206 protein-coding genes and 7 tRNA genes (1 of these 213 only partly in view) are annotated in these 214,015 nt (G+C 56.2%); 99 read left to right on the forward strand and 114 right to left on the reverse strand.

The genetic code is table 11. From position 1 onward, the window contains the following. Together recG and HW561_RS24125 are read left to right on the forward strand one after the other, a co-directional pair. On the forward strand, positions 1-1,162 hold the 3' portion of the coding sequence (recG, locus tag HW561_RS05250; protein WP_176862430.1) for an ATP-dependent DNA helicase RecG. It extends 929 nt beyond the left edge of the window; 1,162 of the gene's 2,091 nt are visible here — the last part of the coding sequence; the start codon falls outside the window, past its left edge; its stop codon occupies positions 1,160-1,162. Between the two features lie 112 nt (positions 1,163-1,274). Next, a complete protein-coding gene (locus tag HW561_RS24125; RefSeq protein ID WP_268952722.1) occupies positions 1,275-1,397 on the forward strand; it encodes a hypothetical protein in 123 nt (40 codons plus the stop codon). Between the two features lie 185 nt (positions 1,398-1,582). On the opposite strand, the gene HW561_RS05255 is transcribed toward HW561_RS24125, so the two are convergent. Further along, positions 1,583-2,221, reverse strand: a complete 639-nt coding sequence (locus tag HW561_RS05255) for a MarC family protein (protein WP_211198535.1) — start codon at positions 2,219-2,221, stop codon at positions 1,583-1,585. 58 nt (positions 2,222-2,279) lie between these two features. Next, positions 2,280-2,732 (reverse strand): iron-sulfur cluster assembly scaffold protein, encoded by a 453-nt coding sequence (locus HW561_RS05260; RefSeq protein ID WP_176862434.1) that lies wholly within the window; start codon positions 2,730-2,732, stop codon positions 2,280-2,282. Positions 2,733-2,780: 48 nt separating this feature from the next. Here HW561_RS05260 and hisI point away from each other — a divergent pair, with 48 nt between their 5' ends. Then, positions 2,781-3,170, forward strand: coding sequence for a phosphoribosyl-AMP cyclohydrolase (gene hisI, locus HW561_RS05265; protein WP_176862436.1), 390 nt, complete (start codon positions 2,781-2,783; stop codon positions 3,168-3,170). Between the two features lie 7 nt (positions 3,171-3,177). Here the strand turns inward: hisI and gluQRS are convergent, their stop codons facing one another. The 4 genes from gluQRS to HW561_RS05285 all read right to left on the reverse strand — a co-directional run bounded on the left by gluQRS (position 3,178) and on the right by HW561_RS05285 (position 7,100). Beyond that, on the reverse strand, positions 3,178-4,065 hold the full coding sequence (gene gluQRS, locus HW561_RS05270; protein ID WP_176862438.1) for a tRNA glutamyl-Q(34) synthetase GluQRS: 888 nt from the start codon (positions 4,063-4,065) through the stop codon (positions 3,178-3,180). After that, positions 4,062-4,676, reverse strand: coding sequence for a class I SAM-dependent DNA methyltransferase (locus tag HW561_RS05275; protein WP_176862440.1), 615 nt, complete (start codon positions 4,674-4,676; stop codon positions 4,062-4,064). Before HW561_RS05275 ends, gluQRS begins: the two co-directional genes overlap by 4 nt. 37 nt (positions 4,677-4,713) lie before the next feature. Beyond that, positions 4,714-6,054 (reverse strand): methylenetetrahydrofolate--tRNA-(uracil(54)-C(5))-methyltransferase (FADH(2)-oxidizing) TrmFO, encoded by a 1,341-nt coding sequence (trmFO, locus tag HW561_RS05280; RefSeq protein WP_176862442.1) that lies wholly within the window; start codon positions 6,052-6,054, stop codon positions 4,714-4,716. Between the two features lie 260 nt (positions 6,055-6,314). Then, on the reverse strand, positions 6,315-7,100 hold the full coding sequence (locus HW561_RS05285; RefSeq protein ID WP_176862444.1) for an enoyl-CoA hydratase: 786 nt from the start codon (positions 7,098-7,100) through the stop codon (positions 6,315-6,317). A gap of 58 nt (positions 7,101-7,158) precedes the next feature. On the opposite strand from HW561_RS05285, the gene HW561_RS05290 reads away from it, so the two are divergent. Continuing rightward, a complete protein-coding gene (locus HW561_RS05290) occupies positions 7,159-7,602 on the forward strand; it encodes a PaaI family thioesterase (RefSeq protein ID WP_176862446.1) in 444 nt (147 codons plus the stop codon). Between the two features lie 60 nt (positions 7,603-7,662). Here HW561_RS05290 and HW561_RS05295 read toward each other — a convergent pair whose 3' ends face one another. Continuing rightward, a complete protein-coding gene (locus HW561_RS05295; protein WP_176862448.1) occupies positions 7,663-7,890 on the reverse strand; it encodes a DUF1127 domain-containing protein in 228 nt (75 codons plus the stop codon). Between the two features lie 99 nt (positions 7,891-7,989). Between HW561_RS05295 and HW561_RS05300 the strand changes: the two genes are divergently transcribed. The 3 genes from HW561_RS05300 (at position 7,990) to rpsI (ending at position 10,505) form a co-directional block, all read left to right on the forward strand. Continuing rightward, the gene (locus HW561_RS05300; protein WP_176862450.1) at positions 7,990-9,393 is read left to right on the forward strand and encodes an aminotransferase-like domain-containing protein; all 1,404 of its coding nucleotides are present in this window, start codon (positions 7,990-7,992) and stop codon (positions 9,391-9,393) included. 162 nt (positions 9,394-9,555) lie between these two features. Further along, positions 9,556-10,014, forward strand: coding sequence for a 50S ribosomal protein L13 (gene rplM / locus HW561_RS05305; RefSeq protein WP_176862452.1), 459 nt, complete (start codon positions 9,556-9,558; stop codon positions 10,012-10,014). Between the two features lie 5 nt (positions 10,015-10,019). Then, positions 10,020-10,505, forward strand: a complete 486-nt coding sequence (rpsI, locus tag HW561_RS05310) for a 30S ribosomal protein S9 (protein WP_109311665.1) — start codon at positions 10,020-10,022, stop codon at positions 10,503-10,505. Positions 10,506-10,601: 96 nt separating this feature from the next. On the opposite strand, the gene HW561_RS05315 is transcribed toward rpsI, so the two are convergent. The 10 genes from HW561_RS05315 to HW561_RS05360 all read right to left on the reverse strand — a co-directional run bounded on the left by HW561_RS05315 (position 10,602) and on the right by HW561_RS05360 (position 20,197). Next, complete coding sequence (locus HW561_RS05315) at positions 10,602-11,270, reverse strand: YrbL family protein (protein WP_176862455.1); 669 nt, start codon at positions 11,268-11,270, stop codon at positions 10,602-10,604. Between the two features lie 149 nt (positions 11,271-11,419). After that, positions 11,420-12,580, reverse strand: a complete 1,161-nt coding sequence (locus HW561_RS05320; RefSeq protein ID WP_176862457.1) for an ABC transporter substrate-binding protein — start codon at positions 12,578-12,580, stop codon at positions 11,420-11,422. 24 nt (positions 12,581-12,604) lie between these two features. After that, on the reverse strand, positions 12,605-14,491 hold the full coding sequence (locus tag HW561_RS05325) for an AMP-dependent synthetase/ligase (RefSeq protein ID WP_176862459.1): 1,887 nt from the start codon (positions 14,489-14,491) through the stop codon (positions 12,605-12,607). A 5-nt stretch (positions 14,492-14,496) separates the two neighbouring features. After that, positions 14,497-15,270: an ABC transporter ATP-binding protein gene (locus HW561_RS05330; protein ID WP_176862461.1), complete on the reverse strand. Its 774-nt coding sequence runs from the start codon at positions 15,268-15,270 to the stop codon at positions 14,497-14,499. After that, positions 15,267-16,031, reverse strand: a complete 765-nt coding sequence (locus HW561_RS05335; protein WP_176862463.1) for an ABC transporter ATP-binding protein — start codon at positions 16,029-16,031, stop codon at positions 15,267-15,269. The genes HW561_RS05330 and HW561_RS05335 overlap by 4 nt, the downstream gene beginning before the upstream one ends. Beyond that, the gene (locus HW561_RS05340) at positions 16,028-17,125 is read right to left on the reverse strand and encodes a branched-chain amino acid ABC transporter permease (protein ID WP_176862465.1); all 1,098 of its coding nucleotides are present in this window, start codon (positions 17,123-17,125) and stop codon (positions 16,028-16,030) included. Before HW561_RS05340 ends, HW561_RS05335 begins: the two co-directional genes overlap by 4 nt. A 3-nt stretch (positions 17,126-17,128) precedes the next feature. Further along, positions 17,129-18,004, reverse strand: coding sequence for a branched-chain amino acid ABC transporter permease (locus tag HW561_RS05345; protein ID WP_176862467.1), 876 nt, complete (start codon positions 18,002-18,004; stop codon positions 17,129-17,131). A gap of 75 nt (positions 18,005-18,079) precedes the next feature. Continuing rightward, positions 18,080-19,108 carry an alcohol dehydrogenase catalytic domain-containing protein gene (locus HW561_RS05350; protein ID WP_176862469.1) on the reverse strand — a complete coding sequence of 343 codons (1,029 nt, stop codon included), beginning with the start codon at positions 19,106-19,108 and terminating at the stop codon, positions 18,080-18,082. 213 nt (positions 19,109-19,321) lie between these two features. Continuing rightward, positions 19,322-19,846, reverse strand: a complete 525-nt coding sequence (locus HW561_RS05355; RefSeq protein ID WP_176862471.1) for a hypothetical protein — start codon at positions 19,844-19,846, stop codon at positions 19,322-19,324. Positions 19,847-20,107: 261 nt separating this feature from the next. Next, positions 20,108-20,197: transfer RNA gene (locus HW561_RS05360), tRNA-Ser, on the reverse strand. Positions 20,198-20,320: 123 nt separating this feature from the next. Here HW561_RS05360 and HW561_RS05365 point away from each other — a divergent pair. The 9 genes from HW561_RS05365 (at position 20,321) to HW561_RS05405 (ending at position 27,761) form a co-directional block, all read left to right on the forward strand. Then, positions 20,321-21,163, forward strand: a complete 843-nt coding sequence (locus HW561_RS05365; RefSeq protein ID WP_176862473.1) for a DUF2059 domain-containing protein — start codon at positions 20,321-20,323, stop codon at positions 21,161-21,163. Next, positions 21,163-21,963 carry a DUF2059 domain-containing protein gene (locus HW561_RS05370; protein ID WP_176862475.1) on the forward strand — a complete coding sequence of 267 codons (801 nt, stop codon included), beginning with the start codon at positions 21,163-21,165 and terminating at the stop codon, positions 21,961-21,963. The genes HW561_RS05365 and HW561_RS05370 overlap by 1 nt, the downstream gene beginning before the upstream one ends. Before the next feature lie 208 nt (positions 21,964-22,171). Next, complete coding sequence (locus HW561_RS05375; protein WP_176862477.1) at positions 22,172-22,774, forward strand: 50S ribosomal protein L21; 603 nt, start codon at positions 22,172-22,174, stop codon at positions 22,772-22,774. A gap of 11 nt (positions 22,775-22,785) precedes the next feature. After that, on the forward strand, positions 22,786-23,055 hold the full coding sequence (gene rpmA / locus HW561_RS05380) for a 50S ribosomal protein L27 (RefSeq protein ID WP_176862479.1): 270 nt from the start codon (positions 22,786-22,788) through the stop codon (positions 23,053-23,055). A 94-nt stretch (positions 23,056-23,149) separates the two neighbouring features. Next, a complete protein-coding gene (locus HW561_RS05385; protein ID WP_176862481.1) occupies positions 23,150-23,758 on the forward strand; it encodes a LysE family translocator in 609 nt (202 codons plus the stop codon). Then, positions 23,755-24,291 (forward strand): GNAT family N-acetyltransferase, encoded by a 537-nt coding sequence (locus HW561_RS05390; protein ID WP_176862483.1) that lies wholly within the window; start codon positions 23,755-23,757, stop codon positions 24,289-24,291. The genes HW561_RS05385 and HW561_RS05390 overlap by 4 nt, the downstream gene beginning before the upstream one ends. Positions 24,292-24,328: 37 nt before the next feature. Continuing rightward, positions 24,329-25,363, forward strand: a complete 1,035-nt coding sequence (gene obgE / locus HW561_RS05395; RefSeq protein ID WP_176862486.1) for a GTPase ObgE — start codon at positions 24,329-24,331, stop codon at positions 25,361-25,363. After that, a complete protein-coding gene (gene proB / locus HW561_RS05400; RefSeq protein ID WP_176862488.1) occupies positions 25,351-26,457 on the forward strand; it encodes a glutamate 5-kinase in 1,107 nt (368 codons plus the stop codon). Before obgE ends, proB begins: the two co-directional genes overlap by 13 nt. 41 nt (positions 26,458-26,498) lie before the next feature. Continuing rightward, positions 26,499-27,761 (forward strand): glutamate-5-semialdehyde dehydrogenase, encoded by a 1,263-nt coding sequence (locus tag HW561_RS05405; RefSeq protein ID WP_176862490.1) that lies wholly within the window; start codon positions 26,499-26,501, stop codon positions 27,759-27,761. On the opposite strand, the gene HW561_RS05410 is transcribed toward HW561_RS05405, so the two are convergent. Next, a complete protein-coding gene (locus HW561_RS05410) occupies positions 27,758-28,354 on the reverse strand; it encodes a histidine phosphotransferase family protein (protein WP_176862492.1) in 597 nt (198 codons plus the stop codon). The two genes, HW561_RS05405 and HW561_RS05410, sit on opposite strands and share 4 nt — an antisense overlap. Positions 28,355-28,396: 42 nt before the next feature. Between HW561_RS05410 and HW561_RS05415 the strand changes: the two genes are divergently transcribed. The 5 genes from HW561_RS05415 (at position 28,397) to tsf (ending at position 32,215) form a co-directional block, all read left to right on the forward strand. Beyond that, positions 28,397-28,579: a DUF3553 domain-containing protein gene (locus HW561_RS05415; RefSeq protein ID WP_176862494.1), complete on the forward strand. Its 183-nt coding sequence runs from the start codon at positions 28,397-28,399 to the stop codon at positions 28,577-28,579. Positions 28,580-28,688: 109 nt separating this feature from the next. Further along, the gene (locus HW561_RS05420) at positions 28,689-29,444 is read left to right on the forward strand and encodes a GNAT family N-acetyltransferase (RefSeq protein ID WP_176862496.1); all 756 of its coding nucleotides are present in this window, start codon (positions 28,689-28,691) and stop codon (positions 29,442-29,444) included. Then, a complete protein-coding gene (locus HW561_RS05425) occupies positions 29,431-30,285 on the forward strand; it encodes a lysophospholipid acyltransferase family protein (protein ID WP_176862498.1) in 855 nt (284 codons plus the stop codon). Before HW561_RS05420 ends, HW561_RS05425 begins: the two co-directional genes overlap by 14 nt. 167 nt (positions 30,286-30,452) lie before the next feature. Then, positions 30,453-31,262 carry a 30S ribosomal protein S2 gene (gene rpsB / locus HW561_RS05430; RefSeq protein ID WP_176862500.1) on the forward strand — a complete coding sequence of 270 codons (810 nt, stop codon included), beginning with the start codon at positions 30,453-30,455 and terminating at the stop codon, positions 31,260-31,262. A gap of 77 nt (positions 31,263-31,339) precedes the next feature. Continuing rightward, complete coding sequence (gene tsf, locus HW561_RS05435) at positions 31,340-32,215, forward strand: translation elongation factor Ts (RefSeq protein ID WP_176862502.1); 876 nt, start codon at positions 31,340-31,342, stop codon at positions 32,213-32,215. Between the two features lie 368 nt (positions 32,216-32,583). Here tsf and HW561_RS05440 read toward each other — a convergent pair whose 3' ends face one another. The 3 genes from HW561_RS05440 to HW561_RS05450 form a co-directional block, all read right to left on the reverse strand. Beyond that, positions 32,584-33,339, reverse strand: coding sequence for a LuxR family transcriptional regulator (locus HW561_RS05440; protein ID WP_176862504.1), 756 nt, complete (start codon positions 33,337-33,339; stop codon positions 32,584-32,586). Continuing rightward, positions 33,336-33,785, reverse strand: a complete 450-nt coding sequence (gene aroQ, locus HW561_RS05445; RefSeq protein ID WP_176862506.1) for a type II 3-dehydroquinate dehydratase — start codon at positions 33,783-33,785, stop codon at positions 33,336-33,338. The genes HW561_RS05440 and aroQ overlap by 4 nt, the downstream gene beginning before the upstream one ends. Before the next feature lie 127 nt (positions 33,786-33,912). Beyond that, on the reverse strand, positions 33,913-34,914 hold the full coding sequence (locus tag HW561_RS05450) for an NADPH:quinone oxidoreductase family protein (RefSeq protein WP_176862508.1): 1,002 nt from the start codon (positions 34,912-34,914) through the stop codon (positions 33,913-33,915). A 156-nt stretch (positions 34,915-35,070) separates the two neighbouring features. Here HW561_RS05450 and HW561_RS05455 point away from each other — a divergent pair, with 156 nt between their 5' ends. Both HW561_RS05455 and HW561_RS05460 read left to right on the forward strand, forming a co-directional pair. After that, positions 35,071-35,889, forward strand: a complete 819-nt coding sequence (locus HW561_RS05455) for an SDR family oxidoreductase (RefSeq protein WP_176862510.1) — start codon at positions 35,071-35,073, stop codon at positions 35,887-35,889. A 12-nt stretch (positions 35,890-35,901) separates the two neighbouring features. After that, positions 35,902-36,933, forward strand: a complete 1,032-nt coding sequence (locus HW561_RS05460) for a phosphotransferase family protein (protein WP_176862512.1) — start codon at positions 35,902-35,904, stop codon at positions 36,931-36,933. Between the two features lie 36 nt (positions 36,934-36,969). Here HW561_RS05460 and HW561_RS05465 read toward each other — a convergent pair whose 3' ends face one another. Then, positions 36,970-37,581 (reverse strand): 2-hydroxychromene-2-carboxylate isomerase, encoded by a 612-nt coding sequence (locus HW561_RS05465; RefSeq protein WP_176862514.1) that lies wholly within the window; start codon positions 37,579-37,581, stop codon positions 36,970-36,972. 190 nt (positions 37,582-37,771) lie between these two features. On the opposite strand from HW561_RS05465, the gene HW561_RS05470 reads away from it, so the two are divergent. Together HW561_RS05470 and HW561_RS05475 are read left to right on the forward strand one after the other, a co-directional pair. After that, entirely contained in the window at positions 37,772-39,004 is a 1,233-nt protein-coding gene (locus HW561_RS05470; protein ID WP_176862516.1) for a serine hydrolase domain-containing protein, read from the forward strand. A gap of 49 nt (positions 39,005-39,053) precedes the next feature. Beyond that, a complete protein-coding gene (locus HW561_RS05475) occupies positions 39,054-39,923 on the forward strand; it encodes an acyl-CoA thioesterase (protein ID WP_176862518.1) in 870 nt (289 codons plus the stop codon). On the opposite strand, the gene HW561_RS05480 is transcribed toward HW561_RS05475, so the two are convergent. After that, positions 39,920-40,687 carry an SDR family oxidoreductase gene (locus HW561_RS05480; RefSeq protein ID WP_176862520.1) on the reverse strand — a complete coding sequence of 256 codons (768 nt, stop codon included), beginning with the start codon at positions 40,685-40,687 and terminating at the stop codon, positions 39,920-39,922. The genes HW561_RS05475 and HW561_RS05480 overlap by 4 nt on opposite strands. Before the next feature lie 338 nt (positions 40,688-41,025). Next, positions 41,026-42,177, reverse strand: coding sequence for a DUF2130 domain-containing protein (locus tag HW561_RS05485; RefSeq protein ID WP_176862522.1), 1,152 nt, complete (start codon positions 42,175-42,177; stop codon positions 41,026-41,028). A gap of 470 nt (positions 42,178-42,647) precedes the next feature. On the opposite strand from HW561_RS05485, the gene HW561_RS05490 reads away from it, so the two are divergent. After that, entirely contained in the window at positions 42,648-43,295 is a 648-nt protein-coding gene (locus tag HW561_RS05490) for a glutathione S-transferase family protein (RefSeq protein WP_176862524.1), read from the forward strand. Positions 43,296-43,392: 97 nt separating this feature from the next. Here the strand turns inward: HW561_RS05490 and HW561_RS05495 are convergent, their stop codons facing one another. From HW561_RS05495 to HW561_RS05580, 18 genes are all read right to left on the reverse strand, one after another. Continuing rightward, complete coding sequence (locus tag HW561_RS05495) at positions 43,393-44,208, reverse strand: inositol monophosphatase family protein (RefSeq protein ID WP_176862526.1); 816 nt, start codon at positions 44,206-44,208, stop codon at positions 43,393-43,395. Then, positions 44,201-45,220, reverse strand: a complete 1,020-nt coding sequence (locus HW561_RS05500; protein ID WP_176862528.1) for a LacI family DNA-binding transcriptional regulator — start codon at positions 45,218-45,220, stop codon at positions 44,201-44,203. Before HW561_RS05500 ends, HW561_RS05495 begins: the two co-directional genes overlap by 8 nt. After that, complete coding sequence (locus tag HW561_RS05505; protein ID WP_176862530.1) at positions 45,217-46,635, reverse strand: glycerophosphodiester phosphodiesterase family protein; 1,419 nt, start codon at positions 46,633-46,635, stop codon at positions 45,217-45,219. Before HW561_RS05505 ends, HW561_RS05500 begins: the two co-directional genes overlap by 4 nt. Then, positions 46,635-47,684, reverse strand: a complete 1,050-nt coding sequence (locus tag HW561_RS05510; RefSeq protein ID WP_176862532.1) for an ABC transporter ATP-binding protein — start codon at positions 47,682-47,684, stop codon at positions 46,635-46,637. The genes HW561_RS05505 and HW561_RS05510 overlap by 1 nt, the downstream gene beginning before the upstream one ends. Further along, positions 47,684-48,511: a carbohydrate ABC transporter permease gene (locus HW561_RS05515; protein WP_176862534.1), complete on the reverse strand. Its 828-nt coding sequence runs from the start codon at positions 48,509-48,511 to the stop codon at positions 47,684-47,686. The genes HW561_RS05510 and HW561_RS05515 overlap by 1 nt, the downstream gene beginning before the upstream one ends. Positions 48,512-48,521: 10 nt before the next feature. Continuing rightward, positions 48,522-49,823: a carbohydrate ABC transporter permease gene (locus HW561_RS05520; protein ID WP_176862536.1), complete on the reverse strand. Its 1,302-nt coding sequence runs from the start codon at positions 49,821-49,823 to the stop codon at positions 48,522-48,524. A gap of 62 nt (positions 49,824-49,885) precedes the next feature. Beyond that, positions 49,886-51,238 (reverse strand): ABC transporter substrate-binding protein, encoded by a 1,353-nt coding sequence (locus HW561_RS05525; protein WP_235962823.1) that lies wholly within the window; start codon positions 51,236-51,238, stop codon positions 49,886-49,888. A gap of 506 nt (positions 51,239-51,744) precedes the next feature. Further along, positions 51,745-52,974, reverse strand: a complete 1,230-nt coding sequence (locus HW561_RS05530; RefSeq protein ID WP_176862538.1) for an acyl-CoA dehydrogenase — start codon at positions 52,972-52,974, stop codon at positions 51,745-51,747. Between the two features lie 131 nt (positions 52,975-53,105). Beyond that, positions 53,106-53,795 (reverse strand): phosphate regulon transcriptional regulator PhoB, encoded by a 690-nt coding sequence (gene phoB / locus HW561_RS05535; RefSeq protein WP_176862540.1) that lies wholly within the window; start codon positions 53,793-53,795, stop codon positions 53,106-53,108. Positions 53,796-53,806: 11 nt separating this feature from the next. Next, entirely contained in the window at positions 53,807-54,508 is a 702-nt protein-coding gene (gene phoU, locus HW561_RS05540) for a phosphate signaling complex protein PhoU (protein WP_176862542.1), read from the reverse strand. A gap of 16 nt (positions 54,509-54,524) precedes the next feature. Then, complete coding sequence (pstB, locus tag HW561_RS05545; RefSeq protein WP_176862544.1) at positions 54,525-55,322, reverse strand: phosphate ABC transporter ATP-binding protein PstB; 798 nt, start codon at positions 55,320-55,322, stop codon at positions 54,525-54,527. A gap of 12 nt (positions 55,323-55,334) precedes the next feature. Continuing rightward, the gene (pstA, locus tag HW561_RS05550; RefSeq protein WP_176862546.1) at positions 55,335-56,699 is read right to left on the reverse strand and encodes a phosphate ABC transporter permease PstA; all 1,365 of its coding nucleotides are present in this window, start codon (positions 56,697-56,699) and stop codon (positions 55,335-55,337) included. After that, complete coding sequence (pstC, locus tag HW561_RS05555) at positions 56,696-58,168, reverse strand: phosphate ABC transporter permease subunit PstC (protein ID WP_176862548.1); 1,473 nt, start codon at positions 58,166-58,168, stop codon at positions 56,696-56,698. The genes pstA and pstC overlap by 4 nt, the downstream gene beginning before the upstream one ends. An 80-nt stretch (positions 58,169-58,248) precedes the next feature. Then, positions 58,249-59,304 carry a substrate-binding domain-containing protein gene (locus HW561_RS05560; protein ID WP_176862550.1) on the reverse strand — a complete coding sequence of 352 codons (1,056 nt, stop codon included), beginning with the start codon at positions 59,302-59,304 and terminating at the stop codon, positions 58,249-58,251. Positions 59,305-59,493: 189 nt separating this feature from the next. Next, entirely contained in the window at positions 59,494-60,546 is a 1,053-nt protein-coding gene (locus HW561_RS05565; protein WP_176862552.1) for a sensor histidine kinase, read from the reverse strand. A 24-nt stretch (positions 60,547-60,570) separates the two neighbouring features. Next, entirely contained in the window at positions 60,571-61,104 is a 534-nt protein-coding gene (locus tag HW561_RS05570) for a gamma carbonic anhydrase family protein (RefSeq protein WP_176862554.1), read from the reverse strand. Beyond that, on the reverse strand, positions 61,101-61,742 hold the full coding sequence (gene gmk / locus HW561_RS05575; protein WP_176863634.1) for a guanylate kinase: 642 nt from the start codon (positions 61,740-61,742) through the stop codon (positions 61,101-61,103). The genes HW561_RS05570 and gmk overlap by 4 nt, the downstream gene beginning before the upstream one ends. A gap of 17 nt (positions 61,743-61,759) precedes the next feature. After that, positions 61,760-62,650 carry a YicC/YloC family endoribonuclease gene (locus HW561_RS05580; protein WP_176862556.1) on the reverse strand — a complete coding sequence of 297 codons (891 nt, stop codon included), beginning with the start codon at positions 62,648-62,650 and terminating at the stop codon, positions 61,760-61,762. 245 nt (positions 62,651-62,895) lie between these two features. On the opposite strand from HW561_RS05580, the gene HW561_RS05585 reads away from it, so the two are divergent. Next, positions 62,896-63,570: a PAS domain-containing protein gene (locus tag HW561_RS05585; RefSeq protein WP_176862558.1), complete on the forward strand. Its 675-nt coding sequence runs from the start codon at positions 62,896-62,898 to the stop codon at positions 63,568-63,570. A gap of 85 nt (positions 63,571-63,655) precedes the next feature. On the opposite strand, the gene HW561_RS05590 is transcribed toward HW561_RS05585, so the two are convergent. Further along, positions 63,656-65,026, reverse strand: a complete 1,371-nt coding sequence (locus HW561_RS05590) for a class II 3-deoxy-7-phosphoheptulonate synthase (protein WP_176862560.1) — start codon at positions 65,024-65,026, stop codon at positions 63,656-63,658. Between the two features lie 168 nt (positions 65,027-65,194). Here HW561_RS05590 and HW561_RS05595 point away from each other — a divergent pair, with 168 nt between their 5' ends. Continuing rightward, the gene (locus tag HW561_RS05595; RefSeq protein ID WP_176862562.1) at positions 65,195-66,199 is read left to right on the forward strand and encodes a GlxA family transcriptional regulator; all 1,005 of its coding nucleotides are present in this window, start codon (positions 65,195-65,197) and stop codon (positions 66,197-66,199) included. A 4-nt stretch (positions 66,200-66,203) separates the two neighbouring features. On the opposite strand, the gene HW561_RS05600 is transcribed toward HW561_RS05595, so the two are convergent. After that, positions 66,204-67,298, reverse strand: coding sequence for a PQQ-dependent sugar dehydrogenase (locus HW561_RS05600; RefSeq protein ID WP_176862564.1), 1,095 nt, complete (start codon positions 67,296-67,298; stop codon positions 66,204-66,206). A gap of 163 nt (positions 67,299-67,461) precedes the next feature. Here HW561_RS05600 and HW561_RS05605 point away from each other — a divergent pair, with 163 nt between their 5' ends. From HW561_RS05605 to HW561_RS05640, 8 genes are all read left to right on the forward strand, one after another. Further along, the gene (locus tag HW561_RS05605; RefSeq protein ID WP_176862566.1) at positions 67,462-68,643 is read left to right on the forward strand and encodes an ABC transporter substrate-binding protein; all 1,182 of its coding nucleotides are present in this window, start codon (positions 67,462-67,464) and stop codon (positions 68,641-68,643) included. Between the two features lie 128 nt (positions 68,644-68,771). Further along, positions 68,772-69,560, forward strand: coding sequence for an ABC transporter ATP-binding protein (locus HW561_RS05610; RefSeq protein WP_176862568.1), 789 nt, complete (start codon positions 68,772-68,774; stop codon positions 69,558-69,560). Beyond that, positions 69,557-70,399, forward strand: coding sequence for an ABC transporter ATP-binding protein (locus tag HW561_RS05615; RefSeq protein WP_176862570.1), 843 nt, complete (start codon positions 69,557-69,559; stop codon positions 70,397-70,399). The genes HW561_RS05610 and HW561_RS05615 overlap by 4 nt, the downstream gene beginning before the upstream one ends. Positions 70,400-70,848: 449 nt before the next feature. After that, entirely contained in the window at positions 70,849-71,178 is a 330-nt protein-coding gene (locus tag HW561_RS05620; protein ID WP_176862572.1) for a hypothetical protein, read from the forward strand. A 218-nt stretch (positions 71,179-71,396) separates the two neighbouring features. Further along, the gene (locus HW561_RS05625; protein WP_176862574.1) at positions 71,397-71,750 is read left to right on the forward strand and encodes a hypothetical protein; all 354 of its coding nucleotides are present in this window, start codon (positions 71,397-71,399) and stop codon (positions 71,748-71,750) included. Positions 71,751-71,865: 115 nt separating this feature from the next. Continuing rightward, complete coding sequence (locus tag HW561_RS05630) at positions 71,866-72,876, forward strand: branched-chain amino acid ABC transporter permease (protein ID WP_176862576.1); 1,011 nt, start codon at positions 71,866-71,868, stop codon at positions 72,874-72,876. Then, entirely contained in the window at positions 72,873-74,186 is a 1,314-nt protein-coding gene (locus HW561_RS05635; protein WP_176862578.1) for a branched-chain amino acid ABC transporter permease, read from the forward strand. The genes HW561_RS05630 and HW561_RS05635 overlap by 4 nt, the downstream gene beginning before the upstream one ends. A 190-nt stretch (positions 74,187-74,376) precedes the next feature. Beyond that, a complete protein-coding gene (locus tag HW561_RS05640; RefSeq protein ID WP_176862580.1) occupies positions 74,377-74,628 on the forward strand; it encodes a hypothetical protein in 252 nt (83 codons plus the stop codon). 32 nt (positions 74,629-74,660) lie between these two features. Here the strand turns inward: HW561_RS05640 and HW561_RS05645 are convergent, their stop codons facing one another. Further along, positions 74,661-76,208 (reverse strand): helicase HerA-like domain-containing protein, encoded by a 1,548-nt coding sequence (locus HW561_RS05645; RefSeq protein ID WP_176862582.1) that lies wholly within the window; start codon positions 76,206-76,208, stop codon positions 74,661-74,663. A gap of 454 nt (positions 76,209-76,662) precedes the next feature. Between HW561_RS05645 and HW561_RS05650 the strand changes: the two genes are divergently transcribed. Next, positions 76,663-77,241 (forward strand): invasion associated locus B family protein, encoded by a 579-nt coding sequence (locus HW561_RS05650; protein ID WP_176862584.1) that lies wholly within the window; start codon positions 76,663-76,665, stop codon positions 77,239-77,241. Between the two features lie 52 nt (positions 77,242-77,293). Here the strand turns inward: HW561_RS05650 and HW561_RS05655 are convergent, their stop codons facing one another. From HW561_RS05655 to HW561_RS05670, 4 genes are read right to left on the reverse strand one after another with little or no spacing between them, the layout of a single operon-like run. Further along, complete coding sequence (locus HW561_RS05655; protein WP_176862586.1) at positions 77,294-78,502, reverse strand: beta-ketoacyl-[acyl-carrier-protein] synthase family protein; 1,209 nt, start codon at positions 78,500-78,502, stop codon at positions 77,294-77,296. Positions 78,503-78,510: 8 nt separating this feature from the next. Beyond that, the gene (locus tag HW561_RS05660; protein WP_176862588.1) at positions 78,511-78,768 is read right to left on the reverse strand and encodes an acyl carrier protein; all 258 of its coding nucleotides are present in this window, start codon (positions 78,766-78,768) and stop codon (positions 78,511-78,513) included. Between the two features lie 32 nt (positions 78,769-78,800). Beyond that, positions 78,801-79,892, reverse strand: coding sequence for a UDP-3-O-(3-hydroxymyristoyl)glucosamine N-acyltransferase (lpxD, locus tag HW561_RS05665; RefSeq protein WP_176862590.1), 1,092 nt, complete (start codon positions 79,890-79,892; stop codon positions 78,801-78,803). Positions 79,893-79,926: 34 nt separating this feature from the next. After that, complete coding sequence (locus HW561_RS05670; RefSeq protein ID WP_176862592.1) at positions 79,927-81,534, reverse strand: L,D-transpeptidase family protein; 1,608 nt, start codon at positions 81,532-81,534, stop codon at positions 79,927-79,929. 353 nt (positions 81,535-81,887) lie between these two features. Here HW561_RS05670 and HW561_RS05675 point away from each other — a divergent pair, with 353 nt between their 5' ends. Together HW561_RS05675 and HW561_RS05680 are read left to right on the forward strand one after the other, a co-directional pair. Beyond that, entirely contained in the window at positions 81,888-82,457 is a 570-nt protein-coding gene (locus HW561_RS05675) for a YcbK family protein (RefSeq protein ID WP_176862594.1), read from the forward strand. A gap of 359 nt (positions 82,458-82,816) precedes the next feature. Beyond that, complete coding sequence (locus tag HW561_RS05680; protein ID WP_176862596.1) at positions 82,817-83,284, forward strand: hypothetical protein; 468 nt, start codon at positions 82,817-82,819, stop codon at positions 83,282-83,284. A 92-nt stretch (positions 83,285-83,376) separates the two neighbouring features. Here HW561_RS05680 and HW561_RS05685 read toward each other — a convergent pair. The 10 genes from HW561_RS05685 to iscR form a co-directional block, all read right to left on the reverse strand. Then, positions 83,377-83,453, reverse strand: a tRNA-Arg gene (locus HW561_RS05685). Positions 83,454-83,541: 88 nt separating this feature from the next. Further along, a complete protein-coding gene (locus tag HW561_RS05690) occupies positions 83,542-84,762 on the reverse strand; it encodes a cysteine desulfurase (protein ID WP_176862598.1) in 1,221 nt (406 codons plus the stop codon). A 13-nt stretch (positions 84,763-84,775) separates the two neighbouring features. Continuing rightward, a complete protein-coding gene (locus HW561_RS05695; RefSeq protein WP_176862600.1) occupies positions 84,776-85,339 on the reverse strand; it encodes a YIP1 family protein in 564 nt (187 codons plus the stop codon). Further along, a complete protein-coding gene (locus HW561_RS05700; protein ID WP_176862602.1) occupies positions 85,336-85,821 on the reverse strand; it encodes a YIP1 family protein in 486 nt (161 codons plus the stop codon). The genes HW561_RS05695 and HW561_RS05700 overlap by 4 nt, the downstream gene beginning before the upstream one ends. Continuing rightward, entirely contained in the window at positions 85,821-87,101 is a 1,281-nt protein-coding gene (gene sufD / locus HW561_RS05705; protein WP_176862604.1) for a Fe-S cluster assembly protein SufD, read from the reverse strand. Before sufD ends, HW561_RS05700 begins: the two co-directional genes overlap by 1 nt. Further along, the gene (sufC, locus tag HW561_RS05710) at positions 87,101-87,856 is read right to left on the reverse strand and encodes a Fe-S cluster assembly ATPase SufC (protein ID WP_176862606.1); all 756 of its coding nucleotides are present in this window, start codon (positions 87,854-87,856) and stop codon (positions 87,101-87,103) included. The genes sufD and sufC overlap by 1 nt, the downstream gene beginning before the upstream one ends. 49 nt (positions 87,857-87,905) lie before the next feature. Next, a complete protein-coding gene (locus tag HW561_RS05715) occupies positions 87,906-88,109 on the reverse strand; it encodes a hypothetical protein (protein WP_176862607.1) in 204 nt (67 codons plus the stop codon). Then, a complete protein-coding gene (gene sufB, locus HW561_RS05720; protein WP_176862608.1) occupies positions 88,109-89,629 on the reverse strand; it encodes a Fe-S cluster assembly protein SufB in 1,521 nt (506 codons plus the stop codon). The genes HW561_RS05715 and sufB overlap by 1 nt, the downstream gene beginning before the upstream one ends. Before the next feature lie 18 nt (positions 89,630-89,647). Continuing rightward, the gene (locus tag HW561_RS05725; protein ID WP_176862609.1) at positions 89,648-90,691 is read right to left on the reverse strand and encodes a cysteine desulfurase family protein; all 1,044 of its coding nucleotides are present in this window, start codon (positions 90,689-90,691) and stop codon (positions 89,648-89,650) included. Positions 90,692-90,744: 53 nt separating this feature from the next. Further along, a complete protein-coding gene (gene iscR / locus HW561_RS05730) occupies positions 90,745-91,203 on the reverse strand; it encodes a Fe-S cluster assembly transcriptional regulator IscR (protein WP_176862611.1) in 459 nt (152 codons plus the stop codon). A gap of 178 nt (positions 91,204-91,381) precedes the next feature. On the opposite strand from iscR, the gene HW561_RS05735 reads away from it, so the two are divergent. The 6 genes from HW561_RS05735 (at position 91,382) to HW561_RS24260 (ending at position 96,963) form a co-directional block, all read left to right on the forward strand. Then, the gene (locus HW561_RS05735; RefSeq protein ID WP_176862613.1) at positions 91,382-92,035 is read left to right on the forward strand and encodes an alpha/beta hydrolase; all 654 of its coding nucleotides are present in this window, start codon (positions 91,382-91,384) and stop codon (positions 92,033-92,035) included. Then, complete coding sequence (locus tag HW561_RS05740) at positions 92,035-92,280, forward strand: hypothetical protein (protein WP_176862615.1); 246 nt, start codon at positions 92,035-92,037, stop codon at positions 92,278-92,280. The genes HW561_RS05735 and HW561_RS05740 overlap by 1 nt, the downstream gene beginning before the upstream one ends. Next, entirely contained in the window at positions 92,277-93,440 is a 1,164-nt protein-coding gene (locus tag HW561_RS05745) for an HD domain-containing protein (protein ID WP_176862617.1), read from the forward strand. Before HW561_RS05740 ends, HW561_RS05745 begins: the two co-directional genes overlap by 4 nt. Before the next feature lie 380 nt (positions 93,441-93,820). Next, positions 93,821-94,156, forward strand: a complete 336-nt coding sequence (locus HW561_RS05750) for a DMT family transporter (RefSeq protein ID WP_176862619.1) — start codon at positions 93,821-93,823, stop codon at positions 94,154-94,156. Between the two features lie 76 nt (positions 94,157-94,232). Next, positions 94,233-96,050 (forward strand): translational GTPase TypA, encoded by a 1,818-nt coding sequence (gene typA / locus HW561_RS05755; protein WP_176862620.1) that lies wholly within the window; start codon positions 94,233-94,235, stop codon positions 96,048-96,050. A 607-nt stretch (positions 96,051-96,657) separates the two neighbouring features. Further along, complete coding sequence (locus HW561_RS24260; RefSeq protein ID WP_408015366.1) at positions 96,658-96,963, forward strand: pentapeptide repeat-containing protein; 306 nt, start codon at positions 96,658-96,660, stop codon at positions 96,961-96,963. A 389-nt stretch (positions 96,964-97,352) separates the two neighbouring features. Here the strand turns inward: HW561_RS24260 and HW561_RS05765 are convergent, their stop codons facing one another. From HW561_RS05765 to recA, 4 genes are all read right to left on the reverse strand, one after another. Continuing rightward, positions 97,353-97,976, reverse strand: coding sequence for a transglutaminase-like cysteine peptidase (locus tag HW561_RS05765; protein ID WP_176862622.1), 624 nt, complete (start codon positions 97,974-97,976; stop codon positions 97,353-97,355). 371 nt (positions 97,977-98,347) lie between these two features. Then, a complete protein-coding gene (locus HW561_RS05770) occupies positions 98,348-98,635 on the reverse strand; it encodes a DUF1330 domain-containing protein (protein WP_176862624.1) in 288 nt (95 codons plus the stop codon). A gap of 1 nt (position 98,636) precedes the next feature. Beyond that, entirely contained in the window at positions 98,637-101,309 is a 2,673-nt protein-coding gene (gene alaS / locus HW561_RS05775) for an alanine--tRNA ligase (RefSeq protein ID WP_176862626.1), read from the reverse strand. 171 nt (positions 101,310-101,480) lie between these two features. Next, positions 101,481-102,545 carry a recombinase RecA gene (recA, locus tag HW561_RS05780; RefSeq protein ID WP_176862628.1) on the reverse strand — a complete coding sequence of 355 codons (1,065 nt, stop codon included), beginning with the start codon at positions 102,543-102,545 and terminating at the stop codon, positions 101,481-101,483. 192 nt (positions 102,546-102,737) lie between these two features. Between recA and HW561_RS05785 the strand changes: the two genes are divergently transcribed. Then, entirely contained in the window at positions 102,738-103,331 is a 594-nt protein-coding gene (locus HW561_RS05785) for a sulfotransferase family 2 domain-containing protein (RefSeq protein WP_176862630.1), read from the forward strand. A 5-nt stretch (positions 103,332-103,336) separates the two neighbouring features. Here the strand turns inward: HW561_RS05785 and HW561_RS05790 are convergent, their stop codons facing one another. The 7 genes from HW561_RS05790 to HW561_RS05820 all read right to left on the reverse strand — a co-directional run bounded on the left by HW561_RS05790 (position 103,337) and on the right by HW561_RS05820 (position 111,861). Further along, positions 103,337-105,628 carry an ATP-binding protein gene (locus tag HW561_RS05790; protein WP_176862632.1) on the reverse strand — a complete coding sequence of 764 codons (2,292 nt, stop codon included), beginning with the start codon at positions 105,626-105,628 and terminating at the stop codon, positions 103,337-103,339. 108 nt (positions 105,629-105,736) lie between these two features. Further along, positions 105,737-106,894 (reverse strand): RsmB/NOP family class I SAM-dependent RNA methyltransferase, encoded by a 1,158-nt coding sequence (locus tag HW561_RS05795; protein WP_176862634.1) that lies wholly within the window; start codon positions 106,892-106,894, stop codon positions 105,737-105,739. 111 nt (positions 106,895-107,005) lie between these two features. Next, entirely contained in the window at positions 107,006-108,469 is a 1,464-nt protein-coding gene (locus HW561_RS05800) for an aldehyde dehydrogenase (RefSeq protein WP_176862636.1), read from the reverse strand. A gap of 14 nt (positions 108,470-108,483) precedes the next feature. Continuing rightward, the gene (locus tag HW561_RS05805; RefSeq protein ID WP_176862638.1) at positions 108,484-109,521 is read right to left on the reverse strand and encodes an LLM class flavin-dependent oxidoreductase; all 1,038 of its coding nucleotides are present in this window, start codon (positions 109,519-109,521) and stop codon (positions 108,484-108,486) included. Between the two features lie 6 nt (positions 109,522-109,527). Beyond that, on the reverse strand, positions 109,528-110,463 hold the full coding sequence (locus HW561_RS05810) for a flavin reductase (RefSeq protein WP_176862639.1): 936 nt from the start codon (positions 110,461-110,463) through the stop codon (positions 109,528-109,530). Further along, the gene (locus tag HW561_RS05815; RefSeq protein ID WP_176862641.1) at positions 110,460-111,287 is read right to left on the reverse strand and encodes an alpha/beta fold hydrolase; all 828 of its coding nucleotides are present in this window, start codon (positions 111,285-111,287) and stop codon (positions 110,460-110,462) included. The genes HW561_RS05810 and HW561_RS05815 overlap by 4 nt, the downstream gene beginning before the upstream one ends. Then, positions 111,259-111,861, reverse strand: coding sequence for an amino acid synthesis family protein (locus HW561_RS05820; protein ID WP_176862643.1), 603 nt, complete (start codon positions 111,859-111,861; stop codon positions 111,259-111,261). Before HW561_RS05820 ends, HW561_RS05815 begins: the two co-directional genes overlap by 29 nt. 103 nt (positions 111,862-111,964) lie before the next feature. Between HW561_RS05820 and HW561_RS05825 the strand changes: the two genes are divergently transcribed. Together HW561_RS05825 and HW561_RS05830 are read left to right on the forward strand one after the other, a co-directional pair. Next, positions 111,965-112,657 carry a GntR family transcriptional regulator gene (locus HW561_RS05825; RefSeq protein ID WP_176862645.1) on the forward strand — a complete coding sequence of 231 codons (693 nt, stop codon included), beginning with the start codon at positions 111,965-111,967 and terminating at the stop codon, positions 112,655-112,657. Then, positions 112,650-112,946 (forward strand): DUF1330 domain-containing protein, encoded by a 297-nt coding sequence (locus tag HW561_RS05830; protein WP_176862647.1) that lies wholly within the window; start codon positions 112,650-112,652, stop codon positions 112,944-112,946. Before HW561_RS05825 ends, HW561_RS05830 begins: the two co-directional genes overlap by 8 nt. Before the next feature lie 66 nt (positions 112,947-113,012). On the opposite strand, the gene HW561_RS05835 is transcribed toward HW561_RS05830, so the two are convergent. The 3 genes from HW561_RS05835 to HW561_RS05845 all read right to left on the reverse strand — a co-directional run bounded on the left by HW561_RS05835 (position 113,013) and on the right by HW561_RS05845 (position 116,623). After that, positions 113,013-113,912 (reverse strand): LysR family transcriptional regulator, encoded by a 900-nt coding sequence (locus HW561_RS05835; protein ID WP_176862649.1) that lies wholly within the window; start codon positions 113,910-113,912, stop codon positions 113,013-113,015. Positions 113,913-114,342: 430 nt separating this feature from the next. Further along, on the reverse strand, positions 114,343-115,455 hold the full coding sequence (locus HW561_RS05840) for an aromatic ring-hydroxylating oxygenase subunit alpha (protein WP_211198536.1): 1,113 nt from the start codon (positions 115,453-115,455) through the stop codon (positions 114,343-114,345). 1 nt (position 115,456) lies between these two features. Continuing rightward, positions 115,457-116,623, reverse strand: a complete 1,167-nt coding sequence (locus HW561_RS05845; RefSeq protein ID WP_176862651.1) for an aromatic ring-hydroxylating oxygenase subunit alpha — start codon at positions 116,621-116,623, stop codon at positions 115,457-115,459. Positions 116,624-117,418: 795 nt separating this feature from the next. Between HW561_RS05845 and HW561_RS05850 the strand changes: the two genes are divergently transcribed. The 7 genes from HW561_RS05850 (at position 117,419) to HW561_RS05880 (ending at position 125,637) form a co-directional block, all read left to right on the forward strand. Further along, a complete protein-coding gene (locus tag HW561_RS05850) occupies positions 117,419-118,564 on the forward strand; it encodes a M24 family metallopeptidase (protein ID WP_176862653.1) in 1,146 nt (381 codons plus the stop codon). Beyond that, a complete protein-coding gene (locus HW561_RS05855; protein WP_176862655.1) occupies positions 118,561-119,271 on the forward strand; it encodes a maleate cis-trans isomerase family protein in 711 nt (236 codons plus the stop codon). The genes HW561_RS05850 and HW561_RS05855 overlap by 4 nt, the downstream gene beginning before the upstream one ends. 135 nt (positions 119,272-119,406) lie before the next feature. Then, complete coding sequence (locus HW561_RS05860) at positions 119,407-120,507, forward strand: ABC transporter ATP-binding protein (RefSeq protein ID WP_176862657.1); 1,101 nt, start codon at positions 119,407-119,409, stop codon at positions 120,505-120,507. Between the two features lie 89 nt (positions 120,508-120,596). Next, positions 120,597-121,688, forward strand: a complete 1,092-nt coding sequence (locus tag HW561_RS05865) for an extracellular solute-binding protein (protein WP_176862659.1) — start codon at positions 120,597-120,599, stop codon at positions 121,686-121,688. A gap of 72 nt (positions 121,689-121,760) precedes the next feature. Next, a complete protein-coding gene (locus HW561_RS05870; RefSeq protein WP_176862661.1) occupies positions 121,761-123,035 on the forward strand; it encodes an ABC transporter permease in 1,275 nt (424 codons plus the stop codon). 5 nt (positions 123,036-123,040) lie between these two features. Continuing rightward, positions 123,041-124,252 carry an ABC transporter permease gene (locus HW561_RS05875; protein ID WP_176862663.1) on the forward strand — a complete coding sequence of 404 codons (1,212 nt, stop codon included), beginning with the start codon at positions 123,041-123,043 and terminating at the stop codon, positions 124,250-124,252. Positions 124,253-124,416: 164 nt separating this feature from the next. Next, entirely contained in the window at positions 124,417-125,637 is a 1,221-nt protein-coding gene (locus HW561_RS05880; protein ID WP_176862665.1) for an aminopeptidase P family protein, read from the forward strand. Positions 125,638-125,733: 96 nt separating this feature from the next. Here the strand turns inward: HW561_RS05880 and guaB are convergent, their stop codons facing one another. Further along, complete coding sequence (guaB, locus tag HW561_RS05885; RefSeq protein WP_176863640.1) at positions 125,734-127,182, reverse strand: IMP dehydrogenase; 1,449 nt, start codon at positions 127,180-127,182, stop codon at positions 125,734-125,736. 217 nt (positions 127,183-127,399) lie between these two features. On the opposite strand from guaB, the gene HW561_RS05890 reads away from it, so the two are divergent. Beyond that, positions 127,400-129,445: an ASKHA domain-containing protein gene (locus HW561_RS05890; protein ID WP_176862667.1), complete on the forward strand. Its 2,046-nt coding sequence runs from the start codon at positions 127,400-127,402 to the stop codon at positions 129,443-129,445. Between the two features lie 298 nt (positions 129,446-129,743). Here the strand turns inward: HW561_RS05890 and HW561_RS05895 are convergent. From HW561_RS05895 to HW561_RS05920, 6 genes are all read right to left on the reverse strand, one after another. Further along, positions 129,744-129,817, reverse strand: a tRNA-Gly gene (locus tag HW561_RS05895). A 70-nt stretch (positions 129,818-129,887) separates the two neighbouring features. Next, the gene (locus tag HW561_RS05900; protein WP_211198537.1) at positions 129,888-130,715 is read right to left on the reverse strand and encodes a polyphosphate kinase 2 family protein; all 828 of its coding nucleotides are present in this window, start codon (positions 130,713-130,715) and stop codon (positions 129,888-129,890) included. Between the two features lie 126 nt (positions 130,716-130,841). Beyond that, positions 130,842-131,903, reverse strand: coding sequence for a methyltetrahydrofolate cobalamin methyltransferase (locus HW561_RS05905; protein ID WP_176862669.1), 1,062 nt, complete (start codon positions 131,901-131,903; stop codon positions 130,842-130,844). A 9-nt stretch (positions 131,904-131,912) separates the two neighbouring features. Then, the gene (locus HW561_RS05910) at positions 131,913-132,839 is read right to left on the reverse strand and encodes a methylenetetrahydrofolate reductase (protein ID WP_176862671.1); all 927 of its coding nucleotides are present in this window, start codon (positions 132,837-132,839) and stop codon (positions 131,913-131,915) included. Positions 132,840-132,865: 26 nt separating this feature from the next. After that, the gene (locus tag HW561_RS05915; protein ID WP_176862673.1) at positions 132,866-133,162 is read right to left on the reverse strand and encodes a virulence factor; all 297 of its coding nucleotides are present in this window, start codon (positions 133,160-133,162) and stop codon (positions 132,866-132,868) included. A gap of 249 nt (positions 133,163-133,411) precedes the next feature. After that, a complete protein-coding gene (locus tag HW561_RS05920; RefSeq protein WP_176862675.1) occupies positions 133,412-135,298 on the reverse strand; it encodes a PhoX family protein in 1,887 nt (628 codons plus the stop codon). 180 nt (positions 135,299-135,478) lie between these two features. Between HW561_RS05920 and HW561_RS05925 the strand changes: the two genes are divergently transcribed. From HW561_RS05925 to HW561_RS05935, 3 genes are read left to right on the forward strand one after another with little or no spacing between them, the layout of a single operon-like run. Then, entirely contained in the window at positions 135,479-136,591 is a 1,113-nt protein-coding gene (locus tag HW561_RS05925) for a Ppx/GppA phosphatase family protein (RefSeq protein WP_176862677.1), read from the forward strand. Between the two features lie 9 nt (positions 136,592-136,600). Then, complete coding sequence (locus HW561_RS05930) at positions 136,601-136,936, forward strand: hypothetical protein (protein WP_176862678.1); 336 nt, start codon at positions 136,601-136,603, stop codon at positions 136,934-136,936. Between the two features lie 53 nt (positions 136,937-136,989). Continuing rightward, complete coding sequence (locus HW561_RS05935; protein ID WP_176862680.1) at positions 136,990-137,706, forward strand: RlmE family RNA methyltransferase; 717 nt, start codon at positions 136,990-136,992, stop codon at positions 137,704-137,706. 2 nt (positions 137,707-137,708) lie between these two features. On the opposite strand, the gene HW561_RS05940 is transcribed toward HW561_RS05935, so the two are convergent. From HW561_RS05940 to HW561_RS05950, 3 genes are all read right to left on the reverse strand, one after another. After that, positions 137,709-137,894 (reverse strand): hypothetical protein, encoded by a 186-nt coding sequence (locus HW561_RS05940; protein ID WP_176862682.1) that lies wholly within the window; start codon positions 137,892-137,894, stop codon positions 137,709-137,711. 99 nt (positions 137,895-137,993) lie between these two features. Beyond that, complete coding sequence (locus HW561_RS05945) at positions 137,994-139,895, reverse strand: cytochrome c3 family protein (RefSeq protein WP_176862684.1); 1,902 nt, start codon at positions 139,893-139,895, stop codon at positions 137,994-137,996. After that, complete coding sequence (locus tag HW561_RS05950; RefSeq protein ID WP_176862686.1) at positions 139,892-140,758, reverse strand: YihY/virulence factor BrkB family protein; 867 nt, start codon at positions 140,756-140,758, stop codon at positions 139,892-139,894. Before HW561_RS05950 ends, HW561_RS05945 begins: the two co-directional genes overlap by 4 nt. A gap of 172 nt (positions 140,759-140,930) precedes the next feature. Between HW561_RS05950 and HW561_RS05955 the strand changes: the two genes are divergently transcribed. The 7 genes from HW561_RS05955 to HW561_RS05985 all read left to right on the forward strand — a co-directional run bounded on the left by HW561_RS05955 (position 140,931) and on the right by HW561_RS05985 (position 148,535). Then, on the forward strand, positions 140,931-142,016 hold the full coding sequence (locus tag HW561_RS05955; RefSeq protein WP_176862688.1) for an AI-2E family transporter: 1,086 nt from the start codon (positions 140,931-140,933) through the stop codon (positions 142,014-142,016). A 399-nt stretch (positions 142,017-142,415) separates the two neighbouring features. Beyond that, the gene (locus tag HW561_RS05960) at positions 142,416-143,393 is read left to right on the forward strand and encodes an AAA family ATPase (RefSeq protein WP_176862690.1); all 978 of its coding nucleotides are present in this window, start codon (positions 142,416-142,418) and stop codon (positions 143,391-143,393) included. Positions 143,394-143,409: 16 nt separating this feature from the next. Next, complete coding sequence (locus HW561_RS05965; protein WP_328803257.1) at positions 143,410-144,357, forward strand: DUF58 domain-containing protein; 948 nt, start codon at positions 143,410-143,412, stop codon at positions 144,355-144,357. Then, a complete protein-coding gene (locus HW561_RS05970) occupies positions 144,354-144,827 on the forward strand; it encodes a DUF4381 domain-containing protein (RefSeq protein WP_176862692.1) in 474 nt (157 codons plus the stop codon). The genes HW561_RS05965 and HW561_RS05970 overlap by 4 nt, the downstream gene beginning before the upstream one ends. Further along, entirely contained in the window at positions 144,827-145,810 is a 984-nt protein-coding gene (locus HW561_RS05975; protein ID WP_176862694.1) for a vWA domain-containing protein, read from the forward strand. The genes HW561_RS05970 and HW561_RS05975 overlap by 1 nt, the downstream gene beginning before the upstream one ends. Next, the gene (locus tag HW561_RS05980) at positions 145,807-147,312 is read left to right on the forward strand and encodes a VWA domain-containing protein (RefSeq protein ID WP_176862696.1); all 1,506 of its coding nucleotides are present in this window, start codon (positions 145,807-145,809) and stop codon (positions 147,310-147,312) included. Before HW561_RS05975 ends, HW561_RS05980 begins: the two co-directional genes overlap by 4 nt. Continuing rightward, positions 147,309-148,535, forward strand: a complete 1,227-nt coding sequence (locus tag HW561_RS05985; protein WP_176862698.1) for a BatD family protein — start codon at positions 147,309-147,311, stop codon at positions 148,533-148,535. The genes HW561_RS05980 and HW561_RS05985 overlap by 4 nt, the downstream gene beginning before the upstream one ends. 3 nt (positions 148,536-148,538) lie before the next feature. On the opposite strand, the gene HW561_RS05990 is transcribed toward HW561_RS05985, so the two are convergent. Beyond that, positions 148,539-149,198: a Crp/Fnr family transcriptional regulator gene (locus tag HW561_RS05990; RefSeq protein WP_235962825.1), complete on the reverse strand. Its 660-nt coding sequence runs from the start codon at positions 149,196-149,198 to the stop codon at positions 148,539-148,541. Between the two features lie 224 nt (positions 149,199-149,422). Between HW561_RS05990 and HW561_RS05995 the strand changes: the two genes are divergently transcribed. From HW561_RS05995 to cls, 3 genes are all read left to right on the forward strand, one after another. Continuing rightward, positions 149,423-151,024, forward strand: coding sequence for an arylsulfatase (locus HW561_RS05995; protein ID WP_176862702.1), 1,602 nt, complete (start codon positions 149,423-149,425; stop codon positions 151,022-151,024). Between the two features lie 100 nt (positions 151,025-151,124). Next, on the forward strand, positions 151,125-152,114 hold the full coding sequence (locus tag HW561_RS06000) for an HAD family hydrolase (protein ID WP_176862703.1): 990 nt from the start codon (positions 151,125-151,127) through the stop codon (positions 152,112-152,114). 23 nt (positions 152,115-152,137) lie between these two features. Continuing rightward, positions 152,138-153,550: a cardiolipin synthase gene (gene cls / locus HW561_RS06005; protein ID WP_176862705.1), complete on the forward strand. Its 1,413-nt coding sequence runs from the start codon at positions 152,138-152,140 to the stop codon at positions 153,548-153,550. Here cls and HW561_RS06010 read toward each other — a convergent pair. Continuing rightward, the gene (locus HW561_RS06010; RefSeq protein WP_176862707.1) at positions 153,547-153,981 is read right to left on the reverse strand and encodes a two pore domain potassium channel family protein; all 435 of its coding nucleotides are present in this window, start codon (positions 153,979-153,981) and stop codon (positions 153,547-153,549) included. The two genes, cls and HW561_RS06010, sit on opposite strands and share 4 nt — an antisense overlap. A 175-nt stretch (positions 153,982-154,156) precedes the next feature. Between HW561_RS06010 and HW561_RS06015 the strand changes: the two genes are divergently transcribed. The 3 genes from HW561_RS06015 to HW561_RS06025 are packed head-to-tail and all read left to right on the forward strand — an operon-like array spanning position 154,157 to position 158,245. Beyond that, positions 154,157-154,804, forward strand: a complete 648-nt coding sequence (locus tag HW561_RS06015) for an ABC transporter ATP-binding protein (RefSeq protein ID WP_176862709.1) — start codon at positions 154,157-154,159, stop codon at positions 154,802-154,804. Beyond that, positions 154,801-157,215, forward strand: coding sequence for an ABC transporter permease (locus HW561_RS06020; RefSeq protein WP_176862711.1), 2,415 nt, complete (start codon positions 154,801-154,803; stop codon positions 157,213-157,215). Before HW561_RS06015 ends, HW561_RS06020 begins: the two co-directional genes overlap by 4 nt. Continuing rightward, positions 157,205-158,245 carry a lipocalin-like domain-containing protein gene (locus tag HW561_RS06025; RefSeq protein WP_176862713.1) on the forward strand — a complete coding sequence of 347 codons (1,041 nt, stop codon included), beginning with the start codon at positions 157,205-157,207 and terminating at the stop codon, positions 158,243-158,245. Before HW561_RS06020 ends, HW561_RS06025 begins: the two co-directional genes overlap by 11 nt. Before the next feature lie 105 nt (positions 158,246-158,350). Here the strand turns inward: HW561_RS06025 and HW561_RS06030 are convergent, their stop codons facing one another. The 5 genes from HW561_RS06030 to HW561_RS06050 all read right to left on the reverse strand — a co-directional run bounded on the left by HW561_RS06030 (position 158,351) and on the right by HW561_RS06050 (position 164,591). Continuing rightward, positions 158,351-158,782 carry a universal stress protein gene (locus HW561_RS06030; RefSeq protein ID WP_176862715.1) on the reverse strand — a complete coding sequence of 144 codons (432 nt, stop codon included), beginning with the start codon at positions 158,780-158,782 and terminating at the stop codon, positions 158,351-158,353. Then, on the reverse strand, positions 158,779-161,388 hold the full coding sequence (locus HW561_RS06035; RefSeq protein ID WP_176862717.1) for a TRAP transporter permease: 2,610 nt from the start codon (positions 161,386-161,388) through the stop codon (positions 158,779-158,781). Before HW561_RS06035 ends, HW561_RS06030 begins: the two co-directional genes overlap by 4 nt. Before the next feature lie 111 nt (positions 161,389-161,499). Beyond that, positions 161,500-162,468, reverse strand: coding sequence for a TAXI family TRAP transporter solute-binding subunit (locus tag HW561_RS06040; RefSeq protein WP_176862719.1), 969 nt, complete (start codon positions 162,466-162,468; stop codon positions 161,500-161,502). A gap of 356 nt (positions 162,469-162,824) precedes the next feature. Beyond that, positions 162,825-164,006: a glycosyltransferase family 2 protein gene (locus HW561_RS06045; RefSeq protein ID WP_328803258.1), complete on the reverse strand. Its 1,182-nt coding sequence runs from the start codon at positions 164,004-164,006 to the stop codon at positions 162,825-162,827. Positions 164,007-164,505: 499 nt separating this feature from the next. Continuing rightward, a tRNA-Leu gene (locus tag HW561_RS06050) sits at positions 164,506-164,591 on the reverse strand. Positions 164,592-164,736: 145 nt separating this feature from the next. Here HW561_RS06050 and HW561_RS06055 point away from each other — a divergent pair. After that, complete coding sequence (locus HW561_RS06055; RefSeq protein WP_176862721.1) at positions 164,737-165,315, forward strand: YqaA family protein; 579 nt, start codon at positions 164,737-164,739, stop codon at positions 165,313-165,315. Next, complete coding sequence (locus HW561_RS06060; protein WP_176862723.1) at positions 165,312-165,776, forward strand: disulfide bond formation protein B; 465 nt, start codon at positions 165,312-165,314, stop codon at positions 165,774-165,776. The genes HW561_RS06055 and HW561_RS06060 overlap by 4 nt, the downstream gene beginning before the upstream one ends. A 3-nt stretch (positions 165,777-165,779) precedes the next feature. Here HW561_RS06060 and HW561_RS06065 read toward each other — a convergent pair whose 3' ends face one another. Beyond that, complete coding sequence (locus tag HW561_RS06065) at positions 165,780-166,367, reverse strand: HNH endonuclease (protein WP_176862725.1); 588 nt, start codon at positions 166,365-166,367, stop codon at positions 165,780-165,782. 213 nt (positions 166,368-166,580) lie between these two features. On the opposite strand from HW561_RS06065, the gene HW561_RS06070 reads away from it, so the two are divergent. Both HW561_RS06070 and HW561_RS06075 read left to right on the forward strand, forming a co-directional pair. Continuing rightward, positions 166,581-167,186, forward strand: coding sequence for an rRNA large subunit pseudouridine synthase E (locus HW561_RS06070; protein WP_176862727.1), 606 nt, complete (start codon positions 166,581-166,583; stop codon positions 167,184-167,186). Between the two features lie 32 nt (positions 167,187-167,218). After that, a complete protein-coding gene (locus HW561_RS06075; RefSeq protein WP_176862729.1) occupies positions 167,219-167,644 on the forward strand; it encodes a VOC family protein in 426 nt (141 codons plus the stop codon). On the opposite strand, the gene HW561_RS06080 is transcribed toward HW561_RS06075, so the two are convergent. Genes HW561_RS06080 through HW561_RS06090 form a run of 3 tightly spaced genes read right to left on the reverse strand, consistent with a single transcriptional unit; the run spans position 167,641 to position 169,426 of the window. Beyond that, the gene (locus HW561_RS06080; protein WP_176862731.1) at positions 167,641-168,129 is read right to left on the reverse strand and encodes a GNAT family N-acetyltransferase; all 489 of its coding nucleotides are present in this window, start codon (positions 168,127-168,129) and stop codon (positions 167,641-167,643) included. The two genes, HW561_RS06075 and HW561_RS06080, sit on opposite strands and share 4 nt — an antisense overlap. Positions 168,130-168,131: 2 nt before the next feature. Beyond that, positions 168,132-168,797: an alpha/beta hydrolase gene (locus HW561_RS06085; protein WP_176862733.1), complete on the reverse strand. Its 666-nt coding sequence runs from the start codon at positions 168,795-168,797 to the stop codon at positions 168,132-168,134. After that, positions 168,794-169,426, reverse strand: coding sequence for a DNA-3-methyladenine glycosylase family protein (locus tag HW561_RS06090; protein WP_176862735.1), 633 nt, complete (start codon positions 169,424-169,426; stop codon positions 168,794-168,796). The genes HW561_RS06085 and HW561_RS06090 overlap by 4 nt, the downstream gene beginning before the upstream one ends. A gap of 97 nt (positions 169,427-169,523) precedes the next feature. On the opposite strand from HW561_RS06090, the gene HW561_RS06095 reads away from it, so the two are divergent. Then, positions 169,524-170,750 carry an MFS transporter gene (locus HW561_RS06095; protein WP_176862737.1) on the forward strand — a complete coding sequence of 409 codons (1,227 nt, stop codon included), beginning with the start codon at positions 169,524-169,526 and terminating at the stop codon, positions 170,748-170,750. A gap of 6 nt (positions 170,751-170,756) precedes the next feature. Here HW561_RS06095 and HW561_RS06100 read toward each other — a convergent pair whose 3' ends face one another. From HW561_RS06100 to HW561_RS06115, 4 genes are all read right to left on the reverse strand, one after another. Beyond that, positions 170,757-171,539: a squalene/phytoene synthase family protein gene (locus HW561_RS06100; protein ID WP_176862739.1), complete on the reverse strand. Its 783-nt coding sequence runs from the start codon at positions 171,537-171,539 to the stop codon at positions 170,757-170,759. Continuing rightward, complete coding sequence (cimA, locus tag HW561_RS06105) at positions 171,536-173,170, reverse strand: citramalate synthase (RefSeq protein WP_176862741.1); 1,635 nt, start codon at positions 173,168-173,170, stop codon at positions 171,536-171,538. Before cimA ends, HW561_RS06100 begins: the two co-directional genes overlap by 4 nt. A gap of 87 nt (positions 173,171-173,257) precedes the next feature. Beyond that, positions 173,258-174,832, reverse strand: a complete 1,575-nt coding sequence (gene cysS, locus HW561_RS06110; RefSeq protein WP_176862743.1) for a cysteine--tRNA ligase — start codon at positions 174,830-174,832, stop codon at positions 173,258-173,260. Positions 174,833-174,972: 140 nt separating this feature from the next. Then, complete coding sequence (locus tag HW561_RS06115; protein WP_176862745.1) at positions 174,973-175,140, reverse strand: hypothetical protein; 168 nt, start codon at positions 175,138-175,140, stop codon at positions 174,973-174,975. Between HW561_RS06115 and HW561_RS06120 the strand changes: the two genes are divergently transcribed. Next, positions 175,139-176,326, forward strand: coding sequence for a pyridoxal phosphate-dependent aminotransferase (locus HW561_RS06120; RefSeq protein ID WP_176862747.1), 1,188 nt, complete (start codon positions 175,139-175,141; stop codon positions 176,324-176,326). The genes HW561_RS06115 and HW561_RS06120 overlap by 2 nt on opposite strands. A gap of 6 nt (positions 176,327-176,332) precedes the next feature. On the opposite strand, the gene HW561_RS06125 is transcribed toward HW561_RS06120, so the two are convergent. After that, a complete protein-coding gene (locus HW561_RS06125) occupies positions 176,333-176,851 on the reverse strand; it encodes an outer membrane protein (RefSeq protein WP_176862749.1) in 519 nt (172 codons plus the stop codon). Between the two features lie 416 nt (positions 176,852-177,267). Between HW561_RS06125 and HW561_RS06130 the strand changes: the two genes are divergently transcribed. Then, complete coding sequence (locus tag HW561_RS06130; protein ID WP_176862751.1) at positions 177,268-178,812, forward strand: trimethylamine methyltransferase family protein; 1,545 nt, start codon at positions 177,268-177,270, stop codon at positions 178,810-178,812. A 53-nt stretch (positions 178,813-178,865) separates the two neighbouring features. On the opposite strand, the gene HW561_RS06135 is transcribed toward HW561_RS06130, so the two are convergent. Beyond that, entirely contained in the window at positions 178,866-179,111 is a 246-nt protein-coding gene (locus tag HW561_RS06135) for an EF-hand domain-containing protein (protein ID WP_176862753.1), read from the reverse strand. Positions 179,112-179,659: 548 nt separating this feature from the next. Beyond that, on the reverse strand, positions 179,660-183,277 hold the full coding sequence (locus HW561_RS06140) for a vitamin B12-dependent ribonucleotide reductase (protein ID WP_176862755.1): 3,618 nt from the start codon (positions 183,275-183,277) through the stop codon (positions 179,660-179,662). Between the two features lie 533 nt (positions 183,278-183,810). Here HW561_RS06140 and HW561_RS06145 point away from each other — a divergent pair. Further along, positions 183,811-184,245 (forward strand): hypothetical protein, encoded by a 435-nt coding sequence (locus HW561_RS06145; RefSeq protein ID WP_176862757.1) that lies wholly within the window; start codon positions 183,811-183,813, stop codon positions 184,243-184,245. An 11-nt stretch (positions 184,246-184,256) separates the two neighbouring features. Here HW561_RS06145 and HW561_RS06150 read toward each other — a convergent pair. The 4 genes from HW561_RS06150 to pdxH all read right to left on the reverse strand — a co-directional run bounded on the left by HW561_RS06150 (position 184,257) and on the right by pdxH (position 186,105). Next, positions 184,257-184,333 (reverse strand) — tRNA-Pro (locus HW561_RS06150). Between the two features lie 43 nt (positions 184,334-184,376). Next, positions 184,377-184,844, reverse strand: a complete 468-nt coding sequence (locus HW561_RS06155) for a DUF192 domain-containing protein (protein ID WP_176862759.1) — start codon at positions 184,842-184,844, stop codon at positions 184,377-184,379. 6 nt (positions 184,845-184,850) lie between these two features. Then, positions 184,851-185,357 (reverse strand): cold-shock protein, encoded by a 507-nt coding sequence (locus HW561_RS06160; protein WP_211198551.1) that lies wholly within the window; start codon positions 185,355-185,357, stop codon positions 184,851-184,853. A 142-nt stretch (positions 185,358-185,499) separates the two neighbouring features. Continuing rightward, positions 185,500-186,105, reverse strand: coding sequence for a pyridoxamine 5'-phosphate oxidase (pdxH, locus tag HW561_RS06165; protein ID WP_176862764.1), 606 nt, complete (start codon positions 186,103-186,105; stop codon positions 185,500-185,502). A gap of 135 nt (positions 186,106-186,240) precedes the next feature. Between pdxH and fabI the strand changes: the two genes are divergently transcribed. The 5 genes from fabI (at position 186,241) to trpE (ending at position 192,246) form a co-directional block, all read left to right on the forward strand. After that, a complete protein-coding gene (fabI, locus tag HW561_RS06170; RefSeq protein WP_176862766.1) occupies positions 186,241-187,047 on the forward strand; it encodes an enoyl-ACP reductase FabI in 807 nt (268 codons plus the stop codon). A 4-nt stretch (positions 187,048-187,051) separates the two neighbouring features. Next, entirely contained in the window at positions 187,052-187,561 is a 510-nt protein-coding gene (gene gpt / locus HW561_RS06175; RefSeq protein WP_176862768.1) for a xanthine phosphoribosyltransferase, read from the forward strand. A 60-nt stretch (positions 187,562-187,621) separates the two neighbouring features. Continuing rightward, the gene (locus HW561_RS06180; RefSeq protein ID WP_176862771.1) at positions 187,622-188,797 is read left to right on the forward strand and encodes an aminotransferase; all 1,176 of its coding nucleotides are present in this window, start codon (positions 187,622-187,624) and stop codon (positions 188,795-188,797) included. Positions 188,798-188,881: 84 nt separating this feature from the next. Beyond that, positions 188,882-190,723: a peptidyl-prolyl cis-trans isomerase gene (locus HW561_RS06185; RefSeq protein ID WP_176862774.1), complete on the forward strand. Its 1,842-nt coding sequence runs from the start codon at positions 188,882-188,884 to the stop codon at positions 190,721-190,723. A gap of 11 nt (positions 190,724-190,734) precedes the next feature. Continuing rightward, entirely contained in the window at positions 190,735-192,246 is a 1,512-nt protein-coding gene (gene trpE / locus HW561_RS06190) for an anthranilate synthase component I (RefSeq protein ID WP_176862777.1), read from the forward strand. A gap of 54 nt (positions 192,247-192,300) precedes the next feature. Here the strand turns inward: trpE and HW561_RS06195 are convergent, their stop codons facing one another. Beyond that, positions 192,301-193,716 carry a divergent polysaccharide deacetylase family protein gene (locus HW561_RS06195; RefSeq protein ID WP_176862780.1) on the reverse strand — a complete coding sequence of 472 codons (1,416 nt, stop codon included), beginning with the start codon at positions 193,714-193,716 and terminating at the stop codon, positions 192,301-192,303. A gap of 197 nt (positions 193,717-193,913) precedes the next feature. On the opposite strand from HW561_RS06195, the gene HW561_RS06200 reads away from it, so the two are divergent. From HW561_RS06200 to lexA, 6 genes are all read left to right on the forward strand, one after another. After that, a complete protein-coding gene (locus tag HW561_RS06200; protein ID WP_176862782.1) occupies positions 193,914-194,495 on the forward strand; it encodes an anthranilate synthase component II in 582 nt (193 codons plus the stop codon). Beyond that, positions 194,492-195,511 carry an anthranilate phosphoribosyltransferase gene (gene trpD, locus HW561_RS06205; protein WP_176862784.1) on the forward strand — a complete coding sequence of 340 codons (1,020 nt, stop codon included), beginning with the start codon at positions 194,492-194,494 and terminating at the stop codon, positions 195,509-195,511. Before HW561_RS06200 ends, trpD begins: the two co-directional genes overlap by 4 nt. Continuing rightward, entirely contained in the window at positions 195,508-196,320 is an 813-nt protein-coding gene (gene trpC, locus HW561_RS06210) for an indole-3-glycerol phosphate synthase TrpC (RefSeq protein WP_176862787.1), read from the forward strand. The genes trpD and trpC overlap by 4 nt, the downstream gene beginning before the upstream one ends. Continuing rightward, on the forward strand, positions 196,320-196,793 hold the full coding sequence (moaC, locus tag HW561_RS06215; protein ID WP_211198538.1) for a cyclic pyranopterin monophosphate synthase MoaC: 474 nt from the start codon (positions 196,320-196,322) through the stop codon (positions 196,791-196,793). Before trpC ends, moaC begins: the two co-directional genes overlap by 1 nt. Beyond that, positions 196,790-197,962 (forward strand): molybdopterin molybdotransferase MoeA, encoded by a 1,173-nt coding sequence (locus HW561_RS06220; protein WP_176862792.1) that lies wholly within the window; start codon positions 196,790-196,792, stop codon positions 197,960-197,962. The genes moaC and HW561_RS06220 overlap by 4 nt, the downstream gene beginning before the upstream one ends. Positions 197,963-198,040: 78 nt before the next feature. Next, positions 198,041-198,739: a transcriptional repressor LexA gene (gene lexA, locus HW561_RS06225; RefSeq protein WP_176862795.1), complete on the forward strand. Its 699-nt coding sequence runs from the start codon at positions 198,041-198,043 to the stop codon at positions 198,737-198,739. Here lexA and HW561_RS06230 read toward each other — a convergent pair. Next, on the reverse strand, positions 198,733-200,784 hold the full coding sequence (locus HW561_RS06230; protein WP_176862797.1) for a ComEC/Rec2 family competence protein: 2,052 nt from the start codon (positions 200,782-200,784) through the stop codon (positions 198,733-198,735). The genes lexA and HW561_RS06230 overlap by 7 nt on opposite strands. A gap of 78 nt (positions 200,785-200,862) precedes the next feature. Here HW561_RS06230 and gltX point away from each other — a divergent pair, with 78 nt between their 5' ends. Together gltX and gltA are read left to right on the forward strand one after the other, a co-directional pair. After that, entirely contained in the window at positions 200,863-202,263 is a 1,401-nt protein-coding gene (gene gltX, locus HW561_RS06235) for a glutamate--tRNA ligase (protein ID WP_176862800.1), read from the forward strand. 122 nt (positions 202,264-202,385) lie between these two features. Then, positions 202,386-203,681, forward strand: a complete 1,296-nt coding sequence (gltA, locus tag HW561_RS06240; RefSeq protein WP_176862802.1) for a citrate synthase — start codon at positions 202,386-202,388, stop codon at positions 203,679-203,681. 51 nt (positions 203,682-203,732) lie between these two features. On the opposite strand, the gene HW561_RS06245 is transcribed toward gltA, so the two are convergent. Further along, positions 203,733-204,800 carry a PA0069 family radical SAM protein gene (locus tag HW561_RS06245; RefSeq protein ID WP_176862804.1) on the reverse strand — a complete coding sequence of 356 codons (1,068 nt, stop codon included), beginning with the start codon at positions 204,798-204,800 and terminating at the stop codon, positions 203,733-203,735. 308 nt (positions 204,801-205,108) lie between these two features. Here HW561_RS06245 and HW561_RS06250 point away from each other — a divergent pair, with 308 nt between their 5' ends. Together HW561_RS06250 and HW561_RS06255 are read left to right on the forward strand one after the other, a co-directional pair. Then, positions 205,109-205,807, forward strand: a complete 699-nt coding sequence (locus HW561_RS06250; RefSeq protein ID WP_176862807.1) for a corrinoid protein — start codon at positions 205,109-205,111, stop codon at positions 205,805-205,807. Between the two features lie 145 nt (positions 205,808-205,952). Further along, positions 205,953-206,621, forward strand: coding sequence for a DUF1638 domain-containing protein (locus HW561_RS06255; RefSeq protein WP_176862809.1), 669 nt, complete (start codon positions 205,953-205,955; stop codon positions 206,619-206,621). 11 nt (positions 206,622-206,632) lie between these two features. Here HW561_RS06255 and HW561_RS06260 read toward each other — a convergent pair whose 3' ends face one another. Then, the gene (locus HW561_RS06260; RefSeq protein WP_176863648.1) at positions 206,633-207,043 is read right to left on the reverse strand and encodes a SufE family protein; all 411 of its coding nucleotides are present in this window, start codon (positions 207,041-207,043) and stop codon (positions 206,633-206,635) included. A 139-nt stretch (positions 207,044-207,182) separates the two neighbouring features. Here HW561_RS06260 and HW561_RS06265 point away from each other — a divergent pair, with 139 nt between their 5' ends. Continuing rightward, positions 207,183-207,710, forward strand: a complete 528-nt coding sequence (locus HW561_RS06265; RefSeq protein ID WP_176862811.1) for a hypothetical protein — start codon at positions 207,183-207,185, stop codon at positions 207,708-207,710. Between the two features lie 6 nt (positions 207,711-207,716). Here the strand turns inward: HW561_RS06265 and rnd are convergent, their stop codons facing one another. The 3 genes from rnd to purM all read right to left on the reverse strand — a co-directional run bounded on the left by rnd (position 207,717) and on the right by purM (position 210,628). Continuing rightward, positions 207,717-208,874 (reverse strand): ribonuclease D, encoded by a 1,158-nt coding sequence (gene rnd / locus HW561_RS06270; RefSeq protein ID WP_176862813.1) that lies wholly within the window; start codon positions 208,872-208,874, stop codon positions 207,717-207,719. A 114-nt stretch (positions 208,875-208,988) separates the two neighbouring features. Continuing rightward, positions 208,989-209,585, reverse strand: a complete 597-nt coding sequence (purN, locus tag HW561_RS06275; protein ID WP_176862815.1) for a phosphoribosylglycinamide formyltransferase — start codon at positions 209,583-209,585, stop codon at positions 208,989-208,991. Beyond that, positions 209,582-210,628, reverse strand: coding sequence for a phosphoribosylformylglycinamidine cyclo-ligase (gene purM / locus HW561_RS06280; RefSeq protein ID WP_176862816.1), 1,047 nt, complete (start codon positions 210,626-210,628; stop codon positions 209,582-209,584). The genes purN and purM overlap by 4 nt, the downstream gene beginning before the upstream one ends. Positions 210,629-210,735: 107 nt before the next feature. Between purM and HW561_RS06285 the strand changes: the two genes are divergently transcribed. Further along, positions 210,736-210,812 (forward strand) — tRNA-Ile (locus tag HW561_RS06285). A 124-nt stretch (positions 210,813-210,936) separates the two neighbouring features. On the opposite strand, the gene HW561_RS06290 is transcribed toward HW561_RS06285, so the two are convergent. Further along, positions 210,937-211,485 (reverse strand): hypothetical protein, encoded by a 549-nt coding sequence (locus HW561_RS06290; RefSeq protein WP_176862818.1) that lies wholly within the window; start codon positions 211,483-211,485, stop codon positions 210,937-210,939. 97 nt (positions 211,486-211,582) lie between these two features. Further along, a complete protein-coding gene (locus HW561_RS06295; RefSeq protein ID WP_176862820.1) occupies positions 211,583-212,902 on the reverse strand; it encodes an ATP-binding protein in 1,320 nt (439 codons plus the stop codon). Between the two features lie 44 nt (positions 212,903-212,946). Between HW561_RS06295 and HW561_RS06300 the strand changes: the two genes are divergently transcribed. Beyond that, a complete protein-coding gene (locus HW561_RS06300) occupies positions 212,947-213,858 on the forward strand; it encodes an MBL fold metallo-hydrolase (protein ID WP_176862823.1) in 912 nt (303 codons plus the stop codon). Between the two features lie 82 nt (positions 213,859-213,940). Then, positions 213,941-214,015: transfer RNA gene (locus HW561_RS06305), tRNA-Asn, on the forward strand.

Below are 214,015 nucleotides of genomic sequence, written 5' to 3' on the forward strand. Positions count from 1 at the left end.
CGTCGCGGTTGAGGCAGGCGGGCAGGGGGTCATGATGGCCCCGACCGAGATTCTTGCACGCCAGCATCTCGAAGGGTTGCGCCCGCTGGCGGAAGAGGCCGGGGCGGTTCTGGAAATCCTGACCGGGCGCGATAAGGGCGCGGAAAGACGGGCTAAGCTCGAGGCTTTGAAACGCGGCGACATCCAGATTCTGGTTGGGACCCACGCAGTGTTCCAAAGCGATGTTGAATTTGACGCCCTGCGTCTGGCCGTTGTGGATGAGCAACACAGGTTTGGTGTCCGCCAACGGATGGAATTGTCGGACAAGGGGCAGGGCGCCGATGTTCTGGTCATGACGGCAACACCGATCCCTCGCAGTCTGGCGCTGGCGCAGTATGGCGATATGGATGTCTCGGTACTGGATGAAAAGCCGCCCGGGCGCAAACCGATCAAAACAGCCGTAATCAGCACGCAACGTATGGATGAGGTTGTGGCTCATCTGAGGCAGGCTATCGAAGAGGGGCGGCAATGCTATTGGGTCTGCCCGTTAGTGGATGAATCAGAGGTCTCGGATCTGACTGCGGCAGAAGAACGGTTCAAACGGCTGCGGGCCATTCTGGGGGATGACACGGTCGGGTTGGTGCATGGTCAAATGCCACCTGCCGACAAAGACGCTGCCATGAAGGCCTTTCAGACCGGGCAAACCAAAGTGCTGGTGGCCACCACGGTGATCGAAGTGGGGGTGAACGTGCCCAATGCCTCGATCATGGTAATTGAGCGGGCCGAGATATTTGGCCTGGCGCAGCTTCATCAATTGCGCGGACGCGTCGGACGGGGGGAGGCCGATTCCACTTGTTTACTCATGTATCAGCCACCGATCAGCGAAGGGGGACGCAAACGGTTAGAGGTTCTGCGTGAGACCGAAGACGGCTTTCGCATTTCCGAGACTGATTTGCAGATGCGCGGGGCCGGTGATCTGATTGGTACCGCACAATCCGGTTTGCCGAAATTCCGGATCGCTGATCTGGAACGCCAGGCCGGGTTGATGGCAGTCGCACAATCTGATGCGCGCGCATTGCTGAACGCAGACCCGCAACTGAAATCCGAGCGGGGCAAGGCGGCGCGTGTTCTGCTTTGGCTGATGAAACAAGATCAGGCGATCCGTTTGATTTCAGTGGGTTAGGTGATGAGAGATCATTTTGTTCGCAAATGTTCTCAAAAAGTTCTTTACCGACTCGGGGAAATATGAGAACAAAAGGTCAACAAAGGATTAAATCCCTAACCGGAGGTGACCAATGCTGACCCAGATCAAGACTGTGTTTAACCGCTCGCAATCCACAATTCTGCAGGATGCAGTCGGTTTGGTCTCTCTGGTTGTGATGCTGATGGTCGCCCTCCATCTGCCTGTCGGGTTTTAAGCCTTTCTGTCTGCGCTCTCGTGCCGATCAAACCGCGCTTGTCATCCCTATTACTGTCAAGGGTGACCTGCCTGTCCCAAACCCCTTGAGGGGCCATGCCTCGGCCCCGCGCGGATATCCGGACCCCACACGAGAAACGCATTACCTGCCGCCGCCCTTTCCGCCCGGAAGGAGCGGCGGCTTTTTTACAGCTGGCCGGTTTTGAAAATTTCCAACATCGCTGACAGCACCGAATTGACCGCGACCGAGGCCAGGATCATGCCCATGACTCTGCTGATGATCGCGGCGCCCGAATGTCCAATCAATCGGATGATCGGCTCAGCCATGAGCATCAGGACAAAAGCGACAACCAGAACGGACAGCATGACCAGCGCCGTGATCCCTTGATCCGCAGCGCTGTAACGATGGTTGTCTGTCAGAATAACAACGGCCAGCATCGCACCGGGGGAGGCCAGCGATGGAACTGCAAGGGGGAAGATCGCCGGGTTTTGCTTGTGGATTGTGTCTTCCATGTCCTCTTCGGCCTGACGCTGTTCGGTTTCCTGTTTGCTTTCGCCAAAGATCATCGTCAGCGCGAACAGGAACAGGATGATTCCGCCCGCGACCTGAAACGAGTTCAAGCCGATATCCAGCGCTTCGATCAACAATTGTCCGAAGATCAGGAAAAACAGCAAAACCCCGGCGCTGATCAACGAGGCCAGCATGGCTGTGCGCCGACGGGCGGCGGCTTCGAGACCTGCGGTAACTGCGATAAAGACTGGGATCGTTCCAATCGGGTCGATAACAACCCAAAGCGTCACAAAGTGTTCAAGCAAATTATTCAAACCCATCACTCCCCAAATTTTGCGTGAGGTTAGACAGGTTTGCGCTAAATTACTACGCTCAGGCGCAGTTTGCTTGTTCGGCCTGTTCCAACGCTTCGGTCGTCGCGTCCAGCGCCAGAAGGATCGAGGCGTGGCGGTTCTTGTACTCCCGCGCGGGCATCAGCACTTCGAGACCGTCAAACGGGGCATCTGGGGCAGGGCCATCTTTTTTGAGCATTGCCGCCAGCTGATCGCGCGCCGTTTCGACCTGTGCCCGTGTGGTTCCGATCACCGCGCTTCCTACGATCGAAGCTGATGCCTGACCCAATGCGCAGGCTTTGACGTCCTGACCAAACCCGCTGATCCGGCCATCTTGCACCTTTACATCAACGGTGACGGTCGAGCCGCACAAAGGCGCGCGTTTCTTGACCGTCGCATCGGGATCGCTGAGCCTGTCGAGATGCGGAATATCCGCCGCCAGCGCCAGAATGCGCCCGGAATACAGCTTTATCAGGTCGTTCTCGCCGCTCATGGCTTTCCCTCGTTGCGTGTTCCCCATACATAGTGGCCAGCCCCCGGGATGCAAAAGGTTTTTGTCATGTCTGACCCCGTCATGTTTGATCCATCGACCCTGAAATTCAATGAGGCCGGATTGATCCCTGCCATCGCGCAGGATGGGGCAACAGGAGAGGTGCTGATGATGGCCTGGATGAATGCGCAAGCCGTGGAGCGTACGCTGGAGACAGGTCGTGTCACCTATTGGTCGCGTTCACGTCAGACATTCTGGATCAAGGGCGAAACCTCGGGGCACATGCAGGAACTGGTGGATTTTCGCATCGATTGCGACCGGGATTGTCTGTTGGTTTTGGTGCGTCAGACCGGGGCCGCTTGCCACACCAACCGGCGTACATGCTTCTACACGGCGGTGCGTAAAGGCACTGAAACCGAGTTGATGTCGCCGATGGAGTGAACGTGAGTTAGAGACCGACCTTGGCGCGGACATCGCTATTACTGACGCCTTCGGCCCGGTATTTTGAGATCGCCCGTGCATCATCACGTTTTGCCAAACGTTTACCGACCTCATCGCGGATCAGGCGATGGTGAAAGTACTCGGGCGTGGGAAGATCCAACAGGGCCTGTAGCAAGACATGAATGCGTGTCGCTTCGAACAGGTCCTGACCGCGGACCACGCGCGTAATCTCTTGAGCGGCGTCATCCAAAACCACTGACAGGTGATAGGAGGTGCCCATGTCGCGTCTGGATAAAACGACATCTCCGATGGTGCTTTCCAATTCTTCTGGCGTGAACGTGATAATGCCAGTCTCCCCATTCGGACCTTCCCCGCGTTCTTCAAAACGACCCATGGGTGTCTTTGGACCAAATACATGACGCCCGGCCTTGAAAACATCCAGTCTCAGCGGTTCGTTTTTCGGTCGTGGACGTTGGCTTAAATCCTCGCCCTGCATCCGAATGCGGCAGGTGCCCGGATAGATCAGCCCGTCAGGTCCAAGCAGCGGGGCACCTTCCTGCGGGGCGTTTGTGGCCGCCGCAATGTCTTTTCGATTGCATGTGCAGGGGTACAAGAGACCGCGGGCCCAAAGTGTATCGAGCGCATTTTCGTAGACGGGCAAACGATCAGATTGGCGCATGACAGGTTTGGACCATCGAAGACCCAACCAATCGAGGTCGTCAAAAATCTGCTCTTCCCAATATGTACGCGATCGGGATTGGTCGATGTCTTCGATGCGCAGCAGAAACTCTCCGCCCTCGGATGCTGCCATATCACTGGCCAACATCGCCGAGTAGGCATGCCCCAGATGCAGCGGTCCAGTTGGAGATGGCGCGAAGCGAGTCTTGAAAGTCACGTTTTTTCGATAACATACACGTCGGATTTAAGGTTCATCCCAGGCAGGTGCGGACCATATTCACGAAATAACAGCCGAGCGGCCCCCATATCCAGCCAATCATTCAACCTCGTGGTGTAAGAGTGATCCGCAAGCGTATGATCATTATATGAAAATGCTAGCATTCCGCCCTTTGGCAAGGCATGCATCAGCAGGTCCAACGTCTCAGGTGGGGCCGCGCCGGTACCAATAACCCCGATGGCGGTAATTGCCGTATATGCATCCTGGGTCAGCGGGGCTGGGTCGGTGATTTCGAAACTCGATAGAGTGCGATAGACGCCTTTGGCGGCTGCAACCTCCAACATGTTGGGTGTTGGGTCCATACCGTCGATCACCAAAAATCCGGCTGCGTGCAGCGCAAGCCCTGAAAGGCCGGTACCGCAGCCATAATCCAAAACCGGCGTTTGTGCCTGAGGCTGCTGGGACCACAGCGCCTCGGCTACGCGGCCCGGTGTGGCATAACCCTGAGCCGCAACCTCATCTTCGTAGGTCGCGGCCCATTTCTGGTAGTGTTCCTGAGTGTCCTCAGGGGTTTCAAGATCGTAGGTGCTTTTGAAAAACTTATCACTCATGCCAGTATGCTAGGCCGGGCGGGCAGGGCGCGTCCAGTCAGCATTGCGCCAGCCAATTGGTCCACTCGGCTTTTGCCCGGTCGGTGTAGGCCTTATAGCGGTCCTTTCGGCCTCGGCGTCCGCCTTTCAGGCCCTCCACGGGGCGGAACAGGCCAAAGTTCACGTTCATCGGCTGGAACGTCTTGGCCTCGGCCCCACCGGTGATGTGGTGAATCAGAGCCCCCATGGCGCTGTCTTGCGGCACTTCAGGTAGTTCACGCCCCAGAATCTCGGCTGCTGCCAAGCGACCGGCCAGCAAGCCCATGGCAGCGCTTTCGACATACCCCTCGACGCCGGTAATTTGACCAGCAAAACGAATATTGGGTTTGGATTTCAACCGCATCTGCGCATCCAGCAGAGTGGGGGAATTGATGAATGTATTACGGTGAATACCGCCTAGCCGGGCGAAACTCGCGTTTTCCAGACCTGGGATCATACGGAACACTTCGGTTTGCGCACCGTATTTCATCTTGGTCTGAAAACCCACGATATTGAACAGTGTGCCCAAGGCGTTGTCACGGCGCAGCTGTACCACAGCATGCGCTTTGACATCCGGTTGATGCGGGTTGGTCAGGCCAACCGGCTTCATCGGTCCATGACGCAAGGTTTCGCGTCCGCGCTCTGACATCACCTCGATAGGCAAGCAGCCGTCGAAATACCCGGCTGTCTCGCCTTCGTGGAACTCGGCCTTGTCGGCGGCCAAAAGGGCATCGATGAATGCTTCATACTGGTCCCGGTCCATCGGGCAATTCAGATAAGCTGTGCGCTCTTCCTCCGTTTCACCTTTGTCATAGCGTGACTGCATCCACGCTTGGCTCATGTCGATGCTGTCTGCGTAAACAATTGGGGCGATGGCATCAAAAAACGCCAGCGCCTCCGCGCCGGTCTCGACCTGGATCGCTTGGCCCAATGCCGGAGAGGTCAAGGGACCTGTGGCGAAGATCCATTGTCCGTCATCCGGAAGGGAGGACACTTCTTCATCCGTAACGGTCACACGGGGATGGGCGCGCAGCCTGGCAGTCACATCTTCGGCAAACAGATCGCGGTCCACGGCCAGGGCACCGCCAGCGGGCAGCCGGTGTGCGTCAGCCGTGGTCATGATCAATCCATTGGCAGAACGCATTTCCCAATGCAGCAGGCCAACGGCATTCTGTTCGTCATCATCCGAGCGGAACGAGTTGGAACAGACCATCTCGGCCAGATTGCCTGTTTGATGCGCAAATGTGCCCACATTGGGCCGCATTTCGTGAATGACGACATCCACGCCCATTTCCGCTGCCTGCCAGGCAGCTTCGGACCCGGCCATGCCGCCGCCCACGATATGCAATACTTGTGTCATGCGCTGCCACATAGGGCAGAGTGCAGGCAGACGCAACTCGACCGGGCTTGGGCGTATAGTGCTTTTAAGGGAAGGGGTCTTGGGGTCGCCGCTGCGGGAATGTCAACGCCGGTGAGAGAAACCAGCTGGAGGGACCTTCCGCCCGCGACGACCCAAAAGTATGGTAGAGGCCTTAGCCTCGACCCAGCATTGCCACAGTGTTGCCCTTTTGAAAAGTGCTAAAATGAAAACAGTGGCAAAAAATGTATCAAATAATCGCGTTATTGGGTCCAATTCGGTGGGCGTTTCTCGATAAATGCGGAAATGCCTTCCTCGGTATCCCGGTGCAACATATTCTGCGCCATTACCTCACCAGTATAGTCGTATGCCCGATCCAACGGCATCTCAAGCTGCTGATAAAAAGCCTCTTTTCCGATTTTGACCGCCGTTCCCAACTTTGCGGCGATTTGCTCGGCCAGCGAAAGTGCCTCGTGCTCCACGAGCATTTCCGGAACCACACGGTTGATCAGCCCCAGTTCCACAGCTTTGTCTGCTGAGATGAAATCACCGGTCGTCAGCATCTCAAAGGCATGTTTTCTTGAGATATTGCGGCTAAGGGCCACCATCGGGGTCGAGCAGAACAGGCCGATATTCACACCATTTACGCCAAATCGTGTCCCTTCGGCGGCAACGGCCAGATCGCAGGTCGCAACCAATTGGCATCCCGCCGCTGTGGCAATGCCGTGAGCCTGCGCGATAACGGGCTGCGGCAGGGATTGGATCGACATCATCATTCGGGCGCAACGACTGAATAAGTCTTGAAAATAGGCTTGCCCCCCATCTTCGGATTGCCGGCCGGCTGTCATCTGTTTCAGATCGTGACCTGCGCAGAATGCTTTGCCCGCGCCAGACAGGACCACTGCGCGGATCGAATCGTCTTCGCGCAGAGTGTCGAATTGGGCTTGCAGTGCTGCCAGCATCTCGTCACTCAACGCGTTCAGACGATCAGGTGCGTTCATTTTCAACTGTGCGATCGCGCCCGTGTCGTTACGTTCCAGAATTGCCATCTTGCCCTCCGATCCGATGTCGGGCCAACTCTAGGCTGACAGAACGAAGAGGGGAAGTATGTCCGTGGCTATGAATAAAGATGAGCTATCGGAGTACCTGGCGCAGGTGTTTCCGCAGGTGCACAAGGATTTCGTTGTAGAAGAATTGACTGAAGACTCCATAACCATGCGGCTGGTGGTCGAGGAGCGTCACCTGCGCCCTGGTGGCACCGTTTCTGGCCCTTCGATGTTCGGATTGGCCGACGTATGTGTTTATGCAATGATCTTGTCCCGCAAAGGACGCCAATCCCTTGCGGTCACAACCAGCAGCTCGATGGATTTTCTTCGTAAACCTGAGGGCGCAGCTGACATGATCGCACAGTGCAGATTGCTGAAACTGGGGCGGTCTCTTGCCGTGGGGGATGTATTAATATTCTCGGAGGGGGCGGACAGCCCCGTTGCGCGCGCCAGTATGACTTATTCCCTTCCACCTGCCGGATCCGCTGCGGCAGCATTTGGATAAAAAGGGCCGGGGACACGCCCCGGCCAAGGAAAAGGTCCCAAAACTGGGACTGGGGATGCTTTAGTTCAGCCAGAAATGCCGATTTACTTCACGGTTGGCCTGATGCCGGGTCAAACCGACATCTTCCAGCAGCCTGTCATCCAGATAACTCAAGTTAATCCGGCTGCGGCGGCGACGTTCCCATTGAGTGACCGCCGCCGCAAACCGCACGGCCAGCGCGGCGATCAGCGGCAGTCGGGGACTGTCGTTCAGCAGCATGAGGGCGGGGTTGTGCATTGTGCGTGTCATCTTGGGTATCCTTTCAAATTGTATTGACACAAATAGTAGATGTTCGGTATATTTGCTTGATACATTCGAAATTGTGTCAAAATCAAAGGAAGAATTGTAATGGATACAATTTGGCCGGAAGAGCTGCCGAAATCCCAGGGGCCGAAGTATACCCTGGTGGCCGATACAATTCGAAAAGCTATCGAAAACAAAAGCCTGGAGGTTGGTGTGAAACTACCTCCGGTCCGAGAACTTGCATATAGATTACAAATCACGCCGGGTACTGTTGCGAGGGCCTATACCATTCTGACGGACGAGGGCTTGCTACAAGCTGAAGTCGGACGTGGTACATTTGTGGCGCCTCCAAAATCTCCAATCCTGGATGATGTCTGGTCGAGGCAACTGCATCTGAGAGACGACAAATATGATTCCAATGTCAGTCTATTCAGTCCGCGCCTGCCGGATGTGGGGCAGGTGCACCTGATCCGTGAATGCCTTGCGAAAGTCGCCCAAGGTGATCCACGGATGTTCATGAACTATCCCACGCGCGATGCCTACCTGCCGGTCCGGCAGGTGGTGGTTGACTGGCTATCGGATCTGCCGCTGGGCGCGCTGACCGCTGACGACATCGTTTTGACCCATGGCGGGCAAAGTGGAATTTGCGTTGTTTTTCAAACTGTTCTTAAAGGCGTCAAACCGGTAGTTTTGGTTGAGGACCTGTCCTATGCCGGGTTTCGCAGGGCCGGCGAGCTGATGCGCGCTGATATCATCGGCGTTAGAATGGATAAATGGGGGATCAGCCCCGAGGCGTTGGATCATATCCTGCGGCAGACACAAGCCCAAGCCATCTGCGTTTCACCCGAGGTGCAGAACCCGACGGGGGGGCACTCACCTCTGGAACGGCGCAAGGAAGTGGTCGAAGTTGCGCGTAAGTACAATCTGCAGATCATTGAAGACGATTGTTATCGCATGGGGGAAGCCCGTGCGCCCAGCTATCGCGCGCTGGCCCCGGAACGGGGATGGCATGTGTCGTCAATTTCGAAAACCCTAACGCCCGCGTTGCGGGTCGGATTTGCGATAGCACCCAAAGAACGCAGCGTGGATCTACGCCGATCTGCCGAGTATGGTTACTTCGGGCTGGCGCAACCGTTGGCCGAATTGACCCGATTGCTTCTAGGGCATCCCAATGCACGGCAATTGGCCAGCGACGTACGCTCGAAGATGGGTGAGTATGTTCGCGTGACGGTCAATGCGCTTGGCGGGTTCGACCTGAATTGGGATTCTGAAATTCCTTTTGTTTGGCTGAACCTGCCATCCGGTTGGCGTTCGGCCGCATTTAGTCGCGCGGCTGAGCGTGAAGGGATTCAGCTAAGATCGGCGGATGAGTTTGCATTACGGGATGGGCGCGCACCCAATGCTGTGCGCATTGCCATGAACGGGCATGTGTCGCTCGAACAGTTTGAGGACGCTATGCTGAGATTGCGGGCCTTGCTGGACAATCCACCCGAGCAAATAAGCGTCTAATTGTGGGGTAAAATAATACCTATTTTTTAAGGTATTGTAATTAAACACTTAAAACTGATTTACGTCGCTTGACCTGCATGTGCGCTCGCCATAAAAACCTCCCATCGAATTCGGGCCGCTCCGGTTGGGGCGGTCTTTCACATCAAACAGGACTATCCTGCCATGAAAACCTATTCTGCAACACCTGCAGACATCGACAAGAAATGGATCCTGATCGACGCCGAGGGCGTTGTTCTAGGTCGTCTTGCGTCGATCGTAGCCATGCGCCTGCGTGGCAAGCACAAAGCGACCTTCACTCCGAACATGGACATGGGCGACAATGTCATCGTGATCAACGCTGACAAAATCCAGATGACCGGCAAGAAGCGTGAAGAAAACTTCTACTGGCACACTGGCCACCCGGGCGGCATCAAGTCGCGCACCAAGCAGCAGATCCTTGAAGGCAAGCACCCCGAGCGTGTGGTCACTCAGGCCGTTAAGCGCATGCTGCCTGGCAACCGCCTGTCGCGTCAGGTCATGACCAACCTGCGCGTTTATGCCGGTGCTGAGCACCCGCATGAAGCCCAGTCGCCCGAAGTTCTGGATGTTGCATCCATGAACAAGAAAAACACCCGGAGCTAATGACCATGGCTGATCAGATCAATACTCTCGAAGAGCTGAGCGCCGTTGCAGGCGTTGAAGTTGTGGCCGAAGAAGTCATCGTACGTGAACCCGTGCGTGACGAACTGGGCCGTTCCTACGCAACTGGTAAGCGTAAAGACGCTGTCGCGCGCGTTTGGATCAAGCCGGGTTCCGGCAAAGTCACCGTGAACGGCAAGGACCAGGACGTGTATTTCGCACGCCCCGTTCTGCAGCTGATCCTGCGCCAGCCGTTTCAGGTTGCCGGCGTAGAAGGTGAATTCGACGTTGTCGCAACCGTCAAAGGCGGTGGCCTGACCGGTCAAGCCGGTGCGGTTAAGCACGGCATCTCGAAAGCGCTGCAGCTATACGATCCCAGCCTGCGTGGTGCCCTGAAAGCCGCTGGCTTCCTGACACGCGACAGCCGCGTTGTGGAACGTAAGAAATACGGTAAGCGCAAAGCGCGTCGTTCGTTCCAGTTCTCGAAGCGCTAACGCTGAGCGAACTACGAGTGAAAAGATTAACGGTCGCAAGATTTTGCGACCGTTTTTTATTGGATACATGACAGTGGTCTAGTGAATGTGCCGCATCTAGGCGCTTGTCTTATTGCGCAGCGCGGCCTCGGCTACTCCAACAAACCTTTCTCTGATCTGTTCAAGCTTGCGGGCATTCAACCGACGCGACCAACGACGCACAGGAATCGTCTGTTTGCAGCCAAAGCTATCGATCCAAACCCATCGACCGGTCCCATCCGGCCATGTCTGGTAGATCAGGTTTCTCTGGTTTTTGTTGCTGATGACAACATTCTCTTTTTCCAGCAGATCAAAGTGGTCATGCAAATCATCCAAATGCTGTTGTGTAAGCCGCCCGCTACCTGCGAGATCGTACAGGCTGGGGGAAAGTTCTCCGTCAGGGTCCGAAATGCGTTCGTACAGCAGAGCTAGGCCCAAATCCGTCTGAATGACACCACGCACCTCACAGACAGGTATGGGAAATGACCCACCTTGAAAGCGCGCCATCAGTTCGAAGGATTCACGGAATTCACGCAAAAACCCTTTGAAAGCCGTTGAACGGCGAAAGCGCCGGTCGAACCAGGTATCCGTCAAAAGATTGGCATTCTCATCCATGGTATGTGATTGCGGGATTTTTAACAGAGTGCCCGCGTCAGTCGGGTGTTCGTAAACATATTGCCGATTTCCCTGCGCAATCATGTTTTGGCCCGCCAGTTCAAGCAGGTTTTTTGGTTGTTCAGCCGTCATGTGACCACCTCGTTATTGATTTTGGCAACGTCAACAAATTCGACGTTGCTGTGGCCTTTCCAGTACATTGAGAAAGCAAGCCCGATACGGTCGGGTAATCATTTGGAAATCGTATTACAAGCTTCTACTCAACTTTCAGGTGCAATGGTTCACTCTTCGTAGACCAATTTCCATGCCCCGTTTTCCACCACGTTTACAAAAACCGTGTCGGCGCCCTGATGATCATCTGGTCCGTACGTAATGTGGTTGCCGACGAGATCATCCTGATAATCCAGAGACTCCATCGCAGCGATAAAGGTTTCATGAGTCAGGTCCGGCCCGGCTGCATCCAGCGCTTTGACCATCATCTCTGCCGCCGAGTATCCCAGCATTGCAAACCCAACCGGATCTTCACCCGTTGCAGCCTTGTATTCTTCAATGAAGGCAGCCGGAGCAGGCTCATCCGCGCGCGCCCAGAGGTCCTGCCATGAAGCTGCGGCATAGAACCCATCAGTAACTCCACCGGGGACCTGCGCGACAACCGTTAGAAAGCTGGCCGAAGTGCCGAGGAATTTCATATCCTCCAGCCCCATCTTCTTGGCCGTTCCGACCACTGTAATCGCCTGACGCACACCCAATGCCATTGTAACGATGTCGCAGCCTTCATCCTTGAGTTTACTCAGTGATCCGACGAAATCTGTTTCATCCGGTTTATGGGTGGTCTCGGTAACAAAGGCGATGCCAGTCTCTTCAGCTCCTGCTTTGCTTCCTTCAAGAATCTCGGCACCAAAATCCGTTGGTAGGTACATGGCGCAGACCGCCTGAGACCCAAACTGACCGGCAAGATATTTTACGCCGACGCGGGCCTGATCGTAGTAAGTCGAAAAGGACGTGAATTTGTTGTCCATTGGCTCTTGCAGCATCTGGCGGGCGGCAGTCAAAGGCGCAACATTTGGAATGCCCTTGGGATCCAGCAGCTTGAATCCGGCCAGATTCATCGGTGTGCCCAATGATTGCAACATGGCAAACACTTTGTCGCGGTTCAGCAGCTTGTTATAGCCCTGCATCGCACGTGGCATCTGATAGCCGTTATCCTCGACAACAAAGCGGATGGTGCGACCATGCACGCCGCCCTCGGCGTTGACGCGGTCAAAGACAACGTTCGCACCCTTTGTCGCCGGAACGCCTACGGCCGCGAAAATTCCGCTCAGATCATTGACCGAACCGATCACGATCTCATCGTCGGTCACGCCCTGCGTTTCCGCCCAACCCAGTGTTGCCGATGCCGTCAGGGCTGTGGCTGCCACCAGCCGTTTGATCACATTGCTCATCTCTCTCCTCCCTTAATCCTTTTGCTAATTGTACATGTCTTCAATGAGATGTCCGTGTTTCTTTTCAACAAGTCCGCGTTTCAATTTCATTGTAGCTGTCAGTTCATCATCTTCCGCCGTCAGCAGAACGTCGATCAGCCGGAAATCCTTGATCTGTTCCACCCGTGCGAAATCGGCATTAACCGCTGTAACTTCAGATCCAATCAATTCCTTGATGTCAGGTGCCGCGCAAAGGGATGCAAAGTCCGAGAACGGGATTTTCCTGTCCTGCGCGAACTTCTCGACATTCTCCTGATCGATCATGACCAGGGCCGTCAGGAATTTGCGTCGATCTCCGATGATCACCGCGTCCGAGATAAAATGGCTGAACTTTAACCGGCTCTCAATCTCGGCCGGAGTGATGTTCTTGCCGCCCGCAGTGATGATGATGTCCTTCAGGCGGCCAGTTATGATGATGAAATCATCATCGTCGATATGGCCCATATCGCCAGTGCGCAGCCATCCGTCAGAGGTGAAGGTTTCAGCCGTTTTGGCATTGCTACGCCAATACCCCTGAAAGACGTTCAACCCTTTCAGTTGAATTTCCCCGTCATCCGAGATGCGTATGTCGTTGCCGTCAACGGCCCGTCCAATCGTCCCGATCCGGTTATCTTCAATTGTATTGAGCGATGCGAGGCCGGAGGTTTCTGTCATCCCGAACCCTTCGACCAAAGGTACTCCGATGGCCCAGTACCATTTCAACAAATCGGTCGAGATCGGAGCGGCGCCAGTGCCGCCACGACGCAATTTGTCCAACCCCAACATGCGCCGCAGGTTGCGCAGGACCAGACGGTCCCAAACCCAGAACCAGACCGCGACGCCAAAAGGGACGGGCTTGCCCGCACTCGTGAACTTGGCGCGCGCGGCACCCGCTTTTAAGGCCAGGCCAAATGCCATGCGGCCCACAGGTGTCGCGTCCTGTATCAGAATTTGCACATACGCATAGAGTTTTTCCCAAACACGCGGCACGGCGGTGAAGGTGGTCGGAGAGACCTCTTGCAGGTTGGCAAACACGGTCTCGGGGCTTTCCGCAAAATTCACCGTGCATCTGGCCGCCAAAGGGAAATAGATCGATACATCGCGCTCCAGAATATGGCAGAGCGGCAGGAAACACAGTTGTTCGTCGCTGGCAAAGGTTGGCAAGGATCGGGCACCAGCCTCAATCGCGGCGAGGATGTTTTCGTGGCTCAGCATAGCGCCTTTGGGCTGTCCGGTCGTACCGGATGTGTAAACCAGCAACGCTGTGTCCTGCGGCCTTGCCAACGCCAGTTCCGCTTCGAACCCACCCGGTTCTTCGGCTTCGGCCTGTTTGCCAAGCGCATAAAGATCCTCAATCACCATGCAACGCGGATGGTTCAGATCATGCAATCCTTCATTTTCCAGAATGATGATCTTGAGAAGGTCGGGAACCTCGTCTTCAATCTCCAGAAATTTGTCGAGATGCTCTTCATCTTCAACAATCAAAAAGCGGCTACCGCTGTCGTTGATCAAGTATTTCAACTGGCTGGCTGAGTCGGTGGTATAGACGCCAGACGCGATACCTCCGACGCCCTGAATACCCATGTCAAACCAAGCCCATTCCTTGCGATCCTCTGACAGGATTGAAACCACATCTCCCCGTTGCAATCCAAGCTTGCGCAGGGCAAGGCCGATCCACTTGGCATGTTGCCAATAATCAGCCCAGGAATAGGATTTCCAGATACCCAGATCCTTTTCACGATGCGCGGTGCGGGCACCCAATTCGGCGCAGCGGCTCTGGAATAGCTCGCAAATGGTGATGCAGCCGTCGACGCGCAGTGGACGTTGTCCCGGCGTTACATTGAACTCAACCCCATTGATCGCGATTTGTGGGGGCAGGGGGCTGCTGTCCATCCGGCTCACCTCCACGTCTTCTTCCGCTTCCAACGGCGGCTTTCGCGCGCCCCTTCTTCCTGTACGCCAAGGTAGAAATTCTGGATATCTTCGGATTGCAGCAGGATGTCCGCCGCACCATCCATGACGATGCGCCCGACCTCCATCACGTAACCATGATGCGCCAATTTCAACGCGGCATGGGCGTTCTGTTCAACCAGCATCATTGTCATGTTCTGTTCTTCGTTCAGACGTTTGAGGATGCCAAAAATTTCTTGCACCAGAAGTGGGGACAGGCCTAGCGAAGGCTCGTCCAACAGCATGATCTTTGGATTGGCCATAAGGCCGCGTCCGATGGCCAGCATTTGTTGCTGGCCGCCGGACAGGGTTCCGGCCTCTTGCTGGCGCCGTTCTTTCAGAACTGGGAAATAGCTGAATACCAGTTCCCGGTCGCGTTCGATCTGCACCTTGTCCTTCAGCGTATAAGCCCCCAGGCTCAAGTTTTCATTCACCGTCAGCAGGGGGAATACTTCGCGCCCTTCCGGGATGTGCACGATACCCTTCTGCACGACCTTGTGCGGCTCAGACCCTTGGATGTCTTGACCATTGAACGTGATCTTGCCTTTTTCGGGGTCCATCACACCCGACACGGTTTTCATCAACGTTGTTTTGCCCGCACCGTTGGCGCCAAGGATCGAGACGATCTGCCCAACGTGAACATCAAGTGAGACACCGCGAATGGCCATGATCGGGCCATAAAAGCTCTCGACGTTGCGGATCTGTAGGATCGGCTCGCTCATGAAGCTTTCCCCAAGTAAGCTTCAATCACAGCCGGATGTGATTGCACTTCGGCAGGCGTACCCAGCGCCAGTTCCGCCCCGTCTGCCATGGCCAGAACCCGGTCGGACACGCCGGACACCAACCCCATGTCATGCTCGACCATTAGAACCGTAATTCCCATCTGCCGCCGGATATCATCAATCCACCACCGCATGCCCGTCGTCTCTTCGACCGACAAGCCCGAGGCGGGTTCGTCCAGCAGCAATAGTTTTGGATCGGTGGCCAGTGCGCGTGCGACCTCGACCACTTTGCGTACCCCGTAAGGGAGGCCTGAGATCATCTTATCGCGAAACGCCTGAAGATCGAGAAAGTCGATTATTTCCTCAACTTTTTCTCGGTTGTCCAGCTCCTGACGTCGCGCTGAGCGGGTGAACAAGATCTCTGAAATGAGATTGGTCTTGCGATGTCGATGCCGTCCGACCAGCAGGTTTTGCAGGACTGTGGCGTGCTCGAACAGCTCGATGTTCTGAAAAGTACGGGCCACGCCATATGCCGCGACACCCGAGGATTTCACCTGTAGCAGATCATGCCCGTCAAACTGGATCGATCCGGCAAAGGGATCGTAAAAGCGCGAGATCAAGTTGAATACGGTGGATTTGCCCGCGCCGTTGGGACCAACAATGGCGAATACCTCGCCTTCTTGAACTTCAAACGAAAGATCATTCACCGCCGTCAGGCCGCCAAACTTGAGGGTGACGTTTTCGAACTCTAGCAGGCTCATCTCAGACGCTCCGTCTTGAGATAGGATTTCTGCCGTTTGAACATATCCTTGCGGTAGAAGGGGAACAGTTCGAACCAAGTGCGGATTTTCAGCCAACGGCCGTACATGCCCATGGGTTCGAACAGGATAAAGCCGATCAGGATCACGCCGAAGATGCCAAATTCCAGTCCCGGAATGGCGACTGTACTTCCGCCGACCACAGCACCGATATATTCCTTTGAGATCGATAGAAACTGCGGCAAGAACCCGATAACAACGGCGCCAAGGAACGCTCCGTGGATCGAGCCCAATCCGCCGATGACGACCATCATCAGCAGTTGGATCGATATCAGAACGCTGAAGGTTTCATTATTGAATGCCCCAGCGTAGAGGCCCATGAGCGCGCCAGCCCATCCCGTCACCGCGCACGAAAGTGCGAACGAGATTGTCTTGGTTTTGGCAATATCTACACCCATGGCCTGCGCAGAGACTTCGGAGTCGCGGACAGCGATGAAACTGCGACCCAGCGGGGCACGCAGCAGATTTATATAGCCGAGGGTGACCAGAACAGCGACGATCAGGACGAGCCAAAAGAACTGATCCGGCGTCGCCCAACGGTCGACCAGATGACCGAAAATCTCTACGCCACCCAGATACTTGCCAGCAACTCCGCCGGTGATTGGCTCGGCCAGAACAATGACGTCATCCATCAGAATGGACAGTGCCATCGTGAAGATTGCCAGATATATCCCGTGCAGACGCAAGGCAGGGATGGCGACAGTCACTCCGGCTATCCCGGTCAAAATACCGGCCAAAGGGAAAGCGATCAGAAAGGGCACGCCAGCTTCGATCAGGATCACGTTGGCATAACAGCCAAAGGCCAGAAAGGCGGCGTGGCCCAGGCTGATCTGACCTGTGTGCCCTGTCAGGATCATCAAACCCAGACCAGCGATAGCCCAGATCAGAACATTGGTCAGCTCACCCAGATAAAACTCATCAAGCCACCATGGCGCTGCCACAACCACGGCCAGAAGGATCAGGTATAGACCAAGTTGATACCGGTCTTTCCACGGTCTGATGTCTTGCATGTAGCCGGTTTTGAAAACGATCCGCATGTCCTAGACCTTTTTGACCCGAACCTGGCTGAACAGCCCATTGGGGCGAAAGATCAGAACTGCCAGAAGTAATGCGTAGGGGGCAATCTGGCTGTAACCTGCCGCAATGTACCGACTGGCAAAAGGTTCGATGACTCCGACGATCAATCCTCCGGCCAAAGCGCCGGGCAGGCTGCCGAACCCACCGATCACAGCGGCGGCAAAAGCCTTGATCCCCAGCAGGCCCGTGGTCGGATCTACAGATCCTTTTGCGGCAAACAAGATGCCGGCAATACCGGCTACGATACCGGCAAGCGCCCAGATGAACCCCTGAACGCGTTTGACGGGAATACCCATGTAATACGCGGCCAGCTGGTTTTGGGATGCACCCTGCATGGCCAGTCCAAGCTTGGTTTTGCTGAAGAAGACATAAAGACCCCAGGTCAGCGCAACGGTCACTATGATAACCGCCACATCCTCCATCCCCAGGACCAACTCGCCAACACGGACTTCCTTGCCAGCCAGCGGGTTTTGCAAGGTCTGCGGTTCATGGCCCCAGATCAGTCCGGCGACGAAGCGGATCACAAAACCCAAAGCAATGGTTAGAATAACGACGGCGGTCTGACTTTCGCCAAACAGGCGGCGGATGATCAGGCGGTCCAAAAGGTATCCCAGTGCGCCCATAATCCCCAGTGAGATTGGCAGGGCCAGCCAAAACGGCAAACCCATGTATTCAGTGTTCGTCAGGCCGATCGTCACAAACGCGCCCAACATCATGAAATCGCCCTGCGCGAAGTTCACCGCCTCGGTCGCCTTGTAGATCAATACAAACCCTAGCGCGATCAGGCCATAGACACACCCATTCGCCAGCCCGCTGATCAACAGCTGCGCGTTATCCAAACTGTCCTCCCCATGCCGGTTGTCTGGCGTTCGAACGACCCGCGGATTTTGTCCGATGCGCGGGGGCTGGTTCTACTATGGCGTGATTATCACCTTTCCGTCACTCTTTTTCAGCGCAGCAGCCAGATTTGGCATAAGATTTCTAAGGGTAAGCCGTTCAGACACATCGGTTTTCCACCGCCCATCAGCAAAGCGCGCCTGCACTTCGGTGACTACGCGCATCTGGTCTGCCGGAGGTGTGGACATCATCCACTGGGTCAACCAAAAGCCTTCGATCCGCTTGCCCATAAAGATAAGTTGTCCAGTTTGCGTCAACGTCGGCGCGTCGCTGCCAAGCTTGCCGTAACAAACCCAGCGCGCCCGATTGGGCATGGCACAGAATAGCTGTTCCGAGAGTTGATCCATCACGGCGTCGAGAAAGACGCGTGGTTTCAATGTGGCGCTGATGTCTGCGAATTTTTGGACAACGTCGGCGTCGGTAGTTACTAAAACCTCAGCCGCTCCAAGCTGCTTGAGCGTTTCCACAGTCTCTGTACGGCGTACCAATGCGATGGGTTTCAACCCCAGATCCCGTCCAAGGCTGCACATCAACTTACCCAGCTGGCTGGTCGCGGCAGAGATCACAAACGCGTCGCCATCCTCTTTGGCCATGTCGACCATGGCCATCGCCGTTAATGGATTGATGATCTGAGCAGCCCCGTCATCGTCAGAGATGTCCGGACGCAAAGGAATGCACATTTGCATTTGGGTAACGACATATTCGGCCCAGGCCCCGGACCCTGCCGCAACAAATGCGACGCGCAGGTCCTGCAGGGCTTCGGCGCCCTTGCCAGCGGCAACCACGTCACCACATCCTTCGAAACCTGCTGGCGTACCCTGGACTCGTGGCTGCCCATATTCACCCTTGATGAAATGTAGATCCGAAGGGTTCACAGACGCCGTCCGCAATCTGATCAAAACCTGTCCCGGACCCGGCTCCGGTATCGGAAGTTCCGCTTCGGTCAGCCAGTCGGCTGCATTTTCGATCACCGGTCCGGTCATCGTTCCGGAATATCCGTCGTGTTTCAGAATGGTCGCAAACATAGAAGCAGGCAGAGTGGTCATTAGGTGCATCCTCAAAAAGTTCAGATTTAGCGCGCAATGACGACAGCAATAATTCGGCTATTTTCCGAGAATTTCTCTGCGCAGCGCAAACGCGAAATTGGAAACAGCCAAACAAAAGGCACGCGCTGCGTCAATTGAACTGTTCTCTAACGTGGCGGCACCTCTGATGGCGCCGGGGCAGGGGCCGACCCGCAGGATCGGCCCGTTGGCTTTTTACTGTTGTGTCAACAGGTTGCGTAGTTCCTGAATTTTTTCAACAATCGTCTCTGGCGAAGCTTTGATGCCGTCGAGGATCTGGATTGCCTGAGTCTTCACCTCTTGCGTCAGTGAACTTTCCTGAACCGAAGCGACAATGGCGTCATAGTCGAACTGCTGGGCGGTCAATGTGCCATCCTGAATCCAGGAATTGAACAGCTCTTGCCCCTGACCGGCCAGAGCGGCGACCTGATCACCGGCCTGTTCTGCAGTGTCCGAAGCCTGATCTGCGATCGAAGACGCGGCTTCCGAGGCTTGATCCGTCAGCGAGGACGCGGCATCGCTGGCTTGTTCAGTGGCCGATTCCAAGGCTTCGGTCGTGGCCTCCTGTGCGGCTGTTGCTGCCTCGTTCACTGCCTCACTGGCATCTTCCGCCGCAGATTGCAGCTGCTCGGCTGGCGTTTGCTCGCCTTGGTTGAGATAGTAATATCCGCCAGCACCGATCGCGGCGATGACGATTGCTAGGATAAGAGTGCGCGACATGTGTGTCTCCTTTGGAAAATGTGTCGCCGGGGATGATCTAAAACTAACTGTATGCAAAGGGGAATTCCCGGAAAATCTCAGCATAAGGCAAGCATGAGCCATGCTACGCTGATCCGGCTTGATACCCGCGGCGATATCACGCCAACACATGTGTGCGAGGTCGATTTTATACTGCACACCCCTTGTAACCGTCACATTCAACGGCCCACAGGTATGTTTTGCAATTTGGTGGTCTTTAGGAAGGAAGCAACTCGGGAAGAGTGGCGGAGAGACAGGGATTCGAACCCTGGGTGGGCTTGCACCCACAACGGTTTTCGAGACCGCCCCGTTCGACCACTCCGGCACCTCTCCGCGGGGGTCTGTGAGGGGGGGATTTAGTGGTGAACGCGCAAGGGTGCAAGCAGAAAATTCGGGAAATCCAGAAAGCCCGGATTTCCCATTGCCTGCGGGCATAAATCACCTAGGCTGATAGGCATGACTTATCTTGCACAGCGTTTCGCTCTTTCGTTTCTTGTGCCGTTGATGGCACTTGTTCTGATCCCACTTCAGGTCGCGGCGGCCAGCCGTGACCGGATTGAGGCGTTTTTGACAACGACGGGGTTTGATGTGGCCTTGGAAAGCATCGCGTTTGCGTCGGGGTCGGCTCCGCAGATGTTGGGTATTGATCCCGACGGGTTCGGGTCCGACTGGACGCGCCTGACGGAAGAGGTTTTCGACACCGAAGGCATGCATCAAACCGCCGTGTCGATCCTCGAACAAACCCTCAGCGACGAAGCCTTAACACATGCGGTCGAATTCTACGCCTCGGATCTGGGGCAGCGGCTTGTCGAAGCTGAGAATGCCGGGCACATGAATGAAGATGACGAGGCCAAACAACGCGAGGGGCAGGAGATTGTTGCCGCTCTGATTCAGGACGGCTCGCAGCGGGTCGAAAGCTTCAAGCGGATGAATCGCGCGATTGATTCCAGTGGAACTGCGTTGCGGGCCCTGCAAGAGATCCAGCTTCGGTTCCTGCTGGCGGCCAGCGCATCCGGCGTCATTGATTTGCAACTTGGCGCGGATGAACTGCGCCAGATGATGAAGCGGAACGAAGCCGGGATGCGTCAGTCGCTGCAATTGTCGGCGCTGGCGGGCGCAGCGTACACTTATCAGGGTTTTTCGGACAGTGACGTCGATGCCTATGTCGCGGCACTGGAGCAGCCATTGATGCAAGAGGTGTATGAACTGTTGAACGCCATTCAATACGAAATCATGGCTAAGCGGTTCGAGGTTTTGGCCGCCCGAATGGCCGAGTTGCATCCTGCTCAGGACATATGATGAGGCTGGTCGCACTTCTATCGGCATTCCTGATCTGGGGCATGCCGCTGTCTGCCAATGAAAAGGTGGATCGGCTGGCGCGGGCCATGGACCTAAGCCAGGTTATGCAAATTCTGGCCAGCGAAAGTCAGGATCAGCGCCGCGACTTGGACGAAACGATCCTGGACAATGCTGGCGGCGCGTTTTTTCAAGCGCAGGTCGAGGATATTTATGACCCGGTCTGGATGCGCGAGCAGATGACCGATGCCATCGAGCAAGGATTGACGGACACGCAATTGGATCAGGCCATCCTGTTTTTCGAAAGCGATCTGGGCCAGACAATTGTTTCGCTTGAAAACTCGGCGCGTCAGGCCATTTCGGACGAGGCTATCGAAGAGATGGCCCGAGAAACCTATGAGGCCACCACTCGCGATTCCGAGCTCTTTGTATTGGTGGATGAGTACATTCAGGCCAACGACCTGATTGAGCAAAATGTACAAGGGGCGCTGAGCGCCGATTTCAGTTTCTTCAAAGGCCTCGATCAAGATACGTTGACCGATGACGGGGAGCTGCTGGCAGAGCTCTTGTCACAAAAGGACAGCATGACAGCTGAGACAACGATCTGGCTTTATTCTTTCCTGCTATTGGCCTATCGACCTCTGGACGAGGTTCAGATGCGTGAGAATATAGCGTTTTCCCGAACCGATACCGGGCGCGCCTTGAATGAGGCGCTGTTTGACGGGTTTGACCGAATGTTTGACAGTATTTCCTATAGGCTCGGCGCGACCGTGGCGCAGGTGCTCAGGGGGTCGGACTTGTAACGCCGCTTAGGTGTTGACTTTCATCTGCAATCTATGGATAAGCGCGCATCCCGGCCGGTTTTCCGCGCCGGGTATCGTTATTATTTGACCCATGGGGATCACCCTCGGGTCGTCATCACGCCCATGAAAGGGCGCGCTGTTCGAGGTGGCGAAAGCCGGCAACACCCTGACGGGGACCACAGAACGCGGGAATGAAAAGGAAAGACGCATGTTTGCGGTCCTCAAGACTGGCGGCAAGCAGTACAAGGTTCAGGCGGGCGATGTGCTCCGTGTTGAAAAGCTGGCTGCCGATGCAGGTGAAAAAGTTCAATTCAACGACGTACTGATGCTGGGCGGTGACGCACCGGTTGTTGGCGCGCCGTTTGTCGATGGTGCGGCCGTTCAGGCCGAAGTGGTCGAACAGATCAAAGGTGACAAGGTCATCAAGTTCGTCAAACGCCGTCGTAAGCACAGCTCGAAGCGTACAGTTGGCCACCGTCAGAAGCTGACTCTGGTCAAGATCACCGACATCCTGTCGTCGGGTGCTGACAAGTCGGGCATCAAGGTTGCAACCGGTTCGGCTCCGGCTGGCGAAGCTGCCCCGGCGGCGAAGCCTGCCAAGAAAGCTCCTGCGAAAGCAGAAGCACCAGCCGCTGACGATCTGACCGCACTGACCGGAGTTGGCCCTGCCGCAGCCAAGAAGCTGGCCGAAGCAGGCATCGAGAGCTTTGCCGCTCTGGCTGCCTTGTCGGATGAGCAGATTGCTGCTATCGAAGCGGTCAAAGTGAAACCCGAATGGGTTGAGCAGGCCAAAGATTTGGCTAAAGGCTAAGGAGAGAGAGAATGGCACATAAAAAAGCTGGCGGTTCCTCCCGTAACGGTCGCGACTCTGCTGGTCGCCGCCTTGGCGTGAAACTGTATGGTGGCCAGGCGGCTATCCCGGGCAACATCATCGTGCGTCAGCGCGGCACCAAGTTTTGGCCGGGCGAAGGCGTAGGTATGGGCAAAGATCACACGATCTTTGCAACCATTGATGGCGCCGTGAAGTTTCACAAGGGTCTCAAAAACCGCACCTTTATTTCGGTCCTGCCAGTGGCGGAGGCCGCAGAGTAAGCCGAAACCCAGAGGTTTAAGAAAAATTCATGGGGGACCGGCACAAAGTGCCGGTCCCTTTTCTCGTTTTAACGCAGTCGTGATTGAAAAACCGATGACAGTCGCAACCACCAGTTTCCTGATCTTTGCCGCCAGTCAGGTCGGCACACCGGGACCGGCCAACATGGTCCTGCTGGGAACAGGTGCGCGTTACGGTTTTCGGGCGGCACTGCCGTTTGTGGCTGGCGTCGTTCTGGGCAAACAGTTGATCATCTGGCCCGTGGGTTTTGGATTGTTGCAGCTGGCTGAACAGGCACCGGCGATTTTTGCCGTTCTGAAATACGCCTCGGCGGCATATATCTGCTGGCTTGCGTGGAAAATTGCCAATCTGCGGTTGTCACGCAATGAAACGGATGCTGCCGTTCCGGGATTTTGGGCGGGATTAATCGTTCATCCCCTTAATCCAAAGGCTTGGGCGATGATTATCGCCGGCTTTACCGGCTTTGTTGCCGCAGGGACTTCCAGTTTTGACGCAACGCTCACGATCGCTCTCTGTTTGTTATTCTGTCAGGTGTTGCTGCATCCAATCTGGACTTTTGCCGGGGATAGAATTGCCCACACGGTTGAAGGACGGCCGTTGGAAAAATATCTGATGTGGACGTTAGCCAGTCTTACTGTTGCGTCCGTATTTTTTGTGTTGTTCGGAGGAGGAACGCACTCATGAAACTTGAAACAATAATAAATCAGCCGGTCATCGAAACCGAGCGGTTCGATCTGCGCCCTCTGCGCCGGTCGGATATGGGCCTTATTGAGCATTATGCAGGTGATGAGCGAGTGGCACGCATGACGACCAGTATTGCGCACCCTTTGCCACCGGGTTCGGTCGAGGCCTTTGTGACACGTTCGATGTCGGATGAGCGGGACGAAGATGTCTGGGTCATGGATGCCACCAAAGATGGCGGCCCGGAACTCATCGGGGTGATCTCGCTGAAGCGATTGGACCGCAACCAGTCCGAGGTCGGCTACTGGGTCGCGCCGATTTATTGGAACACGGGCATCGCATCGATGGCGGTTGAGGTGTTGGTGATTGCCAATCCACTGGAGAATGCGAATATGTTCGCCAGTGTATTTCAGGACAATCCGGCCTCGGCCCGGGTGTTGACCCATTGCGGGTTCGAATACCTTGGCGATGCGGAAAGTTACTCGGTGGCGCGCGACGCAAATGTGCCCACCTGGACGTATAGCAAAAAACTCTGACTTGTGGCCGATGGGGCCTTTGCAGTAGGGGACAGTCATGAAATTTCTCGATCTAGCAAAGGTCTACATCCGGTCCGGGGCCGGTGGGGGCGGGTGCGTCAGCTTTCGGCGCGAAAAGTACATTGAATATGGCGGTCCGGATGGTGGTGACGGCGGCAAAGGCGGCTCGGTCTGGGTCGAGGTTGTCGATGGGCTGAACACCCTTATCGACTTCCGCTATCAGCAACATTTCTTTGCCAAGAATGGTCAGCCTGGAAAAGGTCAGCAGCGCACTGGCAAGGATGGCGACGACATCATCCTGCGCGTCCCAGTGGGCACCGAGATTCTGGACGAAGACGAAGAGACCGTGATTGCCGACCTGACACAGGTGGGGGAACGCGTGCTGTTGGCCAAAGGTGGCAATGGCGGGTTCGGGAACCTGCACTTCAAATCAGCAACCAATCAGGCGCCACGTCGCTCCAATCCCGGACAGGCGTGTATCGACCGCACCATCTGGTTACGGCTGAAGCTGATCGCAGATGTGGGTCTGTTGGGTATGCCAAATGCAGGTAAATCCACATTTTTGGCAGCGACGTCCAACGCACGTCCCAAGATTGCCGACTATCCGTTCACCACATTGCACCCGAATCTGGGCGTTGTCGGTGTCGACAATGTCGAATTCGTTGTCGCCGATATCCCGGGCCTGATCGAGGGCGCGCATGAGGGGCGGGGAATCGGAGACCGTTTTCTGGGTCATGTGGAACGGTGCGCTGTTCTGTTGCATCTGGTGGATGGTACGTCTGAAACCGTTGCCGAGGATTATCGGACAATCATTCATGAGCTTGAGGCTTATGGCGGTGCATTGGCCGAAAAGCCCCGCATCACAGTGCTAAACAAAGTTGATGCACTGGATGATGAGGAACAGGAACTGGCCCGGACCGAATTGCAAGAGGCGGTTGGCGGTCCAGTGATGACCATGTCCGGTGTTGCTCACTTGGGTGTGACCGATGTGCTGCGCGCGTTGCGTACGCAAATCGACGAAGACCGCTTGCGGCAGAAACCTGCGGAGGAGACATCGTCTTGGCAGCCCTGACAGCAGCCCGCCGACTGGTCGTCAAGATCGGGTCCGCCTTGTTGGTGGACCGAGATACCGGGTTGTTGCGATCTGAATGGTTGCAATCTCTGGCTCAGGATGTGGCTTGGCTCAAGGGGCAGGGTACAGATGTCATTCTGGTCTCGTCAGGCTCTATCGCCTTGGGACGCGGTGTTCTGGGATTACCGGTTGCCGCATTGCCGCTTGAGAAATCGCAAGCGGCGGCGGCGGTGGGTCAAATTCGGCTGGCCCGCGCCTATGAAGAGGCTCTGACACCATACGACATAACCACTGCGCAAGTGTTGGTTACGCTAGAGGATAGCGAGGATCGGCGGCGCTACCTGAACTCGCGCGCAACGCTCGAGACATTGTTGGGGTTGGGTGTCGTTCCTATCGTCAATGAGAATGACACCGTCGCAACAGACGAAATTCGGTATGGCGACAATGACAGGTTGGCGGCGCAGATTGCGGTAACCGTTGGCGCAGATCAGCTTATCCTGTTGTCAGACGTAGATGGGTTCTATTCCGGTAATCCAAATGAGAACCCATCAGCGACCCGCTATGAGGTGATCGACCGGATCACGCCTGAAATCGAAGCTATGGCCGGTGACGCCGGTTCCGGTCTGTCAAAGGGTGGCATGAAGACCAAATTGCTGGCAGCCAAGATGGCCACGGCTGCGGGCTGCACCATGGCGATCACCGAAGGGTCGCCTTTGAACCCTCTGAAAACGCTTGAAAATGGCGCGAATTGCACATGGTTCACAGCGACTCTGGACCCGCACGCAGCCCGCAAGCGTTGGATTTCGGCTATGAAACCACGCGGTGAAATCACCGTGGATGATGGCGCTGCGAAAGCGCTGACCAACGGCAAAAGCCTACTGCCTGCAGGGATCGTCGAAGTCACCGGAGATTTCGGTCGTGGCGATCCAGTGGCCATCCTGGACCCGAACGCCAGGCGGTTGGCACAGGGGATCAGCCGCTATACGGCGCAAGAAGCTGATGCGATCAAGGGGCGTAAATCCTCGGAAATCGAAGCCGCTCTGGGCTATCCCGGGCGGGCCACTTTGGTCCACCGCGATGATTTGGCGCTATGATAACCCGCAAACAGACGACACCGACCTGAAAGGCATGTGACATGAAAGATTTCGACAACATTCCCGCCTTGATGGCCGATCTTGGAAAACGCGCCAAAGAGAGTTCCCGCGCTTTGGCTTTTGCCAGTGCCGAACAGAAACACGCGGCCTTGATTGCCGCATCCGAGTCTGCCTGGAACAATCGGGCTCAGATCATCGAGGCCAACCAAAAGGATCTGGAATTCGGTCGCAACAAGGGACTGAGCCCCGCCATGATGGACCGGCTGATGCTGGATGAGGCGCGTATTCAGGGCATGGTCGACGGGTTGCGCACGGTGGCGGAACAGGCAGACCCGGTGGGTGAGGTTCTGACCGAATGGGATATGCCCTCGGGCCTGAACATCCAACGTGTGCGCACGCCTCTGGGTGTAATCGGCGTCATCTATGAAAGCCGCCCGAATGTCACTGCGGATGCTGGGGCGTTATGTCTGAAATCCGGTAATGCCGTCATCCTTCGTGGTGGGTCCGAAAGCTTTCACTCCTCTGCCGCGATTCATGCGTGTTTGGTTGAAGGTTTGAAAGCGGCGAACCTGCCTGAAGATGCGATCCAGCTGGTTCCGACCCGTGACCGGGCAGCGGTGCAGGAATTGCTGACGTTGACCGATTATGTCGACGTCATTGTTCCGCGCGGCGGCAAGGGATTGGTTGGTCTGGTGCAGCGCGAGGCGCGGGTCCCGGTCTTTGCCCATCTCGAGGGGATCGTACATATCTACATCGACAAGGCGGCCAACCCGCAGAAAACGCTGGATGTTGTGTTGAACGCCAAGACACGCCGCACTGGAATCTGTGGCGCTGCCGAGTGCCTTCTGGTTCATCAGGACGTAGCCGAAACCCTAGGGCGCGATGTAATCGAAGCCCTTGTCGCGGCTGGTGTCGAGATCCATGCAGAAGGTGCATTATCCGTAGACGGTACTATCGCTGCCACGGGTGATGATTGGGGAAAAGAGTTTCTGGATAGCATTATCGCCGCAAAACCAATCGCCGACGTCGACGCGGCCATCGCACATATCCAGCAATTTGGTTCGAACCATACAGATTGCATCATGACCGAAGACGCCTCGACCGCTACCCGCTTCTTTGAACGGCTAGACAGCGCCATTCTGATGCACAACGCGTCAACGCAATTCGCCGATGGCGGCGAGTTTGGCATGGGCGCCGAGATTGGGATCGCAACCGGCAAGATGCACGCGCGCGGGCCGGTTGGCGCCGCGCAATTGACCAGTTTCAAATACCTGGTGCGTGGAAACGGAACGACTCGGGCTTAAAACTGCAGGGCCACGCGGGTTGAAGTAGTCTCCACGGCAACCCGCCGCCCCATTGCGGTGGCGGTTTCAGGCAGCAAGGCAAACTGCACCTGCGCGGGCGTGATCTTGTTGGGAAAACGCCCGGTAGCCAAATGTTTCCAAAGATCCCCGTCGATATTTAATTTGTCGGCAGTCCCCGTCACCGACATTTTTTCACTTTGCGCGGTGATCTCGATCTCACCTCCCATCGGCATGGCGCTCTCGCAGCACATCAGGGCCAGAAAGGCCAGTTTCACCTGATTGCGCGGAACCGCCTCGGTCAGGTTCCAATTGATCCGAACCCGGCCGGACCGTTCAAGGTCCTTCAATAGATCTGTCACTTCAGTGCGCCCCAAAGGCCGATCGCTGGTCGAACCAAACGCCACGCGGAAAAAGCGTATCCTAGCCCCGGCGCTGCCGACACTGCCCGAGATCAATTCCATCTCGGGGCCCTGAACGGCACCAACCATATCCAAAAGTTCCAACCCGTTGGTAATCGCCCCGATCGGGCTTATCAGATCGTGACAGATCCGAGAGCCGATCAACTCAGCCAGGTTGACGTTGGTGTCGCTCATGCGTACCTCCTGCTATATCTGACGCCGGACCGGAGTCCCCGCATGACAGATTTGAATGCCATTTTTGCACCGGGCATGTATGTCCGTCACCCGGATTTCCCCGATTGGGGTGTTGGACAGGTTCAGTCCAACATCGCAGGCAAGATCACCGTGAACTTTCGCGAGCAGGGGAAAGTGGTAATCGACGGAACACGCATCGCCCTGATGCCAGTCTTTGATCCGTGAAACTGGTTTAGGAAAGGTTAACGGAGATGACCAGAGGGCGTCATGTTGCCTTTGCCTGAAAAACTGCGGTATCTGCCCACTATAAGAACAATGGATTGATTTTCCTGACATGCCGGACGCTGGCCCTTCGTTTACCATCCGACTTGCCGAAACACCCGACGAACTGCGCGCCGCGCAACGGCTGCGCTATGAGGTGTTCGTACGCGAATTGGGCGGGGGTGGTGAGATGGTTGACCACGATGCAGAGCTCGAGCAGGATCAGTTCGATCCCGTTTTTGATCACATGCTGGCCTATGATGATGCGACGGGCCAAGTTGTCGGCGTTTACAGGTTGTTACCAGGCGAACGCGCTGCAGAAATCGGGCAATTCTATTCTGAAGATGAGTACGATCTGACCGTTCTCAAACAAAGCGGGCGTAAGTTGCTTGAACTTGGGCGGTCCTGCCTGCATCCCGACTATCGCGGTGGCACTGCGATGTATCACCTGTGGAACGGGCTGGCCGCCTATGTAAACGAGCGTGAGATCGAGGTTTTGTTCGGCGTTGCCAGCTTTCACGGCACAGATGTGCGTGACCTTGGTCAGCCCCTGTCGATGTTGCATCACAACCACCTTGCGCCGCCAGACCTGAGGGTCAGGGCACAACCGGGTGTGTTTCAATCCATGGACCTCGTGGCGACCGAAGAGTTGGACCGCCGTGCAGCAATGGTGCGGGTGCCTGCGTTGATCAAAGCTTATCTGCGGCTGGGCGGCTTCGTGGGCGAGGGGGCCTTTGTCGACCACGCCTTCAACACCACCGATGTCTGTCTGATCCTTGATACAGCCCGCATGAACGAACGGCAAAAACGCATCTATGGTGGGGTCTGATCAGGTGGACGACCCGCTTTGGAACAGCGCGGACGCGCCTGACCCGATTCACCTTGGTCTTCTGGGTTGGGTTTTGGTGATCTTGCGCGGAATTCCTTTGGCCATTCTGGTATTTGGCGGGTTGCTCATCCTGTTGATCATTCGCCTGATCGAGCTGCCTCTGTTTGGGATTCGCCGCCCGGTCACTCCATTCATATCTCAATTCGTTTGCCGCAATGCCTTCCGAGTTCTCGGGATGGGATTTTGCACATCAGGAGAACTGATGCGCGAACGTGGGGCCGTGGTCGCAAACCACACATCGTGGTTGGATATCTTTGCGCTCAATGCGCGCAAGCGGATCTACTTCGTGTCCAAGGCCGAAGTTGCGAAGTGGCCCGGGATCGGTTGGTTGGCACGTGCGACCGGAACCGTGTTCATTGAACGCGACCGAAAAAAGGCGCGGGAGCAGACCAGGGTTTTCGAAACTCGCTTGAAGGCGGGTCATAAGTTGTTGTTTTTCCCGGAAGGAACCTCAACGGATGGTTTGCGAGTTTTACCTTTTAAAACGACGCTCTTTGCCGCATTCTTCGCAGATGAATTGCGTGAATTCATGTATGTGCAACCGGTTTCGGTCATCTTTCATGCGCCGATTGGCCAGCCTGACCGTTTTTACGGCTGGTGGGGAGATATGGATTTTGCGCCGCATCTGCTTAAGACGATGGGTGCAGGCCGGCAGGGAACGGTTGAACTGATCTACCACGCTCCGGCCAAGGTCAGCGATTTCGCGAACCGCAAGGCGCTGGCCGCACATTGCGAAGAAGCTGTGCGCCATGCCCATGCGTTGGCGCGGCTTGAAAAATAGGGCAATTCGCCCTTGCACTGCATGAAAACCTGCCGTATACGCGCGCCATTCAAACCCGCAGGCGAGGTTTGGCCTTTTTGAGGGAGACATCCTCATCAAGACCGCCGGTTGGAGCATCCGCTTCTTTCACCCCCGCCGAGGCGTAAACCGGAAAAAGGAATACAAGCATGGCTCTTCCCGAGTTCACCATGCGTCAGCTGCTGGAAGCTGGCGTTCACTTTGGTCACCAGACACAGCGTTGGAATCCCCGCATGGGCCCGTTCATCTACGGCTCGCGCAATGGCATCCACATCATGGACCTGACCCAGACCGTTCCGATGTTGGATCAGGCTCTGCAGGCTGTCCGTGACACTGTCGCCAAAGGCGGCCGCGTTCTTTTCGTTGGTACCAAGCGTCAGGCAGCTCAGCCGATCGCCGATGCCGCTGAAAAGTCGGCTCAATACTACATGAACCACCGCTGGCTGGGTGGCACGCTGACCAACTGGAAAACCGTTTCCCAGTCGATCAACCGTCTGAACCAGATCGACGAAGCGATGGAAACCGGCGCCGAAGGCCTGACCAAGAAAGAGCGTCTGGGCATGGAACGTGACCAGGGCAAACTGCAGGCGTCGCTGGGCGGTATCCGCGAAATGGGCGGCGTTCCTGATCTGCTGTTCGTCATCGACGTCAAAAAAGAAGCACTGGCCATCGCCGAAGCCAACAAGCTGGGTATCCCGGTTGTAGCTATCGTCGACACCAACTGCTCGCCCGATGGTGTGGACTACATCATCCCCGGCAACGACGACGCAGCCCGTGCAATCTCGCTGTACTGCGATCTGGCCGCACGTGCCGCTCTGGACGGTATGACCGCTCAGATGGGTGCTGCAGGCGTTGACCTGGGTGCTTTCGAAGAAGCACCGGTTGAAGAAGTCGTTGCGGAAGAGCCTGTTGCAGAAAAAGCCGCAGAAGCCGCGCCGGAAGCCAAAGCCGAAGCGTAAGCTGCCCGTCACGTAAATGACATATGGGGCAGGGTATGACCTGCCCCAAATCCGTTTGAATTGAGGAGAGCCAAAAGATGGCAATCACAGCAGCAATGGTTAAAGAACTGCGCGACACAACCGGCGCAGGCATGATGGACGCGAAAAAAGCGCTGACCGAAACCGGCGGCAACATGGACGAGGCCGTTGACTGGTTGCGTACCAAAGGTCTGGCAAAGGCGGCCAAGAAATCCGGTCGTACCGCTGCCGAAGGTTTGGTTGCCGTGCATGTCGAAGGCAACAGTGGCGTTGCTGTCGAAGTGAACTCGGAAACCGACTTTGTTGGTAAAAACGCTGAATTCCAGGAAATGGTCGGTAAGATCGCTTATGCCGCAGAAGGCGTCGACAACCTCGAAGCGCTGCTGGCTGCTGATCTGGGCGGCAAATCGGTTGCGGACACGCTGACCGACAAGATCGCGACCATTGGCGAAAACATGTCTGTGCGCCGCATGGCGAAGCTGTCGGGCGACACTGTTGTTTCGTATGTTCACAACGCGGCCACAAACGGCATGGGCAAGATCGGCGTTCTGGTGGCTTTGTCGGGTGGTGACGAAGCAATCGGCAAGCAGATCGCGATGCACATCGCGGCTGTGAACCCGGCAGCCCTCTCTGAGGCGGACATGGATCCGGCCGTTGTCGAGAAAGAAAAGCAGGTTCAGATGGACATCGCCCGCGAATCCGGCAAGCCGGAGCAGGTGATCGAAAAAATGATTGTTGGCCGTATGAAGAAATTTGTTGCGGAATCGACCCTGATGAATCAGGCGTTCGTCGTGAACCCTGACCTGACTGTAGAAGCTGCTGCAAAAGAAGCCGGCGCAACCATCACCGGTTTCGTTCGTCTGGAAGTTGGCGAAGGTATCGTTGTCGAAAAAGAAGACTTCGCAGCCGAAGTTGCCAAGGCCGCTCAGGGCTAAGTCACAATGTACGGTCTCGAAAGAGACCTTGCCCACAATAAAAACCGGTTACGCATCGCGTAATCGGTTTTTTTTGTATCCAGGCATTTGGGCAGTCTGGCACACAGTCAGAAAGAGAGTATGGAGGGCCCCGCATGATGGGGATGGTCGAGGCCCCCCAAAATTCCGACCTAGGTACGCGGACAAATAGGCGCCCCTGTGTCAGAGTGATTGGAGAGCCCTGATATTACAAAGATCCAATCTAATGTTCCCAGGCTAAAGCCACCACTCACGGAACCATCTTAGTTTGCAACTTTCGGCTCAGATCGGAAAGTCATGTTTTCCTTACCCTAGGTAAAGTGACGCAATTTGGCGTCAAATCGAATGGGTTAAGCTTCCACAACAAACATCTGATTGTGCAATGACGCCTTAAGGACAGCTTGCGCTGTTGTCTCGACAGACAAAGCTTCGCGCGCAAGCCGTAGGTGCTTTTCGACTGTTGCTGACGTCAGCCCCATCAACAGTGCGATGTCCTGTGTCGTCTTGCCATCACCGACCCATTCCAAAGCCTCTCGCTGGCGTTTGGTCAGGGCGCGATTAGGTGGACTGTGGGGCAGGGTCAAAATCTTCAAATGCGCGACATTGTTCATCAGAAGAATGTCGTCTCCGTGTTCCTGCCAGACAGCATCAACGTCTTCCTGGCTCAGATCATCTCCTGCTGAGAGCGAGATCGCCCCTTTCGAACGCATGGAGACCGAGTTGAAGCTGACCGTGTAGCCGGCGACGACGCCCTTGGACTTGTTGAAATCAATGACCCTTTGTTCCTGCGGTGTCAGCGTCCTGCTCGACACCATATCCTGGATCATGCTCCAGCTTGCGGCGCCTTCATGGTCTAGGGCCCATTTCAGCATTGGTGCGTGGAAATACAGGCCGTCCCCAAGGAATCCATCGACATAAGCGCGATTATGATTGGTCAGGATTATAAAATCTTCGGGATCCCCCAGTGAGGTCGCAGTTCGAAACTGAGTGTACCCATAGATCAGGCGGTCGAAGCCATATTCTGCCATTTGCCGGCAATGCGCATCCCAAAGCTCTTCCAGCGTTTTTGTGTAGCTCACAAAGTGCAGATACTCTTTCAGTTTCATGCCGCGCCCCCTGCTGTCAGATGTGCCGCAAGCGCATCAAGCGCCAGAACATAGCTTTGGGCGCCAAATCCACAAATCTGCCCCAACGCCACCGGGGCAATGAAGGATTTGTGACGAAATGCTTCGCGCGCATGAATGTTGGACAGGTGAACTTCGACAACCGGCAATTCAACGGATGCGATCGCATCCATCAGCGCCACAGAGGTGTGGGTGAAGGCCCCGGCGTTCAGAACAAGCCCGTCCTGGACCCCGCGTGCGGCATGGATCGCGTCGATCAGCGCGCCTTCATGGTTGGATTGAAGATGTGACACCTGCAGCCCTACGGACACCCCGTGTTGGACGCACAAATCCTCGACCATCTGCAACGTGGTACTGCCGTAGACTTCAGGCTGTCGCGTACCAAGCAGATTCAGATTCGGTCCATTCAATACCAGAACGTTGCGCATATCTTCACAATCCCCATTACAGGTTCATAGACGTGAATTGGCAGGGATGTCCACTGGACTTTGCCCTCATGGGTTGAGAGCGGGAATTAGTGTGACCGGACCAACATGTCTCCTGCAGCTGATCCGGTCATTCCTTGGTCATTGTGACTACAAGTTTCCCGAGAACTGAACGCTGCGCCAAGAGTTCAAGCGCTTCGGGCGCGCGCCGCAACGGATACTGCGCCGTGATACGCGGTTTGATGCGGGCAGAGTTATAAAGTTTGAAGAGCTCTTGAACATTTCCAGCATGGGTCTGGGGTTCGCGAAACACCGAAGCGCCCCAAAAGACACCAACAATCTGACAGCCCTTCAACAGCGCAAGATTGAGTGGGATATTCGGAATGCCAGCCGGGAAACCGACGACAAGGTATCGCCCTTTCCACGCCATGCTGCGTAGTGCGGGTTCCGCGCACGCGCCGCCGACCGCATCATAAACCACGTCCACACCGCCCGGACCGACCAGGGCCTTGATTTCACCGGCAAAGAACTTTTGCGCGGTTTTGTCCATATCCCTAGGGTACACGATGGTTTCGTCGGCACCGATCTGACGGCAAAAATCTGCCTTCTCGGGCGAAGATACCCCGGCAATCACCTGGGCGCCCATGGCTTTGCCCAACTCAATTGCGGCCGAGCCGACGCCACCAGCGGCACCCAAGACCAACAACGTCTCGCCGGGCTGAATAGCGGCACGATCCTTCAGTGCGTGATAGGACGTTCCGTAGGTGAATATGAAACAGGCGGCGTCCTCATATGACATCGTATCGGGGAGTTTGATCGCCGTCGCAGCCTTGATGGTCAGATGCGTTGAAAACCCGCCAGACCCGGTCAACGCAAGGACACGGTCGCCAACCTTGAAACCGGTTACACCTTCACCGATTGCAAGCACCTCGCCGGCGATTTCCCCGCCCGGAGCAAACGGCCTGGGCGGTTTCATCTGGTAGAGATCCCGGATGATCAGAGTATCAGGAAAATTCACACCGGCCGCCTTTACGCCGATCAGCAAATCGCCCTTTCCCGGTTCGGGGTCGGGCAGGGTGGTCAGTTCCAGTGTTTCCGGCCCTCCGGGGGCGACGCTGAGTAACGCTTGCATGTTGACCCTGTTATCCCTGTTATTTTGTAAAGAGGAACTTTTGGTGCAGGATCACGTGATGTCAACGGCGCTGGCGTGCAGTTCCCGTAACGGCATGACAGGGTTTTGTTGTTCAGCGGGCATCGCCACACACCGGAACCAACTGAGGAGCAGACCATGACACCTGAAACTCTTTTTTCACTGCAGGGTAAAACCGCATTGGTGACGGGTGGTGCGACCGGCATTGGCCGTATGGCCGCCGAGGCATTGGTCCGCGCCGGAGCTCATGTCTTGATCGCGTCGCGCAAGGGGGATGCCTGCGCTGAAGCGGCGGCGGAATTGAATGCACTGGACGCACCGGGAAGCGCCGAGGGTTTTGCCGGGGATCTCGGCAGCAAGGAAGGTATCGAGGCACTGGTGTCTGACATTAATAAACGCACGGAACGACTTGATATATTAATGAATAATTCTGGTGTTTCATGGGGTGCGCCAATGGGGCAGTTTCCCTATGAAGCATGGGAAAAAGTAATGTCTGTCAATGTGGCCGGGATATTTGAACTCACACAGAGGTTGCTGCCTCTGCTGATGAAATCCGGAACACCAGAAGATCCCGCAAGGATCGTGAATGTCGGCTCGGTGATGGGAGAGGTCCCTATGGGGGACGGCGCCTACAGCTATTCGGCGTCAAAAGCTGCCGTCCTCCATCTGACCAAGATCATGGCCAAAGAACTGTCGCCCTACAACGTCACGGTCAACGCGCTGGCGCCTGGACCGTTCGTGTCCCGTATGACGGCTTTTGCCACAGCAGACGAAGATACGCGCGAAAAGGTTGGCAAATCTGTGCCTCTGGGGCGTGTTGGGCGGGATGAGGATATTGCCGGCTGCATGTTGTTTTTGTGCGGTCGCGGCGGCAGTTACGTCACCGGCGCCGTCATCCCTGTGTCAGGCGGTATCAACGTGGTGACTGCTGGCAATATTTTTGCCGAAGCGTTTTGATCCGAGCGCCCGATGAGCAAAGAAACCACATTGGATATCGCCGCTGTTGATGCTTACCTCAAAGAGTATCTGAACGGCTATGAAGGCCCGCTGGAAGCCACCAAATTCGCCGTGGGCCAGTCAAACCCAACCTTCGAATTACGCACTCCCAACCGATCTTACGTGTTGCGCCGCAAGCCCCCTGGGGTGTTGCTGAAATCGGCACATGCCGTTGATCGCGAGTTTCGTGTTCAACAGGCTCTGGCGGACAGCAATGTACCGGTTCCGAAAATGCATCTACTCTGCGAGGATGATGGCGTTATCGGGTCAGTTTTTTACGTCATGGAGCATCTGAAGGGACGGATTTTTCTCGAGCCAACGCTGCGCAGCGAAAGCAACGACGTTCGAACTGGCGTTATGGATGAAATGAACCGTGTGCTTGCTGAACTGCATATGGTGGATATTGATGCGGCGGGCCTGTCCGATTACGGACCAATGGGCAACTATTTCGAACGCCAGATATCGCGCTGGACCAAGCAATACCGCGCCTCGGAAACCTCAGCGATTGCGGATATGGATGCGCTAATTTCGGAATTAGAACGTTCAATCCCTGCAGATGACGGGCAAAGAACGCTGGTCCATGGCGACTATCGTATCGACAATCTGATGTTCGCATCGGAGGGAACCGGATGCATCGGCGTTCTGGATTGGGAGCTGTCGACAATCGGTCATCCTTACGCGGATCTGGCTGCCGTGATCATGCAATGGCAAATGCAGCCTGGAACAGAAGGCCGTGGATTGGCCGGGATCGATCGGGAAAGTCTGGGCCTACCCAGCGATCAGGCATTCATCGCGCAATACTGCAAGCGGCGCGGCTTGCCTGGTATCCAGAACTTTGGGTTTTATCTGGCTTTCAATTTCTTTCGAATGGCCGCGATTTTACAGGGCGTTTACAAGCGCGCTTTGGATGGAAATGCATCCGATCCCAAGCGCGCGCAAGCGTTTGGAACCTATGTTCCAATTTTCGCGCAGTGCGGGCTGGCCGCACTGGGAAAAGAGCTTTGAATTTGCTCGGTTAGTGCTTGTGTCAAAATTGTTAAATTAGGGCTCTGGAGATCTTTTTAGCTCCAGCTCCAGGTTCGCCAGACTATTTTTGCCAAAGAACATCTCCGTGCCCGAAAACAGGCTGGGTACCCCGAACACGCCGCGTCGCACAGCGGACTTGGTCTGCTCCTTGAGTTTTTGCTTTGTCCCTTCATTTGCAACGGCCTCTCGTATTTTTCGAACCGGCAGTTCGTTTTCCTGCAGGATGTCTGTCAAAACACCAATTTCATCCACCTTTTGACCATGCACCCAAATGGCATCAAATACGGCATCTATATATTTGTTTTCCCATGATTTACCGGATGCAGCATATGCCCCCCGCATGGCGAGTTTGGTATTCACAGGAAAATGTGGACTCATGTGAAAGCTCAGACCACGGCGACGCGCAAAGCGATGCAAGTCATGCGTCAGATAGGCAGTTTTTTGACGATTTTCCGAAAAGGCCTGAAACGGGCTTTGATTGTGGGTCGCCTTGAAGATGCCAGATAGCAAAACCGGGACATAATTAACCTCAACCTTGTGGCGCGCGGCCAGCTTTGGCAACATTTTGTGGGCCAAAAAGGCGTTCGGACTGCAAAAATCGTAAACGAAATCTATGCTTCGCGCCATGGTATCCTCCGGGGTTGGGTGTAACTGCGCACAAGGCGAATCTGTAGCAGGATCAGTCTAGCAGTCCAAACGCCGTCTCGCTGGCAGCAATCGGACCTAAACAAATCTCGGCTGACGCCTTCAGAAATCACTGTTGTTTCGTTCGCCGATTCACCAAGATCGGGCTGAAGGACAGGAGGTCAGACCACCCATGCCCAGCCCCCAAGTGATGCTTGATCAGACGCGTCTAAATCGCATCCGTTTATGGATGGACAGCTACGTCGAGCAACGAAAATACGCGGGCAGTTCGCTGCTGTTGCATCATAAAGGCAGCGAGGCCTTTTTTCACGCCAGCGGCCTGCGCAGCGTCGAGGAAAACCTTCCCTTCGAACGGGATACTTTGGTGCGGATTTATTCGATGACCAAACCTGTGACATCCGTTGCCCTGATGATGCTGGCCGAGCAGGGCCTGTTTCACCTTGATGCCCCGCTGTCTGAGTTCATCCCCGAGTTTCAATCCATGCAAGCGTTGATACCGGGTGCCGAACGACTGGATCAAACCGAAGATGCGACAACTCCGACGCTGCATCAATTGCTCACCCATACCAGCGGTTTCAGTTATCCGTTCAATCCCGGTCTGTTACCAGCAGCAATGGATGAACAGGACCTGATCTTCAAACCAGATCAAGGGCTTCTGGCCGATAGAGTACGTGATCTTGCAAGTCTTCCGCTTGCATTTAGACCCGGTTCCCGTTGGGAGTATTCAGTGAGTATCGATGTACTGGGCCGGGTGATCGAGGTGGTGTCCGGGCAGCCATTGGACAGGTTCTATGAGCAGGAGATATTTGCGCCGCTGGATATGTCCCAGATCGGGTTTTCGGTACCAGCTGGGGCAGGGGGACGCTTTGCGTCGCTTTACACACCTCTGTCGGGTGATGCCATGGCGTTGAATTCAGCTGAATTAGGCTCTGACACTCTGCGCTTGGTGGATCACGCGGGGCAATCCCCGTTCGAAGAAACGACAACCTTTTCAGGCGGCGGAGGTTTGATCAGCACGATTGACGACTATGCCAAATTTACCGAAATGTTGCGCAATCGGGGCGTGGGCAATGGCCATCGGTTGCTGGGCTCTAAAACCGTAGAATTCATGATGCGCAACCACTTACCGGGTGACATTGCATCAATGGGACCGCAGAGCTTTGCTGAACAGCCAATGGAAGGTGTCGGCTTTGGTCTGGGTGGTTCGGTCGTGTTGAACCCAAGTCGGGCGCGTGTTCCCGGGTCCGTCGGGGATTTCAGCTGGGGCGGCATGGCCTCAACCTTTTTCTGGATCGATTGGGAAAACGACCTGACTGCCGTGTTCTTTACACAATTGTCGCCATCCAGCTCCTATCCTTCCCGGGCCGAGCTCAAAGCAATGGTTCTGGCCGCGATGATTGAATGATCTCGCACCGGCTGATACGCCCTAAAAGACCAAAACCTGAGGGTGAACCATGACCGACGCCGAGCGCATTCTTTTGGATCTTCTGAACATCGAGCGGCTTGAAGTCGATCTGTTTCGCGGTACAGGCTCGGGTGGCGAAACGCCTATGCGTATTTTTGGTGGTCAAGTCATCGCACAGGCCTTGGCCGCTGCTTATAAAACCGTGGATGACCGGCTGTGTCATTCGTTGCACGCCTATTTCATTCGCCCCGGAGATCCAACCATTCCTGTTATCTATCATGTGGATAGAGCGCGAGATGGAGGTTCATTTACCACCCGCAGGGTGGTTGCGATCCAACACGGAAAACAGATCCTTAACATGTCGGCATCCTTCCACATTCAGGATGAGGGCTGGGAACACCAACACCCGATGCCGAAACTGAACCCTCCAGAAAGCTATCCGACACGGTCGGAACTGCGGCAGAAATATCTGGACCGTGTACCGGAAAATCTGCGCTTGGAGCTAACCCGCGAACGCCCAATAGAAGTCCGCGAGGTGGATCATCTGGACCCGTTCAATCCGGTGGCATCGGATGACCGCAATCAAATCTGGTTCCGCATAGGCGCCGCAGCATCAGTGGACGCGAAGACTCAGCACCTGTTGCTGGCCTACGCCTCTGACATGAATTTGATGAGTTCCGGCATGCGCCCACATGGTCTGAGCTGGTTTACAGGAGAGGTCAACGGCGCCAGTCTTGATCACACCATCTGGTTCCACGCGCCGGTCCATTTCGAAAACTGGCACCTGTATGCGATGGAGTCACCCTGGACAGGGCAGGGGCGTAATTTCAATCGTGGTTCGATTTATTCGGAAGATGGTATGCTGGTCGCCTCTGTAGCTCAGGAAGGTTTGATGCGGAGAGTTCAGAAAAAACCTTAACTATCTTCGATAAACTGTTGATTTAACTTTCGCATTCCAGCCAGCCAGCGGTCATAGTCCGCTGTTTTCAACTTCATGTAGTCCAGAACTTGAGGATGCGGCAGAACAAGAAACTGTTCGCTACGAATGGCATCAACACATGCTTGTGCCACGTCTTCTGGTTCCAACATTCCGTCGATCGCGGCAACTGAGTCTTCGTGTCCACGCGTCATCTCGGATCGCACGGCCTGTGGGCACAAAACAGATACACGCAGACCTTTATGTCCATAAGTCAACGACAACCATTCCGCCATTCCAACTGCAGCATGCTTAGTTACACCATAAGGTGCTGCGCCAGGCTGGTTCAAAAGGCCTGCCGCAGATGCCGTTATCAGAATGTAGCCGTCACCGCGTTCTAACATCCGAGGAACCAAGTGGCGCGCTGTCCAGACATGAGACATCACATTGATCTTCCATATCCGGTCCCATTCTTCGTCAGGAACGTCCAATCCACCAAGCGTCAGAATTCCTGCATTTGCGCAAAACAAATCGATTGGGCCGATTTGACTTTCGACATTCTCGATCAGCAACCTAATTGCTTCTTCGCTGGACACATCACATCCGAAGGCGTGCCCACCGATCATTTCAGCAACAGCTTTTGATTTGGCGTCATCGATATCAGCACATACAACGCGCGCACCTTCATGTGCATATCGCATTGCCATACCTTTACCGATTCCCTGGGCCGCGCCAGTAACAACGACTGTTTTGCCATGCAGTTCCATTAGACGCTCCAACAATGCCAATAGAAGCGTCATCGTAGGGCGTTGACACTCAATTTAGAATACATGCTACTTTTACCATAATATCGATTATGCGTATCTTTTCACAACCCGAACACATTTGTCGGAGTACGTAAATAATGGGACTGAATTATTGAGACTCGCTTCCCATTGAATTCAACACCTTAAGACTTTTGCGCTTTTTGCATATTTCGACGATCCAGGCGTTGCAAGTCGACGTCAGCACGCGTCGGAACGTTCACTGAAATCTGGACGTGTCGAGGTTAGTTGCCGAAGTCAGACCAAAGGACCATCCGGTCGTTGCAGATCGTTCTCTACCCTTAGTCGTCGTTCCCGATCAGCAACGCCTCAACGCTTTCAATTTCAGGCATCGACCGACCAGCAATCCCCTGCAAATCACCGTGCATCCCAACCGTTGACGCGATCACCAGATCAATCTGTTTGGACCGCAACGCCCACTGCTTTTCCATGAAGACACGTTCCCTGCGCAGATTGTCTTGCATGTCCTCGAAGCGTTCGACAATCGCATCGATGCGTTGCTTGAATTGGGTTCCGGTCAGGTAGTCATAAATCATTTCCATCTTAGTTTCCTGCCCCATCGCGCGGCCCTTGGCATTTGCCACGTCGATCAAACCTTGGCGCAAGGAGGACGCCAGCGGGACTGCGTAGCGCGGCGCACAAACCCAGATGCCATCAACCATGGCGAAACTGTCAATCCCCTCAGGCAGGGCTTGGGAGGTAATCACAGCCACCTCACATCCCGCGGCCCGCTGGTCATCGCGCAATTTTGCAAGCCAACCGGCAGTCCAGTTCTTTGTACGTTTGCTTTCCCACAGAATACTGCCAGCGATCCCTTTCGTTGCAGTTACCTCTTGACGAACATCCGCACCACTGACGCCTTTGGCAACGGGTAGGAAGGCATCCATAGGAAAGGCCGCACCGAGTGTTTCTTCCAACACAATTTCCGCTGCTTCTCCTTGTGTCTGCATCGAACCTTGTTCGGATTTCTGTTTCAGCGCTTCGATCTGACGTTTCATGCCCTGCATGACTTGTTCTTGTTCGGCCAGTTTTAATTCGGCCTTCTCATTCGCCTCGCGGGTCAGCTTTTCAGCTAGTGCCGGACGTTCTGCCGCGAGCATCTTTTGCAAGGTCAGCTCCATCTCGGCCTCCTTGTCTTTGAGCTCCTGTTCACGTTTCAGCGCAGCAGCTTGGGCCATTTGGGCTTCGCGCAGCTTTTCGTCCTGAGCCTTGATGCGTTCTACAAGAGCAGCCTGTTCTGCTGCGGTTTCAGCTTTGGCCGCATCTTTGGCCTGCGCCTGCGCAACTGCCAGCGCCTTTGTCGCTTGCGCCTCTTGCTTGGCCAGCTCATCATTGAAAGACGCCCGGAGCTCGGCCAGCATCGGGCCAGCTAGTTGCTCGGTCAGCTCAATTTCGTTGGAACACTTTGGGCACTGGATCTTCAACTCGGACATGCGCTCGCCTTAGAAATTTGGAGAAAGTTGAAGCTACCATGTAACTCAATGCGCCTCCAGAGTGGGTACTTATAGTCGATCCCATCTCGCCTGATTATTTGGCCTATGGCAGTGGTTGAACGACAATAACGCATGCTGCGGATAGAGCACCTTTATCGAATATTGACTAATGCGGGAACTCGAAGACGGCCCCTACTTTGGGGACAAAGTTATCCGGCACAACGATAGCGACACTCTGACGTGCCCGGGTCAGTGCCACATAGGTTTTCGTCTTGGACTGCCCTTAAGGTGATCCGACAACATTCAAAAATGGATTGTGCAAATCCCCTATCATGCTGAAAAAACAAAAACAGAAATTTATCCAGACGGATCTGGATCAGCGAGAGTGACACGTAATTGAAGACAGTTGAACGAAAAATCGCTCGCAACTCCCACTTTCGGTACAGGTACATGAACGCTAGTCTGATGGAATGAAGAAACCAGTTGTGCTTCGTGGCTACCAGTTCAGCGTATACAATCGCATTGTCCGTATTGCGCTGCACGAGAAGGGAATCTCGTACGAAACAGAGGAAATTGATCCTTTTGCATCCAATATTCCCGCAGACTACTTGAAGCGCCATCCGTTTCGTTGCGTACCGGTTCTAAGCCACGGTGCATTTGACGTTTATGAAACGGCAGCAATCCTTCGTTACATTGATGCTGCTTTCAACGGTCCGGCCCTAATGCCGGTCGGAGCCAAACCTCTCACTCGCGTTGCGCAAGTCGTTTCGATTATGGACAGTTACGGCTACCGTCCCATGGTTCGTCAGGTGTTCGCTCAACGTGTATTCTGCCCGGCAGTTGGTGAAGAAAGCGACGAAACCGAAGTTGCGATCGGCATCAAAGCGTCCCTGCCCGTTCTAGACGCGCTAAACACACTCGCTTCGGAGGGCAACGTCCTTAACGGTAAGAATTTCACGCTTGCTGATTGCCACCTCGCGCCGATGGTTGCGTATTTCATCCAAGCGCCCGAGGGTGCAAAAGAGCTGACCAAATACTCTGCACTTGCTGATTGGTGGGCGCGCATCTCGCAGCGAAAAAGCATCAAAGCAACTGATCCCGGCCTTCCGCCTGGCTGAGACCGCGGCCCAATTCAGCACCCCAAGCACTAGTTCTTGTTGCAACCGCCGTCCCACCACTCAAGTGATCCGACAGAAACCGATTTTACTGGCCTCATCATGTCATCACCTCGGCTTCCGTCGTGATATCAGGATCTGTCCCGGTTACTTCCAGCACCACCCGTTCCAACATGGGTGTAACTGCTACGATGCCGCTACCGTTTTTCAACGTTTCCGGTACCGACTTAGCGTGCACAAGACCGCCGGCTTCGCGAATGATCAGAATTCCCGCCAACGCGTCCCATGCGTTCAAGTGTGCCTCATAGTATCCCTCGGCGCGGCCTTGTGCGACCGACATCAAGCTAATTGCGGCTGAACCATTACGACGATATTCCATTTTGGCTGCGATGGTCAGGCGGATGATATCCAAGTAGTTTTGCAGCGGCCCGCGGGAAGAACGGCCCAACAAAAGCAGAGCCTGATCCGGTCGGCTGCAATCGGACACGTGAAGTGGTTGGTCGTTGCAAAAGGCACCCTGCCCCTTTCTTGCCCAACACAGCTCATCCCGGTCTGCGGCATAGATTACACCAAGTTCGATGTTGCCATTCTCGCAATATGCGATTGAAACAGCCCAGTCGGGTAAGCCACGCATGAAATTGGCCGTCCCATCAATTGGGTCGACGACCCACAATGCGTCGCCGTGACCCGTATTTCCGTCTTCTTCTCCCAACACCGCATCTGTGGGATAATATTGCGAGATAAGAGCGCGGATAAGCTCCTCTACCTGGCGGTCTGCGGTGGTTACAAAGTCCTGCAGCCCCTTTACCGAAATGAACTCGTCATCTTTTCGGCGGTATTGATCACGCGCCAATTTACCGGCCTCCATAGCCAGAAACTTGGCAAAATCCAGTTTAGATTTGAATGTCTTAGTCATAATTGCTCAATGTGGTTTTGCGGAAAATGGGTGTAAGCCTCTGATTGTAATGCTGAATCGGCGCGTCAGGATTCTCGATCCGTTCCAACATCTGCGTGACTGCTGCAAGAACCTGTTCTTCGGCATCTTGGCGTATCGTTGATAAGTGGTAAGCACCCCACCCGGCCTGTTCGATGTCGTCGCATCCAACAACCTGCAAATCGTCGGGAAACCGCGTATTCCAATCGGCGCGCAGCCTGTCCATGACGCCCAGTGCCAACAGATCAGTCGCACAGAAAACACCATCTATATGATCCAGCGACAGACCAATGTTGCCCGCAATATCATACCCCGCAGCATAGCTTTGGCTGGTTGAGATGAACTCATCGACTTCGATATTTTCAATGCGGCATTTTTCGATGAACGCACGCGCACGACCGGTAACTGAATAAGAGGGGATCTGTGGGTGAACAACGGCCAGCCGCCCTGCCCTCGACCGCGTCAACATCGTAAAGGCCAGCTCACCGGCTTGCTGGACGTCGATTTGAACAGTATCGGCGATATCCTGATTTTTACCTCTGTTGATCAGCACCAAAGGCATTCGCAGTTTTCGGCATTCTTGAATGATTTTTGGCGAAGGTGTGGCCGAGGTCACCATCACGCCCGCCACATTGTAATTCAGCATGACCGAGACCCACTGCCCCACATCATCACCCGGTTCAACGGTTAGCAAGATGGGGCGATAGCCATGGCTGATAAATTCCTGCGCCGCTATTCTGACCTGCCGCGACCGGAATGGTGTATCCAGAGACGACGCCACAATGCCCACTAAATTGGACTGCCGTGTCTGCAACCCTCGCGCCAGAAAATTTACCCTGTAGCCCAGCTCTTCCGCGGCCTTCAGGACCTTTTCGCGGGATTTTTCCGATATGTTTGCGCCTTCGGTGAAGGCCCGGGATACCATCGATCGCGACACGCCGGCACGCCGGGCCACGTCGAAAGAAGTTACCGGCTTGTTATGATCGTCAGTCAAATCACACCCCCGTTCCGACGGCAAATATCCGCGAAAACAAATGGTTGGTCGAGATTAACCAAATCCGGACCGGCCTTTGCGATCTTTTCCAGCATCGCCCGGTCGTCGCCCGAATACGCAATCATGATTGGAACGCCACGGCGACGGAGGTCTGGGAAATCGGACCAATCGTCTGCCAGTGTGTATTCGACCAACGACGGAGACAGGCTCTCGAGCGTCTCGTCGAGAGTTTCAAAATCCTGCCGGCGCATCATCAGATGTGCCTCGTTCGAAATGGTCCGCATGTCGTGCAGTGATTGCATCACGAAGGACCAGAAGAACACCCGATCCTGCGTGTCATGGGCCACGACCCGATCCCAAACCAGCTGCGCTGGTGCCGATTTCAGTTCGATATACAACTGACCATTGTAGAGTTTGGCCAGGCTCAGCACGTCATCCAGAGTCGGGATTCCTTCATCGACGTAGAAGCTGGAAAACCACTGCCCGGCGCTGAGAGACTGCAGTTCCGCCAGCGTATGGTCATTCACAGGCCCAGTGCCGTTGGTTGTCCGGTCGAGCGTTGGGTCATGCAGCACGACCAGTTGGTTGTCCGACGTAACATGCACATCTATTTCGACGTGACTGAAACCAGCGGCGAAACATGCATGCGCTGCAGACAGAGTGTTTTCCGGCGCGATCTTGTTGGCGCCCCTATGGCAAACCACCTGCAGCCCGTTTTGAAACCGGAGCGGATTCACTAGCTCTGGCCTGTCCGAGCAGATACCCAGTACGGGTTTTTGCCGCAAATCTGCCATACGGATGGGGTCTTCTTCGTGCCATAGAACCACTTTTTGGTCGTTTGCACGGCAGCGGGCAAAGAACGCTTCATCCAGCATATCCTGCGGACGCTCCATCGTTTCCCAGCACAGATGAATGATGTCAGCATCGGCTGAGACCTCGAACGGATCAATACCTACCGGGATCAGGGTCGCGAGCGGATACAGGCATTGGGCGTCGCGCAGGGCTGCCACAGCACGGGAATCGAACGCCCCCAGGATGGCACGCTCGACCCCTGCCTCTTGCAGCATCTCGGAAACCGCTACAGACGCGGCCGGGGCCTTGATATCCGCGTAGATGCCGCAGTCGCGGGCCCGCGCCAAGGCGATGACGTCCGAGAACAATGGGGCTTCATTGGTCCCGACCGCAGCGCGAACTTCTGTGTAGGACAGCGTGCAGATAGCTCGTCCATCCGCAAGCGCACAGTCGTGAAAGGCGATGATCTGATTATCGTCCGTCAAATGCAGGTCGACTTCCCACATGTCGGCACCCAGATCGGCGGCCAGTGCAAATGCGTTCAGAGTATTATCCTGCGCATAGGCACTGGCCCCGCGATGCGCGATTGATAAGGGACGAGAGGGGGTCAACCAGTCCGACATCAGATGCGCGTACCTTCAGGGGTAAAGGCCAAGGCATGATCCGAGGCAATGCCCCAGTTCACGGTCTCACCCAATTTCAGGCGGCGTCCGGCAGGTTGGATCGAGCGCAGAATCGAGCCGTTGGGCAAGGTGACATTGTACAAATCCTCTCGCCCTTGCGTTTCGACAAAGCTGATTTTGCCAGTCAGGCCAATGCCGAATTGAGGACCGAAATACTCGGGCCGAATGCCAAGCTGTACCTGACCGTGAACCTTGGGCTGTAACGCGTCAGAGATGGCAATACCGCTGTCACCAACCCGGAATTGCCCATCTGCAACTGTTGCGTCAAGGAACGAGATCGGCGGATTGCCCAGGAAACCAGCCACGAATGTATCAACCGGATCGTTATACATCTGGTCCGGTTCGCTAAGTTGTATGATCTTGCCGTCTTTCATCAGCGCGATCCGGTCACACATCGACATCGCCTCGACCTGATCATGGGTCACGAGGATGGCGGTGATCCCGGTCTCCAACTGAATACGGCGGATTTCCGAGCGCATCTCAAGCCGCAGCTTGGCGTCGAGATTGGCTAGTGGTTCATCCAACAGCAAAACATCCGGTTGTCTTACCAAAGCCCGCGCCAGCGCCACGCGCTGTTGCTGCCCTCCCGACAATTGCGCCGGGCGGCGGTCCAGCAATTCGGGGATGTGCACCAGTTCTGCGATCTCACCCACCTTGCGCGTGATGGTGGCGTTATCCAGTTTCTGCACCCGCAGCGGAAAGGCGATATTCTCGCGGATATTCATATGCGGGTAGAGCGCATAGTTCTGAAACACCACGCCCACATTACGTTTCTGCGACGGCAAGTTCGACACATCCCGATCGCCGAAATGCAACGTACCGCCGTTCATCCGATGGATGCCGCAAATGGTAAACAACGTGGTAGACTTGCCGCAACCCGACGGGCCCAACAGAGCCATCATCTCACCGCTTTCCACGGTCAGGTTCAACTCGTCGATGACGGTCAGATTATCGAAGGTTTTGGTGAAACTATTGAGCCTGAGTTGCATCAGCCTTTCGAGCCCCCGCCATAAATATTCATCAGTTTTTTCTGGAAAGCCAGATAGATCAGGATCACCGGTAGCGCATAGAACAGGCCCACCGATTTGAAGAGGTTGAAGTCAACCTCAAGACTGTCATCCAACAGGAAGTAGGCCAGATATGTTGACAGAACCTGTGCGTCACTGCCCGGAGCCAGCACCAGCGGCAGGATGAACTCGCTCCACCCCGACAGGAAGGAAAAGATCAAGAGCGCTGACAAGCCGGGCTGCACTTGCGGCAAAACCAACTTGCGCCAAACCATGAAGCGGCTGGCTCCGTCCTGCACACCCGCCATCTCGATCTCCCATGGGACGGTGTCATAGAACCCTTTCATCACCCAGATGCCAAAGGGCAGCTCCAGCGCCGCCTTGACCATGATCACACCGATCAAAGTGTCGAATAGGCCCAGAAATTGCAGGATCAGAAAGATCGCGATGATCAGGGTGATGGTTGGGAAGGCGTGCAGGATGATGACGCCTGCCAGAAAGAACCGCCGCGCTGGGAAGTTCAGCCGCGACAGTGCATAGGCCGATGTCAAGGAGGTGGCGCAGACGATGGCCGCTGTAGACCCGGCGAAGATAAACGTGTTGATTGTCGCGATCCAAACCGACCCGCGCCCGGTGGTGTCGTCCCATAGAAACCGCCAGTGGTGGAATGTGAATTCCGACGGGATCAAACTTCCAGGCTCGGCGTCAGTGATCGAATCCACTAATGTAAAGGCGTACATGACCACCAGCGGCAGCGACAGGATCGTCAGCAGCGCAATAACCGGAAGCGAGCGAAAGTTCGATGTCATAACAAGGCCCCTATTGCTCGATCCGCGGCTTGGCCACGAGGTCTTTGAAATTGAAGAAGCGCAGGTAGAGGAAACTGGTCACAATGCCGATCACCACCAGCACCAGCGCATAGGCCGCGCCCAGACCGTATTGCAGATTGCCGCCATAGTTGTTCAGTGCGGTATGATAAGCCGCCAACGCCCAAACCTCGGTCGCTCCGCCGGGCCCGCCATCAGTGGCCAGCAGGATGTATTCGAACGAAGTCAGCAGAGACAGGGTCTGATAGGATGAGGTGAACAGGATCGGCCAGCGCAGTTGCGGCAGGATGATGTATCGGATCTGTTGCCAGCGATTGGCCCCGTCCACTTCGGACGCATAGAGCATCGAGGCGGGGATCGTCTTGATTGCAGATGAGAACAGGATCATCCCCAATGATGCACCGACAAATCCGTTGATCAGGATAACCACGATCCACGCGTTTGTTGCTGTGTCCAGCATCCAGTTACGCGGCGCCATGCCAAACAAGCTCATGAAAGACGAAATGATGCCGGTATCCCAAGTCAACCAGTACCACATCAACACATAAAGAACTGGCGGTAGAATGCGCGGCAAGAACCAGATGGTGCGGAAGGTGTTGGCGATGGTGGGCGGCAGGTAGAACGTAGAGATCGCCAGAAATAGGCCAAAGCCCACATTGAAACTGAGCGTCAATACTACGTAGAATAATGTGTTCATCGCATAGCGCCATGAACTGTCGAGCGAGAACAGCAGCTTCATATTCTCAGTGGTCCAGACCCAGCCGGTATAGGCCTCTTTGACCAAAATCTTCTGATCCGCGTCCGGTACTCCGGCAGCCGACAGGGCGGTGACGAACTCATCCCTGGTCTGGAAACGGTCATCCATGACGCTGGTCTTGAACAGCTCGGCCAATGCCTTACGGTCGCGCGTCGACCGAATGCGATTGTCGCGTAAGTCCTTCAACGCACGCTCCATGTCACGGCGCGAGTCGAATTGCGCGCCTGCATGCAGTCTGGCCAATTCATCCGCTGTCGCCTGATCGCGCGTTTCGGCCAGTCGAGCCAATCCGGCCTCGTCGATCAGGTAGCCGGAATTCTCAAGCGTCTCATAAGTGCTGTCCGACAATTCGCTGGATTTCAGTCCGCGCAGGTCAGATTGAGTCAGCAGGTACTCGCCCCCGGTGATTCCCGTCGACGTGGACATGTTGGTGAAGGCGAAGAACACCGTCAGGATGACCGGGGCCAGAAAGAACAGCGTCACCACGATCATCGCGGGCGCAAGAAATCCGAACCCAAGCGCATTGAAACGGGGCATTGCAATCTCCGAGAAAAGGATGGCCGGGGCAAGACGCCTGCCCCGGCCGGTTGGGAGTGATCTTACTGGACGATAAGGTTGTCGCCCAGCTTGGCGGTCAATTCGGCCTCAAGCTCGGCCACTGCGTCAGTCGGAGATTTCACACCGGTCCAGGCTGCCTCAAGCCCCTTGAACATGGCTTCCGAGAAAGCACCATAATCTAGGTTGTTCGGCTGTGCATTGGCGTTGATCAACAGACGTTCGGTTGCTTCTGATGCCCATCGGTCGTTGGCGTACAACTCGATATTGGATTGCTGTTGACCAATTCCCAAGTGCGCTGATTTGATCGCGTGCAGTGAGTTCAGGCGCGGTTCTGATGCGATCTTGACCAGTTGCGCTGCGATTTCCTCGTGATCGTCATTTTCCTGATCGGTAACGAGGTAAACCAACGGATGCGTGATCGTATTGGCGCGACCGGTTTCGTTACCCGCCGGGATCAATGAGAATTCGATGGTGCCGAAGAAATCGTCATTGCCTTCTTTGCCGGTATAACGTGCATAGTGCCAGGTGCCACCATGCCAGGTCGCCGCCTTGCCATTGGCCACTTCGCTGTACCACTGGCCCCAATCGGTGCCCAGATGGTTCTTGCGTGTGATGCCCGCATCAACCGCATCGGCAAAGAACTGATAGAATGCCTCCATCGAGGCTTTGTCGAGGACCAGTTTACCGGTTTCGGGGTCCTGCAATGTGCCGCCGAACGACTGATAGAACTGACCCCAATCCGGGCCGTTGGACGGGCGCGGATAGAAGCCATACCCTTCTTGGACCAGCCCCATATCGACTGCTTTCTTCCCATCAGCCAGAACATCCTGCAGGGTATATTCGCCCGCGGCAACTTTGTCAGGTAGTGCCGCGATGTCCTCGTCGGAATACCCGATGCCCCGCATGGTGTCCTTCCAGAAGAAGAACGGGCGGCTTTCGGCATCCTGTGGCAGACCCCACTGAATGCCGTTATACGCGGCGATCTCCAGCAGGTTCGGATAGATATCGTTCAATGGCCAGGCGTCGAAATCCAGATAGTCTTCGGCTGGAACGATGTATCCCGCCTGGCTCCAGGGGGCGATGTCCAGATGGCTGGTGACCACAATGTTCGGTGCTTTGCCCGCCTCTGCCGCCAGCGTCACGCCTTGCTTGAACTCTTCCCAACCGCCAAAGTCACGCTTGCCTTCGACCGTGATATTCAGGTCGCGGCCCTCGATGGCGGCTTCACGCTCGAGCATGTCAGCGGCGATCTCGATCGCATCGATACGATAGGCATCCGCATCATTCGAACCACCCGCCCAAACTGTGATGGTGACGTCTTCGGCCAGTACCGGCGCAGCCAGAGCGCTAAACAGAAGCACGGCGGTCGTGCGTTTAAGCATAGATGTGGTCATGGATGATCCCCTTTTGATCGACACGCACAACTTGAACACGTGTGCATTCACTGATTATCCTCACTTCATGTAACCAGTGTGACAAATACCTATTTTCACCCTACTACTTCCGAAAACCTTCAAATTTTGACGATCCTGTCGATTGTCGAAAAAGTTGTGTTGTGATGAGTGAAAACTGGTTGCCTTCCTCCTGCGTTCAAATCTTGAACACGTGTGCAATTTTGTCAACAAGTTTTCATGACTATCGCGAGCAAGCGAAATGAAGGGCACAAGGATCAGACGTTTGCGGCGACATCGAAACACACCCAAACAGCAATATCTGGATGTTTGCAGTGGTCGGTCAATGTTGACCACAGGCCATCACTGACGGGCACTGCAAACCCTACCAACAGACGCAACACATAAAACGCCGCATCCACTTAAACGCAGACGCGGCGAATCAGCACTCTGATTTGATTGCATTGTGGTCGATGTTCCCAAGGCTGGGAACACCCGGCAACGGCGGGTTAGAAAAACGCCTGAAGTCCCGTTTGCGCCCGCCCCAGGATCAGCGCATGGACATCATGAGTTCCCTCATATGTATTCACGGTCTCTAGGTTGACCATGTGACGTATCACTTGGAACTCCAGCGAAATTCCGTTTCCGCCATGCATATCGCGCGCCATCCGCGCGATATCCAACGCTTTGCCGCAATTGTTGCGCTTGATGATCGACACCATTTCCGGCGCCGCTTCGGCCTGATCCATCAGACGCCCCACACGCAGGCTCGCTTGCAGGCCCAGAGCGATCTCGGACTGCATGTCCGCCAACTTACGCTGATACAGCTGAGTCTGTGCCAAGGGCCGATTGAACTGCTTGCGGTCCAGACCGTATTGCAATGAGGCGTGCCAGCAGCATTCCGCAGCCCCCATCACGCCCCAACTGATGCCATAACGGGCGCGGTTCAGACAGCCAAACGGTCCTTTGAGGCCCTGAACATGAGGCAGCAAGGCGCCCTCGTCCACTTCGACGCCGTCCAGCACGATTTCTCCGGTAATCGAGGCGCGCAGACTAAGCTTGTTTTCGATCTTCGGCGCGCTCAGGCCTTTTTGCCCCTTGTCCAGAACAAAGCCCCTGATCTTGCCGTCATGCGCGTCTGATTTGGCCCAGATCACAAACACGTCCGCTATCGGCGCGTTCGAGATCCACATCTTGGTACCCGTCAGCCGGTAGCCGCCATCGATCTTTTCGGCCCGGGTTTTCATCCCTGCCGGGTCTGATCCCGCATCCGCTTCGGTCAGGCCGAAACAACCAATCCATTCGCCGCTGGCCAGTTTCGGCAGGTATTTCTGTCGCTGTTCTTCGGTGCCGTATGCATAAATCGGATACATGACCAGAGAGCTTTGCACCGACATCATCGAGCGATAGCCGGAATCCACCCGCTCGACCTCACGCGCGACCAGGCCATAGGACACATAGCCCGCGCCGATACCACCATATTCCTCGGGGATCGTGGTGCCCAGCAGGCCCATTTCACCCATCTCGCGAAAAATCTCGGGATCTGTTTCTTCGTTCTGAAACGCCTCGGTCACACGTGGTTGCAGCTTTTCCTGCGCATAGGCCCGTGCGCTGTCGGTGATCATCCGCTCGTCTTCGTTCAGTTGATCGGACAACCGGAACGGATCATCCCACGCAAACGTACCCAGATCAGGAGCATCCTTGGCGCGCAAGGTTGGTTTAGTGTCGGGGGCATTCATGGTGTGTCTCCGGTCTGTCAGCTTCGCTGCAACCTAACGTGGGGCTGCTGCGAAAAACAGCAAGAGTTTCGCAGCGGACCATGAGTAAATCTCATAGCCAGGCACTTTGCGCACAAGTCCCCTGCCCAGCCTCACCCCAGAGCATACCCCGCGCCGCGCACCGTGCGTACAGGATCATTGCCGCCATGCTGGGTCAGAGCTTTGCGCAAACGACCGATATGGACGTCAACGGTGCGCGTATCGACATAGATATCGCGCCCCCAGACTCGATCCAGCAACTGTTCGCGGCTCCAGACCCTGCCCGGCTTTTCCATGAACGTGCTGAGAAGGCGGAATTCGGTGGGTCCGAGTTTCAGTGGCTTGCTGTCGCGGCTGACTTTGTGAGTCTCGGAATCCAGTACGATATCGTCAAATTCCAACCGTATGCCCACCGTCGCAGGCCGCACCCGGCGCAGTTGTGACCGGACCCGCGCCATCAGTTCCACGATGGAATAGGGTTTGACGACATAGTCATCCGCCCCGGTCTCCAACCCCCGCACCTTATCGACCTCTTCGCTACGTGCCGACAGCATGATAATCGGGATCGACCGAGTATCCGGGCGTATTTTCAATCGCCGACACACTTCGATACCGCTGAGATTTGGCATCATCCAATCCAGGACGATGATGTCAGGGCTATCTTCATCTACCAACAGCATCGCTTCGTCGCCACTGGCCGCTTTGGAAACGCGGAACCCTTCCGCCTCAAGATTGTAGGCCAGTACCTCGCGTTGGGCCGGTTCATCCTCGACAACCAGTACAGTCGGCTGATCAGCGGACATTGTCTTGCCTCCTACGCGGTTTGCGATGTGGTGTCGGCCTTGGGCCGAGCTTCGGTCGGACGCTCGCCCGTAACCAGATATACCACCTGCTCGGCGATGGCAGTCACATGGTCGCCCATGCGTTCGATATTCTTCGCGATAAAGTGCAAATGCATGCAGGAAGAAATGTTGCGCGGGTCCTCGGCCATGAAGGTCAGGAGCTCGCGGAACAGACCGTTATACATCTGGTCCACCTCTTCGTCGCGCACAATCACATCGGCTGCCAGTTCGGCATCCCGCTGGATATAAGCGTCCAGAGCGTCACGCAGCATCACCTCAACTTCACGGGCCATACGACGCAGAGCCGCGGCGCTGCCGTTGATCTCACTCGCATTGGTCAGAACCGTGGTCCGTTTGGCAATGTTCTTGGAATAGTCACCAATGCGTTCCAGGTTTGCCGAAACCTTCAGAACCGACAGCACCAACCGCAAATCCCCAGCCGTGGGTGCGCGCAACGCGATCAATCTGGCAGTTTCCTCGTTGATCACGTCTTCCAGCGCGTCGATGGCTTTGTCGCCCTGGCGCACCTGTTGCGCCAATTCCTCGTCACGCGTCTCAAGAGATCGCGCAGCACCCATGATGGCCGCCTCGACCAGACCACCCATTTTCATGATATGGGCCTGAATGGTTTCGAGATCGCGGTCGAAGGCGGATGCAATATGTTGTTCGGTCATGTCTGAATACCTATGCTCAGCCGATCCGGCCTGTAATGTAGCTTTCCGTGCGAGGGTCTACGGGGTTGGTAAAAATCTGGCCTGTTTCCCCGAATTCGACCAAATTACCCAAGTGGAAGAACGCCGTTTTCTGGCTAACCCGCGCAGCTTGCTGCATCGAGTGGGTAACGATCACGACAGAATACTGCTTGCGCAATTCATCGATCAGTTCTTCGACCTGCGCTGTCGCGATCGGGTCCAGCGCAGAACAGGGTTCGTCCATCAACAGAACCTCGGGCTCGGTCGCGACGGCGCGCGCGATGCACAGGCGTTGTTGCTGACCGCCAGACAGACCAGTTCCCGGCGCATCCAGGCGGTCTTTGACCTCGTTCCAGATCGCTGCACGGCGCAGTGATTTCTCAACGATTTCGTCCAGTTCTGCCTTGTTCTTGGCCAACCCGTGAATGCGCGGGCCGTAAGCCACATTGTCATAGATCGATTTGGGGAACGGGTTGGGTTTCTGGAACACCATGCCGACCTTTGCGCGCAGCTGTACCGGATCAACGCGTTTGTCATAGATATCTTCGCCGTCCAGCAGGATGTCGCCCTGCACGCGGCAGATATCGATGGTATCGTTCATCCGGTTCAGGCAACGCAGAAAGGTGGACTTGCCGCAGCCAGACGGACCGATAAAGGCAGTCACTGTCTTGTCTTCGATTTCCACGTCCACGTCTTTGATGGCGTGGGTATCACCATAATAAACCTGAACATCGCTCGCGGCGATCTTGATTGCTTTGGAGTTCACGGTTCTCTCCATCCGAGTCATATCGTTCATTATAGCCCTCAATTACCAGCGGCGTTCAAAGCGGCGGCGCAGGATCACGGCGATAGTGTTCATCGTGACCAGAAACAGCAACAGGATGATGATGCCGCCCCAGGCGCGTTCGTAAAAGGCTGGATCAGCGCGTTTGGACCATTCATAAATCTGCGCTGGCATGGCCGAGTTCGGCGACAAGAAGCCCTCCACAATGCCGTCGGGCGGGTTCGAGGCAATAAAGCCCACCATCCCGATCAACAGCAGCGGCGCGGTTTCCCCAAGCGCCTGCGCCAGGCCGATAATAGTGCCGGTCAGGATGCCCGGTGCGGCCAATGGCAGAACATGATGGAACACCGCCTGCATTTTCGAGGCCCCTACCCCCAGCGCCGCATCGCGGATCGATGGAGGCACCGCCTTCAGCGACGCGCGGGTCGAGATGATGATCGTCGGTAAGGTCATAAGGGTCAACACGAGGCCACCCACCAGCGGCGCCGAAGTCGGCAGGTGCATGTAATTGATGAACACGGCCAGACCCAGAATACCGAAAACGATGGACGGCACTGCGGCAAGGTTCGAGATGTTAACCTCGATGATGTCCGTCAGGCGGTTCTGCGGCGCGAACTCCTCAAGATAGATCGAGGCGGCCACGCCGATGGGCAAGGCCAACGCCAGAACGACCAGCATCATGAACAGCGATCCCAGCATGGATACGCCGATCCCTGCAGCCTCGGGCCGTTGATCAGACGCGTCTGCGCCAAAGATGAAATCGGGATCGAACGCCTTGTACAGCACACCTGCGTCAATCAGTTGATCAACGAAATCCAGCTGCTCAGACGAGATGCTTTTGTCGTTGGCAATCGACGCGCGCGTGACGCGGCCCTTGATGTAACCATCGACGCGGCTGTTCGCCAGAAACCGGAAGCTGACGGTCTTACCAATCTCATCAGGGTTGGCCACCACATAGTTCCGCAGTTTCGCCATGGCGGCCTTGGACAAAATGCCCGCCATCTTCTTGGGCTTCAGATCGGTCTGGATGCCCAGTTTTTCAACTTCGCTTTCCAGAGCGGCTGACACCAGAGGTGCATACCCAAAGGTAGAGACCTTTTTGATGTCATCGATGTTGCGGTTACCCTTCTTATCGAGCTTGCTTTCCAGCAGTGTCACGTCCAGCTCAAGAAAGGTTTGCTGGAACGCCCCCATCCCGGCGGTCACAATATTTGTCACCAGCACGACCAGCATCAGCAAACCGACACCGATCGCGGCGATTCCGTACATCTTGAACCGGCCTTCGGCCGCATTGCGCCGCTTGGTCCGTGGGTCTTTTTCGAACAGCGACCCACCTTTGGGTTTGTCGCTTGGCACCGGAGCATTCGGTGTTTGGGTGATATCGGTCATTCGTACTGCTCCCGGTATTTGCGTACGATATAGAGGGCAAAGATATTCAGCCCCAGAGTGATGATGAACAGGGTCAGACCCAGCGCAAAAGCCACCAGTGTTTCAGGGCTGGCAAAATCGGTGTCACCGGTCAACTGGCTGACGATCCGCGTGGTGATCGTGGTCATCGCCTCAAAAGGGTTGCCCGAGAATTTGGCGATCGCGCCTGCAGCCATCACAACAATCATGGTTTCGCCGATAGCCCGGCTGGCGGCCAGCAGAACCGCCCCGACAATGCCCGGCAGGGCTGCGGGCAGGATCACCTGACGCACAGTCTCGGAATGTGTGGCGCCCAACCCGAGCGATCCGTCGCGCATGGATTGCGGCACCGCGTTGATAATGTCATCCGACAGCGAAGACACAAACGGGATTAGCATGATCCCCATAACCAGCCCAGCCGTCAGAACAGCGTTTGAACTGGCCATCCAGCCGACCCCAAGCATACCGCCATCGCCGAACATGGACACCAGCGCCGGACCAACGGTCAGCAAAGCAAACAGGCCGTAAACGATGGTCGGAATACCCGCCAGAATCTCCAACAGCGGCTTGGCGATGGCCCGCGTGATACCAGAGGCGTATTCCGACAGATAGATTGCCGCGAACAAACCGATTGGCACGGCCACCAACAGTGCGATCACCGAAATGTACAGCGTGCCCCACAGCAGCGGCAGGATTGACAATTCGCTGCCGCCCCGAAAGTTCGGGGCCCAGGTGCTGCCAAAGAAGAAATCCTTCCACGAATGCATCTGAAAGAAATTCATCGTCTCGAAAAGCATCGACAAAACGATGCCCACAGTGGTCAGAATTGCGATAGACGCGGCAAGTAGAAGAAGGGCCAGAATGCCCTGCTCGACCACGTTGCGCGCGCGGAAATCCTTGTGCGTTCGGACATAGGCAAAGGCAGCACCCATCAGCGCCAACAACAGAACCGAAACCTGCATCGCGACAGTACCTGCCGCATTCATCACCCGGTGTTTTTGAGCTGCCAGCAAGATCGGCTTGGTTAAGTCCTGTGTCAAAACCTGCCTGGCGTCTTTCAGCTTTGCAGTAAGCGCATCGACATCGGTGTCTGCATTGCGCGCCTCTTGCTCGGTCAACGCCCCCTTGGCAACGGCGCCATCCAGACCGTCGGCAACACGGCGCACTTCGCTCATGATCAGACCACGGTTTGATCCCTCGGAAATGCTGTCGTCGGGAATGAGGCTCGTGACCGTGCTACTCACGATCATTGGCTGAACCAGTAGCCAGATGACCAACAGTCCCAAGGCGGGGATCAATGACGTCAGCGCGACGTTGTAACCATAGTAGGAGGGCAAGGAATGAAGATCACGGGAATCGCCTCCTGCGCTTGCCAGAGCACGGGATCGGCCGATGAAATAGCCAAGAACGGCCAAAGCCAGCAGGATGAGAAGCAACCAGGATAAAGCCATGTGAACTCCGTCAGAATGGCAGTGGTAGAGTCATTCAGAACCGGGGCGCGTCAATCGCCCCGGTCCTAAAATCTATCGGTTCAAGAGCCGCCACCCAGTGTGGCTTCGTTGGCAACCGCATCCTGAACTTTGACCAGTTCCGGGTCCGAGACCAGACCATATTCAGCCAGCGGGCCGTCGGGGCCTGCGATCTCGTCCGCAACGAAGAACTCGGCATATTCCTTCAGGCCGGGGATCACGCCGATATGTGCTTTCTTGACGTAGAAGAACAGTGGGCGCGAAACGGGGTATTCGCCAGAGGAGATGGATTCGGTCGACGGAACCACATCCGACATGGTCGCAACCTGCAGCTTGTCTGTGTTGTTTTCGTAGAACGCCAGACCAAAGACGCCGATACCGTCCTTGTTGCTGTCGATACGGGCCAGAGCCTCGGTGTAGTCACCGTCGATGTCGACCGAAACGCCATCGGTGCGCAGCGCGATACAGGCTTTCTCGGCCGCTTTCTTCTTGGCCTTGTCGCTGTCGCCCTCGGCTGCTGCCAGATAAGCGTCAAAGTCACCTGTGTGCTCGCACCCGGCCAGGATCACCTTGTCTTCGAACACTTCACGCGTACCGTGTTTGGTACCCGGAATGAATGCCGCGATAGGCTGCGCAGGAAAGTTCGGATTGACTTGATCCCATGTCTTGAAAGGGTTGTCGGCCAGAGCGCCGTCAACGACGATCTGCGCGGACAGAGCTTTGTACCAGTCGTCCGGTGTGAACTCGAACGAGTTGCCGTTGATGTCGCTGGCAAAGACGATGCCGTCATACCCAATCTGAACTTCGATAATGTCGGTCACACCCGCGTCGGCACAAACCTTGATTTCGTTTTCACGGATCTGGCGCGATGCGTTGGCCACGTCGATGGTGTTTTCGCCCACACCTTCACAGAAACGCTTGAGGCCAGCTGAGGAGCCGCCCGATTCAACAACCGGCGTCGGGAAATCAAAGTTCTCGCCGAAGGCTTCGGCCACGATCGATGCATAAGGCAGCACGGTGGATGAACCGGCAATCTGAACCTGATCACGAGCGGCGGCAGTGGTCGCCGATACGGCAGCAATGGCAAGAACAGAGGCCGACAGTTTTACAAAGGACATTTCAGTCTCCTTGACAAAGATTTTAGCTGATCATCCCAATGATGATCCTGAGCAAACCTCTAAGAGGCACGCGTAAGTCTTTTGTGACACGTGTGTAACGGTTTCATGACAAGACTAAAGAAAGTTGCCTGACATTATGCAAAGCTGTCATGCATTAAGGTCAACGCCAGTACTGCGTGATCAGAACGGTCAGTGCTCACCAGCACCGTAGGGCAGGATCACTGTAAACGTTGCGCCCTGGCCCAATTCGCTTTCTACCCGCAATCGGCCCCGATGCCGGTTGACGATATGCTTGACGATGGCAAGACCCAGTCCGGTGCCCCCCAATTGGCGGGACCGATGGCTATCGGCGCGGTAAAACCGCTCGGTCAGGCGTGGCAAATGGACCACGTCGATACCCGGGCCTTGGTCGATGATCTGAACACGCGCCGCTGGACCTCGGACCGCCGCGTCACGCTCAGATAGGGTCAGCACCACATCGACAATGCCGCCACTACTGCCGTATTTGATGGCGTTTTCTACGAGATTGGTGAACACCTGACGCAACTGGTCGCTGTCGCCGATCAGCGACACCGGGTCTTGCGGGGCATTCAAGGACAACGTGACACTCGCATCTTCGGCCAGCGGACGTAAGGAAGTGAGAGTTGATTGCAGCAACTCCGTCAGTTCGAGGTTATTCTTTGGACGAACACGTTCCTCGCTTTCGACCCGGTTCAGAGACAACAAATCCCCCACCAGCCGATTCATCCGGTTGGCCTCGTCCATCATGATCTGCAAAAACCTGTCACGTGCGGCCTCGTCGTCACGTGCTGGCCCCTGCAGGGTTTCGATGAAGCCCATCAAGGCGGTCAGTGGTGTACGCAACTCGTGGCTGACATTGGCGACAAAATCGCGACGCATCTGGCTGGCCTGTTCCAAATGGGTCACATCCTGAAAGATCGCCAGAACCGCCCCGCCCGCAATCTCGCTCATATATCGGCACTGAACTTCAAAGGTCGTATCCTGTGCGCCATCATTGGACAGATGCCGGGTTGTCGAGGACCCTTTATTTCGCAGGCTTTGTTCAATGGTCTCGATGACCTGTGGTTGGCGTAGAATGGTGGCGAAATGGCGCCCTTGTATATTCTGCCCCAACAGCGTTGTCGCGTCGGTATTGGCCGCAACGATGCGTTCTGTCTGATCCACCATCAGCGCGGGCATCGGAACGGCCGAAACAAATTCAGCGAGCAGGTCTTGGGACATAGTCTTGAACTCTGTGAGCTGTTGTTATGGGCTGGTCAAAACCGGCTTCATCGTATCGCGGAACTTGCGCATGTTGTCTTGATAATGCAGCGCGCTGAAAGTGATCCGCTGCGCCGTCGCTTCGTCAATCTGGCGCACAACCTTTCCCGGCGATCCCATGACCAGAGAATTATCGGGGATTTCCTTGTTTTCCGTGACCAAAGCCCCTGCCCCGATCAGGCAGTTCCTGCCGATCTTTGCCCCGTTCAGAATGATCGCACCCATGCCGATCAGGGTGTTTTCCCCAATAGTGCAACCATGCAGCATGACTTTGTGCCCGATGGTGCAATTGGTGCCGATGGTCAACGGATAGCCGTCATCGATATGCATGACGCAGTTTTCCTGCACATTGCTGCCTGCACCTACGCGAATCTCCTCATGATCGGCGCGGATCGTACAGCCAAACCAGACCGAGGCCCCCTGCTCCAGCACCACTTTGCCGATCAAATTGGCATCTGGCGCGACCCAGGTGTCTTGGTGAATCTGCGGTTTGTGTTCGCCAAGGGCGTAAATCGTCATGACAGACCTTCGAATTGGTTTTGCAGGGTCCGAACGTGGTCTTGTAGTCTTGGTTGCTGAATCCGGCGCATCCGTTCAGCGCTGACGATGGTCTTCAACTTTTCTTCGGTCTCGCCCAGATCGTCGTTGACCAGAACGTAATCATAATACCCCCAATGGCTGATTTCGTCCCAGCTTTTGAGCATGCGCTTGCCGATCACGTCCTCACTATCCTGCCCCCGGGTTTCAAGACGACGCTGCAATTCTGTGATCGAAGGTGGCAGGATAAAGATAGACAAAGCATGCTTGCCGAGATCCGAGTTGCGGATCTGCACCTCACCCTGCCAATCCACGTCAAACAAAACGTCCTTGCCCGCATTGATCGACGCGCGCACAGGCCCCGCCGGTGAGCCGTAGAAATTGCCAAAGACGTGCGCGTGTTCCAGCATCTGACCATCGGCAACCTGCTGCTTGAATGCGTCTTCGGTCTGAAAATAGTATTCCCGGCCGTGTTCCTCACCCGGTCGCGGAGCGCGTGTCGTGGCGGAAACCGAAAACTCCAGATCGGAATCCCAGGCCATCAACCGTCGAGCCAAAGTGGATTTGCCCGCGCCCGAAGGGGATGACAAGATGATAAGTAGGCCTCGGCGATCCGCCATGTCTGTCGTTTCCATTCTCATTCCACGTTCTGCACTTGCTCGCGCATCTGATCTATTACTGCTTTGAGTTCCAGACCGACTGAGGTCAGGTCCGCGCTTTGCGCCTTGGAACACAATGTGTTGGCCTCACGGTTGAATTCCTGCATCAGGAAATCCAGCTTGCGGCCAACCGCTCCGTCCTGGCCCAACAGATCGCGCGCAGCTGTCACATGGGCCTTCAGACGGTCAATTTCCTCGGTAATGTCGGATTTGACCGCAATCAAGGCCAGTTCCTGTGCCAGCCGTTCGGCATCGACCCCCTGCGCATTGTCCAGCACACGCGCCAGATTCTCGCGCAGAGCGTCAGCCATCTTGCCCTTGCGCAGTTCCGCAAGCTCGGCGGCTTTGACGGTGAGGGCGGCAACCTGATCAAGCTGGGCGGTCAGAACATCCGCCAGCGCCTCACCCTCGGACCGGCGCATATCGATGAACGCCTCCAATAGCGCTGTGAATTCTGTCGACAGTTGCGCAACCAGCGGAGCGGGATCATCGGCGTCATTGCCTGCGTCCATCATTCCTTTCATCGCCAGCAGATCGGTCGCACGCGATGGGGAAAGAACCACCCCTCTTTCAGCGGCCATCTCTTGCGTTTGCACCAACGCGTCCAATGCCGCAGCCATCCCCGCTTGATTCAGGACCAGCTCTGGCGTTGTTTCATCACGGCTCAGGCGCATGGAAAGGGTCACGTTTCCGCGACTGAGGGATTTGGTCAGCGTTCCGCGCAACGCGGTCTCTAATCCGGTCAGCCATTCGGGGACCCGCAAGCGCATATCCAGCCCCTTGCCGTTCACACTGCGCAGTTCCCACGTCCATCGATGCGGGCCATGCGCCCCCTTCCCCGAGGCGAACCCGGTCATGGATCTGATCATGACTGCCCTTTCTTTCGCTGCCGTCTTTTTGCTTGTTCGCCGCACCTAATGCCATTGGCGGACACAGAGCAAGGCCTTGCTGAGACTGCAATTGTTCTGCAGAAGTTAACCATTCGTTAAAGAATTACTCCAAAATTGTCTTAACCCGTGTCAATCTGACCAAAGCAAAGGCTGTGGGACCGCAAGTATCCTTGATATGTTGCATTTTATGAAAATCGCGGTCGATGGACGTTAGGGTGATGGAAATGAAAACCTTTTTCGGGACTGGTTCCGGGTCAAAATTTGGAAAGATCGTCGCAATGGATCGCTTTGACAGTGGGCGCAGCCTTTCGCCGATCCGCCAGGCCGAGGCATATTGGACTGCTTTACTGACAGGCGATGGAGTGCCGATGCGGTCGCAGGTAGATCCGCGCGGATTAGAGAATGTTCTGGAATACACTTTCATTCTGGAGCGTATCGCCCCCGGGATGGCGCGATTTCGTCTGGCTGGCAGCCACTTGAACAAACTCGCCGGGATGGAGGTCCGGGGGATGCCCCTGACCGCCTTTTTCGAGGCGGACGCACGGGCAGAGGTCAAAGACATACTCGAACAGGTCTTTGCCGCGCCAGCCACGACAGAGCTGGGTCTGGTTTCAACCGGCGCGTTGGGTCGCGCCCGTCTGCAGGCCCGCATGATCCTTCTGCCGTTGAAAAGCGATCTTGGGGATGTAAGCCGGATTCTGGGTGTTATGGTCAGTGATGGCACAATTGGTTCAACACCGCGCCGCTTCTCTGTTTCGGACAAGCGGGTGATGGCGGTATCCGATCTGCAAACACCAGTAAAACCGGCGATGCAGGAAGCCGCAGGATTTGCCGAAGATCAAACCGAATTCAAACGTCCCGCCAGCCACTTGCGGCTGGTCGTTTCACGGGATGAGTAACCTCATAAAAAATTCACGGGATGAGTAACCTCATAAAAAAACGGCGGGCCTGAGACCCGCCGCCCTTACTGTTCTTGCAATTCTATCAGCTTGCTTCGCGCTTCACGCGGTCGCGACGCAGGTTGGTCAGCTCTTCCGCCACGAGGAAAGCCAGTTCCAGTGATTGCGACGCATTCAGACGCGGATCACAAGCGGTGTGGTAACGATCTGACAGGTCCTCTTCGGTCACGGCGCGCACTCCGCCGGTGCACTCGGTAACGTCCAGACCGGTCATCTCGAAATGCACACCACCGGGGACAGTTCCCTCGGCCTGATGCACTCCAAAGAAATCGCGGACTTCCCGCAGAACCGAATCGAAGGGCCGGGTCTTGTAACCGGTCGCCGATTTGATGGTGTTGCCATGCATCGGATCACAGACCCAAGTAACCTTGGCACCCTCTTCCTTGACGGCCTTGACCAGTCGCGGCAGGTGCTCACCAGCTTTGCCCGCGCCGAAGCGGGCGATCAGGGTCAGACGACCCTCTTCGTTTTCCGGGTTCAGCTTGGACATCAGAACTTTCAGGTCTTCTGCCGTGGTTGTCGGACCACATTTCAGGCCGACTGGGTTTTGAACACCGCGGCAGAATTCGACATGCGCCCCGTCAGGCTGACGGGTGCGATCACCAATCCAGATCATATGGCCCGAACCTGCCAACCAGTTGCCGGATGTCGAATCGAGACGGGTCAGCGCCTCTTCGTATTCCAGCAACAGACCTTCGTGGCTGGTGTAGAATTCAACCGAGGAGAATTCATGGGTGGTATCTGCCGTGATACCCGCAGCCCCCATAAAGTCGATCGAATCCTGAATACGATCGGCGATTTCCGAGTATTTCTGAACGTCTTGACCGTCGGCAAAGCCCAGAGTCCAAGAGTGGACATGGCTCATATCCGCGAAACCGCCGGTCGAAAACGCGCGCAACAGGTTCAGCGTCGCCGCCGCCTGCGTGTAGGCCTGCAACATCTTCTGCGGATTCGGAATTCGGGACTCGGGCGTGAAGGCCAGCTCGTTGATGATGTCACCACGGTAGCTGGGCAGTTCCACACCATCCACGATCTCGGTCGGCGTACTGCGTGGCTTGGCGAACTGTCCAGCCATGCGGCCCACTTTGACCACCGGCACCTTGGCACCGTAGGTCAGAACCATTGCCATCTGCAGCATCACCTTGAACGTATCGCGGATCGCATCCGCGCTGAATTGTTCAAAGCTTTCAGCGCAATCCCCGCCCTGCAACAAAAAGGCCTCGCCGCGACCGGCGGCACCCAAATGTTGCTTGAGACGCCGCGCTTCACCTGCAAAGACCAGCGGGGGATATTGCGAAAGCTGCGCCTCGACTTTGGCCAGTGCGGCCGCGTCGGTATAATCTGGCATCTGAACCCGGGGCTTGTTGCGCCAGTTCGATTTTTGCCATTCGGTCATAGCTTGGGTCTCCGCTGATATATTTCAGGTGGTCTCTATACAAAATGCACGGATGAGAGACCATATCCGATTTGCGCCTCTTGACGCAGCAAACAAGCTTTGAGCATGGTGTCGGGCAAACCAAGTGCGACGTATGTGCAGCCGTCGCCGAATCAAGGACAAATCGCCATGCAAGAGCAACGCCAAGTTGTCACAGTGGACGGCAGCACGGACAAGCCCGTCAACTTTGTTTTCGTTCTGTTGGACAAGTTTTCTTTGCTATCATTTGCGTCGGCATTGGACAGCCTGCGCATAGCCAATCGCATGGCTGATCGCACGATTTACACTTGGACACTTGCCGGAGAAGGCGGGGAACTTGTGTCTTGTTCCGCTGGAACCACCTTCAAGCTGGACGCCGATTTGGGAGAGTTGCAACGCGACGAAGTCATTCTTGTCTGCGGCGGCGTCGATGTTCAGGCGGCCACCACCAAGAAAGTCCTGAACTGGTTGCGCCGCGAGGCACGCAAGGGCCTGCGGATTGGCGGGCTTTGCACGGCGGCCTTTACTTTGGCCAAAGCCGGATTGTTGGACGGCAAACGCGCCACGATCCATTGGGAAAACTCTGACAGTTTCGCCGAAGAATTCGACAATGTCGAACTGACCAAATCAGTTTTTCTGGTTGACGGAAACCGGATGACGACCGCAGGCGGAACGTCATCGATCGACCTGATGCTCAAGCTCATAGCTGATGACTATGGCGAAGAGCTTGCCAACGCTGTGGCCGATCAGATGATCTATTCGTCCATTCGGACAGATCAGGATACGCAGCGCCTGTCCACCCCGACGCGCATTGGTGTACGCCATCCCAAGCTTAGCCAGGTTATTCTGATGATGGAGAAAAACATCGAAGAGCCGATCTCGCCTTCGATTCTGGCCAAGGATGTCGGCATGTCGACGCGCCAGTTGGAGCGTCTGTTCCGCCGCTATCTCAGCCGGTCGCCCAAGCGGTACTATATGGAATTGCGGCTGCACAAGGCGCGCAATCTGCTGATGCAGACTGATATGAGTGTCATCAACGTAGCTCTGGCCTGTGGTTTTGCCAGCCCCTCACATTTCTCAAAATGCTACCGGGCGCACTACAACACCACACCCTATCGGGAGCGCGGCGCCCAAGGCGGTCGATTGTCGGTTTGATCTCTCAACCGGGAGTCATTCGGTAAACTGCCCCCTGTCCCACGGAAATGAACCAGATCGAACCGTCCGGTGCCTCGACAATATCGCGGACCCGCTCGGTTTCCCACCCTTTGATCTGTTCAACCTCGCGCAGAGGTGACCCGGCCAAGCGTGCGATATAGTCGAATTTCAGAGAACCGACAAAAATGTCGCCCCGCCACTGGGGCCACAATTTACCGGAGTAAACCAACAGACCGGACGGGGCGATGGATGGGTCCCAATACAACTCGGGCTGCTCCATCCCTGCTTTCGTCGTGCCTTCTCCGATCTTTTGACCCGAATAGTGGGTGCCGTAAGAAATGACGGGCCACCCGAAATTTGCACCTTCGCGTATTCGGTTCACTTCATCGCCACCCTTGGCGCCATGCTCGGACGCCCATAACCGACCACGCGCATCCAATCCGGCGCCCTGAGGGTTTCTATGGCCATAGGACCAGATTTCGGGGCGGATGCCGGGCTGTCCGACAAACGGATTATCGGGCGGAACCGATCCGTTACGGGCAATTCGAATGACGGACCCCATATGGTTCGACCGATCTTGAGCAGACGGCCCGTCACCCCGGTCGCCGATGGTCACGAACAATGTGCCATCGCGCGCCTCGGCCACACGCGAGCCAAAATGGCGCCCTCCTGACCCTCCCGGAGCGGCCTCGAATATCACGCGCAGGTTGGTAAGACGTTTGCCATTCTCAGATAGTCGCGCGACCGCCAGGGCCGTTCCCGCGCCACTCCCTTGAGGTTTGGAAAATGTCAGGAACACCTCTCGGCTACGGACAAAATCCCGCGCGACGGTAATATCCAGCAAACCGCCCTGCCCCGAGGTGGCGACTTTCGGTGCGCCTGACACGCGTTCGCTCTTGCCATTACGGACATGCAGAAGTTCACCGTCACGTTCCGTCACCAGAAAACTGCCATCCGGCAGAATACCAACGGCCCAAGGCGTATCCAATCCACCCACCATCTGAATGACCTGTACCGGTCTAGACGCCGTCTGCAGTGTATCCGCCGAACCCATCCGACCGACACATACCAAAATGAGAATCGTTATGAACCGGATCATCCGTGTCCTCCGTCGATTGATGAACCCCTGTCGCCGCTCGTTCGCTCTAACAAAACAGATAGAATTGAATGCCGCAAAAGCACTTTTTCGTTAGGACTTTTCTTTTCCTGACGGCTTGCCTAGGGTCGTGCGCAGTTTGAAGACCTATTCAGGGAGTAACCTAATGAAAAAGCTGCTTACTGCAACTGCAGCAACCGCACTGCTGGCCGGCACTGCCATGGCCGAAGACGTGAAACTCGGGATTTTGTTCGGCTTCACCGGCCCAATTGAATCGCTATCCCCTGCCATGGCTGCAGGCGCCGAATTCGCGATGAAGGAAGTGAGCGATTCAGGGAAATTGCTGGATGGTTCAACAGTGACACCCATCCGTGCGGATTCGGGGTGTGCAGATAACGCTTTGGCGACAGCCAGCGCCGAACGTCTGCTCGCCGACGGGATCAGCGGTCTGGTTGGGGCCGATTGTTCGGGCGTAACCGGAGCGGTTCTGCAAAACGTCGCCGTTCCCAATGGTATGGTCATGATCTCACCCTCGGCCACGTCTCCCGGCCTGTCAGTCATGGAGGATAACGGCCTGTTCTTCCGCACATCCCCATCGGATGCGCGTGAAGGCGAAGTGATGGCGGATATCCTGAAGGAACGCGGCATCAACTCGATCGCGTTGACCTACACCAACAACGATTATGGCAAGGGTCTTTCCGAGGCGATCAAAAGCTCGTTCGAAGCTCTTGGCGGCGAGATCACCATCGTCGCGGCACACGAAGACGGCAAGGCAGACTATTCTGCCGAAGTCGGCGCGCTGGCCTCGGCTGGTGGCGATATCCTCGTTGTAGCCGGTTATCTTGATCAGGGCGGTCTGGGCATCATCCAGTCTTCGCTGGACAGCGGCGCGTTTGATACATTTGGCCTGCCTGGTGGCATGATCGGCGACTCGCTGCCCGAAAACGTTGGCCCCGATCTGAACGGGTCATTCGGTCAGGCTCCGGGATCGACCAGTGAAGCTGCTGACAACTTCTTTTCAATGGCTGAGGGCGCGGGTTTTGACGGCTCGTCAATCTTCGTGCCTGAATCCTACGATGCGGCGGCATTGATCATGCTGGCCATGCAGGCTGCTGGATCGACTACCCCTGCCGACTACGGCGCAAAGGTCATGGATGTAGCCAATGCTCCGGGTGAAAAGATCTATCCGGGTGAGCTGGCCAAAGGGCTGGAGTTGCTGGCCGCAGGTGAAGACATCGATTATGTCGGAGCCTCAGGCGTTGAACTGATCGGCCCCGGTGAAAGCGCAGGCGCATATCGCGAGATCGAGGTTGTCGACGGCGAGATGAAGACCGTCAACTACCGTTGATTTTAGCAAATCAGCCGTAAGATCAAGCAGCCCGGGACTTGTGCCCGGGCTGTTTCAATGAAAAAAGGCCGCACCTCTTTTGGGGGATGGGAAAACGAAAGCGCCGACAACGGCGGCTAGGGGACTGTATGATCGTCGTCGAGGACGTGCATAAGCATTTCGGCAATTTTCACGCGGTGGATGGGGCATCGCTGGAAATCCAGAAAGGTTCGATCACTGGCCTGATCGGGCCGAACGGGGCTGGAAAAACAACTCTGTTCAATGTGATCGCCGGCGTTTTGCCCCCTACCAGCGGCAAGGTGTTCATGGATGGTGAAGAGATCACCGGCCTGCCCCCGCATGACCTGTTTCACAAGGGCCTGCTGCGCACGTTCCAGATCGCGCATGAATTTTCCTCGATGTCATGTCGCGAGAATCTGATGATGGTGCCCGGTGCGCAATCCGGTGAGGCGCTGTGGAACACCTGGTTTGGACGAAAGCGAATTGCGGACGAGGAACGCGCGCTGCGTGCCAAGGCCGATGAGGTGCTGGAATTCCTCACCATCGAACATCTGGCTGATCACAAGGCCGGTCAGGTCTCGGGCGGGCAGAAAAAGCTGCTGGAACTTGGCCGCACCATGATGGTCGACGCCAAGATTGTGTTTCTGGACGAAGTCGGCGCCGGCGTGAACCGCACCCTGCTGATGACCATCGCCGACACGATTCTGCGCCTGAACAAGGAACGCGGCTATACGTTCGTCGTGATCGAACACGACATGGATTTCATCGGCAAGATCTGCGATCCGGTCATCTGTATGGCCGAGGGCAAGGTCCTGGCCGAAGGCACTCTGGACGAGATCAAGGCCAACGAGCATGTGATCGAGGCCTATCTTGGCACCGGGCTTAAGAACAAAAACAAGCTGGAGGCCCAGACATGACCGCTGGCGCAGGCGATAATCCCTATCAGGACGATCACGGCAACAAGGACGCCTCGATCACCAACACGTCCGGCATGGGCACCATGACACCGGCACATCGCCAAAGTGGTGAAACGACACATGTCAAAGGTGGCCCGTTTCTGATTGGCGACACCATGACCGGTGGTTACGGCAAAGGCCCCGATATCCTGCACGATTGCACCATCGCCGTGGACAGAGGTGAAATCGCCGTCATTGTGGGCCCTAACGGAGCCGGGAAATCCACCGCAATGAAGGCCGTGTTCGGCATGTTGGATGTCCGCGCCGGATCAGTGCGGCTGGACGGCGAGGACATCACCAACCTCAACCCGCAGGATCGAGTGATCCGGGGTATGGGTTTCGTGCCGCAGACGCAGAACATTTTCACCTCGATGACGGTCGAGGAGAACCTCGAGATGGGCGCGTTTATTCGCCGCGACGATATCTCGGACACAATGGAGCAAGTTTACGAGCTGTTCCCGATCCTGCGGGACAAGCGCCATCAGGCGGCTGGGGAGTTGTCCGGCGGTCAGCGTCAGCAAGTCGCCGTAGGTCGCGCGCTGATGACCCAACCCAAGGTTCTGATGCTGGACGAACCGACGGCGGGGGTGTCGCCGATTGTGATGGACGAACTTTTCGACCGGATCATCGAGGTTTCCCGCACCGGCCTGCCGATCCTGATGGTCGAACAGAACGCCCGCCAAGCGCTGGAGATCGCGGACAAGGGATATGTACTGGTGCAAGGGCGGAATGCCTATACCGGCACGGGCAAGGAATTACTGGCTGATTCAGAGGTGCGTAAGAGTTTCTTGGGAGGGTAGTGACCATACGGTTGCAGACGCATTTGGGTAGACATCAGAACAGTTTACAACGTCGGTAGTTCACCCATGATCTCTGACGAAGTAACCAAATTTATTTGTAGCGCAATTGACTGAGGTCTGAGTTGGCAGACGCGACAACGTCGGCGTAACCCATTTTGAAATTTGCATTTTGTCCGTAATGTGGCAGTGGTCACCCCCCTCGATCCAACACGACCTCGAGGTCTCAATTTAAACTATTGTTTTGAATACACCTTAATAGGATGCGGCCGGGATTCTGGCCAAATTCACGAGCCAAAGAATGCCTCTGATCGGCTGTAATGCGGTCACATTGGCCCCCTATCGCCGGGGCCAAGAAGGTATCAACATGTCGGATCGCCCAGTCAGAATTTTGTGGACGCCCGGTGGACCTTCTGAGCCAAAGAACAAAATTGAAATCAGGATAAAACCTTATGAATAAATGGATCTGCGTGGCCATCGCTGCTTTACTCGCCACGTCTGCAACAGCGGAAGAACGTTACTTTGTCTGCGTTTCGGATCGTGATGGCAGCGAAGTGCGCCTCAACCGCGCCGCTGAGGGAGACAAGGGCAGCATCGTAACGCCGCTTATTGAGGGCGATGCCGTCGTTTTCAAAGGCGTTGGCAACATGACTTTCCTGCATATAGAAGGCGAAGATGTCATGACTTTTGTTGTCCACACCGACGACCTGTCATATGACCTGTCGATCAAGGGTCCGCATGCCGGAACCGATCACGGAAAATGTGAAGAAGTCGGCGCTTGATCCATTGATCTGTCTGGCCGGAATTCCATCTAGACAGATCAATTATCTCAAGATTTATCAAGAGGATGTGAGCATGTCCGTCCTCTCCTTTCCTCCCGAAAAACCTTGACTAATTTGTGGGTACGGTCGGCTCAGCTCGGCCGTACCCACTTTTCATGACGCCGCTCTGTTCCTGCGACCCCGCGGGCAGACCGGCAAGAACGACACAAGGTACTTCGATGAAACATCTGATCGCACTGACGCTTGCTCTGGGTCTTCCTTCACTTGCTCTGGCGTCCGACGCCGGCCCTCTGGACGGGGCTAATTTTGTCGTGACCTGCGTCTCGGACGGGGATGGCAGCACCGTGACGCTGGCCCGGTCAGGCGCGACCGACGCCGGGTTTATCGTCACGGATACCATCCGGGGCGAGCCGCGCATCCTGTCTGGGGTCAACTCACTGACATTCTTGCATATCATGGACAAGGACGTGGTCACGTTTGTCGTCGATTTCGATGATCTGAGCTATGATATGGCCACCAAAGGCCAGCATGCTGCGAATGACCGGGGCTCCTGCGATAATCCTATAAGTTGATCCGACTTAAAAACTCTTGTTTTCAAGGGTGAACATGCCAAAAAAGAGGTCACAAATGTTGTGTCTTCTCACACCGCCATGCCATAAGGCCGCACCCGGACAGTGAGAAGAAAAGATGGATCTACTAAACGCGCTTGTTGCGCTTGCAAACTTTGTGCTCGTGCCAGCGATTGCCTATGGCAGTCAGCTGGCATTGGGGGCGCTGGGGGTCACATTGATCTACGGCATCCTGCGGTTTTCCAACTTTGCCCATGGCGACACCATGGCCTTCGGCGCAATGATCGCCGTTCTGGTGACGTGGGGCCTGCAAGCTGCCGGTGTGGGCATTGGCCCGCTGCCGACAGCATTGCTGGCGCTCCCCTTTGCGATTTTGGGGTGCGTGGTTCTGGTGCTGATTACAGACCGGGTCGTCTATCGCTTTTATCGGGAACAGAAGGCCAAACCGGTCATTCTGGTGATTGTCTCGATGGGTGTGATGTTCATCATGAATGGTCTGGTACGCTTCGTCATCGGCCCGGATGATCAAAGGTTCTCGGACGGTGCCCGTTTCCTGATCTCAGCGCGTGATTTCAAAGCGATGACCGGGTTGAGCGAAGGTTTGGCCATCAAAACATCACAGGCGATCACCGTTGTCATGGCCGTTGTCGCAGTCGCGTTGCTGTTCTGGTTTCTGAACAAGACCCGCACCGGAAAATCCATGCGTGCCTATTCCGATAATGAAGATCTGGCGCTGCTCTCGGGTATTAACCCGGAACGTGTTGTGATGATAACCTGGATCATCGTCGCGGCGCTGGCGACAACCGCAGGCGTTCTTTACGGACTGGATAAGAGCTTTAAACCCTTCGTCTACTTTCAGCTTCTGCTGCCGATCTTCGCCTCGGCCATTGTCGGAGGTCTGGGCAACCCGCTTGGGGCCATCGCAGGTGGGTTCATCATCGCGTTTTCCGAGGTCACAATCACCTATGCCTGGAAGAAGGTGCTGACCTATGCCGCGCCCGAAAGCCTGGCACCGTCCAGTTTGGTGCAGTTCCTGTCCACCGATTACAAATTCGCCGTCAGCTTTGTCATCCTGCTGATTGTGCTTTTGTTTAAACCTACGGGCCTGTTCAAAGGGAAAGCGGTATGAGCGAAGCAGCAAAAAATACCCTGCTGTTCGCAGGTGTTGGCGGCTTGATCCTGCTGACAGGATTCACACAGAGCTGGAACTCTGCCATTCTGATCCTGAATATGGGGTTGATCTCGGCCATCATGGCGATCGGGGTGAACCTGCAGTGGGGTTTTGCCGGCCTCTTCAATGTCGGCGTCATGGGGTTTGTCGCGCTGGGCGGTCTGGCCGTCGTACTGGTCTCGACCCCTACAACAGCCGGAGCATGGTCCGCCGGTGGCTATGGCATTGTTCTGGCCTTGTTGCTTGGCGCAGCAACGGTCGTCGCGGCGGTTCTGGTTGCACAAAAGATGCCAAAGGGGCGCGTTCGCACCTTTTCGATCATTGGTATTTTGATCGCCGGGTTCTTTATTTTCCGTGCGGTTTTCGATCCGAATGTCGCTGTGGTTGAGGCGATCAACCCAGCGGTAGAAGGCAACCTTGGCGGTCTGAACTTGCCCGTTCTATTTGCGTGGCCAGCAGGCGGGCTTTTGGCAGCCGGTGCGGCGTGGTTGATCGGGAAGACGGCGTTGGGATTACGCTCGGACTATCTGGCCATCGCTACACTCGGTATCGCTGAGATCGTTATCGCGATCATGAAGAACGAAGACTGGTTGGCCCGTGGCGTGAAAAACGTCTACGGCATTCCGCGCCCTGCCCCGGTGGTCGGGTACGAGATCGACCTGCAAAAAGATCCCGGCTTTGTTGCCCGTGCGGAATGGCTGGGATTGGACCCAGTCACCGCTTCGACTCTGTCGGTCAAGTTGGGTTACTCAGTGTTGTTTTTGGTCGTTCTGCTGATCCTGCTTTGGATGGCGCAGATGGCCCTCAAAAGTCCGTGGGGCCGCATGATGCGCGCCATCCGTGACAATGAGGTCGCCGCCGAAGCGATGGGAAAGGACGTTACCCGCCGCCACCTGCAGATTTTTGTGCTCGGCTCAGCCATTTGCGGGATTGCGGGGGCGATGATGACCACACTGGACGGGCAACTGACACCCAGCGCCTACCAGCCTTTGCGCTTTACCTTTCTGGTGTGGGTGATGGTGATCGTTGGCGGATCGGGGAACAATTTTGGCGCCGTTCTGGGGGCCTTTCTGATCTGGTTCCTGTGGGTTCAGGTCGAACCCATGGGTCTGTGGATGATGAACCTGATCACCTCTGGCTTGCCCGATGGCAGCGCGCTCAAGGCACATCTCATCGAGAGCGCCGCCCATATGCGCCTGTTCACCATGGGTCTTATCCTGTTGATTGTTCTCAGATTCAGCCCAAGAGGGTTGATCCCCGAGAAATAGGTCAAAATCCTCAAAAATATCGAAACCGCGCCGGGATACTGGCGCGGTTTCTTGATTCTTAAGACTATTCTGAATAAACGGGTGCACCGTCTGCGCTTCGGGGCGTGGGTACTTCTGGTGCCCGCTCACACCACCCCAAGCCGTTTGGCAATATCCTTCGCACTCACCCATAAGAGTACATGTACACACAATGAAAACACCTATCGCCAAAGCAATCGTTCTGTTGCCGGTCCTGGCCACCCTGTCGGCCTGTATTCCCTCGCCGAAAGATCTGGAAACCACGCCCATCAAGGTTCAGACACCCAAAGGGGTCGTGACCTGCCAACTCTATCGGCCAAACCGCGTATCATGGGACCGGGCCATCGATTTCCCGGCCACCAAAATGTCGGTACCCGAAGCAGATGCCTACTGCCAGCAGGAAGGTCAGCGTCGCCTGAAGTGATGCGGTCGGCGCCCGCATCGGGCGCCTCCCTGTCATCGATTGCGGAACAGCCCGCCCAGGATACCGCGCACAATCCGGCGCCCGGTTGTTCCTTTCAACTCTTTGATCACAGCCTGGCTCATGGCGGATGCAAACGTATCTTTTTTACGCGTCACGCGAGAAGAAGATCGCCCGACACGGCCCCCCGAGTATCTTCGGGCCGAAGAATACTCGCGTTCCATCGGTGTTTGCTGTTCCTGAACCTCTTCGGATTCGGCAACCTCTGCAGCCTTCGCCGCTGCATCGGCGCGGGCCTGAAGAATTTCAAAAGCTGATTTCCGATCCGTCGTCGTATCGTATTTCGCAGCCATAGGCGACGCATTCAAAACCGCCTGACGCTCGGCATCTGTGATCGGGCCCAGTTGCGAACCGGGTGGTCGAATCAACGTCCGCTCGACCATGCCCGGAACACCCTTTTTTTGAAGCATCGAGGTGACGGCTTCACCGACTCCAACCTCGCGGATTGCGACTTCGGTATCGAAGGTTGGATTTTCACGATAGGTCTCGGCTGCCAGTCGCAGGTTCTTGCGATCACGGGCAGTGAAGGCCCGCAAAGCATGTTGCACCCGGTTACCCAGCTGGCCCAGAATATCCTCGGGGATATCGGCCGGATTTTGCGTGATGAAATAGACGCCGACACCTTTGGATCGGATCAGACGGGCCACCTGTTCAACCTTGTCGACCAGAACCTTCGGTGCATCGTCGAACAGCAAATGCGCCTCATCGAAAAAGAACACGAGCTTGGGTTTGTCCGGATCCCCAACCTCGGGGAGTTCCTCGAATAACTCACTGAGCAACCATAGCAAGAAGGTCGCATAGAGGCGTGGCGACCCCATAAGCTTGTCCGAGGCAAGGATATTCACCACCCCTTGCCCGGTTTCATCAGTGCGCATCAGATCCGCCAAATCCAGCGCGGGTTCTCCGAACAAGCGGGTCCCGCCCTGATTTTCCAGCACCAGCAACCGCCGCTGAATCGCGCCGATCGACGCCGTAGACACATTGCCATACCGCAGTGACAACTGCGTTCTGTTTTCACCGATCCAGACCAACAGCGCCTGCAAGTCCTTGAGATCCAGCAGAGGCATCCCCTCTTCATCCGCAACACGGAACGCAATGTTCAGGATGCCTTCCTGAGCCTCACTCAACTCCATCAATCGAGACAGCAGCAAGGGGCCCATCTCGGTCACGGTGGTGCGAACCGGATGCCCTTTTTCACCAAACAAGTCCCAGAACGTCACCGGACACGCCGCATAGGCAAAATCGGAAAACCCGATGCGCCCGGCCCTGTCCTCAAAGGCTTGATGCAGCTTGTGTGTATTACTGCCTGGCAATGCCAAACCGGACAGATCCCCTTTGATATCGGACAGAAACACCGGAACACCGGCTTTGGAGAACCCCTCAGCCAGGATTTGAAGGGTGACTGTCTTGCCGGTTCCCGTGGCCCCGGCAATCAGGCCGTGGCGGTTGGCATACTTCAACGTCAGCCCCTGCGGCTGATCGTAATTATCACCCGCGCCGCCCAAAAAGATATTATCGACCATGTATGTACTGCCTCAATTTTCACCGATCCGTGACCAGCATACAAAGTTAACCTTTGACTGCGATAGTCCATTCGTTCTCTTTGCGGCGTGAACTGCAAGGGGGCAGACTTCCTCCCTGTTGACTGGCCGTGCCTTCGGGCACGGTTTTTTTGCGCGATGCTGTGTTTAATGAACGCGAACTGACGCATAGATTAAAATTTCAGGTTAGCAGTTGACCGACGCGCGCCCCTTTCGTAGGGTTTGCGCATAAATAAGTCGGCCAGTCCGACGGGGAGAACCATTTGGAAAAGGGAGCTGCTTGACCAGTTCCCTTTTTCTTATCCGAAATCAGGTAAATTCACCTAGTCAGGCAAAATTCCGTTCACTTTCAGACGCTCGCATCTCTTAGCCCCTGACAGGGGCCGCGAACGGTGCTAGACGAGGCAAAAAGCTCAATCATCAAACCGAGGCATTCATGATCAAGAAGCTTATCTCGTTCAATATTGCGGCCGCTGCGCTGTTATGCGGAGCCGTCAACGCGCAAGAAGCGCCCACGTCCGATGCTGACACCGGCCTGGATCTTGGCGAAACCGGCCCTCGCACCGGAGAGCAGTTTCTCAAAGAGAAATCCGGCGACTGGGATATTTCGTGCATCAAGGCTCAGGAAGGCGCAGATCCGTGTGCTCTGGTGCAAGTCCTCAATGGCCAACAAGGTGAACCGATTGCAGAAGTCTCAATTGGCAAACTGCCCGAAGGCGGTGCAGCCGTGGCATGGGCAAACGTGATCGTACCGCTTGAAACGCTTTTGCAGGCGCAGCTTGCCCTTTCAATCGATGGCGCACCACGCAAACTGTACAACTACCACCACTGCGTTCCGGTCGGCTGCATTGCGCAACTGGGCCTGAGCAAAGGTGATATCGACGCCATGAAGGCGGGCAGCGAAGCGAAATTCTCTCTGGTTCCTGCACGTTTTCCAGATCAGGTTCTGGAAATGGATATGTCTTTGTCCGGCTTCACCGCAGGATTTGATGGCCTGACCGTCAACCAGAACTAAGGGCGTTCAATTCCAGATCGCCGCCGCAACAAAGTGGCGGCGATTTTTTCTGCTAAATGCGCTTTAGTGCCAGAACGGCATTCAACCCGCCAAAGGCAAACGCATTGCTGAGCGCGACATCGACCTTGGCCTCTCGGGCCTCGTTCGGAACAACATCCAGCGCGCATTCCGGGTCGGGTTCTTCATACCCTATCGTCGGCGCGATGATCCCGTCCCTCAGCGCCATGATGCACGCCAACAGCTCGACAGCGCCTGTGCCGCCGATCAGATGCCCGTGCATGGATTTGGTCGATGAGATCATCAGGTCATCCGCATGAGGTCCGAAAACGCCCGCAACTGCGGCACATTCCGTTTTGTCATTGGCCGCCGTGCCTGTACCGTGCGCATTGATATAGCACACATCGCTGGCATTCAGCTTGGCATCCACCAGTGCTCCCTCCATCGCGCGCGAAGCACCCTGTTTGCTGGGCATTACGATATCTGACGCATCCGAAGACATGGCAAAGCCAACAACCTCACACAGGATTTCAGCGCCCCGGGCACGTGCATGTTCGTATTCTTCGAAAACGAAAACACCAGCACCCTCGCCTTGCACCATCCCGTTACGATTGGCGCTGAAGGGGCGACAGGCGTCCTTGGACATCACACGCAAACCCTCCCATGCCTTAACACCGCCAAAGCACAGCATCGATTCAGCGCCGCCTGTGATCATGGCTGGCGCAGCCCCACTGCGCACCATCTGAAAGGCCAGCGACATCGCGTGGTTTGACGACGCACATGCAGTCGAGACCGTAAAGCTTGGCCCCTTCAGGTTATGTTCCATCGACACATGGCTGGCCGCAGCATTGTTCATCAGCTTGGGCACCACAAACGGATGCACCCGGTTCTTGCCATCTTCATAGACCGAGCGGTAATTGTCGTCCCATGTGGAAACGCCGCCACCGGCAGTGCCCAGAACAACTCCGGACCTTGCGGCCAGTTCACCGTGAAATTCAATCCCGGATTGGTCGATCGCCTCTTTCGCTGCTGTCAGGGTGAATTGGGTGAACCGATCATACAGGGTCATTTGCTGACGGTTGAACCGGCCCTCAGCCTCGAACCCGCGGACCTGTCCGCCGATCTTGATGGCCAGTCGGTCCACATCGCGAAACTCCAGGTCCGAGATACCACAGCGACCTTCGCGCATGGCCTCCAGCGTGTCGGGGACCGAATGGCCCAGCGAGTTGATGGTACCAGCCCCGGTAATGACAACGCGTTTCATAACTGTTGTCAGACCTTTTCCGACACGAGCTTATCGATCCCGGAAATGATCGCAGCCACGTTGGTAATGTCGAAATCGCTGGCCGTTGGTTCATTTGCGTTGAACGGGATAGTGATGTCGAACTCTTCTTCGATGGCAAAAATGCTCTCAACCAGACCCAGGCTATCGATACCCAGATCCTCGAGCGTGCTTTCGGGTGTCACGTCCGATGGCTCCAGCACGGCCTGCTCTGCAATGATTGCGATGACGCGGTCGCTGATGCTCATGTCGATCCCCTGATTACCGGTTTGACGTTGATTTAATCGCTCGGAGGCTGTTTGAAAACAGCCTTTTTCAACGCCTCTACGTCACGCGTCAAACGTGGCAGACGGCGCTGTGCTTTGTATATGTCCGTATGGGTTTCCATTTTGATGCCCGGGTAGCCCATGATGACGCGACCGGCAGGCACATTGGACAAGATCTTGGTGCCCCCGCCCGCAATGACGCCATCGCCGATAAAGATGTTGTCGACCACCCCGGTCTGCCCACCCAGCACTACATTATTGCCAATCTCAACCGAGCCGGAAACACCCGTCTGACCGCACAAAAGGCAATCTTGCCCAACGCGTGTGTTGTGACCCACGTGAACAAGGTTATCCACCTTGGAGCCGCTGCCAATGCAGGTGTTGCGGATTGTGCCGTTGTCGATCGTGCAATTGGCGCCGACCTCGACATCGTCGCCGATCTCTACCGCACCCAACGAGTGAATGCGCAACCAGTTTTGCGCCTTGGCGTCGCCCTGATCGCCTAAAGTCTTGCGTACGTTTTCAACGCCCGAAACTTCGGGCGTAACAAAGCTGAACCCGTCGCTGCCGATCCGGGCGCCGGGTTGCGCGATAAACCGGTCGCCGATTTGTGCGCGTGCTCCGATACTGACCATTTCGCGTAAAACCGCGTTGTCCCCAAGGACAGCGTCGGTTCCGATCACACAATGCGCTCCGATGATGGCACCTGAACCAATACGGACCCGTGCGCCCACTACAGCCAAAGGACCAACAGATGCGTTTGGCGCTATCTCGGCGGTCGGATCGATCACGGCCGAGGGATGAATGCCCGGTTCAATCCCTTGCCCCCGGTCCAGCATGGCCGTGATTCCAGCCATTGCCATACGCGGGCGCGGCACGAAGATCGCAGCCCGAAGGCCCAGAGCCTGCCAATCCGCATTTTCCCACAACACGGCCACACGCGCGTCGCCGTTAGAGAGTGCCTCGGCGTATTTCGGCGCCATGGCCATTGCCAGATCCATCGGTCCCGCATCACCGGGTTCGGCAGCGCGCACAATGGTCAGACCGGTGTCGCCCTGGCACTCCGCCCCAAGGGCGTCGGCGATTTGCTGAACGGTAAATTGCATGGCGGGTTTCCTTGTCGCAGGATTTGACCCGTGATTACCCCTGAACGTCCGGCAGGACCACCCCTGCCTTTTGCAGCGCGTCCCAAATCTTGCGGTCGCGGTTGTAGACATCGCGGCGATACTGAACCTCGCCCTTGGGTCCGATATACGCAGTACGATAGATCAGGTGCACCGGAACCGACTGTTCCAGATCCACCTTGGTCTCTTTTCCGGTTCGCAGCACACGCTGGAAAAACGCCTTTGGGTCTTCCTCTTGCCGGGCCAGCAACGCGTAGGCAAAATCAAACGGCTGTGCCAGACGGATACACCCGTGTGAAAACGCCCGAACCTCGCGCGCGAACAGACTTTTCTGAGGTGTATCATGTAGATAGATGTTGTACTTGTTGGGAAACATGAACTTCACCAAACCCAGCGCATTGCCTTTGCTGGGGGGCTGACGCATCGCAAAGGGGAAGTTGCGCGCAGTGAATTGGGTAAAGTCCACAGCCCCACGATTGACCTGACGACCTCTTCTGTCGGTGATTTCAATATGGCCCACCGCACCCGGGTTCGCTTGCAGTTTCGGCAGATACTCCTTGGTGATGATCGAGCGTGGTACATACCAGCTTGGATTGATCACCATATGCTCCATCTGGTCTGAGAATTCCGGGCTGCGACGATCCTTGATGTTCTTGCCGATTACCGCGCGGGTTTCGAACGTCACCAACCCGTCATCAACGATCTTGGCTGAAAAGTCAGTCTGATTGACCAGGATGTGGCGTGGACCACGTTCACGCGGCAGCCAGCGCTCACGCTCCAAAGCAACATAGACCGCCTTCAAGCGATCCGAAGCCGGGCGATTGAGTTCTGTGATAGTGCCCTGACCGGCCACACCGTCAGGCTCCAACCCATGCGCTGTCTGAAACGCACGAACGGCCGCCAGCAACCCATCGTCAAAGCCGGGGCTGGCTGTCGGGTTGAGATACCCCATTGAAACCAAACGATTGCGCAGTTTTAGAACATTGGGGCTGGTATCACCATGTTCCAACTTCGCTACCGGAACAGTTGGGCCCCACCCTCCCTGATCAACCAGCGTTTCCAGCGCCAGTTTCTGCTTCATCAGCGCCCGATACTGCACCGATTGTGGCGCGAGTTGATCAAGATACGTCGCCCCGTGCGTATCTATCCCCTGCAGATGTTCCGCTGCACTGCGCCGTTCAACCTTGCGCACAAGGCCTTCGTCAATTTTGGCCGGGCGCAAAGCCCCCGCATAGAGATCATCCGCATATTCGACAAAAACCCGGGTCAATTCGGCCTCAACCGCACCCAAATCACGCACCGAGCGCGCGTTTTGCATCTGGTCCAGCAATGCCTGTACATCGTAGCTGGCTGCAGGCAGCCCATGCAGATCCGTATTAGACAGTGCTTTGATCAATGCAGCGCGACGTTGCGCATGCTCTGGCGCATCCCCGACCCAAATAGGCGAAAAACCGTTGATTCGATAAAACTCAGCAATTCCGGACGCATTCGGCACATTTTCGGCAACTGCCATCTGAAAGGCAGTGTCAGGCGCCGCATCAGAGGTGGTATTTGCCATGGTGGCCGTTGCCGCAAAACAGGCGGTCAGCAGGATACTGGTACTTGTCCGAAAAACAGAGAGCATGGGATGACCTTGGTTATTCAATAGCTTGCACAGAAAAGCGCCGCGCCGACCAAATATGGTTTTGCGACCGGGTGCTTGTCCATTCACAAATCCCTTACCCAATCGCTTCTGCCATCGCCTGATGCGCGTTTGCATCGACCGGGTTGCAAAAAATCCGCAAATGCACAGAAAAATGAGACCTTGCACAAATTGCGCAAAAAACTGCCGAAAATTCCCCCTTGAAAAGGTGATTTTGAAAGACTTCTTGGCGACCGAATCCGATTATGCCATAAATTCGCCATCTGGGATGGGAAATAATTAAGACAGCGCGCGTAACATCGTGTGCAGGCAGGAACAGTACGGGACGACACAAAATGACCAACGGCAGTACCTCGGGCTTGACCCGGCGTGCCCTATTGGGCGCATTTGCGGCTACAGCAGTTGCCGCAGCACCGACTTTCTCCAATGCAGCAGGATTCCTTCGAGGTGGCGGTGATATCCGCCGTATCCGTATGTATTCCGGTCGGACGGGCGAGCGGATTGATATGATATATTGGGTTGACGGCAAATACATCAAGGACGCTGTCAAAGAAGTGAACCACTTCATGCGTGACTGGCGGACCGATCAAACCAAGGCCATGGATTTGCGCACAATCGATATCATGGCCGCCTCGCACAATCTTCTGGATGCGAACGAGCCTTATATGTTGCTGTCGGGCTATCGCTCGCCACAGACCAACGCGATGCTGCGTTCGAAATCTCGCAATGTGGCACGGAACTCGCTGCACATGCAGGGTCAGGCCGCTGATCTACGGCTGGCTTCGCGGTCGGTTTCGCAGATGGCCAAAGCGGCCATGTCCTGTCGCGCAGGCGGTGTTGGCAAATACTACGGTTCGAACTTTGTACATATGGATTGTGGCGTCATCCGTAGCTGGCGCGGTTAATACCGACCACACTAAAGTCGGCGATATGAGTCTTTCAGACTATTCTCTGGATGACATTTTTTAACTCGCCGTTGAACATGGCACAGGATTGCAACTGATCTGCTCTTGCCTGGGTGCTGATCGCAATCGTAGGGTCTATACTGTTGACTATCCTACTTTTGTACACCGTTGGAGACGGGCCGGATAACCCAGCTATCTGAGCGGGCCTTCTGATCCAAACGCCGATCGAAACCCTATCGCTCACGACCCTGACTGTCACCTACGTTCGATCTTCCATCCCCGCATCGAACGCATCTTTTCTATCCGTAAATACTGAAATCCGTGTCATATCTTCCATGCATTTTATTGAAGGAACGAATATGTCACTGAATTTTCGGGCCATTATTGAAATCGTTGAGAGGTTGGTTGTCATAACTGCTGCCGGTATTGCAGTCTTCCCGCTTTACCAATGGTATAACGAGAAGGATGACCGAAGGCTGGAACGGATTACAACGTTTATCTCAGCGGGTTCGGAATGCCTTAACCACACCGATTGGATGGAAAACAACATACTCATTAGTCTCGAAGCATGGGATGAATCGATTACGAACACGATCTACGCCAGATTGAACGTGGCAAAGATGTGTAGTGAGTTGTATGGCTCATTACATGCCGAATTCTTGGGTGAATATTCGGACAAACATGAGTACTTTGAACCTATCTGGAGTTCGGCTACCCGTCGCGATATTGGCGTATGGATTGAAGCCGCAGCTCACACGGAAAAGTATACAGCTGATGACTTTTTTGAATGGGAGCAAGCGACCAGATTTTCGACCGAAAACCAATGACCGACCAGCCCGCCAAAGGTGATAGGGTATTCCCAGTCTTGCACTGACAAGCCACTTAAACGTGTGCAGAACCGTGAAGTTTTTTGGTTTAATGGCGCACCTGAGAGGATTCGAACCTCTGGCCTCTGCCTTCGGAGGGCAGCGCTCTATCCAGCTGAGCTACAGGTGCCTTGGCCGTTAGCTAACCTTGTTCCGACCCGGGTGCAACTGGAAATCTTCCCGGATCAATCAGGTTTTGCACTGACCGTTCAACGCGTTCAGGCGAACAGATCGTGCGCCAGTTCCAGCGCCTCGATCAAGGTGTCGACCTCATCCGTGGTGTTATACAGACCAAAACTCGCACGGCAGGTTGCCGTCACACCCAGATGGTCCATCAACGGTCCGGCGCAGTGATGTCCGGCGCGGACCGCAACGCCCTTTTTGTCCAGGATCGTCGAAACGTCATGCGCGTGCCCTGCCCCATCCAGCGTAAAGCTGAAGATCGCGGCCTTGTCCGGCCGGGTCCCCTGAACCTGCAGCCAGTTCAAACCGTTCAGGCGCTGCATGGCATAATCCCGCAACCCGGATTCATGCGCGGCGATGTTCTCCATCCCCAGGTCCATCATGTAATCCAATGCGACGCCCAAACCGATGGTTTGAACAATGCCCGGAGTTCCGGCCTCAAATTTCATCGGTGGATCATTATAGATAACCTGATCCTTACTAACTTCTTTAATCATGTCGCCACCACCCATGAAGGGGCGCATTTCAGCCATACGGTCTGACTTGATGTAGATCGCGCCAGATCCAGACGGACCATAAAGCTTGTGTCCGGTGATCGCGTAGAAATCGCAACCGATGTCCTCGACATTGACCGGCATATGCACAGCGCCCTGACTGCCATCGACCAGAACAGGGACTCCCTTGGCGTGTGCGCCTTCGGTGATGGCTTTCACATCCACCACGGTCCCCAAAACGTTCGAGCATTGGGTGACGGCGACCAGTTTTGTTTTCGGCCCAATGGCGTCAATCACCACTTGCGGGTCCAACCCGCCATCGGCATCTACATCAACCCATTTCAGGACAACGCCCTGCCGTTCGCGCAGGAAGTGCCAAGGCACGATATTGGCGTGATGTTCCATGACGCTAAGCACGATCTCGTCCCCGGCCTGCATGCGCGGCATGGCCCAACCGTAAGCAACCAGATTGATGCCTTCGGTCGTGCCCGAATTCAGAACGATTTCATCCTCGTTCGATGCACCAAGGAACCGTGCGATCGTTCCGCGCACGGCTTCGTATTTTTCGGTCGCAAGGTTCGAAAGGAAATGCAGGCCGCGATGCACATTCGAATATTCTTCGGCATACGCTCGGGTCACCGCATCGATCACGACCTGCGGTTTCTGCGCCGAGGCGCCATTGTCCAGATAAGTCAGCGGCTTGCCATTCACCTGACGCGACAGGATCGGAAAGTCTGAACGAATTTTCTGCACATCATACATAGGTCTATGTTTCCTAGACGGGCCCGCTTGGGGTCAACATGAGGACGAAAGGAACCGCGACAAGGGCCGACAGCAAGATCACGGCAAACGCTTTGGCAAGCGATCCAAATTGATGCGCCTCATTCAGGAAATGGAGGGTGATGTAAAGGCTCAGCAATGCCGTCGCCAGCAACAACATCAGCATCATAAATGGAAAGGTGATGCTAAGCGCAAGCGTGATCAGCAGGGCCGCAATTTGCAGAAACTGCAACCAGATCGTCAGCACCATCATGCCTTCAAACGTCGCGGTGCCCCCCAGAAATCGTCCGATATAGAGAAAAGCCACAATGCTCAGCATCATAGCTCCGGCGGATTTGATTAGCACCAAAGGTACCGGTTCAAGCTCTCTCAGCGCCTCTTCCGGAATTGGTACCAAAAGGTCGATGCCCAATTGCACGAGGCAATTCAGCACGACAGCCAGAAAAAACGCCAGCCACAAGACCTCGCGTCCCAGACGCAGGTCCATCAGATGGCGGGCTGCCTCAGATGGTTGGCGCAGCGTCAAAACAGCCAGATTGCCCAAGGACACCATATTCATTCAGCAGACCTTTGTACCTGTCTGAGACCGGATAACCAGAACCAGACAAAAACGGCAACCCAAACGAGCCCCACAAGGGTCAACGTTGGTCCGGGACCGATAAACCCGGCCACCAGCCCGTTCAGCAACACCAGAGGTGCAGAGGACAGCAAAGCCCAAAACAGCGCAAGCCGCGCACCATATGCGGTTCCATGGCCACCCACCAGGCGGGCTGCCCAATGAGAGACCATAGCCAGGATATAGAAGAACAGCGGCAGAATGAAAACGGACCCCAAAAGGGCACCGCCCAGCAGCATATTCAGCTCAAGCCCCTCAAGATGCGCGCGACGCGCAAGGCCGGGCATTTGCGCAATGAAAGCAACCAGACAAAAGGCCATGACAAAGGCCAATGCCCGGTCTTCGCGCGGACCCATATCCAGAAGCCGGCGCACCACACGCCCCGGCCGCCGGTAGGTCGCCACGATATCCGTCGAGACAGGCATCAGCTACGCCGCGCCAACCAACCTTCCAGACGGCTCACGATGGCTTCGGCCAGAGAGCTGTCTTCGATCTCGTCCACCGCCTCGGCCAGAAAGGCCAAGGTCAGCATATTGGTCGCGTCCTTGGTTGGCACGCCACGAGATCGCAGATAGAACAACGCCGTTTCATCGATCGCGCCCGAGGTTGACCCGTGTGAGCAGGCAACGTCGTCGGCATAAATCTCAAGTTCGGGCTTGGCCAGAAACTGGCTGTCATCATCCAGCAACAAGGACTGACTGATCTGATAGCCATCCGTTTTCTGAGCACCTGCCTTGACCAGGATCTTGCCCTGAAAAACACCTGTCGCACCGTTTCGCAGCACCTTTTTGAAAACCTGACGGCTTTCGCAATTCACGGCGTCATGGGTGACAAAAACTGTGTCGTCGTGATGGAAATCTCCGTCCCCGACACAAGCCCCCGCCACGTGTGCGACAGCATCATCTCCGGTCAGTTCAACGATCTGCTCATTCCGGGTCAACACACCGTTCACAGTAAGGGTGAAGGATTTATAGACCGATTCCTGCCCTAAGCGGGTGAACATATGTGTCGCCGCGCGACGCTCATGATCCCGGCCCTGCGCACGCACGTGGTGCAGCGTGCCATTGTCGGCGACATCGATCTCCATGCACTTGTTAAAGCGTGACGCAGCCGGTCCGGTTTCAAGAATGGTCGCCTCGGCACCGCCTTCGACTCGAATAACATGATGCAGAACGACGTCTGACTCCGGCGATTCATGCCGATAGATCAGGTTGATCGGTTTAGAGGGTTTGCCGGTCACATGAATGGCAACGCCATCGGTTGCAAAGGCCGTGTTCAACGCCGCCAAAGGACGCTGTACCGGATCCTGACCGCGCGCCTCAAGAACGCCATACAGTTCCTTGGCCCAGTGAATATCCTTGCAGCAGATATCTTCGAGCCGATCAATGACGACACCTTCGAGCGACAGATCATCCGATTCCTCTGGCGTGAACACGCCATCAACGAACACGATCTTCAAACGGTCGAGTTCATCGAAAATCAGCGACTCATCATCCTGCAACACAGCCGCCGGAGCCGCATGTGGTGCAACCAGCGTATCAGGCTGGGTATACTTCCAATACTCGTCCCGCCGGTTTGGCAAACCGGATTCCAGCACACGGGCCAATGCATCCTCGCGCGCAGCACGGGTGCAACCGGCATCGGGCATGGTCAAGGTGGCCAGCCGCGCCTCGGTTGCAGTTTGTTTGACTTCGGGCAAGGCCATCAGTTCACCTCGGCAAGAATGTCGGCATAGCCATTGTTTTCAACTTCAAGCGCCAGCTCAGGACCACCTGTTTTGACAATACGTCCATTGGCCATGATGTGCACAACGTCTGGTTTGATATGGTCCAGCAAGCGCTGGTAATGCGTGATAACCAGAAAACCCCGGCCCTCATCCCGCAGTGCATTAACGCCTTCAGCAACCAGCTTCATTGCGTCCACATCCAGACCCGAGTCGGTTTCATCCAGAATGCACATCTTGGGCTCAAGCATGGCCATCTGCAGGATTTCGTTGCGCTTTTTCTCACCACCCGAGAAGCCAACATTAACCGGGCGCTTCAACATATCCGCGTCGATCTTCAGGGATTTGGCCTTGGCGCGCACTTCTTTCAGGAAGTCCGTCGCTGACAGTTCTTCTTGGCCCCGCGCCTTGCGCTGCGCATTCACAGCGGTGCGCAGGAAGGTCATGTTACCCACACCAGGGATTTCGACCGGGTATTGGAATGCCAGGAAGACACCGGCTGCGGCGCGTTCTTCGGGCTCCATCTCCAACAGGTCTTCGCCATTCAGGGTGGCTGAACCTTCGGTGACGTCGTACCCATCGCGACCCGACAGGACATAGCTGAGCGTCGATTTGCCCGAGCCGTTCGGGCCCATGATCGCGTGCACTTTACCGGCGTCGACCGTCAGATTCACACCCTTGAGGATCTGCTTGTCTTCTTCTTCAAGCTGTACGTGCAGGTTCTTGATTTCCAGCATTTTTTGTCCTTTTGCGTATCGCAAGGGGCGCTTTGGCCCCAGTCAATTTCTATCCCAGCACTTTCCGGATCAGGCGCACTGCAATCCATCCAAGGATTGCCCCTCCGCCCACGGCCCAGACCGGGTTGATGAATTCCATGTGATTGACGTTGACGTACACCACGCCAAGCAAGCCGCCCAGAACCGGCAATGCGTATCCCAGCCAGGTCAGCACATCATCCCTTTGGATGCGGTTCCGGGGCTCGCGCGTCATCAACCAACCGAGCCTTCCAGCGAGATCGCCACAAGCTGTTGCGCTTCCATTGCGAATTCCATCGGAAGGGCTTGTAGGACATCCTTGCAGAACCCGTTGACCACAAGGGCAACGGCCTCTTCCTCGTCCATGCCACGTTGACGGCAGTAGAACAACTGATCCTCATCCACCTTCGAGGTTGTCGCCTCGTGTTCGACCCGGCTCGAGTTGTTCTTGACCTCGATATATGGAACCGTATGCGCCCCGCATTTGTCGCCGATCAGTAAGCTGTCGCATTGCGTATAGTTCCGGCTTTCTTTGGCCTTGGGATGCATCGAGACAAGCCCGCGATACGTGTTCTGTGCGTGACCCGCACTGATGCCTTTGGAGACGATCCGTGACTTGGTGTTTTTGCCAAGATGCACCATCTTAGTCCCGGTATCAGCCTGCTGATAGTTGTTTGTGATGGCAATCGAGTAGAACTCACCCTGACTGTCATCGCCGCGCAGGATACACGACGGGTACTTCCACGTCACAGCCGAGCCGGTCTCAACCTGCGTCCACATCACCTTGGAACGGTCACCGCGGCAATCAGCGCGTTTGGTGACAAAATTGTAGATACCACCCTTGCCGTTCTCATCGCCCGGGTACCAGTTTTGAACGGTCGAGTACTTCACCTCGGCGTCTTCCTCGATAATGATCTCAACTACAGCCGCGTGAAGCTGCGCGACATCACGTTGGGGTGCCGTGCAGCCCTCCAGGTACGACACGTAAGAGCCCTTGTCGGCAATAATCAAGGTCCGTTCAAACTGGCCGGTATTCTCGGCATTGATGCGGAAGTAAGTGCTCAGCTCCATCGGGCAGCGTACGCCCGGCGGGATGTAGACAAACGATCCGTCCGAAAACACGGCTGAGTTCAGCGTTGCATAGAAATTGTCCGATACTGGAACAACAGTCCCGAGGTATTTTTTGACCAGTTCGGGATGCTCTCTGATTGCTTCAGAGATCGAGCAGAAGATCACGCCCGCCTTTTTCAGTTCGGCCTGAAATGTTGTCCCGACTGAGACAGAGTCGAACACCGCGTCCACAGCAACCTTACGGCCTTCGGCAGGCGCGTTTTCTGCCCCTTCGATGCCTGCAAGAATCATTTGTTCTTTCAAGGGGATACCCAGTTTTTCGTAGGTGGCGAGAAGTTTGGGATCAACCTCGTCCAGTGACTTGGGCTTCTCTTCCATCGACTTGGGCCGGGCGTAGTAATACTGGTTCTGGAAATCGATCGGTGGGTAATGCACCATGGCCCAGTTCGGCTCGTCCAATTTGGTCCAGCGCTCGAATGCTGCAAGACGCCATTCGGTCATCCACTCGGGTTCTTCGTTTTTCTCCGAAATAAGCCGCACGATATCGGGGTTCACGCCCTTGGGCGCGTATTCCATCTCGATCTCGGTTTCCCAGCCATATTTATAGGTTCCGACCTCACGTACCGCATCCACGGTTTCCTGATCGACACCCTCTTTCACCTGGGTCTGGTCCAATGCGGCCATAGTCTACCCTCCGTCAGATCACGCGGCGCGCGCGCGATGCTTTTTCTCTTTGTTCAGCCACGTTTCGGCGAAACGCAGCACATCATCTTTCGTTGTCCGAGGGCCCAGCGACACGCGAATTGCGCTGGCTGCTGTCACCTCGTCATATCCCATTGCAGTCAACACCGCGCTGGCGCGAACTTTGCCGCTGGAACAGGCAGAACCCGCACTGACCGCAAAACCCGACAAATCCATTTGCATCACCTGTGTCTCACCCTTCCAACCGGGCGAAGCAAAACATAGGGTATTTGGAAGCCGCTCGTGACCTTTCCCGACAAAAATAGGTGATTTTACCGCGGCCTCAAGAGCGTTTTCTAGAATATTTCTAAATTCGGTAACCTGCTCCCATACTCCGTTGGCTAAATCCTGTGCAGCCGCTTCAGCTGCGGCCCCTAAGCCCACTATACCGATGACATTCTCGGTTCCTGAACGGCGACCCATTTCTTGCCCGCCACCCTTGATTTGCGCGGCCAGATCGGTGCCTCGCTTCATCACGACAGCTCCTAAACCCTTGGGTCCGCCCAGCTTGTGAGCCGAGACCAACGCCATCTGCGCACCAAGCCAATTGAATGCAATCGGCAGTTTACCAAACGCCTGCGTCGCATCCGTTACGGCCAGTCCAGAGGGCAGCGATTGCACTATTCCCGTTTCGGAATTGGCCAATTGAAGGGTGGATTTTTCCGGCTCTTCAACCTTTACCAGACCATCCTCAGAAACAGGGATATCCTCTACAGTCCAAGCCCTTACTGCATCATGTTCAATTGCTGCACCATGCAATTCACGTCCAGCCAAGGTCAGCGCCGCGCCTTCGGTAGATCCTGAGGTGAAAACGATATCGGCACCATCGGCCCCAAAAGCAGCCGCAACCTGCGCACGTGCATTTTCAACCAATGACTTGGCCGCGCGCCCCTCGGCGTGGACCGAGGACGGGTTTCCACAGATATCCATCGCCTTGATCATCGCTTCACGTGCTTCGATCCGCAAAGGCGTGGTGGCATTGTGATCCAAATAAACACGTTTCATGGATACACCTTTTTCCGGATGCGTTTCATGGCTTTGACGCAATACTCACAGATCTATTCATCCACAATGGAAAACAGGTTGGGCACCGCAGGGCATGGCACCAGATCATTCTTGATCACATCCGACAGCCGGGTTTGATGCAAAAACACATAGACGTGCGCACTGAGACCTTCCCACAGTCGGTTCGTCAACGACTGGGCACGACTGCCCGACGATGCACCTGATGCGCCTGCCCCTTTTTGCAGTGCGTCAATCGTTTCATCCACAGCGGCCAGAATTTCGACCACACGAATCTCGGACGCGGGCCGTGCCAGTCGATATCCGCCCCCTGGACCACGAACCGACGTAACAAGTTCTGCGCGACGGAGCTTGACAAAAAGCTGTTCCAGATACGGAAGCGAAACATCCTGACGTTCCGAGATTTCTCCCAGGGTTACCAGCCCGTCAGACGGCTGAAGTGCGATGTCAGCCAGTGCAACCATCGCGTAACGACCTTTGGTCGATAGCTTCATTATCATTCCCTCTCGGCAAGATCCGCGCGAAAACATTGACGCCGCCGCTGCCAGTGCGTATCTCCGACGGACAGCGACTTAGCGCTCAGCAATTTAATTAGAACCGTTCTAAGGTGCCCGACGATAACCGTCAAGTATATCCGGGCGCCGATGATGACAAGACAGGACCAAAGCACACATGCCCGAGGTGATTTTTCCCGGACCCGAAGGCCGCCTGGAAGGCCGCTACCACCCGCAAAAGGAAAAAGACGCACCGATCGCCATCGTGCTGCACCCGCATCCTCAGTTCGGCGGGACCATGAACAACAAGGTCGTCTATAACCTGCACTACGCGTTCTACAACATGGGCTTTACCGTGTTGCGCTTTAACTTTCGCGGCGTGGGCCGTAGTCAGGGCGAATACGATCAGGGTATAGGTGAGTTGAGCGACGCAGCATCCGCATTGGATTACCTGCAGTCGATGAACAGCAACTCAAAACACTGTTGGGTCGCGGGCTTCTCGTTTGGCGCATGGATCGGCATGCAACTGTTGATGCGCCGCCCCGAGATTACAGGATTCATCAGCGTGTCACCGCCTGCGAACATGTACGACTTTTCGTTCCTCGCGCCCTGCCCCTCATCCGGTTTGATCATCAATGGGTCTGCTGACCGTGTTGCACCACCTGCGGACACCACCGCACTGGTTGGCAAGTTGCACGAGCAAAAAGGCATCACAATCACCCATAACGAAGTTGAAGGTGCTGATCACTTTTTCCAGGATCGTCACATGGATACGCTGATCACTGATGTCAGTGATTATGTGAAACGTCGCCTGACCGAGACCACGCGCTGATGTCCGATACCATCACCAATCTTGCGGCCAAACTGGCCGAGGATACGATGAAGGTAATGGATGAGACTGGCGACGATCGTTTCTTTGTTGAGGTCGGCGTCGTTTTGGGGGCGGCCTCGCAGTCCCTGGAAGAAGCGTTTCTGACGGAAATTCGTGTTCGTATGGCCGAGCGTAAAGCCCGGCAATTCGTGATACAGCGGCTAACGGATCACCGATCAAAGCTCAAAGCGATCGAGAAGCAATGACCGACCGTTTGTCGGATCAGATCGCTTTCCTGAAAAGGGTGGATGACTTGAAAACGATCGAGCGGGCGAATGTCCTGCTCGATCAATCCCGCCCCGAGAACTCGGCCGAGCATAGTTGGCATCTGGCGTTGTGGGCTTTGACCATGGCACCTCTGGCCAGTGACGAAGTGTCCATCGACCGGGTGATCCGGATGTTGCTGCTGCACGATCTTGTCGAGATCATCGTCGGTGACCATCCCATCCACCTCAAGACTGACTGGCAAGCCGTTGCCGCAGCAGAACAGTCTGCTGCTTTCGAGATTTTCGGTCTGTTACCGGGCGATCAGTCGGATCGCTTTCTGGCTTTGTGGTGTGAGTTCGAGGCGGATACCACGCCCGACGCCCGGTTCGCCAAAGTTCTGGACCGATGCCAGCCGCTGTTTCAGGTTCTGTGCGCATCGAAACCCCAAACCGACCATCTGGATGTTGTCCGCGAGAATTTGGAAGGTGGGCGCGCGGCCTATTTGGCAGAAGTGTTCCCGCTGGCCTATAGACATGCGCATGACCTGCAATCCGGGACTGAACCCGAGGACAATGCATTCACCAAACGCCTGCCCTTTCTGACCGAAGCAGATCAACTGAAGTCCGTTTTGCGCGCCTCGCGTTTGATGACGAGTGACAGGTTTGAAAACTCTGCCGAACATTCCTGGCACATCATGCTCTACGCTTGGGTACTGTCCGAACATGCCGGCTCAGAAGTTCGGATTGATCGGGTTCTGCAGATGCTTTTGCTGCACGACATCGTCGAAATCGACGCCGGAGATCACCCGATCCACGGACAGGTCGACCACGCGGCGCAAGCTGCCAAGGAAGAAGCCGCTGCAAAACGCTTGTTCGGTCTGCTGCCCGAAATCCAGCGCACTGCCTTTGCTGACCTGTGGAACGAATTCGAAGCAGCCGAATCTGTTGATGCACGGTTTGCCAAGGCAGTAGACCGGTTTCAGACACCTATCGCTAATCTGGAAACCGGTGGTGGCTCTTGGGTCGACTACAACGTCACCTTTGCCCAGATTGAGACACGCGTCCGCCCCGCCATCGAGACCGGTGCACCCCGGCTGTGGGATTGGCTTCGCCCGCAACTGATTGCGTATTTCTTATCCGCAAAGGCAGTAAGTGGTTGACTTAAAATAAAAAAAGGAACCCTAGGGTTCCTTTTCCTTTGCTTAGTTCCGGGTGACGCTTAAAATACGCTACCATCAAACTGTTGAACCATGTGGGCTGCATCAATCTCGACGGACCCCCCGCCTGCAAGCCACCCAAGCGCCACTATAAGAGCCGAAGCAAATATGACGTATTTTGAAAATGTCGTCATCAGAAATACTCGTTAACAAAAAAATTTAATATGGTGATGATGTTACACTAAATGCTGACATCCCATAGTCAGGTATACCTGACCCTAAACTTCCATTTCGCTCATTTTGACCTGCGTGGATTCCTCTTGCCCAAATTTTGAAAATCGTGCTCAACCGTTCATATCGTTCCCACTCTGAGGTTTACCGCAATGCCTAAATCTTTTCTGATCCTGTTGCTGGCAGTCTTCGCGGAAACTATCGGCACGACGGCTTTGCAAGCCAGTCAGCAATTTACGCGGTTCTGGCCTTCTGTTTTGGTTGTCGTGGGATATGGATTCGCATTCTACCTGATGGCTTTGACGCTGAAGGTGATGCCTGTTGGAATTGTATATGCCATCTGGTCGGGTCTAGGGATTTTCTTCATTGCGCTAATCGGGTTTGTTGTCTTTGGACAAAAACTGGACTGGCCCGCGATCCTTGGATTAACGCTGATTCTGGCTGGTATCCTGGTCATTCACCTGTTTTCCGGGACTGCCAGCCACTGACAGCCGGTTAGGGCTGGTATATTTTGTCGCGCCGCGTTATGCGCGCGGCAACTTCCCGTTCAAAGGCTGACCTCTCATGGACCTGCGCAATATCGCAATCATCGCTCACGTGGACCACGGCAAGACGACCCTGGTGGATGAGCTGCTCAAACAATCCGGCGCGTTCCGGGAAAATCAGGCTGTGGCGGAACGCGCCATGGACAGCAATGACCTCGAACGCGAACGTGGCATCACCATCCTGGCCAAGGCCACCTCGGTTGAGTGGAAAGGCACACGGATCAACATCGTTGACACCCCCGGCCACGCCGATTTTGGTGGCGAGGTCGAGCGTATCCTGAGCATGGTTGACGGTGTCGTCCTGCTGGTTGATGCCGCCGAGGGCCCGATGCCGCAGACCAAGTTCGTCACCTCCAAGGCGCTGGCGCTGGGGCTGCGCCCCATCGTGGTCCTGAACAAGGTCGACAAACCCGATGCGGAACCCGACCGTGCCCTGGATGAGTGTTTCGATCTGTTCGCCAACCTGGGCGCCGATGACAATCAGCTGGACTTTCCGTCGATGTATGCCTCGGGCCGCTCGGGCTGGGCCGATATGGAGCTGGACGGGCCGCGCAAAGATCTGGCCGCGCTGTTCGACCTGGTCGTCGACCACGTCCCAGCCCCCGAGCAGGCGACCCACAAGGATGAACCGTTTCGCATGCTGGCCACTACGCTGGGCAGCGACCCATTCATCGGGCGCATCCTGACGGGCCGCGTGGAAAGTGGTACCCTCAAAGCAGGCGACAACCTCAAGGCGCTTAGCCGCGATGGTTCCGTGATCGAGAATTTCCGGGCCTCCAAAATTCTGGCCTTCCGTGGCCTTAGCCAGCAGCCGATTGATGTGGCCGAAGCGGGCGACATCGTGACCATCGCCGGGATGAGCAAAGCCACAGTGGCCGACTCTCTGGTGTCGCCACAAGTTGAAGAAGCCCTGCCCGCTCAACCAATCGATCCTCCGACCATCACCGTGACCTTCGGCATCAACGATTCTCCTTTGGCGGGTCGTGACGGCAAGAAAGTTCAGTCCCGTGTGATCCGCGACCGACTGATGAAAGAAGCCGAATCCAATGTGGCGATCCGCATCTCGGACACGCCCGGCGGCGAAGCGTTTGAGGTTGCTGGCCGCGGCGAATTGCAGATGGGCGTTCTGATCGAGAACATGCGCCGTGAAGGCTTTGAACTTAGCATCTCACGCCCGCAGGTCCTGTTCCGCGAGGAGGACGGCCAGCGTCTTGAGCCCATCGAAGAAGTCACCATTGACGTGGATGACGAATTCTCGGGCGCTGTGATCGAGAAAATCACTGGAACCCGCAAGGGTGAGTTGGCCGAGATGCGCCCTGCCGGAGTTGGCAAGACCCGGATCATCGCTCATGTGCCGTCGCGTGGCCTGATCGGCTATCACGGAGAGTTCCTGACTGACACTCGCGGTACCGGCGTTCTGAACCGCGTCTTTCATGGCTGGGCCGCCCACAAGGGTGCAATCCCGGGCCGTCGTGCCGGTGTGTTGATTTCCATGGAAAATGGTCAGGCCGTTGCCTACGCGCTGTGGAACCTTGAAGAACGCGGTCGTATGTTCGTTGGTCCGCAAACTGATGTTTATCAGGGCATGGTTATCGGTGAACATTCGCGCGACAACGACCTGGAAGTGAACCCGCTTAAGGGTAAAAAACTGACGAACGTCCGCGCCAGTGGGTCTGACGACGCAGTTCGGCTAACGCCTCAAATTAAGTTCTCGTTGGAACAGGCCATCGCCTATATCGATGATGACGAATTGGTCGAGGTCACCCCCAACGCTGTGCGTCTGCGCAAGCGGTATTTGGACCCCCATGAGCGCAAGAGAATGGCGAGATCTGCTTGATTGAGGCCCCTTTGGGCGCTGCTTGGATTGGAAACAGTAGCGCCCCTGTGACATTTTTTCATCCATTTTGAAAATGATCGCTAGAGGAAGACCTGCCGTTACGTCAGGTCTTCTTCATGTTTTACAAGGACAATCTACCCTAGCGATAGTCAATTCTGAGAAATACGCTTCATTTGGCCCTTGTGAATCCGGCCAGACAAAGGTGTATTCATGTCGAAAGTGTGACGTCGTTCATACATGCCCGGGTTTTTGTGGTGCATAAGGACGGCGTAGTTGAGTAACGAGTACCGAGGAGACGCGCTATGCGCATTAAATCCCATTTATTTTCATTTGTTTTTGCGTCAGCCGCAGTTCCCATTTTAACAGCGGGTGCAGCACAAGCTGCCGAGAAATGTACGATACGAACCGCAAAGCAGTCCGTATCAACTGAAACCCTTTGTGCGTGCAGTGTCGTTGATTCCCGAATGTTGCGGTACATTCATCGTAGGCCCGACTTCGAAGATATTTTGGCTCGGACACTGCAATTTTGCCCGGGCTTTGCCGCAGTTTTAACTGACTTCCCGACAGCTTCGACCGGAACTTCAACTCAACGATCAGGAGATGGAGCATCCCAAGAAGGCGGGTCCAGCTCTGGCGGGTCCAGCTCCGGCGGGTCCAGCTCTGGTGGGTCCAGCTCTGGCGGGTCCAGCTCCGGCGGGTCCAGCTCCGGCGGGTCCAGCTCCGGCGGGTCCAGCTCTGGCGGGTCCAGCTCTGGCGGGTCCAGCTCCGGCGGGTCCAGCTCTGGCGGGTCCAGCTCTGGCGGGTCCAGCTCCGGCGGGTCCAGCTCCGGCGGGTCCAGCTCTGGCGGGTCCAGCTCCGGCGGGTCCAGCTCTGGCGGGTCCAGCTCTGGTGGGTCAAGTTCTGGTGGTGGTGACGGCGGCGGCTCCGGCTCTGGCGGTGGTGACGGCGGCGGCTCCGGCTCTGGCGGTGGTGACGGCGGCGGTTCCGGCTCTGGCGGTGGTGACGGCGGCGGCTCCGGCTCTGGTGGTGGTGACGGCGGCGGTTCCGGTTCTGGCGGTGGTGACGGCGGCGGTTCCGGCTCTGGCGGTGGTGACGGCGGCGGTTCCGGCTCTGGTGGTGGTGACGGCGGCGGCTCCGGCTCTGGTGGTGGTGACGGCGGCGGCTCCGGCTCTGGTGGTGGTGACGGCGGCGGTTCCGGCGGTGGAGCTAAAGACTGATAGCGCACGTCTTACAAAAAGCCGGTGAAGGCGATCCTTCTACCGGCTTCTTGTGTGCATCTGAGCGTGAATTCAGATAGTCGAGTTAACCTTGCCCAAAAACACCAACCCATCGGCGAGGTTGATTGGGGTCCTGCATACGCAGGAACAAGTACCGGGTGTCTGCCCAAGGTTTGATACGATTCGTAAGGTTATCCAAAACCAGATCACCACTTGCCGAGCGGTAAACCAAAACAGCATGTGAATTACGGCGTGTATCCAGGACAGTGGCGATCAAGAGCCTTTTGGGATCCACACCCGCAGTAATCAAATCCCTTTTCTTCAGGAGGGCAAAATCTTCGCAGTCTCCACCTTGAGACGTCGGCAAAGCCCATCTTTCGCGTGTCTTGTACTGCGATTGGTCGGTAACTTCGCGGGTAGAGGCATTAACCTGGCGGTTCACCCGGTTAATAATCTGCATTTCCTGCTGGCTGGACAGAGACACCGACCGCTTGCTGGAGCAAGCCCAGCTATATTGGCGACACAGCTGATTTGCACCAGTCGGGGGCGGCGAAACATGAACACTAGGGATAAAAGCACCTTCAGAGGCGTTCGCCGCCGATGCGCCCACAAAAGAGCCCACAACCAAGGCAAACACTCCAAAGGTCCGCCCAGACATCAGCGCGACGCGCCCGATTGCGGACTTGAACTCACTGCCAAACGATTTCATGCCTGTCCCTCGATCCAAGTTTTCCCGAGCGATTGCGGTCAAACAGGACCATATTCCGTTTTCAGAAACTATCCGTAATCCGGTCCAAGTATGCAATCTCAGGTCAAACTGAAGGGGAAAAGAGGCAGAAATTCGTCACTGATTTTGACCATTTCGCGCTCGAATTTAGATCAAGCGGCCACAATTGTGGCGCGAAATTCACACGATTACTCGCGTCGCGATACTTAAGCCCATGACATTTATGAAATAAAGATCACATCCCGCTCTTGCGGGTTATCGCCACAATCAGCCATGGCAGGCTAAGCTGAAAATCGCTTACAGACTGGCGATTTGGATAATATCACACAAGTCTGATGTGCGATTTCTGATTCTCAGTCAGCAATCTCGACAACCACCAACTCACGTTCGCTTGCGTCGCGTGCGTGATTAAGCGCTGTTTGGTATTCAGGTGAATTGTAGCACTCAACCGCAGCTTCAACGGATGGAAAACGGGCCACAACGTTACGCGGACGCTCCTTGCCCTCCAGCTGTACATAGCGGGCGGCGCGGGCGATGAACTCGCCCCCGTGTTTGGCAATTGCAGGTCCGGCCAGCTCAGCATACTTCCCATATGCCTCGTTGTCCGTCACCGTCACATGTGCAATCCAGAGTGCAGCCATCTTATCCTCCCAATACCTGTTCAGCTGCTTTGATCGCAGCCTCCGCGTTCGTGGCATCTCTGCCGCCGCCCTGCGCCATGTCGGGGCGACCACCGCCCCCTTTTCCGCCCAATTCCACAACGGCAGCTTTAACCAAGTCCACCGCCGAGATCTTGTCCGTCAGATCTTGTGTCACCCCGGCTGCCACAGCGGCTTTTCCGCCGGTATCGGCAATCAGCAAAACTGCACCGGAACCCAAGCGGCTTTTATGTTCATCAATCAATGCAGGCAAATCTTTGCCAGAGACCCCAGTCAGCGCCTGCGCCAGAAATTGGACCCCATTGACTATATGAGATTCACTGCCGTTGCCCTGCCCCGCACCACCAGCCATAGCCAGGTCGCGCCGCAGTTGAGCAACTTCATTTTGCAAGGATTTACGCTCGTCCAGCAGCGCTTTGACACGGTTGACGACATCGATCGGCTGTGCCTTGAGCTCCAGCGCGACCTGCGCCAGACGATGATCCTGAGCCGAGAGATACTGGTAAGCCTCATCCCCGGTCAGTGCTTCGATCCGCCGAACACCGGCGCTGCTAGCGCTGTCGCCCAGCACAACGAATGTGCCGATATCGCCAGTTTGACGCACATGGGTTCCGCCACACAGTTCAATAGACCAAGTTTCACCATCGTGCCCCTTGCCGGTGGGCGCCTTGCCCATTGAGACAACACGCACTTCGTCGCCGTATTTCTCACCGAACAGGGCCTGAGCCCCCAAACCGCGCGCGTCATCTGGCGTCATGACACGGGTTTCGACAACCGAATTCTGTCGGATGAAGTCATTCACCTCGCGTTCGACTTTCTGCACTTCCTCCGCAGTCAACGCCTTGGAATGGCTGAAATCAAAACGCAGTCGATCCGAGGCATTTAACGAACCACGCTGCGCCACGTGATCGCCCAGCGTTTCGCGCAGCGCCTCATGCAGCAAATGCGTAGCTGAGTGGTTGGCCCGGATTGCAGTGCGACGCGCATGATCGACTTCAAGCTCAACCGCGTCACCCAAGGACAGCGCCCCGTGATCGACCGTGACCTTATGAGCGTAAACCTTGCCGTCGGCAAATTTACGGGTGTCTTCGACACGGGAGATGTCGTCCCGCTCGTCCAACCGACGGATCTCGCCGGTATCCCCGATCTGACCACCAGCCTCGCCATAAAACGGCGTCTGGTTGACTACAACCCAGCCGCTGCCACCCTGTTCGATCTTGTCAACCAAAGCACCGTCGACCACGAGGGCTGCTACCTGCCCTTCGGCTTTTTCGGTGTCGTATCCAAGGAAATCCGTGGCTCCGGCGCTGTCCAGCACATCAAACCAAACAGCCTGATCCGCAGCTTCACCTGATCCGACCCACGCCGCGCGTGCCTTGGCCTTCTGTTCGGCCATCGCGACATCAAAGCCATCCGTGTCCACGGCCAGGCCTTTCTCACGCAGCGCGTCCTGTGTCAGGTCCAGCGGGAAACCGTAGGTGTCGTACAATTTGAACGCCGCATCTCCGGGCAGTGGATCACCATCGGGCAGGCTTGCGATTTCGTCATCCAGCAGTTTCAAGCCGCGATCCAGCGTTTGCTTGAACCGGGTCTCTTCCAACAGCAGCGTTTCTTCGATCAACGGCTGGGCCTGCCCAAGTTCCGAATATTGCGCCCCCATCAGTTGAACCAGCGTTGGCACCAAACGGTGCATGACCGGATCTTTCGCGCCCAAAAGATGCGCGTGCCGCATGGCGCGGCGCATAATCCGGCGCAGGACGTAACCGCGTCCGTCATTCGACGGCATCACCCCATCAGCGATCAGGAATGAGGTCGAGCGGAGGTGATCCGCAATCACACGGTGGTGCACATTCTGGTCGCCATATGGATCGACGTTGGTCACTTCAGCCGACGCTTCAATCAACGTTTTGAACAGGTCGGTGTCATAGTTGTCATGGCTACCCTGAAGCAGCGCGCCGATCCGCTCCAACCCCATCCCGGTGTCGATCGACTGCATATCGAGCTCGACCATCGAGCCGTCCGCGAACTGCTCGTTCTGCATGAAAACGATGTTCCAGATTTCGATGAACCGGTCACCATCTTCCTCGGCCGAGCCCGGAGGACCGCCCCAGATGTGATCACCGTGATCATAGAAAATCTCAGTACAGGGACCGCAGGGGCCGGTTGGGCCCATCTGCCAGAAGTTGTCACTGGTGGCGATACGAATGATCCGGTCCTCGGGGATACCCACCTTCTTCCAGATTTCATACGCCTCGTCATCGGTGTGATATACCGTGGCAAGTAGGCGGTTTTTGTCGATTCCAAATTCTTTGGTGATCAGTTCCCAGGCAAAGGGAATCGCCTCGGGCTTGAAGTAATCGCCAAACGAGAAATTACCCAGCATCTCGAAGAATGTGTGGTGACGCGCGGTATACCCCACATTATCCAGATCGTTGTGCTTGCCGCCCGCGCGCACGCATTTCTGCGCCGTGGTGGCCCGCTGATAGTCACGCGTTTCAACTCCAGTGAACAGGTTCTTGAACTGCACCATGCCCGAATTGACAAACATCAGCGTCGGGTCATTGCGCGGCACCAGCGGGCTGGACGCGACCACTTCGTGACCTTGCTTGGCGTAGTAGTTCAGAAAGGTTGAGCGGATATCGTTCAGCGTGGGCATAAGGCTCTCTCAGCGCGCAATCATTATGGTCTGCGCAGGTTTAGCCGCGCACCTCGGCAGTGTCCACAGGATAGGCACACCGGAACGAAACAAGGCGGTCCGGTTGGACCGCCTTGTCGCGAGCAGTTTTAGTTTTCAAAAGGGCTTTGCCCTTGATCCGGTCAGCGGCCGTTAGGCCTCGAGAATATCGTCTTCTTCTGCGGGCGGTGGCATGTCGAATTCCAACCCGTGTGCTGCGCGAATCTTGTCTTCGATCTCCAGCGCAGAACGGCTGTTGTCGCGCAAATACTGCTTGGCATTCTCGCGCCCCTGCCCGATCCGTTCGTCGCCGTAGCTAAACCAGGACCCCGACTTCTCGACTACACCGGCCTTGACGCCCAGATCCAGCAGCTCGCCCATCTTGCTGATGCCTTCGCCATACATGATGTCGAATTCCACCTGCTTGAATGGTGGCGCCACCTTGTTCTTGACGACCTTGACGCGGGTCTGGTTACCGACCACTTCGTCCCGATCCTTGATCGCGCCGATACGGCGGATGTCCAGGCGGACCGAGCTGTAGAATTTCAGCGCATTGCCACCGGTTGTTGTCTCCGGGCTGCCGAACATCACACCAATCTTCATCCGGATCTGGTTGATAAAGACCACCATGCATTTGCTGCGATTGATCGATCCGGTCAATTTACGCATTGCCTGGCTCATCAACCGGGCCTGAACGCCCACGCTGCTGTCGCCCATGTCACCTTCAAGTTCCGATTTCGGCGTCAGCGCCGCAACCGAGTCGACCACAACCATGTTGACCGCACCCGAGCGCACCAACGTGTCGGTAATCTCAAGCGCTTGTTCACCGGTGTCGGGCTGCGAGATCAGTAGTTCATCCAGATCCACGCCCAGCTTGCGCGCATATTGCGGGTCCAACGCGTGTTCGGCATCGACAAAGGCGCAGACCCCGCCGCGTTTCTGCTGTTCCGCAATGCAATGCAGGGTCAACGTGGTCTTGCCCGAGCTTTCAGGGCCGTAGATCTCAACAATCCGCCCCATCGGCAGACCGCCAATACCCAACGCGATATCCAGCCCTAGAGAGCCGGTCGAGCTTGCCTCGATCTCCTGCCTGGTGTCGTCACCCAGCTTCATGATCGAACCCTTACCGAACTGACGTTCAATCTGGGCCAACGCGCTGTCGAGCGCCTTTTGTTTGTCCGCGTTTTTCTTGTCGCTCATCGTCAGAAGATCCGCCATTGTCCTGTCGCCTTCTCTTTTGTCACACCCTTGGCCGGGCGGCAATCGCTGCTTTGTTCGCCTCTTGTTCCTTATGGGACCAAAAAGAGAACATTTCAATAAAAACTTACAAACCTCACTGTTCTGCAATTGTGTTAAAGAGTCGTTTACGACAATCTGAATCCACTGAAGACATATAGAAGAGGCGTTTAAATGCTTGTTTTTTATAGGGAACGACTTGCGTTTCTTGCTGTTCCGAAGACAGGCAGCACCGCCTACCATACGGCTTTGCACGACCGTGCAGACTTTGTTGTCACTGGTCCGCCCGAACTGAAGCACGCGCCGGTGCGCCGCTATGACCGATTTTTTCAGAATATCTTTCGAAAAATGTACGACACAGAGATGGAGATCATGGCCGTTGTCCGCGAACCCATCGACTGGTTGGGTAGCTGGTACAGGTTCCGCAGCCGGCAGGACCGCGTCGGACACCCACACTCAACGCGCAATCTCAGCTTTGATGAGTTTGTCCGCGCTTATATGCAAAACCCCCGCCCCGAATTCGCCGATGTCGGCAGTCAGAGCCAGTTCTTTCGCACACGCAACAACGGGTTTGGCGCCAGCCATGTCTTCAAATACGAACATCAGGATAAAATTCTGAACTTCCTGCAAGACAGGCTGGATTTTGAAATCAATCTGAGCCGGGAAAACGTGTCCCCGCCGGGTAATCTGACATTGACGGACGAAACCGAACACAAGTTCCGCAGGTCTCATGCGGCCGAATTTACCATACACGACTCGGCCCTGTAGCCGGGTCAGTTCAACTGCTGGAACACCGCCTCGGTCAACTGATTGAGGGAGAACGGCTTGGGCAGGAAGGTCGAATTTGCGATTTCCGGACCGGAATCGCCAAATGCACCCTCGGTATAGCCGGACACGAAGACGACCCGAACGTCAGGACGTGTCGCCATTGCTTTGCGAACCCAGGTCGGCCCGTCCATTCCCGGCATGACAACATCGGTGACAAATACATCCACGCAAAGATCGGGATCGTCGAGCACCCGCAACGCATCTTCGGCAGATTCGGCCTCGAGAACAGTGTAGCCTTTCAATCTCAGAGCGCGGGTTGCAAAGGCGCGAACCGGAGCTTCGTCTTCCACCAATAGAACCACGCCTTCTCCCGGACGCGCGCCCTGTGTGTCCGACGGTTCCGCCACCGCAGGCTCAACCTTGGCAGTAACGGCGCAAACGGGCAAGAGAACAGAGAACTCGGCCCCCTGCCCCGGCGCGCTGTCGACAAAGATGAAACCGCCAGTTTGCTTGACGATTCCATAGGCCGTGGACAACCCAAGCCCGGTACCTTCCCCGGTGCGCTTGGTCGTGTAGAACGGCTCGAAAACTTTCTGCAGTTTGTCTGCCGGGATTCCCATACCGCTGTCGATCACTTTGACGGTCACGTATTCGCCCGGCTGAACGGTAGCGCGATCCCGCCTCAGCGGCTGCGTCAGGCGAGCCACCTCAGTTTCAATACGGATTTCTCCACCTTCGGGCATCGCGTCCCGTGCGTTGACCACCAGATTCATCAGAACCTGTTCCAACTGGCGCTTATCTGCCCTGACGGGCTTCAGAACCGGATCATGACTGAGGGTCAGTTGAACTTTCTCACCCACCAGCCGATTCAAAAGATGAATCAGGTCCGAGATCGTATCCCGCAAATCCAGAACCTCGGGTCTGAGGGTCTGTTTGCGCGAAAACGCCAGTAGCTGACTGACCAGAGCAGCTGCCCGGTTGGCATTCTGATTGATCTGAACCAGATCGCCGTAGTTCGGATCGCTCTGGTCGTGTCGCAGCAACAGCAAATCGCAATGGCCGGAAATGGCCGTCAGCAGATTGTTGAAATCGTGTGCCACGCCTCCAGCCAATTGCCCGACAGCTTGCATCTTTTGGCCCTGCACAAATTGCGCCTCAAGCGTTTTGAGTTCGGTTGCGTCATTCAAAACCGCAATCAGGCAAACCTGCCCGTCGTTCACCACCCGGCTCAGCGTAACTTGGACAAAGACATCCTTGTCATCTCGGGTCAGTCGCAAAAACTCGGATCGCTGAGCTTCTTCTTCGGCCGCCGTTCGCCCGAGCCAATCCAGAATGGGATGCCCCAGTCCCTGCATGATCTGACTGACGTTGGTGTCTCTCAGCCGGTGGTCGCCCAGCAGCTTGTCGGCGAGCCTGTTGGCCTCGAGGATAGTCCCATCCGGGGACAAGCACATGATCGGCACAGGAAGATCAGCAAACGCCGTTCCAACGCTGTCTTCGGGTTTCTCTTTCAACGGAACCAAAGCAAGGGTTCGCCCGACACCGGATCGAGACAGCTCTGATACGGCAACCGACACCGCCCCGTCCTGTGTTTTCATCTGGCCGATTTCGCCTTTTTCCGGAAGGCCTTCCAGGAAAACCTGATCCACAGAGCCTGGTCGATACCCCAACAGATGCTCAACTGCAGAATTCAACCGGAGCAGAACACCGTTTCGACCCGCTGTCAGAACGGGTAATGCTAATTCGCCCCAAGGCTCCTGTTCGTCCAAATGAAATCGCCAACAAAACACCTCGGCGCCCAACTCGAAAACGGACACCGGGATCGTGTTGCCCTGCGTTACGATATCCTCGTGCGCCCGACCCTGCGTCTGGGCCCGAGACTGCAACCGCAACAAGATCGCCGAAGGGTTGGCAAAAGCTGATCGCAAACAGCGTACCAGGTTCATGCCCGGCTCCGCCTGAAGTCTTTGCTGTGCACTGGAATTGGCCACCAGAACGTTGCCCTGCGCGTTTGCGATCAGGCATGGAAACAGGTCCTGTTCCGCAAAAGCAGCCATAATCGCAGTCGCCTGACGCGCGGACCTTTGGGCTGTTACCCCTTTGACTATGACGCCTAGCGCGACAACCAAAAAAGAGACCCCGGCGACAATCAGCCCCGCGCTCCAATCCGGCGGCAACACACCGGTGGCAGGTGCGATACCCAAAACCGACGCCAGAATTATAAGAGACCCAAGGCGCCAGACCGGTAAGGGCTTGCGTATGGACAGATCAGACAAGAACTCTGCGATGTCGGACATAAACGGCTCGGGGCAAGGACGTTGGCTCATACAGGCTTAAATTGGTTAATGCCCGCTTAACGAAGGTTGAAATGCGCTTTCTACCTTCGGTTGCTATCCGTCCAGACACTACCGCGTCAAGTGTGCGGTAAAGAACCCATCCGTCCCGTGTTTCACCCGCCATGAATATCGCAACTTGTCCTGCCATTGCGGGTTTTCCGCCAAGAATCCGTCAACGACAGCATCATTTTCGTCCAACAGCATTGAGCAGGTCGCATATGCCAACGTCCCACCTGCACCAGCCAGAGGTGCGATCTGTGTTAGAATACCGCCCTGAATTGCCGTTAAGTCCTGCAAGCGCTGTTCGGTCAGCGCCCATTTTCCTGCAGGCGCGCGCCGCCATGCGCCGCTGCCTGAACATGGAACATCCGCCAGAACGACATCAAATGGCGCGTGGCTGGCAATCTCATCTGTGGCAAGCAAATTGATTTTGGCGCTTGCGCGCGCGGCTCTGGCTGGCAAATCCCGCATCCGACCAGGATCGACATCATGTGCGAATACTTCAACGCCGTGATGCGCGGCCAGTGCCAGCGCTTTGCCGCCTCCACCTGCGCAAAAATCCAATACGCGCATACCCGGTTGCAACTCCAGAGAAGACACGACGGCCTGGCTGGCAGCATCCTGCAATTCGACCAGGCCATCTACATAAGCTTGGCTCTGAGTTATCTTTCGCGCGCCATCTGTCACCTGTAACGCCGTGGTACAGGCCGGGTGCGCGCATGCAGTAATACCATCCGCGCCCAAGGCCATGATGGCGTCAGAAACGTCTGCTTTCAGCAGATTGACCCTCAAATGAACTGGTGCGCGGCTCTGCAAGGCTTGCGCAGTCGGCACTGCGTCGTCTCCAAGAGACGTTGCAAACCGGGGCCACAGCCAATCCGGAATGTCATAGCGCTCGGCATCAGACGCGAAACCACGGGTCACTTCGGTTTCTGAAACAGGTTCTGGCGCGTAACCATCGCCGGAAAACAGCACTTCCAGGTTGCCACCTGCGGCACGAACCGCACCAATCATCAAGCCCCGTCCGGTATAGGTCCCGCCAAGCGCGGCAAAAGACCGTTTGCACCGTACAGCATCGAAAACGTGATCCCTGACAGCCGCTCGGTCCTTTGATCCGGCAAAGCGACTACGCCGGGCCCAACCTGTCAGGGCTTTTTCAACCGGAATCCCAGCCAGAATCTCGTCAAGAATTTCAATTGAGGCCTGAACGCGGGCTGCGGGGGTCATTGCAACTTTCCTGTATGATGAACAGATTTTGACCAGACCGCTCTGAATGCAAAACAATGCCCCGGTCAAGATGCCGCGTTCTGCTTAGCCCTGTTTGCAGTGAGAAACCACTCACCGCATGACAAATGGGTCCGGGATCGGGTCATCACTGGTCCGCAACCAAACAGCTTTGATCTTGGTATAATCCAACGCGGCCTGAATTCCGCCCTCGCGTCCATGGCCAGACAAACCATGACCTCCAAACGGTGCAATAGGGCTGACGGCGCGATAGGTATTGACCCAAACGATGCCGGCCCGAATGGCTTTGATCATGCGATGGGCCCGCGTCAGGTTTTGTGTGAACAAGCCCGAGGCCAGACCGAATTTGGTGTTGTTTGCAATCGCGATAGCTTCTTCTTCGGTCTCAAACGAGACAACCGACAAAACCGGGCCAAAGAACTCATTAGTCAGGCTGTCAGCGTTCGGTGCCTCAGAGCAATCCAGAATGGTCGGCGGAAAATAAAACCCTTCGCGGTCGACGGGTTTGCCACCTGTGATCAGCTTAGCTCCCTGCGCAACGGATCGATCAATCAGGTCAACTGCAATGTCGCGCTGACGGCGGGTGCAGAGCGGGCCAACCTCGGTCGCCATGTCATCCGGAGCACCAATCACAACGGCCTCGGCTTTTTCTTTCAAACGCGCCAGAAAAGCGTCCTTGACCGACGATTGCACCACAAGGCGAGAGCCTGCAACGCAGCTTTGCCCCGTCGCGGCAAAGATGCCCGAAACCTGCGCATTCACGGCGCTTTCAATATCGGCGTCCTCAAAAACAATGAACGGGGACTTACCACCCAGTTCCAGCGAAGTGGAAGCCAGGTTTTTAGCTGAGTTTCGAACGATATGACGGGCGGTCTCCGGACCACCGGTAAAGGCGACATGGGCCACTTTCGGATGGCTGGTCAACGTGGCACCTGCCACTGGGCCGCCGGTAATGACGTTCAGTACACCCTTTGGAAAGCCTGCCAGATCAAAGATCCGCGCAAACTCCAGCATCGGCGCCGGGCCTTCTTCCGAGGCTTTCAGCACAACCGTACAACCCGCCGCCAAGGCTGGGCCGATTTTCACAGCCGACAGGAACAATTGCGAATTCCACGGCACCACTGCCGCCACGACGCCGATGGGTTCGCGGCGCAGCCAGACCTCCATATCCGGTTTGTCGATCGGCAAATGCGCGCCTTCGATCTTGTCTGCCAACCCGGCATAGTAGCGATAATACTCAGCAACATAGGCAATTTGAGCTGACGTTTCACGAATGATCTTGCCGGTATCGCGCGTTTCCAGCTCTGCCAGACGCGGCGCGTTTTCCGCAATCAGGTCGGCCAACCGGTACAACAGCTTTCCACGTGCGGTCGCTGTCATACCCGCCCATTCAGGCGAAAAGAATGCCTGTTCAGCAGCTTCAACAGCGGCATTGACGTCTTTTGCACTGGCCTCCGGCATCCGTGCCCAGACCTTACCAGTTGCGGGGTCCAGACTGTCGAATTGCTCGGCACCGTCCGAAAAAGCACCGCCGATATACTGTTGAAACTGCTGCATTTTACGACAACCCTTTATTGAAACGCTGGCATGACGTCTTTGATGAACCGCTCCAGCGAGACTTTCTTGCGCTCGAACGGCATACTGGAATCGATCCAGAACGAGTACTCGTCATATCCAAGCGCTTCGCTTTTGCGGATGCGGTCGATCACTGTGCCAGCGGTACCGATAACCAGATCGCGCTCCATATTCTCTGGAGAGTAGAATGGATGCGCGGCGATATCTTCGTCGCTCAGCGGGTCGATCAGACCTTGCGTAACATCGCGCTTGTTCATGAACCATGCGCCAAAATAACAGTAGAACCTGTTCAGTTCGATCGCCGCCTGTTTCACATCCGCCTCATCCTCGGCCACATAGGTATGGCGCAGCAGCATGATCTTGGGTCGCGGTATTTCCGGAGATTTCTCGCAAGCTGCATTGAACTTGGACATGAGATCTTCGACCTCATCATCGCCGTTCCAAAGCGGCGTCACCTGCACATTACAGCCATTCTGAACCGCGAACTCGTGGCTGTTCGGATCCCGTGCGGCCACCCATATGGGCGGACCATCCTGTTGCAACGGCTGAGGCGACGAGGTGGTTTTGGGGAATTGGTGGAATTCACCGTCGTGCGCATAATCCCCTTGCCAAAGCTTTTGTACGGCGGGCACCAGTTCGCGCATACGCTGACCGGCCTCCCACGCGTCCATACCCGGCATGAGCCGTTCATATTCGTAGCTGTAAGCGCCGCGAGCGATGCCCAGATCCAGACGGCCATCGGTGATGATGTCGGTCATCGCCGCCTCACCCGCCAAACGGATCGGATGCCAGAACGGGGCGATCACCGTGCCCGTGCCCAGACGCACGTTTTTGGTGTGGCGCGCCACATCGACCAGATTCAGGAACGGGTTGGGTGCGATGGTAAAGTTCATCCCGTGATGCTCACCGGTCCAGACCGCATGCATGCCGCCGTCATCGGCGATTTTGCACAGCTGGATGAACTCGTCATACAACTGTTTCTGATCCTGATCCGGAGAGATCCGTTCCATATGCGCAAAGAGTGAGAATTTCATGCCAGTTTAACTCCCGGAAGTGAGCGGTTTAACCTCGCCACTCACCTCGTTGCCATAATACACCCCAAAATCTCCCATGTGGCTTTCTGCGGCGAACCGTTCCAGCATCGTGCAGATAGCCGGATCAGCGATATCCATCAGCGTGGACTCGATGAGTTCTGTAAAAACACCGTTCGTCGGCTCACCATCGGCGGCCTGACACAGGAATGAGATGTGTTGATGTTTGCGCGCTTCATCCTGGTATACGGAGTAGATAAACCCGGGCTCTGCCCGCACTCCGCTATCGTTTATCAATCTGGTGAGGGCCGCGTTGGCGCCGTCTGCCACGTCGTCTGTGGTTGGAATGGTCAGGCGGCCATGGCCGTCCCCCTGCAGCAGAATCTTGCCATCCCTTTCAATCAGGGCGGACACGACCATGCCGGTCTTTTTGCTCAGAGCCTGAGCCTCAGCCGCGGGCGTGACATAGGCACCGCGCGCATAACCCAGACCGGGTGCGATATTGTGATCAAAAGCCTTAACTTCACCGATTAGGATCAGGTGGTCCCCCGCATCGACGGTTTTGGACATGCTGCAATCAAACCATGCTGACACGCCATCAAGAATGGGCGATCCGTTGGGACCGGGCTGCCAATCAACTGTCGCAAATCGATCCTCGACCGGGCGGGCAAAGGTGTTGGACACCTCGATTTGTCCCTCAGACAGAATATTGATCGCAAATTTCGAGGTATTCGCAAAAGTTGCATAGTTGCCCGAGGTATTGGCCAGACATACCAGAACCATGGGCGGCTCGAGCGAGACCGAGGCAAACGAATTCGCGGTGAAGCCCAGCGGATTGCCCGCCTTATCATGTGCCGTCACAACAGTGACGCCGGTCATGTAGGCGCCGAACGCAGTCCGCAAGGCGCGGGGGTTGTTCAAAGTGTTCGGGTCGAATTCGATCATTTCGGGCCACCCTCTTCCAATGGAGTTTCCAACCAGGCTTCCAACGCTGCATTGACGGTATCCGGCGCCGTAAGGTTCACCATATGCCGGTGATTTTCAATTACGACCGCTGTCCCTCTTGGTGCAGCCTCTGCCATCGCGTGCGACATGGCCGGGGTCGAGTTTGGGTCGCCATCTCCGGTCAAGGCCAACAGCGGAGCAGAAATTAAGCCGAACCCGTCTGCGTATAGGGCGTCACCACGGGCAAACGCGCCATACGCTGTGGCATAGCCATCAATACTGACCGCCGATAGCCAGGCCGCGACCTGATCACGCGCGGCACGTTCAATCGGGGTGTCACCAAACCATCGCTGCAATGGCGTTTCAACATCGAAAGACCCGGTGCCAATCAGTTTTGCACGGTCGATCACCGACTTGCTCGCGGCGTCATCGCGGCAGAAAACGCCATTCAACAAAGCGACCCTCTCAACCCGGTTCGGGTTGCGCACGGCAAGGCCACCCGCAATCAGCGCCCCCATGGAATGACCCGCAAGATTGACACGGTCAAGCGCCAGAGCATCCAGAACCGCCAGCAACCAATCCAGAAAAACCGGCAGATCCGAGCCTGCGGGGATCTGATCACTGCCACCATGACCCGGCATATCCAGCGCGATAACGTGGTGCGATTGTTCGAGGGCCCCAAGCTGAGGACCCCATGCAGCCGATTGCATGCCGACGCCATGTATCAAAACCACGGGTGCAACTTTCCCGGCATGGGAAAGCCCCGTTTCGCGATACGCGACTGTGCCGAACGGCTCAGACAGATGCAGGGTTGTCGACGTCATGGCCCAGTTCCTTGAGATCCTGATACCGGTCTCCGATGCGGTGATGCGGACGACCCCCGATCGAAGCGCCAAGTGCGATCATGATCTCATCCGGCGCCGGTGCGTCTGCGACCTGCAACTGGATTGTCAGGTAGTGACTGCGACGGCCACCATCGTTTTTGTCCATGAGTGGGATTTGCATCGCCGCATTTGCCGGACCGCGCGTATTGGTGAAGGCCAGATATGACTTGGCGCTAACTGCCTCGCGGTAGAAATTACCAAAACGCAAAGTGTGGATCAGGGCCGATCCATGTTCGATTTCGCCATTGACGCCCACGATGGCCGCCTTGCCATAGCCTTCGACCATGTCACCGCCACCAGCCGCCTCAAGCACCATGTCGGTCAGCAGGCTGCCCAGACCCGGTGCGCAATCCTGAATCTCGGGCTTGAGATCATCTACAAAACCGCGCCCTGCCCACGGGTTACGGATCACTGCGATGGCCGCGATCATCTTCAATGGCTGTTCGGCAACTTTGCCGCCTTCGATCAGCGTGTTTTCTACATGCAGCAGTGTTTTTCGGATTTCGGCAGGCATGACGGTATTCCTTGCGATTCGATCTATTTTAATTTGGTATACCATCATACCAACTGTCAATCATACCTTGTGCAAATTTCATCAAACCGATAGCGTCGCCGTCATGAGCACACCCAAACTGACGAAAATCGATCACCCGCCCGCGACCCTGCGCGACATGGTTCAGGACCGCATGCGTGAGGCGATCATTGAAGGGTTATTTGAACCTGGCCAACGACTTGTCGAACGTCCTTTATGCGATCAACTGGGCGTCAGCAGAACAGTCATCCGGGAAACCATCCGTTACCTAGAAGCCGAGGGGCTGGTGGAGATCCTTCCCGGTCGGGGGCCCATCGTCGCCACCATAAGCCGCGAGGATGCACACCAAATTTACGATATTCGTCGTATGCTTGAAACCGCAGCCGCCGAAGAATGCGCCCACAGAATTACCCCGGAACGTGCCCGCTCCCTCAAAAATGCACTGAGCCGCTTGAAACAGGGCTTTTCCGACAAAACGCCCGGAGCGCTCTTTCGCACGACGTCTGATTTCTATTCCGAGATCTTTGATGGTGCAGGTCATTACATCGCGTGGGATGTCGTCCAGCGCCTGAATGGTCGGATCAGTCGGTTGCGCATGATGACGCTGTCCATAACCGAGCGCGATCGCCCCGGCATTGCCCATATGGAACAGATTTGCGAGGCAATTGTTTCCGGAAACCCCGACGCGGCCCGCGTTGCTGTGGAACAGCATCTGAATGACGTGTCCACAATCGCCGACCGGCTGCTGGCTGCAGAAGAAGAAAGCAACAATGACTGAATCACCCAAAGGGTATTGGATCGCAAACGTCACCGTGACTGACCCTGACGCCTATCAAGGCTATCAGGCCATCGCCCCCGAGGCCTTTCGCAAGTTTGGCGCCCGGTTTCTGGCGCGGGGCGAGGCGGAAACTCTGGAAGGTCAGAACTGGCAGCGGCGGGTTATCATTGAATTTGAAAGCATCGAACAGGCGCGGGCCTGTTACGCGTCTGATGAATATCGCGCAGCGCGGGCGCAGCGCGCGGGTGCATGCCTCGCAGACATCGCTTTGATCGAAGGGTTGGAGTGATCGGTCACGGGGTCGAATGCAATCAGTCGATCAAGCAAGCCCCAAGTATCTTTCATGTCGTTCCATTCACGTCAGCTGCGCGCGGCAATGGTCGACAAAGGCTGCATGGGTGCCGCTGCTTGTCGATCCGGGCACGCTCAGCACCCCCATCGCGATAGGTTGTACATCCCCCGTTATCGGAACAAATTTCAAGGGCCTGCCGTCAGGCGCCAGATCGTTCAGCGGAAGGAAGTTGGCGATGGAATATCCAAACCCATTCGCAACAAGACTTCGCATCACCGCCATGTCGCGTGTCCGCTCGCTGATTATCGGGCTCAGACCCGCGCGCGTAAAAAACGACAGAAAATAATCCGAGCTTATAGGCAGATCAAGCAACACCATGGGATATACGGCAAGGTCGTAAACGGTCAGACTATCATGACCAGCAAGGGGATGTTCGGGCGACAACAACGCGAATGGAGGTAATTCGTTAACAAGGTGAAACTCCAGATCCGGGGGCAGATTCAGGTCATAGCTGAGGGCCAGATCAATCTCTGCCCGCCTCAAAGCCGCAAAGATCTGGTTCTGTGTCAGTTCCACCTGACTCATGCGTACATCCGGGTAATTCGCTTCAAAGCTTCGGCGCAGACTTGAAACCACGATCTGAGCGAACGATACCAGACAGCCCAGCCGTAAAGGCCCTTGGACAGTATTTGAAACTGCCCCGGCCATACGCGTCAACTCGGTCGCCTGGTTCAGAACGTTGAGAGCTTGTACAGCAAGGGTCTTGCCCGCTTCGGTCATCTTCAACCCCTGCGCCCGTTGCCGAACAAAAAGCGGAAGACCTAGTTCTAGTTCCAATTGGGTGATTGCAGATGATATCGAGGGCGACGACACGTTCAGCTTCTGGCTTGCAGCAGCAATACTGCCGCACTCTCCGGCCGCAACGAAATACTCCAACTGTCGTATTGTAAGTCTGATGGGCATATAGGTGCTTTCAAGTGGCCCGTTCATCGTGGAGCAAGGACCAAGCGGCGTCCAGTCAACATTGCAGGTGATCAATCCTCACCCGGCACTTCATATGAAGGCGCCTCGCGCGGTTCTAATGCGCGCTAAAAAAATAAGCATCAATCTGCGGAGATAAGCATCAACCTTTATCAGATAGCTCATGTCTCGGCTCACCTCTTCGCTACGCTGGCGAATACTCGGCATCACTTTATGGATTTGCCCGACTGGGTCGTTGCTATCGATATCAACCGCATCGGTCAGGTTCTGGGGGCATTGCCCCGCAGCCACACGATCTTACCGCTGGATTGACGCTCAACAGCCTGACAGAAATCATTGTCCGGATGCGGCTCTGAGTACCTTTCAGAAGTATTGAACTTGTGGATGCGGGTTAGGCCATTGAGCTCGTCCTTTACGCCACGATCTGGACACGGTCCTGCTTGGCAAGCCAAAGCTGGAAATCCCGTATCGTGCCTTCATAATTGTCCTCGGCCAAAGGCCCCGAACATGCATGTTCTGAATTCAGGGCCACTTGCATCTTTTCAAGCTTCTCTCGGTCTTCGCGGTTGACCTCTTCCCAAAGCAAGATGCGCTTGGCGATGGTGTCGTCATCCAGATCATTGCCATAGGCCGACATGGTCCACTTCACGCGGATCTGCCCGGCATTCAGCGGGAAAATACTGAGCGAGACAAGCAAGCTCGCCGCCTGGCTGGCAACTTGTGTCGGAAACACCGAAAACAGCGTCGACCGCAAACGTTCGTCGTCAGACAACCCTTTCGCTCCAAGCCCGCGCGAAGGAATATCTTTGGGGTAGTTCGCCGCGTAAGATGTGAATCCATCACCACCATACAGTTTTCGGGCCATGCCCGTCGGTGTGTACCCGTGCAACGTTTGTGGATGAACGACGGAAAGATGGTACCCTTCCATGAAGTTCTCGACGAGGCATTTCCAGTTGGTATTCCAGACCTCCTCCGCTGCATGCACCAAGCGAAATGAATCGCTCTCATAAGATGCAAGCAGTCCGTTAAGTTCGGGAAACTCAAACGGCAGGGCGTTCGGGTCCAAGTTAACATAGATAAACCCGTTCCACAGATGCATATTGTGCCGGTGTAGTCCGCAGTTGGACGCGTCAAACCCTGCATTCTTCATGCGCGCCGCGCGCATCAGGCTGCCATCCAGATCATAGGCCCAGGCATGGTACGAGCAGATGAAGCGCTTGGCCGAACCTTTTCCTTCGGCCAACGGCATTCCCCGATGACGGCAGACATTGGCAAGAACCGCAATGGCACCGTCCGCTTTTCGCACGACGATCAGCGGTTCATTCAACAATTGAACTGTAAAGAAATCGCCGGGTTCAGGCACTTCGTCTGCGCGTCCCAGACAATGCCAGCCCCGGTGCAGGACGGTTGCGGCTTCGTGTTCAAATTGCGAGGCCGACGTATAAAACGCCCCCGGCATCGACATTGGTCTGTCGGCAGGCAGGGCCGCAATTTCCTGCAACTGTTTGGCTAGTTGACTGTGCATCTCAGGCCCCCTCCTTTATCTTGGGCTCAAAACTCGAATCCATCCGATTCATCAGATATTGCGCAAAGTCGAAATTGGGTCGCTCCAGATGCGACAGATGCCCCGGCTCAGCCCCGTCCGCACATAGCCCGCGATAGACCTTTTCCGTACACCCCCGGTCTTCGACATTGACCTCGTCCAGCAGCGTTTTTAGATCCGCCAGGTTTTGCTGCGCCTCGGCGTCGTCGGCATAGTCATCCGACATACCGCCACCAAAGCGGATCTGAACCTGTGACGGCCCCTTTGGGTGCAGGCTAAGATACCAGAAGTAACCCGGCGTCAGCGTAATAAGCAGGCTTGGATAAATCGCCAGCAAAAAAGTGGTGCGGCGCTCGTCCCCTTGCAGGCGATCGTTTTTGGGATGCGCCATTGCGATGCGCAGCGATTCCTCCTTGAGGATCGTGTGATAATTGAACGCCTTGCGACCCGGAGGGCAGATCATTTCATCAAGCCGTGAAAGCCCGCCAATTGTCCCGGCGTGACAAACCGGCAAATGATAGCTTTCCATGAAATTCTCAGCGAGGACTTTCCAGTTCGTATCCCACAGATGTTCTTCAAAGAAGGTCTCGGTGTAATTGGTCATGTCGTAACCAGCGACCAGATCTTCGACCTCTTTGAGCTGCTTGGCGACCGGAGATGCGTCGGGGTTGAGCGTAATGAAAACCCAGCCCAGCCATTCCTCACAGGCCACTTCGGGCAAAGCGTAATCGCTTTTGCAGAAACCTTCGTTCCTCGTCATCGCGGGCGCACCGCGCAAGGATCCGTCAAGATTGTAGGTCCAGGCGTGATAAGGGCAGACAATTGATTTCGTCTTTCCGCGCCCATGCAGCAACGTTGACATCCGATGGCGGCAGACGTTCGAGAACGCTCGCAAGACGCCATCGCGATCGCGCAGCACAACAATAGGCTGATCAGCCAGTTCGCAGGTCACATAGTCGCCGACTTCAGCCAACGAACTGGCCCGCCCAACGCAAAACCAATCCTTCTTGAAGATGTTGTCCAGCTCAGCCCCCACGAAGGTATCAGAGAAATAGACTGAGGGTGGCATTGCGCGCGCCCGTTCAAACGGGACCGATACATTGGTCCGCAACGCTTCGATCGGATCTTCAATTGGGTTCAAAACTGTCATGTTTCAGTTCCTTTCCTGTCGCGTCACTCAGCAGCTGCTGGGCAATAGTTTCGGTATTTTCTCTGGATGGCTATCTGATCTGCGACATTTGCCACGTCGCCTCTGATCCCCCAGACACAGCTGGAGCCACGCCGCGATTGCCACGGAAGATCTAAAAAGGTGCCAGCTCATATCGCGGCATCAATCATTTCAGCATCAGGTCCAGCCTGCCCGGCCCTTACAACCAGAGTATCGATATATTCCGCCATCGCTCAGAGCCTTTCGGGCCAACACCCGAGCGAGCTTGCCACTCTCGCTGAACGCTAAAAAGAAGAGTCTTTCTTACTGCCAGTTAGGCAAGAGCTAACAAGTGGTTATGTCAGGACTAATCAATGATCTTGCGACTGTATTCATTGGAAAAAGCGGAGATTGGAGTTTTACACAAATCAGTGAATCCGGACTGGTGGACAGGAGGCGGGCCAAATTCGTCTGATCGTAAGCGCCGCGACTGATCCAACCAGACAAGATTTTCCCAACGCTATCAAAGCCTACAAAGGCACACCCGTTCGCAAGCGAACTTTGGTTGACAGAACTTCGCCAATGGGCTCACGTCAGCGGGTCAGGCATTTGGAGGAGAGAACGCGGATCATCAATTGACCGTTTCAGGCAGGTTGGCCTTTGATGCTTTCGCTTCGCCCCTAAAACCAGACGGTAAAACCAATCACTCATCCACAAAACACCCACCACGAAAGAGACATCATACATGGGAAGCAACGCACGGTCATACGCTTTGTGCACTCTGTTCGAGATCGCCAAATGAGAGGGTTTGAACAGGCCGAGTTTGAGGCCCGGACGCAGCGTGCTCAAAAGCTGATGGAAACCGCCGGTCTGTCGGCGCTTCTGCTTACGACTGAAACGGATGTTCGCCACTTCACAGGATTCCTGACACGGTTCTGGGAAAGCCCGACCCGCCCCTGGTTCCTTATCGTGCCCGCGCAAGGAAACCCGGTCGCGGTCATCCCATCCATCGGCGCCGCACTGATGGGCCAGACATGGATCGACGACATCAGAACCTGGAGTGCGCCGGACCTGCAGGACGATGGCGTCTCATTGTTGGCCGAGACACTGAATGAACTGACACCAGTGGATGGCCAAATTGGGTTGCCGGATGGTCACGAAACCCATGCCCGGATTCCCCTTGCCGATCTTGAGCGCGTGCGCAACACAATCGGCCCTCGACAGGTTTCCGGTGATCAAGGAATCCTGCGTCAGCTTCGAATGGTCAAATCACTGGCTGAAATCGCCAAGATTGAAACCGCGTGTGGCATTGCTGGTCGGGCCTTTTCGCGTGTACCGGAAATCGCACGCGCTGGGGTGGCGCTGGACGAAGTGTTTCGCAAATTCCAGATACTTTGTCTGGAAGAAGGGGCCGACTGGGTACCCTATCTGGCCGGAGGCGCGGAACAGGGCGGGTATACTGACGTTATCTCGCCAGCACGGCCCACGCCATTGGCCGACGGCGACGTATTAATGCTGGATACTGGGTTGGTCTGGGACGGATACTTCAGCGACTATGACCGGAACTGGTCGATTGGGTCTGCGAGACCCGAAACAAGATCCGCTCATGCCCGGTTGATTGAAGCCTCGGATGCAGCGTTTGAACTCGCAAGACCCGGCGCCACCGCCGCTGATCTGTTTCACGCAATGAACACTGTGCTGACACGAGATGCCGAAGGAACGGATGCCGGGCGGTTGGGTCATGGGTTGGGCATGTCCCTGACGGAATGGCCGTCTCTTATCCCGACGGATCACACAGTATTGGAGCCCGGCATGGTGCTTACGCTCGAACCGGGTATTGCAGTGGGCGATAAAATCCTTGTTCACGAAGAAAACATCGTCATCACTGAAGGCGCGCCACGATATGTCAGCCCACGAATCGGACCCGAGGTAATCGAACTATGAGCCGCATCCCTTATACTCTTGATGCTGACGACCCCAATACCTCACCTCTTGGGCTGATCGTTCTGCAAACCGACGAGACGCTCGAGCCGGAATTCAGCGCGTATTTTTCCGACCAAAAATACCCGATCCATATTACCCGCATTCCAAGTGGTATCGAGGTTACAACGGATAGTCTGGCAGACATGGAAACCGCCCTGCCCGATGCTGCCAGCCTGCTGCCCAATGCCCGGCCCTATCGCGTCGTCGGCTACGGATGCACCTCGGCCAGTTCGGTCATAGGATCCGATCGCGTGGCGCAACTGGTCAAGCAAACCTGCAATACCGCTGAGGTCACAAACCCGCTGCGGGCGGCGTCGGCCTGCGCCAGCAACCTCGGGGTGTCAAAGTTTGCGCTGCTGTCGCCATATATCGAAGAGGTCAACATACCGCTTCGCAAAGCATTCGCCGAGAATGGCATATCTACTGATGTCTTTGGCACCTTTGGTGAAGCGGAAGAAGCCAAGGTCGTTCGCATCTCGAATCAATCCGTGATCGATGCCGCAATACAATTGGGATCGGATTCGTCCGTCGACGCCATATTCCTGAGCTGCACAAACCTACGAACCTTGTCAGCCATCCCGGAGATTCGAGCCCGGATCAACAAACCGGTCCTTTCCAGCAATCAAAGCCTTGCGTGGCACATGAAGCAGCTGAACACGGCCAATTGATATATCAATTGGGTATCTTAGCCCAACAAAAGTGGATTCATGGTTGCAATGCAGCTGCCGCTTGGTCTTAATTGAGTCGATAGATCAGTGAAATCCGACACTGCCGGATAATCATTTGACGAGACAGGGGGTCTTGTGACCGAAGCAACTAGCGACGCCGCGTTTGTCGAATTTCAACGCGTTCAGAAGTCTTACGATGGCGAAATTCTCGTCGTAAAAGACTTAAACTTGGCACTGCCAAAGGGTGAGTTTCTGACAATGCTTGGGCCGTCAGGCTCCGGCAAGACCACCTGCCTGATGATGCTGGCCGGATTTGAAACTGCCACCCATGGCGAAATCCTGCTGGACGGCCGGCCCATCAACAATATCCCACCGCATAAACGTGGAATTGGCATGGTTTTTCAAAACTATGCGCTTTTCCCACACATGACTGTGGCCGAGAATCTGGCGTTCCCGCTTGAGGTTCGCAAAATGGGTAAATCCGATCGCGAAGCCAAAGTGAAACGTGCGCTGGACATGGTGCAGATGGGCGCCTTCGGCAGCCGTCGTCCAGCCCAGTTGTCGGGCGGTCAGCAACAGCGGATCGCGCTTGCACGCGCCTTGGTTTTTGAACCTGAGCTGGTTTTGATGGACGAACCGCTGGGTGCGCTGGACAAGCAGCTGCGTGAACACATGCAGTTCGAGATCACCCGCCTTGCGCACGAACTTGGAATTACCACCGTTTACGTGACCCACGACCAGACCGAAGCGCTGACGATGTCGGACCGCGTCGCCGTGTTTGATGACGGGCGGATTCAGCAACTGGCCCCACCGGATCAGCTGTACGAAGAGCCTGAGAACAGCTTTGTCGCGCAATTCATCGGTGAAAACAACACCCTGGAAGGCACAGTTAAATCAATTGATGGCAACACCTGCCTGATCACACTGGACGACGGATCCGAGATTGACGCGGTACCGATCAATGTCAGCCAGCCTGGCGAACGGACCACGGTTTCAATCCGGCCCGAACGCGTGGAATTCAACAAGGACCGTCTGCACGCCGATGCACATACGTTGAAGGCGACGGTGAAGGAATTCATCTATATGGGCGATGTCTTCCGCTTTCGCATGTCGGTGGCCGGTAATGACGAATTTATCGTCAAGACACGAAATGCCCCGGATGCAGTAAGGCTTAACCCCGGCGAAGAAATCGAGATCGGGTGGCTGCCTCAGGATTGTCGGGCGCTGGACGCCTAGACAAAGACCGAGCGCGGCAGAGGGACAGGCTGACGAAAACCCGTGCGTCAGCCTACAACAACAACAACGGGAATAATTGGGAGTTACTTATGAAACCAACAAAGATCTTGCTCACTGCAGCTGCGATTGCGACCGCAGCCGGTGGCGTTTCCGCAGAAGAGATGACAATCGTCTCGTGGGGCGGCGCCTATTCCAAATCGCAGCTAAAAGCCTATCACGAGCCCTATTCGGAAAAATCAGGCGTCACCATCCTGAACGACGACAGCTCGAACGAGGCTGTTGCCAAGCTGCGCGCCATGAATGAGGCAGGCAACATCACATGGGATGTGGTTGATGTTGTGGCTGCGGATGCAATTCGTCTGTGCGACGAAGGTCTGGCGATGGAAATTGATCCCGACACCATGCTGGCCCCAGCGCCTGACGGCACCTCGGCCGCGGATGACTTTGGTGAGCTGCTGGTCAGCGACTGCTTTATCCCGCAAATCGTGTATTCGACCGCGTTCGGCTATCGCACCGATCTGGTAGGTGATACCCCGCCAACCGATATCTGTGCTGTATTTGATCTGGAAGCCTATCCCGGCAAACGTTCGCTGGAGAAACGTCCGATCAACAACATGGAATGGGCTCTGCTTTGTGACGGCGTAGCCAAGGACGACGTTTATGATGTTCTGGCCACCCCTGAAGGTCAGGAACAGGCGCTTAAGAAGCTGGATACCATCAAGGACAGCGTTGTCTGGTGGTCGGCTGGTGCTGACACTCCACAGTTGCTGGCAGATGGTGAAGTTATCATGGGCTCGACCTACAATGGTCGTCTGTTCAGCGTGATCGAAGAGCAGAAACAGCCGGTGGCAATGCTCTGGGACGCGCAGGTGTTTGACCTTGATGGTTGGATCATTCCAGCCGGTCTGAGCGATGAGCGCAAGCAGCGCGCGCTGGATTACATCATGTTCGCGACCGACACCCAGCGTCTGGCAGATCAGGCCAAGTACATCTCGTACGGCCCGGCCCGCGCGTCGTCCGCACCATTGGTTGGTCAGCACGCCGAACTGGGTATCGACATGGCGCCGCACATGCCGACCGATCCGGAAAACGCCAAGAACACGTTCCTCTACAACTACGAGTTCTGGGCAGATTACCGCGACGACATCGACGCCAAATTCCAGGCGTGGCTGGCGCAATAAGCGCAAGTTGCTTTTGAAAACATGTCGGGGGCAGTGCGCTGCCCCTGACCCAAGCAAATCCAAGGGACGCCAATGACTGACGCAAGCCAAACCGGAGGACCCATGCTGGCAGCAGATGGGACACCGCTGAAGCAATCATTGGCGCGCTCATTGCGACGTCAGAAGCTGCGGGCCCTTTTGTTGATCTCGCCTCTTCTGTTGTTTGTCATGTTCTCGTTTATTGTGCCAATTGCCTCGATGCTGTTTCGTTCTGTCGAAAACAGCATCGTGTCCGAAACGCTTCCCCTGACGGTCGAGGCGCTGGGCAACTGGGACGAGAAAAGCGGCGAACTACCGGGCGAAGATGTTTACGACGCGTTTGTTCGCGACATGGTCATCGCCATCGACGACAAGAAACACACCCGACTGGGATCGCGTCTGAACTACGAAGAAACTGGTATGTCTTCGATGTTCCGCAGATCTGGCCGCAGTCTGAAAAAGCTGGACCCGGAGACCGACGGCCCGTTCAAGGATCAACTGATCGAGATTCATGACGGCTGGGGCGATGTAAAGACGTGGCAAGTCATCAAGACCCATTCAGCGCCGATCACCAACGGCTATTTCCTGAATGCCGTCGATATGCAGCGCACCCCCGACGGGGCGCAGGCACAACCCGAAGACAAACAGATTCTCATCAAGCTTTTTGGCCGCACGTTGTTCATGTCGCTGGTGATCACCGGCTCGTGCATATTGCTGGCCTATCCGGTCAGCTATTTGTTGGCGACGTTGCCCATGCGCGTGTCCAACATGTTGATGATCTTTGTCCTCCTGCCCTTCTGGACATCATTGCTGGTGCGCACCTCGGCCTGGAAGGTCATGTTGCAGCAACAGGGCGTAATCAATGAAACACTGGTCTGGCTTGGGCTTGTCGCCGACGACGCACGATTGGTCATCATCAACAACCAGATCGGCACGATCACGGCCATGACGCATATCCTGCTGCCGTTCATGATCCTGCCGATGTATTCGGTGATGCAGACCATTCCGATCACGTACACCCGTGCAGCAAAGTCCATGGGGGCGACGAACTGGACGACCTTCTGGCGCATCTATTTCCCGCAATCCATCCCGGGCATCGGCGCGGGGTCGATCCTCGTCTTCATCCTGTCCATCGGGTACTATATTACGCCCGAAATCGTAGGTGGCACCAAAGGTGTCTTTATCTCGAACCGGATCGCTTACCACATCTCATCCTCGCTAAACTGGGGACTGGCAGCCGCCTTGGGCACAATCCTTCTGGGGGTCGTGCTGCTGCTCTACTGGGTCTACGACAAGATCGTGGGCATCGATAACGTGAAGTTGGGATAAGAATAATGGCCGCACTGACACCGATATCCCGCAAACCTTTGTCCATGGTTCTGCCCAGCGTCGCGCTGGCGGGGGCCTTCGCCGGCGTCTTTGTCGGCGCGGGCAATGGCTCGGTCCTTCTGGGCCTGCTGGGCGGAGCCGTTCTGATCGCAGGATTGGCCTGGGTTTACATCACGCAGCTGAAGAACGAGAAGCTGGCCCGCTGGATCAATATCCTTGGGTTCGGCATCGTAGGCTTCCTGACCTCTGGTCTGATGGGGTGTATTCTGGGCCTTCTGGGCGGGTGGTTCTTCATCTTCTTCATCTACTGGCTGTATGAAGGTCGATATCGTCGCAAATTGCTGCCGTATATGACCGCTCAGCAAGTCTTCTACCACTTCCTGTTCCGGGTAATTTGCGGCGCGATCTTTGTCTTTCTGATCACTCCGATCCTTGTGGTTCTGCCGTTGTCGTTCAACGCGCAGGATTTCTTTACCTTCACGCCCGAGATGCTGCGGCTGGACCCCGAGGGATACTCGCTCAAGCATTACCGCGACTTCTTCACAAACAACGAATGGCAACGCAGCTTCAAGAACTCGCTGATCATTGCCCCCATCGCGACAGTCATTTCAGTCTCGCTTGGTACATTGGCAGCCATCGGCCTCAGCCAGTCCCATGTGCCGGGACGACGCGCGATCATGGGTATTCTGATCTCGCCAATGATCGTTCCGCTGATCATCTCGGCCACCGGTATGTTCTTCTTCTACAGCGACATTGGGCGCTTTCTTGAAGGTACGCTGGGGCTGAACAAGAACTTCGTGGGCTATGTGAAAGTGGTTCTGGCACACGCTGTTCTGGGTATTCCTTTCGTCATCATCACGGTAACGGCCACACTGGTTGGTTTTGACCGCTCCCTAACACGTGCAGCTGCGAACATGGGCGCTGGCCCAGTACGCACCTTCTTTTCCATCCAGATGCCGCTAATTCTACCAGGCGTGATTTCTGGTGGTTTGTTCGCTTTCATCACATCATTCGACGAAGTCGTTGTTGTGCTGTTCGTGGGATCAGCAAGCCAAAAAACCCTGCCCTGGCAGATGTTCACAGGCCTGCGCGAGCAGATCAGCCCGACCATTCTGGCGGTTGCCACGATCCTTGTGGTTCTCTCGATCGCCCTGCTGACAACGGTCGAGTTGTTGCGGCGGCGTTCGGAACGTTTGCGTGGGCTTTCTCCGGCTTGACGTAAAATTACAAGTCATTTAACGATTCACCCGTTCAACCCCCGTCGCGATGGCGTCGCGACACCTTGGGGGTTGATCGGCTCTCGGACCCCGAGACCGCCTGTCCTGAACGCCGGGACATGTGGCCGGGTTTTGCACGCCCGGCAAAGATGAGAGACCTGAAAATGACTGACACATCAAATCGCCCTGAGTTCTTCACCTGTCACAACGGCGAGAAAGCCGCGCTGCCGTTCAGCAAGAGTGAATATGACCGCCGTCTTGCCGGGTTGCGCGCGATCATGGCCGCACGTGATATTCCGGCAGTCCTGCTGACCTCGATGCACAACATCGCCTATTATTCGGGCTTCCTGTACTGCGCCTTTGGCCGTCCATATGGCTGCGTGGTCACGCAAGATAAATGCACCACGGTTTCCGCTAATATCGATGCCGGACAACCGTGGCGCCGGTCCGCAGAAGAAAACGTTATCTACACCGACTGGAAACGTGACAATTACTGGCGCGCTGTTGCCAACCTGATCGGTAATGCCAAACGAGTTGGTATCGAGAGCGACCACATGACAATGGCGGCTCGAGACACCGCGCTGAACATGCTGGGCGCGCCCGAACTTGTTGATATCGCTCCTGACACGATGGCGGCGCGGATGGTTAAATCGGCGGAAGAGATCGAATTGATCAAAGGTGGCGCACGTACGGCAGACGTCGGTGGCGCGGCCATCCATGCAGCGATCCGCGAAGGTGCAACAGAAATCGACATCGCCATGGCCGGCCGCGACGCAATGGAAGCTGAAATTGCCCGCGCCTACCCCGACGCCGAATACCGCGATACATGGGTCTGGTTTCAGTCGGGACTGAACACCGATGGCGCACACAACCCGGTGACAAAACGTGCGCTGCAAAAGGGCGATATCCTGTCACTCAACACGTTCCCGATGATCTCAGGCTACTACACGGCGCTTGAGCGGACCTTGTTTCTGGGTGAACCGGATGCAGACAGCCTGCGCATCTGGAAGGCTAACGTGGCTGCGCACGAATTGGGCCTGAGCCTGATCAAACCCGGTGCAACCTGTTCCGGCATCACAGCCGAGATCAATCGCTTTTTTGCGGACGAAGACCTGCTGCAATACCGCTCGTTCGGCTACGGTCACTCGTTTGGTGTTCTAAGCCACTACTACGGGCGCGAATCAGGTCTGGAACTGCGCGAAGATATCGACACGGTTCTCGAGCCGGGCATGGTTGTTTCCATCGAGCCAATGCTGTGGATCCCAGAAGGTCAACCAGGTGCTGGTGGCTATCGCGAGCATGACATTCTGGTTGTTGGCGAAGACTCGGCGGAAAACATCACTGGTTTTCCCTATGGACCGGGCCACAACATCATCGGAGCATAAAATGAAGGGTGGGGCTGATTGCCCCACCCTTTTATCAGCACTACGGATGCGATGGCTGAGGCAACTTCGATAGTGCATCAGCCATTTTTTTATCAATCAGGACAGCCTGTAATTCGGGCTTTCCCGCGTAATCTGAACGTCATGCACGTGGCTTTCTTTCAGACCCGCACCGGTGATTTTGACAAAGTTGCAGTTCTTGCGCATGTCCTCGACCGTTGCACAGCCGGTGTAGCCCATGGCTGCACGTAAACCGCCAACCAACTGATGTACAACCGCGCTGGCCGATCCTTTGTAGGGGACCTGCCCTTCGATACCTTCCGGAACCAGCTTGTCGTTTGCCGCATCCTTCTGGAAGTAGCGATCCGCCGAACCTCGCGCCATCGCACCCAGGCTTCCCATGCCGCGATAGGATTTGAACGATCGACCCTGATACAGAATGACTTCACCCGGGCTTTCATCCGTTCCCGCGATCATCGATCCGACCATGGCGCACGAGGCGCCCGCTGCGATCGCCTTGGCGAAATCGCCGGAATACTTGATGCCACCATCTGCAATAACCGGGACATCCTGTGCTGCTGCGGCACAATCCATGATCGCCGTCAGCTGGGGCACACCAACACCCGCAACCATACGCGTGGTACAGATCGAGCCCGGCCCGATCCCAACCTTGATCGCGTCCGCGCCCGCGTCGATCAGTGCGCGCGTCGCTTCGCCGGTGGCCACGTTGCCTGCGATGATCTGCACCTCGTTGGACAGGGCCCTTGCCCGAGTCACCGCCTCCAGCACACCTTGCGAATGACCATGAGCGGTGTCGATAACGATAATGTCGACGCCCGAATCCACCAGCTGCTCGGACCGTTCAAACCCGGCATCACCGACCGAGGTCGCCGCAGCCACCCGCAGACGGCCTAGCCGGTCCTTACAAGCCGTTGGGTTCAAGACGGCCTGTTCGGTATCCTTCAAGGTCAACAAACCCGTCAGCTTGCGGTCTGCATCCACCACCACCAGCTTTTCTATCCGACGGGCTTTCATCAGGCTTATCGCCTCGTCCCGATCTGCTGGTTCCCGCAATATCGCCAGGTTTTCCGAGGTCATCATCAAATGGATCGGCGTATCGTCCGACGTCGCAAACCGCATGTCGCGGTTAGTAACAATGCCCACAACACGACCGCTGTCATCCACGACAGGGAAACCGGTAAAGTTGTACCGCTGGACCAATGCCTTGGCATCCGCCAGCGTTTGATCTGCGCGCAGTGTGACCGGGTTATAGACAATCCCCGATTCAAACCGCTTGACCCGCCGAACCTCGCGGGCCTGCTCGTCAATCGACAGGTTTTTGTGAACCACACCGATCCCGCCTGCCTGCGCCATTGCAATGGCCATGCGCGCCTCGGTCACGGTATCCATGGCCGAACTGAGAAGCGGGATGTTCATGGTGATTTCACGCGTCACACGCGTGGTTGTGTCTGCCGTTGCAGGCAGCACAGATGATGCCCCCGGAACCAGAAGAACGTCGTCAAAGGTAAGTGCCTCACGAATCTGCATCATTCAACCCCATGCAAAAGCCCGTTTGGCGGTGACCCTATTGCATGGATTGCCCCTAAGTAAAAGCCCCAGAACCCAAGTTGTTGATCCATGTGGGACAATGGCGCGCCCCAAAACGACGCAACCTGTCCAAAACGTGCCGCTGAATGCCCTTTCCCTTTGCCCGCAAACCCATATGTTGCCCGGCATACGCGCGAACACAAAAGGCAGGCCGTTCATGACCACCGACCCCCTTGTCGTCTTCACTCCTTCGGGCAAACGTGGGCATTTTCCCGCTGGTACACCGATTCTGACCGCAGCCCGACAATTGGGCGTCGATCTGGATTCGGTCTGCGGCGGGCGTGGGATTTGTTCCAAATGTCAGATCACACCCAGCTACGGCGAATTCCCAAAGCACGGCGTGACGGTTGCCGAAGGTGCCCTGAGTGAATGGAACGCGGTCGAACAACGCTATGACGACAAACGCGGATTGAAGCCGGGCCGCAGGCTGGGTTGTCAGGCCACGGTGCAAGGTGATGTCGTCATTGACGTGCCACCTGAAAGTCAGGTTCACCGTCAGGTCGTGCGCAAGGCCGCAGCCGCGCGCGCAATCACGATGGATCCGGCGACCCGCCTTTTCTTTGTCGTCGTCGAGGAGCCCGACATGCATTCGCCCACCGGCGATCTGGAGCGGTTGGAGCGCGCTCTGCGCGAACAGTGGAACATCGACGCTGTCACAGCCGATCTGTCCCTGATGTCCAAGCTGCAACCTGCGCTGCGCAAGGGAAAATGGGAAGTTACGGTCGCCGTACACAAGGGTCACAAAGATACCGTAGCCCGAGTTGTAGAGATCTGGCCAGGACTGCATGAAAGCGGGTTGTATGGGCTGGCAATCGACCTTGGTTCAACCACAATTGCGGCACACCTGACCGATTTGGAAACTGGCGAAGTCAAGGCGTCCTCGGGCCTCATGAACCCACAAATCCGCTTTGGCGAAGACCTCATGAGCCGGGTTTCATACTCGATGATGAACCCCGGTGGCGATAAGGAAATGACCAGAGCGGTGCGCGAAGCGATCAATGACCTGATCACCACAATCTCGGACGAGGCCGGGATTGACGCAGCGCTGATCGTCGAAACGGTGTTCGTGTGCAATCCGGTTATGCACCACCTTTTGCTGGGTCTCGACCCGGTGGAACTGGGTCAGGCACCGTTTGCGCTGGCCACATCCGAAAGCATGTCCCTGCCCGCGCGTGAGCTGGATTTGACCAATATGAATCCACGCGCCCAAGTTTATATCCTGCCCTGTATTGCCGGTCACGTCGGAGCGGATTGCGCAGCCGTAGCCCTGTCTGAAGAGCCCGGAAAATCCGAGGATCTGGTTCTCATCGTTGATGTCGGCACCAATGCTGAAATCCTTCTGGGCAACACTACCCGCGTGTTGGCGTGTTCCTCACCCACCGGTCCCGCGTTTGAAGGGGCCCAGATCAGCTCGGGCCAACGCGCCGCCCCCGGCGCGATCGAACGGATCGAGATCGATCCCGTCACCAAGGAACCCCGTTTCCGCATCATCGGATCTGACCATTGGTCGGACGAAGACGGGTTCGACAAGGATATCGCCACCACTGGTATCACCGGAATTTGTGGCTCGGGCATTATCGAAGCGGTGGCTGAAATGCGCATCGCGGGTCTGCTGGATGAAAGCGGCCTGATCGGGTCGGCCGAGCAAACCGGAACAATCCGCTGCGTGCCCGAAGGGCGCACCCATGCCTATATGATCCACGACTCCAGCGCCGAGGGAGGCCCGCGCATCACCGTCACCCAAGGCGACATCCGCGCCATTCAACTGGCGAAATCCGCATTGTATGCGGGCGCGCGCCTGCTGATGGACGAGATGGAGGTGGACACGGTCGATCGCATCGTTCTGGCCGGAGCATTCGGGGCGCATATTTCTACCAAGCACGCAATGGTGCTGGGCATGATCCCGGACGCGCCGCTGGACAAGGTCAGCAGCGCGGGCAACGCAGCCGGAACTGGTGCGCGGATTGCCTTGTGCAATATTGCGGCACGGTCTGAAATCGAACGAGTGGTGCGTGAAATCACCAAGGTCGAAACCGCCATCGAACCGAAATTCCAGGACCATTTCGTCGCCGCCAACGCGATTCCGCACAAAACCGATCCGTTCCCCGAATTGAGTCAGGTTGTCACCCTGCCGAACCCGAGCTTCAACACCGGCGGAGAGTCTCAGGCGGGCTCTGGACGCCGTCGCCGTCGCCGGGGTTGAGACCTGGAACAACTCCGAGCTCGCGACCCGAAACATCAATCCGGGTCGTGACTGCTACCAGAGACACAAATCGGTCTGTTGCCCGTCAAACTCCGTGGATTCAGCTTTAACTTGATCCAGATTCTCCAAAGACTTGTCCGCTGGAATGATGGTAAATTCAGCCCGTTGCCTTGGCGTGATTTTACCAAGCCACCCTCCCTGCGCTAATTGCGCTGGGAAACTGTGTTATGGAGGGATGGACGAAGTGACAGTGTTAACTTCTGCCAACTTGGGCAGCATCCGATTGCATCGGAAAGGTTGGAGCGGGTAGCGGGAATCGAACCCGCGCGTTCAGCTTGGGAAGCTGACAGGCTACCATTACATCATACCCGCCGCGCTGTTGTGAATAGCACCGCCATTCGGCAAGGATCAAGCGGGTTTGGTCAGGGGACGTTGGAAAATGTCACTCGGTCCGTGCGCGTAGGCTATCGATCAGCGATTGATCCACATCCAGCGCCTTGTCCGCTGCATCCAATGTCTGGCGATCCAGATGTTGAGGATTCAGATCGACGTCCTTGGAAAGAGCATCAACAACGGCGCTCATCGCCTTGATACGCGCATATTTTTTGTTGTTTGCCGGAATTACATGCCAAGGCGCTTTTTTGGTCGACGTTCGGGCCAGCATCTCGTCCACAGCAATTTCAGCGTCGCCCCATTTCTCGCGATTACGAAAATCCTCGTAAGTCAGCTTCCAACGTTTCAGTGGGTTTGTGAGACGCTCGGTGAACCGTCGCATTTGCTCGTCCGGTGAGATGTGGAAAAACAGCTTAACAATCCGCGTTCCGTCATCCACCAGCATGCGCTCGAAATCATTGATTTCCTGATAGGCGGCGCGCCATCTCTTTTCGGGGGTAAGCTTTTCGATCCGCTCGACCAGAACCCGGCCATACCAGCTGCGATCAAACGCCGAAATCGCCCCCGAAGGCGGCAGGCGTTCCCAAAACCGAAGCAGGTAATGACGGTTGAGGTAATAATTTCGGGGTGCCCCGATGGGCCAAACCTTAAAGCTGCGCGGGTCCAGCGCCTGACTGATCCGGCGGATGGTGCCTCCCTTACCCGCTGCATCCCAACCTTCGAATACGATCACGCCCTTTAGTTCATGAAACAAAAAGGCCTGCTGGATTTGGGCTAGTTTGGCTTGCAGCTCTGCAAGCTGGTCGAAATACTCTCGTTTCGCCAACCGTTGTGTCAGGTCTGTATCCGCAAGGTTCGGAGGGTGATGTTTGGTCATGAACGCACCTGATCGCAGCTTCTCGGGTCAGGTTATCCTGCGTTATTGACAGAAAACTGCCTTGATCAGTGTCAAACGAGAAAGGCCGGGCGTTACACCCGGCCTTCTAACAAGATCTATTCTGGATCAGGCGCGACGACGGCGACCACCGCCGCGACGACCACCCGCGGCCCCTTCTGCCCCGGCTTCGCTGGGTGCTTTGTTGAATTTGATCCAAGCCCCCCCATGCGGGTCGTTGTTGGTCAGCAGGTTGGCGGCGCGGATGGCTTCCATCTCTTTCCCGGCGCGCGGCAGGGTCGAGCCCAGACCAAACAGCTGGCAGAAGGTTTCGTCATCCATGTCCGCAGGCAGGATAATCCCTTTTGCTTCAACCTCGGCCTTTTTCTCGGCCAGTTTCTTGGGACCAACTGGCAACGCAACCGGGTTCATGATCGCCGAAGTCATGCCAGCACCCATTGCCATCGGCAAGAAGGCGTTGTTGATGCCGTGGCGGTTCGGCAGGCCAAACGACACGTTGGAGGCGCCACAGGTGGTGTTTACGCCCAACTCTTCGCGCAAACGACGAACCAAAGCAAACACCTGCTGTCCTGCTGTTGCCATCGCACCGATAGGCATCACCAGCGGGTCAACCACGATGTCATGCGCGGGGATGCCAAAATCGGCAGCACGTTCGACGATCTTCTTGGCGACTTCGAACCTCACATTGGGATCTTCGGAAATGCCCGTGTCGTCATTCGAGATCGCAACAACCGGCACGTTGTACTTCTTGACCAGTGGCAGAACCAGTTCCAGACGATCTTCCTCACCAGTGACCGAGTTCAGCAACGGACGGCCTTCGGCAGTCGCAAGACCAGCCTCCAGCGCACCGGGCACCGAGCTGTCGATGCACAGCGGCACGTCGACCAGCCCCTGCACCATTTCGACGATCTTGGTCATCAGTGGTGGCTCGGTCTCGTTCGGGTTCGGGTTCGAGTTGTAGACAACGCCCGCGTTGATATCCAGAACGGTGGCCCCTGCAGCAACCTGTGCCAACGCATCTTTCTCAACGGTCGAGAAATCGCCGGCCTCAAGCTCGGCGGCCAGTTTCTTGCGACCGGTCGGGTTGATCCGCTCACCGATCACGCAGAACGGTTCGTCAAAACCAAGGACGGCGGTTTTTGTTTTTGATTCTACGACTGTACGGGTCATGTCCGTTCCTTAGGAGTTTACAGGCTGTGCCGAAGCGCCGCCGTTATTGATGGCCCAGTTGGCGTTGGTCTTGATGCCGCCAAGCGGGAAGAAATGCACGTTGGTGATGTTGAAATCCGGGTTGGCCGCCTTGTGGTTGGCCAGTTCAGTAACAACATCTGTCGGCTCATAAGGCAACAGCAGTTTGGAGACGTCCATGGCACGCTTTTGCAGCACTTTCAGCGACGGACCAACGCCACAGGCGATGGCGAATTTGATCAGGGTCTGCAGCTTGGCCGGACCCGCGATGCCGATATGGATCGGCAGGTCGATGCCGGCCTCCTTCAGGCTGTCAGCCCAGGCGATGATCGGTTTGGCATCAAATGCGAACTGCGTGGCCAGTGCCATTTCGGCATCGGTGGTTTCGTTGAACTTCTGTTTCCAGCGCAGCGCATCCGCCACGTTCTTGGTGGAACCGTCGGGATCAATGTCCTTGTTGCCTTCGGGATGACCCGCAACATGCAGACGTTTGAAACCCGCTTTGTCGAACAAACCGCTTTCCAGCAACTGCATCGAGCTGTCGAAATCACCATGCGGTTTTGCAACGCCACCGGCCAACAGCAGCGCCTGATCAACACCTGCTTCGCCCTGATACATGGAAATCCAGTTTTCCAGCGTCGCGGCATCGTTGATGATCCGTGCCGGGAAATGCGGCATCACCGGATAGCCCTCATCCGCGATACGCTTGGCCGTCTTGACCATCTCTTCGATCGGAGTGCCTTCGATATGGGCGATGTAGACGCGGGTGCCTTCAGGCAGCAGCGCACGGAAATCTTCGACCTTTTCGGCGGTACGCGGCATCACCTCGATCGAATAGCCCTGCAAAAAGGCTTCGACGGTCGGGTTTACCGGGGCCTTTTCAGCCGCATCACGTTTCTTGAAGTTCAGCAAAGCCATTGCGGCCTCCCATAGCTGTCTCGGGCTCATGCCCAACCGTCATTGGCGATCAGGGTCTTGATGCGATCCTGATCGTATTCCGTTTCCAGACGCACGGCTTGAGCCTCGGCAATCTCGGCTGGGTCGCCCTCGACTGCATAAGGTGCGGCCTTGCGCCATTCGGCCAGGTAGGCATCACTGTCCTTGGCATTTACCTTCATGGCTGCCCGGTCGATCGCTTGCTCGAACCGTTCTTCCAACTGCCGCTTGGCCCCGCGTCGGCCTTTGCCAACGATGACCTGAGCGGGAATATCGCGCCAATATACGATGGTGACGTCCGGCATCGCTATGATTCCTCCTAACCAGATGGGCTGGTTCTAAACTTCAATGTGGGCTCGGGTCGGTCGAATTTCGACACCCGACGCTTTTTCAGCGACGTTTTTGACCGCTACGGCATTCCGGGCCTTTTAGCCAATTCCCGAGTGAAAGCGCATATCAAAATTCTCAACGTCTCTATGAAAGTGGCGCATAAACGACGAAAGCCCCGGACAGCATCTGCCGTCCGGGGCCGTTTTCTTCAGGGTCGAACGGATTTAGCCGACCAGGCCGCCATCCTCACGTGTGATCGCGATGATGGCAGAACGCGGAACCGCATCGCCCCCTTCGGGCCAGTGACTGTTGCCATCCTCGCCCGGGTGTTGGATGCCGACAAACATGGTCCGGCGATCAGGCGACCAGCTGAGGCCAGTGATTTCGCATTCCTTCGGACCAACCAGAAAGCGGCGGATTTCACCGGTGACCGGATCGCCTGCCAGCATCTGGTTGTTGCCCTGCCCGGCAAAGTCACCCTCATTCGAGTATTTGCCGTCCGTCTGGATCCACAGCAACCCATTGCTGTCGAATTTCAGCCCGTCAGGCGAGTTGAACATGTTGTCCGCATTCACGTTCTCTGATCCGGCATAGACGTCCTGATGAACGGTGGGGTTACCTGCCAGAACATACAGATCCCAGCCAAAGCCTGCGGCAGTGTGATCACCTCCGTCAGGATGCCAACGCACGATCTGACCATAGTTGTTGGCTTGACGCGGATTAGGACCGGCGGCAGGGGTTTCGTCCCCTCCGGCATTGGGCTTGACGCCACGGTTCTTGTTGTTGGTCAGGCAGCAGTAAACCTCGGGTGCGCTCGGGTTCGCAGCCACCCACTCTGGACGATCCATTGTGGTCGCACCAACAACTGACGCAGCCTGCCGGGTGTGGATGCTGATCTCGGCCTGCGACGCCAGGCCGGTGGTCTCGGGCGTCAGCGCCAGCCATTCGCCAGTGCCATCCTCGTTGAATTTGGCCACAGACAAAGTCCCGTTTTCAAGCAAGGCGTTGGTATCCACGCCAGCCGCATAAACGCCATCCGAAACGAAGCGGTACAGGAACTCGCCCCGCTCATCGTCACCCATGTAAACCACGATACGGCCATCGTTGTTGACTACGGTTTCCGCATTCTCATGCTTGAAACGCCCCAGAGCGGTCAACTTGCGCGGGGTCGAGGTCGGATCAGTCGGGTCGATCTCAACAACATAGCCGTTCCGGTTCGACTCATTGGGGTTTTTGGCAACATCGAAACGCTCGTCGATCCGGGCCCAGTCATAGCCCCAGTCGCTGGCCGAAATGCCATAGCGTTTCAATTCCGGGCTTACTTCGTGATTCTCATCTTCGGCCGAGTAGTAACCGTTGAAATTTTCTTCGCACGCCAGATATGTACCCCACGGTGTTATTCCGTTGCCGCAATTATTCCAGGTCCCCTTGGACGTGGTACCCGTTGGATCGGCCGCGGTTTTCAACAGGTCGTGCCCGGCAGCAGGACCAGTCAAGCTCATGTCTGTCTGCGGAGTGATACGCCGATTGTACGGGCTGTCTTTGACGATTCTCCATTTGCCATCAGTATTGGCGATTTCAACGATGGAAACACCGTGTGCCATCATGCCCTTGGCGACATCATCGTCGGACACCGCTTTGGCGTCAGGATTGTTACCCCAGAGTATGTCCCGATTGGTGTATTCGTTGTTGACCACCAACAGCGTATGCCCGTCGTGATAGAACACATCCTGCCCGTCAGTATTGTCGCCGAATGCACGTTTCTGACTGGCAGCAGAACCCCGGGTTGTGTGGTCGAATTCAGGCACATCGGACCAGAGCGGATCGCCCCAACGCACCATAACCTCGACCTTGTATCCCGCTGGCACCATCACGTCATCAGCGGTCGAGGTGGGAATGCTATCGAACGCAAAACGGTTAGCCGCAGCGCGGGCGCCGGTCGGCAGAATCGAACCACCCACCGCAGCAAAGCTGCCCATGGCCAGAACACCCCCTATGAAACCGCGACGCGACAAGGCGCGGTCCACCACGCGGTCAAACTCGCATTCTTCTGGTCGCGGATTTACGATTTCGTCGAATTCATCAAAAGAAAGAGTGCGCTCATCATTCATGGCAGGCTCCGTATCTGGCTGTAATCTTGCAGAGAATCCCGTACCGGGTTCCGACCGATGAGGTCGCACCTTAGTATGACCCCCTTGTGACAGTCGCGTTAGTTTCAAAATTGAATTCCCTTGCACGCCGGCGAAGCCCCGCCTAGGGTCAAGGTAACTCGAAAATCGGAGGGCGTAACGATGGCGCCCAAGCGTCCCAAAGGTGCGGGCGCGCTCCCGAAAGCGGTCGAAAGCCCCGCGCCGGCAAGACCCGATCCAGATGCGTTGTATGCGGCGCTGGATTTGGGGACAAATAGCTGCCGCATGTTGATAGCGCAGCCCAAGGGCAGCGGATTTCATGTGGTAGACAGCTTCTCCAAGTCCGTGCAGTTGGGTGCCGGGCTGGAACGGACCGGACGGTTGTCGCGGGCCTCGATGGCGCGTACCGTTCAGGCCCTTCGCATCTGCCAGCAAAAGCTGAAACGCAACAAGGTCAAACGGATGCGTCTGATCGCGACCGAAGCGTGTCGGCGGGCCAAGAACTCCCGTGAATTCATCCGACAGGTCAAGCGTGAGACTGGTCTGACACTCGACATCATTCAGCCCGAGGAAGAGGCCCGTTTGGCGGTAATCTCGTGCGCGCCGCTGGTTTCGACCAAGACCGAACAGTTGCTGGTGGTCGACATCGGTGGCGGCTCGACTGAACTGGTCTGGATCGATATCTCGTCCCTTCCGCGCCGTGACAGGCCAGCGGCGATTATGCGATTGCACAACGGCTTTCACACGGCAGACAGCCCCTTTCCGGCCGCCAAGGTGGTGGATTGGATCAGTGTCCCATTGGGCGTCGCAACGTTGCGGGATCAGTTCAATGACGTCGAAGACGACTCGGCCCGGTTCGCCCTTATGAGTTGGTTTTTTGAGGAGAATCTGGCCGATTTCGCCCCATACAAGGACGAGCAGGCACGCGAAGGGTTTCAAATCGTTGGAACCAGCGGAACCGTTACCACGGTCGCCGCCTCGCATCTGGGGTTGAAACGCTATGACCGGACCAAAGTGGACGGGCTGCGCATGACCAGCGATCAGATCGACAAGGTCATCCGTGGTTATCTGGAACTCGGCCCTCAGGGTCGGCGCCGTGATCCGCGTATCGGTGATGACCGACAGGCCCTGATCATGTCCGGATCGGCGATTTTGCAGGCGTTGTTGCGCTGCTGGCCCACCGACCGCCTTTCGGTGGCGGACCGAGGGCTGCGCGAGGGCTTGCTGTATGCGCAGATGAGCGCGGATGGCGTGTTGGAAGACGGACCATTCTGAGCTGTCGCCATGCCGATATCCACCATTGCCATCGCTTACTGTTCCGGAACAGCCGCCACCGCGGTCTGCACGCTTGAGGCAGCGGGGTTTGATGTGTTCTGCCCGGGATTTCACACCTTGAATACGCTGCCCCATTACGCACTGGCTTTTGGCGGCATACCAATTGGTGTTCCCAATAAGCAGGCCGCCGATGCGTGCGATCTTTTGCACAGTTTTTCTGGCGATCAAACACACAGTGCCTCGACCGTATCCAGTGCCTTGAACGGTCTTGGATGGCTGACTTTCGGCGTTTCTTCGCCTTGGCTCGATCTTGTTATCCGGGAAGACGCCCTGTCCGCAGCTTGATACATGGCCCGTCAGGCGGTATGGACCAAAACAGCTTTCAGGAGATCAATCGCATGGCAAAGACCCCGAGCGGAAAAAACACCTCGGGCCGCGGGCAGCGCGACCTGAAGGTTCAGGTCAAGACTGCGCGTGGGCGCAAGCTCAGCTCGACGCGCTGGTTGCAACGGCAGTTGAACGATCCTTACGTCAAACGGGCGCAAACCGAAGGCTATCGCGGGCGTGCAGCGTTCAAGATACTTGAGGTCGATGAGAAGTTTCGATTTCTGGTGCCGGGCGCGCGCGTGGTCGATCTGGGATGTGCGCCGGGCGGCTGGTGTCAGGTGGCAGTCAAACGCGTCAACGCGCTGGGCGAAAAATCCGGCAAGAAGATCGGCACTGTTCTGGGTATCGATCTGCAAGAGGTCGAGCCGATCGCCGGTGCGGACATCCATGTTCTTGATTTTCTGGAAGACGACGCCGATGAACAGGTCAAGGAATGGCTCGACGGCAAGGCCGATGTGGTAATGTCGGACATGGCCGCGTCCTCATCCGGGCATAAACAGACCGACCATCTGCGCATCATGACATTGTGCGAAGCGGCTGCTTATTTCTCATTCGATGTGCTGGTAGAAGGCGGGACATTTGTGGCCAAAGTGTTGGCCGGTGGTGCCGAAGGCGACCTGCAAAAACTGCTGAAACAGAAATTCGACAAGGTGGCGAATGTGAAGCCACCTGCGTCGCGGTCCGACAGCTCCGAGAAATTCGTCGTCGCAACCGGGTTTCGCGGCTGAGGTTAGTCTTCGAGTGCGATCCGATCTTCTGTCAGGCGTTGTTCACGCAAGGATGCAGCAGCCATCCCTTGCAGCAACAATGCCTCGCCGTGGTTCAAATCTACCGGTTTTTTGGCGCGCAATTCCGCGATACGTCGTTCCAACGGGACATATTTGACCAGCGGCTGCTTTTTCGAATTTTTCGACATGGGTCACCTTTACTGAACATCGGACCAACGGCCCTGCCCTTGGATGTACTGCCGAAATTTGCCGGGAAGATGGCCCAATGCGGGCACACTCATGCCGTGTCAGGGACCAAGCTGCGCCGAAAACTGCAACAGCGCCGGATCCTGTGGCAGCCGCTTCAGCCCTTCACGCACCACTTCGCGTGCAGCGTCCGGGCCACGGTTAATCTGTGCCAGTTGCACCAACATGGGCCAGGCTTCGGCTCGCTGTGGGTCCAACGTAACGACTTCGCGGAATGCGTGTTCGGCGGCCTGCGGGTTGCGGAAAGTCAGCGCCATACCACCCAGAACAAGGTGCGTTTCCGGAAAATCCAACCTGTTAGAGATAGCGTTTTGCCAGTCCGCTAGACTTTGTCCCACCAAAGCCTGTTGCCTTTGCGTCAGCGCCTGCGACGGAATGTTCAAAAACTCTTTGGCTGCTTCGATACGCACATTGCGTATCGGGTCGGATAACAAAGGTTCCAGCCGTTTTACCTGATCAGGAAGGTTAGCTTGCCGCTGCAACGCCGCCGCATTTGCGCGGATCAATGGATCATCATCGCTGAGCAAAGACGCCGTCGCTGTCGCCAATTCTGGCGACCCGAAAGGTTGCAGAAGATAGGCAGCCGTCGCGCGGACAATACCCGCCTGTACTGGGTCGTTGGCCAATGCCAGCAATCCCTCGGGGCTGTCGGCCTGCCCCGCCATCGCTGGGGCGAAAACAGACCCATAAGGAGGGCCTCGATTGTTGGATTGCGGAAACCATCCCTGGATTTTCGTAGCCGCCCAATCTTGATCCTTATCCTCGTGGCAGTCGGTGCAGGCATCGCCCCCAAGGCCCAGATCAGGGCGCGGCACACGGAAGCTGTGGTCGCGTCGACCGTCCACACCCATATAGACCCGCTGGATCATGTGGCAGCTTTTGCACTGCGCGCCGTCGCTGTCTCCGGGATGACGGTGATGCGCAGAGGTGTCGTAGTCCTTGGCTGTCAAACTCGGGAAATCCGGATTACCCGCCGGAGAGTGGCATTGCGTGCAAATCCCGTTGCCCTCAGCCTTTAGCGTCGCGCTGTGCGGTTCGTGGCAGTTCATGCACCCGACGCCCTTGGCATACATTTTGGACTGCAGGAACGAGCCATACACATAAACCTCGTCCAGAATCTGCCCGTCTGGAGTGTAAAGACCAGGCCTAAGCAACGCGAGGTTATATGCGTCGTGATACGGGGTGCCGGGCAGCGGATTGCCATCCTCATGCGCTTCGCGGCGCGAGTGACAACCAGCACATTGTTGGATTTCTAACTCTGTCTGCCCCTTGCCCCAACTTGTAAGGAATCCAGTATCGCCTAAACCGTCCGCAACACCTTGCCCGGCGGTCCAGTCGATATGCGCGGATCCCGGCCCATGACAGGACTCGCACCCGACACCAATCTCGATTTGTTTCGAAGTGTAGGTCCGTGTCTCAGGGTCGTAGTTCTTTTCGAATCCTGTTGCGTGGCATTCCGCACAACGGGCGTTCCAGTTTTTATAAGGTCCGGTCCAGTGCAAGCCGTCATCGGGCGGCAGGTCCTGGTCCGGGTACAGGTGAAACCATCTTTTGTTTTCGGTATCCCAGACAACATCAAAACTCTGTAATCGGCCGGGTTCTGTTTCGAACAGGTATTGTTGCAAAGGTTCTATGCCAACAACCGAATGCACGTCGTATTCGGTCGTCACCCCGTCCTTTTCCGTGACGCGTGCGATATGATCTTCGGCCTCTTTCCGGAACGCAACAGACATGCCGTCATGTTCAAAACTCGTGCCATCGAAATCCGCGACAACCGAACCGTCACCAATATCGGTCCAGGCAAGAGCATGGTGGGACGCGGACCATGCAGCGGTTTCGTCCTGATGACAATCCGCACATTGCTCGGACCCGACATATCCCGGTGTCTGCGCTGCGGCACCCAGCGGTGCAACAATGCAAAATGCCAATATCAACCATTTCACGGGTTTTTCTCTTCGGGTTCACGGCTCAGATCCATCAGCGCACCATTGTATTCGGCCCCAAGAATAAGCATGGCCGCACAAAGATACAGAAAGATCAACGCAGCCATGGCCCCGGCCAGACCAGCGTAAGTGGCGCTGTAGGTGGCGAATTTGCCGATGTAGATGGAAAATGCCCACCCCCCGGCAGACCACAAAACCAAGGTTAGCAAAACGCCCGGAAGGATCTGCATCAGCCTGTGCCGACGCGTCGGCAGGATCAGATGCGCCAGCAACACCGTCACCGCCGGAACAGCCACCGTGAACGTCCATCTCAACCGATCACCCGAGAGCCAGTCTGCCACATCCATGTCAGTGTGCTCGGACACCAATTGGGTGTAGACCGGCAAGACCACTTCGACTGCGGCAATGGCAAGAATGGCTGCACCACCAAGAATGACCAGCGCCAAACACAGCAGCCGCGTTTTCCAAAAAGGCCAGCTGTCCTGATCGTGATAGGCTTGGTTCATCGCCACCCGCACCGCAGCAACACCGTTCGAGGCAAAATAGATCGCGAGCAAACCACCCAACGTGATGACGCCCGATCCCGATCCGGTAAGCACCGCACGCAGCTCGGCCACGATCGGGTCGGCGACATCCTTTGGCCAGGCGCCAAATATCAGATCGATCAGTTCATCGGTGACGTACCCCTGTGACAGCGTTCCCGCCAGGGCGACAGTGAACAGCACGAAGGGGAACAACGCCATCATCAGCGACATGGCAACATGGCTGCTCATGACAAACCCATTTTTGCCGTTAAAGCGGCGAATGGCCAGCCACAGCGCCTGCACTGGGCGGCCGAATGAGGGAATCGCATATCCGGTCATCCCTGAACCCTACCCTGCCTGCTACGGTCACAGAACCCGTTATGGATGTCATGGTGGCAAATAAAGACATCCAAATGACTGACCGCATTGCATAAACCTGCGGGGCTGTGCAGGATCGGGTCACGTTCACATCTTTTCTGGGTGGTGCTCCGCCCGCAACGCAGGCCTTTGAATGATCTCTGACCACCAAGACACCTCGGATCGCCGCCGACTTAGCCTGTCTGTGGTGCGGGACACTTGCATTGTCGCGACCTTGGTCGTGCTGGGCCTATATGCCGGGGCCGCGTTCCTGATTCCCTTGACCATGGCTTTGTTGGTCAACGTTCTGATCATCGCACTAAGCGACCGTGTCATAGCCGTGACGCGCGCGCCGGTGTGGATCGCCAATATCGCTGGTATCACCGTGGTTTTGGTGGGTTTGTTCATGATCATGTACGTCCTCGGCAGTCAGGCAACCCAGTTCGCGCGCTCGATCAACACTTATGAAAGTCAATTTGATGGCGCCGTTGAACGTATCACCGGGTTGGTGGGCAATGACGTGACCACCTTTATCCGTGATAATCTGGTCAGCATCGATATGTCCTATGTCGCCCGTATCCTTCTGGGCAGCGCAACGTCGCTGTTGAACCAGTTCTTTCTGATCAGCCTCTACGTGGCTTTCCTGATGGCCGAGCGTTTGGCCTTTCGCAAAAAGATCCAGCTGGCGGCTGGAAATCCTCAGACCGGGGCGGAATTCGCCTCGATGCTCGACGCGATTTCTTTCAGCCTGCAACGCTATGTCGGGGTGAAGACCTTTATCAGTCTGATTACGGCCAGCATCAGCTATGCCGTGTTTCGCACTCTGGGTCTGGAATATGCCGAGACCTGGGCGGTTCTGACTTTTGCACTGAATTTCATACCCTCAATCGGGTCGATCATAGCCGTGGTTTTTCCCGCGATGATCGCATTGGTGCAATTTGAAACCATCGGCCCGTTTCTGATTATCGTTCTGGGTTGTGGGACATTGCAATTTCTGATCGGCAACTTCCTTGACCCCGCCATGCTGGGGCGGTCGCTGAACATGTCCACCTTTCTGGTCATTCTGGCCCTGATGTTCTGGACCACAGTCTGGGGCCTGATCGGTGCGTTTCTCAGCGTCCCTTTAACAGTCTGTATCCTGATCGTCTTCAGCCACATTCCGGCCTTGCGCCCCATCGCCATTCTGATGTCATTGGACGGCAGACTGGATGAGGATGACCGCCCACAATCAGCCAGTTAGGCGCGGAAATACTCACTGCTCGTCCGATCAGAAATCCACTGAAATCCGGTCAGCGGCTATGGCCCTTGGTCCCTGGCGCGATTGTGGAGTGGTGTGTGGGCAACGTGAAACGGGTACGATATTCCTGAGGACGTGAGCCCGGACGCTCAATCCATTCCGGAGTGCCTGATCTGGAATCGGGCAACCGGAAAGCATCTCCCCAGCACTGGTCTGAAACACTGTGTGACACGCCAAACCACGGATCATTTCAGCCTAAGCTACGCGCTGACCCACGTTGGCTGACAGCACGGATTTCACAGTGGATTGGTGGTCACAACGCTGTTAACCTTCGATCATTACAGAACATTCCTGACCTCCAGCTCTCAACGCAGACCTTTGGCACCGAATGGATCGCGATAAATGAATGCACTTAATCAGATAAATGAACTCAAATCTCGAATGGGGCAAGCCATCATCGGGCAGTCCGAGGTGATTGACCGCCTGCTGATCGGGTTATTGGCCAACGGAAACCTGCTGATCGAAGGTCTGCCCGGTCTGGCCAAAACACGCGCCGTCAAGGCGATGGCACGCAATCTGGATGCCAATTTCAGCAGGATACAGTTTACGCCGGACCTGCTGCCATCTGACGTGACAGGCACCGAGGTGTTTCTACAAACCGACACGGGCAGCACGTTTCGGTTCGATCCCGGCCCGATCTTCGCCAACATCGTTCTCGCCGATGAAATCAACCGCGCGCCCGCCAAAGTTCAGGCATCCCTGTTGGAGGCTATGGAGGAACGGCAAGTCACCGTTTCCGGAACAACCCACAAGATGGACCCGTTGTTCACTGTGATGGCCACGCAAAACCCGATCGAACAGGAAGGCACCTATCCCCTGCCAGAGGCACAGATGGACCGTTTCCTGATGCATGTGCAGATCACATACCCACCAGTCGAAGATGAGGTCGAAGTCATCCGGCTGGTCCGAAATGAAGAGATCGCAACAACGGACGGTCAGACCACAGAGACACCCTTGCCGATCCCGCAAGACGCCGTTTTTGCCGCAAGATCACAGATCGGGAAAATTCACGTTTCAGACGCGATGGACCGTTACATGGCCGATCTGGTGCAGGCCACGCGAACGCCCGAAAAATACAGCGATGAACTTGCCGATTGGATCGAAATCGGCGCCAGCCCGCGCGCCTCGTTGGCGTTGGATAAATGTGGGCGAGCCCATGCGTGGATGAGTGAACGCGACTATGTGGACCCTGCCGATATTCGCGCCATCGCTCACGATGTGCTGAGGCACCGCATCACACTGAGTTTCGAAGCGCAGGGAAACGCCAAGACGGCAGACGACGTGATCGCGGAAATTCTGCGGCTCGTCGCGCTGCCCTGACTTGGGGGAGTGCTGCGTGCCCCGGACCACCGCATATCCCAGTGACCCACGCATTCATGTGGATGCGGATCACCTGTTGCGACTTGGCCCCATGTCCCGTGCCCTGAGCCTTTTGCCGCGTCAGCCTGCACGCTCGCTTCTAAACGGTCGACATGCCTCGCGCCTGCGTGGACGCGGGCTGAATTTCGAAGAGCTGCGCGGCTATCTGCCCGGCGACGATGTCAGAACAATCGACTGGAAAGTAACCGCGCGCACCGGATCACCCCATGTTAGGGTCTACACAGAAGAACGCGATCGCCCTGCCCTATTGCTGGTTGATCAGCGCGTTTCGATGTTTTTCGGAACCAAAGTTTACATGAAATCGGTCATCGCTGCCGAAGCTGCGGCGGTGGCCGCGCATCGCATTCTGGCTCAGGGTGATCGTGTGGGCGGCATTGTCTTTGGGGACACTGATATTGCCGAACACCGGCCTCAGCGCCGTGCCGTGGCCTTGACCCGGTTCCTGTCCTCTATCGGAGCACTGAACTGCAATTTGCATGCCGCTTTGCGCCCGGACCAGACGATCACCCTGAACACGGTTCTTAAACAAGCTGCGCGGCTTGTGCACACAAATGCCCTTGTCTGCGTATTTTCAGATTTCGATGGCTTGAATGACGCATCGGAGCCCCTGTTACGCAGAATATCCCAGTCGAATGATTTGATCCTGTTCGATATTTCTGACCCAAGCTCACGGGATTTGCCGCCAAATTTGAAATTGGCAGTATCAGACGGCGACAAGCAATTCGAAATAGACAGCTCGGATCCTGATTTGTCACATCGAATTCGCGCGGCGATGGAAAGCAGGCTGGCGCAACTGCAAATCTGGTCGCGTCGATACGGATTCCCGATCATCCCACTGACCACGGAAGAACCGGCTTTGGATCAGCTATTGCGTCAGTTCGGCCATATTGGAGGCCGCAGATGAGCGTGGACGTCGAAGGCGAGTCACTTGTTGAACTTCTGGACATGCTTAATTCTGCCCCCGTGCCGAGCCCGATTTCCATGACCCCGCAAACTTGGGGTTGGGTGATTTTGGCGACCGTACTGGCGTCTCTTGTTGCATTCGGGGTGTATCTGTTTCGACGACACCAAAAAGCAAACGCGTACAGACACTGCGCGTTATCAGAACTCGAAAGCGCGAACGATGATGCTGCGAAGATCGCTGACATACTTAGACGCACGGCGTTGGCTGCGTTTCCTAGGACGCAAGTTGCCGGGCTTTTTGGCGAGGATTGGTTGAGCTTTCTACGCCAGTCTTCTGGAAACATAAAATTTTCTGAAACCGCATGCCGATTTCTCCTCGAAGCGCCATACCGAGGTGGTCAATCAGATCCAGAATTGACCCAACTGGCGCGAAACTGGATCAAATCCCACAAGGTTGAGAGGAGATCTTAGTGTTTTCTTTCGCGGCCCCATGGGCATTTGCGCTGCTGCCTCTGCCATTTGTGGTGTACTGGATTGCTCCGCCTTATCGAGAAACAACCAGGTCAATCCGTATCCCGTTCTTTCGCCATGTCGCAAAAGCCGCTGCGGTTGAACCTAAATCAGGGTCAATCGTTCCCAGTCGGGCCAGATTTCAATCCATTGTCGTCACTCTGATCTGGCTACTTCTGGTGGCCGCCCTTGCCCGTCCGGAAAAGTTGGGTGATCCCGTGATCGTAGAAAACTCTGCCCGGGACGTCGTACTGGCGCTTGATATATCCGGGTCCATGGATCAGCGCGATTTTCAGACACCCGACGGCACGCCCAAACAGCGGTTGGCAGCGGTCAAAGACGTATTGCGGGGCTTCATCGCCGAGCGTCAGGGGGACCGCATGGCGTTAATTATCTTTGGAACCCGCGCTTTTGTTCAAGCTCCATTCACCGAAGATATGAACAGTCTGAACGGGTTTCTGGACCAGACAGCAGTTGGAATGGCTGGCCCAAACACGGCACTGGGTGATGCGATTGGCCTTGGCATCCGTACGTTTGAGGCAAGCGAGGTCGACCAACGCCTGATGATTGTCCTGAGTGACGGGGCCGACACGTCCAGCCGCATGACACCGGTCAATGCCTCGGCAATCGCGGCCGACAAAGGCGTTGTCATCTATACAATCGGTGTCGGAAATCCGGAGGCATCCGGCGAAGATCGCGTTGATCTGGATGCACTGAAAGAGATCGCAACCCGAACCGGAGGGGAATATTTCTTTGCTGATGACGAGGCCGCGCTGGTCGAGACCTACCAACGTATCGAGGAGTTGAATCCAAGGGTAGTCGAGACACAAAGCTACCGCCCACGCACCAGCCTTGCTCATTACCCTCTTGCACTGGTCCTCGTCCTGATACTGATCAGCGCGACAGGTCTGCATGTCACGCAGCACCGCAGGGGGTCGATATGATTGACGCTCTGACCGAATTTCATTTCCTTCGGGCAACCTGGCTGTTTTTGCTTGTTCCGATTGCGGTCCTTTGGTGGATGATCCGCCCAAGACCGCCCCGCCAGGCCGAGCTTCCTGCGGGCATTGCCCTCCATCTTAGTAAGGCACTGCAAATGGGGGAAAATGACAAACGTAGCCTGTACCCTATTGATATTGCGATGTTTGCCACGACATTGATCACTCTGGCGGTGGCTGGGCCAACGTGGTCTCGCGCCCCCAACCCTCTGGTTGCCGATCAGGCGCCGTTGGTCATCGCACTAAAAGTCACGAACAGTATGGACAACACAGATCTGGCACCGTCCAGGTTAGAGCGCGCGAAATTCAAAGTGACCGACCTGATCAACGCACGAGCGGGCGCAAGAACTGCTTTGATTGCTTATGCGGGCACATCCCATCGCGTTGCGCCGCTAACCGAAGATGCAAATATTCTACGCCCTTTGCTAGAGGGGCTTACGCCCGCGGTTATGCCAAAACAAGGGGACGCCGCGGCCGACGCTTTGGCACTCGCTCAATCCATTCTCGATGACGCGCAAACGCCCGGTTCTATCCTGTTTGTTCTGGACGACATCGATCCTTCGCAAGTGTCCGCGATTGAAAGCGCGACGTCGCAGGTGTTGTTCCTGACGATGCTCCCTTGTGGCCACCGGATTGTTCAGCTTGATAGCCTGAAAAATGCAGACGTTGTGCCCTTTGCCACCGATGATCACGATGTTTCCAAACTTCAGCGCCGGATTCAGACGGCATATACCGCCGCTCTTGACGATGACGACCGGCTTGACTGGCAGGACCAAGGCTGGCTGCTGGCGTGGCCCGCAGCCCTGTTTTCTCTGCTGTGGTTCCGACGCGGATGGGTGATCCGATGGGCATTTTTACTGTTGTTCGTTATGCAGCCATCCGGTCCGGTCCATGCCGAAGGGTGGCGGGATTGGTTCCTGACCCCGGATCAGCAAGGCCAGATCGCCATGAACCAAAAACGTTATGTCGAAGCGGCAGAATTGTTTATGGATCCCTATCACGAAGGCTACGCCCGCCTCAAAGCAGGTCAATATCCTGAGGCCGCTGATATCCTTGCCGGATTGGACACGCCTGAAGCCGCGTTTGCCGAAGGTATGGCCCGAATCCGAAACAGAGAATATCGGCCCGCGATTACCGCCTTTGAAACCGCATTGGAGCGCCGCCCCGATTGGCCCGAGGCGGAGCACAATCTGGAGGTCGCCAAGGCCGTTCTTGAATATGTCGAAACCACGCGCGAACAATCCGATACTGGTGAGGAAGCGGGCATTGGCGCAGATGACACCGTTTTTGACAATGATGCCAGTCGAGGTGAACAAACAACTGTTCAAACACAGACTGAAGGGGCTCAGCCCTTGACTGCAGATCAATGGATCACCGCAATTGACACGGATATGCAGGACTTCTTACGTAATAGGTTTCTCTTGGATAATCAGGAGAAAAATCAATGAGGTTTATCGCACTTCTCATGTATTTGTTGTGGCCGATGGCAATGTGGGCCCAGAGTTCGCCCACACCGTTGGTCACAGCCGATGTACCGACCGAAGAGGTCATTGCCGGACAACCCATTATTGTCCGCATCAAGGTTCTGGTTCCGACTTTCCTGCCATCCCCGCCTATTTTTCCGTCGCTTGAGCAGGAAAACCTGCTGGTCCGACTGCCCGAGCGCGCCTCAGGCCCTATCAGCGAAACGGTGAGTGGCGAAACGTGGTCTGGTGTTCAACGTAGCTATCGCCTTTATCCGCTCATTCCTGGTCAAATGGATTTGGGTGCTCAGAATGTCACTGTCACCTTCGCTGATCCCGAGACGAATGAACCAATGCAGGCAACAATTTCGTTACCTCCGATCACATTGAATGCCGTGGTGCCTGATGGCGCCCAAGGTCTTGACCCGCTTATCATCGCGACAGGATTTGAACTGACGCAAGAGGTCGAAGGTTCGACTGAAATGCAGACCGGTGGCGCAATCACGCGCCGTCTGACTGCCCAAATTTCCGGAACGACGCCGATCCTTGTTCCGGCATTAATACCGGAAAGTCAGGACCTACTGCTTCGACCCTATCCGAAAGAACCGCGTTTCACTGAGACCGAAGACCGCGGCATTCTGTCTGGTCAACGGGTTGATGAAGTCGTTTACCTTGCACAGGATGGCGGTCAAACTCAGTTGCCACCGATCTCAGTCGACTGGTACAATTTGACAACCGGACTGATTGAAACGGCTGCCATTGATCCGATTGAGTTGGTGCTTGCTCCACCAAAGTGGCAACCTCCAAACACAGAAACAATAATTAAAGCAACCGCTTGGATGATGATCCTTGCGCTGATTTTGTGGATCGCGCTGCGTGGGGGGATGCCCCGCTATCGTGCGTGGCACGATGCGCGGGTTGGGAAATACCGAGCGTCTGCTGAGTTTGCGATCCGAGAATTGCGACACGCACTGCAACAGCACGATCTTTCTGGCGCATATACCGCACTAGAAGCGTGGAAGGCCCGTAGTGGCCTGAACTCGGGCACTGGCATTCTTGAAGAACGATTGGCGCAAATCGGGGCAACGAAGTATTCAGCCTCGGATACCGGCACGGCTGCGGATTGGTCCGCGGCCGTTGCTGCACTGAAAATTCTTGGGCAAAGCCATCACAAACAGGATCAACCCCTTCCACCGCTCAATCCTTGACGTTCAGGTTTGACAGCTGGCAATCAACGCCCGCCGATCCAGCAGCCGAACCCGGCCATACCCAAGCTCGATAAGGTCCAGTTTTGCAAGTCGGCGCAAACAGCGGTGCAATGTAGGTTGTGACACGGCAATCATCTCGGCCAATTCGTCCTGGGACACAACGATCCATTCGCCGGACTTCGACGTCCCTTCATCGAGATGCAATAAACGCAAAACCAGACGTTTCTCTGTCCCGGTGACGGCCAGGTTCGCCATGATACGCAGGGCCGTCTGCATGTTGTCGTGGGTCAACGCGTAAAAGTCGCGGATGTATTCAGGCTTGTCCTGAACCAACCTCGAGATACGTGCGTTCGGGAAAAACAACGCTTGCGTTTCTTGTGTTGTCACAACGCTAACCAACCTTTTTGCGTTAGCGAACAGAGCCAGATCACCGATCCAAAAACCTGCGCCCTCACGGTGCAACACGAATTCCTGCCCATCATCTGCCGGCGCAGTAATCTGAACACCGCCGGATAGTATAGAATAGATCCCGTTTGCGGCATCCCCATGATGATAAAGCGTCTCGCAAGCGTCAAATGTCTTCGCAATCGCGCAACCCATCAGGTCACTTTGAAAAGCAGCGGATCGCTCACCGTACCAACCGGATTCGCCCAATAGCTTCATATTATTCGCTTTATCAAACATTAGTATTTTATGATCTCATCATATGATAGGTTTCAAGACATATTCATAGCTTAGAGTGGGTTTGTTCGAATCCCAGAATTTTTCAATTTTTCACGCACTGGGACCCAACGAATTGCTGGCAGATTTTCAAATGAAAATGGGACGCCATTCAATACTTTTACATCTTCGGGTTTTAAAGAACCCGGTCAGATCAGGAGCATATCATGTCACTACCACATTCGATTGCGGACTGTTGGCGTCGTAATTTGCGCCGGTTCGCTGTGGCGTCGGCCACTGTCGCGCTCGCTCTGCCCGCATGGGCGCAAGATCAGAAACCAAATATTCTGGTTATCTGGGGCGACGATATAGGGCAGTCCAATATCTCAGCCTACACAATGGGTCTGATGGGGTATCAAACGCCGAATATTGATCGCGTTGCGAATGAAGGCATGATTTTCACCGATTATTATGGTGAGCAATCCTGCACGGCTGGCCGGTCATCCTATATCATGGGTCAGTCAGTTTTTCGGACCGGTTTGTCTAAAGTTGGCCTGCCGGGCGCAAAGGAAGGCATGCAGGTCGAGGACCCTACCATTGCCGGTCTGCTGAAAGCTCAAGGCTACGCAACGGGTCAGTTTGGCAAGAACCACTTGGGCGATCGGGACGAGATGCTTCCGACCAATCATGGTTTCGATGAGTTTTTCGGCAATCTCTATCACTTGAACGCAGAGGAAGAGCCCGAGAACGAAGACTATCCCCAAAACCCTGAATTCCGCGAGCGGTTCGGTCCGCGGGGGGTCATCAAATCCAGTTCCGATGGCATGATCGAAGACACCGGCCCGCTTACCAAAAAGCGGATGGAAACCGTGGATGACGAAACAGTTGCGGCTGCGCTCGACTTCATCACGCGCAAGACCGAAGAAGGCGTACCGTGGTTTGTCTGGTGGTCGGGCACTCGGATGCATTTCCGTACGCATGTCAAAGACGAAATGCGTACAAAGGCTGACGAAATTGCCGGCAAGCATATGGACGAGTACCAGGCGGGCATGATCGAACATGACATGCATATCGGCCAATTCCTCGCCCTGCTGGATGAACTGGGGATCGCTGATAACACGATCGTACATTATTCCACCGACAATGGCCCGCATATGAACACTTGGCCGGACGCGGCGATGACGCCGTTCCGGGGCGAAAAGAACACCAACTACGAAGGTGGGTGGCGCGTGCCGTCCATGGTGCGTTGGCCCGGCAACATCGATGCCGGCTCTGTCAGCAATGAAATCATGCATCACATGGACTGGTTGCCGACCTATCTGGCGGTCGCTGGAAATCCGGACATCAAGGAGCAATTGCTGGAAGGGATCAACGTAGCAGAAGTTGGCGGGGGTCGAGACTACAAAGTGCATCTGGATGGATACAACTTCCTGCCTTACCTGACCGGTGAAGTCGAAGAAGGTCCTCGGCACGAGATTTTCTATTTCTCGGATGATGGAGATCTGACCGCGCTGCGCTACGATGATTGGAAAGCCGTGTTCCTCGAGCACCGCTATCCGCAGACTTTGCGCGCCTGGGCCGAACCCTGGACCGAACTGCGTATTCCATTGCTGTTCAACCTGCGCCGCGATCCGTACGAGCGCGCCAATGTAACCTCGAACACCTATTGGGACTGGTACATAGACCGTGTCTACCTGCTGTTGCCAGCGGCTGAGTATGTAGGCCAGTTCCTTGATACTTTCGAAGAGTTCCCACCGCGGCAGAAGCCCGGCAGCTTTACGATTGGCGATGCCAAGGACAAGATCTTCAGTCAGGTCGGTTCCAAGTAAACTCGCAAAACTAGAACCCGCAGCCCCTATCCGGCGCTGCGGGTATTTTGATTTATATACGACATCATTATTGCGTAACATGCGTCAAAGGTAATGGATCATGACAAGAATACTCCCTGCCCTGGCTGTGGCAGTCACTCTGAGTAGTTTCGGAAGTTTCACCGCATCGGCGGATCCACTGCCCAGCTGGGTAAGTTCGGGAACAAAAGATCAAATTGTCGAATTCGTCACGGCTGTAACCACTCCGGACAGCACCGATTACGTAACACCAGCCGACCGCATCGCAGTATTCGACAATGACGGAACACTTTGGGCAGAGCAGCCCGTGTATTTCCAGTTCATTTTCGCAATGGATCGGTTGGCTGAATTGGCCAAACAAGATCCCTCCATCCTGACCACACCGACCTTGCAGGCCGCAGCTAAAGGTGATCTGGAAACCGTTCTGCAGGGCGGCCATAATGCCTTGATCGAGGTCGTGAATGCCTCGCATTCCGGCATAAGTGTCGAAGCCTTTCAGGCCGCAGTGGCAGACTGGCTGGACACGGCCCGACACCCGGAAACCAATCTGCCGTATGATCAGATGACCTATCAGCCGATGGTTGAACTGTTGCGTTATCTGCGTGACGAAGGGTTTCAGACCTATATCGTGTCTGGCGGCGGTCTTCATTTCATGCGTGTCTTTGCCGAAGAGGCCTATGGCATCCCGCCTGAACAAATCCTCGGCACTTATGCCAATACGACCTATGAGCAGGTCGACGGAGTTCCAACCGTGATCAAGGCTCCCGGAATTGCCTTCATCGACGACAAGGGGGGTAAACCGATCAATATCGAGCGTACCATCGGCAAGCGCCCAATCCTGGCAGGTGGCAACTCGGATGGGGATTTCGCCATGATGGAATGGACATCGGCGGGTGAAGGACCGCGTCTGGGCGTTCTGATCCACCACACAGACGCCGCGCGCGAATGGGCTTATGACCGCGAAAGCCCGATTGGAAAGCTGGTGGATGGGTTGGACAAAGGGCCGGGTATGGGTTGGGTCATTGTAGATATGGCGCAAGACTGGTCCCGCATCTACACTGGCGCAAACTGATCGCCCCGGAGTCACATAACCCAATGTGGACATTACTTGTTTCCGCCTTCGTTTTCGCCCTGTATGCTACGGCGGTTGTGTTCTCTTTGCGCGCAGCCCAAACGGCACGCACGTCTCAGGGCGCTGTTGGTTGGGTGGTTTTTTTGCTGTCGGCCCCCTTCTTTGCGGTTCCGCTATATCTGTTTCTTGGACATCACCGATTCCGCGGGTATCGCATTGCCCGCCAGGAAAGCGAGCGGGTGGTCGAGGGCATCAAAACCTTTGCAGATTACTCAAAGCCCGACCCGTCCACGATGCCGATCAACCCTCGCCCCTTCGAATTTCTGGCCCACCTGCCCGTCTCGCGCGGCAACGGGGCGGAACTGCTTATCGATGGGCAGGCCACGTTTGATGCCATTTTCACAGCCATTGACGGCGCGCAGAACTATATTCTGATCCAGTTCTACATTGTCCGTGACGACGTTCTGGGGCGTCAGTTGCAGGAAAAACTGATCGCCGCTTCCAAACGTGGTGTACACGTTCGGTTCATGACGGACGCCGTTGGCAGCTATGGCCTGCCGACCGAATATCTGGAAACCATGCAAAACGCCGGGATTGATGTGGCCAATCCTCGCGACCAGCGCGGGCCAAATTTCCGCTTTCAGCTCAATTACAGAAACCACCGGAAAACCGTGATCATCGATGGCGAAACCGGATTTATCGGCGGTCACAATGTTGGTGTCGAATATCTAGGTCAGGACGCCCATTTCGGCCATTGGCGCGATACGCACATTAAAATGACCGGCCATATCGTGCGCCAGTTGCAATTGATCTTTATCGAGGATTGGCACTGGGCCCACGACGAAGATCTGATCGACGATCTGGACTGGGCCGGCAGCGAATCCGAGCAGGACATGAATGCCCTGCTAGTGGCAACCGGACCGGGGGATGACACCGAAACCGGTGCAATGATGTTCTTCGCCGCCATTGCCGAGGCCAAAGAGCGGTTGTGGATCGCCTCGCCCTATTTCGTGCCGGACATCGACATCATGACAGCGCTGCAGCATGCAGCCATGCGCGGCGTTGACGTTCGCATTCTTGTCCCCGACGTGATCGATCATCGCCTGCCCTGGCTGGCCGCCTTTGCCTATTTTGACGAGATCCGCAACTGCGGCGCCCGCGTGTTCCGCTATACCGACGGTTTCATGCACCAAAAAGTGTTTGTGGTGGATGACACGTTGGCCGCAGTAGGTACGACCAATCTCGACAATCGCTCATTCCGGTTGAACTTTGAGGCGATGGCCTTGTTCTTCGATGCCCGCGCGACCGGCGCCGTTGAAAAAATGCTGCTGGCCGATTTCGAGGACAGTTATGAACTGACGCGGTCTCTTCCTCAGCAGGCGGCTCATATCCGGTTCGGGGCACCACTGGCCCGCCTGTTCGCGCCCATTCTCTAGGAAAAGAAGTTTTCCTGAAACACCCGCGTCATCAGTGCAACCATGTACGCCGTCGATAAGCCGAACGCCAATAGCCCGGTCACAGCCGCAAAAGAGCCGAAGATGCGTAGGCCTTCGCCCAAAACGATGTCCCCATAGCCCAGGGTTGTGAAGGTCACCAGAGAGAAATAGATCGCGCTATTCCAGTCCGGAAGCACATCAAGCAACACCCAAGCAATCGCCCAGATCCACACCTGTATGGTGTGTGTTGCAACGATAAAGCCCAGTGCTATTGCGATCGGCCCGGCCGTAGAAAAAAACACACCGCGCGCGGCCCATTTTCCTTCCATTTTCATGATGGTCACTGTGCACCACGTCAACAGAAGGATTTCGATCAAAAAACAAAGGCCCAGAAAGGTACTGCCCCAAAAGATCTGGTGCGGCAACGTCATGTTTTTACATCCTGAATTGCGGCGGTGACTAACCTGTGCAGAATGGCCTCTGACGCCGCGACGCACAAGCCCGCGCATTCACCAGTTTACCTGCGGCGAAAGGAACCGGCTGCCCGAGTATACTGGACAGTCGGCAAAACTGTTGCACATCCTGCAGTACAAAACGGGGCAGACCATGCTGTTGAGTATCGACAAAGTTCAGAAATCCTATCCCGGCGGGCGACCTGTTCTGCGCGACGTTTCGTTGACGCTCGATCATGGGCAGACGCTGGCCCTGACCGGGGAAAGTGGCAGCGGCAAAAGCACCTTGTTGCATCTGGCGGCGGCCTTGGACAGCTTTGATGGCGGCGAAATCACCTTGGACGGCACACCGCTTTCGCCGCTCGATGATGCTGGGCGGGCAGTATTGCGGCGCCGTAGTGTATCTTTGGTGTTTCAGCAATTCAATCTGATCCCATCGCTGACGGTTGATCAGAACCTGTCATTTCATGCGCGCCTGGCTGGGAACTACGATCCCACCTGGGGCAGTCATCTGGCGGAAAGGCTGGGTTTATCCGATCTGCTGGGCAGCTTCCCCGAGACCCTCTCGGGCGGGCAACAACAGCGGGTTGCCATCGGTCGCGCCATGGCGGCACGTCCCAAGCTGCTATTGGCGGATGAACCCACTGGCAATCTGGACGAAACCGCCAGCGCCAATGTGCTGGATTTAATGCTGTCTCTGGTGGTTGATACCGGGGCAGCGTTGCTGCTGGTCACTCATTCGCAAGAGATCGCCGCCAGACTGGACCGACGGGTGCATTTGGCTGGCGGACACATTCAATGACCGCAGCGATCGTACAGGCGCTGCTGTCGCACTGGCGCACGCATCGTCTGCTACTGGCGACCTTGCTCATCGGCATTGCGCTGGCCACGGGATTGTGGTCGGCCGTTCAGGCCATCAACGCCGAAGCCCGCGCCAGTTATGCACAGGCGAACGCTCAGCTCGCGCTTGGTCAATTTGACGAGCTGCGAGATCCCGCAGGGGATATCCCATTGTCCCGATATGTCGATCTGCGCCGTGCAGGGTGGCAGGTGGCCGCCGTGCTTGAAGGGTCATACCGCGTTGGCGGGCGTAACCTGCGCCTGATGGGTGTAGACATGGTGGCCTATCCAGCCCTGCCCGCCGTGATCGACGCTGAGCAGAGCACAAACCCACCTGATCCCGCTGATATACTGACCGCTCCCGGTCGCTTACTGGTGTCGCCCGATCTGGCCCCCCTGTTGCGCGAGCAGAATGCCCTGCCCCCTATCCTGACCACCACAGCGCTGCCCTCCGATGTTATCCTGACGGACATAGGCGTGGCAGAAACGTTGCTGAACAAACCCGGAGCGATCTCGCGGCTTGTCGTGCTGCCCGACCAGCCGCATGTCCTTCCGCCGCTTTCCGAGATTGCACCAGAACTTGAACGGGTCGGCCCCGCGTCCCAAATAGACACGGCACAGTTGACCGACAGTTTTCATTTGAACCTTTCCGCTTTTGGCCTGCTGTCCTTTGCCGTTGGACTTTTCATTGTTCATGGCACCGTCGGTCTGGCTTTTGCCCAACGACGCGGAATGATCAGAACGTTGCGTGCGTTGGGCGTGTCGATACGGCGTCTGGTGTGGTTGATTTTGGCCGAACTGACCTTGCTTGCACTGATTGGCGGAGCTTTGGGTTTGGTTCTGGGGTTCTTTCTGGCGGGCGCATTGCTGCCTGATGTTGCCGCGACGTTGCGAGGCCTGTACGGCGCACCCGTCACTGGACAGATGTCCCTGCAACCGGAATGGGCGCTGGCTGGGCTCGCAATGGCGGTTTTCGGAACCCTGCTGGCCAGTGGTCATGCACTCTGGCGTCTGTCTCAGTTGCCTCTTCTGGCCGGACCTGGTCTTCAGGCTTGGCGAAGCAGCGGATCGCGGCGCGGTTTCACCGGGATCGCCGGTTTTGCCCTGATCGTTGGCGGTGTAGTCATTTACCTCAGCTTTGGCGGTTTGATCGCCGGGTTCATTCTTCTCGGCGGATTACTGACAGGCGCCGCACTGTTGCTGCCGTTGCTCTTGTCTTTTGCCATATCGCAATTGGCGCGCACCGCACAGGGCCCGGTCGCTCAGTGGGTCTGGGCCGACATGCGCGCACAACTGCCCGGTCTGTCCTTGGCCTTGATGGCTTTGCTATTGGCGTTGGCGGCAAATATCGGCGTCGGAACCATGGTGTCCAGCTTTCGCCTGACCTTTGTCGGGTGGCTGGATCAGCGCCTGACATCCGAACTGTACGTAACTGCAACCGATAATCAGCAAGGCCGCGAGGTTTCAGACTGGCTGCGCCCGCAGGTCGATGCAATCCTTCCTATCCGAAGCGTGGAATTGGAGCATGAGACGGGGCCATTGTTCCTGTACGGCGTCGTCGATGACCCAGTTTACCGGCAGAATTGGCCTTTGATCGCATCCGCCTCGGATGTCTGGGATAAAACCATGGCAGGAAACGCCGTCTTAATAAACGAGCAACTGGCCCGGCGCGCCAATCTTTGGCCCGGAGACGATCTGCAGTTTTCCCCTGCACGTGCTCTGAAAATCGCCGGCGTTTATTCGGATTATGGTAATCCTACCGGCCAGGCCATCGTCTCTATGCAGCAGCTCAACCTGATCTCGCCGGGCGTTGAGACGCGCCGCTTCGGTATCCGCATGGATCCGGGCCGTGCGGCCGAGATGGCACAAACACTGCGAACCCGTTTTGATCTGCCCCGACAGGCCGTTGTCCAGCAGGCGGCGATGAAGGCGCAATCCTTGGCCATTTTCGAAAAGACCTTCGTCGTGACCTCGGCGTTGAATGTGTTGACCCTTGGGGTGGCCGGTTTTGCCATTCTCACCAGCTTGCTGACGTTGTGGACTCAACGCCTGCCTCAAATCGCACCGGTTTGGGCGCTAGGTCTAAACCGAGCGCAACTGTCGCGGCTGGAACTGTTGCGTAGCGTATTGCTGGCGGCGCTGACAGCATGTCTGGCGCTGCCATTGGGGCTTGTGCTGGCGTGGGTGTTGTTGACTGTCATCAACGTGCAGGCCTTTGGCTGGCGCTTGCCGATGTATGTGTTCCCATGGGATTGGATTGTCCTGCTTTTGCTGACCTTATTGGCTGCGATGATTGCCGCCGCCCTACCCGCACTGCGAATGCTACGCCTGCCACCTGCCGATTTGCTGAAGGTGTTTGCCAATGAACGTTAGAACCCTGCTTGTGGTCCTGTTGTTCTTGTTTCCCGTCGCAAGTTGGGCGCAAGGTTATGCCGATCTTGGCGGATCTGCTGAAGGGTTTGATGTTCCGCAACGCGGCTATCAGTTCGACTTTCCAAAAGATCACGGACCACATCCCAGCTACCGGATCGAATGGTGGTACCTGACCGCAAATCTTCAGGGCGCCGACGGGCGCGACTACGGGATACAATGGACGCTGTTCCGATCAGCCCTGAAACCAGCCGAGACACAGAGCTGGCAGAGCCCCCAGTTGTGGATGGGCCATGCCGCCGTCACCACCCCTGACACACATTACTTTGCCGAACGTCTGTCGCGCGGCGGGATTGGGCAGGCGGGTGTCACGGCGCAACCTTTCGAAGCCTGGATTGACGAATGGCGTATGGCGGGGCTTGATTTTGACGCTCTGACCCTGTCCGCCAATGGCGCGAACTTTGGTTATAACCTGTCTCTAAACGCCCAAGATCCGTTGGTTTTTCACGGCGACGCAGGATATTCGGTAAAATCCGCCGATGGGCAGGCCAGTTACTACTACTCGCAACCGTCCTACGCGGTCGAAGGTGTCTTGCATCTGCCTGAAGGAGATGTCGCTGTCACCGGTGAAGGCTGGTTGGATCGCGAGTGGTCCTCTCAACCCTTGGCCAGCGATCAAAGCGGATGGGATTGGTTCTCGCTCAGCTTCGAGGATGGAACCAAGCTGATGGCGTTCCGCCTGCGGGGCGGACGTGGCGATTTCACGTCGGCCACCTGGATCGACGCTGAGGGGACTGCTGTGGCACTGCCCGACGGATCTGCCAGTTTCACATCGCTTGAGACCGCGCGCGTCGCGGGACGGGATGTACCAGTGCAATGGCGCGTGACGCTGCCAGACCGTGGGGTTGATGTCGAAGTGTCCGCCCTCACACCCAATGCCTGGATGGCCACACGCTTTGAATACTGGGAAGGTCCGGTTACTGTCTCAGGCAGCCACAAGGGGCGCGGTTATCTGGAAATGACCGGATACTAGTCCGAGCCGTCACCTAGGTGCCGCACCCGTTCCTAACGCGTGCGGCTAGCCTTCAGTCTTTCCTAGGGGCTACGTGCATGTATCGATCGGCACCGATAACACGAATTACCGAACCACGTAGACCGAAACGCTCGAGTGCCGTACGACCCGCGCAGCATTCGGACCCAACAGGTAGTCTTTCAAGTCGGGCTTGTGCGCCCCGATCACGATCAAATCGGAACCCGCACTTTCGGCCGTTTTCAGTATTTCCTGATAGGCTGTGCCAGTGGCAACCACATGTCGGATCTTCTCGTTGCGATCCGCGTCCAGGTTCGCCGTACAAAGTGCCGTCAGCTTTTCATGTGCCTCTTCCAGCGCTTTGTTATGGAAATCAGATTCGAAAAAGCCGGATACCCAGCTTTCTCCGAAATCCGGCAGCACGGTGACAACATCCAGCTGCGCACCATCCAGATCAGCCAGCTTCGCCGCGATCTTCAGAACTGGCGCGTCCAGCTCTCCGTTGCTGATATCTACGGCGCAAAGAACAGAGTTTATCATGCCGGCACCTCTTGTCTTGCGGCACGGCCGCGTTGAAGGAAGGCGATCAAGCCCAGCAGGATCAAGGCCGGGATAAAGATCAACTGTTTTGGAGGTTGGCTGGACGGAAGACTGACCGAAGTCAGGCGCACGGCCTCATCCCCGTAATAGTCGAAGTTGTCCAGATCATCAGCAACCGGCGAGCCAAACATCGGTTCGTCCAGTTTGACCAACCCATCCTCGGCAGTCAGCAGCAGACCCATGGCCTCGACCCGGGCTGCACCACCCTCTTCGTTGCCAACCGGGACGACCACAGTGGTGTCGACCATCTCCAACGTATCGAAATCCGGGCCTGCGATGACCAGCCGAACTTCTGTGCCCGGAGGGGTCTCGCCGATGGTTTCTTCGAACGCAGCAGGCTCGACCATGGTATAGGGGGGGGCGATGCGATCCATGAAATAGTCCGGCCGGAACAGGGCAAAGGCCACAAAGATCAATGCAATGCTTTCATAGATCCGGCTCTTGGTCAGGAAATAGCCCATTGTTCCCGCAGTAAAGACAAGGATGGCTATGGTTGCAGATATAGCGACAATTATCCCCTCAACCCATGTCACGTCGATCAACAGAAGATCTGTGTTGAAGATGAACACGAACGGCAATGCCACGGTGCGCAGGCTATAGAAGAACGCGATGAACCCTGTCTTGATCGCATCGCCGCCCGACACGGCGGCCGCGGCGAAACTCGCCAAACCGACAGGCGGGGTCACATCAGCCATGATGCCAAAGTAGAAAACAAAAAGGTGTACCGCGATCAGCGGAACGATCAGCCCGCTTTGTGCGCCCAGTTCCACAACCACACCGGCCATCAGCGAGCTGACGACGATATAGTTCGCCGTTGTCGGCAAGCCCATACCTAGGATCAGGCTCAGGATACCAACCATCACCAGCATCAGGATCAGGTTACCGCCCGACAGAAACTCGACCAGATCGGCCATCACCTGTCCGACACCCGTCAGAGTTACTGTCCCCACAATCACGCCCGCTGTGGCCGTTGCCAGAGCGATACCAATCATGTTTCGGGCCCCATCGATCATGCCCTGCCACAGGTCGGCAACGCCATCGATGAACGTGTCGTACAGATCGCTCTGCCCACGGAAGATCGCCTTGAGAGGCTTTTGAGTTAGCAGGATTACGAACAGCAAGGTCGTTGCCCAAAAGGCTGACAGACCCGGTGATTTCTGTTCGATCATCAGGAAATAGACCAACACGACAATCGGCAGCAGGTAATGAAGACCGGCTTTGTAGATCTCGGCGATCACTGGCAGCGTAACTTCCTTGGCGTTTGGATCATCGGGTTCGAGGTCCGGCACCTGCGCAGCAAGATACAGCAGTGCAACATAGATGGCGCAGATGATCAGGCTGAGAATCAGACCGGCATTTGTCGGTGCAATGCTGGTGACCGCCTCAACCGGGAATTGTGACCCGTAACACAGCCCTGCAAAGACCAGGAAGAAAGACAGCATCCCCACAACGGTGCGCGCAAGCTTAACGTCGCGATCACCCAGTGTGGGCATGTTCCGCTTAACGGCCTCAAGATGCACGATATAAACCAGCGCTATGTAGGAAATCGCGGCAGGCAGGAAGGCGTGGGTAATCACCTCGACATAAGAGATGCCAACATATTCCACCATCAGGAAGGCAGCGGCACCCATGACCGGCGGCATGATTTGACCGTTCACGGATGAGGCAACTTCGACCGATCCCGCCTGTTCGCTGCTGAAACCCACCCGCTTCATCAGCGGAATGGTAAATGTGCCGGTTGTCACGACGTTGGCGATGGACGAACCCGAGATCAGGCCAGTCGCAGCCGAACCCACCACAGCCGCCTTGGCGGGGCCACCGCGCAAGTGACCAAGTGCGCCGAAGGCCATCTTGATAAAGTAGTTCCCTGCCCCGGCTTTATCGAGCAAGGCGCCAAACAACACGAACAAGAACACGAATTTGGTGGAAACACCCAAGGCAATGCCGAACACACCTTCGGACGTAATCCACATGTGGCTCATAGCCTTTTTCAGGCTGGCGCCTTTCCACCGGATGACTTCCGGCACCCATTCCGATGACCCGAAGAACACATAGACCAAGAAGATTGTCGCAATGATCGCCATGGCGGGGCCAAGAGCTCGACGCGCGGCCTCGAACAGCAAAAGCAGGCCCACCAAAGCGACCCATTTGTCGGTGTTGTCGGCAAGGCCGCCCGCGTTAACGATCTTATCGTAAAAGAAGTAACCATAGAGCGCGACAAACGCGCCCAGAAGCCCCATGATCCAATCCTGAATGGGGATGTAATTTCGCGGGCTGGATTTCAGCGCAGGATAGGCTGCAAAGGCCAGAAACAAGGCAAAGGCCAGATGAAATTGGCGGGCATTGTTGACGACGCTTCCGGGCAACACATAGTTGGATATTGGCGAAGCCAGAACCACCTGAAAAATCGACCAGATCGCGGCGACGATTGCCAGAAACAGACCCACGTTTCCTGCCGGATCACGTGCGCCCGCATCTGAGGATGCGACCAATTCCTGTAGTTCTTCTTCGGATAACGGACGATTGCCCTGTTGGTCAGCGCTCATCAAATCTCTCCCCGTCCTGCGGCCAGTTTCCGGCGCGATTTATTAGTTCCGGTGTTTCACCGGTTGAAAACGAGGCGCAGAACAGCGCCTCGTTCCGTGGTCAGAGGCGGATTACTGAATCCAGCCTTTTTCTTTGTAGTACTTCTCGGCGCCCGGGTGCAGCGGCGCGGACAGGCCGTCTGCAATCATCTCTTCAGGCTTTAGGTTGGCAAAGGCAGGGTGCAGCTTTTTGAAGTCATCGAAGTTCTCGAAAACCGAACTTACCACTGCATAAACCGCATCATCCGACACGTCTGCCGAGGTCACAAAGGTTGCGCCAACGCCAAAGGTCGCGGTGTCGCCATCCGAACCGCGATACATGCCACCCGGAATTGTCGCTGTCCGGTAGAACGAATTGTCATCGACCAGTTTGCTGACCGCGTCGCCGCTGACATTCACCAGCACCGAGTCACACGCCGTGGTGGCCTCTTGGATCGAACCCGAGGGGTGACCAACAGTATAGACCATCGCATCGATCTGGTTGTCGCACAGAGCCGCGGACTGTTCAGCCGCTTTCAGCTCGGTCGCCAGTTCGAAATCGCCAGTGGTCCAGCCCATTTCGCCCAGAAGGACTTCCATGGTGCCGCGCTGACCGGAACCGGGGTTGCCGATGTTGACGCGTTTACCCTTCAGATCTTCGAAGTTGGTGATGCCGGAATCGGCACGAGCCACAACTGTGAACGGTTCAGGGTGTACCGAGAAAACGGCGCGCAGATTTTCGAAGGGGCCAGCCTCTTCGAATTTCGAACTGCCGTTATAGGCGTGGTACTGCCAGTCGGACTGGGCCACACCAAACTCCAACTCGCCTTCGCGAATGGTGTTGATGTTATAGACAGAACCGCCGGTCGATTCGACCGAGCAACGCACGCCGTGTTCCTTACGGCCTTTGTTGACCAGACGGCAAATCGCACCACCTGTCGGATAGTAGACGCCGGTTACACCGCCGGTACCGATCGTGATGAACTCTTCGGCATACGCCGCCGGAGCCATCATGGCCGCGGTCACGAACGCCCCGAGGCTAAGCTTGCTATTGTTTTTCATTAAAGAACTCCCATTCTTATTTTGCGGGCGGAAAAAGGCCGCGTCCCCAGACTTGGGACCCGTGCCAATAAGTCAGGTCAGCCCGTCTTGCAACGTGCATGACTCTGTAAATTTTCCAATGTCTCCCAACGACTTTGAGGTTTCATTCAGATATCTTAATTGTCAAGGGCAGCGCATCGATCAACAGCGCAAAGCCGCAGATCTGAGCACGTTTCCCAAAGTTTCCCCCCTAAACGGCTTGGGGAAATTCCAATTGGTAAGTTCTGTATGCAAAGCTACAAGCGCAAACCCGGTCGATTGATTTGACTACAGCAATTGAGGTTTGGTTTTCACCAAACCCCTTTTTGATGCCTCAATCATTTTTTCCGGGTCGGAATTTCTATGATGCCGAACAAAAACGCCGCAAAAGCGCTTTGGATTGAAATCGCCATCAGGCTAAACCCGGCAACGGTCAACCTGGTCGTCAGCGGGTTTGAGATGTCACCAAATCCAAGACGCGCCCATTGTCCAAAAGCGATACCGAACAACAAGAGACCAAACAAAAGCAACCAGAATGCGAACAACGCAATATTGTCTGTTGTCGCCCAACTTTTAAGAATCTTGCTGGGTTCTCCGACGGGTAAAAGCCCGCTTGTCGTGGCTATCATGCGCGCCAAGGCTCCGAACGTCAGCAGCTGAGTTCCGACAATGGTGATCAGACAGGACGCGATGAACGTGTTTGTGCCGAGCGCGACAGATCCGGCAATTTGCACCGGTCCAAACATCAGAATCAGGGCCGTGATGCCGCCCAGCAAAGTGAACACCAGCCCTGGATAAACAAAAAGCCACCTGGGATTGTGCATCAACAGGAACTTCAGGTGCCGCCAACCATCTCTCCACGTGCGCAGATGCGGCGGGCGACTGCGGCCATCGGGCTTCAGTGTTGTTGGCACTTCGGTGATTTTCAGGCGTCCCATGGCGGAGCGGACCACCATTTCGGACGCGAATTCCATACCGGATGTGTGCAGCTTTAGATCCAGAATAGCATCGCGCCGAAACCCACGCATGCCGCAATGAAAATCGCCAGTACGGATATTGAAGAACAGCCGCCCAATGAAGCTGAGAACAGGGTTGCCCAGATAGCGATGCAGAAAGGGCATTGCGCCCTCGGATATCCCGCCGCGGAATCTGTTTCCCATGACCAGATCATTCCCGGTACGCAATTCCTGAACAAACAGCTCGAGCTTGGAAAAATCATAGCTGTCATCCGCATCGCCCATGATCACATACGTGCCGCGAGCGGATTCGATACCGCCAGCCAACGCCGCGCCATAGCCTTTTTGTTCGACATTCACCACGCGTGCCCCAAGGCGTTCAGCGATTTCTATCGAACCATCTGTGCTACCGTTATCTGCTATCAAAACCTCAGCGCGGATGTTTTCACGATCGATAAACTCCAACGCCTTTCGAACGCAGATTTCGATCGTCTCGGCCTCATTCAGGCACGGCATTAAGATCGTCAATTCAATCGCGTCTGTTTCGTCCGGCGACGCGGTCACCTCTTGCTTCCTAACCAATGGAACCCACCCATAAACAATGCAACAAATACAGTATCAGCCTTGCAGACGTGCATTCGAAGTCAAGGATCGTTCGCACAGGGCCGAATTCGTGCATGATGTGTGAACACAGCGTGAATTTAAAGGTGTTTATTTAGCAATTGGAAACAATATTCCGATCGGAATTTGCGGCAAGATGGCAAGCAGACCAACATGAAATGTCAGAGTTTCGGGCGTTCTGGGACGACACTTTTCCTAAACAAATGACATGTTTTGCGCACGGGCTTCCCTGACCCACCCAGTAACCTGGCTATCAAACCTTCAAAGGGATCTGGTACGAGGTACTTAAGCGGATGATCCGGAAGGCTGATCGTCGCTGGCTCTCTGAGGACGTACAAAGCTGTCGATTCCAACAGATGAGCAGAACGTGAAAGTGTGAGTTTACACAAAGTCAGTAAAGAAAAAACAGAGAGCAGGTTTCCCTAACCCTCTGTTTTTACCTTGGTACCCAAGGCCGGACTCGAACCGGCACGTCCGTTAGGACGGGGGATTTTGAATCCCCTGCGTCTACCATTCCGCCACTTGGGCCACGGACACTGAATTAGCGTCCAACTCAGGGAAGGTCCAGAGGCAAAAATCAACCATTATACTGTTTGTTTTTCCGACGGCGGTTGACGGTACCGCAGGTGCATGGTTTCCCTTGCACGGTCTGAGAATGGGATATGAGTGCATTATGTTGCGATCGCTGTATGACTGGACCATTCGGTTGGCAGAGCATCCTCATGCCTTATGGGCGCTGGCAATCGTGGCCTTCATCGAAAGCTCGGTTTTTCCGATTCCCCCCGATGTGCTGATGATCCCAATGATTCTGGCCCGCCCTTCACGCGCTTGGCTAATCGCTTCGGTTGCATTGGTGGCATCGGTTCTGGGCGGTATGTTGGGGTATGCGATCGGAGCATTCTTTTACGAAAGCATCGGTCAGCCTATTCTCGAATCGATGGGCAAAGCGCATGCCATGGAAGAGTTCAACACCCGCTTCAATGATTTCGGCTTCTGGGCCGTTCTGGCTGCAGGGGTCACCCCCTTCCCCTACAAGGTCATCACGATCATGTCCGGCTGGACAGGGATGCCCTTGGGAACATTCATTGCCACATCCATTCTGGCCCGCGCATTGCGCTTTTTCCTGGTGGCTGGTTTGCTGTGGCGCTTTGGTGAGCCGATCCGGGACTTTATCGAGAAACGTCTGGGCCTGATGTTCACTCTGTTCATCATATTGCTGTTTGGCGGCTTCTTAGTGGTGCGATACCTATGACGAAAAGAACGACCTACGTCATTTTGGCTGCTGGCGGGTCCGCGGCCTTATTGCTGGGCGCATGGGGGTTTCAATACCTCGGCGGTATGGCGCCGTGCAAGATGTGTATCTGGCAGCGCTATCCTCATGGGGCGGCTGTGGTGATTGGGATCTTGGCATTGGCCTTGCCCAACCTGCGGCTGCTACCCCTCCTGGGCGCATTTGCGGCGATGATCACATCTGGCATTGGCCTGTACCACGCAGGCGTCGAGCGTAAGCTGTGGGAAGGACCGTCCAGCTGCACCTCGGGTGATATCGGTGGATTGTCGACGCAAGACCTGATGGATCAGATCATGTCCGCGCCTCTGGTACGCTGCGATGATATCCCGTGGGAAATGTTTGGCCTATCGATGGCGGGATGGAACGCAGCACTGTCGGCTGTGCTGGTATTTGTCTGGATCGCCGCCCTGCGTGCACGCTAAGCGTTATAACGCGTCCAGCTCGGCATCCCAGTAGAGGAAATCGATCCAGCTGTCATGCAGGTGATTGGGCGGGAATTTGCGTCCAATATTGCGCAGCGATTCGGCATCCGGCTGGCGCGGAGGCTTGCGCAGTGTCATCCGGGCCTGCCGCAAAGACTTGGAGCCCTTGCGCAGGTTGCACGGGCTACACGCGGCCACGACATTCTGCCAGCTTGTCACGCCCCCCGCTGCGCGCGGCACCACGTGATCAAACGTCAGATCGCCCCGGCTGCCGCAATACTGACAGCAGAATTCATCCCGCAAAAATAAATTAAAGCGCGTGAAGGCCACGCGCTTTCTGGGTTTTACATAGTCTTTCAACACAACGACCGAGGGTATTCGGATCTCGGTACTGGGGCTGCGGACCACTTCGTCATATTCAGCGACGATATCCACCCGGTCCAGCCAAGCGGCCTTGATCGCTTCCTGCCAAGGCCACAGGGACAGTGGATAGTAGGACAACGGGCGGTAATCGGCGTTCAAAACCAATGCCGGATGATGCTTGAGCGCACCAGGCTCCCTGACAAATTCGGTTCTGAAGTCTCCGTCCATAACAGATTCGCTCCTCGCTCTGCACTGCCCGTTTATGGCACCAGAGCGGGGAACACCCGCCCCGGCCTTACTTTAACTATATATCGTGGTAAAACTCTGACAAGGCCTGATTTTACACAATATCTCGGGGATTGAGTAATCCGAGTCGGTAACAGACACGTGACAGTTATCCACAGGTTGCACACAGGCTGCAGCTCAGGCTATGGCGACGGGATGTCCTGGTTTATCCGATTCAACAAACCCTTTGATGTGTTGCCGCAGTTTACCGACCGCGCGCATACCGAGTCGCCGCGCAGTACGCTGTCTGATTTCATCGACCTGCCTGATGTCTATCCGGCGGGCCGTCTGGATCGCGATAGCGAGGGGCTGATGCTACTGACCGATAATGGGCGCTTGCAGGCGCAGATCTCGGACCCGAAACACAAGATGGCCAAGACCTATTGGGTACAGGTCGAGGGTATTCCGGACGCAGCGGCGCTCAAAGGTTTGCGGGACGGGGTCGAGCTGAAGGATGGCCTGACCCGCCCGGCCAAGGTGCGCCAGATTGACGAACCGACCGGTCTTTGGCCTCGCACGCCTCCGATCCGTGAGCGTAAGACAGTGCCGGACAGCTGGATTGAACTAATCCTGCGCGAAGGCAAGAACCGTCAGGTGCGCCGGATGACTGCTGCCGTTGGGCTGCCGACGCTGCGCCTTATTCGCTATCAGATCGGGGATTGGACGTTGGACAACCTGGCCCCCGGAGCATGGGACAGCCTGCAGATGCCCGCATTGAACAGCGCACCGCAACGAAAACGGGACCGCCGCACCCGCCGGTGACAGAACCCACCCCAGTCTGCTAAACTGGGATTATGAAACTGACGCCTGACATACCAACCCCTTCGGCCATTCTGGAAGCGGCGCTTTATGTGGATGATCTTGAGGCGGCTGAACAGTTCTATGGCGAGATATTGGGTCTGGACCAAATCCAGCGCGTCCCGGACCGCCACGTATTTTATCGCGTTGGTGGGTCGGTTCTGTTGCTGTTCAACCCTGATCAGACCGAACAACAGCCCAGCAATTCGGACTTGCCCGTTCCACCACACGGCGCACGGGGTCCAGGGCATGTGTGCCTTGTGCTGACTCGGGACGAAATCATGGCAATGCGCAAGCACTTGCTGGATTGGAACATTCCCATTGATGCCGAGTTCGATTGGCCGAGCGGTGCGCGATCCCTGTATGTGCGAGACCCTGCGGGAAATTCGGTTGAATTTGCAGAATCTCACCTGTGGACTTAACGTAAATCCAACCGCTTCGAGATGCGATCCACTGGAGTACCGTCGCGCAATGGAACGCCATACGCGACTGAGTAATCTCGAAACCCCATCTTTTCATAGTAACTTAGACCAGACGAGTTATCGGCCCTTATGGTCGCATTGATGGCTTGGAACCCCAACGCGCCCGCCATCTTGACTGTTTCATTGAACAGAGCACGCCCCACCCCTTTCAGCACCCGCTCAGGGCGCGCAAAGGTGGCGATGTCTGCGCAATCTTCAGGTAACGCCTCATGCGTACCCAGCCATTGGAACCCGGCTACGCCCCCTTGATCGTCCAGTGCAACTTGGCAGCAGATCTTGTCCGCCCCATCCAGATAGCTTTGTGCAAACAACGGCTCCGAGAACGGAATCTCAAACGCAGTCGTTCCCCCGATAGCGATGATCTGGTTAAGGATGTGGCAAGCCTCGGCCACATCCTCTCGCATCATTGGGCGGACCGCGATCATGGTTACAGACTCAGCTTGTCGCGCATGAAGGCCAAGGCAACACTCAGACCATCGGGGGCAATACCGTGACCGGTGCCTTTCATGACATGCGCATAGACTTCCTTGAAACCCGCAGTTTGCAAGGCTTCGGCGGCCTCGGGCAGAGATTGCGGTGGCACCACATCATCGGCATCTCCGTGCACCAACAGGATGGGCATCCGGCTGACCACCTCATCCGCCAGCAAATCGGGTTCCAATAGTCGGCCCGAGAAGGCAACGATACCCGCCACAGGGTCCTCGCGGCGCGGGGCGACGTGCAGACTCATCATTGTGCCTTGGGAAAAGCCAAACAGCACGACCTGTTCCGGCAGAACGTCCTCGTCCACCATCAAAGCGTCGAGGAATGCGTCGAAATCCGCGACTGCCATTTCCATGCCCCGGTGCGCCTCTTCCTCGGACGAGCCATCGATCCACGGGATCGGGAACCACTGAAACCCATTGGGCATTCCGGCGATCTGTTCAGGCGCATCGGGGGCTACAAACAGCGTATCTGGCAGATGTTCACCCAAGGGATCGGCCAATCCCAGCAGGTCCGCCCCGTTTGCACCATAGCCGTGCACGAACACCACGACCGAGCGTGTATCGCCCGAAACCGGCTCTTTTAGGAGCGCGTTCAAAACCCGTGTCATCTGATCCCTTCTCTGTCTTTAGCCACCCGGTAATAGGCCCACAGAACCCGGGCCGCAACCGACCGCCAGGGGGACCAATCTTCTGCCATCTTCCGCAGTTCTTTATCCGTGGGACGCTTGGGCAGGTCATAGAGAATCCGAGCCGCCTCTTGCAGCGCCAGATCGCCCGGCGCAATCACATCAGCCCGGCCCAGTGAGAACATGGCATAAATCTCTGCCGTCCAGACTCCGATACCCGGCACTTCGGTCAACACCGTAATGACATCCTCATTAGGGGCGTCGCGTAAGGCTTTGTAATCAATACGCGCATCGGCCAAGGCCCGTGCATATCGGATTTTCTGACGGCTCAGCCCAACGGCGCGCATATCATCATCCGTGGCCCACATGATCTTGCGAGGCCCAGTCAGTTTCGCATCCTTCAATCGTTTCCAGATTGCATTGGCCGAGGCGACGCTGACCTGCTGACTGACAATAGCGCTAAGCAGCTGGGCAAACCCGTCTGGGCGACGACGCAACGGCAATGGGCCTGTCTGCTCCATCGCGTGCGCCAAGCGCGGGCATGTATTGGCCAGCCATTGCGCCCCCTCGGAAACGCAATCCGGCGTTTCGATAATTCGTCCTACGGTCATGCGTTCTCCGGTTTGTAGCACAGGCCGCACGTTAGGCGCCTTTGTCGCATATGCAACCCGCTTGTGTGCAACCGTTTTCGCCGATACGCATACGCGCATGACAATGACCACCGCCACCCCGGACAATTCTCAGGCCAAACGCAATGTCGCCGTTCTGGTCGCTGCGCAATCTATTCTTGGGGCGCAAATGCCGATGATTTTCATCGTCGGCGGTCTGGCCGGGCAGTCACTGGCAAGCAATCCGTGCCTTGCAACCCTGCCCATTTCGCTGATCGTTCTGGGATCGATGCTGGCGGCGACACCGATCTCGGCCATCATGCAAAAATGGGGACGTCGCGCCGGTTTTCTGGTCGGTGCAACTGCCGGCGCCTGTGGCGGGCTTGTCGGTGCATACGGTTTGTTTTTAGGATCTTTCCCGGTGTTCCTGCTGGGCAGCCTGTTGACCGGCATATACATGAGCGCACACGGCTTCTACCGCTTCGCCGCCGCCGACACCGCATCGGACAATTTCCGCCCCAAAGCGATTTCCTATGTCATGGCGGGCGGATTGGCAGCCGCGATCATCGGGCCTCAGATCGTCAAACTGACCTCGACAGCCTATGTCATTCCATTTCTCGGCACGTATATCGCAGTGATCGCGTTGAACGTGTTCGGCTCGGCTCTGTTCTTCTTTCTCGACATTCCGACACCGCCAAAACCGGCAGCGGATGCACCAAAGGGTCGGTCGCGTCTGGAGTTGTTGAAGACCCCGCGGATCGCCGTTGCGATCATTTGCGCCATGGTGTCTTACGCGTTGATGAACTTGGTGATGACCTCGACACCGCTGGCCGTTGTTGGCTGTGGGTTCACCCCCAATGACGCAGCTGATGTCGTTACAACCCACGTGTTGGCGATGTATGTACCCAGCTTTTTCACCGGTCATCTGATTGCGCGGTTCGGCGTCGAAAAGATCATGGCACTCGGTTTGGTTATCCTGGCCGGGGCGGGTGTGGTGGCGTTGCAGGGCGTCGACTTGGGCAACTTCTTCATCGCTCTGATATTGCTGGGCGTTGGCTGGAACTTTGGCTTTATCGGTGCGACCAGCATGCTCGCCGCCTCGCACGAAATCCACGAGCGTGGACGGATGCAAGGTCTGAACGATCTGCTGGTGTTCGGCGGTGTAACCGTTGCGTCGCTGGCCTCTGGCGGCTTGATGAACTGTTCGGGCGGCTCTCCGGTCGAGGGATGGACTGCTGTGAACCTGGCGATGATCCCCTTGCTAACGCTGGCAGGTGGCGCCCTTCTGTGGCTGGTGTTGCGACCCACAGATCAAGAAACGGTTTGATGCCAGTCACCAACGCCCTGTAGCTGCGGTCCACATCAGCGACAGCCTTCGACGTATCTCGCCCTGCGCCAAAGCGCCTGCAGCAACCCGTTCCGGACGCGCCACGACCTGTTTCAATATCCATTCAGCCTGCCATCCGGTATAAAGCGCCGGGCGAGCTTGCTCTGATACCGCAGCACGGTTCGCTTTAGCAGATGTCAGCCTGTCGAGCGCTTTTTGAGCCAACTTCTGTACGCCCTCTGGTGTTCCATCCAGCAAAGGGATGCGCCCACGCGCTTCAAGATCAGGGATGGCACGGAGCCAGTTTGCAACGCCAACGCCATAACCGAAATCCCGCAAGACATCCTCGTCCGCCTCACCCAGAGCTTGCGCTGACGCAGCAAACAGCGACCCCGCACTGAGATTGATATAGGCGTCGAAATGATCCTGATCCTCAAACGGATCGCGATAAATATCCCAACGCCGCACAGCCACGTATTCGTCCAGTTTCTCTGCCAGATGCGGCGATAGAACCCGTGACAGCGGTGTCACCACCTCGTGCCGACGCACGGTTGGTCCCTGAGCAATTTCCTGCAGCGCATCACGCCACCATTGCAGACGCATCTCGGCAATCATTGCCTCTTGCGTGACCCATGGCGCACGGGCAACCTCGACGTTCAACGCATAGATCGGAAACAGCACCGCGCGCGCGGGCACAGGGGCTGCCATGGCGGCCAGAAAACGGTCCGGATCGGCACGATGCACCAGCGCGGCGCAGGCTTTGACGTCATCGTCAAAGGCAACGCTCACTCTGCAGCAGCCTTCTGAGGCCCGCAATCGCGCACCAGTTTCCACTGGATTGCATCCAGCAACGCCTCAAATGACGCATCCACTATGTTCGCACTAACGCCCACAGTGGACCAGCGCCGCCCCTGCCCGTCTTCACTGTCAATGATGACACGCGTAACCGCCTCGGTCCCGCCCTGGGTTATGCGAACTTTGAAATCGACCAGATGCATGTCGTCCAGTATCCGGGAGTATTGTCCCAAATCTTTGGACAGAGCCTTGGCCAAAGCGTTAACCGGCCCCCGGTCACTACCGCTCCCGTCTAGTGACTCGCTAACTGATAGCTTCTTTTCGCCATCGACCTTCACAACGACTACGGCCTCGGACAGGCTGACCATCTTGTTATACTTGTTCTTGCGCCGTTCAACGGTGACCTTGTAGCGTTTGACCTCGAAGAACTGCGGCAATTGCCCCAACTCGTCCCGCGCCAACAGCTCGAAACTGGCCTGCGCCGTGTCATAGGAATAGCCCTCGGCCTCGCGCTGCTTGATCCGCTCCAGAATACGTCCCAAAGCCGGGTTACCTGCATCCACTGTCAGCCCGGCTTCGGTCAGACGTTTGCGCAAGTTCGACTGTCCAGCCTGGTTCGACATCGGAATGATGCGCGCATTGCCGACAGTGGCCGGGTCAACATGCTCGTAGGTCGTGGGGTCCTTGAGGATCGCACTGGCATGCAGCCCCGCCTTATGCGCAAAGGCCGACGCCCCGACATAGGCTGACTGCTTTCTGGGCACCCGGTTCAGAATGTCGTCCAGCATCCGACTGATCCTGGTTAGCCCCGCAAGGCTCTCGCGGTTGACCCCTATTTCGAATTGCGAAGCATAAGGTTGTTTCAGCAACAAGGTTGGGATCAACGCCGTCAGGTTCGCATTGCCGCAGCGCTCACCCAAACCGTTCAGCGTTCCCTGAATCTGTCGCGCCCCAGCATCGACTGCTGCCAGAGAGCACGCCACAGCGTTTTCAGTGTCGTTATGGGTATGAATACCCAACCGGTCGCCAGGCAGCCCGGCCGCGATCAGGTCCGAGACGATGCGCCCGACTTCTGCAGGCAACGCGCCACCATTCGTGTCGCACAATACAACCCATCGCGCGCCAGCATCCAAGGCCGCGCGACAAACCTGAACCGCGTATTCAGGATTATCCTTGTAGCCGTCAAAGAAATGCTCGGCATCAAACAGGGCCTCACGCCCCTGCGCCACTACATGCGCAACCGAGGCCCGAACGTTTTCAGTATTCTCGTCTAACGATATGCCAAGCGCCTGCGTGACATGATAGTCATGCGATTTACCCACCAGACACACCGCCTGCGTGCCCGCATTCATCACAGCAGCCAACACATCGTCATTCTCTGCCGACCGCCCCGACCGTTTGGTCATGCCAAATGCCGTCAGCCGGGCTGTGGTCTTGAGTGCAGCCTCAAAAAACGCGCTGTCGGTCGGATTTGCACCCGGCCATCCGCCTTCGATGTAATCAACTCCCAACTCATCCAGAGCTTGCGCAATCTGCACTTTCTCGGCCGTCGAAAACTGCACGCCCTGTGTCTGCTGCCCGTCGCGCAGCGTGGTGTCATAGAGGTAGAGGCGTTCCTTGGTCATCATTCTGGCTCTTTGGCTTGACCGGGCAGCGCCCGGCCCGGGTTGGGCGTGAAGCGCCCGCTCATGGGGCTGGTCGGGCGTTTTCTATTAAGACTCTTTAACCAATTCATCGTAGTGTTTTTTCAAACCCATACGATGTTTCTTCATACGATCAAGAGTTTCGGCCCAGTTATCTTCTTTGGTTTTCACAGACATAGTCATGCCCGCACTAGTTCTAACACCACCACCTCGTAGCAGCTTTGATTCAAGCTCCCACTCATAACCGTCTTTTGTGTCGTTTACGGTGAAACCAAAATGAGGAAAGTCCTTGTCCCTCATTAAATCTGCCCACTTGAAAAGAAGGCCGCCTTTTTCTTTGTCGCCTGCCTTCATCAAGTCTTTCGCTTTGACTTTGATTTTGGTTCGCAAAGACATCCACTCCGCAACTTCCTCCGCGAAGTACGCTTTATCCAACTTGCTTTCGTCGACCAGCCAGTCCCCCATCTCAGCTGTTAAAAGCCCCAAGAGGCGAGCCCCAACCAGCAACTCTGCCGCATCCTCTCCAGATGCTAGTCGGTGAAGTTCAGCAATGGCTCCCGCAGTGTTCAGGTCATCACTAAGCGCTGCAACGACTGCGGGGGACGCGCTGACAGCGGGCTCAATGCCTGTTGTCAACGCCCGCCACTTGCGCAACGTCGCTTCGGCCTCCCGCGCCTTCTTCTCGGTCCAATCCATCGGCTTGCGATAATGCGTTTGCAGGAACACAAACCGGATCACTTCACCCGGTACGCCCTGTTCAAGCAGATCATGAACGGTGAAGAAGTTGCCCAGCGACTTGGACATCTTCTTGCCTTCAACCTGCAACATTTCGTTGTGCAGCCACACTTTAGCAAACTCACCATGCGGGTGCGCGCATTTGCTCTGCGCAATCTCATTCTCGTGATGCGGGAACATCAGGTCGTTGCCACCGCCATGAATGTCAAAGCTCTCGCCCAACAGCTCATAGCTCATGGCCGAGCATTCGATATGCCAGCCTGGACGGCCCCGACCCCAAGGCGACTCCCACCCCGGCAGATCATCGGTCGAGGGTTTCCACAGCACGAAATCCATCGGGTTCTTCTTGTACGGCGCCACCTCGACCCGCGCGCCTGCGATCATGTCATCGACCGAGCGGCCCGACAGATTGCCATAGTCCTGTTTCCAGGAATCGACCGCGAACAGCACGTGCCCCTCGGCCGCATAGGCGTGTCCCTTGGCGATCAAATCCTCAATCATCGCGATCATTTGCGCGATATATTCGGTCGCACGCGGCATTTTATTCGGCTCAAGCGCGCCCAAGGCGCCCATGTCATGCAAATACCAGCCGATGGTCTCGTCCGAGCGTTCCTGTACCAACTGTTCCAACGATCCTTCAGCCCCAGCCTGTTTCCGAGACAGGGCGGTTGCGTTGATCTTGTCGTCCACGTCGGTAAAATTGCGTACATAGGTCACGCGATCTGCGCCATAAACATGGCGCAGCAGCCGGTAGAGCACATCAAACACCACCACAGGCCGCGCGTTGCCCAGATGCGCCCGATCATAAACGGTGGGCCCGCAGACATACATCCGCACATTTTCGGGATCAATCGGTACGAAATCTTCCTTCGTCCGCGTCCGTGTGTTGTGCAGTTTGATCGTCGTCATCGGTCGGGCTCCTAAGAAACAGCAATTGCTTGCGCGTTGGCGCGGGCTTAGCAACTTGTCTCAGGGATGAAAACGAAAGAAACCGGCCCGCTTGATTAATCAGCAGGTAATGCAGCAGATAATGATGCAGGTCATCCGGTTCATACCTCATCGCTTACCATGGCATCGACCTCAAGCCAAGACTTGAGTTCGCCATCGCAGACAACCCTCACGAACAAGGTATAGGCGACACTGCCGCCGCGAAGCTGATTGACAAATGCCCGCCGCTCTGCCCCATTCTGCGAAAAGATCATCAGGGGCGTCACCATGGAACTGTCTGAACGCATCACGCAAATAACCGCAGGTGGCAGCGACGGGTGGGATGTGTTCTACCGGGCGCGTCGGATGGTCAGTGAAGGTCACGCAATATCCGAGCTGACGATTGGTGAACATGACATTCGGACTGATCCGTCAATTCTGCAGGCCATGGACCTGTCGGCCCGGGATGGGCATACGGGCTATGCCATGGTCCCCGGAACCGACCTGCTGCGCGATACGGTCGCGGCGCGGGTGCAGATGCGCACCGGCGTACCAACCACCCGCCACAACGTTCTGATCACGCCCGGCGGCCAGTCCGCCCTGTTTGCGGCGCATGTGGCGGTCTGCGATCCGGGGGATGTTGGCCTGTACCTTGATCCTTACTACGCCACCTATCCCGGCACGATCCGGGGCGTTGGCGCCATTGCACGCCCGGTTCAGACCAACGCCGAAGACGCCTTTCAGCCCCGTTCCGAACAGATTGAGACCCATGCCGACGGGGCTGTATCGCTGTTGATCAATACACCGAACAACCCAACCGGGGTGGTGTATTCCCGCAAAACAATTGAAGATATTGCCGATCTGTGCCGCAGACGCGATCTGTGGCTGATCTCGGACGAGGTCTATGACACGCAGGTCTGGCAAGGTGAGCACGTGTCGCCCCGCGCCCTTCCCGGTATGGCCGAGCGGACATTGGTTGTCGGATCGATGTCCAAGTCCCATGCTATGACTGGCTCGCGTTGTGGTTGGGTCGTTGGCCCGGAAGAGGTAATTGCACATCTGATCAATCTGGCCACCCATACCACATATGGCGTGCCGGGTTTCATTCAGGACGCGGCAAGTTTCGCATTGAATGCAGGCACCGGGCTTGAGGAAGACATTGCCGCCCCGTTCCGCCGCCGCCGCGCCCTCGCGCTAGAGACGCTTGCGAAACAGAACATCGTCGGGCTGGTTCCGGCACAAGGCGCGATGTATCTGATGCTGGATATCCGCGCGACAGGCCATACTGGCGAAGAGTTTGCCAATGCCTTGCTCGACACCCGTGCTATTGCTGTCATGCCGGGTGAAAGCTTTGGGCAAGCAGCAGCCGGTCATGTTCGGGTTGCAATGACTGTTGATGACGATCGATTCGCCACAGCTTTGAAAACACTGTGTGAATTTGCGGCAACACTCGCAGGTCGGCGGGCGGCAGAGTAGTCCGGCTTAGAACCGAAAAGTTGTGCGCAGATTGAAAACGTTCGAATCCAGACCACCGTTCGACCGGGTCACATCGTTGAAGTTCTGGCGCAGTGCCTCACCACTGATGACAAAATTCTCACCAATCGGATAGGCAACGCCGATTCCGTAAACGGCCGCCGTATCGCTATTAGCTGAAGTTTCCGCCCGCGCCGCGCCAATGACCACGTATCCCAGCGCCCCACCGAAATCATATCCGCCGCGCAGTTTAAGGCGCGTCATGCTATCCAGACTGCCTTCATCCTGTCCCAAGTTCAGGGACAAGCGATTGTACTCAAGCTCACCGCCAAGAACAAAATTGCCAAAGTCGTGATCATATCCAACATGCGGACCGAAACTCGTGTCATTACCGCTTGATCCGTTGGGCCCATCGGCATCCGCATATCCAAAGCTGAAACCGGCATAGGCCCCTGTCCAGTCCTCAGCCAAAGCGGGACCGGCACTTGAGATCATCACTGAGATAATCAGGACCGAAAGGGGTTTCATATACGTCACCAAGACAATTTCACTCAAGCTTCGGTCATCGAAGAACCGTCATTTTTAACTTGGTTATCAATGCCAAAATTTCAATTCAGCTGGCGCAAAGTTCATGAATAAGTGATCGTACTATAACAGAATTCTGCCTTAACGGGAGAAAAACTCGCGCAAATACTCTTTTGGATATTAACGCCTTCAAGCCAGCACGGGTTTTTTCGGCGCAAGTCGCAAACAGGACAGATTATGTCGGCCCGTACTGAAAAACTCGCTGCAAGAATGTGAGAGGCCTTATGCGCAGTGAAATCTGGAAAATCCGACTGATCAGCCGAACTATAGGTGCGGATCGTGGTCGTGCTGCGCGTGGTCGTCCGCAGGTGTCGTAAGATCGACCACCCAAGGACCATCTCAACTATCGGAATCAAAAAATGAACGACCAAACCCGCAACACCTCGCGCAGTGGTGGACGTGCCGCCCGTCGCGCAGCCCGCGCGACTGCCCTGCCGGAACATCTGCGCCCCATACGCCCCGGAATGGAGGGTGGCACCTACAAACCGCTGACCCAGGCGCAGGTAGAGCGTATTCACGAAACGGCTCTGCAAGCCCTTGAAACCATTGGCCTGGCCGACGCCCCGCCAAGCGGCATTGATTACCTGGTCGGGGCCGGATGTACGCTGGGCGACGACGGTCGCATTCGGTTTCCCCGCGCGCTGGTCGAAGACACGATTGCCAAAGCCAACCGGTCTGTCACCCTTTTCAGCCGGGATGGCCAAACCGATCTGGAACTGTCTGGCGCGCGGGTGCACTATGGCACCGCAGGCGCCGCTGTCAGTATGGTGGATGCTCACGGTCGCGAGTATCGCCACTCGACCGTGCAGGATTTGCATGACGCATCGCGGATTTGCCAACAACTGGACAATATCCATTTTGTTCAGCGCCCGATGGTCTGCCGCGATATCTCTGACAATCTAGAGATGGATCTGAACACGATTTATGCTTGCTGTTCAGGGACATACAAACATGTCGGCACCTCATTCACAGAGCCCGGCTATGTCGCGCCCGCCGTGGAAATGCTCCATATGATTGCGGGTGGTGAAGACAAATGGCGTGAACGGCCTTTCATGTCGAATACGAACTGCTTTGTTGTTCCACCGATGAAATTCGCGACAGAAAGCTGTGAGGTAATGGAGGAATGCATCAAGGCGGGCATGCCCATCTTGCTGTTGTCCGCAGGGATGGCAGGCGCCACCGCGCCCTCAACCATTGCCGGTGCTATCGCGCAAGCCACTGCTGAATGTCTGGCCGGATTGGTTTATGTAAACGCCGTAAGCCCGGGAGCACCCGCGATTTTTGGCACTTGGCCCTTCGGTCTGGACTTGCGAACCGGTGCCATGTCTGTGGGATCCGGCGAGCAAGCCCTGCTGAGCGCCGGATGCGCCCAGATGCACAAGTTCTACAACTTGCCGGGCGGTGCAGCCGCCGGAGCCTCAGATGCCAAACTGCCCGACATGCAAGCGGGATGGGAGCAGATGTGCTCGAACGTCATGACGGGTCTGGCAGGGTTGAATATGGTCTACGAGGCGGCAGGCATGCACGCCTCTCTGCTGGGGTTTTGCTTTGAAAGCCTGATTCTGGGCGATGATCTGATCGGTCAGGCGCAGCGTTGCGTACGCGGGATCGAGGTGACGGATGAGACGCTGGCACTGGATCAGATTGCCGAGGTTTGCCTGGGCGGTCCCGGTCATTATCTCGGCACTGATGCGACGCTTGGCCGGATGCAGGCTGATTACGTCTATCCAACCCTTGGCGACCGCACATCACCCAAGGAATGGGCTGAGCTCGACAAGCCTGACCTGATAGAAAAAGCCACCGCGCGCAAGGAAGAGATCCTGTCCGTGCCGTCTCCGGCAAGGTTTGATCCACTTCTGGATGCTGAGTTACGCAGTAGGTTCAACATTCACTTACCCGCGTAACCCATTGAAAGCGGCGGCCCGATGGGTTTCGGGCCGCCACTGATCAAGTCCGATCAGCCATTGCTGGGGGGCAGCAGACCCGCCTCTTGCGCAACAGCGATTTCGTCCGCGTCCAACGCGCCGTCGCCGTTTGCGTCCATGGCCGAGAAGGTATCTGTATCCACCTCGGGCACAACTGCTTGCACTTCTTCGATGGTCAGAACGCCATCTCCATTGGCATCTGCTGAGGATTGAGCCAGTGCCAGCGCCGGCAGTCCAAGTGCGATTGCTGAAATGACAGCCAGATTTTGCGGTTTCATTACGTTGCCTCCTGAGTGAGCTTTTGCATGTTTTTCGTCCGGACAGGCACCAGAAACACCCAAGCGTTAACCGCGTCACCCGTGTCACGTGATTTCTTGCAATTCGCGCCAATCTCCGCGTGTTTGACCGAGTCGCATTCGCAAGCACCCGCTTGGCGAAACGACCGATTGGCGTTTCGGCGGTTCTTGCCCGACACATTGGCGATGATCCGGCAAGCCTCTGCTCACCTGGGCGACTCGAGCGCGCGAAAAAAGAAAGGGGGCCGAAGCCCCCTGTTAGTTTCGCCATCCAGGCTCATTTCGTTGACCGCCCGGTATTTTTTTGCCTGCGGCCTGGACGTCGCATGAGACGAGCGCACCCGTCCCGTGAGAGAGTGGGAAAGAGCATGTATTCCGCCCCACCCTGTTCCCGGCCAACACGGGCATGCTGGCCGAGTGGAGCAAGGCGCCTTAGGTAAGTCTTAGGCTTTGCCGTGCTCCGAATTCGTCGGGACCGGTTCACCGAGGGATACCCCGGTCCCTACACCCCGCATGGCGGGGCGTGTTCCTTAGCTACACCCGCTGGTCGATCCGCAGGTGTTGCATTTCATGCAGGTGCCGTTGCGCACCAATGTGTAATTGCCGCATTCGCCGCAAGGATCGCCCTCGTATCCCTGCATCTTGGCTTTGGTACGTGCATCCATTCCGGTTGCGACCGCAGTTTCAGCCGGTGCCTCGAATTGAGGTGCGGTTTCGGCCATGCCGCTCACTTCGACCTGACCGCCATTGAAAACCGCCAGATCCTGCGGCAGACGTTTGCGCAGATAGCCCGTCGAGCTGATTTGTTTCAGAACTTCCAACGACTTGGATGCTGCGCTGTCGCTAATTTCCGAGACATTCGACAGCCCATCTTCTTCGCCGCGACCGAGATCGTCGAAGGTTGCGCCTTGGGGCTTCACATGGGCCAGATCGGTGCGATCCAGATAAGACACGGCCAGTTCGCGGAAGATGTAATCCAGGATCGAGGTCGCGTTCTTGATCGAATCATTGCCCTGCACCATCCCGGCCGGTTCAAACTTGGTGAAGGTAAAGGCGTCCACAAACTCTTCCAGCGGCACGCCATATTGCAGGCCAACCGACACGGCGATGGCAAAGTTGTTCATCATCGCCCGGAAGCCAGCACCTTCCTTGTGCATGTCGATGAATATCTCGCCCAGCTTGCCGTCTTCAAACTCACCGGTACGCAGATAAACCTTGTGGCCGCCAACGATCGCCTTTTGGGTATAGCCCTTGCGACGATGCGGAAGTTTCTCGCGATGGCTGCGGATGATTTCTTTGACCACAACCTTTTCGATGACCTTTTCGGCAAGAACAACGGCCTTTTCGTGGGCCGTGCCGCTTTCCAACGTTTCCGCCGCCTCATCATCATCCTCGACCAGAGCCGCCGCCAGCGGTTGGCTGAGTTTTGATCCGTCGCGATACAGCGCGTTGGCCTTCACACCCAGCGACCAGCTGAGTTCGTAGGCCTTCTGGCAATCCTCGATGGTCGCATCATTCGGCATATTGATCGTTTTCGAGATCGCACCCGATATGAAGCTCTGCGCTGCGGCCATCATGGTGATGTGGCTATCAACACCCAAGAAACGCTTGCCTTTCTTGCCACATGGATTGGCACAATCGAAGATCGAATAGTGCTCTTCCTTCAGATGTGGTGCGCCTTCCAGAGTCATCGTTCCGCAGACGTGATCGTTGGCCGCGTCAATATCCGCCTTGGTAAAGCCAAGATGGCGCAGCAGATCAAAGGTCGGGTCATTTAGCTTGGTCGCCGGTATGCCCAAAACACCGGTGCAGAAATCCTCGCCCAGTGTCCACTGGTTGAACACGAACCGGATGTCGAAGGCGCTTTCCAGTGCGGCGTCTACCTTGGCCAGCTCATTCGGGCCAAAACCATGGCCGGTCAGCGAGGTGTGATTGATCCCTGGCGCGTTTCCAATGCTGCCGTGACCCACTGCATACGATACGATCTCTTCGATTTGCGACGAAGAGTATCCCTGCTTTTCCAGCGCCGAAGGGACCGAGCGGTTGATGATCTTGAAGTAACCACCCCCAGCCAGCTTTTTGAACTTCACCAGCGCAAAGTCGGGTTCGATCCCGGTGGTGTCACAATCCATCACCAAGCCAATGGTACCGGTCGGAGCGACCACGGTGGATTGCGCGTTACGGTACCCGTGTTCCTCACCGAGGCTCAGCGCCTCATCCCAGGCCGACATTGCCAGATCGACCAGACGTTTGTCCGGGCAGTTGGCGTGATCCAGAGGCACCGGCTTGACGGCCAGCTTCTCATACCCGTCGGTTACACCTTGCGCAGCGCGGCGGTGGTTGCGGATGACCCGCAGCATGTGCTCGGCGTTGCGTTCATATCCTTTGAACGGGCCCAGCTCACCAGCGATTTCTGCCGAGGTTGCATAAGCCACACCGGTCATGATTGCGGTCAGTGACCCGCAGATGGCACGTCCCTCATCCGAATCGTAGCTGTAGCCCATGTTCATCAACAGGCCGCCGATATTGGCATAACCCAGACCCAGAGTGCGGAAATCGTACGATAACTGCGCGATTTCCTTGGACGGGAACTGCGCCATAGTCACCGAAATTTCCAGCGTCAGAGTCCACAGACGCGTGGCGTGCATGTAGTCTGCCGCCTGAAACTCGTCATCCTTGAGGAAAGTCAGCAGGTTCATAGACGCCAAGTTACAGGCGGTATCGTCCAGGAACATATATTCCGAGCAAGGGTTCGACCCGCGGATCGCACCATCTTCAGGGCATGTGTGCCATTCATTGACGGTGTCATGAAACTGAATGCCGGGATCTGCGCAAGCCCATGCTGCATGGCCCACTTTTTCCCACAGATCGCGGGCTTTTATAGTCCGGGCAACTTTACCGTCTCTGCGGTTGATCAGTTGCCAATCGGCATCCTTTTCAACTGCAGTCAGAAAGGCGTTTGTAACGCGGATCGAGTTGTTGGAATTTTGCCCCGAGACCGAGCTATACGCTTCCGAATCCCAGTCTGTATCATATGTCGGGAATTCGATGCTGTCGTGGCCCTGCTTGGCGTAATCCAGCACCCGCTTGATGTAAGTTTCAGGGATCGCTACCTTTTTCGCCTCACGAACGGCAGTCTTCAGACTGTCATTCTTACCGGGATCATAGGCATCGTCCTGCGCGCCGTCCCATGTGCGGATGGCCTCGAAAATGCCGTTCAGCATCTTTTCGTGCATCTTCGACCCGGCAACGATCGAGGCCACCTTCTGCTCTTCGATCACCTTCCATTCGATGAACTTCTCGATGTCAGGGTGATCCGCATCGACGATAACCATCTTTGCTGCCCGACGGGTTGTGCCGCCTGATTTGATCGCGCCAGCGGCGCGGTCGCCGATCTTGAGAAAGCCCATAAGGCCCGAGGATTTGCCGCCACCCGACAGCGCCTCGCCTTCTGCACGCAGATGGCTGAAGTTGGTCCCGGTACCAGAGCCGTATTTGAACAGGCGCGCCTCGCGCACCCACAGATCCATGATGCCGCCTTCGTTCACCAGATCGTCATCAACGGACTGAATGAAACACGCATGCGGCTGCGGATGTTCGTAAGCGGATTTCGATTTGGTCAACTTGCCGGTCTTGTAATCGACATAGTGGTGCCCCTGCGCCGGGCCGTCGATGCCATAGGCCCAGTGCAGGCCGGTGTTGAACCACTGCGGGCTGTTCGGCGCGGCGCGCTGCGTCGCCAGCATATAGCGCATCTCATCAAAGTAAGCGCGCGCGTCCTCTTCGGTCGAGAAATAACCGCCTTTCCAGCCCCAATAAGCCCAGGCACCAGCCAGACGGTCGAACACTTGTTTGGACGACGTTTCGCCATCGAATTCAGCGTCTTCGGCCGGAACGGACCGCCACAGAAATTCTGGGACGTCCTTTTCCTTGACCTTTTTCACACTTGAAGGAACTCCGGCCTTGCGAAAGTACTTCTGCGCGATGACGTCGCTTGCGACCTGGCTCCAGCGCGTGGGAACTTCGATGTTATCGAGACGGAAGACGATCGTGCCATCGGGGTTGCGAATTTCGGACGTCGCAGAAACGAAATCCAGATCCGCATATGCATCCTGCCCCGGTTTAGTAAATTTCCTGTCAATCTTCATGTCCGCCGCCCTAAGATTCAATTGTCGTGTTCCGCAGCTTCGAGCTCGGAAATAACGAGCCACCCACCAAACCAAAGACGCGGGGCGCAAAAAGGCCAGCCGCTGTTGCAAACAGCGCGAAACCGACCTAGCGGTTGCACGATACTATGATGTGCTTTCCGTCCCTCGCAATGTGCCGCCCCTGACTTTAGCTACCAGATGTAGTGGCACTGCCTTTGGTTCATACAATTTGGCGTATCTACCCATACGAGGTCAACGTCATTTTCCGTCATTTTTGAAATCTTTTGTATTGACCGGGTCGTCACGGGATTGGCCCAATCTTGAATTTCCGATTCCTCCACAATTTCATCCACGGCAGATTTTTGCCGATACCGGAAAGCCTCAAAAGGATTTGCCGTTTTTACCAGCATAGTTATCAGCATTTGATCAACCTGTGCCTTGCTGGCTAGGCTGTCATAGAATCATCTCTGCCAAGAAGCGGCGATGCAGGCACGCGCCCGGTATTGCGCAAATGATTGAGAGCTTACAAACGGATGCAGTTGTTTCGCCTACTCCCCACCATGGCCCTGATCGTGGCCTGCACACCACAAGATGTGCCCGATGCGTCGCGTAGCGCGCAGTTCGTGCAATACCCGGAAAAATTGTTCGATACGTTCGAAACCAGTTGCTCTGGCCCAGGTGAAACCTTCGAGAAAATCGGCGACCACGGTTTTGAGTGTAGCGAATTCCTGCCACCCGACACCACGGCCTATCTGATTCTGAACTATGATGGTTACCCGCAGGATCTGCCGCAAAGCGTGATGCGCCTGACATCGACAAAAAACGCATCCGGCTATCGCGTCGATGCAACCCTGTTCTTCAAAGTGCCCCAAAAGAGCGGTTCAACCGTCGAAATCCCGGTGGAAAGCAAGACGCTGGATACAGCGATTAGCGCGCTGTACCAAGCAATGGGTGGATCACCAACATAGGTGGAAAGAAGTGGTCGGGGCGGCAGGATTCGAACCTACGACCCCCTGTACCCAAAACAGGTGCGCTACCAGACTGCGCCACGCCCCGAACCGTGCGCCTTCCTAACCATGCCGATCTGATTTGAAAAGCCCTAACAGGGCCAAATTGCGGAACCTTGCGAAAAAACTTCGTGCCGCATCTGGGTTCCGGGCGTGATCAGGTACCGCGACGACAAACCCGCGTTAATTTCAAGCACAGCAAAGACCGAATCGCCGCCTTCGACAGGCGTCAAATCACCCGGCACCGCACCTTCATGCACACGCGTCACGGTTCCGGTCTGATCCAGAAAAATCATATCCAAAGGAATCAGCGTGTTTTTCATCCAGAACGCAACTGGTTGCGGAGGGTCGAATACAAACAGCATCCCCGAACGGTCCGGCAAGGATTCCCGAAACATCAAACCGCGCGATCGTTCTTGCGGCGTCACCGCAAGTTCGATGTTAAAACGAATCTGAGTTTTATCGTTTCGCAGGTCAACCCGCTCTGGACGGCACGCCGCCATCACCCCCCCAGCCCATACCGTTGAAAACAGAGCCAGAGTCGTAAGGAGGCGTATCATAACTTATCAGTCGTCCAGTGCTGCTTCCCAGGCCAGAACCTGAGCGGCCATACGGCCTCGTTTGCCATCAATCACACGCATGGCAAGCGCCTCGCCTGGCTGCAGATCAGCCAGACCCGACCGGCGTAGAACCTCGATATGAAGGAAGACGTCTTCGTTACTGCCAAAAACATTCGCGAATCCGAATCCCTTGCCTTTGTCGAACCACTTGACCCGTGCCGCTTCCAGCGGCGCGTCCGTAATCACGTCCGGATCCAGCTCCGCGAAATCCGCCAATAGCATCGTATCGGTGCGCGCCGGAGGGTCGACGCTTACGACTTCGACAGCCTGAACGCCGCGGTCCGTCCGATGCGTCATGATCTCAATGCCCGCACCATCAGCGACCGAGCTCTGACCAAAATTCCGCAACACATTGACGTGCAACAGAATATCCGGACCGCCGTCGTCGGACACAACAAATCCGTACCCCTTGGCGGGATCGAACCATTTAACGTGTCCACGGACGCGATACATGTTGTTCAGATCTTCTGGCACTGTTTTCCCATCGCGAATTTTTTCAGTTCGTTAAGGGTTTGTTGTTTATGGGAATGGCTCGCAATTTCAAGCCGAAAAAATTGTGTGTTTTCTGTCTGTTGCATTTCGCGACACGTGAACGTCATGGATTCAACCTCTGCACATGCCACACGGAACTTGGCTCATCCCTTTGCCACCTGAAACGATCATGCAGGCGGAACGCCCCATCGGCCCAGAATTCAATCTCGGTCGGCACGAGTCTATAGCCACCCCAGTACGGAGGACGTGGCGGATTCGGCCCCAATTTTGCCGTCACCTTGGCAACCTCGGCCATCAAGGCCGTACGGCTGCTCAGCGGTTGCGACTGACGAGATGCCCACGCCCCCAACCGACTTTTGAGCGATCTTGACGCATAATACTCGTCAGCTTGAGGCCCACTCTCCCGAGTCAGTGTACCACGAACTCGTATCTGGCGCCGCAATGATTTCCAGTGCATCACAAAAGCGGCCTTACCGGCACTATCCAACTCGGCGGCTTTGGCGCTTTCATAATTGGTATAGAAGACGAACGCGGCGGCTTCGATTTCTTTCAACAATACCATGCGCACGTTTGGCATGCCGCTATCATCGACGGTCGCCAGAGCAATCGCGTTCGGATCGTTCACTTCGGTCTCTTCGGCCTCAGCCAGCCACCGCCCCGCTATTTCAAACGGATCGGCGCCAGCAAAAATGCCATCGCGCTCGCTCATTTCCATCCCCTGGAATATAATGTTAACGACCCTAAGGCGAGAACCTGCTGCGGGCAAGAGCACACAGCCTTGATGCAGCGCAACCAATGGCATAAACCAATTCAACAAATCGCGAAGACAGGCGGAGAACCAAACATGTCAAATCAGTTGATGGCTGGCAAACGCGGCCTCATCATGGGACTGGCCAATGACAAATCAATCGCATGGGGAATCGCCCGCGCCTTGTCCAACGCCGGGGCCGAACTGGCCTTTTCTTATCAGGGTGATGCCTTGAAGAAACGGGTCGACCCGCTGGCAGCTCAACTCGGCAGTGAAATCGTCCTGCCCTGCGACGTCAGCAACGAAGGGTCGGTCGATGCCCTTTTCTCTTCACTCGAGGAAAAGTGGGGCAAGCTGGACTTCGTCGTCCACGCGATCGGTTTTTCAGACAAGAACGAGCTGCGCGGGCGCTATGTCGATACCAGCCGCGCAAATTTCAAACTGACGATGGATGTGTCGGTTTACTCGTTCACTGCCGTGATGCAGCGGGCCGAGAAGATGATGTCCGAGGGCAGCAGCGCCATCACGCTGACCTATTACGGTGCCGAACAAGTGATGCCGCACTATAATGTGATGGGCGTCGCCAAAGCTGCGCTGGAAGCGTCGGTCAAGTATCTGGCCGAGGATCTGGGCAAGGACGGTATCCGCGTCAACTCGATCTCGGCGGGTCCGATCAAGACGCTGGCCGCCAGTGGCATCGGCGATTTCCGCTACATCATGAAGTGGAACGAATACAACTCGCCCCTGCGACGCAACGTGACCATCGACGATGTGGGCAAATCGGCACTGTATCTGCTGTCTGACCTCAGCAGCGGTGTGACCGGTGAAAACCTGCACGTAGATTCGGGCTACCACATCGTCGGCATGAAGGCCGTTGATGCACCGGACGTTGAAAAGGGTTAAGAACATGAGCGCCAAGGACCGCCTGCCCCACGAAAAAGGCTTTCATATCAGCTGGGATCAGATTCACCGCGATTCCCGTGCTTTGGCATGGCGTTTGGACGGACAAGGCCCGGATGACGGCGCATGGCGTGCGGTGGTGGCAATCACTCGGGGCGGCATGGCGCCTGCGATGATCGTCAGCCGCGAGCTGGACATTCGCACCGTTGATACGATCAGTGTCCGGTCCTACCATCATCAAGATCAAGGTCAGGCCGAAGTTTTGAAGGCACCCGATGCGATTCTGATGGGCGATGGCGAAGGCATTCTGATCATCGATGACTTGGTCGATAGTGGCAAAACATTGGAGCTGGTGCGCGATATGTACCCCAAAGCTCATTTCGCGACGGTTTACGCCAAACCCAAAGGTCGTCCGATGGTCGACTCGTTTATTACTGAGGTCAGCCAGGACACATGGATCTTTTTCCCATGGGATATGGCCCTTCAGTATGTTCAACCATATCGCGGCACAGACTGACCCTTTCTATTTAAACCAAAGCGTGCGGCAGGCCCGCGCTGAAATGCTCAGGGATGGCGTATGACTCAAACCCGCACAGCCGCCACATTTGCCCCTCCGGTGATGGAAGCGCGTCGGTGGTTGGACGGCGTCACATTCACAGCTGATCGTCCGCTGATCAATGTCAGTCAGGCGGCTCCGGTTGATCCGCCACCACTGGCGCTGCGTCAAGCTATGGCTGAGTTTGCAGTAACCGAGGACAGCGCGCATCTTTATGGCCCGGTGTTGGGTAACGATGATCTGCGGTCCGAACTGGCCGTTCAGATTGGAAACCACTACACGGCAGGAATCCGGACGCAACAGGTCGCCATCACATCCGGATGCAATCAAGCTTTTTCTGCGGTGATTTCGGCCCTCACCGATCAGGATGACGAAGTCATCCTGCCAACCCCATGGTATTTCAATCACAAAATGTGGTTGGACATGGCAGGCGTGCGCACGGTTGAACTTCCCACCGGGGATGACCTGCTGCCCGACCCGGACAAGGCGCGCGCGCTGATCACGAACAGAACACGTGCCATCGCGCTGGTTACGCCCAACAATCCGGGCGGCGTCGAATACCCTGCCGATCTGGTCCGTGCTTTTTATGATCTGGCCCGCGAGACCGGAATTCGTTTGATAGTCGATGAAACCTATCGCGATTTTGACAGCCGCAGCGGCCCGCCTCATGAGTTGTTCCAGCAATCAGGTTGGGACGATACGCTGGTGCATCTCTATTCGTTTTCCAAGGCTTACCGCCTGACAGGGCACCGGGTCGGCGCGATTGCCACTAGTGAATCGCTTCTGTCCGAGATCGAAAAATTTCTGGACACCGTAGCAATCTGCCCGGGGCAGATCGGGCAGTTTGCAGCCCTTTGGGGTATGCGGAACCTGCCTCACTGGCTGGCCGACGAACGGGATGAAATCCTTGACCGGCGCGCTGCAATCTCGGACCGGATGCCAGAGCTGACCGCCAAAGGCTGGCGGTTGCTGGGTCTCGGCGCTTACTTCGCTTATCTGGAACATCCTTTCGACATACCGTCGGATGAACTGGCCCGCCGTCTGGTGGCCGAAGCCGGTATTCTCTTGCTACCCGGCACCATGTTCATGCCCAATCATGATCCGGCTGGAAAACGGCAGGTTCGCATCGCTTTTGCCAATCTCGACCGCGCTGGCATTGGCCAATTGTTCAACCGTTTGCAGACCCTGTCCTTCTAAGCTTGCCCCCCGGCGGTGCGCGTCGTATTCAGGGCCGCAACCGACGGGGCAGATACCTGCCGCAAGAAGCACGAAGAGGGCACCATGGCCGCAGGCGCAAAAAGTCTTTCGAAAACCTTTGTCTGGATTCTGATGGGCCTTTTGATGCTGGGCCTTGCCGGCTTTGGCGCCGTCAACCTCAGCGGAACCATCCGAACAGTGGCGCAGGTGGGCGACGAAAGCATCTCGGTCGATACTTATGTGCGAGAGTTGCAGCGCGAAATCCGCGCGGTCGAGGCACAGACTGGCCAACAAATGCAAATGTCGCAGGCCCGCGAGCTGGGTCTGGAACAGCTGGCCCTGTCGCGTCTGACGGCGCTGGCCGCTTTGGACAACGAGGTCGCGCAGCTCGGCATCTCGATCGGAGATGAGAACCTGCAGGAAGAGATCGTCTCGATCCCGGCCTTTCAGGGCGTCAACGGTTCGTTCGACCGTGATGCCTATCAGTTCCAGCTGGATCAGGTCGGTATGACGGATTCTGAATTCGAATCGGATCTGCGCAAGGAATCCGCACGCACGCTTGTTCAGGGTGCGGTGATCAGCGGTGTGAAAATGCCCACCACCCTGTCAGACACTCTGACGGATTTTGTTGGCGCCCGGCGCAGCTTTACCGTCGCGACCGTTGGGGTCGATGCGCTGGCCACACCGGTCGCCGATCCTACGGACGCGCAGGTTCAGGCCTATTACGACGAAAACTCGGACCAGTTCACCCTGCCCCGCACCAAGCGCCTGACATACGCCATCCTGTCGCCCGAGATGCTGTTGGACACAGTTGAGATTGACGAAGACTCGCTGCGCCGTCTGTATGATCAGCGATCTGCCGAATACCAGCAGCCCGAGCGCCGTCTGGTCGAACGCCTGAACTTCTCCGACGAAGCAGCGGCAAACGATGCCAAAGCGCAACTGGAGGTCGGCGGAACATCGTTTGAACAATTGGTTCGCGAACGGCAGCTTGAACTCAGCGATATCGACCTCGGCGACGTGACCCGCGACGATCTGGGTGAAGCCGCCGATGCCGTTTTTGCCGCCGAGCTTGATACAGTCGTTGGACCGTTGTCTTCGGTTTTTGGTCCGGCCCTGTTTCGCATCAATGGTTCGCTGGCGGCGAACAATGTGCCATTTGAGGATGCTGAACCTGCGTTGCGCGAAGAGTTGGCCGCAGATCGCGCCCGTCGCCTGATCGAGGCGCAATCTGAAGACATCAACGATATGCTGGCCGGTGGTGCCACACTGGAAGAGTTGGCCAACGAGACGGAAATGGAACTGGGACAGATCGACTGGAGCCGTGACAGTGCCGAGCGTGTGGCGGCTTATGACGGGTTCCGCGTCGCCGCCGAAGCTGTACGCGAGGGCGATTTCCCCGAAGTGGCCTTTCTGGAAGATGGATCAATCTTTGCCCTCCGTCTGAACGAAGTTCTCCCGCAGCGACCCGAACCACTGGACAGCGCACATGAACGTGTTGTGGCGGCGTGGGTGCAGACCGAGACAAACAAGGCATTGCAGGAACAAGCTGGTTCGGCGCTGACCCAACTAGCCACGGATGGCGACTTTGCAGCGACTGGCCTGCCGTTCCGCGTTGAAAATGCCTTGACGCGTACAGCATTCCTCGAAGATGTCCCGGCAGATTTCATGACAGAAGTCTTTGAAATGGAGCCCGGTGACCTGAGAGTCATTGGCGGCAACGGATCAGCCCTGATTGTACGTCTGGATGAAGTTCTGCCCCCTGCAGAGACCGATGAACTGCGTCAAATGCAGCAAGCCCTGTCCGCTCAGTTGGATCAGGCGTTGGCCCAGAACATTTTCGACGCCTATGTGCGCGATGCTCAAACCCGGGCCCGCCCGGTCATCGACCAGCAGGCGTTGAACGCCGTGCAGGCGAGCTATTAAACGAGACCGACATGGCCCTGACACCAGATTTCGATACCTTCGCGCGCGCCTATGAAGCGGGTGAAAACCAAGTCGTATACACTCGCCTTGCCGCCGATCTGGACACACCCGTTTCGCTGATGTTCAAGCTGACGGGCGCGCAGAAAGACGCCTTCATGCTCGAGTCGGTCACTGGTGGTGAAGTGCGCGGGCGCTATTCGATCATCGGTATGAAACCGGATCTGGTCTGGCGCTGTCATGGTGAGACATCTGCACTGAATCGTTCGGCCCGTTTCGATGCCGACGCCTTCACGCCGCAAGACGGCAACCCGTTGGACAATCTGCGCGCCTTGCTCGCCGAAAGTCGCATCGCCCTACCCGATGATCTGCCGCAAGCAGCGGCAGGCCTATTCGGCTATTTGGGGTACGATATGGTGCGGCTGGTCGAATACCTGCCGGACGTGAATCCCGATCCGCTGGGCCTGCCGGACGCGATTATGCTGCGCCCTTCGGTCGTCGCGGTTCTGGACGGGGTGAAGGGCGAAGTAACAGTTGTCTCCCCCGCCTGGGTCAGCGACGGTCAATCGGCCAAAGCCGCCTATGCGCAGGCCGCCGAACGCGTGATGGACGCCGTGCGTGATCTGGAACGCGCGATGCCTGCGGAAACACGCGATCTGGGCGACGCACATGAAGTCGCCCCGCCCGTTTCGAATTTCACCAAATCCGGCTACATGGAAGCGGTCGAGAAGGCCAAGGACTACATCCGCGCAGGCGACATCTTTCAGGTCGTTCCGGCACAACGTTGGACGCAGGAATTCCCGCTGCCGCCGTTTGCGCTGTATCGTTCGCTGCGGCGTACGAATCCGTCGCCGTTCATGTTCTATTTCAACTTCGGCGGCTTTCAGGTGGTTGGCGCCAGCCCGGAAATTCTGGTGCGCGTCTTTGGCAACGAAGTTACGATTCGACCTATTGCTGGCACCCGCCCTCGCGGTGCGACGCCCGAAGAGGATAAAGCGAACGAAGTGGACCTGCTGGCCGACAAAAAGGAATTGGCAGAACACCTGATGCTGCTGGATCTGGGCCGCAACGACACGGGTCGTGTGGCCAAGATCGGCACCGTACGCCCGACCGAAGAGTTCATCATCGAACGCTACAGCCACGTCATGCACATCGTATCCAACGTTGTCGGTGAACTGGCCGAGGGCAAGGACGCGCTGGACGCTTTCTTTGCCGGGATGCCCGCGGGCACCGTTTCAGGTGCACCGAAGGTGCGCGCGATGGAAATCATCGACGAGCTGGAGCCCGAAAAACGCGGCGTCTATGGCGGCGGCGTGGGGTATTTCAGCGCGGGGGGCGACATGGATATGTGCATCGCCCTGCGCACGGCGATCGTGAAGGATCACAAACTGTATATTCAGGCCGGTGGTGGCGTCGTCTATGATAGCGATCCCGAATCGGAATACATGGAGACCGTCCACAAATCCAACGCCATCCGTCGGGCTGCGGCGGATGCGGCGCGTTTCACGGGCTCAGGCAACAGTTAAACAAAAGGGCGGCAGATCCTGAGATCGCCGCCCTTTTTGCTCATTCTGCGAAATTTACTGGATTTCTTTCATCATGACCGCCGAGATTGGGGCCATGGCTACGCGGCTGCCACGATCCTCTAACCCCCAAAGCAGCAAGGCTGAGATTGTCTCGGGGCGGACCCGACCCAACATCACAACGGTCCCCTCCTGACCAGCCCGGAAGGCCGCCTGATCCAGAAAACGGCGCATGATACCGGGATCCTGCCGGGCCCCGTCGATGTCGCGGAACACCACACCCGAAGGAACCCCGTTGCGCGCCGCCAGCTTTTGCACTGTATTCAGACCGTTGTCCTGCATGATCAGGCCACGCCCGGTTCCACCTGCAATTGCGGCCACCTGATCAGCCAGTTTCCGGTTGCCCTGAATACCCGTCTCGACACCTTCGAGAATTCCAACGGTTTCGGGCAAAGTATCCAGCCAGACGGCCAATGAAACCTCGGCATCCTGCGCGCTGGCTGCTTCGGGCATATCGGCCAGCGCCAGCACCTCGAACCCGGCAGCGCGGTGTTGCGCCATCTTACTGACCGCATTGGGATCAGACGGGCTGACGGCAAAGCTGATCGGATACGGGAAATCTTGCAGTGCTTCGGCCCCGAAAGAGCCCTCATCATCAATCAGGATGATGGACATCAGTGGCTTGGAATCGGGGTTGTCAAAGGTGGCAGCGAAAGCCTCGATCGGGTTGCCGGATACACTTTCGACTTCAACACTGACTTCCTCGGTTGGGGCATCATCACGGTCGGTCAGCGGGACGACCCGCGTACCTACAATTGAATTGCTTGCAGAGGTCTGTTCGCCACCAATCTGAGGCAAAGCCGCTATCCGAGGCAATTCGCGAGGCAGCACGTCTTCGTCCCCTTCGACAGCAATGGGGCTATTTTCGAACGGGTTTTCGACCTCTGGGTCTTGAATGACCTCAGGTGATTCCGGCGCGAATTCCGGTAGAATCACCGCCACCTCTTCGCTTTCCGGTTCGGCCGGCGGTGCTGGCGTTTCATCAATCGTCACCGGTTGTTCTTCGTCCTGCGGAGAAGCCGGTGCCGAGCTTGGCGCAGGCGGTGTCGCTGGCGGTTCGATCACAACAGACACTTCGGTCGAGACAGTCGGATCGGGTTGTTCAAGCTCCTGCGTCGCTCCACCGATTGTCGGTTGCGTATCCGGCGCTGAATCAATCTCGGACAGGTCTGCCAAACCCTCGGCTTCTTCCTCGGCGGCTTTCGGCGCAAGGGGGGGCAATTCCACCAGATCAGCGTCTGATCCGGCCTCTGCAATCCCCGCCGAACTTTCCGGTACTTCGACCGGTGCGGCTTTGGGAGTCTGAGTTGCCACAACCGACTTGTTGGCCAACGGCGTGCTCAATGACAATACCGCGCCTAAAATCAAAACAACGACCGCCCCTGCGATCATTCCTCCGAAAAATCCGCCCATTACTCTTGCCTCTCGCCTCTTCCAATGCCGTGCTCGTCGTCGCGCCATCTGTCGCAGCACTGATCTTGCTGGCGCGTTTGGAACGGGATGTCCCCTTGACGCTGCCGCACAAGCCTGAGCATGTATGTCCCGACATTATACCGTGGCCTAAGGCTGCATCGCCAGCCTGAAATGCCCAAGCCGAGATAAGTGCCCAAATGCTGCTGCTGATCGACAACTACGACTCGTTTACCTACAACCTGGTACATTATTTAGGCGAACTTGGTGCCGAAATGGTCATTCGCCGTAATGATGCACTGGATGTGCAAGAAGCGATGGCCATGAACCCGGCTGGAATCCTGCTCAGCCCTGGCCCCTGTGACCCTGATCAGGCCGGAATTTGCCTGGCGCTGACGGAAGCCGCGGCCGAGACGAAAACGCCACTGTTGGGCGTTTGCCTTGGACACCAGACCATTGGACAGGTGTTTGGCGGTAACGTCATTCGCTGCCACGAGATCGTCCATGGCAAGATGGGCATGATGCACCACACAGGTAAAGGCGTGTTCGCTGGCCTGCCGTCGCCTTTCGAGGCAACGCGATATCATTCTTTGATCGTTGAACGCGAAACGCTGCCCGACTGTTTGGAAATCACGGCCGAACTGGAAGATGGCACCATCATGGGCCTGCAACACAAAGAGTTGCCAATGCACGGTGTCCAGTTTCATCCCGAATCCATCGCATCCGAGCATGGCCACGCCCTGCTGAAGAACTTCCTGCAAGAATTGAAAGTCCCCGCATGAGTGACGCGCTAAAGCCGCTGATCGGAACCGCAGCCGACCGCCCCCTGACCCGTGCCGAAGCAGAGCAGGCCTTTGGTATTCTGTTTAACGGCGAAGCCACGCCCAGCCAGATCGGCGGTTTGCTGATGGCGATGCGTACGCGCGGTGAAACGGTTGATGAATATGCCGCTGCCGCCGCAGTAATGCGCGCCAAGTGCAATGCGGTAAACGCACCCGTGGGTGCGATTGATATCGTCGGAACGGGCGGTGATGGTAAAGGTACGCTGAACATCTCGACCGCGACGGCCTTTGTCGTTGCTGGCGCAGGTGTCACGGTCGCCAAGCATGGCAACCGCAACCTGAGCTCCAAATCTGGCGCGGCGGATGCGTTGGGTCAGATGGGCATCAACGTGATGGTTGGACCACAAACCGTTGAAAGGGCGCTAAAAGACGTTGGTATCGGCTTTATGATGGCACCGATGCACCATCCAGCTATCGCCCATGTCATGCCCTCACGGCAAGAGCTGGGAACGCGCACGATTTTCAACATTCTTGGTCCGTTGACCAACCCAGCGGGCGTCAAACGCCAGCTAACCGGCGCCTTCAGTCGCGAGTTGATCCGCCCCATGGCGGAAACGCTGGACTTGCTGGGGGCCGAGCGCGCCTGGCTGGTTCACGGATCGGATGGAACGGACGAATTGACCATCACCGGGGTCAGTTGGGTGGCGGCCTTGGAAAACGGCACCGTCAAGGATGTCGAGTTGCACCCCGAGGATGCGGGCCTGCCCGTGCATCCGTTCGAGGACATTCTCGGCGGTACACCAGAGGAAAATGCAATTGCCTTCCGCGCCCTTTTGGATGGCGCACCCTCGGCTTATCGCGACGCAGTGTTACTGAATTCAGCGGCAGCGCTGGTTGTTGCTGACGCAGCAAGTGATTTACGCGAAGGCGTCGCAAAAGCCGCCGAGAGCATCGACAGCGGCAAGGCCAAAGATAAGATCACCGCCCTCGCCCGCATGACACAGGAAGCCGCATGACCGAGACCGTTCTGGACAAAATCAAAGCCTACAAACTGGAAGAAGTCGCGGCTGACAAAGCACGTAAGCCTTTGGAAACGCTGGAGAGCGAAGCCAGAGGCGCCCCCGAGGTGCGTGGCTTTGCCAAGGCATTGCAGACCGCATCACGACAGGGCTATGGGCTGATTGCCGAGGTCAAGAAAGCCAGCCCAAGCAAAGGGTTGATCCGTCCGGACTTTGATCCGCCCGAATTGGCCAAAGCCTATGAAGAAGGCGGCGCGGCTTGTCTGTCTGTCCTGACCGACACACCCAGCTTTCAGGGCGCCAAAGAATACCTGACACAGGCCCGCGCCGCGACAACGTTGCCCGCGCTTCGCAAGGATTTCATGTACGATCCCTATCAGGTGGTCGAAGCCCGCGCGTTGGGGGCGGATTGCATACTGATCATCATGGCATCGGTCGAGGATGATCAGGCCGCCGAACTGGAGCAGACAGCGTTTGACTGGGGCATGGACGTTCTGATCGAAGTTCATGACGAAGCGGAACTGGAGCGTGCTGCGCAACTGAAAAGCCCGTTGATCGGCATAAACAACCGCAATCTCAAGACGTTCGAGACCACTCTTGATACGACACGGCGGTTGTCAAAACTGGTTCCGGGCGACCGAACCATTGTGTGCGAAAGCGGTCTGAGCAAACCCGAAGATCTATCCGATATTGCCCGCTATGGCGCGCGTTGCTTTCTGATTGGCGAAAGCCTCATGCGGCAGGACGATGTGGCCTCGGCCACGCGCCACCTGCTGGCCAATCCTCTGATCCCCGGAGTGATGTGATGCCGCTGACCCATTTCGACGCGCAAGGCCAGGCGCATATGGTGGATGTCTCGGACAAAGCGATTACGGATCGTGTCGCTGTGGCAGCCGCTCATATCAAAATGGCCCGCGAGACCTTTGACATTATTTCCGAAGGTCGCGCCAAGAAAGGTGATGTCTTGGGGGTCGCACGCTTGGCAGGCATCATGGGCGCCAAGAAAACACCCGACCTTATTCCGCTCTGCCACCCTTTGCCAGTGACAAAGGTTTCGGTAGAGCTTTCGCTGGACCCGGATCTCCCCGGTGTACAGATCGAGGCCACCGTTAAAACCTCCGGCCAAACAGGCGTAGAGATGGAAGCGCTGACCGCAGCATCAACGGCGGCGTTGACAGTGTATGACATGACCAAAGCCGTCGATAAAGCCATGGAGATCGGCGGCCTGCGTGTTCTCCTGAAGGATGGCGGAAAATCAGGACGTTACGAAGCAAAATGATCAGCGTAAATGACGCACGTGAGCTGCTTTTTGATCTGGTCGCACCTCTTCCTGCTGAACACACTCCACTGGCGAAATCCGCCGGTCGTGTTCTGGCACAGGACGTTGTCGCCACCCGGAATCAGCCCCCGTTCGCCGCATCGTCAATGGATGGTTATGCGGTAAAGGCAGCCGAAGTCGAACGGCACGCGATGTTCAAGATCGTCGGTGAATCTGCGGCCGGGCGACGGTTTGACGGATCGGTCGGACCCGGTCAGGCCGTTCGCATCTTTACTGGCGCACCCGTTCCTGAAGGCGCTGATTTCGTTGTCATTCAGGAAGATACCGAAAGGCGCGGCGATCTGATCACAATCACCGACGCCCCCGGCCCCAAAGTCAATATACGGCCGACAGGTGTTGATTTCACCAAAGGCACGACTATCTCGGCGCCCCGCCTGATCCGCGCAGAAGATGTGGCGCTGATGGCTGCGATGAATATCCCGCAGGTACCGGTTACCCAGAGGCCGGAAATCGCACTGATCTCGACAGGAGACGAACTGGTCATGCCCGGTGAAACGCCCGGCCCTGACCAGATCATCGCATCGAACACCTTCGGATTGCAGGCATTGCTGGAAGATCTCGGAGCCCGTGTTCGCATCCTGCCTATTGCACAGGACACAGTGTCTTCACTGGAAACCGCCTTTGATCTGGCCCGGGGTGCTGATCTGGTGGTGACAATCGGTGGGGCGTCGGTGGGCGATTACGACCTGGTTTCGGACGTTTCACACGGTCTGGGGATGGAGCGGTCATTCTACAAAATCCGCATGCGCCCGGGCAAACCGCTGATGGCGGGCCGTTTGGGTGATGCGGCAATGGTCGGCCTGCCCGGAAATCCGGTGAGTGCGATGGTGTGCGGATATCTGTTTCTGGCCCCGATGGTGCGGCGAATGTTGGGGCTGGATCAAGTCCTGACTTCGTTTCAGCGCGCCAAGCTGACCGAACCACTGCCCGCCAACGGCCCGCGCGAGCATTACATGCGGGCAATACTGGATGAAAACGGCATCCGCGCATGTCCGGATCAGGACAGCTCATTGCTGAGTGTGCTGGCCGAGGCGAACGCGCTTTTGGTACGTCCGCCACAGGATTCCACGCAAAAGACCGGGGATGAGGTTCTGTACCTCCCTCTCTAAAGCTCATGCAAATCAGTTGACACAAAACGTGAACATGCGTAGAACAAAAGAAAACGCATGAGCGACGAGGTGTGAGCGATGCTGACCAAGAAGCAATTGGATTTGCTGGAATTCATCCACAAACGCGTGCAGGCGGACGGTGTTCCGCCCAGTTTCGACGAAATGAAGACCGCGCTGGACCTGCGATCGAAATCCGGCATCCACCGGTTGATCACCGCACTGGAAGAACGCGGCTTCATCCGGCGTCTCGCACACCGCGCCCGCGCCATCGAGATTGTGAAGCTACCCGAAAGCTTGGGCGGCGAGCCGACCGTCGGGTTTAACCCGCGCGTTATCGAAGGCGACAAGCCGACCGGATCACGTCCGGCGAATTTCGAACCGGTCTCGGTTGATGCGATGGAATTACCCGTGATGGGCCGGATCGCTGCGGGTGTCCCGATCGAAGCGATCAGCCATGTCTCTCATCAGGTTGCCGTACCCGGACCGATGGTATCTGGTCAGGGCCAACACTATGCGCTGGAGGTTCAAGGGGACTCGATGATTGATGCCGGGATCAATGACGGTGACGTGGTCGTTATCCGCGAAACGTCTGTTGCGGATAATGGTGACATCGTAGTCGCACTGGTCGAAGATCAGGAAGCCACTCTGAAACGGTTCTTCCGTCGCGGTCACGCCATCGCGTTGGAAGCGGCGAACCCAGCCTATGAAACGCGCGTTCTGCCCGAAGATAAGGTCAAGGTTCAGGGACGGCTGGTGGGTCTGATCCGCACTTATTGATTCCGTTCGGACCGGCGGTCCCCGAAGTGTTTCGGGGACCAAAGCCGATAACCGGTCATCTCGGCGCTGGTTGTCATCTGCCCATCTGAAAAAGACAGGCTGCCGGTCTCAAGCAACCGGTCGGGGTCGAACACCCCGCATTTGCCTTTCAGGTCCACAGCGACTGCGGACACGATGATCTGGTTCTCGTAGCATTCATCAAAAACGCGCGCTGCGCGCTTTCCGGTCAGGTGAATCAGCTCCTTATCGTTCAAGCTAAACCGCTGGACAACGCCCGTGTCCTGCGGCCACCGAAGGGCCGCTTGCGTTTGGTCCACGCCGTCGCCATCGTTTTCCAGCCAGACTGTCGCGACAAATCCGCTGCCTTTCTTCTTGCTCAATGCACGGCCTTCATCTGTCATGACACCCACAAGGCCACCGGATGCGGCCACCAGCACTTTCGGACGATGCCCCGAGTCCCACAACAGAAAGGCCGCAAGGACTGGCACAACACCAACCCATCTCAAACGACCCTGCCACAGCGCGAGCGACAACGCCCCCAGCGCGATGAGCGGAAGCACAAACCACGGCGGGCTGACCACAAATCCTTGCGCCCCATCCAATCCCGACACCCAGTCAGACACGGACAGAATCCAGCGCAATCCAATGCCCATGACGGTCAATCCAATCGCTTCTAGACCGAAAGGCGCCAACAGCGCCGCGACAACGGCAGCCGGAACAACAATTGTCCCCATGACGGGCACAGACAGAACATTCGCAAGCAGCCCATAATGGGACATCGTATTGAAATGTGCCGCCCCAATCGGGGCGGTCGCCAGCCCGGCGATAGCCGAAGACAACAGCACTCCGGCAACAGGTTTCAGCCAGTTTGGACCGGGTATGGGGCCCAGATCCCGCAGGGCACCGAAGATGGCCACCAGAGCCGTTGTCGCGGCAAACGACATCTGGAACCCCGGGCTGAGCAAAGATTCAGGGCGCAGGAACAGCACGATCCAAGCCGCAACAGCGACGGCTCGCAATGATATTGCGCGTCGGTCGATCAGCACGGCGCCCAACATGACGCTGACCATGACAAAAGCCCGCTCGGTGGCGACGTTGCCGCCTGACAGCATCAGATAAATGACGGCCGCCACCAATGCGCAGACCGCAGCCACCTTACGTACAGGAACACGCAACGCCAGTGCCGGGACCGCAGACAGACCGATCCGGACGGTTACAAATATGAAGCCGGTCAACAAGCCCATATGCAGGCCCGAGATTGCGAGCAGGTGAGCCAGGTTCGACGCCCGTAACCCATTCAGGGCCGCCTGCCCCATGCCGCTGCGATCTCCGGTCGTGACGGCGGCAGCAAAACCGCCCACTTCACCCGGAAGAACATCGCGAACCCTCTGCGAAATCGCCATACGCCAAGCCGTGACCCGGACACCCTTGGTCCCATCCCGAGCCGGCGCAACGGTTACGATGGGCACGCGCGTGTACCCCACAGCGCCCAGACGCTGAAACCATGCATGACGGCGGAAATCAAAGCCACCGGGTTCAACCGGACCTTGCGGAGGTGACAGATGCGCAGTCGTCATGATCCGTTGGCCTGGTGTGATCAGGCCCGCGTCACCATGAACGGAAAGACGGATGCGCTGCGGTCTGCGGTCCTGAGGCACGTCCCCTATCCGCACCTGGTCCAGCGTCAATCGCAGCGCATCCGAGGCAGAGCGGTCCATGGCAACGACCCTCCCCTCGACAGGTCCGTAGTAACGCCAGGACAGTACGGGCTCTGCCACCATATGGGCGCGCGCACCTGCCAGTATGAACCCGGCAACGACCAGCGCCCCCCCCATTGCCAACGATCCCCATCCTTGCGACAGCACGCGGCACAAGCTGATCAGCATGATCCCCAAGCAGGCGAGACCAGCATAAACCGGCCAGTCTGGCTCAAACCGCAGACCAAAATAAAGGCCGATCCCGACGGCCAGACAGACCGGCGACCACGGAAACAAATACCCGGTCTGGTTCAGCAGCGCGGTCTCGATCCGTGCAAGAACACGCATGGTTGCCCCCGTCCTTCGGGCTCGTTAGACAGGCGCCAAACTATGCCCTTTGCGGTTACCAAAAGGTTAATCAACACAATGTCCGATCAGGTCGTCACCCGCTTTGCCCCCTCTCCCACCGGATTTCTGCATATCGGTGGCGCGCGCACTGCGCTGTTCAACTGGCTTTATGCGCGTGGCCGTGGCGGCAAGTTTCTGCTGCGGATCGAAGACACCGACCGCGAAAGGTCAACCCCCGAAGCCACAGCAGCCATCTTGCAAGGGATGGAGTGGCTTGGGCTTGATCACGACGGTGATGTGACCTCTCAATTCGAGGGTGCGGCACGTCACGCCGAGGTGGCGCAACAGTTGCTGGCCGAGGGCAAAGCCTACAAGTGCTTCGCGACCCAAGATGAAATTGCCGCGTTCCGCGAGCAAGCGAAGGCGGAGGGCAAATCCACCCTGTTCCGCAGCCCTTGGCGGGATGCTGACCCTACCAGCCATCCGGACGCCCCATTCGCCATTCGCATCAAAGCACCGCAAGATGGCATCACCGTGATCAAAGATCAGGTCCAGGGTGACGTCACCATCCGAAATGATCAACTGGACGACATGATCCTGCTGCGCTCGGACGGCACGCCCGTCTACATGCTTGCCGTGGTGGTCGACGACCATGACATGGGCGTCACACATGTGATCCGGGGCGACGATCACCTCAACAACGCCGCACGTCAGATGATGATCTATGAGGCGATGGGCTGGAACGTCCCGGTTTGGGCCCATATTCCGTTGATTCACGGACCAGACGGCAAGAAGCTCAGTAAGCGTCACGGTGCCTTGGGCGCTCAGGAATATCAGGCGATGGGCTATCCCGCCGCAGGCATGCGCAACTATCTAGCGCGTCTGGGTTGGAGCCACGGGGACGACGAATTCTTTACCGATAGCCAAGCCAAGGAGTGGTTCGACCTGGATGGAATCGGCAAAAGCCCGGCGCGTTTCGATCTAAAAAAGCTGGAAAACCTGTGCGGACAGCATGCCGCAATCTCGGATGATGCCGCATTGCGGCATGAGATCGAAGGATATTTGGCCGCAGCCGGGCTTCCACTTCTCACGCAGACACAATCTGGTGATCTGGAACGTGCGATGTATTGCCTCAAGGATCGCGCCCGCACTTTCCCGGAACTGCTTGAAAAAGCGCATTTTGTCCTGACAGAACGTCCCATCGTCCCCGACGAAAAGGCGGCAAAGGCCCTGGCTTCTGTATCCGACGGTATACTGGAAGAATTGACGCCGCAGTTGCAAAATGCTAGCTGGTCCCGAAGCGAACTGGAGGAGGCCCTGAATTCCTTTGCCGAGGCAAGGGGACTCAAGTTCGGCAAACTGGCAGGCCCGCTTCGGGCTGCTTTGGCAGGCCGGGCCGTTACTCCTTCGGTTTTTGACATGATGCTTGTGCTGGGTCAGGACGAAACCCTGGCGCGGCTTTCTGAGGCAGCGAAGTAAACCCAATCTTCATAGTCGGGTAACGCTGCTCCGCTAACACCCGGACTGCGCGTCAAGGCGCAGCCGTTGCCCGCAAGGTCGGACAGCGATCCGATCTGCGCATGAATGAAGAAGGGACAACTATGACTGATAGCAACAAAACAGCCACTTTGACTGTTCATGGCAAAGACTATGAGTTGCCGGTTCATTCTCCGACCGCTGGACCTGATGTTGTCGACATCCGCAAGCTGTATAGCGAAGCGGGTGTGTTTACGTATGACCCGGGCTTCACCTCGACCGCCAGTTGCGACAGCACCATCACCTATATCGATGGTGAAAAGGGCGAGTTGCTGCACCGCGGATATCCGATTGATCAATTGGCAGGGAAATCTCATTTCCTCGAAGTCTGCTACCTGCTGCTGTACGGCGAGCTGCCGGTCGCCAAGGATCTGGAAAAATTCGAATCCACGATCACCCATCACACTATGCTGCATGAACAGATGCAGTATTTTTATCGCGGCTTCCGCCGGGATGCGCACCCGATGGCAATCATGGTCGGTGTTGTGGGTGCAATGTCAGCGTTCTATCACGATTCGACCGATATCTCGGACCCGCATCAGCGTGAGGTCGCCTCGCACCGTTTGATCGCCAAGATGCCGACCATCGCGGCCTGGGCCTTTAAGTATCACATCGGTCAGCCGTTCATCTATCCACGCAATGATATGGATTATGCGTCCAACTTCTTGCGCATGTGCTTTGCCGTTCCGGCCGAAGATTACGAAGTGAATCCCATCCTGAGCCGTGCGATGGATCGGATTTTCACCCTGCACGCAGATCACGAACAGAATGCGTCAACATCGACCGTGCGTTTGGCCTCATCCTCGGGTGCAAACCCATTCGCGGCAATTGCCGCTGGCATCGCCTGTCTTTGGGGCCCCGCCCATGGTGGCGCCAACCAGGCATGCCTGGAAATGCTGGAAGAGATCGGCACCGTTGACCGCATCCCCGAGTACATCGATCGCGCCAAGGACAAGAGTGATCCGTTCCGCCTGATGGGCTTTGGCCACCGGGTCTACAAGAACTTTGACCCCCGCGCGAAAGTGATGAAACAGTCGGCGGACGAGGTGCTGGATCTGCTGGGGATTGAAGACAACCCGAAACTGCAGGTCGCCAAGGCGCTTGAGAAACAGGCCCTGGAAGATCCGTATTTTGCCGACAAGAAACTGTTCCCGAACGTGGACTTCTATTCGGGCATCATCCTCGAGGCGATGGGCTTCCCGACCTCGATGTTCACACCGATCTTCGCCCTGTCACGCACCGTCGGCTGGGTCAGCCAGTGGAAAGAGATGATCGCCGATCCTCAAAACAAGATCGGTCGCCCTCGTCAGCTGTATCTGGGCGAAACAAACCGCGATTATGTCGATATCGAAAATCGCTGATCGCAAACGGACAAAGCACAAACGCCCCGGATTCTCCGGGGCGTTTTTTTGTCAGAACAGGCTGAGTTGATCGCCGGCCTGCGGTGGCTTTGTAAACAAATCACATCGCAGCGGCTCCGAATGCGTGTCCAGCCCCAAACGCTTTACTGCCAGCTTGAACCGTTTGGCGATCATCTGGGCATATTCGCCCTCACCCCGCATTCTATGTCCCCAGCGTGGATCATATTCCCGCCCACCATGCATCTCGCGCAACTGAGACATGACCTTTTCCGCCCGCGCAGGTTCATGTGTTGCCAACCACTCCTGCCACAGCTGCGATACCTCCCTTGGCAACCGCAGCATGATCCAGCTGGCCGCATCAGCACCCGCATCCCGTCCGGCCTCCAGCAACTGTTCCAATTCGTGATCGGTCAGGCCCGGTACCACTGGCGAAGTCATCACCCGCACCGGAATGCCAGCCTGTGTCAGGTTACGTATCATGTGTAATCGACGTGCGGGTGACGGCGCGCGAGGCTCCATCCGTCGCGACAGATCGGCATCCAGCGTCGTTAGCGAAACCCCGACCCGCACAAGGCCCCGTCTGGCCATGTCGCTTAGAATCTCCAGATCCCGCTCGATCAATGCCCCCTTGGTAACAATGGCTGCGGGATGGTTGAAACTATTCAACACCTCAAGACAGGACCTTGTGATCAAACGGGATTTCTCGATCGGTTGATAGGGGTCCGTATTTGTCCCCAACGCAATGGGTGCAACCCGGTATGCTTTGGCACAAAGCTCATGGCGCAAAATCTCTGGCGCGTTCGGGCGTGCGATCAGGCGTGTTTCGAAATCCAATCCAGCCGACAATCCGAGATAAGCATGCGTTGGACGGGCAAAGCAGTAGACACACCCATGCTCGCACCCTCGATATGGATTGATCGACCGGTCGAATGGCAAATCCGGCGAACGGTTATAGGTGATCAGGCTGCGCGCGACCTCGTCCCGAACCTCGGTCCGGAGCGGAGGCAGATCCTCATCCCTGTCCCAACCATCATCTGCTGCAACTGTCGCAAACCGCTCGAAGCGGCCAGCATCGTTCGATGCTGTACCTCGACCGCGGATATTGGGATGTCCATTCATTTGTTCGCCTTTTGTTCTTATCTTGAACGTACCCAAAGCAGAGGCAATCTACAAGTCACGCGAGTGCACGGGTCATGGGCCTGCAGAAACGAAGCATAAGTGTGGTGACTTTTCGATTCTGACCGCAACCTGAACCAAATGCAGGATGATCTTGCAGATTATTCCGTCGAGTAACCGCAAATTTTATCATATAGGTCGGTCCCGAAACCGCCGAGGTCGCAATCGTCACAGTCAAACTGCGACGTTTTAGCCAAAACGGAAAAAATGCCACCAAGGGCCGATAGCCCGAACAGCTCAGGGAATACCCCATGTCCGATGAAGAAGACATCGTCCTGTCCGAACTGAACGACGACGAACTTGTCGAGCAAATGTTTGATGATCTTTATGACGGCCTGAAAGAAGAGATCGAAGAAGGCGTGAACATCCTGCTGGAACGCGGATGGACCCCTTATGACATCCTGACCAAGGCACTGGTCGGTGGCATGACGATTGTTGGGCATGACTTCCGCGACGGTATCCTGTTCGTCCCCGAAGTTCTGCTGGCCGCCAATGCCATGAAAGGCGGCATGACGATCCTCAAGCCTTTGCTGGCTGAAACCGGCGCCCCCCGTGTGGGCAAGATGGTTATTGGTACCGTCAAGGGCGACATCCACGATATCGGCAAAAACCTCGTCTCGATGATGATGGAAGGCGCTGGCTTTGAAGTGGTCGATCTGGGTATCAACAACCCAGTCGAGAACTATCTGGAAGCGCTGGAAGCCGAACAGCCCGACATTCTGGGCATGTCCGCCCTGCTGACCACCACGATGCCTTATATGAAAGTCGTGATCGACACGCTGGTTGAACAGGGCCTGCGCGAAGAATATGTTGTTCTGGTTGGCGGTGCGCCGTTGAACGAAGAATTCGGCAAAGCAATCGGCGCGGACGGATATTGCCGCGATGCAGCCGTGGCCGTGGAAATGGCCAAGGATTTCATGTCGCGCAAGCACAATCAGCTAGCGGGCTGACGACACACTTCTGGTGTTATCAGGCCGCTCGTCACCGAGCGGCCTTTTTTGTCTGTGTGTGCAAAAAAACGGGATCACGCCCTTAGGACCAAGGGCTTACTTCGAAGCAGTCGTTTCAGCCAAGTGCACCCAAAGGGGTATTCGAATGCAACAAGACCGTCTTCCGGATGATACCAGTCTGACAACGCAGGGCTATGCCGACAACGGCAGCCATGGCCGTATCTTGTTGTTGGCCTGTGGCGCCCTTGCACGGGAAATCCTGGACCTCAAGAAACGCAACGGCTGGGACCACATGGCGCTTACCTGCCTTCCGGCGATTCTGCATGTGCATCCGGAAAGGATTACGCAGGCAGTCGAAGAGGCGGTGGCCAAACATCGCGATCAGTATGATCAGGTCTTTGTCGTTTACGCCGATTGCGGCACCGGCGGCCTGCTGCAGCAAGCGTGCGAGCGGCTGGGGGTCGAAATGGTCAAAGGCCCGCATTGCTATTCCTTCTTCGAAGGAAATCAGACCTTCGCAGATCATGGCGATGATGAGACCACAGCCTTTTATCTAACCGATTTCCTTGCCCGGCAATTCGACGCTTTCGTGTGGAAACCGCTGGGGTTGGACCGGCACCCACAACTGCGCGACATGTATTTCGGGAATTACACCAAGCTGGTTTATCAAGCCCAGACTGATGATCCGGACCTAACCAATCGCGCCCGTGAGTGTGCGGACCGTATGGGTTTGGCATTCGAGCGGCGCCTGACCGGATACGGGGATCTAGAATCCACTCTGTCCGACTGGGCTAATCGACCGTTCTCAGATTAACTCGTTTGGGATCAAGCGTGTTCCTGAGCCACGTCCCGGATGCGTTCGATCATGGAACGCAGCCCGTTGGACCGTTGTGCAGACAAGTGATCATTCAATCCCAGCCGCGCCAGTTCACCACCTGCATCCACCTTTGGCACCTCGGCCACTGGAAGACCATTGTAGAGCGAACGTAAAACCGCGATCAGCCCACGCACGATCAACGCGTCACTGTCCCCGTCAAACGTGAACACCCCACCGTCGATCATCGGGCGTAACCAGACTTGACTGGCACACCCGTTGACCTTTGTGGCCGGCACTTTGAACGCATCATCCAGCGGCTCCATCGCTTTGCCCTGCTCGATGACGTGGCGGTACCGGTCTTCCCAGTCCTCCAGAAACTCGAAATCCTCGACAATGTCTTCAAAGGCGAGCGTTGCCATGGTGCGGCGGTCCTTCCGTTGCATTCACATTTGTGACCTATGCTGACGATAGGCGCCTGTCCAGTCCCCGGTGTGGCTTTTCAAGGCGAAGAATTTGCGCTAACCCATTGTGTGAATTAGTGCCAAAAGCTGTGGGTCCATGCAAAAATCTCTGTCTTTTCTTTTCGTCGCCGCTTTGACCCTGTCTGCTTGCAACAGCTGGCGTGACTCGCGGGTTAATCCATCAAACTGGTTTGGCTCCAGCACCCCTGCCCCGGTCGCCGCGACCCCGGTGGACGAAGCCAACGCTTTGATCCCTAAACAAAAGAGCGGCACAGGTCTGTTCGCACGTTCCGACGCTGAAGACACAAGCGTTCCGATTGCTAAAATCGACGAACTGCGGATCGATCCGACACCGTCCGGCGCAATTGTCTACGCCTCGGGCACCGCACAGCGCCAAGGCGCTTACAACGCTCAGTTGGTTCCGGTGGCGTCAGAAGAAAACGAGAAGAACGGAGTTTTGGAGTTCACGTTTCGGGTTAACTACCCGAAAAGCCAAACACCGCAAGGGTCCGAGCGTACGCGGATGGTGTCGGATGCCATTAACATCTCGTCACAAGATCTGCAGAGCATACGCCTGGTCCGCGTGGTCGGGCAGCAAAACGCGCTGGAATCGCGACGGCGCTAAGCGACGTTACAAGGCAACAACCTTGACCGCCTGCCCTTTGGCAGCCAGAGCGATCTTGCCTTCACACAGTTTCAGCGCATCCTCGCCAAACACCTCGAACCGCCAACCGGACATCGCAGGAAGCTCTCGTTCTCCGGCCGCGATCTGATCAAGCTCAGAACTTGTGGCAATCAGTTTGGCCGCCACGCCCGAGCTTTCGGTTTTCGATTTCAGCAAAACCCGTAGCAAATCGGCCAGCGCAGGATTGACCTTCAGCTTGTCACGGCTGTTATCAACCGCAGGTAACTGATCGGGTGGGCAGTTCACACCGCGTTTGACCGCACTCAGGATACCATCCGCAATCGCGCCTTTACGCGCCTCTCGCAGCAGCAGGCGCGAGCCGCCCAGATCTGCTGGTGTCTTCGGTTTGGTTGAGGCCAGCTCAATCAGCGCATCATCCTTGAACACGCGATTCCGCGGTACATTGTTCTGCTGCGCATAAGTCTCGCGAAACTTCGCCAGTTCACGGACTACCGCCAGAAACTTGGCCGAGTTCGTTCGGGTCTTTACCCGTTTCCAAGCATCGTCGGGTTGAACATCATAGGTACCAGACTGGGTCAGCGTGCGCAGCTCTTCGGCCACCCAATGGTTGCGCTTGGTTTTTTCCAGTTCAGCCGCGAGATGCTCATACACTTTCCGCAAATGGGTCACATCTGCCAACGCATAAGTTTTTTGCGCATCGGTCAAAGGACGCCGCGACCAATCGGTAAAGCGCGAGGTCTTGTCCACGCCCTGCTTGCAGATCTTGCGAACCAGAGTTTCGTATCCAACTTGCTCACCAAACCCGCAAACCATCGCTGCAACCTGAGTGTCAAACAACGGATTGGGGAAGACCCCGGCTTCGACCCAGAAAATTTCCAGATCCTGCCGGGCGGCGTGGAATACTTTGACCACGCTTTCATTTTTGAACAGCTCATACAGCGGCTCAAGCGACAGGCCATCGGCCAGAGGGTCAACAAGCACCGCGCTGCCCTCATCCTCGGATGGGACCGCCAGCTGTATCAGGCAAAGTTTCGAGTAATATGTCCGTTCGCGCAGAAACTCGGTATCCACGGTGACATAAGGGTAGTCCGCAGCGGCCTTGCAGAATTCGGCCAGCTCTTGCGTCGTCGTCAGGGTTTTCATGCGCCGTACTATTCTTGATCTTGTTTTTGTGACTGCCCGTTGTTCTTACTCATCCCGAGCGATACGGGCGACCATAGGACGAATAACAGGCGCGTGTAAATCACCCACTGACGTTCAGGGCAGCAGAACCGGGGTCTTGTTGCCTTCGGCAAAGCGCCGCAACACGGCCGGATACAGTTTGTGTTCCCATAGCAGAACCCGCGCTGCCAGATCCTCGGGCGTATCGCCCGCTTCGATGTGCACCCGGGCCTGACCCAGAATCGGCCCATCATCCAATGCAGCCGTCACTTCGTGCACGGTGCAGCCATGATCTGCATCCCCTGCCTCGATTGCGCGGGCGTGAGTGTGCAGCCCTTTGTATTTGGGCAATAACGAGGGGTGAATATTCAGCATGCGTCCCTGAAAGCGCGATACGAAATCGCCTGTCAGAACCCGCATGAAGCCCGCCAGACATACGATATCCGGCTTGGCGTCTTGCAGAGGTTTCAACAATTCGGCCTCGAACGCCGCACGATCACCCTTGAAGGGGCGATGATCCACCGCCGCTGTCGGGATGCCTCGACCCGCCGCCTTCTTCAAACCACCCGCCAGTGCATCATTCGACAGGACCAGACAAGGCCGCGCCGGGTGATCGCCAGTCATACTATCGACCAGCGACACCATATTCGATCCGCCTCCGGAAACCAGGATGGCGACGCGCTTGTGGCTCACAACAGCTTGCCCGAATACGCAACCCCGGGCGCGTCCATGACAGAACCGATACGGGCAACGGTTTCACCCAAATCCGACAGCATTTTCGCCAGTTCATCGGCGCGATCTTCGGCACAGACCACGATCATGCCGATGCCACAGTTGAACGTCTTCAGCATCTCGGCTTCGGCAATCCCACCCGTTTCGGCCATCCAGCCAAAGACCGACGGCAATTCCCAGGCGTTCAGATCGATCTCGGCACCCAGCCCTTCGGGCAGAACGCGCGGCAGGTTCTCGGTCAGACCACCACCCGTGATATGGGCCAGCGCATGCACGCCCCCTGCCCGGATCGCAGCCAAAGCAGGTTTCACATACAGCCGCGTCGGTGTCAGCAGCGCCTCGCCCAATGCTCCGTCGCCAAAGGGTGATGCGGCATCCCAGCCCAAGCCGGACAATTCAACCAGTTTACGCACCAGTGAGTAGCCGTTGGAATGTACCCCGTTCGAGGCTAAGCCCAGCAGTACGTCACCCGCCTGAACGCCATCAGGCAGGACTGCGCCACGTTCCATCGCACCAACCGAGAAGCCGGCCAGATCGAAATCACCATCAGGGTACATGCCCGGCATCTCGGCTGTCTCACCGCCGATCAAGGCACAGCCTGATTGCGCGCAACCTTCGGCAATCCCTTCAATGATCCGCGCAGCAGTGTCCGTGTCCAGCTTTCCGGTGGCAAAATAGTCGAGGAAAAATAGCGGTTCGGCCCCCTGACAGATCAGGTCATTGACGCACATGGCCACCAGATCGATGCCCACACCGTCAACAACGCCCGTATCAATCGCGATCCGCAGTTTGGTGCCTACCCCATCGGTTGCACCAACAAGAATGGGATCGTTGTAGCCAGCAGCCTTGAGGTCGAACAAAGCGCCAAAGCCACCCAGCCCGCTCATCACACCGGGGCGGTTGGTCTTTTTGGCTGCGGGCTTGATCCGGTCGACCAGCGCGTTGCCTGCATCAATATCCACGCCTGCATCGGCATAGGTGATTCCGTTCTTGCCCGCTGTCATGGTCAGTCCCTCATGAGTGCTTTGCGGGCGGGTTAGTCGATTGTGCGCTCTGTTGCAACGGTCAGGCTTGACGCGGGCGTTCACCGTGATACCCAAGGCGCTCAGGCGGGCCTGTAGCTCAATTGGTTAGAGCAGAGCGCTCATAACGCTTTGGTTGGGGGTTCGAGTCCCTCCGGGCCTACCAAAAACCGCAAATTTCCCTTGAAAATCAATACTCGGGTGTCCCACGACGCTGACGGTGTCATGTTTGAGTATATGGAAGATTACCCGTCACTTAAGACGTCCCGTCGGCCTGCAGAATGGCAATGCTAGTAATCCAAAAAATCGTCGACCGTTTCAGATTCCCACCATGGGCTTTGTGTTTCGTAGAATGCATGGGTTCCTGCCGAATTTGGCACGTTTCGGACCCCTACCAAATAGTCTTCGAATTTGATTGGGACCGCCCAATGAGACGCATAAAACAACATAGCGAGGTATTCGTCAGCAGTAGGTTCCAAGATGTCTTCAAGCGGATCGGTGCCATCTATAGGTGGTCCAATGATTTTCTGAAATTCCGCTTGAAAATAGTCAAGAACGTAAGAGCAATATATGACCTGGTTGGCTCTGACCTGCACCGGAATTGGCGCAAGGCCGTCTTCCTCTAGTTTGACATAGTGTTTTAATTCAAATGCCATTCCCTCAATCACTTCGTCCTGCATCCAGTCGCTGCAAGTATCTCCTAGTGCAATGAAACTCGCCATTCTTTCAAATCTTCTGTCTTCGGATTCCCGAGCAAACTGAGTAATTGGAACAAGTGCCGCCAAAGATGTGACGGTCACGATGATTTTCTCGATATTACTAAGTGCAGCCCTAATCATTTTTCTAATCCCTGTGCTTTCAATAAAATTGGGATCAGAATTGCATGCCTACTTAAAATTACAAAATTGCATGCGTTTACCGGCGATAGTCAGAGTTCTATCGACCGATGATGATATCCGCGCACAGCCCGCCCAAACGCTCGCTTTCGGCAAGGCGCAACGTACCACCGTGTGCACGTGCGATATCCGCAACGATTGCCAGACCAAGACCAACGCCGCTGCCCTGATTCTGATTGCGCGCCGGGTCAAGGCGCGTGAAGGGTTTGACTGCCTCGGTGCGCTGTTCCGGCGGGATGCCAGGGCCGTCATCTTCGACTCGAATCCGCAGCGAGTTGGGGTTTAGGGTCAGGCTGACATCCGCCTTATTGCCGTATCGGACCGCATTTCCGATCAGGTTTTCAACGGCCCGTCTGATCGCCGTTGGGCGCAGCGTCACGGTGCCCTGCCCCTCGGCGCAAATCAGTTCGGCGGAATACCCCGCCCGCTTGGCGTCATCTACGATCTGGTTCAGAAATACTTCTGGCTCGACTTCTTCGGGTGCGCTTTCCGCGACCCCACGGGAAAAGTCCAGGAAAGCATCTAAAAGAGACTGCATCTCGATGACATCCTGCTGCAAAGGGGCTGCTTCCTCTTCAGGCAGCATGGACAAACCAAGCTTCAGGCGCGTCAAGGGTGTCCGCAGGTCATGGCTGACCCCGGACAACATGAGGGTGCGTTGCTCCATCTGCCGTTCGATCCGGGACCGCATGTCCAGAAACGCATTGCCTGCCGCGCGCACTTCGACAGCGCCGCCCGGCGCGTAAGGCACGATCCTGCCCCGACCAAAAGCCTGTGCTGCTTTGGCCAGACGCGTGATTGGTCGCAACTGATTGCGCATATAAAAAAACGAAATCGACGTCATGATGATTGCGAAAAACACCATCGTCACGATCAGCTGATGCGGGGCCGCCGGCGAAAGACGCCGCCTATCAAAGCTCAGCTGCAAAACCCCCAGATGCGTCGACAGAAACAGCCGCGCCTCTTGGCTGCTGGGCAGGGCTACGGCCATCAGATCCGGCAATCGCGCGCGCAGCTCGGACTCGACCTGCGGTGCGAGGAAATCGTACCACCGCCGACGACCGATTTCCGGCTCTTCATTGATATCCAGAAAACGGACCTTCATATCGAGCGCGGCCAGATCAGGCCGAACCGCCGCCAATGCCTGTTGCTGCGTTTCCGTCTCGTCCATCACGCCCGTGACAAGATTAACCTCACGCGACACCGTGCGGGTCATCTGCGAGGTGACATCCTCCAAATGCTTCTGAAGGAAGGCAATTCCGACAACCAGCAACAGGACAATCACCGGAAGAACCAGAATCAATGCCGCCCGGACATAAAGGCTGCGAGGCATATAGGGTTTGAGCCAATGCGTGGACATGCGCTAAACCTAGCGGGCTGCCCCGACAAGAGAAAGAGCGCAGAATGCAGGCACCTGACGATTTCGCCCCGCCCCCCGGCCTTGCGGTAGAATTGCAACCGGGGCTGCGGCGTATTTTGGCGCCAAACCCGTCACCCATGACCTATCGCGGCACCAACACCTATCTGTTGGGAACACGCGACATCGCCGTCATCGATCCCGGCCCGCTGAGCGATGTGCATCTTGAGGCGATTCTGGACGCGTTGCAGCCCAGGCAGAGAATCAGCCATGTCATTGTCACCCACAGTCATCTGGACCATTCCCCTCTGGCTGCGCCTTTGGCCACGCGGACCGGGGCGCCGATTTTGGCATTCGGCGGACCAGAGGCAGGGCGCAGCGAGGTCATGTCCCAACTGGCGCAACACGGTTTAGCCGGAGGCGGAGAAGGCATCGACAGCGCGTTTCGCCCAGACACTGAAGTGGCCGATAACGAGGTGATCGACGGCGATGAATGGCAGCTTGAGGTGATCCACACGCCGGGACATCTGGGCAATCACATCGCGCTGGCCTGGGGCGACACCTGTTTCACAGCGGATCACGTGATGGGATGGGCCAGTTCTCTGGTATCTCCACCTGACGGAGATCTGACCGATTTCATGGCAGCTTGTCAGCGACTCAGGGCGCGCGACTGGTCGGTGTTTCACGCAGGACACGGCGCTCCGATCACTGATCCTGCCGGGCGGCTGGACTGGTTGATTCAACACCGGTTGGGAAGAGAGGCCCAAATTCTGTCCGCGTTGGCGGACACACCCGGTTCGGCACGGCAATTGGCCGAGCGTATCTATACTGACACGCCCGCCGCACTCCTGCCTGCGGCTGAGCGCAATGTCTTCGCTCATCTCGTTGATTTAACGGGTAAATCGCGTGTTTCGCCTGATGGTCGCCTTGCGGTGACAACGGTTTTTCATCGGTCTTGATAACCTCGGAAAAAATTTTTCTGAAATCGCGCGCTTCCCCTCTGGACGGCGAAAATCCCGATTGCTATACGGCGCGAACCGTTCCGGCGTAGCTCAGCGGTAGAGCAGTTGACTGTTAATCAATTGGTCGTAGGTTCGATCCCTACCGCCGGAGCCA

Source organism: Ruegeria haliotis (assembly GCF_013377785.1).
Taxonomy (GTDB): Bacteria; Pseudomonadota; Alphaproteobacteria; order Rhodobacterales; family Rhodobacteraceae; genus Ruegeria; species Ruegeria haliotis.

What these genes read in the sequence shown, in the direction of transcription:
- HW561_RS05375 (WP_176862477.1), top strand. Translation starts at nt 22,172, where the DNA reads ATGTTTGCGGTCCTCAAGACTGGCGGCAAGCAGTACAAGGTTCAGGCG.
- rpsI (WP_109311665.1), top strand. Translation starts at nt 10,020, where the DNA reads ATGGCTGATCAGATCAATACTCTCGAAGAGCTGAGCGCCGTTGCAGGC.
- aroQ (WP_176862506.1), bottom strand. Translation starts at nt 33,785, where the DNA reads ATGCGCAACGTTCTGGTATTGAATGGACCGAATCTGAATCTGCTTGGT.
- HW561_RS05570 (WP_176862554.1), bottom strand. Translation starts at nt 61,104, where the DNA reads ATGACGATTTACGCCCTTGGCGAACACAAACCGCAGATTCACCAAGAC.
- HW561_RS05615 (WP_176862570.1), top strand. Translation starts at nt 69,557, where the DNA reads ATGACCGCTGGCGCAGGCGATAATCCCTATCAGGACGATCACGGCAAC.
- HW561_RS06265 (WP_176862811.1), top strand. Translation starts at nt 207,183, where the DNA reads ATGCAAAAATCTCTGTCTTTTCTTTTCGTCGCCGCTTTGACCCTGTCT.
- typA (WP_176862620.1), top strand. Translation starts at nt 94,233, where the DNA reads ATGGACCTGCGCAATATCGCAATCATCGCTCACGTGGACCACGGCAAG.
- HW561_RS06030 (WP_176862715.1), bottom strand. Translation starts at nt 158,782, where the DNA reads ATGATAAACTCTGTTCTTTGCGCCGTAGATATCAGCAACGGAGAGCTG.
- HW561_RS05455 (WP_176862510.1), top strand. Translation starts at nt 35,071, where the DNA reads ATGACACCTGAAACTCTTTTTTCACTGCAGGGTAAAACCGCATTGGTG.
- HW561_RS06010 (WP_176862707.1), bottom strand. Translation starts at nt 153,981, where the DNA reads ATGACGTTGCCGCACCAGATCTTTTGGGGCAGTACCTTTCTGGGCCTT.
- HW561_RS06230 (WP_176862797.1), bottom strand. Translation starts at nt 200,784, where the DNA reads ATGCGTGTTCTTGCACGGATCGAGACCGCGCTGCTGAACCAGACCGGG.
- HW561_RS05785 (WP_176862630.1), top strand. Translation starts at nt 102,738, where the DNA reads ATGCTTGTTTTTTATAGGGAACGACTTGCGTTTCTTGCTGTTCCGAAG.
- HW561_RS05745 (WP_176862617.1), top strand. Translation starts at nt 92,277, where the DNA reads ATGACCGACCGTTTGTCGGATCAGATCGCTTTCCTGAAAAGGGTGGAT.
- HW561_RS06090 (WP_176862735.1), bottom strand. Translation starts at nt 169,426, where the DNA reads ATGACCGTAGGACGAATTATCGAAACGCCGGATTGCGTTTCCGAGGGG.
- HW561_RS05955 (WP_176862688.1), top strand. Translation starts at nt 140,931, where the DNA reads ATGATCTCTGACCACCAAGACACCTCGGATCGCCGCCGACTTAGCCTG.
- HW561_RS05520 (WP_176862536.1), bottom strand. Translation starts at nt 49,823, where the DNA reads ATGCCCCGTTTCAATGCGCTTGGGTTCGGATTTCTTGCGCCCGCGATG.
- HW561_RS06025 (WP_176862713.1), top strand. Translation starts at nt 157,205, where the DNA reads ATGAACGTTAGAACCCTGCTTGTGGTCCTGTTGTTCTTGTTTCCCGTC.
- HW561_RS05340 (WP_176862465.1), bottom strand. Translation starts at nt 17,125, where the DNA reads ATGCGGATCGTTTTCAAAACCGGCTACATGCAAGACATCAGACCGTGG.
- HW561_RS06220 (WP_176862792.1), top strand. Translation starts at nt 196,790, where the DNA reads ATGATCAGCGTAAATGACGCACGTGAGCTGCTTTTTGATCTGGTCGCA.
- pstC (WP_176862548.1), bottom strand. Translation starts at nt 58,168, where the DNA reads ATGGCTTTATCCTGGTTGCTTCTCATCCTGCTGGCTTTGGCCGTTCTT.
- HW561_RS05405 (WP_176862490.1), top strand. Translation starts at nt 26,499, where the DNA reads ATGAAAGATTTCGACAACATTCCCGCCTTGATGGCCGATCTTGGAAAA.
- HW561_RS05420 (WP_176862496.1), top strand. Translation starts at nt 28,689, where the DNA reads ATGCCGGACGCTGGCCCTTCGTTTACCATCCGACTTGCCGAAACACCC.
- HW561_RS05700 (WP_176862602.1), bottom strand. Translation starts at nt 85,821, where the DNA reads ATGCCTGTCTCGACGGATATCGTGGCGACCTACCGGCGGCCGGGGCGT.
- HW561_RS05610 (WP_176862568.1), top strand. Translation starts at nt 68,772, where the DNA reads ATGATCGTCGTCGAGGACGTGCATAAGCATTTCGGCAATTTTCACGCG.
- HW561_RS05810 (WP_176862639.1), bottom strand. Translation starts at nt 110,463, where the DNA reads ATGATCGAATTCGACCCGAACACTTTGAACAACCCCCGCGCCTTGCGG.
- HW561_RS05835 (WP_176862649.1), bottom strand. Translation starts at nt 113,912, where the DNA reads ATGCCCATCAGACTTACAATACGACAGTTGGAGTATTTCGTTGCGGCC.
- HW561_RS05470 (WP_176862516.1), top strand. Translation starts at nt 37,772, where the DNA reads ATGCCCAGCCCCCAAGTGATGCTTGATCAGACGCGTCTAAATCGCATC.
- HW561_RS05940 (WP_176862682.1), bottom strand. Translation starts at nt 137,894, where the DNA reads ATGTCGAAAAATTCGAAAAAGCAGCCGCTGGTCAAATATGTCCCGTTG.
- hisI (WP_176862436.1), top strand. Translation starts at nt 2,781, where the DNA reads ATGCAAAAGGTTTTTGTCATGTCTGACCCCGTCATGTTTGATCCATCG.
- HW561_RS05295 (WP_176862448.1), bottom strand. Translation starts at nt 7,890, where the DNA reads ATGACACGCACAATGCACAACCCCGCCCTCATGCTGCTGAACGACAGT.
- HW561_RS05770 (WP_176862624.1), bottom strand. Translation starts at nt 98,635, where the DNA reads ATGGCTGCACTCTGGATTGCACATGTGACGGTGACGGACAACGAGGCA.
- trpD (WP_176862784.1), top strand. Translation starts at nt 194,492, where the DNA reads ATGAGTGACGCGCTAAAGCCGCTGATCGGAACCGCAGCCGACCGCCCC.
- HW561_RS05830 (WP_176862647.1), top strand. Translation starts at nt 112,650, where the DNA reads ATGACTGAATCACCCAAAGGGTATTGGATCGCAAACGTCACCGTGACT.
- HW561_RS05925 (WP_176862677.1), top strand. Translation starts at nt 135,479, where the DNA reads ATGGCGCCCAAGCGTCCCAAAGGTGCGGGCGCGCTCCCGAAAGCGGTC.
- HW561_RS06300 (WP_176862823.1), top strand. Translation starts at nt 212,947, where the DNA reads ATGCAGGCACCTGACGATTTCGCCCCGCCCCCCGGCCTTGCGGTAGAA.
- HW561_RS05905 (WP_176862669.1), bottom strand. Translation starts at nt 131,903, where the DNA reads ATGACCCGTACAGTCGTAGAATCAAAAACAAAAACCGCCGTCCTTGGT.
- HW561_RS05920 (WP_176862675.1), bottom strand. Translation starts at nt 135,298, where the DNA reads ATGAATGATGAGCGCACTCTTTCTTTTGATGAATTCGACGAAATCGTA.
- pstA (WP_176862546.1), bottom strand. Translation starts at nt 56,699, where the DNA reads ATGACCGATATCACCCAAACACCGAATGCTCCGGTGCCAAGCGACAAA.
- HW561_RS05960 (WP_176862690.1), top strand. Translation starts at nt 142,416, where the DNA reads ATGAATGCACTTAATCAGATAAATGAACTCAAATCTCGAATGGGGCAA.
- HW561_RS05600 (WP_176862564.1), bottom strand. Translation starts at nt 67,298, where the DNA reads ATGATCCGGTTCATAACGATTCTCATTTTGGTATGTGTCGGTCGGATG.
- HW561_RS05590 (WP_176862560.1), bottom strand. Translation starts at nt 65,026, where the DNA reads ATGACCGAATGGCAAAAATCGAACTGGCGCAACAAGCCCCGGGTTCAG.
- lexA (WP_176862795.1), top strand. Translation starts at nt 198,041, where the DNA reads ATGCTGACCAAGAAGCAATTGGATTTGCTGGAATTCATCCACAAACGC.
- HW561_RS06065 (WP_176862725.1), bottom strand. Translation starts at nt 166,367, where the DNA reads ATGGACGGAGACTTCAGAACCGAATTTGTCAGGGAGCCTGGTGCGCTC.
- HW561_RS05930 (WP_176862678.1), top strand. Translation starts at nt 136,601, where the DNA reads ATGCCGATATCCACCATTGCCATCGCTTACTGTTCCGGAACAGCCGCC.
- HW561_RS05655 (WP_176862586.1), bottom strand. Translation starts at nt 78,502, where the DNA reads ATGAAACGCGTTGTCATTACCGGGGCTGGTACCATCAACTCGCTGGGC.
- gmk (WP_176863634.1), bottom strand. Translation starts at nt 61,742, where the DNA reads ATGGCGGATCGCCGAGGCCTACTTATCATCTTGTCATCCCCTTCGGGC.
- pdxH (WP_176862764.1), bottom strand. Translation starts at nt 186,105, where the DNA reads ATGAGCGAGCGCGATGGCATTTTTGCTGGCGCCGATCCGTTTGAAATA.
- HW561_RS05390 (WP_176862483.1), top strand. Translation starts at nt 23,755, where the DNA reads ATGAAACTTGAAACAATAATAAATCAGCCGGTCATCGAAACCGAGCGG.
- lpxD (WP_176862590.1), bottom strand. Translation starts at nt 79,892, where the DNA reads ATGCAATTTACCGTTCAGCAAATCGCCGACGCCCTTGGGGCGGAGTGC.
- HW561_RS06130 (WP_176862751.1), top strand. Translation starts at nt 177,268, where the DNA reads ATGAACGACCAAACCCGCAACACCTCGCGCAGTGGTGGACGTGCCGCC.
- HW561_RS06140 (WP_176862755.1), bottom strand. Translation starts at nt 183,277, where the DNA reads ATGAAGATTGACAGGAAATTTACTAAACCGGGGCAGGATGCATATGCG.
- HW561_RS06055 (WP_176862721.1), top strand. Translation starts at nt 164,737, where the DNA reads ATGTTGCGATCGCTGTATGACTGGACCATTCGGTTGGCAGAGCATCCT.
- sufB (WP_176862608.1), bottom strand. Translation starts at nt 89,629, where the DNA reads ATGGCCGCATTGGACCAGACCCAGGTGAAAGAGGGTGTCGATCAGGAA.
- HW561_RS05530 (WP_176862538.1), bottom strand. Translation starts at nt 52,974, where the DNA reads ATGAATGCCCCCGACACTAAACCAACCTTGCGCGCCAAGGATGCTCCT.
- HW561_RS05335 (WP_176862463.1), bottom strand. Translation starts at nt 16,031, where the DNA reads ATGAGCCTGCTAGAGTTCGAAAACGTCACCCTCAAGTTTGGCGGCCTG.
- HW561_RS05300 (WP_176862450.1), top strand. Translation starts at nt 7,990, where the DNA reads ATGGATACAATTTGGCCGGAAGAGCTGCCGAAATCCCAGGGGCCGAAG.
- trpE (WP_176862777.1), top strand. Translation starts at nt 190,735, where the DNA reads ATGGCCCTGACACCAGATTTCGATACCTTCGCGCGCGCCTATGAAGCG.
- HW561_RS05890 (WP_176862667.1), top strand. Translation starts at nt 127,400, where the DNA reads ATGACCACCGACCCCCTTGTCGTCTTCACTCCTTCGGGCAAACGTGGG.
- HW561_RS05805 (WP_176862638.1), bottom strand. Translation starts at nt 109,521, where the DNA reads ATGAAATTCTCACTCTTTGCGCATATGGAACGGATCTCTCCGGATCAG.
- HW561_RS05695 (WP_176862600.1), bottom strand. Translation starts at nt 85,339, where the DNA reads ATGAATATGGTGTCCTTGGGCAATCTGGCTGTTTTGACGCTGCGCCAA.
- HW561_RS06255 (WP_176862809.1), top strand. Translation starts at nt 205,953, where the DNA reads ATGCAACAAGACCGTCTTCCGGATGATACCAGTCTGACAACGCAGGGC.
- HW561_RS05640 (WP_176862580.1), top strand. Translation starts at nt 74,377, where the DNA reads ATGAAAACACCTATCGCCAAAGCAATCGTTCTGTTGCCGGTCCTGGCC.
- HW561_RS05875 (WP_176862663.1), top strand. Translation starts at nt 123,041, where the DNA reads ATGGCCGCACTGACACCGATATCCCGCAAACCTTTGTCCATGGTTCTG.
- phoU (WP_176862542.1), bottom strand. Translation starts at nt 54,508, where the DNA reads ATGACCGAACAACATATTGCATCCGCCTTCGACCGCGATCTCGAAACC.
- HW561_RS05425 (WP_176862498.1), top strand. Translation starts at nt 29,431, where the DNA reads ATGGTGGGGTCTGATCAGGTGGACGACCCGCTTTGGAACAGCGCGGAC.
- HW561_RS06085 (WP_176862733.1), bottom strand. Translation starts at nt 168,797, where the DNA reads ATGACACGGGTTTTGAACGCGCTCCTAAAAGAGCCGGTTTCGGGCGAT.
- HW561_RS05560 (WP_176862550.1), bottom strand. Translation starts at nt 59,304, where the DNA reads ATGTCCTTTGTAAAACTGTCGGCCTCTGTTCTTGCCATTGCTGCCGTA.
- HW561_RS06125 (WP_176862749.1), bottom strand. Translation starts at nt 176,851, where the DNA reads ATGAAACCCCTTTCGGTCCTGATTATCTCAGTGATGATCTCAAGTGCC.
- HW561_RS05825 (WP_176862645.1), top strand. Translation starts at nt 111,965, where the DNA reads ATGAGCACACCCAAACTGACGAAAATCGATCACCCGCCCGCGACCCTG.
- fabI (WP_176862766.1), top strand. Translation starts at nt 186,241, where the DNA reads ATGTCAAATCAGTTGATGGCTGGCAAACGCGGCCTCATCATGGGACTG.
- HW561_RS06095 (WP_176862737.1), top strand. Translation starts at nt 169,524, where the DNA reads ATGACAATGACCACCGCCACCCCGGACAATTCTCAGGCCAAACGCAAT.
- HW561_RS05650 (WP_176862584.1), top strand. Translation starts at nt 76,663, where the DNA reads ATGATCAAGAAGCTTATCTCGTTCAATATTGCGGCCGCTGCGCTGTTA.
- HW561_RS06080 (WP_176862731.1), bottom strand. Translation starts at nt 168,129, where the DNA reads ATGATCGCGGTCCGCCCAATGATGCGAGAGGATGTGGCCGAGGCTTGC.
- HW561_RS05385 (WP_176862481.1), top strand. Translation starts at nt 23,150, where the DNA reads ATGACAGTCGCAACCACCAGTTTCCTGATCTTTGCCGCCAGTCAGGTC.
- cimA (WP_176862741.1), bottom strand. Translation starts at nt 173,170, where the DNA reads ATGACCAAGGAACGCCTCTACCTCTATGACACCACGCTGCGCGACGGG.
- HW561_RS05630 (WP_176862576.1), top strand. Translation starts at nt 71,866, where the DNA reads ATGGATCTACTAAACGCGCTTGTTGCGCTTGCAAACTTTGTGCTCGTG.
- HW561_RS05850 (WP_176862653.1), top strand. Translation starts at nt 117,419, where the DNA reads ATGAGAGGGTTTGAACAGGCCGAGTTTGAGGCCCGGACGCAGCGTGCT.
- sufD (WP_176862604.1), bottom strand. Translation starts at nt 87,101, where the DNA reads ATGGCCTTGCCCGAAGTCAAACAAACTGCAACCGAGGCGCGGCTGGCC.
- HW561_RS06250 (WP_176862807.1), top strand. Translation starts at nt 205,109, where the DNA reads ATGTCCGATGAAGAAGACATCGTCCTGTCCGAACTGAACGACGACGAA.
- HW561_RS06135 (WP_176862753.1), bottom strand. Translation starts at nt 179,111, where the DNA reads ATGAAACCGCAAAATCTGGCTGTCATTTCAGCAATCGCACTTGGACTG.
- recA (WP_176862628.1), bottom strand. Translation starts at nt 102,545, where the DNA reads ATGGCGGATCTTCTGACGATGAGCGACAAGAAAAACGCGGACAAACAA.
- HW561_RS05690 (WP_176862598.1), bottom strand. Translation starts at nt 84,762, where the DNA reads ATGTATGATGTGCAGAAAATTCGTTCAGACTTTCCGATCCTGTCGCGT.
- HW561_RS05370 (WP_176862475.1), top strand. Translation starts at nt 21,163, where the DNA reads ATGAGGCTGGTCGCACTTCTATCGGCATTCCTGATCTGGGGCATGCCG.
- moaC (WP_211198538.1), top strand. Translation starts at nt 196,320, where the DNA reads ATGCCGCTGACCCATTTCGACGCGCAAGGCCAGGCGCATATGGTGGAT.
- HW561_RS05795 (WP_176862634.1), bottom strand. Translation starts at nt 106,894, where the DNA reads ATGACCCCCGCAGCCCGCGTTCAGGCCTCAATTGAAATTCTTGACGAG.
- HW561_RS06245 (WP_176862804.1), bottom strand. Translation starts at nt 204,800, where the DNA reads ATGAATGGACATCCCAATATCCGCGGTCGAGGTACAGCATCGAACGAT.
- HW561_RS06075 (WP_176862729.1), top strand. Translation starts at nt 167,219, where the DNA reads ATGAAACTGACGCCTGACATACCAACCCCTTCGGCCATTCTGGAAGCG.
- HW561_RS05595 (WP_176862562.1), top strand. Translation starts at nt 65,195, where the DNA reads ATGCAAGAGCAACGCCAAGTTGTCACAGTGGACGGCAGCACGGACAAG.
- HW561_RS06115 (WP_176862745.1), bottom strand. Translation starts at nt 175,140, where the DNA reads ATGGTGACGCCCCTGATGATCTTTTCGCAGAATGGGGCAGAGCGGCGG.
- HW561_RS05910 (WP_176862671.1), bottom strand. Translation starts at nt 132,839, where the DNA reads ATGGCTTTGCTGAACTTCAAGAAACGTGATGCGGCTGAAAAGGCCCCG.
- HW561_RS05325 (WP_176862459.1), bottom strand. Translation starts at nt 14,491, where the DNA reads ATGGACAGCAGCCCCCTGCCCCCACAAATCGCGATCAATGGGGTTGAG.
- HW561_RS05495 (WP_176862526.1), bottom strand. Translation starts at nt 44,208, where the DNA reads ATGACTAAGACATTCAAATCTAAACTGGATTTTGCCAAGTTTCTGGCT.
- rpsB (WP_176862500.1), top strand. Translation starts at nt 30,453, where the DNA reads ATGGCTCTTCCCGAGTTCACCATGCGTCAGCTGCTGGAAGCTGGCGTT.
- gpt (WP_176862768.1), top strand. Translation starts at nt 187,052, where the DNA reads ATGAGCGCCAAGGACCGCCTGCCCCACGAAAAAGGCTTTCATATCAGC.
- HW561_RS05935 (WP_176862680.1), top strand. Translation starts at nt 136,990, where the DNA reads ATGGCAAAGACCCCGAGCGGAAAAAACACCTCGGGCCGCGGGCAGCGC.
- HW561_RS05970 (WP_176862692.1), top strand. Translation starts at nt 144,354, where the DNA reads ATGAGCGTGGACGTCGAAGGCGAGTCACTTGTTGAACTTCTGGACATG.
- alaS (WP_176862626.1), bottom strand. Translation starts at nt 101,309, where the DNA reads ATGCCCACGCTGAACGATATCCGCTCAACCTTTCTGAACTACTACGCC.
- HW561_RS05855 (WP_176862655.1), top strand. Translation starts at nt 118,561, where the DNA reads ATGAGCCGCATCCCTTATACTCTTGATGCTGACGACCCCAATACCTCA.
- HW561_RS06195 (WP_176862780.1), bottom strand. Translation starts at nt 193,716, where the DNA reads ATGGGCGGATTTTTCGGAGGAATGATCGCAGGGGCGGTCGTTGTTTTG.
- HW561_RS05880 (WP_176862665.1), top strand. Translation starts at nt 124,417, where the DNA reads ATGACTGACACATCAAATCGCCCTGAGTTCTTCACCTGTCACAACGGC.
- HW561_RS05995 (WP_176862702.1), top strand. Translation starts at nt 149,423, where the DNA reads ATGTCACTACCACATTCGATTGCGGACTGTTGGCGTCGTAATTTGCGC.
- HW561_RS05840 (WP_211198536.1), bottom strand. Translation starts at nt 115,455, where the DNA reads ATGCACAGTCAACTAGCCAAACAGTTGCAGGAAATTGCGGCCCTGCCT.
- HW561_RS05865 (WP_176862659.1), top strand. Translation starts at nt 120,597, where the DNA reads ATGAAACCAACAAAGATCTTGCTCACTGCAGCTGCGATTGCGACCGCA.
- HW561_RS24125 (WP_268952722.1), top strand. Translation starts at nt 1,275, where the DNA reads ATGCTGACCCAGATCAAGACTGTGTTTAACCGCTCGCAATCCACAATT.
- HW561_RS05820 (WP_176862643.1), bottom strand. Translation starts at nt 111,861, where the DNA reads ATGCCTGCCGAAATCCGAAAAACACTGCTGCATGTAGAAAACACGCTG.
- HW561_RS05355 (WP_176862471.1), bottom strand. Translation starts at nt 19,846, where the DNA reads ATGTCGCGCACTCTTATCCTAGCAATCGTCATCGCCGCGATCGGTGCT.
- cysS (WP_176862743.1), bottom strand. Translation starts at nt 174,832, where the DNA reads ATGACGACGATCAAACTGCACAACACACGGACGCGGACGAAGGAAGAT.
- trpC (WP_176862787.1), top strand. Translation starts at nt 195,508, where the DNA reads ATGACCGAGACCGTTCTGGACAAAATCAAAGCCTACAAACTGGAAGAA.
- HW561_RS05645 (WP_176862582.1), bottom strand. Translation starts at nt 76,208, where the DNA reads ATGGTCGATAATATCTTTTTGGGCGGCGCGGGTGATAATTACGATCAG.
- HW561_RS06145 (WP_176862757.1), top strand. Translation starts at nt 183,811, where the DNA reads ATGCAGTTGTTTCGCCTACTCCCCACCATGGCCCTGATCGTGGCCTGC.
- HW561_RS05415 (WP_176862494.1), top strand. Translation starts at nt 28,397, where the DNA reads ATGACAGATTTGAATGCCATTTTTGCACCGGGCATGTATGTCCGTCAC.
- HW561_RS05660 (WP_176862588.1), bottom strand. Translation starts at nt 78,768, where the DNA reads ATGAGCATCAGCGACCGCGTCATCGCAATCATTGCAGAGCAGGCCGTG.
- HW561_RS05290 (WP_176862446.1), top strand. Translation starts at nt 7,159, where the DNA reads ATGTCCGTGGCTATGAATAAAGATGAGCTATCGGAGTACCTGGCGCAG.
- HW561_RS05465 (WP_176862514.1), bottom strand. Translation starts at nt 37,581, where the DNA reads ATGGCGCGAAGCATAGATTTCGTTTACGATTTTTGCAGTCCGAACGCC.
- HW561_RS05800 (WP_176862636.1), bottom strand. Translation starts at nt 108,469, where the DNA reads ATGCAGCAGTTTCAACAGTATATCGGCGGTGCTTTTTCGGACGGTGCC.
- HW561_RS05635 (WP_176862578.1), top strand. Translation starts at nt 72,873, where the DNA reads ATGAGCGAAGCAGCAAAAAATACCCTGCTGTTCGCAGGTGTTGGCGGC.
- HW561_RS05990 (WP_235962825.1), bottom strand. Translation starts at nt 149,198, where the DNA reads ATGAAGCTATTGGGCGAATCCGGTTGGTACGGTGAGCGATCCGCTGCT.
- HW561_RS06200 (WP_176862782.1), top strand. Translation starts at nt 193,914, where the DNA reads ATGCTGCTGCTGATCGACAACTACGACTCGTTTACCTACAACCTGGTA.
- HW561_RS05350 (WP_176862469.1), bottom strand. Translation starts at nt 19,108, where the DNA reads ATGACCACTCTGCCTGCTTCTATGTTTGCGACCATTCTGAAACACGAC.
- HW561_RS06185 (WP_176862774.1), top strand. Translation starts at nt 188,882, where the DNA reads ATGGCCGCAGGCGCAAAAAGTCTTTCGAAAACCTTTGTCTGGATTCTG.
- HW561_RS05565 (WP_176862552.1), bottom strand. Translation starts at nt 60,546, where the DNA reads ATGTCCCAAGACCTGCTCGCTGAATTTGTTTCGGCCGTTCCGATGCCC.
- HW561_RS05725 (WP_176862609.1), bottom strand. Translation starts at nt 90,691, where the DNA reads ATGAAACGTGTTTATTTGGATCACAATGCCACCACGCCTTTGCGGATC.
- tsf (WP_176862502.1), top strand. Translation starts at nt 31,340, where the DNA reads ATGGCAATCACAGCAGCAATGGTTAAAGAACTGCGCGACACAACCGGC.
- HW561_RS06020 (WP_176862711.1), top strand. Translation starts at nt 154,801, where the DNA reads ATGACCGCAGCGATCGTACAGGCGCTGCTGTCGCACTGGCGCACGCAT.
- HW561_RS05750 (WP_176862619.1), top strand. Translation starts at nt 93,821, where the DNA reads ATGCCTAAATCTTTTCTGATCCTGTTGCTGGCAGTCTTCGCGGAAACT.
- HW561_RS06015 (WP_176862709.1), top strand. Translation starts at nt 154,157, where the DNA reads ATGCTGTTGAGTATCGACAAAGTTCAGAAATCCTATCCCGGCGGGCGA.
- HW561_RS05260 (WP_176862434.1), bottom strand. Translation starts at nt 2,732, where the DNA reads ATGAGCGGCGAGAACGACCTGATAAAGCTGTATTCCGGGCGCATTCTG.
- HW561_RS06260 (WP_176863648.1), bottom strand. Translation starts at nt 207,043, where the DNA reads ATGGCAACGCTCGCCTTTGAAGACATTGTCGAGGATTTCGAGTTTCTG.
- HW561_RS05585 (WP_176862558.1), top strand. Translation starts at nt 62,896, where the DNA reads ATGAAAACCTTTTTCGGGACTGGTTCCGGGTCAAAATTTGGAAAGATC.
- obgE (WP_176862486.1), top strand. Translation starts at nt 24,329, where the DNA reads ATGAAATTTCTCGATCTAGCAAAGGTCTACATCCGGTCCGGGGCCGGT.
- HW561_RS06160 (WP_211198551.1), bottom strand. Translation starts at nt 185,357, where the DNA reads ATGTATCGCGTCCGTGGACACGTTAAATGGTTCGATCCCGCCAAGGGG.
- HW561_RS05510 (WP_176862532.1), bottom strand. Translation starts at nt 47,684, where the DNA reads ATGCAACTCAGGCTCAATAGTTTCACCAAAACCTTCGATAATCTGACC.
- pstB (WP_176862544.1), bottom strand. Translation starts at nt 55,322, where the DNA reads ATGAACGATATGACTCGGATGGAGAGAACCGTGAACTCCAAAGCAATC.
- HW561_RS06155 (WP_176862759.1), bottom strand. Translation starts at nt 184,844, where the DNA reads ATGATACGCCTCCTTACGACTCTGGCTCTGTTTTCAACGGTATGGGCT.
- HW561_RS05460 (WP_176862512.1), top strand. Translation starts at nt 35,902, where the DNA reads ATGAGCAAAGAAACCACATTGGATATCGCCGCTGTTGATGCTTACCTC.
- HW561_RS05790 (WP_176862632.1), bottom strand. Translation starts at nt 105,628, where the DNA reads ATGTCCGACATCGCAGAGTTCTTGTCTGATCTGTCCATACGCAAGCCC.
- sufC (WP_176862606.1), bottom strand. Translation starts at nt 87,856, where the DNA reads ATGCTGGAAATCAAGAACCTGCACGTACAGCTTGAAGAAGAAGACAAG.
- HW561_RS05675 (WP_176862594.1), top strand. Translation starts at nt 81,888, where the DNA reads ATGACCAACGGCAGTACCTCGGGCTTGACCCGGCGTGCCCTATTGGGC.
- HW561_RS05985 (WP_176862698.1), top strand. Translation starts at nt 147,309, where the DNA reads ATGAGGTTTATCGCACTTCTCATGTATTTGTTGTGGCCGATGGCAATG.
- HW561_RS05900 (WP_211198537.1), bottom strand. Translation starts at nt 130,715, where the DNA reads ATGACCAAACATCACCCTCCGAACCTTGCGGATACAGACCTGACACAA.
- HW561_RS05605 (WP_176862566.1), top strand. Translation starts at nt 67,462, where the DNA reads ATGAAAAAGCTGCTTACTGCAACTGCAGCAACCGCACTGCTGGCCGGC.
- HW561_RS05765 (WP_176862622.1), bottom strand. Translation starts at nt 97,976, where the DNA reads ATGAAATCGTTTGGCAGTGAGTTCAAGTCCGCAATCGGGCGCGTCGCG.
- HW561_RS05950 (WP_176862686.1), bottom strand. Translation starts at nt 140,758, where the DNA reads ATGACCGGATATGCGATTCCCTCATTCGGCCGCCCAGTGCAGGCGCTG.
- HW561_RS06035 (WP_176862717.1), bottom strand. Translation starts at nt 161,388, where the DNA reads ATGAGCGCTGACCAACAGGGCAATCGTCCGTTATCCGAAGAAGAACTA.
- HW561_RS05320 (WP_176862457.1), bottom strand. Translation starts at nt 12,580, where the DNA reads ATGAGCAATGTGATCAAACGGCTGGTGGCAGCCACAGCCCTGACGGCA.
- rplM (WP_176862452.1), top strand. Translation starts at nt 9,556, where the DNA reads ATGAAAACCTATTCTGCAACACCTGCAGACATCGACAAGAAATGGATC.
- HW561_RS05485 (WP_176862522.1), bottom strand. Translation starts at nt 42,177, where the DNA reads ATGTCCGAGTTGAAGATCCAGTGCCCAAAGTGTTCCAACGAAATTGAG.
- HW561_RS05275 (WP_176862440.1), bottom strand. Translation starts at nt 4,676, where the DNA reads ATGAGTGATAAGTTTTTCAAAAGCACCTACGATCTTGAAACCCCTGAG.
- HW561_RS06120 (WP_176862747.1), top strand. Translation starts at nt 175,139, where the DNA reads ATGGAACTGTCTGAACGCATCACGCAAATAACCGCAGGTGGCAGCGAC.
- HW561_RS05625 (WP_176862574.1), top strand. Translation starts at nt 71,397, where the DNA reads ATGAAACATCTGATCGCACTGACGCTTGCTCTGGGTCTTCCTTCACTT.
- HW561_RS05735 (WP_176862613.1), top strand. Translation starts at nt 91,382, where the DNA reads ATGCCCGAGGTGATTTTTCCCGGACCCGAAGGCCGCCTGGAAGGCCGC.
- HW561_RS05845 (WP_176862651.1), bottom strand. Translation starts at nt 116,623, where the DNA reads ATGACAGTTTTGAACCCAATTGAAGATCCGATCGAAGCGTTGCGGACC.
- HW561_RS05475 (WP_176862518.1), top strand. Translation starts at nt 39,054, where the DNA reads ATGACCGACGCCGAGCGCATTCTTTTGGATCTTCTGAACATCGAGCGG.
- HW561_RS05715 (WP_176862607.1), bottom strand. Translation starts at nt 88,109, where the DNA reads ATGACGCGCGAGCCCCGGAACCGCATCCAAAGGGATGATGTGCTGACC.
- HW561_RS05525 (WP_235962823.1), bottom strand. Translation starts at nt 51,238, where the DNA reads ATGACCACATCTATGCTTAAACGCACGACCGCCGTGCTTCTGTTTAGC.
- HW561_RS05440 (WP_176862504.1), bottom strand. Translation starts at nt 33,339, where the DNA reads ATGAAACTGAAAGAGTATCTGCACTTTGTGAGCTACACAAAAACGCTG.
- HW561_RS05505 (WP_176862530.1), bottom strand. Translation starts at nt 46,635, where the DNA reads ATGTCGGACTGGTTGACCCCCTCTCGTCCCTTATCAATCGCGCATCGC.
- HW561_RS05680 (WP_176862596.1), top strand. Translation starts at nt 82,817, where the DNA reads ATGTCACTGAATTTTCGGGCCATTATTGAAATCGTTGAGAGGTTGGTT.
- HW561_RS05285 (WP_176862444.1), bottom strand. Translation starts at nt 7,100, where the DNA reads ATGGCAATTCTGGAACGTAACGACACGGGCGCGATCGCACAGTTGAAA.
- HW561_RS05740 (WP_176862615.1), top strand. Translation starts at nt 92,035, where the DNA reads ATGTCCGATACCATCACCAATCTTGCGGCCAAACTGGCCGAGGATACG.
- HW561_RS06290 (WP_176862818.1), bottom strand. Translation starts at nt 211,485, where the DNA reads ATGATTAGGGCTGCACTTAGTAATATCGAGAAAATCATCGTGACCGTC.
- HW561_RS05410 (WP_176862492.1), bottom strand. Translation starts at nt 28,354, where the DNA reads ATGAGCGACACCAACGTCAACCTGGCTGAGTTGATCGGCTCTCGGATC.
- HW561_RS05815 (WP_176862641.1), bottom strand. Translation starts at nt 111,287, where the DNA reads ATGACGTCGACAACCCTGCATCTGTCTGAGCCGTTCGGCACAGTCGCG.
- purM (WP_176862816.1), bottom strand. Translation starts at nt 210,628, where the DNA reads ATGACAGCGGGCAAGAACGGAATCACCTATGCCGATGCAGGCGTGGAT.
- HW561_RS05515 (WP_176862534.1), bottom strand. Translation starts at nt 48,511, where the DNA reads ATGACATCGAACTTTCGCTCGCTTCCGGTTATTGCGCTGCTGACGATC.
- cls (WP_176862705.1), top strand. Translation starts at nt 152,138, where the DNA reads ATGTGGACATTACTTGTTTCCGCCTTCGTTTTCGCCCTGTATGCTACG.
- gltA (WP_176862802.1), top strand. Translation starts at nt 202,386, where the DNA reads ATGACTGATAGCAACAAAACAGCCACTTTGACTGTTCATGGCAAAGAC.
- HW561_RS05580 (WP_176862556.1), bottom strand. Translation starts at nt 62,650, where the DNA reads ATGATCAGATCCATGACCGGGTTCGCCTCGGGGAAGGGGGCGCATGGC.
- phoB (WP_176862540.1), bottom strand. Translation starts at nt 53,795, where the DNA reads ATGTCCGCTGATCAGCCGACTGTACTGGTTGTCGAGGATGAACCGGCC.
- HW561_RS05450 (WP_176862508.1), bottom strand. Translation starts at nt 34,914, where the DNA reads ATGCAAGCGTTACTCAGCGTCGCCCCCGGAGGGCCGGAAACACTGGAA.
- HW561_RS05915 (WP_176862673.1), bottom strand. Translation starts at nt 133,162, where the DNA reads ATGCCGGACGTCACCATCGTATATTGGCGCGATATTCCCGCTCAGGTC.
- HW561_RS06295 (WP_176862820.1), bottom strand. Translation starts at nt 212,902, where the DNA reads ATGTCCACGCATTGGCTCAAACCCTATATGCCTCGCAGCCTTTATGTC.
- HW561_RS06180 (WP_176862771.1), top strand. Translation starts at nt 187,622, where the DNA reads ATGACTCAAACCCGCACAGCCGCCACATTTGCCCCTCCGGTGATGGAA.
- HW561_RS05980 (WP_176862696.1), top strand. Translation starts at nt 145,807, where the DNA reads ATGATTGACGCTCTGACCGAATTTCATTTCCTTCGGGCAACCTGGCTG.
- HW561_RS05315 (WP_176862455.1), bottom strand. Translation starts at nt 11,270, where the DNA reads ATGACGGCTGAACAACCAAAAAACCTGCTTGAACTGGCGGGCCAAAAC.
- rpmA (WP_176862479.1), top strand. Translation starts at nt 22,786, where the DNA reads ATGGCACATAAAAAAGCTGGCGGTTCCTCCCGTAACGGTCGCGACTCT.
- HW561_RS06060 (WP_176862723.1), top strand. Translation starts at nt 165,312, where the DNA reads ATGACGAAAAGAACGACCTACGTCATTTTGGCTGCTGGCGGGTCCGCG.
- gltX (WP_176862800.1), top strand. Translation starts at nt 200,863, where the DNA reads ATGTCCGATCAGGTCGTCACCCGCTTTGCCCCCTCTCCCACCGGATTT.
- HW561_RS06070 (WP_176862727.1), top strand. Translation starts at nt 166,581, where the DNA reads ATGTCCTGGTTTATCCGATTCAACAAACCCTTTGATGTGTTGCCGCAG.
- trmFO (WP_176862442.1), bottom strand. Translation starts at nt 6,054, where the DNA reads ATGACACAAGTATTGCATATCGTGGGCGGCGGCATGGCCGGGTCCGAA.
- HW561_RS06000 (WP_176862703.1), top strand. Translation starts at nt 151,125, where the DNA reads ATGACAAGAATACTCCCTGCCCTGGCTGTGGCAGTCACTCTGAGTAGT.
- HW561_RS05620 (WP_176862572.1), top strand. Translation starts at nt 70,849, where the DNA reads ATGAATAAATGGATCTGCGTGGCCATCGCTGCTTTACTCGCCACGTCT.
- HW561_RS05670 (WP_176862592.1), bottom strand. Translation starts at nt 81,534, where the DNA reads ATGCTCTCTGTTTTTCGGACAAGTACCAGTATCCTGCTGACCGCCTGT.
- HW561_RS05870 (WP_176862661.1), top strand. Translation starts at nt 121,761, where the DNA reads ATGACTGACGCAAGCCAAACCGGAGGACCCATGCTGGCAGCAGATGGG.
- HW561_RS05330 (WP_176862461.1), bottom strand. Translation starts at nt 15,270, where the DNA reads ATGAGCGAGCCGATCCTACAGATCCGCAACGTCGAGAGCTTTTATGGC.
- HW561_RS05490 (WP_176862524.1), top strand. Translation starts at nt 42,648, where the DNA reads ATGAAGAAACCAGTTGTGCTTCGTGGCTACCAGTTCAGCGTATACAAT.
- iscR (WP_176862611.1), bottom strand. Translation starts at nt 91,203, where the DNA reads ATGAAGCTATCGACCAAAGGTCGTTACGCGATGGTTGCACTGGCTGAC.
- guaB (WP_176863640.1), bottom strand. Translation starts at nt 127,182, where the DNA reads ATGCAGATTCGTGAGGCACTTACCTTTGACGACGTTCTTCTGGTTCCG.
- HW561_RS06040 (WP_176862719.1), bottom strand. Translation starts at nt 162,468, where the DNA reads ATGAAAAACAATAGCAAGCTTAGCCTCGGGGCGTTCGTGACCGCGGCC.
- HW561_RS05365 (WP_176862473.1), top strand. Translation starts at nt 20,321, where the DNA reads ATGACTTATCTTGCACAGCGTTTCGCTCTTTCGTTTCTTGTGCCGTTG.
- HW561_RS05480 (WP_176862520.1), bottom strand. Translation starts at nt 40,687, where the DNA reads ATGGAACTGCATGGCAAAACAGTCGTTGTTACTGGCGCGGCCCAGGGA.
- rnd (WP_176862813.1), bottom strand. Translation starts at nt 208,874, where the DNA reads ATGAAAACCCTGACGACGACGCAAGAGCTGGCCGAATTCTGCAAGGCC.